Here is a 223116-nt window from a genome sequence, read left to right as displayed (position 1 = left end):
TTGACCTGGTCCTTCACGAGCTCGGTCGCCGGCGCGTGCCCGATGGCGATGAAGACACCGTCGGTCTTCACGTTCGTGAGTGCGCCGGTCTTGACGTTCTTCAGTCGCACATGGGTGACCTTGTTCGGGTTCTCGGTGCCGCAGATCTCGTCGACCGCCGAGTCCCAGACCACCTTGATCTTCGGGTGCTTGAACAGACGCTCCTGCAGGATGCGTTCGGCGCGGAAGTGATCGCGGCGATGCACGATGGTGACCTGCGAGGCATGGTTGGTGAGGTACAGGGCTTCCTCGACCGCGGTATTGCCGCCGCCAACCACCACGACTTCCTTGTTGCGGTAGAAGAAGCCGTCGCAGGTGGCGCAGGCCGAGACGCCGCCGCCCTGGAATTTCGTTTCTGACGGCAGCCCGAGCCAGCGCGCCTGGGCGCCGGTGGCGAGGATGACGCTGTCGGCGAGATAGACGTCGCCGCTGTCGCAGGTGAGGCGGAACGGCCGCTGCGTCGTCTCCAGCTTGGTGACCAGGTCGGAGACGATCTTGGTGCCGACATGGACCGCCTGCTTCTCCATCTGCTCCATCAGCCAGGGGCCCTGGATCACGTCGGCGAAGCCCGGATAGTTCTCGACGTCGGTGGTGATGGTGAGCTGGCCGCCCGCCTGGATCCCCTGGATCAGGATCGGCTCGAGCATCGCGCGCGCGGCGTAGATCGCCGCCGTGTAGCCGGCGGGGCCGGAGCCAATAATGACGACCTTTGCATGAACAGTGGCAGACATTTTGACGGACGCCTTTCACGGGGGATCTGCAGCGCGGGTGCGGAACGTGCCGGGAGGCGTCGCGGAAGCGCTGAAATATCAGAGCTAATCTAAGCCTTCTGGTGAGCTATGCAAGAATTGCATTCCCTGTCGGCGGATTTTTCCAACAGGGAACAAAAGTCGATTGCGCTGCACGCGCAATAAAATTGCGCAATTGCTGCGGACTGGCTATGAGGATTGCGTCAAATCCACCAATACAGCCGCAAAGGCCAGGAGTTCCAATCACGTGTCGCGGAACCTAGACGAGATCGACCTGAAAATTCTCACCGAGGTCCAGGCCGACGGTCGAATCACGAATGTCGAGCTGGCCAAGCGCGTCGGCATCTCGCCACCACCTTGCCTCCGCCGCGTCCGGGCGCTGGAGGAGGAGGGCTATATCCACGGCTATCGCGGCCTGCTCGACGCCCGCAAGCTTGGCTTCGACGTCACCGTATTCGCCGCGGTGCACCTGTCCAGCCAGGCCGAGGCGGATTTGCGTGCCTTTGAGGAGTTCGTCCGCGCCGAGCCGCTGGTGCGGGAATGCTGGATGCTCTCGGGCGAGGTCGATTTCATCCTGAAATGTGTCGCGCCAGACATGGCCACCTTCCAGGATTTCGTGACGCACCTCACCGCCGCGCCCCATGTGCGCAACGTGCGGACGTCGCTGGTGCTGCATAATTCGAAATACGAGGCGGCCGTGCCGCTTGATGTGAAGGGAAGAAGGTAAGCCTTCTCCCTCTCCCGGTTCTTGCGGGGAGAGGCACACGGCTCTCGCAATACCCCGAAACAAAAAGGCCGCGCAGGGCGCGGCCTTTTCGAAATATCATCGCGCCTTGCGGCAAATGCTTACCGCCACTCCACCTTGGTGATCTCATACGCCTTGGCGCCGCCGGGGGCGTTGACCTCGACCGTCGAACCCTTCTTCTTGCCGATCAGCGCGCGCGCGAGCGGCGAGGTGATGGAGATGCGGCCCTTCTTGGCGTCGGCCTCGACCTCGCCGACGATCTGCCACACCGTCTTCTTCTCGGTATCCTCGTCGACCAGCGTCACGGTGGCGCCGAACTTGATGGTGTCGCCCGACAGCTTGGAAATATCGATGATGTCGGCGCGCGCGAGCTTGTCCTCGAGCTCGGCGATGCGGCCCTCATTGTGGGACTGCTCTTCCTTCGCGGCATGATATTCCGCGTTCTCCGACAGGTCGCCGTGCGAGCGCGCTTCCGCAATATGCTCGATGATGCGCGGACGGTCCTCGGACTGGCGCTTCTTCAATTCTTCCCCGAGCGCGGCAAAGCCGCCCGCTGTCATCGGAACCTTTTCCATCTCTTCTCTCGTCCTTCGGCCGCGCGCCCCGGCAAGACACAGGGCGCGGCAACCTTGATTCGTCAGTACTTCCGGGGCTGAATATACGGCCACCGGAACGGTTATGTGGGTCTGGCGCCGGAACAGAACAACCACAACGGCCGGACAGTTCCTCCGGCCATTGTGGCTTCATTGCCAGTCACTTAGCGGAAGCGTCGCCGTTGCTAGCGATCAGGTTTCCGAAAAGTAGCTCTGCAGGGTACGAACCTCAAGGTCCCCGCCCAGATAGGCGCGGATGCCCTGCGCGGCCGCCACGGCCCCGGAAAGAGTGGTGTAATACGGCACTTTATGCAAGAGGGCCGCGCGCCGCAGCGAGCGGCTGTCGGCGAGCGCCTGCGGGCCCTCGGTGGTGTTGAGGACGAGCTGGACGTCGCCATTGGTGATGGCATCGACGATGTGCGGCCGTCCCTCAAGCACCTTGTTGACCCTCTCGGTCGGGATGCCCTGATCGGTCAGGAAGCGCGCCGTGCCCGATGTCGCCAGCACCTTGAAGCCGAGCGAATGCAATTCGCGAACGGCCTCGGCGATGCGCGTCTTGTCGCTCTCGCGAACCGAGACGAACACCGTGCCCTTGCGCGGCACCCGCGTGCCGCCGCCGAGCTGACTCTTGGCAAAGGCTATCGCGAAGGAGCTGTCGATGCCCATGACCTCGCCGGTCGAGCGCATCTCGGGGCCGAGCACCGTGTCGACGCCGGGGAAGCGGGCGAACGGAAACACCGATTCCTTCACGCCGACATGCTTGAAGTCCGCCTTCTTCAGCTTGAAGTCGGCGAGCTTCTCGCCGGCCATGATGCGCGCTGCGATCTTGGCGACCGGCGTGCCGACCACCTTGGCGACGAAGGGCACCGTGCGCGAGGCGCGCGGGTTGACTTCGAGCACGTAGATCTCGCCGTCCTTGATCGCGTACTGCACATTCATCAGGCCGACGACGTCGAGGCCGAGCGCCAGCTCACGCGTCTGCCGCTCCAGCTCCTCGATCATCCTGGCATCGAGCGAGTGCGGCGGCAGCGAGCAGGCGCTGTCGCCGGAATGGATGCCGGCTTCCTCGATGTGCTCCATGATGCCGACGATGAAGGTGTCCTTGCCGTCGCAAAGGCAGTCGACGTCGATCTCGGTGGCATCGGACAGATAGCGGTCGAACAGCAGCGGGTTCTTGCCGAGCACGGTGTTGATCTGCCCGGTCTTGTCGTTCGGGTAGCGCGCCTTGACGTCCGCCGGCACCAGCTCCGGCAGCGTGCCGAGCAGATAGTCGCTGAGCTGGTTCTCCTCGCGGATGATCTGCATCGCGCGGCCGCCGAGCACGTAGGACGGGCGCACCACCAGCGGCAGGCCGAGATCGGTTGCGACCAGGCGCGCCTGCTCGACCGAATAGGCGATGCCGTTCTTCGGCTGCTTCAGCCGGAGCTTGTCGAGCACGCGCTTGAAGCGGTCGCGGTCTTCGGCAAGGTCGATGGCGTCGGGCGAGGTGCCGAGGATCGGCACTTCGGCGGCTTCCAGCGCACGCGCCAGCTTCAGCGGGGTCTGGCCGCCGAACTGCACGATCACGCCGTGCAGCGTGCCGTTGGTGCGCTCCTTCGCGATGATCTCCAGCACGTCCTCGGCGGTGAGCGGCTCGAAATAGAGCCGGTCGGCGGTGTCGTAGTCGGTCGACACCGTCTCGGGGTTGCAGTTGACCATGATGGATTCGTAGCCGGCGTCATGCAGTGCGAAGCAGGCGTGACAGCAGCAATAGTCGAACTCGATGCCCTGGCCGATCCGATTGGGCCCGCCGCCGAGGATGATGACCTTCTTCTTGTCCGACGGCGAACTCTCGTCCGCGGGCGCGCCTGCAAACAGCGCCTCATAGGTCGAATACATGTAGGCGGTCGGCGACGCGAACTCGGCCGCGCAGGTGTCGATGCGCTTATAGACAGGGCGGACACCGAGCGCGTGGCGCTTCGCCGTCACGTCAGCTTCCGTCGTCTCGGCGAGCACAGCGAGCCGCGCATCGGAGAAGCCCATGGCTTTGAGCGTGCGCATGCCGAAGGCGTTGCCCGGCAGGCCGTTCTTCCGGACCTTCTCCTCCATGTCGACGATGCCGCGCATCTCGCTGAGGAACCACGGATCGATCTTGCAGGAGTTGAAGATGTCCTCGTTCGACCAGCCGAGCCGCATGGCCTGGGCGACCTGGAGCAGCCGGTTCGGCGTCGGCGTGCCGAGCGCGGCGCGGATCGCGTTCTTGTCGTCGTGCTGGCCTAGCCCCTCGATCTCGATCTCGTCGAGCCCGGTCAGGCCGGTCTCGAGTCCGCGCAGCGCCTTCTGCAGGCTCTCCTGGAAGGTACGGCCGATCGCCATCACTTCGCCGACCGACTTCATCGACGTGGTCAGCGTGGTCGACGCGCCCGGGAATTTCTCGAAGGCGAAGCGCGGAATCTTGGTGACGACGTAGTCGATGGTCGGCTCGAACGAGGCCGGCGTCGCTCCGCCGGTGATGTCGTTGGCGATCTCGTCCAGCGTGTAGCCGACCGCGAGCTTGGCGGCGACCTTTGCGATCGGAAAGCCGGTGGCCTTCGAGGCCAGTGCGGACGACCGCGACACGCGCGGATTCATCTCGATCACGACCATGCGGCCGTCTTCGGGATTGACGCCGAACTGCACGTTGGAGCCGCCGGTCTCGACGCCGATCTCGCGCAGCACCGCCAGCGAGGCGTCGCGCATGATCTGGTATTCCTTGTCGGTCAGCGTCAGCGCCGGCGCGACCGTGATGGAGTCGCCCGTGTGCACGCCCATTGGATCGAGGTTCTCGATCGAGCAGACAATGATGCAATTGTCTTTCTTGTCGCGCACGACCTCCATCTCGTACTCTTTCCAGCCGAGCACGGATTCTTCGATCAGCACTTCGTTGGTCGGAGACGCATCCAGGCCGCGCTCGATGATGTCGAGGAATTCTTCCTTGTTGTAGGCGATGCCGCCGCCGGTGCCGCCCATCGTGAAGGAGGGACGGATGATCGCGGGCAGGCCGATCTCGGACAGTGCCATCAGCGCCTGGCCGAGCGCGTATTCCTGGTAGCGCTTGCGGCGGTCGCTTTCGCCGAGCACCCATTGCCGTTCGTGTTCCTCGAGGGCGGCACCCGACAGCTTCTCGCGTTCGGCCCGGTGCTTGTCGCGGAAGGACTTCTTCAACTCGGACGCGTTGGCGAGCCGCGACTTTGGCGTCTCAAGTCCAATCTTGGTCATGGCCTCGCGGAATAGCTGACGGTCTTCCGCCTTGTCGATCGCATCCGCGGTCGCGCCGATCATCTCGACGTCGAACTTTTCCAGCGTGCCCTGCCGGCGCAGCGACAGCGCGCAGTTCAGCGCGGTCTGTCCGCCCATGGTTGGCAGCAGCGCGAAGCCGCCGGGAATGACGTGACGTTCCTTCTCGATGATCTTGGCGACGATCTCGGGCGTGATCGGCTCGATGTAGGTGGCGTCGGCCAATTCCGGGTCGGTCATGATGGTGGCCGGGTTGGAATTGACGAGGACGATGCGATAGCCCTCCTCCTTCAACGTCTTCACCGCTTGCGTGCCCGAATAGTCGAACTCGCAGGCCTGGCCGATCACGATGGGGCCGGCGCCGATGATCAGGATGGTGGTGATGTCTGTACGTTTGGGCATCAACTCTCGCCGAAGTGGATTTTGGGCACAAAAAAAGGGCGCGCTTGCCGCGCGTCCCCTTGAGCCGAGAGCGCGGGGTCTCCCCTCGCGCGCGGGTGGGTCTTAGACCAGTTTTCGGGGCGGCGAAACCCCGAAAAACGCCCATCAACCGGCAATTTTGACGGGTTTTGGCCGTGCCTGCCAGCCACGGGCGAGATGCACCAGCAGCGAGGCCGCAACGCTCGATCCGCCGATCCAGCCAAGGTCGGTTGGCGAGAGGGTGGCCAGCACCGCGCCGCCCAGGGCCCCGCCGATGGCGAAGCCGAGATACATCGCGGAGGCGTTGAGCGAGAGTGCGATCATCGAGGCCTGCGGCTCGATCCGGATGATGCTGGCGATCTGAGCCGGATAGAACGCCCAGCCCGAGATGCCCCAGAGGAAGATCGCGCCCAGCACCGCATAATGCGCCTGTCCGGGCATCAACTTCAGGACCAGCGAATGCAGGATCAGGGCGCTCGCCATGCCGGCGAGCCCGAGGCCTGCGGTGGCGAGCGTGCCGAGCCGGTCGGCCAGGACACCGCCCAGCATGTTCCCGATGGCGGCGGCGCCGCCGAACACCAGCAGCGCGAGGCTGATCTGCGCGGCGTCGAAGCCGAGGCCGCGCAGCGGGACCGCGAAGTAGGTGAACACAGTGAAGCCGCCGAGCGCCCATAGGATCGTGATCAGAAGCGCGATCACGACATTGCTGTGACGCGCCACCGCCAGCCGTTCGCTGAGCGAGGCGGTGTTGCGCGGCAGGCCGCGGGGCAGGCCAAGCAGCAGGCCGGCAAGCGCAACCGCGCCGATCAGGGCCACCATGGCAAAGGTCGCGCGCCATCCGAGCAGGCTGCCGACGAGATTGCCGAGCGGGACGCCGATCACGGTTGCAACCGTGAGGCCCGAGGTGACCAGCGCCACCGCGCGGCCGCGCCGTTCGGGCGCGGCGACCGCCACCGATACGGCGAGCGCCGTCGGCATGCACAGTCCGGAGCCCAGCGCCATCAGCATGCGGGAGGCCAGCAGCAGGGCGTAGCTGGAAGCCACCGTCGCGACGAGATTTCCGGCAATGAAGGTCGTCAGCGCGAGGGCCAGCACGGTGCGGCGGTCGATATTGTTCAGCGTCACCGCCAGGATCGGCGAACCCACCGCATAGGTGAGGGCGTAGGCGGTGACCAATTGGCCGGCGGCAGGGACGGAAATCGAAAGATCGGCGGCGATCGACGGCAAAAGCCCTGCAATGACAAAGCCTTCGGTACCAATCGCGAAGGCCGCGAGAGCCAGCCAGAACACGCTCATTGGACAATATCCCTATGTTCAACGTTTATTGAACTATTGAATGCAAAGGCTAAGAAGTCAATTGGTTCAAGAACTATTGAACAACGCGGCCAATTTGCTATGATTCCTCACCATGAGCCGCACACCCCTTCATCCCACCCGCGAGCAGATCGAGCTGCCGATGGTTCTGGATTGCCTGAGCGAGCCGATCCGGTTGGCCATCGTCTATCAGCTCGCCCAGCAGGAACGTGTCAGCAGCGAACTCTGCTGTGGCGACTTCAGCGGCCTTTCCGGCAAATCCAACCTCGCCTACCACTTCGCCAAGCTGCGCGAATGCGGCCTGATGCTGACGCGCGTGGCGGGCACCAACCGCTTCATGCGGCTCCGCCGCGAGGATCTGGACGCGCGCTTTCCGGGGCTGCTCGATGCTGTGCTCAGCTCCGCAGCCAAGGATGTCGACCGGCTACAGCTGCTGTCGGAGTGCGAAACGGTTGAAATGGATTGAAGTTTGCGAGTTTTCGAGAATTTGCTTTGGGCGGTCCGTCGAAGCGTGCCCGTCTTCGCCCTTCGGGCTTCGCCGAGGCAGCCTTCGCACGATACGGCTTGCCTAGCCGAAGCTGGCGGAGCCAGCGAAGGCTGGAGACCCGGCCTGGATTTGAACCAGGATGAAGAGCGTTGCACCGCCCTCGCGTAGACGCTTCCGCCACCGGGCCGCGGCGATCTTTACCTATCAGCGTGTGACAAGCCACCTCGGGCAGTCATTATGCTTAACGGACCAGAGGCGGCCGCGCGATGAAGGTCATGCGCCAGCGATTATGGCCGATATTGGTGTGGGCGCGCTGGACAGAGAAGCCCGCCGCGGTCAGCTTGGCGACGATCTCGTCCTCGCCATAGCGCTGAAGCCCGATGCGCGTGCGCAGATGACGGTAATCTGACAGCGCGGTGCTGATCAGCCCGATCAGCGCGTCCTTCAGGAAGCCGTGACGCAGGCCGAAGCTGAGCAGCGCCATCACATCCCTGAACATGCCGACATTGGGCTGCAAGATATCTCCGAGCACGAGCTTGCCGGACGGGGTCAGCAATCGCCGGATGTTGACAAGCGCGGCATCGAGCTCGTCCGGCGTCATGTATTGCGCGACCGAGTTCATCACCGCGAGGTCGATCGACTGGTCCTGCATTTTGCGGACGTCGTCGAGGGAGCGGACGCGGATCTTGGTGTTCGGGGCAAATCGCGCGATCAGCCGGCCACGCACGCCGGGGGCGGGCTCGGCGAGAATCAGCTTGCCGCAGGCCGCGGCCACCTGGCTCGCCGACAGCGCCTCGCCGCAGGCATAGTCGAGCACGGTCGCCTCGGGCGATGAGATGTAGCCGATGATGTCCCGCGCGATGATCTGGAAGTGCAAGTCGCGATGCAGCTTGCTGACATAGATCGTATGCGTGGAGTCGTAATAATCGATCCAATCGTCCATGGTATTTCGTAGGTCCCGGCCAAACGGTTCCTGTCAAGGAACCGGCGCTGCCCGCCTTGCGTTAGGGGTGCGACGGCGCGCCGTCAATGTCCGCGTCCTAACAGGAAGGTTTCCCGTGAGCAAAGCCCCCACCAAGGTCTCGCCCGATCTCGATACCCCCACCGATCTGTCGCCCGATGGGGTCAAGAAGGTCTCTGAGGCGCTCAACGTGCTTCTGGCCGATGCGTTCGCGCTCTATCTGAAGACCAAGAATTTCCACTGGCACATCAGCGGCCGGCATTTCCGCGATTATCATCTGCTGCTCGACGAGCAGTCCGACCAGATCTTCGCCACCACCGACCAGCTCGCCGAACGCGTCCGCAAGATCGGCGGCACCACGCTGAAGTCGATCGGCCAGGTCGCCAAGCTCCAGACCATCAAGGACAACAACGAGGACTACGTCCCGCCACGCGAGATGCTGCGCGAGCTGATGCAGGACAACAAGCACGTCGCAAGCGCGATGCGCAAGGCGCACGAGGTCTGCGACGACGCCGGCGATGTCGCCAGCGCCAGCATCCTCGAAAACTTCATCGACGAGACCGAGCGCCGGACGTGGTTCCTGTTCGAGGCCACCCGCCAGGAAGGCGGCAACGAGGCGTAAGGGACATTGCCGTAGGGTGGGCAAAGGCGCGCTTCTTGCGCGCCGTGCCCACCATCCGTCCTTGCGGCTTGAACTGATTGGTGGGCACGCTCCGCTTTGCCCACCCTACGGCGTCGCGCTTATGGCCGGCTCCACAGCCTCATCAACGCCCCGTTCTTGCCCGTCACCGGATCGGCCGGCGGCAGCGCGACCTCGGGAATTGTCTTCAGTGCCCTGGCGTGGTTTTCCGGCGTTGCCCGCGTCACCACCATCTTCGATCCCGGCGGATAGGCCCCGATGATGCAGAAATCGTCGCTCGCACTGATGCACTGATGCCCCGTGCCGGCCGGCAGGATCGCGATGTCGCCCGCCTTGATCTCCAGCTCCTGGCCATGGTCGCCGCCGAAGCGGACGCGGGCACTGCCACGCGCGACGCCGAGCACCTCATGCACCGTCGCGTGATAGTGCAGATAGTCGTAGACGCCGTTGCGCCACGTGCCGCCCCAGCTATTCGCTTCGAACAGGTTTTCGATGGTCGCCTCGGGGCGCCTGGAATCGAGCTTCACCGCATCCCGATAGACCAGGAAGGGAAGGATGTTGTTCGGCACGAGCCCGTCATCTTTGAACACGATGGCGCGTGGCTCGGCATTGTCGCGGACAACGAACATGGCAGGGCTCCTGCGTGAGCGTAGCAGGAATCAACGAGGGGCGTGAGACGACGTTCCTTGCGTCCAGGCGAACCGCAGCGTCGAGCCCGGAACGACAAGAGCCCGGGTCAAGGCCCGGGCTCGATGTCGTCAAGGCAACTGCAGGAGAGCCAGCGTTACGCGCTCTTCTTCTGCCGCATCAGGTCCGCGAAGCGCTGGAACAGATAGTGCGAGTCGCGCGGGCCCGGCGAGGCCTCGGGGTGGTACTGCACCGAGAACACCGGCTTGCCGTCGAGCTGAATGCCGCAATTGGAGCCGTCGAACAGCGAGATGTGGGTCTGCGTCGCGCCCTTCGGCAGCGTCGCCTCGTCCACCGCAAAACCATGGTTCATCGAGGTGATCTCGACCTTGCCGGTGGTCTCGTCCTTCACGGGATGATTGGCGCCGTGATGGCCCTGATGCATCTTCTTGGTCTTGGCGCCGACGGCAAGGCCGAGCATCTGGTGACCGAGGCAGATGCCGAAGGTCGGTGTGCCCGACTTGATCACGTCCCGGATCACCGGCACCGCGTATTTGCCCGTCGCGGCCGGATCGCCAGGGCCGTTGGACAGGAACACGCCGTCCGGCTTCATCGCCAGAATGTCTTCCGATGAGGTCGTCGCTGGCACCACCGTCACCTTGCAGCCGACGCCGGCGAGCAGGCGCAGGATGTTGCGCTTGATGCCGTAGTCGATGGCGACGACGTTGAACTCGGGCTTGTCCTGGCGGCCAAAACCCTTGTCCCACAGCCAGGGCGTCTCGTCCCAGGTGAAGCGCTGGCCCGAGGTGACCATCGGCACGAGGTCCATGCCCTCGAGGCCCGGCCATTCGCGCGCTTCTTCCTTCATGCCATGCAGGTCGAACTCGCCGTTCCTGGCATGCGCGATCACGGCGTTGGGCATGCCCTTGCTGCGGATCAGCGCGGTCAATGCGCGGGTGTCGATGCCGGAAAGGCCGATGATGCCGCGCGCCTTGAGCCAGGCGTCGAGATGCTTGGTGGCGCGGTAGTTCGAGGGATCGGTGATCGCGGTACGCAGGATCACGCCACGCGCACCCGGCGTCGCGGCCATGTTCACCGTCTCGATGTCTTCCTCGTTGGTACCGACATTGCCGATATGCGGGAAGGTGAAGGTGATGAGCTGGCCGGCATAGGAGGGATCGGTGAGGATCTCCTCATAGCCGGTCATCGCGGTGTTGAAGCAGACCTCTCCGACGGCATGGCCTTCGGCGCCGAGACCGAAGCCTTCAAGCACCGTGCCATCGGCGAGCACGAGGAGCGCGGTCGGTTTGTGGTCCGGCCAGGCGGTATCGTTGTCATGTTGTGTCATGAGCCCGGTTCATAGTCCGGGCCGGCGCCGCCGTCAAAGCGGACGAGCGCCGATTCACATGCGTTTTTGCATATTTGACAGGTCCCCTCAGGCACTTAAGCTTGGGAGGATAATTTCCGCCAATTTCCCGGGCTCGCGAGGCAATAATGGACCAGACCACCCCGCTTCTGCTGGTTCCGGGGTTGGCCTCCTCGGCCCGGATCTACGCCCCGGTTGTCCCGGCACTCTGGCGGTTCGGCCCGGTGATGATTGCCAACCATATCCGCGACGACAGCATGGCGGCGATCGCCCGGCGCGTGCTGAGCGAGGCCCCGCCGCGCTTTGCGCTCGCCGGCCACTCCATGGGCGGCTATATCGCGCTCGAGATCATGCGCCAGGCGCCCGAGCGGGTTTTGAAGCTCGCGCTGATCAACACCCAGGCCCGGCCCGATACACCGGAAGCGACCGCGCGCCGCCGTGGCCTGATGGAACGGGCGAGGCGCGGCGAGCTGAGCGCGGCGCGCGAGGAGATGTTTCCCGAGCTGGTGCATCCCTCGCGCCACGACGATGCCGGCATTCGGAAGCTCGTGCACGAGCAGGGCGAGGACGTCGGCGTCGAAGGCTATCTGCGGCAGCAGACCGCGATCATTGCGCGGGTGGATTCACGGCCGACGCTGGCGACGATCAAATGCCCGACGCTGGTGCTGACAGGCGATCAGGACAACACGATTCCGAACGCGTTCTCCAAGGAGATGGCGGAGGGCATAGCGGGCGCGAGGCTGGTGATCCTGGCCAATTGCGGACATCTGCCGCAGCCGGAGCAGCCCGAGGCGACGACGCGAGCGCTGGTCGAATGGCTGGGAGCCCCGGTTGTCTCGGGGCCGCGAACGGCCTAGATCAGGCGTCGGATATTCGAAGGGATCACGATCATGCTGCGCGACGACATCAACAACGCGGTCAAGGAGGCCATGAAGGCCAAGGAGGAGCGCAAGCTCTCCACGCTGCGCATGGTCAACTCGACCATCAAGAACGCCGACATCGAGGCGCGCGGCAACGGCAAGCCGCCGCTGTCGGACGCCGACCTGCTCGGCGTGTTTCAGAAGATGATCAAGCAGCGCCAGGAGTCGGTCGAGCTCTACGACAAGGGCGGCCGTGCCGAGCTCGCTGCCCAGGAGCGCGAGGAGATCGCGGTGATCTCGGCCTATCTGCCGAAGCAGATGTCGGACGACGAAGTGAAGAAGGTGATCGCGGATGCGATCGTGGAGACGGGCGCTGCCGGCATGAAGGACATGGGTAAGGTGATCGCGGTGTTGCGCGCGAAGTACGCCGGCCAGATGGATTTCGGCAAGGCCAGCGGCCTGGTGAAGGCCGCGCTGACGGGCTAGCTTCTTCCCTCTCCCCTTGCGGGAGAGAGTGCCTCGCGAAGCGAGGCGGGTGAGGGGTCTCTCTCCGCGGGCGACCCTCTCGCAGTAGTTTCCGCGGAGCGAAACCCCTCATCCGGCGCTTCGCGCCACCTTCTCCCGCAAGGGGAGAAGGGGCACCTTTGATGGCGCTGCAATCCGGTCTACTCTCTCCCGCAGAAACAATCGGGGGCAACCGATGACCGGCGCCATCAAACCGTTTCGCATCGCCATCAGCGACGACATTCTCACCGACCTCAAATCCCGCCTCGCCCGCACGCGCTGGCCGGAGGCGGAGCTGGTCGAGGACTGGAGCCAGGGCGCGCCGCTGAAATGGATTCAGGAGATCTGCGCCTACTGGGCCAACAGCTATGACTGGCGCGCCCGCGAGGCAAAGCTCAACCGCTTCGACCAGTTCACCACCGAGATCGACGGGCTCGACATCCACTTCCTGCATGCGCGCTCGAAGGAGCCATCGGCGCTGCCGCTGATCATCACCCATGGCTGGCCAGGGTCGATTGTCGAATTCCAGAAGGTGATCGCGCCGCTGGTCGATCCTGCCGCGCATGGCGGTAATCCTGCGGATGCGTTTCACGTGATCTGCCCGTCGCTGCCGGGCTTTGGCTTCTCCGCCAAGCCAAAGACCACCGGTTGGGGCGTCGACCGCATCGCCGCGACCTGGGCGAAGCTGATGGATCGGCTCGGCTACGCGCGTTACGGCGCGCAGGGTGGCGACTGGGGCTCGGCGGTGACGACATCGCTGGGCGCGCAGGACGCCGAGCATTGCGCCGGCATTCACATCACGCTCGCCTTCAACGCGGCACCGAAGGTCGAGGGCGAGCCGACGGCGGAAGAGAAGAGCGCGCTCGCCGGCCTGAAGCATTATGTCGATCTCGATTCCGGTTATTCCAAGCAGCAATCGACGCGGCCGCAGACGCTCGGCTATGGCCTGACGGATTCGCCAAGCGGGCAGGCGGCCTGGATTTTGGAAAAATTCTGGGCCTGGACCGATTGCGACGGCCATCCTGAAAACATTTTTGACAAGGACGAGCTGCTCGACAACGTCATGCTCTATTGGGCGACGGAGACGGCGACCTCCTCAGCGCGGCTCTACTGGGAGAGTTTTGGCAAACGCCGCACCACGCCTAGGGTCAACGTGCCGACCGGCGTCGCCGTGTTCCCCAAGGAGATCATCACGCCGGTCAGGCGCTGGATGGAGCCGAACTTTCCCAACATCACGCACTGGAGCGAGATGGAGAAGGGCGGGCATTTCGCCGCATTCGAGCAGCCGGAGCTGTATGTTGGCGACGTCAGGAAATTCTTCCAGACGGTGCGCCGTTAGGGGATGCCTCCGCATCGTCATGCCCGGGCTTGTCCCGGGCTCCCACGCGCTTAAACTCAGGTCGAAACAAGAACGTGGATGGCCGGGACACGCCCGGCTGTGACGACGCTGCCGGGAAACGACCATGCTGACCGAAGCCGCAACCTACGACGAGCTCTATCGCAACTTCCGCTGGGACGTCCCGGCGCGCTTCAACATGGCGGAAGCGTGCTGCGACCGCCATGCCGACGGCACGGGCCGCCTCGCGCTGCTCTATGTCGACGAGAACGGCGCAACCACGCGCACCTCGTTCGACGAGGTCGCGGAGATGTCGCGCCGCTTCGCCAATGTGCTGAAGGCCGATGGGCTCGTGCGCGGCGACCGCGTCGCGGTGTTCCTGTCGCAGTCGCTGGAGCTGCCGATCGCGCATATGGCCGCGTTCCGATCCGGGCTGATCTCGATCCCGCTGTTCGCGCTGTTCGGCGAGGACGCGCTGGAATTCCGCCTGTCGAATTCGCAAGCAAGGGCCATCATCACTGATGAGGCGGGCTGGGAGAAGCTCACGAAGATCCGCGATCGGCTGCCCTATCTGCAGGACATCTATGTCACGAGCGGCGCCGTCCATGCCGGTGCAAAACCGTTCTGGTCGGCGATCGAAACCGCGTCCGAGGACTTTGCGACCGTCGACACCTCCGCCGACGACCCCGCCCTGATCATCTACACGTCAGGCACGACGGGCAATCCGAAGGGCGCGCTGCATGCGCATCGCGTCGTGCTCGGCCACCTGCCGAATGTCGAGATGTGCCACAACTTCCTGCCGCGCCCCGGCGATCTGATGTGGACGCCGGCGGACTGGGCGTGGATCGGCGGCCTCGTCAACGGCCTGTTCGCGTTCTGGTATCACGGCATCCCCCTGGTCGGTCACCGTGCGCGAAAGTTCGAGCCGCAGGCGGCGATGCAGATGATGGCCGACCTCGGTGTCCGCAACGTCTTCCTGCCGCCGACCGCGCTGAAGCTGATGCGGCAGGCCGGCGTGAAGCATCCGGACGTCAAGCTGCGCAGCATTTTCACCGGCGGTGAATCGCTCGGCGGCGAGCTGCTCGGCTGGGTGCGCGAGACATTCGGCATCGATGCGCATGAAGTGTTCGGTCAGACCGAGTGCAATCTCGTGATCGGCAGCAACTCCAACCTGTTTCCGATCCGCCCGGGTTCGATGGGCAAGGCGACGCCGGGCTTCGACGTCCGCATCGTCAACGACAAGGGCGAGGAGCTGCCGACGGGGCAGCGCGGCATCATCGGCGTGCGCCAGCCATGCCCGTGCACGATGCTCGAATACTGGCGCAATCCGGACGCGACGGCGAAGAAATATGCCGGCGAATTCCTGCTGACCGGCGATCTCGGTACGCGGGATGAGGACGGCTATTTCTGGTATGTCAGCCGCGAGGACGACGTCATCACCACCGCCGGCTACCGCGTCGGCCCGTCCGAGATCGAGCACACGCTGATGAAGCATCCGTCGGTGGCGATGGCGGCGGTGGTCGGCATCCCCGATTCGATCCGCACCGAATCGATCAAGGCCTGGATCGTGCTGCGTCCCGGCTTCGCGGCAAGCGACACGCTCGCGCGCGAGATCCAGGAGTTCGTGAAGGTGCAACTCGCCGCGCACGAATATCCGCGCTTCGTCGAGTTCGCGGAGACACTGCCGATGACGGCCACGGGCAAGGTGCTGCGGCGCGAGCTGCGGGCGCGAGGTTAGGCTCTTTCAGACAATGGCAAAGACGTCTCAAGCTGCGGGGCTTCACCGCGCCTCACTTCCGAAACTGCACGATCTCGATGCGGCGCTGGAGCTGATGTATTACGGCTGGCGCGGGATGACGCTGGAGGCCGATGAATATCTTGCGAAGCAGGGCCTGTCGCGTCCACACCACCGCATCCTCTACGTGGTGGCGCGCCGTCCCGATATCGCGATCGGCTCGCTGATCGAGATCCTCGGCATCTCCAAGCAAGCCCTGAACCGGCCGCTCAACCTGCTGCTGGAGCGCAAGCTCCTGACGTCGAAGCGGGCACCCGAGCAGCATCGCTCCAAGCTGCTGCGCCTGACGGAGGCCGGGCGACGCATCGAGCAAAAGGCATCGGATCACGAGCGCAAGGTCCTGCGCGAAGCGTTCGACCGTGCCGGGGCTTCGGGTGCGGCGGCATGGATGGCCGTCATGGGGGCGATCGCCGACAACAACTGACGATTCTTGAAGTCAACATAGTTGACATGAGGTGCGAGCTTTGCCACTTTCCCGGCAACGAGCCAGGGGAGGGCTCCGCCATGAGCGGACGGACAATGGATCGCGCAGCCGCCGAGCGCTTCGTCGCGGCATGGTGTGCGAGCTGGTGCCGGGTCGATATCGACGCGGTCGTCGCGCATTTCGCTGACGATGCGCAGATGCGCAGCCCTCTGGCACTATCACTGACCGGTTCTCCGGTCGTCACCGGCGCCGAGAACATCCGCGCTTATTGGCGCGAGGCTTATGGCCACATCGAAAGCGCCGACCTCAAGATCCTGAGCTGGAGCTGGGACGAGGCGATCGCGCGCGTGACGGTGTGGTGGCAGCTCGGCGACACGCGCGCCAGCGAGTTCATGGATTTCGACGATGCGGGCCGTGTGGTGCGCAGCGAAGCCTTCTACGGAAAATGATCATGCACCTTTCGGATTTCGTCCTGCTCCTCAACACACTCTGGTTCGGCGGCGCGTTCATCCAGTTCAGCGTCGCGCAGGGCAATACGCTGAAGATACTCCTGCCGCGCGAAGAGCGCAGCAATCCGATCGCGCCGACGCTGGCGGCCAGCGTGGCGTTCCTGGGCGGGATGAATCTGCCGATCGGGCTTTTGTCGTTCTACCTTCTGGCCGCTCGTCCGGCTTTCTTCCAGCCGATCGAGGCCCAGCTCGCGCTGTTCCTGTTCTTTGCCGCCTGCCACTTCAGCCAGTTCGCCTATAACCTTCCGGTCCTGATGCGCGGTGGGCGCGTCGGGGTGGCCTACTGGCCTGTGCTGAAAGGTCCGATGCTCAGGATCTTCGTCATCGACGCGGCTCTGTTCGTAGCCAATCTCGGCGTAGCGCTCCGGCTGGCGTTCTCTTCCTGATTTCAGCGCGGCGACGCCGACAGGGCGGACCGCAGCATCGCGGCAAGATCCTTCCGCCGGAACGGTTTTGTCAGGATGCGGGCGTCGCCGACCCCGTCGGGCGTCTTGACGGGATTTTGGGTGTAGCCCGAGGTGAAGAGCACCTTGAGCCCGGGCCGCAAGCTGGTCGCTTGCCTGGCAAGCTCCGGCCCGAACATGCCGCCGGGCATCACGACGTCGGTGAGCAGCAGGTCGATGTCGCCGGGGCGGCGCAACAGTTCGAGAGCCGCGGGACCGTTCGACGCCGCGATGACGCGATAGCCGAGGGTCTTCAGCTCGCTCTCGACATAGGCCCGAACCATGTCGTCGTCCTCGACGACAAGAATGGTCTCGCTTCCGTCGGGGGCGACGATCCGTTCCGCGGGTGACGGCTGCTCGTTCGGTGGCGTTGCAAGGCGGGGAAAGAACAGCCTGACGACGCTGCCTTGTCCCGGTTCGGACTGCATCTGCACAACGCCGCCGGATTGCCGCACAAAGCCGTAGACCATGCTCAGGCCGAGCCCGGTGCCCTTGCCGACCTCCTTGGTGGTGAAGAACGGCTCGAACGCCCGGCTCGCCACCTCGGCGGTCATGCCGCTGCCGGTGTCGGTCACGGCCACCATGACGTAGTCGCCCGGCCGCGGTTCGCCGTTGACGTCAAGGTCGGATTCACCGAGCGAGGTGTTGCGCGCCTCGATCGTCAGCTTGCCGCCGAGCGGCATGACGTCGCGCGCGTTGAGCACGAGATTGAGCAGCGCAGTTGTCAGCTCGCCGGGATCGACGCTGGTCAGCCACACATCCGGTTCGAGCGCGAAGGTGCATTCGATGTGCTCGCCCAGGGGCCGGCGCAACAGCTGCTCCATCTCGTGAATCTTCGCGGCGATGTCGATGTCTCGCGGCCTCAGGGGCTGCTTGCGCGCGAAGGCGAGCAGGCTCCGCGTCAGGTCGGAGCCGCGCTCGGCGGCGGTCGCGATGTCGTTGGCGATCCGGTGCAATTCCTCGTTGCCGGCCAGCCTGTCGGCAAGATGCTCGGAGTTGCCGAGAATGACGGTTAGAAGATTGTTGAAATCGTGCGCCACGCCGCCGGTAAGCTGGCCCATGGCTTCCATCTTCTGGGACTGGCTGAGCTTGTGGCTGAGGTCGGCGATGGCGGCGCGTTGCTGCTCGAGCGACTCGGCGGTGTCGTTGAGCAGGGTCATCAATCCGCCCAGTTCGCCGCCCGGGTGGGGAGGCGGAATTCGCGCGCTGAGATCTCCGAGCCCAAGTTTCTTCGCCATGGTGGCGAGACGTCCGACCTGGCGCCCGACGCTCACGGTTGCAAGGATCCAGACGGCCGCGAGCAGCAGCAGCGAGGCCACCGCGAGTATCGCCACATCCTCGTAGAGCCGGCGATTCGCCGCGGCGACCAGTCCGTCCTTGGACCGTCCGACCATGATGTAGAGGCCGGCATCGCGGGTCGAAGGCGAGCGCGCGGCGACAGCCCAGACATGCGTCCGGCCGTCGCGATCGGTCACCTCCTGATACGCCTTCCGGTCCGGCGTTGCAGCGAAGCGGAGCAGATCGGATCCCGCGACCGACGTGCCGACCGGCTCGGTCCATCCTCCGCGGGAGGGGGCGACCAGAACCGTTCCCTTGCTGTCGAGGAGCAGGATCTCCTTCTGGCCGAGCAGCCGCTTGTCGTGAAACTCCGCGAATTTGCGCAGGTTGAAGGATGCGAGCAGGATCAGCTTCAGGGCGCCCGTCTCCGATCGCACCGGATAGGCGATCTGGAGCACCGATAGGCCGGTCAGCCGGCCGAATACCGGCTCGAGCGCGATGCCGCGCGACGCCAGGGCCTGCTTGAAATAGGCGCGATCCCGGAGGTCGAGGGTGCGGTTGGTCCGCAGCGAATCGCAGAACAGGCTACCGTCGGGATCGATGGTCAATATCCCGGTGAACTGTGGGTATTCCTCGCGCACTTCCGACAGGAACGCCGAGCACGCCGCCTTGTCGCGCGTGTCGAGATCGCGTGCACGGGCGAGACCATAGTGAAGCTGGGCGGTGCCCTGGATCTTCTCGTCCAGGTCGCTCGCAATGTCGTCGGCTGTCGCGGTCAGATTGGCCAGGGCCGCGTTGATTTCGCTGCTGCGATTTTGCACGAAACGTAAGCCGACGAGGATGGCCGGCACCAGCATGGCCGCAATGACGAGTATCAGTAGCCGGGTACGCAAGCTCATCGGTCGGGCGGTCCAATTTGGTCGTCGCGCGTGCTGGTTCGAAGATGCAATCTGCGGCACCACCCTCCGCCCAGTCCATAGGCATCGCGCCGAAAAAGCCCTCGCGCGGAAAATTTCGGCCGCGCACATCACGGATGAGTCCCCGGAAGGTTCGCCCGCGAGGCTCTGTCGGGCTGGTGTCGGGCCTCCCGGGATACCGTCATCCCGCAATCAACGCGCGCGTGCGCGCAGGTCGCGAGGGCGCTAATATCGGGATCGCGCGCGACGGAGATCGTGCCGGTGACGAGGAGAGGAGCCGCATGTCGATCTCGGGCAAAGTCGATCCGGTGGTGCGTCCCGTGGCGGCGACCGACATCGCCGAGGCGCTGGTCGAGGGTTTGCGCGATTTCCAGGCGCTGCCGCTCTACGGACTCTGCTTCGGCGCGCTCTACGCAGGCGGCGGCATCGCCATCATGCTCTGCCTCACCGCCTTCGGCATGGTCTATCTCGTCTATCCCCTTGCGGCCGGCTTTGCGCTGATCGGGCCGTTCGTGGCGATCGGCCTCTACGAGGTCAGCCGCCGCCGCGAGCGCGGCGAGCCGGTCTCCTTCGGCGCGATCTGGTCGGCGATACGCGCGCGCAGCGAGATCGGCTGGATGGCCTTCGTCACGCTGTTCGTGTTCGTGATCTGGATGTACCAGGTGCGGCTGCTCATCGCGCTGCTGCTCGGCCTGCACGCCTCGTTCTCTAGCTTGCAGGAATTCATGACGGTGGTGCTGACCACGAATGAGGGCCTGCTGTTCCTCGTCATCGGCAACGCGGTCGGTGCCGCGCTGTCGCTGATCTTGTTCTCGCTGACGGTGGTGTCGTTTCCGCTGCTGCTCGACCGCGAGGTCGATTTCGTCACCGCCATGGTGACGAGCGTGCGTGCGGTGGTGACCAGCCCGCTGCCGATGATCTCGTGGGCCGCGGTGATCGTGATGCTGCTGATCGTCTCGGCGCTGCCGTACTTTCTCGGACTGGTCGTGACGCTGCCCGTGCTCGGGCATGCGACGTGGCATCTCTATCGGCGGCTGGTGGTACCGGTGCCGTAAGAGGGGAGCCGGATGCAACGGAAGCGAGCTATTCGCCCGTTGCCAGGCGGCGAGCGCCGGATGAAGTCAGCTCGAGTTCGCCGAGCCGCCTGATCGCATAACCCAAATTGGCCAGACGTTCGCCGTGCGCGTGCGGAATGTCGCCTTGACCCTTGCCGACCAGGGCCAAGGACGCAAATTCATCGGCGGTGAGCGCTGGGGTGCTGTCTGTCATCAGGCAACCTCGTCGGTCCATACCTTGAAATTGAGCAGGGTATTCGGACCGAAGGTCTGGACGATCGGGACGTCTGCGGCATCGCGCCCCTGCGCAATCAGCACGCGGCCGATCCGCGGCGTATTGTTGCGCGGATCGAACATGTGCCAGCTTCCACCGACGAAAGCCTCGAACCAGGCGGCGAAATCTCCAGCAGGCCACGGTTGTGGGGTGCCGATGTCGCTGAGGTAGCCGGTGCAGTAACGCGCCGGAATGTTCATGCTGCGGCAGAACGCGATGGCGAGATGGGCATAGTCACGGCACACGCCCTTGCCTTCGTCGTAGGCTTCCCGGGCTGTCTTGGTCGCGCGCGCGTGCTCATGGCCGAACGTGATGTGGCGATGAACAAAATCGCAGATGGCCTGGACCCGCGCCCAGCCCGGCGGCGTGTGTTCGAACAACTTCCATGCGATATCCGACAGGCGATCGGTCTCGCAATAGCGGCTGCCGAGCAGATAGACGAGCGTGTCGGCCGGCAGCGCTTCGACGGCGTGCTGAAACGCGTTCGGAAACACCGGGTCGGGCAGGCCGCTGTCGCGAACGACGCCATCGCCGGCAAGACGGAAGGCGCCGGCCGGCGCAACGATGCGGCTGCACCAATTGCCGAAGAGGTCGCGATAGGGATTGATCGCCACCGAAGGTCGGGTGGTCAGCAGGTCGGGCACGACGATATCTGAGGCGCGCGTGAAGTGCGTGCCCAGCACCATGATCATAGGCGTCGGCTGCGGGAACTCGTACAGCATCTCGAACCCGACGCGGAGCTTCATACGAACTTCTTTCTCTTGGCTAAGCTCCCAACATGGCTACGAAGCGATCGAACACAAGGCATTCACGGCCTTATTCGATCGAGAGCGGCATTTGGCGCTTCAAAAGCGCGGCGCGGGCGAGAAAACGATAGCTAATTGCGGCGATTGCGCGCACGGTGCGCCAATGTCGGAAAGAGCGGTCGTCTGTGCGCACACGCTGCGTCACGACGATCCGCGCGCGATTTGAAACGACTGATTCTTCGCACCGGCGGAGCCTTCTCATCGCGACGTCGTAACGGCGATCGTCGCGCCTATTGCCACTTCCCGCGGGCGAGCCGGACGCAGCAGGCGTGCCGCGGACGCCTGAAAGATTCCACCGCGGTTCGATACGAGATCGAACGCCAACCGAAAGCACATGATGCAAACTCTCTCCCCACGGCACGTCAAGACAGACGAAGCGCTCCGGCTCGGCGTGGAGTCAGGCTGGTACGCGATCAAGGTCAGCGGGACCTTCGTCTCGGGCCCGCACGACTCGGAAGGGGATTGCCGTCGCAAGATCGACGAGATTCAACCGCCGGTGAAGAAGAAGCGATAACAGCGCCGATTTCGGCCGCTACGGCGTCTTGATCCCCATCGCCTTCAACGCCGCCAGCATCTGCGCTGGCGGTGTCATTTTGATCTGCGGCGCCTTGCCGGTTTCCAGCAAACTCTTAAGTCCCGACAGGATCGCGGGCCAGCCGGTGCGGCCGCCGGAGAGGATGTCGTCGCCGAGCGCACGGTCGTGGCGTTCGCTCATGGTGAGGCGGACGGCCTCGCCGGCTTGCTCGATCTCGTAGGTGACGAGCGTGGTGCCGAGCTTTGCGACGAGGTCGGGCCAGTTGACGTTCCACGTCACCGTCAGCTTGTTCGGCGGATCGTATTCGAAGACTTCACCGGAGATGTGCTCGGAACCGTCGGGCGCGCGCACGATGAAACTGCCGCCGAGCCTCCGTTCCATCTCCACCGCAAAGCCGGAAAAGTACCTCCTGCTGAACTCGGCCGAGGTCAGCGCTTCCCACACCTTCTCCGGCGTGGAGACGATGTAGATGGTGTAGACCGTCAGCGGCTTGAACTGATCGAGGTTCATTTTGCGTCGAATCCCTTGTTGAGGGCTGCGCGTGGAATGCCGAGCAGCTTGCCGGTCTCGAGCAGGCTCTTGAGCTGGGACAGGATCGCCGGCCAGCCGTTGGAGACGGCGCCGAGATATTTGCCACCCTCGACGAAGCCGTCATGCAACACGGTCAAACGCACGAGCGAGCCGAACGGTTCGATCGTGAAGACGACGCGCGATATCGGCTCGCCGCGCAGCTCTTCGAACTTCTGGTGCTTGAAGCTGTAGGACAGGCGGCGCGGCGGATCGGCCTCCAGAATCTCGCCGGAATCGGTGACCTCGCCGTCGAGCGTGAGCGCGAAGGGTGAGCCGACCTTCCAGTCCGACCTGACCTCGGCGCCGAACCAGTATTGCCTGGTGAATTCGCTCGACGTCAGCGCCTCCCACAGTCTTTCCGGCGTGGTCTCGATATAGCTAACATAGACGAATTGGGGCTTACTCATCGCGCTTCTCCAACTGACGTTTCAACTCGCTGAGCGCGGCGAGCTTGCCGCGCTCGAATTTCCTGATCCAGCGTTCGCCGATCTGATGGATCGGCACCGGATTGAGGTAATGCAGCTTCTCGCGGCCATGCCTGACGGTCGTGACCAGGTTGGCCTCTTCGAGAATGACAAGGTGCTTGGTCACGGCCTGGCGCGTCATCGCGAGGCCCTCGCAGAGTTCGTTCAGCGTCTGGCCGTTCTTGGCGTGAAGCCTGTCCAGCAGCGACCGTCGTGACGCATCGGCGAGCGCTTTGAAGACCTCATCCATGGCGGCGATAATAGGCAACCAAATGGTTGCATGTCAAGATGGTGTCTTTGGCGCCCGGAAATGGCTGTGCTAGCCTCGAAGCTCAGCCAACGCAGATTGGTTCCGGGAGAGCTTTGATGTTCCGTTGCGTCCCACTCGTTGCAGGCCTTGTCCTTTTCGCCTGCAGCACCACGGCCCAGGCACAACAGAAGCAGACCATCGGCGCGCCGCCGGAAGCGTCCAATATGAAGCTGGTCGGCACCAACGACCTGCAGGCGCGCAGCGCGTACCAGCCGACCATCCATCATCAGGGCGATCGCTGGATCGCCTATATCGGCCATCACGGCGGCACCGACGACGTGCCCGCGCCGGTCAACCCGATGACGGGGCAGGCCGAACCGAACGGAACGTCCATCGTCGACGTCACCGATCCCGCGCGTCCAAAATATCTGCGGCATCTGCCGGGCCAGGAAGGCAAGTACGAATCCGGCGGCGCGCAGATGGTACGGGTTTGCGACGGCAAGTCGCTGCCGAAGGGCGATCCCAATGCGGTCTACATGCTCCGCACCTTCGGCAGCGAGGCGCATGAGATCTGGAACGTCGCCGATCCCGCCAATCCCGTGCTCGTTACCCGCATCGGCGGGCTGAAGGACACCCACAAGAGCTGGTGGGAGTGCGACACCGGCATAGCCTTTCTCGTCTCCGGCGCGCCGGACTGGCGCACGCGGCGCATGACGCAGGTCTACGACCTCAGCGATCCCGCGCATCCGCAGAAAATCCGCGACTTTGGCCTGCCCGGCCAGGAGCCCGGCTCGACCGGCGCCGTGCCGACCGAATTGCACGGGCCGATCTCGACCGGACCCGACGGCAATCGCGTGTTCTTCGGCTACGGGACCAACAAGGGCGGCATTTTGCAGATCGTCGATCGCGACAAGTTGCTGAACGGGCCGAAGGAGCCGATGCCGGACAATCTGCGCTATCCCGAGATTTCGCGCATGCCGATGTCCGCCTTCAACGGCGCGCATACGACGTTCCCGATGCTCGACATGCCCGTCGCCGAATTCGCCGAGGACAAGGACGGCAAGACCCGCGACATCGTCATGATCGTCGACGAGGCGATCTTGAACGAATGCGGCGAGGCGCGGCAGATGGTGTGGTTCGCCGACGTCACCACCGAGACGCGGCCGATGATGATCTCGAGCTACACCGTGCCGGAGGCGGGCGGACAGTTCTGCCAACGCGGCGGCCGCTTCGGCTCGCACTCCTCGAACGAGAGCATGGCGCCGGTCTATTACAAGAAGATGGCCTTCATCGCCTTCTTCAATGCGGGCGTGCGCGCGCTCGACATCCGCGATCCCTATCATCCGAAGGAGGTCGGCTATTTCATCCCCGCGATCACGCCGGCCACCGACAAGCGCTGCATTCCCGTCGAGGGCGGCGAGCGTTGCAAGGTCGCGATCCAGACCAACAATGTCGAGACGGACGATCGCGGCTACATCTACATCGTCGACCGCGCCAACACCGGTCTGCATATCCTCGAACTGACCGGACCGGCGCGCGCGGCCGCCGGCCTGCCGAGGAACTGACGATGCGGCGCGGGGCGGCGATTGCGGCCGTGGCCATCGCGCTCGGTGCATCCGGCGTCGGGGCCTATCGGCTTGCGCCGGCGCCGGCGGCGGAATCGGCGGGCTGGCGCGAAATCGCATGGCCGTTCCCGCGCGACGGCTGGCCCGCCGGCCGCGCGTTCCGCTGCGACGGTGTCTGCGCGGGCACCCTGCTCTACGTGCGCGCCAAGCGCGGCTTCTGCAATTGCGACCGCGGCGTCGCCGACGATGATGAGGTCGATCGCGTTGCCGACATCGATCTGATCACCCCGCGCTTTGCCGCCGTCGCGCCGGGTGAGGAAGTGGGACTTGGCGAGATGCGTGGTCGTGCCAGGCGCTATGATCTCGATATGGCCGACGGCGTCCGTCATGCCGCGATCGGCATCGCCGTCTCGCGCCGCTGCGATCTCTTCGTCGCTGCGGCCCAGGGGCGTGGCGAAGCAGGCGCCGTGCAGCGCGCAGCGCTGGCGTTCCTGGAGACGCCGGAGATGAAGCTATGGGCGACCGCGGCGCTGGACGGACAGTGAGTGTCATGCATTAATGCGCCAAACCGCTCTCAGCGAGTCCTCCCCATGATGTCCATGCAAGCCTATTTCGCCTTCGTCGCCGCCTGCATTGCGCTGGCCTTGCTGCCGGGGCCGATCGTCACCCTCGTCGTCGCCAACGGCCTGCGTCACGGCACGCGCGCGGCGTTGACCAATGTCGCGGGCGCGCAGGCCGGGCTTGCCATCGTCATCGGCATCGTCGCGGTCGGCCTGACCTCGCTGATGGCGACCATGGGTTACTGGTTCGACTGGGTGCGCTTTGCCGGCGCCGCCTATCTGATCTGGCTCGGCATCAAGCTGATCTGGGCGCCGGTCGAAGGCCTCAATGTCGACGAGCCGCCGGCGCCGCCGCGCGGCGGGTTCTTCCTGCAAGGCTTCCTTGTGCTGCTGTCGAACCCGAAAGTGCTGATCTTCTTCGGCGCCTTCATTCCGCAGTTCATGGACATGAACCGCGATCACTTCCCGCAAGTCGCGCTGCTGGGCGCCACGTTCATGGTCACCGCGGCGATGACGGATGCGCTCTACGCTCTCGCCGCGGGGCGCGCGCGAAAATTCTTTTCGGCCCGCCGGACGCGGCTGATGTCGCGCATCTCCGGCGGCTTCATGATCGGCGGCGGTATCTGGCTGGCGCTGACACGGGCAAAATAACCTCCCTCGTACCGGTTCGCGCTTGAACCCTTCGCGGCGGCGATGCGTCCAATCGGGCATTGCCGCTGACGAAGGAATTTGGCCGTGCCCGATCTGCCCTGGTTCGTCTATGCGATGCTGTTCGCACCGCTCGGGCTGTTACTGGTCGCCGCCGTCGTGAAGACCTGGCAGGCGCGCGAGGCGCGAAGCTGGCCGCAGGCATCGGGCAAGGTCGTCCGCTCGGTCGCCGAGGTGCGCGAGGTCAGGGTGTCCGACAGCGACCGCGAGGAAGGCTATCGGCTCGAGAGCCGCAATTTTGCGAACGTGACTTACGAATATCCGGTCGGCAGCCGCAAGCTGAGCTGTAACCGCATCTCGATCGGCGAGGACCTCGGCAATTTCGAGGTCGCCGAGAAGCTCGCAAAATATCCCGCCGGCAGTGTCGTCACCGTCTATTACAATCCGCGCCATCCCGATCAGGCCGTGCTCGAGCGCGACCTGCCCAAGGGGCTGTGGGGCTGCCTCGGCATCGGCACGGCGATCGCGTTTGGCATCGTGTTCGGCTCGGCGTTCGGTCTCAACCAGACTTATGCCTACCTTGCGCACCACATCGGGCGGCCCGATCTCGCCGGCCTCGTCGTCGGCTTCGGCGCGTTCGGCTTCGTCATCGCGCTGATGGGTTATGGAGTGCGGCGGCAGGCGTTGAAGGCGGCGCGCTGGCCGGTGGTGCCGGGCACGATCAAGCTGTCGGGGATCGAGCAATATCACGAGGCCAGCGAGCCGGGCGAGCGCCGCGGCACCGAGATGTTCGGCAAGCGCGTGACCTACACCTATCGCTATCAGAATATCAGCTACACCAATGAATGCGCGCGCGTCTCGGCCGGGACGCAGTCCGGGTCCGACGAGATGTTGAAGAAGCTGATGTCGCGCTACAAGCACGGCGCGACCGTCGAGGTGCGCGTCAATCCCGACAACCCGGCCGAGGCAACGCTCGATACAAGCGGCCCCGTCCGCATCGCCTGGCTGCTGTGGGGGATCGCTGCGATTTTCGCTGCGCTCGCGGTGTTCGTCGCGACGCGGGGCGGATGAGCCTGAGACAGTTGCTCAGCAGCTTCGTCGTACTCCGCTGCGTTCCCTCCCCCGCAAGGGGGGAGGGAACGCAGCGTGCCCTACACCAACAGCTCCGCCTTCAACTCCAGCTCGATCTCCGCAAAAATCCTCGCCAGCCGCTCCGCCCATTGCTGCTGGCCGGACTGATCCGCGATCAGATCCTGGCGGATCTCGATGCCGGTGTTGACGAGACCGCGGGCTTCGCCGTGGACGGGGATGGTGTAGTCGCTGAGGTCGCTCACCGCATAGGGCTCGTTGTCGCCGACGACGAGATCGCCTTCAGCGCGCAAATGCTTCAGCAGCAGCTGCGGCAGCACGGTGTCGCGGTTATACAGCGCGGCGATGTGCCAGCGCCGGGCGACGCCGGCATAAACCGGCGTGAAGCTGTGCAGCGACACCAGCACCGCCGGCCGCGTGTCGTGCAGGCGGCGGTCGATCGCGGCATCGATGCGGCGGTGATAGGGCTCGAAGATCTCGCGCCGCCGCGCCGCGCGCTCGCCCTCTGAGATGCCCTCGTTGCGCGGGATCGCGGTCGCCTCGGATATCACGGGAATCGAGCTTGCTACGCCGGGCGAGCGGTTGCAGTCGATCACCAGCCGCGAATAGCGCTGCGCGATCAGATGCGCATCGAGCATTTTTGCCAGCCGCTCGGCGACGCCGGCAATGCCGATGTCCCAGGCGATGTGCCGCGTCAGCTCGCTTTCCGCGACGCCGAGGTCGCCGAGCGCGCGCGGCAGAATCCGTCCGTAATGATCCGAGGTGAGCAGGAAAGGCGATGCCCCATCCGCATTGACCTCATGCACCGGCGGAATGTCCCCCGCGCCGAGCAGTTGATCGGTCGCGTCGGCCGTGTTCAAGTCCATCCTGATTGCCTATGGAAAAAGCAGGTACCGTCCAAATTGGGCAGCAATCGCTTGCAGGTCGGTCCACCCAAAATCATCATGATCGCCAGACGATGCCGTTGCCGGCGATTCATCACAAGACCAAATCTCGCTTGCCCCCGGGACTTCGCTCGGACGTGGAAATGTGCGGCTGTCGTTTCGCTCGATTGACGGCTATAGACACCCCATGACCTCCGATCGTCTTTTCGTCTACGGCACCCTGATGCGCGGCTTCGACCATCCGATGGCGCGGCTGCTTGCAGGGCATGCGGACTTTTTGGGTGACGCGACGTGTCGCGGGCGGCTCGTTCTCGTGAAGCATTATCCCGGATTGCTGCTGTCGAACGCGGCCTCCGATGTCGTCCATGGTGAGCTTTTTCAATTGCGCGTGCCCGATGAGCTCCTGCGCGAGCTCGACATGTACGAGGCCTGCGGCGAGGGCTTTCCGGAGCCGACCGAATATCTGCGCAAGCTGATCGACGTGACGCTGCCTGATGGCACCACGGAGAAGGCCTGGACTTACGTCTACAATTGGCCCGTCACCGATCTGCCGCGCATCGAGTCCGGGCGCTTTCTCGAGCACTAGGCGCGGATGCGGACTTCACCTCTCCCGCGCAAGCGGAGCGAGGGATCGCACCTTCATCGTGGCCGGCGTTCGATCACTAAGCCGACAGCACTTCCTTCACCAGGCGCACGTCGATCTCGTGCTCGACGTAGCTCCACTCCTCGGTCTGCCTCAGCATCGCCACCAGCTCCTCGAACAGCGAGGCATCGGGGGGCGCGAACTCGAACCATGTCAGGAAGTCGAAGGGACCGCCGAGATCGCGGCTGTGATAGAGCTGCCGCGCGATGGCGGGCAGGAAACGAAGAGTGCTGGCGATGTGGTGCGACTTGTCCTCGAAGATCTTGCGGCGCTCTTCCTGCGTCAGCTCCCACCACGCCTCCGATTTGCGGATCGGAATCAGCGCCGCGGAAGTGGCCTCTAACCGGCCGAGCTCGGCCTGCACCGCGGTGAGCTGCTGCTTCTCGGCGCGCTCAGTGTAGCGCGTCGTGCTCGCAACGCCGACCAGCCGCCACGCATTGCGAGAGGGCACCAGGGGCAATGAAATCGCCTCGCTGTCGGTCACCGACAGCGCCGGCACGAAGGGCAGGGGCTCGCCCACCACGGGTGAAATCGAGGTCACACGCCAGCCCCCGCTGTGGCCGCCGCGAAACATCCTGAACATGGCCTATGGAAGCGCGGAACCGGTCCGGGTTCAAGTCTTTCCGCGGTCATTCCGGGCTCGATGCTTCGCATCGCCCCGGAATGACGCCTGTGCATAGGTCGAATAACCCGGATAAGCCGGACAAACCTGACTTTTGGGCAGGCCGCGCCTATATCCGTAACCCTTCGCCCGACTTACGTTGATTCGCGCCAGACCCAGAGCCCATGCGCTTCACGCCCCAGTTCCTCGACGAGCTTCGTGCCCGGCTTTCGGTCTCCGAAGTCGTGGGCAAGCGCGTGAAGCTGAAGAAGGCCGGGCGGGAATGGAAGGGGCTGTCGCCGTTCCAGCAGGAGAAGACGCCCTCCTTCTACGTCAACGACCAGAAGGGATTTTACCACGACTTCTCCTCCGGCAAGCACGGCGACATCATCACCTTCGTGATGGAGACCGACGGCCTCCCGTTCGCGGAGGCCGTGGAGCGGCTCGCCAACATGGCGGGGCTGGCGCTGCCGGCGGTAACGCCGGATGCGGCGCGGCACGAGCAGCGGCGCCGCACGCTGCATGACGTGATGGAGCTCGCTGCAAAATTCTTCGCCGAGACGCTCGCCTCGCGCGCCGGCGCCAAGGCGCGCGGCTATCTCGCTGACCGTGCGATCTCGCCGGCGACGCAAGTGCAGTTCCGCCTCGGCTATGCGCCGCCGCCACCCGAGCGCTTCGCGCTGAAGGAGCATCTCGGCAAGCTCGGCGTCTCCGTCGAGGACATGATCGAGACCGGCCTGCTCGTAGCCGGCAACGACATTCCCGTGCCCTACGATCGCTTCCGCGATCGCGTGATGTTCCCGATCACGGATCTGCGTGGCCGCGTCATCGCCTTCGGCGGGCGCGCGCTGGAAAAGGACGTTCCGGCAAAATATCTAAATTCGCCGGAGACGCCGCTCTTCCACAAGGGCGACAATCTCTACAATCACCAGACCGCGCGCAAAGCCACCCACGATGGCAGCGCGCTGATCGTGGTCGAAGGCTATGTCGACGTCATCGCCATGGTGACGGCAGGCTTTGTAGGTGCCGTGGCGCCACTCGGCACCGCGCTGACCGAAAACCAGCTCGCGCTGCTCTGGAAGATGGCGGACGAGCCGATCCTCTGCTTCGACGGCGATCGCGCCGGACAGAAGGCGGCTTACCGTGCCGCCGACCTCGCCTTGCCGTTTCTTGCGCCGGGCAAGAGCCTGCGTTTTGCGCTGCTGCCGGAAGGTCAGGATCCCGACGATCTCGCCCGCTCGGGCGGCCGCGGTGCGATCGAGGATGTGATCGCGGCGGCGAAGCCGCTCGCCGAGATGATTTGGTCGCGCGAGCTCGAAGGCGGCAACTTTGCCACGCCCGAACGCCGCGCCGCGCTCGAGGCGCGCGTCAAGGAGCTGTCCAACGGCATCCGCGACGAGGTGGTGCGGCGCTATTATCGCGACGATTTTGCCGAGCGGCTTCGGCGTACCTTCGCGCCTGAAGGCGGCCGCGGCGGATTTGCCGGCCGGGGCAATTTTCAGGGCAATTCCGGCCGCTCCTTCCAGCCGCGCAACGGGGGGCAGGCGAATCGATTCGGGGGGCAGGGATTCGGCAGCCAAGGGCGGCGTGGGGGCCCCGGTCCCGCCTTTATTCCCTCCGGCCCCTACCAGGCGGCGAGCCCCCAGCTGGCGGCCAGCCCGATCATGAAGGGCCAGCGCAGCGCCATATCCCGGCGCGAAGCCCTGATTCTGCAAATCCTGATCAACCACCCCTGGCTGCTGCACGACCACCTTGAGGAGGTCGCCGCCCTGGAGCTGGCCCATCCCGAGGCCCATAAGCTCCGGGCCGGCATCATCGCCGCCTTTGCCAACGACCACCACCACTCGCCGGACCCCGGCGAGCTGGCCGAGAAGATGCGAGCCGACATCGAGAAGGGTGGATTTTCACAGCTTCTTCAAAGGGTTGAGAACGGTATCACGACCGCGGCGGTGTGGGGTGCCCGCGAGGGCGCCGCCCGGGACGACGTTCTCTCCACCTGGCACCAGCTCGTTGCCTTGCATCGGCAATACCATTCACTACTTAGAGAACTGAAGGACGCCGAGCTGGCCTTGGGGGAGGACCCCAGCGAGGCCAATTTGGCGTGGCTGCGTGACGTCAAGGCTCGGATAGGAGAAGTCGACGGTACCGAGGCCCTGATCGAGGGTTTTGGCGAGCTGTCGGGCCGGTTCCAGAAGAGCGTGTGATGAAAGAATCATGCGGACGGCCGGGACCGGAACCGCTAAAAGACTCGCCAAATCCAAGGTTTGGCGGCAAAAACAGGGTTAATCGAGGCTTAACGGTCTTGTAGCACTTTGGCCACCAGGCGGCCGCAGGCAGAACAGACGCGTCAGGAATAAATCCGCGCAATCGCTGTTGGCACTACACCTGCATCCGCTGCGACAAAGAGGCTCACGAAGCGTTAGGCAAATCCGGCGAGAGAGAAGGTCGGGGTGGCGAGAGATATCCGCGCCGCCCTTTCCGTGTCGCGATCTGACGAAGCGAGAGCGTCGAACAACAGGTTCAAGTGAATTCAGGCGGGCGGGCCGTTCGGCCTTCTGCATGAAGCGCGTTTAGGAGCAATGGATGGCCACCAAGGCAAAGACGCTGCAGGCGAAGGACAAAGAGAAAGACGACAAGGCAGCGGACGCGCCGGAGAAGGACTCCCAGGACGCGCCGTCGCCGTTGCTCGATCTGTCCGACGCGGCCGTGAAGAAGATGATTAAGCAGGCCAAGAAGCGCGGCTTCGTGACCTTCGATCAGCTCAACGAAGTTTTGCCGTCCGACCAGACCTCCCCCGAGCAGATCGAGGACATCATGTCCATGCTCTCGGACATGGGCATCAACGTCACCGAAGCCGACGATAGCGACGGCGAGGAGGACAAGGACGAGGGCGGCGAGGACGAGACCGACAACGAGCTCGTCGAGGTCACCCAGAAGGCCGTCACCGAGGTCAAGAAGAGCGAGCCGGGCGAGCGCACCGACGACCCCGTGCGCATGTATCTGCGCGAGATGGGCACGGTCGAGCTCCTGTCCCGCGAAGGCGAAATCGCGATTGCGAAGCGCATCGAGGCCGGCCGCGAGGCCATGATCGCAGGCCTCTGCGAAAGCCCGCTGACCTTCCAGGCCATCATCATCTGGCGCGACGAGCTCAACGAAGGCAAGATCTTCCTTCGCGACATCATCGATCTCGAAGCGACCTATGCCGGGCCCGACGCCAAGGGCGGCATGAACACCGCGATGATCGGCGGTCCGACCGGCGAGAACGGCGAAGCGTCCGCCGAAGGCGGCGAAGCCGTTGTCGTGAACGGAGCTGCGCCGGCGCATGTCGCGCCGCCCGCCGCGCCGCCGTCGCCGACCCCGTTCCGCGCCGCGCCTGCGCCCGGCAATGCCGGCGAAGGCGAGAAGGATCCGGGCGAAGCCGCCGCCGAAGCCGACATGGACGAGGACGACGAGTTCGAGAACCAGATGTCGCTCGCGGCCATCGAGGCCGAGCTCAAGCCGAAGGTCGTCGAGATCTTCGACAAGATCGCCGACAGCTACAAGAAGCTGCGCAAGCTTCAGGAGCAGGACATCCAGAACCAGCTCGAGAGCACCTCGCACGGGCCCTCGCTGTCGCCGCACCAGGAACGCAAATACCGCAAGCTGAAGGACGAGATCATCGTCGAGGTGAAGTCGCTGCGCCTGAACCAGGCGCGTATCGACTCACTGGTCGAGCAGCTCTACGACATCAACAAGCGCCTCGTGTCGCACGAGGGCCGCCTGATGCGCCTTGCCGACAGCCATGGCGTCGCGCGTGAGGACTTCCTGCGCAACTACACCGGCTCGGAGCTCGACCCGCGCTGGCTCAACCGCGTCTCGAAGCTCTCAGCCAAGGGCTGGAAGAACTTCGTCCATATCGAGAAGGACCGGATCAAGGACCTCCGTCACGAGGTGCACCAGCTCGCCGCGCTCACCGGCCTCGAGATCGTCGAGTTCCGCAAGATCGTGCACTCCGTGCAGAAGGGCGAGCGCGAGGCCCGCCAGGCCAAGAAGGAGATGGTGGAAGCCAACCTCCGTCTCGTGATCTCGATCGCCAAGAAGTATACCAACCGCGGCCTGCAGTTCCTCGACCTGATCCAGGAAGGCAACATCGGCCTGATGAAGGCGGTCGACAAGTTCGAGTATCGCCGCGGCTACAAGTTCTCGACCTACGCCACGTGGTGGATCCGGCAGGCGATCACCCGCTCGATTGCCGACCAGGCGCGCACCATCCGCATCCCCGTGCACATGATCGAGACGATCAACAAGATCGTGCGTACCTCGCGCCAGATGCTCAACGAGATCGGCCGCGAGCCGACCCCGGAAGAGCTCGCCGAGAAGCTCGGCATGCCCTTGGAGAAGGTCCGCAAGGTCCTCAAGATCGCCAAGGAGCCGCTGTCGCTGGAGACGCCGGTCGGTGACGAAGAGGATTCACATCTCGGCGATTTCATCGAGGACAAGAACGCGATCCTGCCGATCGACGCCGCAATCCAGTCGAACCTGCGCGAGACCACGACGCGTGTCCTGGCGTCGCTGACGCCGCGCGAAGAGCGCGTGCTGCGCATGCGCTTCGGCATCGGCATGAACACCGACCACACGCTGGAAGAAGTCGGCCAGCAGTTCTCGGTGACCCGCGAACGTATCCGTCAGATCGAAGCGAAGGCGCTGCGCAAGCTGAAGCATCCGTCGCGGTCAAGGAAGCTGCGGTCGTTCCTGGATAACTAATTCGGATCGTCGTGCCCGGGCCTGATCCGGGCATTCATCCAAACGCAAACGGCGGGCCGAAAGCCCGCCGTTTTCTATTTGTACTGACGCTTCGCAAGTCGGGCGGAGCCTACTTCTTCTTCGCGCCGACCCGGTCGAGGGTCTTGATTGCCAGCGGCGGGCGGCCGGACTTTTCAGCGATCTCGCGGTCCTGCTCCATGATGAAGCCGCGCGCGGGCTCGTCGCCGTCCAGGCCTCCGAGCAGCTCCGCAGGCACGCGCCGGTTGGAGCGTTGGGAGCCGTCTTCGTAGAAGACGTTGAAAAAGGCAAACTCGCCCTTGGGATTGGTTCCAGGTTTTTTGGCCATGGCGGGCTTGTCGTCGATCAGGACGCTATAGTCAAATGACTTTGGCGGGTTTTCCGGTGGTCACACGGACCTGTCGCGGCGGTATCGGCTGCGCAATCGATCGATGAAGTCCGTTTGCGGGATGTTCGGATGCATCCGGCGCTTCGTAAAATCCGATGCGACCCCTCGCTCAATAAACGGCGGGCCGCAAAGCCCGCCGTTTATTTTTGGTCTTCAGCGTCGCCCGGGGCTGGCGGGGCGACAACCTAGACTAGAAGACTATAACTTGCGCCATAACGTGGCAAGGCAAATCGTTGACGCTGTGATGTCGCATCGAGCGCGTCAGATATGCGCCGGTCGCGACATCTGGTTTCGATGCACATCAAAGCAATTGTTTGGATGGCCAAATCACTTTGTTCATATTTCCCGCTCTCGCAACGCAACGAGAGGTGCGTGCTTTGTAAAAAAGCGCGTTCGCCTGCACGTCTTCCGTCCGCGTGCACAGGTTGTGTTCCATTGTGCGAACGAGTTCCATGTCCACGGTTGCACATCTCACTGCGTACACGTGACGAGTTCCGCTACGACGAACCACTTCTCCACCGACAACGCCATTCAAGAGATACTCAGCGTGCAGGTGGGAAGATGAGTGAGGCCGTCACGGTGCTACCAGCTCCACGCGCCGGTTGAGCGCGCGGCCGGCGTCCGTAGCGTTGGAACCGACTGGTGCCAGCAATCCGACGCCGGCGGTGCGCAGCCGCGTCTGCGCGATCCGAAAGCTTTTCACGAGTTCGGCTGCGACCGCTTCGGCGCGGCGCTTCGAGAGATCGAGATTGTATTCGTAAGCGCCCTGGCCGTCGGTGTGGCCGACGATGAAGACGTTGAGCTGCGGCTGACTCGTCAGCAGCTTTGCGATCTGCTCCAGCGTCGGGCGGCTCTCCGGCTTCAGAACCGCCTTGTCGGTATCGAAATAGATGCCGTAGAGCGCGATGTGGCCGGTCTCGCCAAGGCCCTTCGCCATCGCGGCAGCATCGACCATCTTGTTCGCGATGGCGCCGAGCTCGGCGACCGTGACCTGCGCGGTGATGTCCTGGTTGTTCTGGCTGACGATGACGCTGGCATAGGTCTCGCGTCCGCCCTCGCTCTTGCGGCCAGAAAAATAGCGGTAGTTGAAACCGTCGACCCACATCTGCGGGACCGGCAGCGTGTCGATGCTTTCCGTGAAGGGAATGGCGCCGCAGGCGTCGGTGTCGCAGGCGAGTAAGGTCTCGAAGCCCGCTTTCGCAAGCTGCGTCTCGAAATTGCGCGACACTTCCAGGATCGAGGGGCCGGGATTGGTGCGATAGGCGATGCGGAAGATTCGGCCTTCGAGCCGCCGCGCATCGGCCGGCTGGCCGTCCCTAAAGGCGGCCGCCTGCATCCGTGCGGCGTCAAAATCCTTCGTCACGTAGCCGGTGATGACGCTGCCGGTGAAGCGGCCGATGCCGGGATAGTCGCGGCTGCCTGCGACATCGCGGGTCTGCGCGGCGGCGGCGGTGGCGGTGAAGGAGAGCAGGGCGAGGACAGCGAGCATCCGGTGCGGAATGGGCATGGTCATCTCGATCGGTTGGGGACGGGGCGAGCGCAATTCATTTGTCGCTCCCAAGATGCGATCGGTTCTGGTGAGGATCTGCCGCTTTGACGCGAATCCGGTTCCCGGGCATGATCCACATCCGCTGCGCACATTTTTAGGAGTTTCTCGCATGTCGAGATACTCCCTGGCTACCGCTTTCGTCGTCTGGCTGCCGGTTGGATCGGCAAACGCGACGGGGCGAGAGTGAATTTCGCGGTACAGCCTTCGGACGCATCTGGGACAGCAAGATTGCGCCGCGCCAAGCTGAGGTCGACTCTTGCGGACTAGCGCGGCACTTCGAGATAAGCGCAAGCGGCTGCAATCACCTTACGGCCAGCGTGAAGCAAGCTTCGATCTCGCTAAGTATACTTTCAGTTTCTCGAGCCGATCTTGGAAAAGCGTTTGCCTCGTGGGCGAACCGGTTTCGCGCGACGCGGACGTTTTGTCCAAAACGGCGAGCATTGGCTGCATTCAAATACCCAGGTTGTCCATACGGGATGCTCTCGAGTTGCCGGAAGATTGGGCCCAGCGAATGACCAGGCGAAATTCTTCCTTAAGGGCAGTTTCAAGTGATCTGATCGCGTGCAGTAATTGCAAGAGGTTCTTGCGTTTTTCCGGATTGATGCGCGCGACTGCGGCAAGCTCCTGCAGTTCTTGGTCGACATGATTGAAGATGTTTGAACCAATTCGGGTGCGAGCACTCTTTGCGATTGCGCGCAAGGTATTTACTCTGCGAAGTGAACTCATGACCTTCGTCCTTGGCGCATTCGTTTCGCAAACCGAGGAAGTTCGCTGCGAAGCTCGGCAAGCACAAAAGCCCATCCGCCAAACGCGGCAGAAAGAATCAGCTTTTCTGAATCTCGAGGTCTGGCCGGCCAATCTTCAATCACCGCTATTCCTAATGGTTCTCTCGCGGCGAATGGAATCCCGCCGTCCAATGAAAAATAGTAATTGGCTTGTTCATACACGAGATCGTTCACCGTCGATGAGTCAACGTCGGCATCCGATAATTCTGACAAGTCGACCTGCTGCTCCGTCGAGGCGGAATTTCTATCTATCTGCGGTCGTCGCTTGCTGTGTCTTATCGCAGATCTGATCGGGCGCCTAAGTTCTGAGACTTTTTCGTCAAATGCCGCGCTGAATGGTCGGTTTGTCAGTCGACTACTCAGTCGCATCACAGCCATTGCATTTGCGAAACGTATCTGGGCGTCGCCAGAAATGTCTGGCGGGACATCCTTATGATGGCCAAAAGCAGTCACGTCCGTAATCATTTCGGAAATTCCTGCCCGATTGTTCCATTCCAGAATATTTGCAAAATCGTTCGCGAAAGAGTTGGCAATCGAGTAGTCCTTTTCTTCAGCTACTAGTATGCAGCGAACATAAGGAGGTAAAGCCAGACGACTAAGTATAAAGCGCGCTTTGAGTAGACCTTGGTTTGTTCGCTCCGCGGCTAGAGGCATAAAGACGGCAGTCGTCGCTCTCTCTCCCGCAACAAGGAGATCCGGGCCACGAAGTAACAGAGGATGGTCGGGATTGGGTACAACTAGGAATTCATTTGGTAGCTCCCGACGCAACAACTGGGTGAGCGTCTTTCTCCGATAATAAATGTTGGCCATGCCGGTCCGCGCGGAGTTCTTGTGTTCAACCAAAAATAGAATCTAAGCAATGCTCCACTGGTCTGACAACCGATTTCTGCTATCAACTGCCGACCCCTTCTGAGATTCTCGTGGAAAGATGTGGCTTTGACGATCCTATTTCCTGCAGGATTAAGGCTCGCGCGAAAATTTGAAAGGACACTTAGGGCATGTGGCGGTTTGGGCTAATCTGTCTGTTTGGGTCTGTCCTCTGTCTGGCCGGCGGATCGGCGCAGGCCGCGCGCTGCGGCGGCGACTTCAACAGCTTCGTCGCCAGCATGAGCTCGGAAGCGCAAGGAGCCGGCGTCTCGGCGAGCGTGACCAGCGCGGCCTTCAGCGGCATCGCCCAGGACGGCGCCGTGCTCGCCTTCGACCGGCGCCAGCGCTACACCTTCAACAAGAGCTTCGAGCAGTATGTCTCGACCCGCGTCGGCCCCGGCCGCATCAATGGCGGCAAGGCACTGTTGCAGCGTCACGCGGCGCTGCTCTCGCGCATCGAGCGGCAGTTCGGCGTGCCCCGCTATATCCTGGTCGCGATCTGGGGGCTGGAGAGCGATTTCGGCAAAGGCGACATCGGCAAGCTGCCGGTGATCCGCACGCTCGCCACGCTCGCGCATGATTGCCGCCGCACCGAGCTGTTCCAGGGCGAGCTGCTCGCCGCGCTCAAGATCGTGCAGCGCGGCGACCTGCCGCTGCGCGACCTCATTGGCGCCTATGCCGGCGAGATCGGCCAGACCCAGTTCCTGCCGTCGTCCTACATCAAATACGGCGTCGATTTCGACGGCGACGGCCACGTCGACCTGCGCCACAGCGTGCCCGACGTACTCGCCTCGACCGCGAACCTGCTTCACACCAGCGGCTTCAAGATGGGCCAGCCCTACGGCGAAGGCACCGCCAATTTCGAGGCGATGCGGGAGTGGAACAGGGCGGTGATCTACCGCAAGACGATCGGCTATTTTGCGGACCGGCTGGCGGGGCAGTGACCACATACTCGGTGTCATCGCCCGCCTTGTGCGCACTTGCGCACTGGGGCGGGCGATCCAGTATTCCAGAGGAGGCGCGGCTAGAACCGAGAAGCCGCGGCGTACTGGATGCCCCGGTCAAGCCGGGGCATGACAGCGGTGGTGTGGCGACAGCGGAGCACGCAGCGGCGATGCCGTCGCGTCACGCCTACTTCGCCGTCCCCTTCGCCATCTTCTCCAGCTTGCGCTGCAACGGCGCCCAATAGGTGCCCGGGCGGAAGCGCTGCAAAATGTCCATGAAGCGGGCGTCGTTGCCGATCAGGATGCGGGGCTGGTTGTTCTCGATGCCCTTGATGATGCGCAGCGCGGCGTCTTTCGGCGTGGTCTTTGCCGCGTTCTCGAACCGCTCGATCGATTGCGCGCGGCGCGCATTGTCGGTGACGCCGACCCCGGTGCGCGAATTGCGCGCGATGGCAGTGGCGACGCCACCGGGATGCACCACCGACAGTTTTACGGGGCTGCCCGCGACCGCAAGCTCGTGCCGCACGCTCTCGGAAAAGCCGCGCACCGCGAACTTGGCGGCGGCATAGGCCGACTGTCCCGGCGGCGCGATGATGCCGAAGATCGAGGAGACGTTGACGATGTGCGCCTCTGCCAGCGTCTTCAGATGCGGCAGGAAAGCGCGCGTGCCGTGCACCACGCCCCAGAAATTGATGTCGAACAGCCACTCCATCTGCGCCTGGTCGATCTCCTCGAACGTCCCCATCAGCGCCACGCCGGCATTGTTGATGACGATGCCGAGCGCGGGATGTGCCGCGATCGCATCACGCGCGAACTCTGCGATGTCGCCGGGCTCGCTGACGTCGACGCGATGCACGCTGACCTTGCGTGCGGCACCGATCTCGGCGGCGAGCGTCTTCAATCCGGCCTCGTCGCGATCGGCGAGCGCGAGATCGCAGCCGCGATTGCCGAGCTCGATTGCCAGCGCGCGCCCGATGCCGCTCGCCGCTCCCGTGATTGCGGCGGCACCGCGAATGGCAGTCATGATGTCCCCCCGTCAAGCCGGTCGTGTGGAACTATGATCTACATTTTTCATGATGGAACTGAACCACCGGCGAACTGGCTCCTTAACATAGGTTACGCAAGCAAGCACTGGAGCGGCCCCATGGGACAGGCAGAACCATTTCGCGCGACGGCGCTGATCGTCGAAGACGACGTCATGCAACGGGAGATGCTCAGTCTTCTGCTGGAGGAGAGCGGCTACCAGGTCATCCAGTGCGATAGCGCCGAGGCTGCCCAACGGGTGCTCGACAGAAGCGCCGGCGCGCTCTGTCTGATGCTGACGGACGTTCAGCTTGCGGGGCACATGACCGGGGTCGAGCTCGCGCACGTCGCCAAGGACCGCAATCCAAAGCTCGACATCGTCGTCACCTCCGGCCGCCCCTTGGCGCAGCCCTTGCCCGATGGCGCGAAATTCTGGGCCAAGCCATGGGCGCCGCTCGACGTGCTCCGCGAAGCCGAGCTCGCGCAGCCGTCCTGATGGTCGATGCGGGGGCTCGCTTTCTTGCCGTGAGGCACGGTGATAGGGTCTGCCCATGACCTTTTCCTTCCTGCTCACCTCGCTCATCGTCGTCGCCTCGCCCGGCACCGGCGTGCTTTACACCCTGGCTGCGGCGCTGACACGCGGCTCGCGCGCGAGCGTCGCTGCCGCCTTCGGCTGCACGCTCGGGATCGTGCCGCACATGATAGCTGCGATGCTCGGGCTTGCCGCGGTGCTGCATACCAGCGCGCTTGCCTTTGCCGCGCTGAAATGGGGCGGCGTCGCCTATCTGCTCTACATGTCCTGGCAGGCGCTGCGTGAGACCGGGGCGCTGGCGGTCGATGGCGAGATCAGGGAGCGGTCGAGCCGCCGCGTCATCGTCACTGGCTTCCTGATCAACATCCTCAATCCGAAACTGTCGATCTTCTTCCTGGCCTTCCTGCCGCAGTTCATCGCGGTGGACGAAGCCCATGTGCTGGCGCGGATGCTGGAATTGAGCGGCGCCTTCATGGCGATGACCTTTGCGGTGTTCGTCCTCTACGGCCTCTGTGCGGCGTCGGTACGCGAGCGCGTCATCTCCCGCCCACGTGTCATGGCCTGGCTGCGCCGCAGCTTCGCCACCGGCTTCGCCGCGCTCGGCGCCAAGCTTGCGTTTGCGGAGCGGTAGGCTTCGCCTTCACCTCTCCCCGCTTGCGGGGAGACGCCGCAGCTGAGTGCGGCCAATAAAAAAAGCGGGCCTTGCGCCCGCCATCTCCAAACTCTCTCGACCTTTTACCCGACGCCCGGGCGGAGCGAGGCTCCACCCGGGCAAAGAACATGCTGGCTACTTCTTCTTCGCGGCCTTCTTGGCCTTTTTCTTCGTCGCCTTCTTCGCCTTCTTCGCTTTCTTAGCCATAGTATCCTCTCAAGGGTTCATGGTTAAACGCGACACGAGGGATGCTCGGCGGAGGGCCAGCCTCGCAACATCCTCGACCACAAACTCAGCAGATTCGCGGGCGGCTGCCCCGTGCTGTCACATCTGTGTCATTACGTTATCCACAGCTCAGATGCATTTTCGGGTGATTTTTGCCCGCGAATCCGCATCGCAATGCGCATCGGCGTGGCCGCGCAGGGAGGCCGCGACATGCCTAACGATCCGATAATCGCGGCGCACTGTTCATGAATCCAAAACCAAGGGCGAGCTTTCGCAGATCGCAGTGAGGTTCCGTTAAGTGCAATCCGCGCATTCTTCCCCGCAAGAACGCGGGGAAGGGTCATGGACGAACGGCTGCCAGAGACGGGGGGGGCGACGCTGCGCGTGCCGCACGCGCCATGCTGAACGTACCGACACTCTGGACGGTCTTCGTCGTCAACTTCCTGGCGCTTGGCCTGATCTGGGCCTACGTGACGCGCTCCTATCCGAAATTTGCAGCGGCGCGATTCTGGATGGCATCGTCGTTCGTCGGCGCCGCCGGCGCGATGACAGCCCTGGTCCGCCTGTTCGTCGCCTCTCCCCTGCCGCTTCTTGTCGGCGCTGCCGGTATCATCGCGGCGAGCTGCCTCGCCGCCATGGGCATTCAGCGCTTCTATGACCGGCCGGTCTCATGGCGCGTCATGGCCGCAACGGGGGTGCTAAGCCTCGCCGGCGTCGTGTTCTTCATGGTCGGCTTCGAGCACATGCAGCTGCGCATGCTCAGCTACACGCTCGGCCAGGCCTTGCCGCTGGTGCTGGCGCTGCGTCTGCTCCTGGCGCCGCCGGAAGGCCGCGTCAGCCCGGGTGCGCGGCTGTCCGGCATCGTCATCCTCACCATCATCGGGATCTTTGCGGTTCGCACGCTGGGCAATCTGCTCGGCCACGATTTCTCGGCGCGCGCCGGCGGTCAGGCTCATGGCGTCATGGTGCTGGGCCTCCTGTTCCTGTCGATGACGCTCAATTTCGGCTTCCTGCTGATGGCGATGGATCGCCTGCGCAACGAGGTCGCCGACCTCGCGCTGCTTGACGATCTCACGGGCGTCGCCAACCGGCGCCATTTGTTGCAGCGCCTGTCCGAGGAATGCGCCCGGTCTGAGCGCAGCGGCGAGCCGTTCTCGCTGCTGGTGATCGATCTCGACGGCTTCAAGGCCATCAATGACTCCCATGGTCACGCCGCGGGCGATGCCTGCTTGCGGCACTTCACCCTGATGGCGCAAACGCGGCTGCGGCCGGGCGACATGCTGGCCCGCACCGGTGGCGACGAGTTCTGCGTCGTGCTGCCGTCCTCGTCCCTGCGCGAGGCTGCCGCGATCGCCCGCCGCGTGCTCGAGGTCTGCCGCCAGGACGCCGCGGCCTGTACAACCAGGGACATCCCGATCGCGATCTCGATCGGCGTTGCCGAATGGGACCGCGGCATCGGCCAGTTTCCGGACCGCCTCATCGCCCATGCCGACCACGCCCTCTATGCCGCCAAGAAAAACGGCAAGAACGACTTTGCCGTCTACGATCCGGCTCCGCCGCTCTCGCCTGAGCGGCCCGGGCTCGGCGAGGCCACGCGCAAATTCGCATAAAGCCTGCTAGGATTTGGGTCCGCCTTGGACCCGTATGATGATATTCCGCCTGCTCGCGACTTTTCTCGCCGCCCTTCTTCTGCTCACCCCAGCCGCCGCAACGGACGCCGAACTCGCGAAGATCGCGCGCGTCTCCGGCACGCCTGACATTCCCGGCCTGAAAATGGTCTGGCTCGCGCCATGGGGCGATGTCCGCGACGCCCATCCCTGGCGCAACATCATCGTGCACCAGACCGAGGGGCCGACAGGCTCGGCGCGCGGCGGCGCGGCGGAGCAGTCGAAGAACCCGACGCGCCGCGGCGTCACCGTGTGGGTCGAGACCGACGGCACGGTCTATTGGGCGGTCGCCGAGAACCTGGTGCCGACCCATGGCGACGGCGCCAACCGTAACGACAACAAGTACATCGACAACAGATCGACCTATCGCCAGGTCGTGCGCGACAACTCGATCGGCGTCGAGTTCGCCGGCAACTATCCGGATGTCACCACAGGCCCGACCGAGGCGCAGGTCGCGGCATGGAAGATCCTCGTGAAGGTGCTGCGCGCGCGCTACGGCATCCCGCTCGACCACGTCTATGCGCACAACTGGATCGACTACAAGGACGCCCGCTATTGCGAAGGCTGTTGGCTCGCGACGCTGGCGCGGACTTGGGGGGAGTGACGAGCAGGCGCGTCCGGCAACCGAAGGCCGAAACCTCCGGTGCCGGACGGCCATCGAGAGCGATCGCTATCGGCTCTCATCGCCATCCTAAGTCCACCGGTCTTCCCGGGCTCAGGGGAATGCCTTGGGAAGATCGGCGGAAGGCTTCGTGACGATCTGGTGCGCGTCGCGCCAGATCACTTCGCGCTGGCGTGAGGTTGTAATCGTGCGCACCGGCAGGCCGCCCTCCTCGAGCAGCCAAGCGCAGTAGCGCGCGCAGCTGACAGCCTCGCGGGCTTGAGGATCGAACCAGCAAATGCCCCAGATCGAATCGCGCCGCTTGAAGTGACGCGCGATGCGTCCAGGAAGCGGCAGATGCTGCGCGAACCAATTGAACTGGTCCGAGAGCTCATGCCGGATCCAGTCCGGACAGTTGTTTCGCTGGACATACCAGGACGCACGAAAGAAGCCGCTCTCCACGCGACTGTGCGGGTGGATGAGCGGTGTAACGAACCGCAAATGCATGACGACACGGCGCGACGCCTTGTTGCGTCGCGCCCCTCGCAGCCAGATGCAATGAATGGAGAACAGCGCGCGAAGCGGCGTTCAGCTTATGACCGATTGCCGATCAAAGAGTTCGGCGGTCAGAACGTATCGATCTACTTTTCATGCCGCCTCCCTTGGTTGCGCTGAACAACAAAGGCGCGATAGCGCGCCGGGCGGCAGCACATACATCAGCAATCGTCCTGCGGCAAGCGTGATCGACAAGGACGATTGAGCGGGAAGCATTCATGACGCGCTCCGGAATGACGAGCTAAACCGGCTGCGCCATCCAGCCGAACAGCCGTCGCATCAATCCCGGCCGCCGTGGCAATTCCGGCGGGCCGTCCGACGCCAGCACGCGTTTGAAGAAGTAGTCCAGGAACACCATGTCGTTCGGCTCGGTGACGGTGAATTGTTCGTCGCCGAAGAACACGCTGTAATTATAGAAGAACGGGCCCATGAGCGGGATCGTCGCGGTCGAGGCATAGTCCTTGGAGATGACGAACTCTGCGGGATCGAGCCCGTGCTCGCGCATCGCCTGCTCGACCAGCGGCAGCTTGCGCATGAACTGGGCGGAGAAGCCGCCGACGGTGGATTGCAGGATGATCGACACGGTTGGTGTCCGTTCAGTTGAGGCCGCCGGCCCGATCATTCTGGGTCGGTCGACCGGACGCGCGGGTTCAAGGCAAGCCCGGTTCTACGTCGGCCAGGGGAAGGAGACTGTGACGGCGGTCTCACTTGGCAGGACCTTCCGCCACAACCACCGCTGTCATCGCCCGGTTCAACCGGGCGATCCAGTATTCCAGGGGCCTGCGTTCGAGATCTCGCTGCCGGTACCGGTTCAAGCCGGGGCATGACAGCGAGTGCGGCGCGCTTCGCATCGCGCAGAGAAAGCACGGCGGATCACTCAAACAGAGCATCGCCACAAACAAAAAAGCCGGCGTTGCCGCCGGCTTTCTGTCTCTTGTCGATCCGCCAATATCTACCGCGAGAAGAGCCCGCTTAATGCGCGGCTTCCAGCGCGGCCTGTTCCGCCCGTGCGATCGTGCCCTTGACCGCGGCCTGCACCTTTTCGAAGGCGCGGACTTCGATCTGGCGGACGCGCTCGCGCGACACGCCGAACTCGGCGGCAAGGTCTTCCAGCGTCATCGGCTCATCGGCGAGGCGGCGCGCCTCGAAGATGCGGCGTTCGCGCGGGTTGAGCACGCCCATGGCGCCGTTCAGCGCGTCACGGCGTTCGTCATACTCCTCGTGCTCGGCCAGCATGGCTTCCTGGTTGGGCGTGTTGTCGACCAGCCAGTCCTGCCATTCGCCGGCTTCGCCGTCATCGCGGATCGGAGCGTTGAGCGACGCGTCACCACCGAGGCGACGGTTCATGTCGATCACGTCCTGATCGGTGACGCCGAGGCGCTTGGCAATGATCTTCACCTGGTCGGGGCGGAGATCGCCCTCGTCCAGCGCGTTGATCTTGCTCTTCGCCTTGCGCAGGTTGAAGAACAGCTTCTTCTGGTTCGCGGTGGTGCCCATCTTCACGAGCGACCAGGAACGCAGGATGTACTCTTGAATCGACGCCTTGATCCACCACATCGCGTAGGTGGCGAGACGGAACCCCTTTTCGGGTTCGAAACGCTTCACCGCTTGCATGAGGCCGACATTGCCTTCCGAGACGACCTCGGAGATCGGCAGGCCGTAGCCGCGATAGCCCATGGCGATCTTGGCCACGAGGCGGAGATGGCTGGTGACGAGTTGGTGCGCCGCGTCGCGATCGTCATGCTCACGCCAACGCTTGGCGAGCATGTATTCCTGCTGGGGTTCCAGCATCGGGAACTTGCGGATCTCGGCGAGGTAGCGAGAAAGGCCGGATTCTCCATTGAGGACCGGCAAAGCAGCGGTACGGGCCATGATGAAGCCCTCCAAGGTTCAGGCCCCCGATAGCGGCGGGCCAGGCAGACGACCGCTGTGTTAAAGCCGGCCGTAGCTGCGATGTTCCGTTGGTCATTTCCAACGCAAGCGCAATATACCCCAAGGGGGGTCAAAAAGGGAAGGATTGCTGACGTCACGTCCCCGTGTGGCAGCTATAACTTTTTGTAATGTAACGCTTTTCCAAGGTGGCCTGCGTCATAGCGCCGCTTTCAGAGCGCCCTGAAGGAGAAGCAAATCCTTCGGCAGAGGCGCTTCCCAGTGGAGTAATTCTCCGGTTCTCGGGTGCTCCAATACCAGCAAATAGGCATGCAGGGCCTGCCGTCCAAGCGTGGCCAGAGTCGCCTGCGACTCCGGGCCGAGGTGGTTCGCCTTGGTCTTGAAGTGCGGGCCATAGACGGCGTCGCCCATCAGGGGATGGCCAATATGGGCGAGGTGGACGCGGATCTGGTGGGTGCGTCCGGTCTCGAGCTCGCAGGCGAGCAGGGAGGCGATCGGCTTGCCGTCACGCCCCGCAAAACTCTCCAGAAGCTCCCAATGCGTCACCGCCTCGCGGCCGCCCTGGCGCACCGCCATCTTCTCGCGCGCATACGGGTGGCGGTCGATCGGCGCATCGACGGTGCCGCGGTGGCGTCCCGGCAGCCCCCAGGCGAAGGCCATGTAGCCGCGGCGCATCGCGCCCGTCCGGCCGTGGTCGGCGAATTGCGCGGTGAGCGAGGCATGGGCGAGGTCGTTCTTGGCGACTACCATCAGCCCGGTCGTGTCCTTGTCGAGCCGGTGCACGATGCCGGGCCGGCGTACCCCGCCGATGCCGGAGAGCGAGCCGCCGCAATGGGCGATCAGCGCGTTGACCAGCGTGCCGGTCTCGTGCCCGGCCGCGGGGTGCACGACGAGGCCCTTCGGCTTGTTGAGGACGACGATGTCGTCGTCCTCGAACACGATATCGAGGGCGATATCCTCACCCTTGGGCTCCGGCGGGGCCGCCTCCGGCACGTCGATTGTGATCGTATCGCCGGATGTGACGTGATAAGCGGGGTCGCGGATCGCGGCGTCCTTGAGGCTCACCGCGCCCGCCAAAATCAGGGCTTTCAGCCTCGATCGCGACAGGTCGGTGAGGTGCGCCGCCAGCACGCGGTCAAGCCGAGCCGAGCCCTCGTCGCCGGCGACGACAACTTCCAACCTTTGCGCAGAGCCTGAGCTATCCATGACGACGTCTGATACCGCTGTTCCCGAACCGAGCCCCGAGCAGGCCGCGCTGTTCGCGCGGGTGCGGCGGATGATGCTGATCGCGGGGTTGACCACGGCGCTGGCAATCTGCGCCGTCCTGATCGCGGTGGGCTACCGCCTTTTCAAGTCGGAGGGAAGGGCGTCCGAAATGGCCGGCGACGTCACCGCCGCCCTGCCCAAGGGCGCCAGGATCGTCTCGACCGGGGTCGCCGGCGACCGCCTCGTGGTCACGCTGGACGTTGGCGGGGTCATCGAGATCCGCACTTTCGACGCCCACACCCTGAAGCCGGCCGGAAAGCTGAAATTTGCCAATGAGCCGTAGGGCTGGCCGCGGCTGTTGATCGTTCTCCGGTCCAGTTTGTCTTGCCGCGCAACTTCTGATTTAGCTCTCGGGCTTGGGAAGTTGGGCTGGGACTGGGAATGGGACGTATCAAGTCGCGCGTCGTCGCAATTGCACTCGTTGTCGGGTCGTACGGATGCGCTGGATTTGCGGCGCTCGCAGAGCCGGCCAAGCAGCCCACAGCGCCAGCCAGGCAGGCTGGACTTGCCGCGCCGGCCAAACAACCCGCGGCGCAGGCCAAGCCAACGGGCTCGCGGAACGCACGGCTCTATTTCTTGCGCGAGAAGGGCATTTTCGGCGCGATGGGCGGAATGGCGGCCTCGTCGGAAATCCTGATCGACGGCAAGTCCGTCGGTAAGGTCGACATGGGGACGTTCTTCTTCGTCGACCGGCCGCCGGGCGTCCACAAGATCGCTTCCCACATGAAGATGTCGATGACGGACTATGAGGTCGAGGTCCCCGTCGAGGCCGGCAAGACGTATTATTTCGGCGTCGGGACGCAGCGGACAGGCGCCATCGGCCAGGACCTGCTCAACCAGGCCGTCGCCGGCAGCAGCGGCCAGCAGATCCGCTCCTCATCGCCGTTCAAATCCGCCTTTGCGGGCGCGGGCCTGTTCCGCCTTGAGCCGGCCGCGGGCGCTGCGGCGATCGAGAAACTGAAGCAGCCGTGAGTGTTCCCGGCGGTTTCGTAGGGCGCGCGGCGGCCCGCCGCGCAATTAAGCCTAAGCCGCATTGACCGTGCATATCCGGGGTTCTCGCCCCCGATCGAGGCTTGCCGCCGACAAAATTCGCGGCTATGTCCTGTCCCTCACGCTCCCTTCGTCTAGCGGTTAGGACGCGGCCCTCTCAAGGCTGAAACAGGGGTTCGATTCCCCTAGGGAGCGCCATTGCCTTGAAGCTACCTTCCCTTGATCTCGATTTGATTGTTCCCCCCGCTGGGTGAGCGCTTGTGGCATTGGCGATCAACGTTCGAGCCGATAACAATTCAGCAAGTGAGATCGAGCGGCTGTGGGATCAGGTCGTAGCGTTCGAAGTCGAGCCCTCGATGCGCGCCCTTGGCTATCGGCCACATTTTACATTTGCGATCTACGACTCGCCTGCGATCGACGAAAAGATAGCATGGGCCGCCATGCTGGCGGCCGTTGCTGGCGAAGCGCAATTTCGCATCGAGTTCAAACGGATTCGTTGGTTCGCAGGCTCGCCTCTCGTTCTCTGGGCGGAGCCGAGCTCCAATGAGGCGCTAACCCGCATCCACAGCTCGGTCAGCGCCGCAATCGACCCGGCGCATTGCCGCCCTCATTACCGGCCCGGGGCATGGACGCCGCATTGTACGCTCGGCTTGCGCATCGCCGATGAGCGGCGTGATGACGCGATTGCTTTTGCGCGATCGTTTGATCGAAGCATGGAAGTGCTGTTCGACGTGGCAGATTGCGTTACCTTTCCGCCGGTTCAGGTAATCGCTGAGCAGCGATTGCCCCCGTAGTCGATGGCACGGCCACGGCGGGCAAGGTCGGTAGCTTCGACGCCAAGTCGCTAGCAAACATGTTGCAGGCGAAGGCGCGATCACTGCGCCTGCAATCGCTTCAGGTCGGCAATGGCGGCACGATACTCTCGAAACGAGGTCGGGCATCCGTCTCGCGCGGCTGCAAACTCGTTCCGGGCCGCCACTGTATCTTTGCTCTTGAGCTGAGCGATCCCAGCGTAATAGTGTGCCTCGCAAGTTTGATCTGAATTCCTGGCCGAAGCCAGGGCTGCGGCGGGCGTGATCCGGCCGACAAGCAATTCGCCGACGGTTCTCGGCCAATCCCTGAGCTGGCCCTTGTCGAGTGCAGCGGACAGCGCGATGCCGGCATCGGCAGATCGTCCCTGCATCCGCGCCACCGATCCCCAAATCACGCCGTAGCCATCGGGATCGGAAAACCGCGCCTCCCGGTCGTAGTCCGAAGCGGCATCCCTGAAATCGCCTCTCCGATAGTACGCATCTCCCCGGGCCGCGTAGTAGTCAGTCGCGACGCGATCGGCCTCCGGACGACTCACCTCCTGGTCTTTGGCAAAGGTGGTGTTCTTGTCGGGTCCAAGCCTGATGGCATCGGTGAAATCCCGGATCGCCTCGTCCAGCCTGTCCTCGGACATATAAATCTGCCCGCGAATGAACCGGCTTGCGGCACCTGAGGGATCAAGATTGATGGCCTCGGTGAGCGAAGCGATTGCGCGTGTGGTGTCGCCCTTTTTGGCCAAGGTCAGTCCCAGCTCGTGATGAGCGTAGTTGTTCTTCGGGTTGAGCCTGACCGCCTCGGTGAAGTCGGCTTCAGCCGCATCCATGTTGCCGAGTGCAAAATTTCCGAAGCCATGCTTGAGCAATGCCATGGATCTTGCACCGGGAGGTAGTCTGGCGTCCTGGGAGAGGCTGCTGCACGCTGCCATCATGCGCGGGACATCGGTGCTGTCCTGACAATCGTTCAGGTCTTGTGGGGTGGCCGCAAACGCGCTTGCCGCCGAGACGACGATGGAGATGATCAAAGCTGCCCTGCAGCTGATGCGCAGGCCCTGATTTGACATTGCAGACATTTCGCTCCCTTGCACGACACACTTGGCCGATGATCCCGACGCAGGCAACGCGACCTGCCGCGACGACAACCTTATAGAGATCTTTTCCATCATTCTACCGGAGGTTTGTTGGGCCGTTGCCCTTCGGGCAAGGCACGCCGCGAGGTCGCGAGCGCATGCAGCATCGGCATCAGTGCCGGTAGTCGTTCTCCCCAAAATCTGCACTATGCGCTCCGCGCCTCCGGAGCTTCTGCAGGGCTTTCGGAGGTTCTGGCAATAGCATGCGGAGTGACGACATGAGCGGTTTGGTGATCTCTGGCGGCCGGGTGGTGGATCCCGCGAGCGGAATGGACGCCATCGGTGATGTAGCGGTGATGGACGGCAAGATCGCCGGCGTCGGCACGGGCCTCGGCGGCGCCGAGCGGGTGATCGACGCGACGGGGCTCGTGGTCGCGCCGGGCTTCATCGACCTGCACGCGCATGGCCAGTCGATCCCGGCCGACCGCATGCAGGCGTTCGACGGCGTGACGACGACGCTTGATCTCGAGGCCGGCGTGCTGCCGGTCGCCTCCTGGTATGAGCGCCAGGCGCGGAAGGGACGCGTGCTGAACTACGGCGCCGCCACCAACTGGGCCTTTGCGCGCATCGGCGCGATGACCGGCTCGAATGCGGAGAGCTCGCTGGAAGCGTTCGGCAACGCCATGCGCGATCGCCGCTGGATGGACAACGTCGCCAGCGATGCGGAGGTCGCCGGCATCCTCGAGCGTCTTTCGCGCGGCCTGAACGAGGGCGGCATCGGCATCGGCATCCTGAACGCCTATGCGCCGGGCGCCGGCGTGCAGGAGCTGACCGCGGTCTGCCAGCTCGCGGCCAGGCAGGACGTGCCGACCTTCACCCACGTCGCCTACATGTCGCGCGTCGACCCCGAAAGCGCCGCGGAAGCCTATATCCGCCTGATCGGCTATGCCGGCGCCACCGGCGCGCACATGCACATCTGCCATTTCAACTCGTCGAGCAAGACGGATATCGAACGCTGCCGCGTGCTGGTCGAAAAGGCGCAGGCGCAGGGCTTGCCCATCACGGTCGAAGCCTATCCCTACGGTACCGGCTCGACCGTGCTGGCCGCGGCCTTCTTCAGTGATCCCCAGTTCGTCGAGCGCAACGGCACCGGTTACGATTCAGTGCAGCGCGTGACCGACGGTCACCGCTTCCGCGATCGCGAGGAGCTGCTGAAGGCGCAAGCCGAAGAGCCGTCCTCGCTGGTGCTCTGGCACATCCTCGATACCGACAACAATGCGCATCATCGCGATCTGCTCGATATGTCGGTGCTGTATCCCGGCGGCGCGATCGCGTCCGATGCGATGCCGTGGACGACGTCGGACGGCAAGACCTACACCGGCGATGCCTGGCCGCTGCCGGATGACGCCACCTCGCATCCGCGCTCGGCCGGCTGCTTCACGAAGTTCATCCGCGAATGGGTGCGCGAGCGCAAGGCCGTGTCGCTGCTCGAAGGCGTGCGCAAATGCGCGCTGATCCCCGCAGAGATCCTTTCGCAAAGCACGCCCGCGATGCGGGCCAAGGGCCGCCTTGCCAAGGACGCCGATGCCGACATCGTCGTGTTCGACTACGAGAAGCTCTCGGACCGCGCGACCTTCACGGCGATGAACCGCCCCTCGGACGGCGTGCGGCATCTGATCGTCAGCGGCCAGCCGCTGATCAGCGATGGCGTGCTGGACGTGGCGGCGCGGCCCGGCCGCCCCGTGCGTCGCCCCGTCGTCGAGGGCTGATCCCATGCCGGTCCCCATTCTCCTGGTGACGGGCTTTCTGGGGGCGGGCAAGACCACGGTCGTCAACCATCTGCTGGCGAACGCGGAGGGACGGCGTATCGCGGCAATCGTCAACGATTTCGGCGCGATCAACATCGACGCGGAGTTGATCGCGGGCGCGAGCGACGGCGTGGTCAGCCTCGCCAATGGCTGCATCTGCTGCTCGCTCGAAGGCGATCTCCTGCGCACGCTCTCGACGCTGCTTCGGCGCGATCCGAAGCCCGAATATATCGTCATCGAGACCAGCGGCGTCGCCGATCCCGCCGACATCGTCCGCAACCTGATGGACCCCGTGATCCTGCGCGAGGCGCCGCTGGAAACGGTGCTCTGCGTGATGGATGCGGCGACGCTACCTGCGGCCCTGGATGATGCGCTGATGCGGTCGCAGCTGCGCGCCGCCGATATCGTGGCGCTGAGCAAGCTCGATCTGGCGGACGAGAGCGCAGGCGCCCGCATGCGCGAAGCCATCCGCGCGCAGCGTGTCCCCGCCGTGGTGGTCGATGCCAGGCACGGCGAGATTCCGTCCGCGCTGTTGTTCCCCGCGGCTGTTGATCGCGCGCCCGCGCCGCGCGACCCTGGACCACGACGGCCGTCCGAGGAGCGCTTCGAGACGCTGAGCTGGACCTCGGATCAGCCGCTGTCGCTGCAGCGCCTGCAGCCGGCGATCGGCCGCCTGGCGCCAAAGCTTGCGCGCGCAAAAGGCCTGTTCGAGACCGTCGAGCAACCCGGGCGCCAGATGGTGTTTCAGTTCGCCGCCGGCCGCGCGACGCTCGCGACGGGCGGTGCACCGGCGGAAGGCGTGCCGCGATCGCGGATCGTCTTCATCACCGAGCTCGGTGTGCTCTCGAAGGCCGAGCTCGACGGGATCATGGCGGCGTGCGTTGCGGGTGGGTGAAGCAAGCGATCACGCCAGAAGCACGCCCCTCACTTCACGCGAATTGCGCGATGCCGTTTCCGACGGACCAGTTCTCCGCGGGGGCATCGAGCACGTTGACGAACACGTCCTCCGGCCGGATGCCCGGGTTTTCGCCGAGTAGGTCTGCGATCCGCCGGTACAGCACCATCTTCTGCTCCGCCGTGCGCGAAGCGAACACGGTGATCTGGATCAGCACGGCGTCGTCGCTGCGTTTGACGCCATAGGCATTGCCGCAGCGGAAGTTCGAGGCGTCATGCTCGCTGATGGTCATGAACTCGTCGCCCTCGGGCACGTTCAGTGCCTCGCGCATGGCGCGGTACAAACCATCGAGGATCGCCTGCCGATAGGCTTCCGGTTTGCCGGCGCGCATCGAGATGTGAAGGAGAGGCATGGGCGGATCCCTTTTGGCATGCGAGCCCGATCGGCCAGGGCGCACGCAAGCGCCGGCCGTTGGGCCCATTGACGGAACGGGCTATCAATCCCAATTAGTTTTTGACACGATGTCGAGAAAACACGTTATTGACATCGTGTCAAATATTTTTGCCGTACCGAGGAGCAGGATTTGAGGCCGCGCGAATTCGACCACGACGACGTCCTGCGTATCGCGTTCGACCAGTTCTGGCGCAAGGGCGTGCGCGGCACGTCGCTGTCGGACATCGCGCGCGATGCCGGTGTTCAGCGCGGCAGCCTCTACAATGCCTTCGGCAGCAAGGAGGCGCTGTTCCTCCAGGCCTATGAGCGTTATGCGGGCGATTATCTCCTCGCCCTGCAAAAGGCGCTCGGCGCGGGCTCACTGCGAAAACGCCTTACCGCGTTCTTCGACCTGACCATCACCAACTTCCGCTCGGGCTCGCCGCCGCGGGGATGTCCGACCACGCGCGGATTGATGGAGCTCGGCGCGGCCGAAGGGGAGGGCTTGGATGAAGACGCGCGTCAGGCCTTTGCGGGCCTCATCTCGCGCATCACCATGCTGGTTCAAGAGACGTTGGCGGCAGGCGCAGAGCGCGGCGAGTTCAATGGCAATCCCGCGGCCGCAGCGCTGCATATCATCACGGTGACGCGCGGCCTTGGCGTGCTCGAACGTGCCTTCGGCGACGAGCCGCAGCTGCGCAAGATCGCGGCTCACACCATCGATCTCGTGCTTGGCAAGAAGGGCGGTTAGGCCAGGCCGCAAAACGACGACCCCAGCGGTGGTGATCCCTGGGGCCGTCTGGAGGTTTTATGGAGGGCATCGAACACTGCGTCTCCATGGCGATGTTGATAGCGCAAGGTCGCTTGAGATGCGACTAGAACCCATCAAAGCGTCAGCACAAGGCAAGCGCGTTGACGGCCCGCGTCGTCGCGATCTCGTTCTCGTTCCCGACGTACTGGCAAACGATGGATTCGAGTTCGCCCGGCTGGTTGCGGCGTGCGACCGCCAGCAGTCGCATCAATTCCGCCTCGTCCTGCGACAGGCGCCGGCACGAGGGCGGCATGAAGCACAGTTCGCACGGCCGGCCGCTGCGCAGGATCCTGACGAGCGCAGCAGCGCGCGCCACCAGCAGCGGACTGTCGGCGATGCCCGGCGCCTCGTCGGCGAAGCGATAGGCCGCTTCCCAGCAATCGGAGGCGCCGGTCGTATAGGCCGCTCCGATGAATCGGAACAGCGACAGCGCAACGCGGGAAAATTCATCGTAGCTCTCGACGCAGGGATGCGCCGCAAGCGCGGCCTGGAGCGGACAGAGCCGCGGCTGGCCGGCTGTTTCGACTGGCGCAGAACCGCACGTATCGTGGAGCATGAACGATCCCGTCAGTGCAGCGTGGGACTTCCGACCAGCCAGCTCTTCATTGCCATCGTCCGGTCATGGTCGAAAGACTGAACGTGTCGGTCGGGCAGGATGAGGCCGGCCATGCGGAAGATCGTTGCAAGCCCCCGCACGGGCGCGAGAGCCCAATCGGCACCGACCGGCGGCAACCAGCTCTCGAACTGCTCGCGCGCGACGTCGATGCGTTCCTGTTGTGCCGCGGCGATCGCCCGCAAGATTCCGTGCTCGCTGTCCGACATCTTCGGACAGGTCGGACAATGAACTTCGATGGCCGTATGCGCCGTGCACGCGAAGATCTCGATGATGGATTCTAGCGACGGCACGGCGTCGCCCACGCGAAAGTGGTCGTACACTTGCTGGATATCGGCCGCAGTCGGAACGGCGCTTCCGCTGCGTGCCTTGGCCCGAAATCCCCAGATGAAAAGCCGCTCCGCCGCGCACAGCGCAGGAAGGTCGAGGGACTTGCCATATGTCGATTGATGCATTGAGCCTCTGGCCTTCTGTGCAGCTCACGCCACAGCTGGCGCTGATGATCTGCGCCGATCGTTCCGCCAGAGCCGACCGCAAGTCAACGCTCGCAGCGGCGATATCGAGGTCTTCTAGATCTAAAGAGCCGGGATCCCGGATGCAGCCAAGCCTCGCCAGCCTGCCAAGTCGCACGCCGCGCGCCGGCTGCCTCCAACGCAATTTCGTGGGGATTTGGGGAACCCGAATGCTTAAAGCTTCGCTAAGGGGTGCGGGATAAACTGGCATATCAGCCCTTCCAATTCTTGCGAGCTCCGATGTTTTTCTCCCGCATCAGTTTCAAGCTAGTCCTGATTGTCGGCATCAGCCTCCTCGGCATGATCGCTCTGGCGCCGATCGCGCTCTCGACCCTGCGTGCGCAGATGATTGCCGACCGCCAGGCCAAGACGCAGCACATGGTCGATGTCGGCTACGGCATCCTGGCGCACTATCAGAAGCTCGAGAGCGAGGGGAAGTTGCCGCGCGAGCAGGCGCAGGCCGCCGCGATCACAACGATCAAGAGCCTGCGTTATGACAAGGTCGAGTATTTCTGGATCAACGACATGGCCCCCAAGATGGTCATGCACCCGATCAAGCCCGAGCTCGACGGCAAGGATCTCTCCGGCATGAAGGACCCCGCCGGCAACGCGCTGTTCATGGGCTTCGTTGACGTCGTCAACAAGCAGGGCGCCGGCTTCTACAGCTATCTCTGGCCGAAGCCGGGCTTCGAGCAGCCGGTCGGAAAAATCTCCTATGTGAAGGGCTTTGCGCCCTGGGGATGGATCATCGGCACCGGCATTTATCTCGACGACGTCGACGCCGTTTTCCGCCAGAACGCGACGACATTCGCCTACATTTGTCTGGCCGTCCTGGTCCTGGTGCTGGCCTGCTCCTTCGTGATCGGCCGCAGCGTGACCCGGCCGCTCGCGAAAATCACCGCGCTGACCGAGCGACTCGCCGCCGGCGACAGCGCGTTCGAGGTGCCCTACACCGGCCGCAGCGACGAGGTCGGCGGGCTCGCCAAGGCGCTTGCCGTGTTCAAGGACAATGCGTCGGCGGTGAGCCGCATGCATACCGAGCAGCAGGAGACGAAGCAGAGGGCCGACGACGAGAAACGCAAGACGATGGGCGATCTCGCCGGCAAGTTCGAGGCGAGCGTTCAGGCCGTCGTCCGCGACGTCTTCACCGAGGCGCGCGCGATGCAGCAGGCCGCGCAAGGCATGTCGGAGACCGCGAACAAGGCGACCGACCGCGCAAGCTTCGTCGCGACCGCCTGCCAGCAGGCGTCGAGCAATGTGCAGACGGTGGCGTCCGCCGCCGGGCAGCTGTCGTCCTCGATCACCGAGATCAGCCAGCGTGTCGCGCAGGCTGCAAGCGTGGCCGACAAGGCGGCCGCGGACGGTCAGCGCACCAACGACACCGTGCAGGGGCTGGCCGCCGCCGCGCACAAGATCGGCGAGGTCATCGACCTCATCAACCAGATCGCCTCGCAGACCAACCTGCTCGCGCTCAACGCCACCATCGAAGCGGCGCGCGCCGGCGAGGCCGGCAGGGGATTTGCCGTGGTCGCGAGCGAGGTGAAATCGCTGGCGAGCCAGACCGCGAAGGCGACCGACGAGATCGGCGCGCAGATCACCGCGATCCAGGCCGAGACCAACCAGGTCGTCGGCAACATCGAGAGCATCCGCAAGACCATCATGGAGGTCAACGAGATCTCCTCGTCGATCGCCGCCGCGGTCGAGGAGCAGGGCGCCGCGACGCAGGCGATCGCCCACAGTGTGCAGGAGGCGGCGTCCGGCACCGACCAGGTCTCGCAGAACATCTCCGGTGTCACCGACGCCACGGCGGAAACGGGCCAGGCCGCGGGCCTCGTGCTGCAATCGAGCGGCCGGCTGTCGCAGAAGCTGCAATCACTGGAGAACGAGGTCAGCACCTTCGTTGCGGGCGTGCGGGCCGCCTGACATCGCGCTCATACTATCTGCCGTGGCGCGGATTATGCGCCTCGTCGCCGCGCGCGCCGGCAACTGATATTCCGGCCCGCGGGACCGGCTATTGCGACGGGCGTTCTCGCCCTTGACGAGCGCGGTTAAAGTGAAGAAGCAGGATCATCGAACCTGCCGACCCGCGCCTCGGCCCGCGGGCATGGAGACGCCGCATGTCGTTCAAGAAACTCCTGATCGCCAACCGTGGCGAGATCGCCATCCGCATCGCGCGCGCGGCGGCCGATGCCGGCATCGCGACGGTCGCGATCCATCCGGCCGATGACGCGCTGTCGCTGCACGCGCGTGTTGCCGACGGGGCGGTCGAAATCCCCGGCCGCGGCGCACGGGCCTATCTCGATATCGAAGCGGCGGTGAAGGCGGCGAAGAGCGCCGGCTGCGACGCGGTGCATCCCGGTTATGGCTTCCTCAGCGAGAATGCCGCGTTCGCCAAGGCCTGCGCGGATGCGGGCATCGCCTTCGTCGGGCCGAAGCCGGCCGCGCTTGAACTGTTCGGCGACAAGGTCGCGGCGCGGCAACTGGCGAAGCGTTGCGGCGTGCCGATCATCGCCGGCACCAGCGGGCCCTCGTCGCTGGAGGAGATCACGGCATTCTTCGAATCCCTCGGCAAGGGCGCGGCGATCGTGATCAAGGCGATGGCCGGTGGCGGCGGCCGCGGCATGCGCGTCGTGGAGAATGCCGCCGATCTCGCGGAAGCCTATGCGCGCTGCCAATCCGAGGCCAAGGCGGCGTTCGGGTTCGACGGCGTCTATGCCGAGCGCCTGATCCGCCAGGCCCGCCACATCGAGGTGCAGATCATCGGCGATCGCCACGGCGCGATCTCCCATCTCTGGGAGCGCGAATGCACCATCCAGCGCAGGCACCAGAAGCTGATCGAGGTGGCGCCGAGCCCGTCGCTCAGTGACGCCTTGCGCGGCCGCATCATCGAAGCTGCGAAGCAGCTCGCGACCGCTGCGTCTTACGACAATCTCGGCACCTTCGAGTTCCTGGTCGACGGCACGGCCGAGGACAGCTTTGCCTTCATCGAGGCCAATCCGCGGCTTCAGGTCGAGCATACCGTGACGGAGGAAGTGCTCGGCCTCGACCTCGTCCGCGCCCAGCTCGCGGTCGCCGCCGGCGCAACATTGGCATCCCTTGATCTGGCACAGGGCGCCATCCCAAAGCCGCGTGGCTATGCCATGCAGCTCCGCGTCAACATGGAGACGCTGGACGAGCTGGGGGCGACGCATCCGACCGGCGGCGTGCTCGCCGTGTTCGAGCCGCCGTCGGGGCCCGGCGTCCGCGTCGATAGTTTTGGTTATGCCGGCTATAAAACCAGCGCGGCGTTCGACTCCCTGCTGGCCAAGGTCATCGTGCACACGCCGGGCGAAGCCTGGCACGACGTCGTGGCAAAAGCCTCGCGCGCCTTGCGCGAGTTCAGGATCGACGGCGTCGTGACCAACATCGCCTTCCTCCAAGCCGTGCTCGCACATCCCGATTTCAGGACTAACCGCATCGCGACCGATTTCATCGATCGCAACATCGCAAAGCTGGTCGAGGCGGCCGATGGCGCGGCAAAGCCGCTCTATTTTGCCGCGACCGAGCGAAGCGGCCATGGCGCGGAGACGCACGTCGCGCAGATCGTGCCCGAAGGCGCGGTGATGGTCGCTGCGCCCTTGCAGGGAACCATCGTCATCATCCAGGTGAAGGAAGGCGAGATCGTGCGCCCGGGCCAGCAGCTCGCCGTGATCGAATCCATGAAGATGGAGCATCTGGTCATGGCCGAGCAGGGCGGCCGCGTCATGAAGCTCGTCGCCGGCGATGGCGTGACCCTGATGCATGGCGAACCAATCATGTATCTGGAGCCGCTCGACGTCGCGGCCGATGCGTCGGCAGCGGAGGCCGATGTCGATCTCGACCACATCCGCCCTGATCTCGCCGAGATGATCGCGCGCCAGGCCAATACGCTCGATGCGAACCGGCCGGCCTCGGTCGAGCGCCGCCGCAACACCAACCAGCGCACAGCGCGCGAGAACGTCGCGCAGCTCGTCGACGACGGCTCGTTCATGGAATATGGCAGCCTTGCGATCGCAGCGCAGCGACGCCGCCGCAAGCTCGACGATCTCATCAAGAGCACACCGGCCGACGGCCTCGTGATGGGTGTTGCGACGGTGAATGCCGAGAAGTTCGGCGCCGAGGGCGGCCGCTGCATCGTCGTGGCCTACGACTACACCGTGCTCGCGGGCACGCAGGGCCACATGAACCACAAGAAGATCGACCGCATGCTGACGCTGGCGGAAGACTGGCGTGTGCCCTTGGTGTTTTACGCCGAAGGCGGCGGCGGCCGGCCCGGCGACACCGACCGACTCGGCATGACCGGCCTCGACGGCCCGTCCTTCGTGCAGTTCGCACGGCTCTCCGGCCTCGTGCCGGTTATCGGCGTGGTCTCCGGCTACTGCTTTGCCGGCAACGCCGCGATGCTCGGCTGCTGCGATGTCATCATCGCTACCAGGAACGCCTCGATCGGCATGGGCGGTCCGGCGATGATCGAAGGCGGCGGTCTCGGCGTCTATCATCCGGCCGAGGTCGGCCCTGTTACGTTCCAGTCGCCGAATGGCGTCATCGACATCCTGGTCGAGGACGAGGAGGAGGCGACGCGGGTGGCTCAAAAATACCTGTCCTACTTCCAGGGTGCGGTGACGGAGTGGCAAGCGGCCGACCAGCGCCTGCTTCGCCGCGCCATCCCGGAGAACCGCCTGCGGGTCTACGATATCCGCAGCGTCATCGATCTCGTCGCGGACAAGGATTCCGTGCTGGAGTTGCGCCGCGACTACGGCGTTGGCATGATCACCGCGCTGATCCGCATCGAGGGCAAGCCGTTCGGACTGATCGCCAACAATCCGCGCCATCTCGGCGGCGCGATCGATGCCGACGCCGGCGACAAGGCCGCGCGCTTCCTCCAGCTCTGCGACGCCTTCGATCTGCCGATCGTCTCGCTCTGCGATACGCCCGGCTTCATGGTCGGTCCGGAGGCCGAGAAGACCGCGATCGTGCGCCACGTCTCGCGCATGTTCGTCACCGGCGCGAGCCTTACCGTACCGCTGTTCGGCATCGTGCTGCGCAAGGGCTATGGTCTCGGCGCGCAGTCGATGATCGGCGGCGGCTTCCACGCCTCCTTCTTCACCGCGGCCTGGCCGACCGGCGAATTCGGCGGCATGGGCCTGGAGGGGTATGTCCGCCTCGGCTTCCGCAAGGAGATGGAGGCGATCGCCGACCCCGAGGAGCGCGAGACCTATTATCGGAACAAGGTCGCCGAGCTCTATGCCAACGGCAAGGCGGTCTCGATCGCCTCGGTGTTCGAGATCGACAACGTCATCGACCCCGCCGAGACGCGGCGCTGGATCATGGCGGGCGTGCGCTCGGTGCCGAGGCCGCCCGCGAGGACGAAGAAGAAGCGACCCTGCATCGATACGTGGTGAGCGCAGTGCAGCAATAGCTGCGTCCCGGTTCCCGATTGACATCCCCGCCTGTGCTGCCAGACTTTGCACAATAATGCAGGGTGGAGACGTCCGCGATGGCCAGCCTTTCGGCCTCGAACCATGTCGCCCGTGTCTTGTCCGTCGCCAATCACGTGGCCGACGTCGATGCCTCTTCGCGCATCGCCAATTCCTGGCGGCGCTGCCTGGTGAGCCACAAGCTCGACCCCGCCCGCCAGGGCCCGCCGCAGACGCTCACCGAAGCCGAGATTCGCCACGTCGCCGGGCCCATGGAGGAGACGATCAGGCTCGTGACCCCCGAGCTCGACGATCTCGCCCGCGTGCTGCGCGACGCCGGCTACTGCGTCAATCTCGCTGACGTGAACGCGACCATGCTGTTCAGCCGCCTGCCGGCCGAAGCCGACGCAAAGATGTTTCTGGACTGGAAGATCTACACCGGCTCGAATTTCGCCGAGACCTTCGAGGGCACCAACGGGCTCGGCACTGCGCTTGCCGAAGAGAAGCCCATCCTGGTGCATCGCGACGAGCATTTTCGCGCGCAGTGGCACATGTTCTCCTGCGCCGTGGCGCCACTGTTCGATCAGGCCGGCCGGCTCGCCGGTGCCGTGAACATCACCTCGTGCCGCGAGGATCTCGAACGCGCCGGGCATCAGCTCGCGCTCGCGGTGACGATGGAGGCGACGCGGCGGATGGAGGGCGCGATCTTCCGCGGCCATTTCCACAACGCCTGGATCGCCACCGTGCCGGGCGACGGCGGCAGCGGCCTGCTTGCCTATGACGACGATCGCCGCATCGTCGGCGCCTGCCGTTCGGCGCGCGCGCTGCTGGGCCTCACAGACGGCTTGATCGCATCGGGCATCGATCTGTCGCGCTATATCAAGTTCGATCATCACGCGGCGCGTGGTGCGGACGAGGTCGTCGAACTGCGCCGCGCCGACGGCAGCGCGCTCGGGCAGGGACATGTCGCGCCGCCGCTGCGGGCGAGGCCGTCCACTCAGCGTCGTGACGTTCCCGTCGATCGTTTCAATTCGCTGCATCGGCTCGCAGGTCGCGATCCCGGCCTGATCAAAAGCGTCAAACGGCTGAGAAGCATCGGCGACCACAATCTGCCGGTGCTGCTGCATGGCGAGACCGGCGTCGGCAAGGATGTGTTCGCGCGCGCCATTCACGCGGCGAGCAACCGCGCCCGCAACCATTATGTCGCGCTGAACTGTGCGGCGATGCCGGAGAGCCTGATCGACGCCGAGCTGTTCGGCTATGAGGCCGGCGCCTTCACCGGCGCGCGCCGCGACGGCTCGAAGGGTCTGATCGTGCAGGCCGACGGCGGCACGCTGTTTCTCGACGAGATCGGCGACATGCCGATCGCGCTGCAGACGCGCCTCTTGCGCGTGCTCGAAAACCGCGAGGTCTGGCCGCTCGGCGCGCTCAAGCCGGTGCCGGTCGACATCCGCCTGATCAGCGCGACCCATCGCGACCTCGGCCGCATGGCGGAGGAGGGCGCCTTCCGCGCCGATCTCTACTTCCGGCTGCGCGGCATGGACGTGCGACTGCCGGCGTTGCGCGAGCGCGCCGACAGAGACGATATCATCCGCCAGATCGCGCGCGAGGAGGCGCCGGATTGCCGCCTGTCGGACGAGGCCTGGGCGTTGCTCTCGGCCTATCCCTATCCCGGCAACATGCGCCAGCTGCGCCACGTGCTGCGGCTTGCCGGCTGCACCGCGGAGGACGGCGTCATCATGGATGCCGATCTCGATCTGCCTCCGTTCGGTGGGTGGACGGCAGAGCCCGATCTCGCAACGGCCGAGCGCGCGACGATCGTCGAGGCGCTACGCAAGCATGGCGGCCGCGTGACGGAAGCTGCCCGCGCGCTGAAGCTGAGCCGCGCCACCCTGTACCGCAAGATCAAGCAGTTGAAGATCGAGACGGCGCAGTAGCGTTCAGTCGCATGCGGCGTTCTTTCTTCCTCTCTCCCCTTGTGGGCCTGTTGCGTAATTCGTCAATTGTGATTCCCTAGGGCAAAGCCTTGGAGGGTAGCGATGGCGGTCAAGCGGACGGGACAGCCGAGCTTTGTGGAAGCGCTGATGCCGAAGGGAGCCGGCGCCAATGCGGCGCTGGATCGGCTGGCTGGCCTGGTCAAGTGGTACCGGTTCGAGAAGCTGATCGGCCATTTGCGGGATGAAGGGGGGCCCGGTCGACCAGGCTATCCGGTGCTGGTGCTGTTTCGTGCTGTGCTGTTGCAGTCGCTGTATGGTCTTTCGGAGCGCGAACTCGAGGAAGCGCTGGGCGACCGGTTGTCGTTCAAGCGCTTCGTCGGTTTGAGCCTTGAGGATGCGACGCCCGACCACACGGTCCTGAACCGCTTCCGGAACCAGCTCGTTGAACAAGGCCTGCTGGAGAAGCTGTTTGGCGAACTGGATCGTCAGCTTGAGAATGCCGGCGTGATCCTCAAGCGCGGCACGATGCTGGATGCGACCTTGATCCAGGCAGTCTCGGCTCCGCCCAAGGAGGATCGCCCCTCAAACGATCCTGATGCCCGGTTTGCCAAACGGCAGGGCAAAAGCGGCTCGACCTTCGGCTACAAGGCCCATGTCGGTGTCGACGAAGGATCCGGCTTGATCCGCGCGGTGTTGACCACACCCGCTAACGTCAACGATACGACACCGGCGGACGCTTTGATCCGCGGCGATGAAGCCGTGGTCTGGGCCGATGCGGCTTACGACACCCATGCCCGACGGGCCCGGCTGAAGGCGGAAGGCAAGAAGCCCCGCATCGCTCGTCGGCCCAACAGACATCACCCGGAACTGCCGCCCAGGCTCAAACGCTACAACCTCCTCATCGCGCGTCGACGAGCCCAGGTCGAGACCACCTTCGCTACTCTCAAACGCCGCATGCGGCTGACCTGCATCCGCTACGTCGGTCTGATCAAGGCGACCGGGCAAGTCCTGCTCGCCTCGATCGCCTTCAACATGAGGCGGTGGGCCACGATCGCCGCGTGAGCTGCCCGCTCAGGGCGACAACTACAGATCTTGCCAGGCAATTGCCGGGACCAGGGCACTCGCTCCTGACGTCTTCAGCCTCAAGAGCCGATAACGCAACAGGCCCCTTGTGGGAGAGGGTGGATCGCCGCGTAGCGGCGAGACGGGTGAGGGGTCTGCCTCCGCGATTACTCCCTTTCGAGTTTGCGGAGACATACCCCTCATCCGGCGCTTCGCGCCACCTTCTCCCACAAGGGGAGAAGGGAAAACAGCAAGCGAGAAGCTTACGAAAAATCGCTCCAGCTCAGATGCCGCGAATCGAGGTCGCCGACTGAAACGGTGCCGCGGATTTCGTGAGGGACGTGGAAGCTGCTGCGCAGATACACCAGCGGCGCGGCCTCGTCGGAATGCGTGACGCCACGCACCTCGCCGACGAAGATCGAATGCGTCTTGGTCTCGAATTCCTGCGCCAGCACGCAGTCGAATGCGGCGACCGCATCCGTCAGCACCGGTGCGCCGGTCACCCCGCGCGTCCATTGCCCGAACGCAAATCGGTCGTCGCCGTTGACGCCCTTCTGGCCGCTGAAGGTGAGCGCGAGCACGGCGTGGTCCTCGTGCAAGAAGTTGATCGCGAAGGCGCCTTCCTCGCGGATTCGCGCATGTGCGCTGGCGTTACGGTTGACGCAGACGATCAGGGACGGCGGATTGTCCGATAGCGAGCAGGCTGATGTCACAGTCAGCCCGGTGCGCTTGCCGTGCTCGGCGCCAACCGTGACCAGCGCAACCGCGCCGGCGCATTGGCGCATTGCCAGTTTGAAATCCTTTGCGTCGACGCTCACGCCGAAATCTCCGAAACGGGGCGGGTGCGACACGATTGCGCCGCACCCGCCGCGCGTCAAGCGGCCTTCTTCGCGGAGCCGAGATGCTTCAGGCGCGGCATCACCTCTTTGCTGAGCAGCGAGAGCGAATGGCGCCAGGCCTCCGGCTTGTGCTTGTAGTCGAAGCCGAACACCAATAGCACGCCGAAGCCGCCGACCTCGTCGTAGATCTTCTCGATCTTCTCGGCGACGGTTGCGGGTGAGCCGACGATCCAGTTCCGCTTGGCGCAATATTCGACGGTGACGTCGCTGTCGGGCACGTCGGGCGCGTGCTTCAGATAGTCCTTGAAGCCGAAATGGCCGAGCAGGGGCAGGAAGTACTCGCCCATCATCCGGCCCATCATGTCACCGGTCGAGAGCTTCCACGCCTCTTCGTCGGTGTCGGCGACGAACACCTCGCGTACGAGGCGCCAGTCCGCCCGGTTCGGCTTGCGTCCGGTCTTGGCGGCGCCGATCTCGACCGAGTCCCAATGGCTGCCGACATAGGCAGGGTTGAGGTTGAGGCTCATTGGAATGAAGCCGCGCTCGCCGGCGAGCTTCAGCGTGTCCGAGTTCTTAGAGAGCCCGGCAACGCCGATCGGCGGATGCGGGGCCTGGAGCGGCTTGATGTGGGGCTTGAGGAAGTCGAACATCGTGTCCGGCTTGGTCACCGTCCAGAACTTGCCCTTGTAGGTGAAGGGCGCGGGATCGGACCACAGCTTCAGGATGATCTCCAGCGCCTCGCGGGTCATGTCGCGGTTCTGTCCGCTCATGCCGTCGACGTTGAACATCGCCCAGTCGCTCGGCAGGCCGCTAGCGGCGACGCCGAAATTGAGTCGACCCTCGGAGAGATGGTCGAGCATTGCGACGCGGTTGGCGAGCTCGGCCGGATGGTGATAGGGCAGCAGGAAGCCGCCCGGCCCGATGCGGATATTCTTGGTCTGCATCAGCGCCTGCGCGATCAGGAGGTCCGGCGTGGGATTGGGTTCCCAGGGCGCGGTGTGGTGCTCGCCGACCCAGGCCTCCTGATAGCCGAGCTCATCGAGCCAGCGCATGACTTGCAGGTCCCAGTCGTTTCCTTCCTTCAAGCCGCACTCCGGCGGGTGCGAAGGCATCGTGAAATAGCCGATCTCCATGGGTTTCCTCATCTGATGTTGACGCGTCTTGTTGCGCGTTCCCGGACTTGAACAGGACAGCTTTAGCAAGCGGTGTGCCACCGCATCGCAAGCGGTGTGCCAGCGCGGCGAGCGCCTCAGACCCGCGAAAAATCGCTGGTTTGAGGCGGCAATAGCCGATATCCCGGGGCGGATTTGCGCGCCGTCGTCTCATTGTCGCGAGACGGCGTCTTGGCCGTGAGACTAAGGATACGTGTTGAGATGACCGAACCCGCCTATGTCGCGGTGGACTGGGGCACCAGTAGCTTCCGCCTCTGGCTGATCGACCGTGCCGGCAAGGTGCTGGCTGAACGTCGCAGCGATGAGGGCATGCTGGCCGCGGCCAAGGCCGGCTTTGCCGGCGTGCTGCAGTCGCATCTCACAGCTGTCGAGGCCCCGGCCCAGCTGCCGGTGCTTGTCTGCGGTATGGCCGGCGCCAAGACCGGCTGGGTCGAGGCCGGCTATGTTGACACACCTGCGCCGCTCTCTGCCGTGCTGAAGCAGGCCGCGCTTGTGCCCGGCGAGACGCGCGATATTCGCATCCTGCCCGGGATCGCGCAGCGCGATACCAGGGCGCCGGACGTGATGCGCGGCGAGGAGACGCAGCTGCTCGGTGCACTCGGTCTCGGGGCCCCTGGCGAAGCGCTGGTCTGCATGCCCGGCACGCATTCGAAATGGGTGCGCGTGAAGGACGGCACGGTCGTGCATTTCTCCACCTTCATGACCGGCGAGCTCTTCAGCGTGGTCTCGCGCGAGACGATCTTGTCACTCGCGGTCGCCGGTGCCGATGACGCCGAGGATGTCGCGAGCTTCAAGGCGGCCGTGAAAGCCGCGTATGAAGCGCCGGCCTTCGCGGCCAACCTTTTGTTCACAGCGCGGTCGCGGCAGCTCCTGTTCGGCGGCACGCCGGCCGCCGCGCGCGAGACGCTGTCGGGCACGTTGATCGGCGTCGAGCTGGCGGCAGGGCTCTCCGGCACGGTGCCGAAAGCGGGCATCACGCTGATTGCCTCCGGGCGGCTCGCGATGCTGTACCGGCTGGCCTTCGATGCGCTGTCGGTCACCGTGCAGCCGATCGATGCCGATGAAGCCGTTCGCCGCGGCCTGTCGATGGCCGCTGCCGCGATCTGGACGAAATGAGAGGAATCTTGAGATGAGCGTTCCCTTTCCGCCGATGAAGCGTCCGCTGGTCGCGATCCTGCGTGGTGTGAAGCCCGAGGAGACCGAGGCGATCGTCGGCGTGCTGATCGAGGCCGGCATGACCGCGATCGAGATCCCCCTGAATTCACCGGAGCCGTTCCGCTCGATCGCGATTGCCGCGAAGCTCGCGCCGGCCAGCGTCCTGATCGGCGCCGGCACGGTCTTGACCGCCGCAGATGTCGATCGTCTCAATGACGTCGGCGGCAAGTTGATGGTCTCGCCGAATGTGGATACGCAGGTGCTCACGCGTGCACATCAGTACGCCATGGTGACGTTGCCGGGCGTGTTCTCGCCGACCGAGGCGCTGCTCGCGGCGCGCTCCGGAGCATCGGGCCTGAAATTCTTTCCGGCCAGCGTGCTCGGTGCGTCCGGTATTGCCGCGATCCGCGCCGTGCTGCCGGCGGGCGTGATGATCGCCGCCGTCGGCGGCGTCTCCGACCAGAATTTTGCCGAGTACATGAAGGGCGGCGTGACCGCGTTCGGGCTCGGCTCCAGCCTCTACAAGCCCGGCATGACGGCCGCCGATGTCGCCGCTCGCGCAAAGGTGACAATCGCGGCCTATGATCGGGCGATTGTGAAAGACTGACCCAGCAATAAACAAGCCGTGATCCCGTCATAGCCGCGCTTTATCCTATCTTGCTGCACCAGCGAGATCAGGAGACCGACATGGCGATCAACAACGTAGCCGATCTGTTCGTGGCAACGCTCGAGCAGGCCGGCGTCAAGCGCATCTACGGCATCGTCGGCGACAGTCTGAACGGTCTCACCGAGGCGCTGCGCCGCCGCGGCACCATCGAATGGATTCATGTCCGCCACGAGGAGGTGGCGGCCTTCGCGGCTGCCGGCGAAGCCGAGATGACCGGAAGCCTTGCGGTGTGCGCAGGCTCCTGCGGCCCGGGCAATCTGCATCTGATCAACGGGCTGTTCGACGCGCATCGCAGCCGTGTTCCCGTGCTCGCGATCGCCGCGCAGATCCCCTCGGCGGAGATCGGCGGCGGCTATTTCCAGGAAACCCATCCGCAAAACCTGTTCAGGGAGTGCAGCCATTATTGCGAGCTGGTGTCGGATGCGAGCCAGCTGCCTTACGTGATCGAGAACGCCATTCGTGCGGCGGTCGGCCTGCGCGGCGTCGCGGTTATCGCGATGCCCGGCGACATCGCGTTCCGCAGCCCGCCCAAGCGCGCGCTGTCGACGACGCGCGGGCTCGCGCTGTCGGCGCCGAAGGTTGTGCCGCAGGCCGACGAGCTGAAGGCGCTCGCGGACCTCCTGAACGGCGCCGAGCGCATCACCCTGTTCTGTGGCCGCGGCTGCGCCGGCGCGCATGCGCCGCTGATGCAGCTGGCCGAAGCACTGAAGAGCCCGATCGTGCATGCGCTCGGCGGCAAGGAGCATGTCGAGTACGATAACCCCTACGACGTCGGCATGACCGGCTTCATCGGTTTCTCCTCAGGCTATGCCGCCATGCACGCCTGCGACGCGCTGGTGATGCTCGGCACCGATTTCCCTTACAAGCAGTTCTTCCCCACCGATGCGCAGGTCGCGCAGATCGACATCCGCCCGGAAAATCTGGGACGGCGCTGCAAGATCGATCTCGGCCTCGTCGGCGACGTCAAGCTGACCATCGAGGCGCTGCTGCCGCTGCTCAAGACCAAGACCCAGCGGAGGCATCTCGACGACGCCATCGCGCATTACAAGAAGGCGCGCGAAGGGCTCGACTCGCTTGCGAAGGGGACACCGGGCAGCAAACCGATCCATCCGCAATATCTGGCAAAAGTCATCAGCGACCATGCCTCCGACGACGCCGTCTTCACCGCCGATGTCGGCACGCCCACGGTGTGGGCCGCGCGCTATCTCGACATGAACGGCCGCCGCCGGCTGATCGGCTCGTTCGTGCACGGCTCGATGGCCAACGCGATGCCGCAGGCGATCGGCGCGCAGGCCTCGCAGCCCGGCCGCCAGATCATCTCGCTTTCCGGTGACGGCGGCTTCACCATGCTGATGGGTGACCTGATCACGCTGACCCAGATGAAGCTGCCGGTGAAAATCGTGGTCTTCAACAACGGCGTGCTCGGCTTCGTTGCGCTGGAGATGAAGGCGGCCGGGTTCGTCGACACCAATGTCGATCTTGAGAATCCTGATTTCGCGGCGATGGCGCGCGCGATGGGCATTTTCGCCAAACGCGTCGAGGACCCCGGCGAGCTTCCGGGCGCCGTGAAGGAGATGCTGGCGCATGACGGACCCGCGCTGCTCGACGTCGTCACGGCGAAGCAGGAGCTGTCGATGCCGCCGACCATCACGCCCGAGCAGATCAAGGGTTTCAGCCTCTGGGTGTTGCGCGCCGTGATGAACGGGCGCGGCGACGAGGTGCTGGATCTCGCTAAAACAAATCTGCTACCGCGCTAGCCCCGCTTCACCGAAGGCGCGGGCAGCCGCTCGTGGCGGTGCTGGAAGCGCTGCCAGTGCAGCACGATGCCGATCAGCAGGGCCGGCACGAAGCCGAGTGCGATCAGGAAATACGGCAGCTGCGTCGGCGAGATGAATGCAATGGCGATATCGGAGATCAGCCAGAGCGCTGCGAACATCACCGCGAAATCGGTGCGCGGGCAGCGCAAATAATAGAACACGGCGGTGATGACGATGGCGGGCCCGATCGCGATGCCGATCATCACCGCGGTCAGCTCCTTCGGCGTCAGCGCGTCGAGCACCATCGACGCCAGCAGCCAGAGCGCGGCGAACATGGCGATGATGTCGAGCGGATGCCGCAATCCAATACCTCTCGCAGGAACCGCGCTATCGTTGTGGCCGGAACTCCGGTCGTCAAGGGAAAATACGCCTATTCCTCGTCACTTCCGGGCGTTGGCCGCAGCATGAAATGGCCGAAAGCGGTGGCGATCGGCTTGTTCGCATCGTCCTGCCAGGCCCGCGCCTCGAAGGCGACGATACGCCGGCCCTGTTTCACGATCGAGACATTGGCGACGGTATCGAGGGCGCGTCCGGAACGCAGATAGTTGACGGTGAGTCCGATCGGCTTGGGCAGCGCGGCGATGCCGAGCTCGCGCCTCACGCCGAGGATCGCGGAGGTCTCGAGGAAAGCACCGGTCACGCCGCCATGGATCGCGGGCAGGATCGGATTGCCGATGATCTGCGGCGAGAACGGCATCGTCAGCGTGCCGTCGTTATTGACGCGAATGCCGAGGCAGCGCGCGAACGGGCTGTTGGCGAACGGGCCGTCCGGATCGTCGGGCGCCTCCAGCGTCGGGATGCTGCGCGAGTCCATCCTGCGGTCCGCGAGCATGTTGGTGCGATTGGCGCCGATCATGAAGCAGGCGGTCGCGGTTGCAACCGGATCGTCCTCGGAGTCCTGATAGGCGGTGGAGCGCACGAAGGCGATCGAGCGCGTGGTGCGGTAGCAGACCGAATGCGCCTTGATGTCGAGGCCCGGTGTCGCCGGCTTCTGATAATCGATGCGCAGATCCAGGGTTGCGATCGCGCGCGTGCCGTCGAGCGCAAGTTGCACCGCCATGCCGCAGCTCTCGTCCAGCATCGCGGTGACGACGCCGCCATGCAGCACGCCGGTCTCGGTGTCGCCGACGAAGACCGGACGATAGGGCAGGCTGGACCAGGCCTCGGCGGGGGCGAAGCGGTCGAGCTGGAGCCCGCTGATATGGCCGTAGTCGGAGCGGCGGCCCTTGATCGCCTCGGCGAGATCCTCGAACGGCAGCGTGGTGGGTGAAGTGGACATGACGACGTTCTAGACCAGGTCGGGCGCCGCGCAAAACCCCGAAAGGGGCTCATCAGGCAGGTTCGCAGGCTGGTCTGCCTGGGCCGGTTTGGCCTCGACATGGTGTGCCGAAGCAACGATGGTGGGCGCTTCGTCCGTCGACTAGCCCTAAGGAGTGCCCATGGCCGACCCCGAAACACCCGCCACCAATCAGGGGCCCGTGACCATTTCGAGCTCCAGCTCGGAACGGGCACCGATCATCTATTTCGACGGCGCATCCTGCTTCGGACACCACAACGGCGCGATCCAGATCGAGCTCGCCGCGAACCTGCTGATGCCGGTCGGTGCCGCCGTCAGGGTCGACGTGGTCCAGACCGCGCACTTGCGTTGCAGCGTGGCCGCAGCGCTGGCGCTGCGCGAGGCCCTCGACAAGGCGCTGGCGATGTACAGGCAGGGTCAGCAGCAGCCGGCGGAGGTGATCCCGACGGTGAAGAATTGAGATCGCGGGCGATCGCTTTTGAATGCGATCGCAATCTCTCAGCCCACATGCACCTTCGGCTTCTTGCCGCCGTTCCACTTGCCGTCGAGCGCGCGCTCGATCTGGGCGGCGAGCTGCAGGAGCAGGCCGTCATTGGCCTGCTTGGCGATGGCCTGGATGCCGAGCGGCAGGCCGTGGTCTTGCTCTGCCATCGGCATCGAGATCGCCGGCATGCCGCAGAGATTGGCGAGCGGCGTGAAGGCGAAGAAGCGCCAGAGATTGCCGAACCAGTCGAGGACGTCAGGATTTTCGGAGATGGTGAGATATTCCCTGGTGCCGACCTTCGGCGTCGGCAACGCGGTGATCGGCGTCAGGATCACGTCCCACTGCTCGAAGAACGCGCCGAAGCCGCGTGACGTGGTGTTGAACACGCCTTGCATCTTCGCCCGCTCGGCGAAGCTCGTGTGCCGACCGGCTTCCCAGATCCTGATGTTCATGGGCTCGATCAGATCTTCCGGTGGCTTTTCCATCCCGCGTGCGGCGAGCATGTTGGAGATCACCACGGCAAAATTGCTGATGTAGCAGGTGGTCTGCGCCGCGAACGCGGCGCGGAAGTCGAGTTCGGGCAGCGCGTATTCGACGTGATGGCCGAGGCCTTCAAGGAAGCGGCCGGTTTTCTCCAGCTCGGCGGCGATCTCCGGCGTCGCAGTGTAGTCGCCCCAGGTGTGCGACAGCGCGATGCGAAGCTTTGACGGGTCGCGCTTGATCATCTCGGAATAGGGCTGCGCCGTGGTCCAGAACGGCATGAACTCGCCGGGCGCAGGCCCGCGCGCGTGATCGACGAAGGCAGCGGTGTCGCGCACCGAGCGCGACTGGCAGCCCTGGATCGAGACGAGACCGGTGAGGTCGGACATGTGCGGGGCCAGCGAGAACACGCCGCGCGACACCTTCAGCCCGATATTGCCGTTGACGCCGGCGGGAATGCGGATCGAGCCGCCGCCGTCGGTCGCATGCGCGATCGGGACGACGCCGGCCGCGACCATCGCCGCGCTGCCCGCGGACGAGCCGCAGGTGGTGTAGTCGGTATTCCAGGGATTGCGCGTCACGTAGACGGCGGGATTGTCGGCCGAGCTGCACACGCCGAATTCCGGCGTCGTGGTGCGTCCGATCAGGTTGAGGCCTGCCTGACGGAATTTACCGGTGAGGAACGTATCGGCCGCGGCGCGATTGCCGCGCATCAGCAGCGAGCCCATCTCCTGCAGCCGGCCCTTCATGGTCGGTCCGAGGTCCTTCATCAGGAAGGGCAGGCCGGCGAACGGGCCGGCAAGATTGGCTCCGTCCTTGGCCGGATCGGCGATCACGTCCTCGAACAGCTCGACCACGCCCGACAGTGCCGGATTGACCTTGGCCACGCCCGCGGCGGCCTGGCGCGCCAGTTCCTTCGCCGTCAGCTCGCCCTTGCGGACGCGCGCTGCCAGTCCGACGCCATCGTGCTGCGCCCATTCGTTCCAGCTCATCGGCAAAGTCATGAAGTCAAAATCCCCGTGGGTAGCGGCGTCACCTTTTTCGCAAGGGCCCGCGTGAATCAACTGAGCCGGCGCGAAGGGCAGGGTTGCGCCGGGCGGAGAGGTCGCCGCGTCATTAAGACAGCCTTGCGATCACCGCAACCGGGCCGCCGCCCGCCGGCCCCTGATGCTCGGCACCACCGGAGACATAGACCGCGCCGGTGCCGGCGAGGCCGGCGATCAGGCCGCCGACGGCCGCGCGGGCGTGGCGCGTCGAGCTGATGTCGGTATCTTCGAGCATGGTGTGGCGGAAGCCGCGCACGCTGCCATCAGGCGAGGCCTCGGCCTTGGCGAAGATGTTGACGAGCTCGCGGCCCTCGGTGGCTAGCGGCGCGACGCCAAGCCCAACACCAAGGCCAACACCAAGCCCGACGCTGTTCAACGCCGACACCACCGCCGGGGCATCGATCGCATCGTTCATCACGGCGTGGCCGATCTCGAACTCGCCTGCTGAAGACGCCGAGTTGCCGAGCACGATGATGACGTTGTGCATCAGCTCGATCCCGGACGAGGTGGACGCAACCGACGAGAACAGATCGTAGCGCCGCAGCACGTCGTCGTCGCCAACATCGGAAGCGATCTCGTCGAGCGCGACCGCGACCCCAAGCGCGGAGGCGCCGCGCGAATAGGCCATTGAGCTGTAGGCGCTGGTCGTGGCCGTCTTGTTGCCGCGCGCGTTTGCTGTTTCGACGCGGTCGCTGGTGAGCAGCGGGCATTTGATCTGCACGAAATGGACGTCGGCGGGATCGGTGATGCCGGCATCCGCCATCGCGGCAGTCACCGCCTTGGCCGTTTCCATGATCTGTGCGGAGCGGCCGATCTCTTCGGGGAGGAAGTCCCGCGTGTGCGCCATGCCGATGCTCAAGCGCTTGCCGGACATGCCTGCCGGGCGCTCAGCCTGGCGCCGCGTGAACACCGTGATATGCGGGCTGAGCACGCCTTCGGTGCCGCCCGATATCACGAAGGCGATGCGCTGCTCGACCGCCTCTGGCGAAAGGCCGAGTTCTGGCGCCAGCGCGGTGCACAACGCAGCAACGGCATATTCCCGCGTAAAATCGTTGACGCCGCCATTGCCTTCGGTCTTGCCGAGGATGGCCAAAATCGTTGTCGGGTCGATCGCGCCGGAGCCGATCATGGCCATGAGGCCGGAGACGTCGCCGGGGCCCTTGGTGGCGACCCTGAAGACGCCGACCGATGCTGTCCGCATTGCAGTCCTCGTGTGGAGTTCGGTGGTCCGGCGGATGAACCAGCCGTGGAACGGAGGCGCATGTCAAGGCACAAGCGGGGGTGCAGGCACCCACGAATGTGGCGAGATCGCATCCGGTTCAACAAAAAAATCCTCTGTCGACGGTTGCGCGCCGCACCTTGATGAATCAACCTCGGTTGGTCCATAAGCGGCGTCCCGCTGCCGGTGGTTCGCCCCCGCGTCGCGTGCTTGGATAGAGGGATTCTCGCGTGGCAAATATCAACCAGAAAATTGCGCAGGAGCTTGGGGTACGGGCGGAGCAGGTCGAGGCGACGGTGACGTTGCTCGACGGCGGCGCCACGGTTCCCTTCATCGCCCGCTACCGCAAGGAAGCGACCGGTGCGCTCGACGACGCGCAATTGCGCACCCTGGAGGAGCGCCTGGGCTATCTGCGCGAGCTCGAAGACCGCCGCAAAGCCATCCTCGAATCGGTCCGCGAGCAGGGCAAGCTCGATGCGGCGCTGGAAGCCTCCATTCTCGCCGCCGACAGCAAGGCGCGCCTGGAAGACATCTATCTGCCGTTCAAGCCGAAGCGCCGCACCAAGGCCGAGATCGCCAAGGAAGCCGGTCTCGAGCCGCTGGCCAATCAGCTGATGGCAGAGCCGGGCAACGATCCGAAGGTCGTGGCCGAAACTTTCATCAACGCCGAGAAGGGCGTTGCCGATGCCGCTGCCGCGCTCGATGGCGCCCGCGCCATCCTGGTCGAGCGCTTCGACGAAGACGCCGACCTGATCGGTGCTTTGCGCGAAGAGATGTGGACCAACGCGCGCATGGCCTCCAAGGTGCGCGAGGGCAAGAAGACCGAGGGCGAAAAGTTCGCCGACTATTTCGAGTTCTCCGAGCCGCTGACGAAGCTCCCGTCGCACCGCATCCTCGCGATGTTCCGCGGCGAGAAGGAGGAAATCCTCGACCTTCAGATGCAGGCCGAAGCCGAAGCGTCGCCGCCGGGCGTGCCGAGCGCTTATGAATTGAAGATCATGAAGCGGTTCGGCATCGCCGACCTCAAGCGCGCCGGCGACCGCTGGCTGATCGACACCGTGCGCTGGGCCTGGCGCACCAAGATCCAGGTGCATCTCAACATCGACCTGCGCATGCGGCTGTGGAATGCCGCCGAGACCGAGGCCGTGCGCGTGTTCGCTTCCAATTTGCGCGACCTGCTGCTCGCGGCACCCGCCGGCACCCGTGTCACCATGGGCCTCGATCCGGGCTACCGCACCGGCGTCAAGGTCGCCGTCACCGACGCGACCGGCAAGGTGGTCGATACTGCCGTGATCTATCCGCACGAGCCGCAGCGGCAGTGGAACGAGGCGCTTGCGATCCTCGGCAAGCTTGCGCTGAAGCATCGTGTCGAGCTGATCGCGATCGGCAACGGCACCGCCTCGCGCGAAACCGACAAGCTCGCAGGCGATCTCGTCAAGGGCCTGGCCGAGCTGAAGATGACCAAGATCGTGGTGTCGGAAGCCGGCGCGTCGGTCTATTCGGCCTCGGCCTTCGCCTCGGAGGAGTTGCCGGGTCTCGACGTCACCCTGCGAGGCGCAGTCTCGATCGCCCGCCGTCTCCAGGACCCGCTCGCCGAGCTCGTCAAGATCGAGCCCAAGGCGATCGGCGTCGGCCAGTACCAGCACGACCTCGGCCAGGCCAAGCTCGCCAAGTCGCTCGATGCCGTGGTCGAGGACTGCGTGAACGCGGTCGGCGTCGACGTCAACACCGCCTCGGCGCCACTTCTGGCCCGCGTGTCGGGTGTCGGCTCCGGCCTGGCCTCGAGCATCGTGGCCCACCGCGACGCCAACGGCCCGTTCAAGTCGCGCAAGGCGCTGAAGGACGTGCCGCGGCTCGGCCCGAAGGCGTTCGAGCAATGCGCCGGCTTCCTGCGCATCCTCGGCGGCGAGGACCCGCTCGATGCGTCCGGCGTGCATCCGGAAGCCTATCCCGTGGTGCGCCGGATTCTCAGCGCCACCAAGAGTGACATCAAGGCGCTGATCGGCAGCAGCGAGATCGTGCGTACGCTGAAGCCGAAAGATTTCGTCGACGAGACCTTTGGTCTGCCGACCGTCACCGACATCCTGCGCGAGCTCGAGAAGCCCGGCCGCGATCCGCGTCCGGCGTTCAAGGCCGCGGTGTTCAAGGAGGGTGTCGAGGAGATCAAGCATCTCCAGAAGGGCATGATCCTCGAGGGGACCGTGACCAACGTTGCCGCCTTCGGCGCCTTCGTCGATATCGGCGTGCACCAGGACGGCCTGGTTCACATCTCGGCGATGTCCAGGAACTACATCAAGGATCCGCGCGAGGTGGTGAAGCCCGGAGACATCGTCAAGGTGAAGGTGCTGGACTTCGAAGTCGCCCGCAAGCGCATCTCGCTGACATTGCGCCTCGACGACGAGGTCGGCGCCAAGAAGGACGCGCCCGGCATGCAGCGGGACAACAGCTCGCGAAACCCCGCGCGCATGACGTCGTCGGCCCCGCGCAACCAGGAATCCTCCGGCGGCGGCGCCCTCGCGGAGGCCATGCGCCGGGCGGCCGAGAGGAACGGCGGCAAGCGGGCGTGATACTTTAACCTCTCCCCGCTCTTGCGGGGAGAGGTCGGATCGCGCTAGCGATCCAGGTGAGGCAAGGCATGCGGCTGACCGGATCAAAGGCCCCTCCGGCTCGTAACTTGACGGTGCACGGGACAAGCGTTGCGATCACTTTTTAGATCACCTTGGCGGGACGCAGCCTCTCACCCCACCCTCTCCCCGTCAGAACGGGGTGAGGGAGCGAAAGAGCGTTCGTCCCTAACACCTGCGTCAGAATCTGGCGCGTTTGTAAGTTGAAGGTGCCTGTCCCTTCCTCTCATCTGATCCTCCTCGCGCGGCAGAAAGATCGCCGCGCAGCACGGAGGATGCTTCGATGGACAACAGGCTTCTCAAAGGCGTCACTGCGGTGACGCTCGCCGCAATGATGGCGCTCGCTTCACCTGCGCTTGCCCGTGGCGGCGGTGGCGGAGGCCATGGCGGTGGCGGCTTCGGCGGTGGCGGCCATGGCGGCTTTGGCGGTGGCGGGCATTTCGGTGGCGGCGGAATGCATGCGGGTGGCTTCGGCGGCATGCGCGCGGGTGGTTTCGGCGGCATGGGTGGCGCGCGCTTTGCTGGCGGCCCGGGCTTCGGTGGAGCCCGCTTCGTCGGCTCGCCAATGGCTGCCCGCGCCGCCATCGGGCCGCGCTTTGCCGGTGCACCATTAGCGACCCGCGCCGCTTTCGGCCCGCGGTTTGCTGGCCCGGGCTGGCACGGCAGGCCGTTCATTGGCCGCCATGCCTTCTTCCACCGTCACCGCTTCAACCGGTTCGCTTTCGTCGGCGCGCCGTTCTTCTATGCCAACTATGCCAACTATTACGACGATGGTTGCTGGCGCAGGAGCTTGACGCCCTATGGATGGCAATGGGTCAATGTGTGCGGAGACTATTGGTAGTCGCATCGCGGTACCGCACCATTGTCGCGATCGCCACCGGGCGGTTCCGCTCAGCCCCGGAACGGGATAGTCTGGTGGCGATCGTCGCGCGGAGTTTTGCATGACCGGAGGTCACCGCCGCATTCTGGTCGTCGAGGACGATCCGGAAACCGCAGGCCAGCTCGTCGAGGAACTCACCACCTCGGGCTACGACGTCGATCTTGCCGCGACGGGTCGTGAAGCCCTGAGCCACGGCGTCGCCCGCGACTATGCCGTGATCACCATCGACCGCATGCTGCCCGACATCGACGGCATCGCCGTGATGCGCCAGTTGCGCGACGACGGCATCGCCGCACCCTTCCTGATCATCTCCGCGCTCGGCGAGGTTGACGACCGCGTGCGCGGTTTGCGCGCCGGGGGCGATGACTATCTCGTCAAGCCGTTCTCCTTCGTCGAGCTGCTGGCGCGCCTCGAGGCGCTCGGCCGCCGCAGCGAGACCGTCGCCAAGGAAACCATCCTGCGGGTCGGCGATCTCGCCATCGACCTGATCGCGCGCAACGCCAGCCGGCGCGGCCGGAAAATTCCGCTGCTGCCGCGCGAGTTTCAGCTGCTCGAATATCTCGTCCGCAACGAAGGCCGCGTCGTCTCCCGGGCGATGCTGCTCCAGCATGTCTGGGATCTGCATTTCGATCCCTCCACCAACATCATCGACGTCTATGTCGGGCGGGTCCGCCGCAAGGTCGACGATGCCCAGGCCTATCCGCTGATCCATACGATCCGCGGCATCGGATATTGCATCCGTGCTCCTGGCTAAGACGCTCCGCTCCTCCACCTTCCGTCTGGCACTGATCGCGATCGCGGCGTTCGGCCTGATCGTCGCGGCGATCATGGCCTATGTCTATTTCGGCACGATCGCCTATGTGCAGGGCCGGGTCGGCGACGCCGGCGATCACAGCGGCTTCACCGCGATGATCGAGCTCGCGATGGTCGCCGTCGCCGTGCTGCTGGCCGTGCTGGCCGGGGTCGCGGCCGTGCTGGTGACGCGGCGCACGGTCGGACGGATCGAGGAGATCAATGCGACCAGCCGCGCCATCATGCTGTCGGGGCTCGACCGGCGCATTCCCTTGCGCGGCAGTCACGACGAGTGGGACCGCGTCGCCGAAAACCTCAACCAGATGCTCGACCGCATCGAGACGCTGATGGGTGAGGTCAAGCAGGTCAGCGACAACGTCGCCCACGATCTGCGCACGCCGCTGACGCGCATGCGCGGCCGGCTGGAAAAGGCCTATCACACCCCGCGCAATGGTGAGGCCGATGCGGTGCTGATCGGCGACACCATCGCCGATCTCGATTCGGTGCTCGGCATGTTCGCTTCCATCACGCGGATCTCGGAGATCGAGACCCGCGCCCGCCGGAGTGCGTTTCGTGCGCTCGACCTCGCTGAAATCGCCGGCGAGGTCGTCGAACTCTATGACGCCGCGGCCGAGCAGGTGGCGACCCGCCTCAGCCTTGACGGCGACCGCCAGGTGGCGATTACGGGGGACCGCGACCTGCTGTTCGACGCCATCGCCAATCTGGTCGACAACGCGATAAAGCACGGCCGCGCGGGCGGGCAGGTCACCGTGACCTGTCGCAGCGCCGGTGGCGGGGCGGTGATCGCGATCGCCGACGATGGCCCGGGCATTCCCACCGGAGAGCGCGATCACGTGTTCAAGCGCTTCTACCGGCTCGAACAGAGCCGTTACACGCCGGGCAACGGTCTGGGCTTGAGCCTGGTCGCGGCCGTTGCCGGTCTCCATGGCGCCGAGATTGCACTGCACGACAATGCGCCGGGCCTCACGGTCCGGCTCAGCTTCCCGGCGACATCAGCGCGATAGGAGCTGACGGCGTCATAGCTCGATCACGCCGCGGCGTGCCGCATGCGCGACCGCGTCGGTGCGGCCGGTGGCATCCAGCTTGTCGAGCAGCGAACCGACGTGGAATTTGACCGTGTGCACGGAGATGCCGAGCTGGCGCGCGATCAGCTTGTTGGACGCGCCTTCCGCCATCAGCGCCAGGACATCGAGCTCGCGCTGCGTCAGCGCGATGTCTTCCGGCATGCTGCGCGGATCGCGCGCCATGACCGTCGCCGTGGCGGCCTCGCCGGGCGCGGCGAGCCGAAGCCCGGCGATGTTGCCGAGCAAGACCGCCAGGCGATCGGCGAGGGCGGGATCGTCGATCTCCAGGGCGAGCACGATCTCGGGCGCGTTGTCCTCGCTCACGCCTCGGGCCTCTCGCCGATCGTGACCTTGAAGCTGACTGGCTCGCCGCCGCGGCGCACCGCGACATCGACGACCGTGCCGACGCTCGCAGGTCCCAGCGTCCGCGACAGCGCACGCACGCCGGAGAGCTTCTGGTCGTTAACCGCCACGATGACGTCGCCCTGGCGGATGCCGGCCGCAGCCGAAGGGCCGGCCTTGTCGACATTCATCACCATCGCGCCGATGCCATCGTCGAGCCGCACCGGCTGGAGCCCGAGGCCGAGATATCCGCGGGCGATGCGGCCGCGCGCCTCGAGCTGTGCCGCGACCCGCTCGATTGTCGCCGTCGGGATCACCAGGACCCGCCGCGGCCCGAGCACGGCCATGCCGAAGGCGTCGCCTGATGCATCGAGCGCGAGCCCGCCTTGTTGCGCGAAGCGCAGGCGTACGTCGAGCTCGATCCGCGCATCGATGTCGCCGCCGCGCAAGGAGCGCCAGCTCTTGCCGGACAGTGATACCATGCCGAGCGCCGCGCTCGGCGCATCGCGATCGGTGGCGACGACGACCGACAGCGTGCCGAGGGGCGGAACGGTCGCGGCCAGCTTGACCGGCGCAAGACTGGCATCGGTGCGCAACAGCGCGATGTCGGTCGTATGGTCGCGGCCGACGATTGTGGCGGCCGCGGTGCTGCCGTCGGGGAGGCTGATCTGGATATCGCCCTCGTCGGCCAGCGCTTCGTCGGCGGTGACGATCAAGCCGGGTTTCCAGACGAAGCCGGTGGCGCGGGAGCGATGCGAATGCACGGCGACGACGGATGGCGCGGTGCGCGTCACGACATCCGCGAGCGCGGACGAAAGGGACGACAGAGGAGTGGGGTCGGTCATGGAAGGCTCCTGTAAATTGTCCTCAATCTGGGATGTCGCGGGCGATAGCGAAACTGGCCGGGTGGCCAGGACAGATGGGGCGGACCGGCTTCCGCAGGACTACGGCCGACGAACATGTGATTGGGAGGCCTTCACGGGAACGTGTAGCAATCCAGAAATTGCACCGCACGTCCCTAAGCGTTTCCAGCGAGCCCCGACCGATGACCGTCGACCTCACCCGCCGTACCCTGCTTCAACTCGCCGGTGCGACCTCGCTCGCGATGGCGGCGGCCGCCGCCGCTCGGGCCGAGGGCCTGCCGCAAGGCGGCGGTCCGACCTATGCCAGCCGCACGCCGATGCGGGTGGGCATGGTGACGCTCCGGGTCAAGAACCTCGACAAGGTCGCGGACTACTATCGCGACGTGATCGGGCTCACCGTGATGGAGCGCTCCGCGACCGGCGCGACGCTCGGCACGGCCGGTATCACGCTGCTCGTGCTGGAAGCCCGTCCCGAGGCCGCGATCGAGCCGCGCAACGCCGCGGGCCTCTACCACACCGCCTTCCTGATGCCGTCGCGAAAAGATCTCGCGCGCTGGCTGGTGCACGCCGCCTCGCACCGCGTGCCGCTGTCGGGCTTCGCCGATCATCTCGTCAGCGAATCCGTCTATCTCGACGACCCCGAAGGCAACGGCATCGAGGTCTATGCCGACCGCGATCCCTCGCAATGGCAGTGGAGCGAGGGCAGCGTGAAGATGGCGAGCGACGAGCTCAACATCCCTGACCTCTTGTCGCTGACCAACACGCGCGTGGCAGACTACGCCAAGGCGCCGGATGGTCTGCGCGTCGGCCACATGCATCTGCGTGTCGGCGATCTCGCCGAGGCCGAACGGTTCTATCACGGCACGGTCGGCCTCGATCCGACCCGCCGCCGTGGCGGCGCCGCGTTCCTGTCGTCGGGCCGCTATCACCATCACCTCGGCATGAACGTCTGGCAGAGCCAGGGGGCCGGCCAACGCGACGATCAGACCACGGGGCTCGCCTGGTTCTCGCTGGTGATGGCGAAGCAGGACATTCTCGCTGCGCAGGAGGAGCGCCTGCGCAAGGGCGGCGCGCATGTCACGGCGCTCGCCAATGGTCTGGAGGCCGTCGATCCCTGGGGCACGCGGGTGCGCCTGATCAGGGTTTGATCGATAGCGCGGGCATTGCTATGACCGGTCAGGCGCTAGCCAATTTTCCGGGGTTCAGCCTGACATGCCTGATTTTCACGGCGTCTTTCCCTACCTCATTTCGCCCGTCGATGCCGATGGCACGGTGCGCACCGAAGTCCTCGGCAAGCTCTGCGACGATTTGATCGGCGCAGGCGTGCACGGGCTGACGCCGCTGGGTTCGACCGGCGAGTTCGCCTATCTCAATGCCGCGCAACGCACCGCGATCGTGCAGACCACCATCGAGGCCGCGAAGGGCCGCGTGCCGGTCGTGGCCGGCGTCGCATCCACCTCGACGGCGGATGCAGTGGCGCAGGCGAGGGCGTATCAGAAGTGTGGTGCCAACGGCATCCTGGCGATCCTGGAAGCGTACTTTCCGCTCGCCGATGCCCAGGTCGAATCGTACTTCCGCGCCATCGCGGATGCCGTGGACATCCCGGTCGTCATCTACACCAATCCGCAATTCCAGCGTTCCGATCTCACGCTCGACATCATCGCGCGCCTCGCTGAACATCCGCGCATCGGCTACATCAAGGACGCCTCGACCAATACCGGCCGGCTGCTCTCGATCATGAACCGCTGCGGCTATGCCTTGCGCGTGTTCTCGGCCTCCGCCCACATCCCGGCGGCGGTGATGCTGATCGGCGGGCTCGGCTGGATGGCGGGACCTGCCTGCATCATCCCGCGCCAGAGCGTCGCACTCTACGACCTCTGCAAGGCCGGCCGCTGGGACGAGGCCATGGCGCTCCAGCGCAGACTGTGGCGGATCAACGAGGCTTTCGCCCGCTTCAACCTCGCCGCCTGCATCAAGGCGGGGCTGGCGGTTCAGGGCTACGACGTCGGCGATCCCGTCCCGCCGCAGGCCGCGCTGTCGGCCGACGCCCGCAAGGTGGTGGAGGCGGCGTTGAGGGAGCTTGATTAGCCGTCATGGCCGGGCTTGTCCCGGCCATCCACGTCTTGCCCTGTGGCACATAGAACGTGGATGCCCGGGACAAGCCCGGGCATGACGAATCTGTGGGTTCACCGCCCAAAACCGCGGCTGGTATGCCTCCGATCGATCCGCTAAAAGGCGGCCCGCAGTTTCGAAAAGACCCTGAGGACCCCACGGAATGAACATTCTTCCCGGCAATTTGCGTTTCGGAGCGGGCCAGCCCGTCAAGCGTTTGGAAGACCAGCGGCTGCTCACCGGGAAGGGTCAGTTCATCGACGACAAGCCGGAGGAGGGCGCGCTGTGGTTGCATGTGCTGCGCTCGCCGCATGCGCACGCGAAGATCGTCGCGATCGACACCAGCGCCGCGGCATCGATGCCGGGCGTCACCGCGGTCTACACCGGCGCTGATCTCGTCAAGGACGATATCGGCACCATTCCGACCCTGAGCATCTTCAAGCGCCCCGACGGCAAGCCGATGACGGTGCCGCCGCGCCGCCTGCTCGCCCATGAGATCGTCCGCTATGCCGGCGAAGCCGTGGCCGCAGTGGTGGCCGCCTCGCGTGCCGAGGCGCAGAGCGCGGCCGAAGCGATCGTGATCGAATACGACGTGCAGCCCGCGGTGGTCGATCCGGTCGAAGCGGTCAAGCCCGGCGCGCCCGTGGTGTGGCCCGAGGCGCCCGACAACATCGTCGGTGCGATGAGCTATGGCGATGCCGCCAAGGCGGACGAGGCATTCGCCAAGGCCGCGCATACGGTCGAGCTCGACATCGTCAGCCAGCGTCTGGTGCCCTCCGCGATGGAGCCGCGCTCGACCATTGCCGAGATCGACAAGAAGACCGGCCGCCTCCTCCTGCATGTGCAGTCGCAGACGCCGGCCTCGACCCGCGACGTGCTGGCGGAAGCCGTGCTCAAGCGACCCAAGGACAGCGTCCGCGTGCTGGTCGGCGACATCGGCGGCGGCTTTGGTCAGAAGACCAACCTCTATCCGGAAGACGGCATCGTCGCCTATGCCGCGACCAAGCTGAACCGGAAGATCCGCTGGCGCGGCGACCGCACCGACGAATTCGTCGGCGGTACCCATGGCCGCGATCTCACCTCGACGGCATCCTTCGCGCTCGACGAGAAGGGCAAGGTGCTGGCCTATCGCGTCAAGTCGATCGGCTGCACCGGCGCGTACTCGTCGGGTGCGGCGAACATCATCCCGCTGGTGCTCGGGCCGTTCGTGCAGACCGGCGTCTACGATCTGCCGCTGGTGCATTTCGAGGTGCAGTCGGTGATGACTCACACCGCGCCGGTCGGCGCCTATCGCGGCGCGGGCCGGCCCGAAGCGGTGTTCATCGTCGAGCGCCTGTTCGACGCCGCCGCGCGAAAAATCGGCATGGATCCGCGTGCGATCCGGAAAGCGAACTACATCAAGCCGGCGCAGCTGCCCTACACCAACGCCGCGGGTCAGGTTTACGATTCCGGCGCCTTCGCCCACCTGCTCGATCGCGCCGTGAAGTTGGCCGATTGGGACGGCTTTGCCGCGCGCAAGAAGGCGGCGAAGAAGAAGGGCCTGCTCTACGGCCGCGGGCTCACCTCCTACATCGAATGGACCGGCGGCCGCGCGCATACCGAGAAGGTCAGCCTGCACGCGACCTCGCAGGGCCGCGTCGTGCTGCATTCCGGCACCATGGCGATGGGGCAGGGGCTGCAGACCACGTACACCCAGATGATCTCCGACACGCTCGGCATTGCCATGGACAAGATCGACGTCGTCCAGGGCGACACGGATCTTGCGATGGGCTTCGGCAGCGTCGGCTCGCGCTCGCTGTTCGTCGGCGGCACGGCCGTGGCAGTTTCCTCCAACGACCTGATTCAGAAGGCGCGTGAGAAGGCGGCCAACGTGCTGGAGACCTCGGTCGAGGACATCGAATATCAGGGCGGCATGCTCACCGTGGTCGGCACCGACCGCCGCATCAGCCTGTTCGATCTCGCCGAGAAGGAGGGCGGCGCCAAGCTCAGCGTCGATTCCGAAGGAGAGGTCGATGGCCCGAGCTGGCCGAACGGCACGCATATCTGCGAGGTCGAGATCGATCCGGAGACCGGCGTGTCCAAGGTCGTGCGCTACACCACCGTCGACGACGTCGGCGTTGCCGTGAACCCGATGCTGGTCACCGGCCAGATCCATGGCGGCGTCGCGCAGGGCATTGGACAAGCGCTGTACGAGGGCGTGTCCTACGATGAGGACGGCCAGCTCCTCACCGCGAGCTACCAGGACTATTGCATCCCCCGTGCTGACGACGTTCCGCCGATCGAGGTCACGCTCGACGACTCCGCGCCCTGCCGGACCAATCCGCTCGGCGCCAAGGGCTGCGGCGAATCCGGCGCCATCGGCGGCCCGCCCTGCGTCACCAACGGCGTGATGGACGCGCTCGCCGAGCTCGGCATCACCCAGCTGAACACGCCCCTGACGCCCCAGAAGATCTGGAAGGCGATCAAGGACGCGAAGGTGGCGGGTTAAGCGGGGCGCGTTGTTACGCCGGCTGTCGCCATACACCCAGCTGTCGTCCCGGGGCGCGCAACGCGCGAACCCGGGACCCATAACCACAGGAAGTGGTTTGGCGAAGACTCGTGGTGACCAGCTCGCGCCATAACCTCACCCTGTGGTTATGGGTCCCGGATCTGCGCTTCGCTTCGCTGCGCTTGTCCGGGACGACAGCGGAGAATGCCCCGCCAGCTCTGGCTAAATCCCCACGCCCTTAAATCCCCAGCATCATCTTCGCAATGATGTCGCGCTGGATCTCCGAGGTGCCGCCGAAGATCGTGTAGGCGCGGCCGTTGAGATATTCCGGGACCACCGTCAGCATCTCCTCAGGCGTCGCCGGCGCATGGTTGAGCTTGTAGAGCGGGCGCATCGGCTCGACCGCGAGCGCGTCGTGACCGATCACGTCGACCCCCAGCCGCGTCACGGCCTGCCTGATCTCGCTGTTGCGCAGCTTCAGGATCGACGACACCGCGCCGGGATTTTGCCCGGTCTGAAGTGCGGAGAGCACGCGCAGCTCGGTCATCTCCAGCGCGTCGATATCGATTTCGACCTCCGAGATGCGCGTCGCGATATCCGGGCTGTCGATCGCGCGACCCGTCAGGTCCGACTCGGCCAGCTCCGCGATCGCCTTCAGACCCTCGCGCAATTTTGCCGAGGCGATGCCGGAGCCGCGCTCGAACTCGAGCAGATATTTGCCGTAGGTCCAGCCTTTGCCTTCGTCGCCGACGCGGTTGGCCACGGGCACGCGCACATCGTCAAAGAACACCTGGTTGACCTCGTGGTCGCCGCCGATGGTGAGGATGGGGCGCGTGGTGATGCCCGGCGTTGTCATGTCGATCAGGATGAAGCTGATGCCGTCTTGCTGCCGCGGTCCGTCGCTGGTGCGCACCAGCGCGAACATGCGGTTGGCGTGGTGGGCGTGCGTGGTCCAGATTTTTGTGCCGTTGATGATGTAGTCGTCGCCGTCGCGGACCGCGCGCGTCTTCAGCGACGAGAGATCGGAGCCGGAGCCCGGCTCGGAATAGCCCTGGCACCAATAGTCTTCGCCGGAGAGGATGCGTGGCAAATAAAAATTCTTCTGCTCGGGCGAGCCGAAGCCGATGATGACGGGCCCGACCATCTTCACGCCCATCACGTTGACATTGGGCACGCCGGCGCGTGCGGATTCAGTCTCGAAAATCCAACGCTGCGCCGGCGTCCAGTCCGGACCGCCATATTCGACCGGCCAGCCCGGTGCGCCCCAGCCCTGCCGGTGCAGCGCGCGCTGCCACGCCATGCCGATATCAGGGTCGGAGAACACCGACGGCGTCAGCGCGGTTGCGCGCTTCATCTCTTCGGTGAGGTTTTTTGCAATGAAGCCGCGCACCTCGTCCTGGAAGGCGCGCTCCTCGGTGTTGAACGAGAGGTCCATGATGCGCTCCTTGTGTCAGGCCGTGCGGCCGAGCTGGGCGTGGCGGCTGTAATGGTGCGCGCTGCCGCCGAACAGCGTGTCGAAGGCGACCAGCCGCTTGAAATAGGCGCCGACCTCGAGCTCCTCGGTGACGCCCATGCCGCCATGAAGCTGGATCGACTGCTCGCCGACGAAGCGCGCGCATTTGCCGATCTTCGCTTTCGCACCGGAGGCAGCGCGGGCGCGCTCGACCGGCGAGCTATCGACCTTCAACGCGGCGCGCAGCGCCATCGAGCGCGCCTCATCGACCTGCATCGCCATGTCGGCGAGGCGGTGGCGGATCACCTGGTTGGCGGAGAGCGGCCGGCCGAACTGCTTTCTGATCTTGGTGTATTCCAGCGTTGTGTCGAGCAGCGTCTGCATGATGCCGACGGCTTCGGCACCGAGCGCAGCCATGGCGCGGTCAACGGCCCATTCGATCGCGGGCAGGGCGTCGTGTCCGTCGCCGAGCAGGGCATCCTCCGGCAGCTCGACGCCGGACAGCTCGATATTGCAGGCCCGTCCGCCGCCGAGACGTTCATAGTCGGTGATGACGACGCTGGGCGTCTTCGCCGGCACCAGGAACAGGCCGATCCGTCCCGAAGGTCCCTTGTGATCGTGGATATGCGCGGAGACGATGATCTCGTCGGCGGCGAGGCCGTCGAGCACCGCGATCTTGCTGCCGGCAACGCGCCAGCCTTGCGCCGTCTTGTGGGCGACGGTCGCGACTATTGCGAGATCGAACCGCGCCGCGCGCTCGGAATGGGCGAAGGCGAGTTTCAGTGATCCGTCCGCGACCTTCGGCAGCCGCGCCTGCTTCTGCGCGGTGCTGCCGCATTTGTCGATCAGCGAGGCTCCAAGCACCACCGTTGCAACATACGGCTCCGACACCAGCCCGCGACCAAAGGCTTCCATCAGAATGCCGATCTCGACCGCGCCGCCGCCGAGCCCCTCAAACTCTTCGGGAATCGGCAGCGCCAGCCAGCCAAGCTCGGCGAACTGCTTCCAGACCGCTGGGCTGAAGCCGAGCGGGTCGTTCGCCATCTTGCGGCGGTGATCGGCATCGTAGCTCTCGGCCACGAAGCGCTCCGCGCTTTCGCGCAGCAGCCGTTGCTCGTCACTCAGGTTGAGGTCCATGTCGTTACTCCGCGGCCGCCGGCGGCTTGCGCACGGAGGGATGCAGTCCTGATGGATCGACCACCATGCCGAACTGCTGAAGGTTATGGGCGTGACAGAGCTGATGCAGCGCAAAGGCCTGGTCGATCGCGGCGGGCTGGCCCATCACATCGACCGAGCGATTCACGGCTTCCTTGGTCAGCTTCAGCGCGAAGGACGGCTTTGAGGCGATCCGGCGCGCCAGCTCCAGCACCGACGCTGAAAGCTCCGCGCGCGGCACGACCCGGTTGACCATGCCGAGCTGATGCGCCTCCTGCGCACTCCATGCGTCGGCGGTGAACAGGAATTCCTTGGCCTTGCGCGGGCCGAGCTCCCAGGGATGCACGAACCATTCGACCCCGCAGACGCCCATGGTCACCACGGGATCGCAGAACTGAGCATCGTCGCTGGCGACGATGAGGTCGCAGGCCCAGGCCAGCATCAACCCGCCGGCGATGCACTTGCCGTGCACCTCGGCAATGGTCGGCTTGGCCAGGTTGCGCCAGCGCCGCGTGATCTGGAGATATATTTCCTGCTCGCGCGCGAAGCGGCCATGCGCGTTCGCCTCCGCAAAGCCACCCCAATTTCCGATCGGCGGAAAATCGACGCCTGCGGCGTTCTTGCCGCCGGGGCGCAGATCGTGGCCCGATGAGAAATGCGGCCCGTTGCCGGCGAGGATGATGACCTTGAGCGCGTCGTCCTGCACCGCCTCGTCGAAGGCGGCGTTGAGGTCGTAGGTCATCTGCAGGTTCTGCGCGTTGCGCGCCTCGGGCCGGTTCATCACGATCCGGGCAATCGCCGGCTCGGGCCTCTCCACGAGGATGGTCTCGAACGAGCTCATCGCGTTCCCCTTGGCGTTTCCGTTCTTGTTTTGCTCAAGTTGACTATGTCGGCCAGGGATAGGCAAGGGGCTTGCGTCAGGCGGTTGCTTTTCGCGCCGCCGGCACAAGATGTCTGGCACCGCGCGCGTTCAATCTGATAGTTTACGCCAGATTTCACCGGGAGGAATTTGATGCGCAAGATCCTGACCGTGCTGGCGGCTCTGGCCTCGCTGAGCCTGACCAATTGCGGCTACAACGCGATCCAGAGCGAGGACGAGCAGATCAAGGGCAACTGGTCCGAGGTCGTGAACCAGTATCAGCGCCGCGCCGATCTCGTGCCCAATCTCGTCAACTCGGTAAAGGGCTTTGCGCAGCAGGAGAAGGACGTGCTGCTCGGCGTCACTAATGCGCGCGCCAAGGTCGGCAGCATCCAGGCGACGCCTGAGGTGCTGAACGACCCCGCCGCCTTCCAGAAGTTCCAGGCCGCCCAGGGCGAGCTCTCCAGCGCGCTGTCACGTCTCTTGGTCGTCACCGAGAACTATCCGCAGCTCAAGTCCGATGCGCTGTTCAAGGATTTGATGTCGCAGCTCGAAGGCACCGAGAACCGCATCACGGTCGCGCGCAACCGCTACATCAAGGCGGTGCAGGACTATAACGTCACCATTCGCTCCTTCCCGAGCAACCTCACCGCAATGATGTTCGGCTACAAGGAGAAGCCGAATTTCGCGGTCGAGAACGAAAAGGAGATCTCGACCGCGCCGAAGGTCGATTTCAATCCGGCGCCTGCGCCGTCGAAGTAGCTGCGCGCCGTTTTGCGAATGCGCCCAGCCCCACCCACCGCCGTCATTCCCCGCGAAGGCGGGGAATCCAGTACGCCGCGGCTCCTCCGTAGTCCTCTGGCGTCTCTGGAATACTGGATCGCCCGGTCAAGCCGGGCGATGACAGCGAGGTTGTGGCAAGCGATAGCCGTATTCGTACTCCTCCTCGCATTCAATTTCCCCGCCCTTGCCGACGTCGCCATCCCGCAACTCACCGGTCGCGTGGTCGATCAGACCGGCACGCTGTCGAGCGGCGACATCGCCGCGTTGTCGCAAAAGCTGCGTGATTTCGAGACGCGCAAGGGCAGCCAAATCGCCGTCCTGATCGTGCCGACGACCCAGCCGGAGACGATCGAGCAGTTCTCGATCCGCGTCGCCGACGCCTGGAAGGTCGGCCGCAAGAAGGTGGACGACGGCGCGATCCTCATCGTCGCCAAGAACGACCGGCACTTGCGCATCGAGGTCGGCTACGGTCTCGAGGGCGCGCTCACCGACGTCACCTCGCGGCGGATCATCGACGAGATCATCACGCCGAAATTCAGGACGGGCGATTTCGCCGGCGGCATTACTGATGGCGTCGATCGCATGATCCGCGTGATCGACGGCGAGCCGCTGCCGGTGCCTTCGCCGACTGTGAATTTCGGCAATCTGGACGATATTGCGCCGCTGTTCATCGTGACGCTGTTCGCCTCGATCGGGGTTGGCGGCTTCTTCCGGGCCATGCTGGGCCGGCTGCTTGGCTCATTGGCGACCGGCGGCATCATCGCGGCGCTGACCTGGCTCATTCTCGGATCCTTCGCAATCGCGCTCGCGCTCGGAGCGCTGGGCTTCGTCATCGGCTTCATCGCCGATCTGTTTGCGGCGATGGCGCCAGCCACGAGATCGTCGCGCGGCGGCTCGTGGTCGAGCGGCTCCTCGGGAGGTGGCTGGAGCAGCGGCTCGTCGTCCAGCGACAGCGGCGGTTTCAGCGGCGGCGGTGGCAGTTTTGGCGGCGGCGGCGCCTCGGGGAGCTGGTAGCGGTCATGGGCATCAAGCGCATTGCCAGACATCTCGTGCAGCATCATTGGCGGGCGAAGCAAATCTTTCCGCCAAAGGTGCTCGCCCGCATCGAGCAGGCGATCAAGCAGGGTGAGAGCACGCATTCCGGCCAGGTCCGCTTCGTCGTCGAAGGCGCGCTCGACGGGCGACCGCTGATCCGCAACCAGCCGGCCCGCGAGCGCGCGCTCGACGTGTTTTCGCATCTGCGTATCTGGGACACCGCGCACAACAACGGCGTCCTGATCTATCTCCTGCTCGCCGATCGCGACGTCGAGATCGTGGCCGACCGCGGTATTCACGCGAAGGTCGGTGACGAGGGCTGGGAGAGCATCTGCCGCGCGATGGAGGCCGAGTTCGCCTCCGGCCAGTTCGAGCGCGGTGTGATCGGCGGCATCGCTGCGGTGTCGCGCGAGCTGGCGCGACATTTCCCACCGCAAGGCCCGCATGCGAACGAGCTGCCGGATGCGCCGGTGGTGATGTGACGGATAGTGATGTGGGCGGAGCGGTGACGTGAACGGAGTGGGCGCCGCCCACTCCGTCATTGCGAGGAGCTCTTGCGACGAAGCAATCCAGACTGCGGCCTTGGAAAGATTCTGGATTGCTTCGCTGCGCTCGCAATGACGGTGTGGAGGCAGCCATTCCGCGGCCGTTCATCTTCCCCCGCTTACAATTTGTTTCACGCCCGCCACACCGGTTCCACGTTCCCGGCCCAATTCGGCCCCGGATGACTTCCTAAAATTTCGGTAAGCGGGTCCCGAAGTAAGGATTTCGCAAGCAATGAAAGTTACCAAAAGGTCAATCCAGAGTGGAGTATTCGAACTGTGAGCGAACCAATGGCTGAGCAGGCTGCCCAGGATACGAGCGTCGTGGAAGCTTCGACCGCGCCGCAGGCCGTCGAGGCTGCCGGCATCGAGGCCCCCTCGATCGCCCCCGACCATGAGTCGCCGCCCAAGCCCGATCCAGTCAAGGCAGAGGCCCCGAAGGTCGAGCCGCCCCGGATCGAAGTGCCGAAGTTCGAGACCAAGCCGGAGCCGAAGCCCGGCAAGCTCATCGTCATGGCACCGTCGGAGCGCTCGTGGGAGCGCGAGGAGTTTGCCCCGCATGTGAAGGCGGACGAGTCGCGCGAGACCGGCGACAAGCGCCGCCTGTCGGCGATGGCCGCGGTGGTGGCGATTGCGGCCAGCGTCGGCGCCATCAGCGGCGCGCTCGCGACCGCCGGCATGATGCATTTCGCAGCCCCGGCCCCCGCGCCGGCGCAGGTCGCCGACACCAGCGCGCTGGAATCCTCGGTTGCCAGGATCGATGCCGATGTCGTCGCACTGAAGGCGAATGTCGAGCACACCTCCAAGACTGGCCTCAGCCAGTTCAATCGCGCCAATGACCGCCTCGACAAGCTCGAGAAGGCCCAGGCCGAGCCGATGGCCAAAATCGCAAAGCTGTCCGAGACCGTCGACAAGCTCCGCGCCACGCCGCCCGCGGCCCCCGCGCAGGCCGCGGCAGCCGCCGCGAAGGAGACCACCGGCTCGATCGCGCCGACCCAGGTTGCGACCGCCGCCGCCGCACCGGTTCCGGCCCCAGCCGCGCCCAAGACCGAGGTCGGCCGGTTGCCGACGATCGACGGCTGGGTGCTGCGCGACGTCGCCAATGGCGGCGCACTGATCGAGGGCCGCGGAGGCCTCTACGAGGTCTATGCCGGTGACCCGATCCCCGGAATTGGCCGCGTCGATGCGATCCGCCGTCAGGACGGCCGCTGGGTCGTCGTCACCAGCAAGGGCCTGATCGTCGCACGCTGAGCGTTCGATATCCGCTCTTCAAAGAGGCGCTTCACCACCATGTGAGGCGCCTTTTGACTTGAATAGGCCGGCTTACGCGGTGTTACTGAAGGCATGAGCCGCGCGTTGCGAATTCTCTTTGCTGCCGCCGTCTTGCTTGGCGGAACTGTTTCGCTTTTCGCAGCGGAGAACGCGCCGTTGACGCGCGGCACGGCGATCATCGATCCCGATCTGCTCCGCAAGCTCGACCAGAACGATTCGCTTACGATCTTGCGCCTGCTATGGCCGGAGCGGAACGCAAACGTTCCGCTGACGACCGATTTGCTGTTCTCGTCGCTGTCGCAGCTCAAGGGAATTCCACCCGCGATCGACGCGGAGTTCGACCACTACATCATCCGGCAGAAGGCGGCGTACCCGACCGAAACCATCGGCGTCGGCGAAGGCTTTGACGTGCAGCTGTTCGATCGGGCCAATCTCAAATCCCGCGACACCCGCTTCGTGCTGGCGGGCATCGTCAATCGCATGGACCGCGCCTATGTCTCGGAGGAGGCGTGCGGCGAGATCAGGCTGATTTATCGGCTGGTGCGTTTCGAGAGTAAGCCGGAAGGTGGCAAGACCGCGACGCGCCTGCCGATGACGTTCAATCTGGTGATGAAGGCACGCGATGCGCGCCAGACCGATGCGAACGGAAAGCCTGTTACCTGTGCCGAGGTCGCGCGGCGCTGGCTCGACAATGGCGACTGGCAGGGGCTGATCGGCGGCGGCATCTCTCCTTCCGACGCCATGCTCGATCGCATCGAGACCAATATCCAGATCTCGATCGCGCCGAAATCGGCATTGCACGATTTCCGTTCCGACTATCTGCTCAAGGTGTTCAAATATAACCCCGCGACGAAGACGTTCGAGGAATCGACGCTGGAGAACCAGATCGACCGCGACCGCATCCTCGCCGACAACGATCTTCGACGTGATTTCAAAGCCTGGCTGCTCGCGCCGGAAAATCTCCGCGAGTTCGATCGCGGCACAGTGCTGATCCCCGAGACATTCCTGGCCAAGGCCGCGGTGGTGCCGACGCCGGCGGGCCTTGACGCTTCGCCGTTGCAGCCGGAGTTCGGCATGGTGCAAGGGGAGGACAGGGACAGCAACAAGGGCGAGCCGGTCTTCACCGACAACGACGTGGTCGGCGCGCTGAAGCAGGCGGCGGCGCGTGGCATCGACATGCAGAACATCCGCTCGGTCGCGGGCTTCCAGCGCCGCCTCAACGACGTCACCTGCGCCGGCTGCCACCAGACCCGCGGCATCGGCGGCTTCCATTTTCCGGGCGTCGATTGGCTGGCGGACAAACCGTCGAACTCCACCATCGTGCCGGCCTCGCCGCATTTCTTCGGCGACCAGGTTCGCCGCCGCGACATCCTGACCGCATTCGCCGCGGGAAAACGCCCTGATTTCTCACGCGGATTTGCCAGCCGGCCGCAGACCCGCGGCAGCGGCGAGCTGGCCGGCACCGAATATCAGGATGGTTGGGGTGCCCATTGTGCCCTGCAAAATGCGGGATCGGGAACGCCGGATAAGAGTTTTACGTCATGGAGCTGTGCTAAAGGTCTCACCTGTCAGGCTGCCGCGGCATCGAGCCGCATCGGCATGTGCTTCATCAAGACGCGTTAGCGCGTGATCCGAAAAAGTGTGTAGCGGTTTTTCGAAAAGGTCACGCGCCAGATAAAACCAGCAACCGGTTTGGATGACCCATGACTGAGACCAGCGACGCCGACAAGGAGCGCAATCGCGAGATCGCGCGCAATGAGGAAGCCAAGCAGGTCACCGGCAGCATCCGCGTCAGCACCTGGGCGGTCGCGGTGGTCGTCATCGTCGGCGGGATTCTGTTCACGCTGGGCTGGCTGGCACTGCGGGGTTAGTGCCAGCGCCCTCACTTCGCGTAATTCGTCATCCGCTTGCCGGGCAAGAGTTCATAGGCCGGCTTCCAGCCGGGCAGGGTGGCCATGCGGCCGAGCCAGGCGTGGACGGCAGGATGGCTCGCCGCGAAATCAAAACCGTGCTCGTCGCTCGGATAGTGCAGGTAGGCCATCATCGAGATATCGGCGACCGTCGGCCTCGCCCCGATCGCAAAGGCATTGTGCTGGAGATGTCCGTCGAGAATGCCGAGGAAGTCCTCGAGCCGCCGGCGAAAATGCTTCAGCACCTGCGGATCGTTTTTCTCAGTGAACGCCCGCATGAAGCGATAGGTCGCCATGTAGCCGGTGAGCTTGTGGTTGTCCCAGAACAGCCAGCGCAGCAGCTCGAACTTCTCGTCCTCGGTCTCGGCACCGAAACGGCCGTACTGCCCGGCAAGCTTCAGCAGCAAGGGCGCGGTCTGTGTCATCTTCACGCCGTCGACCTCGAGCACGGGAATCTCGCCCATCGCGTTCACGGCCTTGCGCCATTCCGCCGTGCGCGTGACGCCACCACCGAAATCGGTCCACACCGGCTCGAACCTCTCGCCGCAAAGCGTCAGCATCAGCGCCAGCTTGTAGCTGTTGCCGGACTCCGGGAAGTAGTGCAGGCGATATTTGGGCATGAGGGCCTCACGAGACGCGATGTTGTCGTGAGTTTATAGCGAGATCGTCCCACGCCGTCATTGCGAGCGCAGCGAAGCAATCCAGCAATGCATCCGCGGTGGGATTCTGGATTGCTTCGCTGCGCTCGCAATGACGTCGTCTGTGACGACGAGCTACCTCCCCAACGTCGTCCCGGACAAGCGCAGCGAAGCGGAGCGCAGATCCGGGACCCATAACCACAGGAAGGTGTTTGGCGAAGACTCGGAGTTGGCAGCTCGTGTCACAACCACTCCCTGTGGTTATGGGTCCCGGGCTCGCGCCTTGCGCGCCCCGGGACGACAGGGGAGTTTGTGGCGCCGCCCTACCCCACCGCGCCTGACGACCGCAGCTGCTTGATTGCCTTCTCGTCGTATCCCGCCCCGCGCAAAATCTCGTCACTGTGCTCGCCGACGGCCGGCGGCTTGCGCGGCTGGACCTTCTTGGCGCCGTCGATCCAGATCGGGCTGGAGATGGTGAGCATGGTGTCGTTCTCGAACGGCACCAGCACCTCGTTGTCGAGCATCTGCTTGTCGTTGGGGATGTCGTCGAGAATGCCGACGATGCCGAACACCAGTCCGTTGCCGTCGAGGATCCTGCGCCACTCGGCGAGATCCCTGGTGGCAAACGTCTCGTCAAAAATCTTGATCAGCTCGACCGAGCGGGCGTGGCGGTCAGCCTTGGTGGCAAAGCGCGGATCGGTGATCAGGTCTTCGCGTCCCAGGCATTTGGCGAGCGTCGGAAACTGCTTCTCCTCGCTCAGCAGCGACAGGATCAGCCAGCGGCCGTCCTTGCACTGGTAGTGGTTGGCGACCGCATTCAGCGCGCGCTCGCGCGGCCGCCGCTCGGCGAACCTGGCGCCGCAGAGCTTGGCCTGCGCCAGCGTGCCCGCGGCCCACACCCCGTTCGCCATCAGATTGGAGGCGACATGCGAGCCCTTGCCGGTCTTCTCGCGCTGATACAGCGCGGTGACGATGGCGCCATAGAACGCCATGGCGCAGGGATGGTCGCCCATGCCGGCGACCGAGCGGGCCGGCGTCGTGTGGGTGTCGGCGCGGACGAGGTCCATCAGGCCGGAGCGCGCCCAATAGGCGTTGCTGTCGAAGCCGGGCTTGTTGGCCTCTTCGCCCTTCTCGCCATAGCCGGTGAACGAGGCGTAGATCAGCCGGTCGTTGAGATGGGCGAGGTGGTCATAGGTGATGCCGAGCTTGGCGCGCACCGGCGGCGGCATGTTGGTGATGAAGACGTCGGCCTCTTCGACCAGCTTGTAGAGCACGGCCTGCGCCTCCGGCTTAGAGAGGTCGAGCGCGATGCTCTTCTTGTTGCGGGCCTCCAGCAGCCAGGCGAAATTGTGCTCGCTGCTCGGATAGCCCGGAATGTTGGGCAGATTGCGGTAGGGGTCGCCGGCGCCGGGCGGCTCGATCTTGATGACGTCGGCGCCGAAATCCGACAGCACGGTCGCGGCCGCGGGCGCTGCGATGAAGCTCGCGCAGTCCAGAACCTTGAGCCCTGCAAAAATGCCCTTTTCCATCGCGGCGTAGCTCCCTCGCTCTTGTTGTTTCCCGCGCGCTGGAATTGGCGCAGATCAAGTCATGGCAGCATTAGACCGATGTTTCAGCGGGATGCAACGGCGCCAGGCGCAGGGCCTCACTCCTCCCCCGCAAGCAGCGCGGCATTGCCGCCGGCTGCCGCGGTGTTGATCGTCACGGTCTGCTCGGTCGCAAAGCGTGCGAGATAATGCGGGCCGCCCGCTTTCGGGCCGGTTCCGGACAGCCCGTTGCCGCCGAATGGCTGCACGCCGACCACGGCGCCGATCATGTTGCGGTTGACATAGATGTTGCCGACCTGCACGCGATCGATGATCGCCTCGATGGTGTCGTCGATCCGGGAGTGAATGCCGAGCGTGAGTCCATAGCCGCTGCGCTCGATCGCCTGCAGGACGCGGTCGAGGTTTTCCGCGCGATAGCGCACGACGTGCAGGATCGGTCCGAACACCTCCTCGGTGAGCTGGCCGGCGTCCTTGAGCTCGAAAATGTGCGGGGCGACGAAGCAGCCCTCGGGCGCAGTGCCGGCAAAGTGCAGCCGCGCCTCGCTCTTCATCCGCGCGATATGCGCATCGAGGCGCTGCTTGGCCTCGGCGTCGATCACCGGACCGACATGGGTCGCGACATCTGCGGGATCACCAATCCTGAGTTCGCGAGCAGCGCCCGCGATCATCTCGATCATGCGGTCGGCAACATCCTCCTGCACGAACAGCAGCCGCAGCGCCGAGCAGCGCTGGCCGGCGGAGCGGAAGGCCGAGGTCACGACGTCGTCGGCGACCTGCTCGGGCAGCGCGGTCGCATCCGCGATCATGGCGTTGATGCCGCCGGTCTCCGCGATCAGAGGCACGATGGGCCCGTCCTTGGCGGCGAGCGTCCGGTTGATCAGGCGCGCGACCTCGGTCGAGCCGGTGAAGACGACGCCGGCGATGTCGGCATGCGCGGTCAGCACGGCGCCGATGCGGCCGTCGCCGGTGACGAGATGCAGCGCGCTCTTGGGAATGCCGGCCTCGTGGAGCAGGGCTACGGCCTCGCGGGCGATGCGCGGCGTCTGCTCGGCCGGTTTTGCGACGACGCTGTTGCCGGCCATCAGCGCCGCCGTGACCTGGCCTAGGAAGATCGCCAGCGGAAAATTCCACGGCGAGATCGCGACGAAGGCGCCGCGCCCGCGCATGGCGAGCGCATTGCTCTCGCCGGTCGGGCCCGGCATGGCGGCATCAACGCCGAACAGCTTTCGACCCTGCGCGGCATAATAGCGGCAGAAGTCGGCGGCCTCGCGCAGCTCCGATAGCGCATCGTCCAGCGTCTTGCCGCCCTCGGCTTGCAGCAGCGCGATGAAATGGGCGCTCCGGCTCTCCAGAAGATGCGCGGCCTGCTCCAGTGCGGCCGCGCGCGTAGCCGCCGGCGTCCGGCTCCAGGCGGCAAAGCCGGCGCGCGCAGCAGTCACCGCCGCATTGGCTCGGTCCGGCGTTGCGTCGGCTATGGGCTTGAGGTCGGCTGCCTCGGCCTTCACGTCTGCCAGCAACCGGTCGAGGGCCGCGCGCGCGCCGAATTCGACGCCGCGCGAATTGCGCCGCTCCGGCGCGAACAGATCGCCCGGCAGCGGAATTCTGGGATGGGCCGCCGCTTGCGGCCGGACGATGGCATCGGCCGGACGCTGCAACAGCGCCACAACCGGCACGCGATAGTCGGCCGCCTGCGCCACGAACGACGAGTTGGCGCCGTTCTCCAGCAGCCGCCGCACCAGATAGGCGAGCAGGTCGCGGTGGCTGCCGACCGGGGCATAGGTACGATAAGCGATGTCGGGGTGATCCTTGGCGAGCTGTTCATAAAGCGCCTCGCCCATGCCGTGCAGGCGCTGGAATTCGAAGCCGCCACCATCTTGCGCAAGCTCCAGCACGGTCGCGACCGTCAGCGCGTTGTGGGTGGCGAATTGCGGGAAGATGCGCGGCCGCAGACTCAAAAGCTTCGAAGCGCAGGCGACGTAGTTCAGATCCGTCATCGCCTTGCGCGTGAACACGGGATAGCCGTCCAGCCCGCGCTCCTGCGCGCGCTTGATCTCGGTGTCCCAATAGGCGCCCTTGACCAGCCGCACCATCAGCTGGCGGTCATGCGCGCGCGCCAGCGCGTCGACATAGTCGATCACGGCGCTCGCGCGCTTCTGATAGGCCTGGATCGCCAGCCCAAAGCCGTCCCAGCCGCTGAGCGAGGGGTCGGCGAGCGTCGCCGCGATCACGTCGAGCGACAGCTCCAGCCGGTCGGCTTCCTCGGCATCGACGGTGAAGTTCAGATCATGGGCCTTGGCGCGCTGCGCCAGATCGAGCAGCTGCGGCACCAGCTCGGCCATCACGCGCGCGCGGCTGATCGCCTCGAAGCGCGGATGCAGCGCCGACAGCTTGACCGAGATGCCGGGACGGTCGGGCAGGGGATGGTTGCCGGCCGCCTTGCCAATGGTCAGAATCGCGCTCGCATAGGCGTCGAAATAGCGCCTGGCGTCCGCCGCGGTGCGCGCGCCTTCGCCGAGCATGTCGAAGGAGTAGCGCGTCTTTTGACCGGAGCGCGGACGGCCTCGCTCCAGCGCCTGCTCGATGGTCTCGCCCAGCACGAAATGGTTGCCCATCAGCCGCATCGCCTGGCGCGTGGCGGTGCGCACCGCCGGCGCGCCCAGCCGCTTCACCAGCCGGCCGATGGTGCCGTCGGGCGTCTCGCCGGGCTGGATCACCCGCGCCGAGAGGCCGAGCGCCCAGGCCGAGGCGTTGACCAGGAAGGCGGTGGACTTGGTCTCGTGGTGGATGAAGTCGCCCTCGCCGAGCTTGTCCTCGATGAACTGGTCGGCGGTGCGCGCGTCGGGCACGCGGAGCAGCGCCTCGGCTAGCACCATCAGGGCGAGCCCCTCCTTGGTCGAGAGCGCGAACTCCCGCAGCATGTCCTCGACACCGCCAAGCCGGTCGTCGCGCTTGCGGATCGCCTCGATCAGCCGCGTCGCGGTGCGGTCGATCCGCGCCTCCTGCGGCGGGCCGAGATGCGAAGCCGGCAAGAGCCGCGCGGCAATCTCGGCATCATCGGGCGCGTAGGGGGCGGTGAAGGGCGGCGGGATGTTCGGCATGGCGTGTCCTGTGGCTGAAATCCAGGATAAGGCCCGCTAGACCGTAGTTCGATAGACAAATTAGTCATTTTGCCTTAGGAAATGAAGATCATTGCTATATTGGCCACATAAAATATGGAACTCGATCGAATTGACCGGAAGATCCTCTCAATTCTGCAGCAGGACGGGCGCATCGCCAATGTCGAGCTCGCCGAGCGCATCGGGCTGTCGCCGACCTCGGTCGGCGAGCGGCTGAAGCGGTTGCAGCGGGAGGGCTTTGTCGAGGGCTACGGCGCGCGGCTCAATCCGCACCGGCTCGGCCTGGGTCTTCTGGTGTTCGTCGAGGTGCTGCTCGACAAGACCACGCCGGACAATTTCGAGCGGTTCGCGCGCGCGGTGAAACTCGCACCCGAGGTGCTGGAGTGTCACATGGTTGCAGGAGGCTTCGACTATCTTGTGAAGGCGCGGCTTGCGGACATGACCGCCTATCGACGCTTCCTCGGCGAGACGTTGCTGTCGATGCCGGGCGTGCGCGAGACGCGAACCTATGCGGTGATGGAAGAGATCAAGCGCGACGCACCATTGCCGGTGGACTAACGAAGGGCCGTCGCGATTGTCATTGCTGTGGCGTTGAACGAGCGGTCTTCGCGGGAAAATAGCTCTCCGTGTGCAATCGCAACGCCCGTCGTCGAATGCACTGGCCGTCTTCTAAAATTTTTTTGGCCCGGCTCCCGGACAGATCCGGGAGGCAGCAAAGGCTGCCGGGCTTATACTTTGAGGTTCTCTGCGGAGGTCTTGCCCCGGTTTGCGATCTCTTCGTATTCCACCGTCTGTCCTTCGTTCAGGGACGACAGACCGGCTTTCTGCACTGCCGAGATATGCACGAACACATCCTTGCCGCCCGACGCAGGCTGGATAAATCCATAACCCTTCGTCGGGTTGAACCACTTGACCGTACCTTTAGCCATCACGTCTTCTCCGCGGGTCTTCCTCCGAGATCTCGAACCGCCAGTCCCCGCCAACCGGCCGGTTCGGTCCTAACAGGATACGCGGAATGTGGCCGGCTTGGTAGCTCAAACCATATCGGCATTTCGCCGAATTCCGCTCAACTTCGCAGCGTTTTTGCCGATTTTGCCCGTTTCGCGGTCAATTGATCGGCACGCCGCGCGCCATCCGTCAATAAGTCGCGGCCAGATAATCGACGATCTTGCCGACATCGGCATCGTCGATCGGGGCGCCATAGACCTTGATCATCTTGGTCACCTCGGCCTGCCAAAAACCTTTCTTGTCCTTCATCGGCGGCTGCGTGTTGACGTAATCGGCCGAGTGGCAGGCGCTGCAATTGCCCTGCACGACCTCGAGATTGGGGCCCGGCTTGAAGGCGGCGACCTCGTCGGGCGTCTTGTAGTTGAGCGGCGCTGCAAGGGCCGAACCGACCATTGCGGCGACGGCGAGTGAGATGGCGAGGAGAACGGTGCGCTGCATGATCATTCTCCCTCAGGCCACGGTGACGCGGACGGTTTCGACGACGTTGCGTAGATAACCCGCCGGGTTCCAGCGTGGCGCATCCGGCTGGGTCTCGCCGCCATTGCCGGTGGCGCGCACCTTGAGCTCGTGGGCGCCCGCCGCGAGCTTCACCGGCAGCTTCCATTCACGGAATGAGTATTTGCCGAGATCCTTGCCGAGCTTGGCGCTGACCCAGGTCTTTCCGCCGTCGGTGGAAACCTGGACGTCCTTGATGCCCTTGCCGCCGTCGAAGGCGATGCCGCGCAGCGTCGTGCCGCCGGCCTTCAGCTTGGCGCCATCGGGAACGCTGGTGATGAAGGATCGGATGGTGAAGCGGTTGATCGGGATCGTCGCCTTCGGCGCGGTGCCCGGTTCGACCGCATTGTTCGGCGTGTCCGGAATGCGATAGGCCGACTTCATCCAGAAGCCGTCATAGACATTGTCGATGACGGTGATCTCGTTGAGGTGCTTGACCCAGTAGGTGCCGTAATAGCCGGGCACGATCAGGCGCAGCGGAAAGCCGTTGAGGAACGGCAGGTCCTCGCCGTTCATGCCATAGGCCAGCATCACCTCGCCGTCGGTGGCGTGCTCGAGATCGAGCGCCTTGACGAAATCGGGCGTCTTGTCGCTGACGGGGCCGTCCATGCCGTTGAAGGTGACCTGCTTGGCGCCGCTCTGCACGCCCGCCATCTCCAGCACGGCCTTCAGCGGCACGCCGCGCCAGCGCGCATTGCCCATGGCGCCATTGGCGAGCTGGCCACCGGCGACACGCGGCTCGGAGAAGCCGCGGCTGTTGCCGGAGCACTGATTGACGGCGACGATCTCGGTCGCCTTCATTTTCCTGATGTCCTTGAGCGACAGCTTGAGCGGCTTGTCGACCTTGCCCTTGACCTCGAGCGTGAACTTGTCGGGATCGAGATTGTAAGGCAGGTCCGAGAGGTGATAGCGCACGAAGAACGCGTTATTCGGCGTGATCGGACCGTCGTTGAAGATCGCGAACGGCGTCTCGAGCTGCGGCGGCCGGCTGGTCAGGCCGATCATCGGCCGCTTCTGCGGATATTTCACCAGCGGCCGCTCGCCATTGGCGAAGGGAAGCGTGACGGTGTCGAGTGCCAGCGCCCTGGTGGAATTCAGTGTGGCCGCCATAGCGGCAAGGCCCGCTCCTTTGAGCAGGTCGCGTCGATCGAACATTCTCGTCTCCTCCCGGAGCTTTTCGTTGGACCGCAGTCATCACCGCGATCCCGCGCTCATCTGTCGCAACGATCGAGATGAAGTCAATTCGTGCTTTCGCAGCAGGCCCATGTCGCTGCGTTGCAGCAAGCCGGTGTTACGTTCGTAACGAGATTGCCGAGCTGTAGCCGCAGTGACAGTGCACTCCCTCGCCCCGCCTGCGGGGAGAGGGTTGGGGTGAGGGGGAGTCTCCGCGAGCGAGGTGAGAGTTGGATTCGCGGAGGCTCCCCCTCACCCGGAATCCGCGCTGCGCGCGCATTCCGACCTCTCCCCGCTTGCGGGGAGAGGTGAAGAATCAGGCCGCGACGCGCTCGCTTCGGTCAACCAGCGCCGACAGCTGCCTCGTGTCCGCAACGACGCGCACGGCCAGGGGCTCGTCGCGGCCGCGGATCGCGACCTCCTGCTGCGGCAGCGCATCGTCGGCAAGGCCCGCGGTGCGGCGGACCTCCTCCGAGACGATCGCTTCGCAGGCCAGCGTCTTGGTCATGTCCTGGAGGCGGGCCGCGACATTGACGGCATCGCCGAGCGCGGTGAAGACGATGTGATCGCGATAGCCGATATCGCCGATGATCACCTCGCCGCCGTGAATGCCAATGCCGAAGCGGATCGGCTGGCGGAGATCGTGGCTCAGGAGCTCGTTGAGCTCGTCGATATGCGTGGCGATGCCGGCGGCAGCCTTCAGCGCTTGTCGGCAGGCGGTCTCCGGATCGGCTGACAGCCCGAACAGCGCCAGCATGCCGTCGCCGACGAACTGGTTCGGCTGGCCGCCATTCTCGATCACGGCCCGCGAGACGGCGCCGAGGAAGCGGTTGACGATGAAAACGGTGTCGAATGGCAGCCGCTTCTCGGCAAGCTGCGTCGAACCGCGCATGTCCACGAACAGGCTGACGAGGTAGCGCTCCTGGCCGATTCTGGCTGATGTCGAGGCCTGTCCGTCCGCCGAATGCGTGTGGGGCGTGAAGAGCTGGAAGAAGGAGAGGTCGGAGTCCGGCCGCAGCTGGCAGGCAAGCCGGATCGAGGGATCGGCGGTGCCGACGCGCGCGAGCACGAAGGCCTCGCGCTGCGACGGCACGGGCAGGGCGGCATGATCGCCGATGATGCGGATGCGGCAGGTCGAGCAGCGGGCGCGGCCGCCGCAGACGCTGGCATGCGGCACATTGTGGCGCAGGCTCGCCTCCAGCACGGAGAGACCCTTCGGCACGCGCACCGTCTTGCCGTTGCCGTAGGACAGCGCGATCATGCCGCGGCGCCGCTCGCGCAAGGCGCGCACGCCGCGTGCCGCCAGCGCCAGTCCGAGCAGGCCGACATAGCCGATGGTGAGGCCGCCGGTGATGCGGTCGAGCGTCGCGGCTTCCGCGGTCGAGCCGAGCTGGCGGCGGGTGAGATTGTGCGTGCGCCATTCGCCGTCGTCGACCTCGATCTGGACACTGCGTCCGCCCTGGTAGACGCCGAGCAGCGACAGCGTCGGGATCAGCACGGCGGCGGCGAGCAGATAAGGCGCGGCGCGCGCGAAGAACGGTTTCAGGCGCAGCCAGAAATAGATGCCGATGCAGCCATGGACCCAGGCGATGATCAGCAGGATCGTCATGGTCCAGATGCGGTTCGAGGTGACGAAGAACAGATAGAGTTCCTGCGGATAGAGTTTCTGGTGCCCGTACAGCGTGTAGCCGAGCCGGACGCCGATCACATGGGCCATGACGAGGGCGGGGATGCTCAAGCCAAGCACGAGCTGGAGCGGCTCGATCGTCCGCCAGCGGAACTGGCGGCGTTGATAGAGCGCGTAGATGCCGAGCCCCATATGCGTGAGCGCGGCCGTATAGAACACGATCGCGATGGGGAGGAACCGCCAGAACGCCGTGTGATAGTAGACCCCGATCTCCATGGCATCGACCGAGATGTTGCCGAGCGCATGGTTGAGGAAATGGCTCACCACGTAGGAGAACAGGATGACGCCGCAGACCAGCCGAACCTGCCGCATGCTGGTCGCGCGGGACAGTTCGGACAATCGTGAGGATGCAGTGGCCATGATTCAGTTTGTATCAGTTCATGAAGGAGAACAGCCAGCGTAGCGTTTAATTCCAGGGGCGGACAGCTGGCCTGATCACATGCGCGGCAAGGTTACCGAACCGTAGGGTGGGCAAAGGCGCGCGCCACACCCACCGCTGTCGTCCCGGACAAGCGGCGCGCCGATCCGGGATCCATAGCCACAGGATCGGATTTGACGAAGACTCGTGGTTACCAGTTCGCGCCACGACTCCTCCCTGTGGCTATGGGTCCCGGGCTCGCGACTTCGTCGCGCCCCGGGACGACACCGGTGTTTGCGGCACCACCCCCTGCATTGACTCCCCCTCCCAGGTTGGCGAAAAGCGCGGCCGTGACGACAGCCCCTGATATGACCGTGTCCCCAGCCGGCGCCGCGCGCCGACCCCTCGTTATGGCCGTGCTCGTCATTGCCGCGATGACGCTGCTGCGGATCGTCTACGCCTCCGCGATCGAGCTGCGCACCGACGAGGCCTATTACTGGACCTGGTCGAAGGAGGCAGCGCTCAGCTTCCTCGATCATCCCCCCATGATCGCCTGGTTCATCCGTTTTGGCACCGCGATCTTCGGCGACACCGTGCTCGGCGTCCGCTTCGGCGGCATCGTCGCGATGCTGGTGACGCAGCTGCTGCTCGCCGACATGGTCCGCCGCCTCACTCATGATGCGCGCGCCATCATGTTCGCGGTGCTGATGCCGGAGGCTGCGCTCTATTACGGCCTGCTGATGGCCAAGGTCGCGCCGGACGTTGCCATGATCCCGTTCGCGGTGGCGATGATGTGGGCCCTGGTGCGGCTCGCGCAGGGCGGCGACGGACGCTGGTGGCTGGCGGCGGGCCTGTTCGCCGGGCTGTCGATGCTGTCGAAATTCACCGCGATCATGTTCGCGCCGGCGGTCGCCGCGTTTCTGCTGGTGCCGGATTGGCGCTGGCGCTGGCTGCGCAGTCCTTACCCCTATCTCGCGGTGCTGATCGCGATCGCCGTGTTCTCCCCGGTGCTGATCTGGAACGCGCAGCACGACTGGGCCTCGTTCCGTTTCCAGGGCGTGCGGGCCACTGCCAATTACGGCATCTCGCTGCGCACCATCGGCGACTACATCGGCCTGCAATTCGGGCTGGTCGGCTTCGTCATGCTGCCGGTCGTGCTGTCAGGCCTCGTGATGACGGCGTGGCGCGGCTATCGCACGCGCGAGCCGGTCGCGATCCTGCTGTCGACCGCGGTGCTGGTGCCGTTCCTCTATTTCTTCTTCAAGTCGACGACGCTCAGGGTCGGCGACACCTGGCCGATGTTCATGTGGCCGGTCGGCTTTGCCGCCGCTGCGGTCAACCTCGTCATGCTGTCGCACGAGCACTGGTCGGCGCGGATGATCCGCTCGAGTATCTTCTGGCTCAACACGGCGGTCGTCACGGGGATCGCCTTCGTCGTCATCGTATTCCTGTACTACGTCGCCGCGCCCTGGAACCTACTCGGCAAGATCGATCCGATCGGCGCCGAAGCCGGCTACGAGCAGATCGCGGCGCGTGCGCAGGCTGCGCTCGACGAGACCGGCGCGACCTGGATCGCGACCACGGACTATCGCACCTACGCGATGATGCGCTGGCTGTTCAGGGGCCGCGTGCCCGTCGTCGAGATCAACGAACGCGGCCGCTTCCAGGATTTTCGCGATCCCGGCATGGATCGGATCAGCGGGCATGCGGGCATCTATGTCGGGCGAGAGCCGGACAATCGCGCACCGGTGTGGGGATCGATCCCTGCGAAGCGCGAGCAGCTCGGCCAGGTCGAACGTCGGTGGCGCGGCGTTCTGACGGATACCTACGTGATTGAGAAGCTCACCGGCTGGACGCCGGAACTCTCGCCGCCAACGGATTCGCCGCTGTTTCAATGGCGGGTGCTGGCGGGGGAATTCGAGAAACGTACGCTCGCCTAACGAGGCACCCTTCTTCCCTTCTCCCCTTGTGGGGGCCCAAATGCAAACGAGGCCACGCGTTGAAGCGGCCTGGCGTGGCATGAGAACAACATACAAACAGAAATCTGAGCTGATCGCTTAGCTGCAACCAGCATTTTTCCCGACATTCACAGGCCGCCATCCCAGATTACCACCCGCTCAGGCATTTAAGCCACTAAGCTGGAGCTATCGTGACGAAGCATATTTTCTCTTATTGATATTATCTACGGGGATAGGACATGTTTGATGTCTATCGCAATGGCAAGCGGGACTTCCTCGTCGTCAGCAACGGCTCTCCGATGCCCGCGCTCTACTCTTCCAACAAATGGCGCAAGAGCAGAGCGAGAGTTCTCAAGGTCAGCGACGAGATCAGGGCAGCCGTCCAGGAGCGAGGTTATTATCTTGGCAGCGTGCGGGTGACCAAGAAGGACCTGATCCACACCGAGTGCACCGTTGTCGATACGACACCGGGCAATCTCTGAACATCCGGCCGACTAGGCCGGCAACCGCGCCAGCCCGGCCTCAATCACGACGATGTCTTCCTCGATCTGCCGGATCGTACTCCTGCAGTCGATCCCGGTACATGCATCGAGATCTGCGATAAGTTTGCGACGCTGTGTTCGAAGCTCATCAAGAGCTGCTTGGTCCCTGAGGGAAACGTAGCCCTCCACGATCAGCTCAATTGCACCTGCCACCATCAAACTCCCCACGCCTTGTTAGCCCCGGCAAGGCACTCCCGACCAGCCGAGGATCGAGCGTGCCAATTGGTTACGCGGCTCAATCCCGCGCACTGAGTTCTTCCAGAACAACGCGCCTCCGCAACTCGTGCGCAGCAGCGGTCAAACGAGACCCTGCGATCAGCCCGAGCCGCCTCAATCTTGGCAGAGCGACGGGGTCGCACAGCTCGATGGAGAGCCCGGCGCCCAATATCGCAATGGCGCGTTGCTCCTCCGCGTCGAGATCAGTCCATGGGATGCCCTTCATCACCGGCCTCAAATCGTCCAGTGCACCTCAAAATCCAAACGCGCGCCTGATATGCCGCAGCATATCCATGGCCGCGTCGGTGTACCGGCCGTTGGTCAGGTATCGATCCAGTTGCAGTGTGCTGATCAGCGCCACAAGCGCTGCCATTAAGCCCTTAAACATTGGGCCTCTCCTGAAAGAGACCGCCAACCGGGCGTGTCGAAATATTGAGCCGTTCTCAGAATGCGCGCCGCATATGGCGGCCTAATATGCAAATGGTGACATTGACTGGTAACCAGTTTCTTAACGGGCTGATGCGCCGTGGATGGGGCGGCCAGAGGCTGACTTGAAAGCGGCGACTTGAATTGCCGCTTCCTTGTGCTCAGTTGCCATTAACTGCGGCACATAATCCTCCAATACTCGAAAGGGCTAACTCGATAGTTCGCTTGCGAGGTGCGGCTTGACTGAGCAACGTCATTTTACCGGACAATTGCCCTTTAACCCCGTCCGGGTCTGCCTCAGATCAGCCGGCGAGGGATGATATTCCGCTCGTTGGCTCGATTGGGTGGCATCAGCTGCTCGGAGCCTTTCGTGTGGTCCTTTGCTGTTGCGGCACTGTTCCTGGCGCTGTTGGTGTTTGGTGCGGTCGGGTTTATCATTGTCAGCTTCGACTTTCCCGATGAACCGCGAGCTTAAGCTTCGCTCTTTCAGACGGCGCGCCATGGGTCGGTCCGGCGAATGGCGCGAACGATGGCGCGGATAGCGCCGCTACTCCTCGTCCTTCTTCCGCAGCAGATCCGTCGCGAGGTCCGACAGTTTTGGCGGCGGCAGCGCCGCGAACGGCAGCGGCCGCGTCACGTCGATCGCGGCCAGACCCAGCCGCGCGGTCAGCAATCCGTTCAGCACACCTTCGCCAAGCCGCTGAGACAGCTTTGCCGCAATCCCATGGCCCAGCATCTGCTGCACCAGGCTGTCGCTCGCGGCCATGCCGCCGGTGATGGCGAGATGGGCGATCACGTGGCGGAGCAGGCGGATCATGCCGAGCGCGCCGGGGCGGCCGCCATAGAGAAAAGCGAGCTGACGGATCAGGCGCAACGCGGCCACGAACACGAACAATACGTCGATCGCCGCGCGCGGCGAAACTGCGGTCACGATCGAGACCTTTTGTGCGGCCGACGACACCAGCCGCCGCGCTTCCGCGTCCAGCGGCGACATCAGTTCGCGCTCGGCAAGCCGGATCATGTCGGCGCCGTCGATGATATCGCCGGTGTGGCTTTCCAGCGTGGCGCGCGCGCGGGCGAGCTGCGGGTTCTGGTGCGCGATCTTCAGCAGGTCCTGCACGATCACGCGGCTCTCCTTGCGATCGTCGCTGGCAAGGACCGCGGCGGCGCGCGCATGCAGCTTCTCGATGGTTGCAAGGCGCGCCAGCCCGAAGGCCTCGCGCCCGATCACCACCGCGAGCGCCAGTGCGGTGACGAAGGCGAATGCGAGGCCGACGAAGCCGAGCGTTTCGCTGCGCGCAAACAGATCCTCGATCAGACGGACCACGCCGAGCCCGGTGCCGAGCAGCGTCAGCCCGCCGAGCCCGGACCAGAACAGCGTGCCCCAGGGAAAGCCGCGCCGCGCCGGAAGCGCGGCCTCGATCGGCACCGGCAATGCCTGCGGATCGTGCTCCGGCGTGATCTGGATCGTGGCGCGTCCGAGCCGGCTGGTCTCGTCGGCTTCGGTGACGACGACGCCGGGATCGTCGAGCCGGAACGTCGCCGGCCGCCGCGGCTTGGATCGATCGTTCATGACAGCTTGTCTCCGATCAGGAACTGCAGGGCACGGTCGAGGCGGATGTGTGGCAGCGCCGGCTCGTCATTGCCCTCGCGTTCGAGCTTTGGCGGACGGAAGCGCAGGAAGCGAAAATCGCTCTTCTCGGCGGCCTCGGTCGCGAGGCCCCGGAACGCGCCGGTGCCGTTGAACAGCGGCTCGGGGTCCTGCGGCAGGTCACCCGGAAAGGTCGCAACCTCCGTGTTGCCGTCAAAGAACTCGCCGCCGGCGCTTTCGCCGGCCGCTGGCGTTCCCAGGATCGACGGCAATTTGTCGCGGCCATGCGCGACCTGGGCCTCGCGCGTGGCGCGAACTGCGGCGAGCGCCACCACGTCGATCTCCGCGCCGGTATCTTCCGCGCGCACCACCGCGCGGGTGACGGCGCGGCGCAGCACCGCCTCGAGCCGGTCGTGACTGGAATGATGCAGATGGTCCGCCTTGGTCGCCGCGAACAGGATGCGGTCGATACGCGGCCGGAACAGGCTGGAGAGGAACGTGCTGCGGCCGATGCGGAAGCAGTCGAGAATTCCGGCAAGCGCGGCTTCGAGATCGTGCAGCGCTTCGGGGCCGGAGTTGAACGCCGCGAGCGCATCGGCCAGTACGATCTGGCGATCGAGCCGGGCAAAATGATCATGGAAGAACGGCCGCACCACGACGTCCTTGTAGGCCTCGAAGCGGCGGACCATCATCGCCCACAGCGAGCCGTCCGGTGCCTGGCCGCCCACAGGCACGTCGAGCGGCGCAAAAGTCAGCGCCGGCGTGTCGGCGAGATTGCCGGGCATCAGGAAGCGGCCGGGCGGCAGCAGGCTCATCGCGAAGCGCTCGTCGCGGCAGGCGCGCAAATAGCCGGTGAAGAGCTTTGCCGCCGTCAGCGTCGCCTGCTCGTCCTCGCGCGCCTCGGGCTTGAGCGTCGCGAGATGCGCGTGCCAATCCCCCGCAAGATGCGCGCGCGGCGCCTCGCGCGACAGCGCGAGGCTTTCGGCTGACCATTGCTCATAGCTCTTCTGGAGCAGCGGCAGGTCGAGCAACCACTCGCCGGGATAATCGACGATGTCGAGCGTCAATGTGCGATCGGCGCCGTTCTGGCGCTGATAGTCGATGACGAGCCTGAGTTCGCTGATGTCGACGGTCGAGTTCGGCCAGCGCCGCTCCTCGAGCAGCGCGCGCAAATGGTTCTCATAGGCGAAGCGCGGCACGGCGTCGTCCGGCTGCGGCGCCAGATGCGCCCGCGCGATCCGGCCCGAGGCATAGGCCTCGAACACCGGAAAGCGGCCGCCACGGGTGAGGCCGTGGATCAGCGCGGTAATGAATACGGTCTTACCGGCCCGTGACAGGCCGGTGACCCCGAGACGCACCGTCGGGTTGAAGAAGTGCTCACCATAGTCGATCAGCGCCCTGGCCGACAGCCGCGCTTCTTCGACCATATCCTGGAAACTGAATGCCATATGAACGTGATTGATCTCGGGGCGGGCGGAACAGTGAAGCCGTTCACAAAAGTGGCAATTGCGTAGGGAAAATCAAGCTTCATACTTCCACCGCCTTTGTCGGCAAATCAGCCGTTTGAACGATGCGCCGATCGCGAAAGACCCTACAAGAGGGCATTGTCTTAGCCTTGCGGATTGCCATGACCGTCTTCCAGCTGAAACAGCTTGCATCCACCTCCGTCCACGCCGCGGCCGACGCGATCGGCTGGAACTACGACCGTGCCGAATTGATCGCGGACGGCGTGATCCACGCGATCGGCGTGTTCTGCGGCATCGTCGCCGCCACGGTCCTGGTGGTGCTGACGGCGGTTTATGCCGACGCCACCAACATCGTCGGGGTCTCGATCTATGTCGCCGGCCTGCTCTCGATGCTGGTGCTGTCGGCGACCTATAATCTCTGGCCGGTCTCGCCGGCCAAATGGCTGCTGCGGCGATTCGACCATTGCGCGATCTATCTGCTGATCGCGGCGACCTATACGCCGTTCATCCTCGAGGTGAGGGACAGTGTGTTCGCGCTGGTGCTGCTCGGTGGCGTCTGGTGCGTCGCGATCCTGGGTATCGTGCTGAAACTTCTCTACCCCGGCCGGTTCGACCGCGTCGCAGTCGGAATCTATCTCGCGATGGGCTGGAGCGGCGTGATGGTCTACGACGCCGTGGTCAAGGCGCTGCCTGCGCTGGTGCTGGGCTTCATCCTTGCGGGCGGCCTGCTCTACAGCTTTGGCGTGATCTTCCATGCCTGGCGGCGGCTGCGCTTCCAGAATGCGATCTGGCACGGCTTTGTCTTGGCCGGCGCGGCGTGCCATTATACCGCGGTGCTCGACCTCGTGTTGAGCTGAGCAAGATCCGCGAAGCGGAATAAGCGAAGCGGTATAAGATAGCGAAGCGCTATCCGAAAAGAGAAGCGCTACAAGACAAAGAGGAGACGTCGCATGCAGGTGACCGGCAAGGTCGTGGTCGTCACGGGCGGCGCAAACGGCATCGGCAAGGCGCTGTGCGAGGCCTTCCACAAGGCGGGTGCCGCCAAGGTCGTCGTCGCGGACATGGACGCCGCCAATGCAAGAGCCGTCGCCGCCACGGTGGATGGCGCGGCCTTCAGATGCGACGTCGCGCAGGAAAAAGAGATCGCCCACGTCATCGAGGAGACCGAACGGCAGTTCGGCCCGATCGAATTGTTCTGCTCCAATGCCGGCATCGGCGGCGGCTTCGATCCGATGTCGGTCAATGCCGGCGGCGCCTCCGACGAGCCGTGGCAGCGGAGCTGGGCGATCCATGTCATGGCCCATGTCTATGCGGCTCGGTATCTCATTCCCCGCATGAAGGCGCGCGGCGGCGGATATTTTCTCAATACGATTTCGGCGGCAGGTCTGCTGTCGCAGGTCGGAAGCCCCGCTTACTCCACCACCAAGCACGCCGCGGTCGGCTTTGCCGAAAACCTCGCGATCTCGCACAAGGCCCACAACATCAAGGTGTCGATCCTCTGCCCGCAGGGCGTCGACACCAACATGCTGCGCTCGATCCCGAAGGGCCCGCAATCCGGCGACGGCGATCTCACGCCGGAGCAGGTCGCGAAAGACGTGCTCGCCGGCCTCGAGCAGGAGACGTTCCTGATCCTGCCGCACCCCCAGGTGCTCGGTTACATGCGCAAGAAGACCGAGAATTACGACCGCTGGATCGGCGGCATGGCCAAGATCCAGGCCAAGATGCGGGAGGAGTTCGGGAAGTAGGGTAGGCTGGTGCCACCCGCACCGCTGTCATTCCCCGCGGAAACGGGGCATCCAGTACGCCGCGGCCTGTCGAGGAATCACAGCCGTCTCTGGAATACTGGATCGCCCGCCTTCGCGGGCGATGACACTGAGAATACGGCTACGCCGCCGACTCCCCCTCATCCTCCATGCGGCTCTGCCGCAGCGCCCGGGCATAGAGCATCATGCCCTCGCGCACCGTGCGCTGCTCGGCCTCTGTCAGCGCGGCCAGCGCGCCGCGCACCTGCTGGCGTCCGAACGCGTGCAGCGCCTCCAGCGTGCGCCGGCCCTTCGCCGTCAGCGACAAGAGCTTGCTGCGCGCGTCGGCTTCATCAGGCGTCTCCCGCAGCTCGCCGCAATCGACCAGCTTGCGCACCAGGCGGCTGACGCTGGATTTCTCCAGCCGCAGGAAATCGCCGAGGTCGCCTGAGTTCATCGGGCCGCGGATGCCGATCTCCAAAATGGTGTGCACCGCCGAGGGCGGATAGTCCGAGGCCGCCACCGTCGCATCCATGAAGCCGAGCTCCCGCACCATCAATCGCGAGGCGGCGCGGATGTCGTCGATCAGCGCAAGCTCGGCCATCTTGACTCCCGGCATATAGTTGTATCATACAACTATATGCGCGCAACGTCGCGCGCAAGCGTTTTGGAGTGAGCCATGAGCGGAACTGTGCCGGCCGGGATGCGGATGAGAGGCAAGGTCTGCCTCGTCACGGGCGGCGGCAGCGGCATCGGCCGCGCCACGGCGCTGCGGATGGCCTCGGAAGGTGCGGAGGCGATTGTTGTCGCGGGACGGCGGGAGGCCGAAATCAAGGACACCGCCGCAGCGTGCCGGGAGCTCGGCGCTGACGCGATCGCGATCCAAACCGACATCACGCAAGAGGATGACGTCGAACGGCTGGTTCGCACGGCGGTCGAGCGCTGCGGCCGGCTCGATGTCGCCTTCAACAATGCCGGATTCCAGGAGCGCCGCGCGCCGCTGGAAGAGCAGGGCACGGAGATCTACGACACGGTGTTCGACACCAATGTCCGTGCGCTGTTCCTGTGCCTGCGCCATCAACTGCCGGCGATGCTGGCGCAGGGCCGCGGCAGCATCGTCGTCAACGCCTCCGTCAGCGGCGTGCGCAATCCCAATCCCGGCTTCTCGCTCTACTCGGCCTCGAAGGCGGCGGCGATCTCGCTGACACGCTCGGCCGCGATGGAGAACGCCCCGCGCGGCATCCGCATCAACGCCATCGCGCCCGGCCGCGTCGTCACCGACATGATGCTGCGCGCCGGCGTCGGCGATGTCGCAACCGTCAGTGCGGGCCTGCCGCTGCGGCGGATGGGGAGCCCGGAGGAAGTGGCGGAGGCCGTGGTGTGGCTGTCGTCCGACGCGTCGTCGTATGTCGTTGGCCACGTGCTCGCGGCGGACGGGGGATTTTTGGCGTCGTGATGTCGTAGTCGTAGTTCGTAGCCCGGATGGAGCGCAGCGTAATCCGGGTCGACTCGCTTGTGCCACGATTCCCGGATTTCGCTTCGCTCCATCCGGGCTACGCGCCCCCCTAATGCTTCTGCCCGTACAGCACCGGCACCGCCGAATCCACGACGACCTCGACGAGGCTCGTCCCCTCGAACGCCATTCCGCGCTTGAGCGCCTCGCCCAGCTCCGCGGCCTTGCTCACCCGCACCGCATGGCAGCCCATGCCCTCGGCGAGCCTGACGAAATCGATCCCCGGCAGCTCCAGCCCCGGCACGTTCCTCACCTGCATCACCTGGCTGAACGAGCGCATCGCGCCGTAGCCGGAATTGTTGATGACGACGATGGTCAGCGGCAGTTTTCGTTGCGCGGCGGTCCACAGCGCCTGGATCGAATACATCGCCGAGCCGTCGCCGATCAGGCACACCGTCCGCTGCTTCGGCTTGCCGAGCGCCATGCCGACCCCCGCGGGCAGGGAGTAACCGAGGCCACCGCTCGCCATGGTGTAGAAACTGTCCTGGCCGCGCATCGGCATGAACTTCTGCATCGCCGGTCGGTGCGAGGGCACTTCCTCGACCAGCGACGCGTCATCCGGCATCGCCTGCGACAGCGAATGCAGCAAAAATTCGACCGGCAGCGGGTCGGCGGCCTGCGGCGCCGACGGCAGCGTGCGGCCTTTCGGCGTCGCGCGTTTGCTCTCCGGCAGCAAGTCGAGCAGCAGGCTCAGCGCCGGCTTCATGGTCGCGATGATGCTGGTGCCGACCGGCGTCACCGCCGCCGCGTCCGGATCGTCGGTGATCTGAAAAATCGTCGCGCCGCCATCGAAGATCGCGGCATGGCCTTCGACATGGAAGGTGAACACCGGCGCGCCGATGACGACGACGAGATCGTGCTCGCGCAGCGCATCGGACAGCTGCGCCGGCGAGGCGTGCAGGAACCCCGCGAATTGCGGATGACGCTCGGGGAACGAGCAGCGCGCGGAGAACGGGCTGACCCAGACGCTGGCCTTGGCTTTCTCGGCCACGCGCACCATCAAATCGACCGCGCCGGCGCGGTCGATGCCGGGGCCGACCACGAGGGCAGGGTGTTTTGCTGAGCCGAGCGCGGCGACGAGCGCCTTCATCGCGTCCGGCTCGGGCCCGATCTCGCGGCTGACCTTGCGCGCCTCGACCGGTGCGGTCGCATGCGCCCAGTCGTCGATCGGGATCGACACGAAGGTCGGCCCGCAGGGCGGCTGCATCGCGGTGTAATAGGCCCGCGCGATCGCGGCCGGAACGTCCTCGGGCCGGGCCGGCTCGACGCTGTATTTGACGTAAGGCCGCGGGAATTCCGAGGCGCGCTCGGCATAGAGGAACGCCTGCAAGGGCAGGATCGAGCGCGCCTGCTGGCCCGCGGTGATCACGAGCGGCGTCTGGTTGCGGTGCGCGGTGTAGATATTGCCGAGCGCGTTGCCGACGCCGGCCGCCGAATGCAGATTGACGAAGCCGGCATTGCGCGTCGCCTGCGCGTAACCATCGGCCATGCCGACGGCGGAGGCTTCCTGCAGCGCCAGCACGTAGTCGATGTCATCAGGCCAGTCGCTCAGGAACGGCAGTTCGGTCGAACCGGGGTTGCCGAACACCCTGTCGATGCCCAGCGAGCGCAGCAGATCGAGCGTCGCCTGCTTCACGGTGACGGACTTGCTGCCGCTCTTGCCGTTCTTGGACATGGTTTCCGTCCCCTGTAAATTCCTCATCCTGAGGAGCGCGGAACGCGCGTCTCGAAGGATGAAGGCCCGGCTGGTGGCCTCGCCCTTCGAGACGCGCGCGAAGGGGCGCGCTCCTCAGGGTGAGGGTCTAATAGCGGTGCCTACCACACCGCCGCGCCCTTCATCGTCGGCTGTCCCTCCGCATTCGCGGTCCACAGCTCCATTCCCGCCTCGGTCTCGTTGGCGTTGATGGAGAACTCGGTGCCCTCGAACAGCGGCTGCACGCCGCGATAGGTGAATTTCTTCGGTGCCTTGCCGTCGTGCAGCTTCGCCGCCATCTCCACGATCAGCGACGCCTGCAGCGGCCCATGGAAGATCAGGCCCGGATAGCCCTCGACCTTGGTGACGTAGTCACGGTCGTAATGGATGCGGTGACCGTTGAAGGTCAGCGCGGAATAACGAAACAGCAGCACGGGATCGGACACATGCGTCTCGCGGTGCTGCGCCTTCGGCGGCGGGGGCGGGGCCTTGGCGCCGGCGGGCGCGCTGCTCGTCATCTCGCGATAGACGATGTCCTGCCGCTCGCGGATGGCAATGCCCCGCGGCGAGGAGATGCTGTGCTCGACCGAGACGAAGCACAGCGTGCCGGTCGTGCCCGATTTCACCTGCACGTCGGCGATGCGCGAGGTCCGCGTCGATTCATCGCCGACGCGCAGCGGCTGCAGGAATTCGATCTCGCCGCCGGCCCACATCCGGCGCGGCAACGGCACCGGCGGCAGGAAGCCGCCGCGGGTCGGATGGCCGTCGGGGCCGAGCATCGACATCGGAAACACCGGCTGCGCCAGGCACCAATGCACCGTGAACGGCGCGGCATCGCCCGCTTTGGGCTCGCCGACCTCCTGGAACAGGGTCGCGCGCAGGCCCTTCACGAGCTGCGCGGTGACGATGTCGGTGGCCTCGGTGCTGCGGCCGATCCATTGCCGCAAGTGGTCGATGTCGAGCTTCTCGGTCATGACGCCTCGCTCTTGTTATGACTTCCTGGCCGGCCGCTCGCCGATGGCGGGCACAGCGCCGTAAGCGCGGGTCTCGCCGACGATGATCGGCGCCGGCGCGGGATAGCTGACACGTCCCTGCGGCGTGTCGACCTCGATGCGGCGCAGATGCGGATGATTGGTGAGGTCGGCCATGGTGTTGACCTCGGCAAAGGCGATGTCGGCGTCCGACAGCCGCTTCAACAGCTCGTCGCGCGTCATCTTGCCGAAGATATCTGCGACCGTCGTGTCGGTGAAATCGCGGTTGCGCACGCGCTCGACCATGTTGGCGACGCGCGGATCGGCCGGCAAATCGGGCTGGTCTAGCACCTTGACGCAGAGCGTCTTCCACTCGCGCTCGCTCTGGATCGAGATCAGGATGTCCTTGCCGTCCTTCGAGGTGAACACGCCGTAGGGCGCGATCGAGGGATGGCGCAGGCCCATCCGCTTCGGCGGATTGCCGGCTTCGGAATTGAGCAGCGGCACGGTGCACCAGTCGGCCATCACGTCGAACATGGAGATGCGGATGTCACAGCCCTTGCCGGTGCGCCCGCGCGCGATCAGCGCTTCCAGGATCGCCGCATGCGCGGTGGCGCCGGTCGCGACGTCGACGATCGACATGCCGACTCGCGAGGCTCCATCAGGGTTGCCGGTGATCGAGGCAAGGCCGCTCTCGGCCTGGATCAGCAGGTCATAGGCCTTGCGGTGGGCGTAGGGGCCTTCGTCGCCATAGCCGGTGATCGTGCACGAGATCAGCTTCGGATAGTCCTTCAGCAGCCGTTCGCGCGAAAAGCCGAGCTTGTCCATCGAGCCCGGCTTGAGATTCTGGATCAGCACGTCCGCGCTCGCGATCAGTTTCTCGAGCTCGGCGCAGCCTTCTTTCATTGCGAGATCGACCACCGCCGATTGCTTGCCGCGGTTGAGCCACACGAAATAGCTGCTCTGGCCCTTGGCCGCCGCGTCATAGCCGCGAGCGAAATCGCCTTCGGGCCGCTCGATCTTGATCACCTCCGCGCCGGCGTCTGCCAGCCGCGACGAGCAGAACGGCGCCGCGACCGCCTGCTCGACCGCAATCACCCTGATCCCGTCCAATGCTCCCATGACGCGACCTCAGTACGAGCGGGGCATGCCGAGCACGTGCTCGGCGACGTAGGACAGCACGAGGTTGGTCGAGATCGGCGCCACCTGGTAGAGCCGCGTCTCGCGGAATTTGCGCTCGACGTCGTATTCCTCGGCGAAGCCGAAGCCGCCATGGGTCTGGATGCAGGCGTTTGCCGCTTCCCACGACGCATCGGCCGCCAGCATCTTGGCCATGTTGGCCTCCGCGCCGCAGTCGAGCCCGGCCTCGTATTTGCGCGTCGCTTCCTTCACCATCAGCTCGGCCGCGCGCATCGAGGCGTAGGCCTTGGCGATCGGAAACTGAATGCCCTGGTTCTGGCCGATCGGCCGGCCGAACACCGCGCGCTCCTTGGCGTAGTTCGTGGCCTTGGCGATGAACCATTTGGCGTCGCCGACGCATTCGGCGGCGATCAGGATGCGCTCGGCATTCATGCCGGAGAGGATGTAGCGGAACCCCTTGCCTTCCTCGCCGATCAGATTCTCCGCCGGCACCTTCATGTCGGTAAAGAACACTTCGGTGGTGGCGTGGTTCATCATGGTGCGGATCGGGCGGATCTCGAGGCCGTTGTTCTTGGCCTCGCGCATGTCGACGATGAACACCGAAAGACCATCGGTGCGCTTCTTGCTCTGCTCCTTCGGCGTAGTGCGCGCCAGCAGCACCATCAGGTCGGAATGCTCGGCCCGGCTGGTCCAGATCTTCTGGCCGTTGACGATGTAGCTGTCGTTGCCTTCCTTGCGCGCAAAGGTCTTCAGCGAGGAGGTGTCGGTGCCGCTGGTCGGCTCGGTGACGCCGAACGCCTGAAGCCGCAATTCGCCGCTTGCGATCTTCGGCAGATATTTTGCCTTCTGCTCGTCGTTGCCGTGCCGCAGCACCGTACCCATCGTGTACATCTGGGCGTGGCAGCCGCCGCCGTTGCAGCCAGCGCGCTGGATCTCCTCGAGGATCGCAGCCGCGGCGGAAAGCTTCAGGCCCGCGCCGCCATATTCCTCGGGGATCAGCACCGAGAGATAGCCGGCCTGCGTCAGCGCATCGACGAAGGCCTTGGGATAGGCCATCTCGCGATCGAGCTTGCGCCAGTACTCGCCGGGAAACTGCGCGCACAGCTTCGCGACGGCTTCGCGGATGTCGGCGTGATCTTCGGTGTGGTGTTCTTCACTCATGGCGTTTCCCGTATCTAGCGGCAGTCAAGATAACGCCGGCCGATCCTCTGGCGTTGTGAAAACATCGCCAGCCCCCTATGCTCATTTGCTATAGCGTATGAAGTAGCCTTCGAGGATTGGCAAGCATGGATTTCCGGCAGCTCAGGACCTTCAGTTGCGTGGCGGAGCTCGGCAGTCTCTCCAAGGCCTCCGACACGTTGCGCGTGGCGCAGCCGGCGCTCTCTAGGCAGATCAAGCTGCTGGAACACGAGCTGCGCACCGAATTGTTCACGCGCAATGGCCGCGGCATGGTGCTGACGGAAGCCGGCCGTCTCCTGCTGGCACGCACCTCCGGCATCGTGCGGCAGATCGACCAGATCCGCGACGACATCCAGTCGACCAAGGGGCCGCCGTCCGGCCAGGTCGTGCTCGGCCTGGTTCCGACCGTGAGTTGCGTGCTGTCGGCGCGCTTTGCGCGCCGCTGCGTCGAAAAATTTCCCGGCATTTCGCTGCGCATCGTCGAGAGCTACAGCGGCCATCTCGTCGAATGGCTGCATCGCGGCGAGATGGATCTGGCCATTCTCTACGGCCGCTCCGCCGATCTGCATCTCAACGTGGAGAGCCTTGGCCGCGACAACATCGTCGCGGTTGGCCCGCGCGGCTGCGGCCTCGCGCGCAAGAAGAGCGTCGATGTCGGCTGGCTGCTGCGCCAGCGGCTGGTGCTGCCCAGTCATTCCCACGGTCTCCGCGCGCTGATCGAGCACGCCGCCGCCCAGCGCAAGATCAAGCTCAACGTCCAGCTCGAGGCGGATTCCTTCCGCGTGCTGACGAGCCTCGTCGAGGAAGGCCTCGGCTTCGCGCTGCTGCCGCCCTCGTCGGTCCACGGTGAGGTCGCCGACGGACGGCTGGAGACCGCGCCCGTATCCAAGCCGATGACGCGCGAACTCATTTTCGCCTCTCCGATCGACCGCCCGGGCTCAACGGCGTCGCTCGCCATCACGACGCTATTGCGCGAGGAAGTCGCGGCCTGCCGCAAGGAAGGCCTGTGGGACATCAAGTTGAGTTGAGGGCCAGTGCTGAATTCTCAGGAGAATTTAGGACACAAGCCCGCAGCTGGCCCTTCGCATATTGAGCGAGCTGTCATGCCGGAATTTTATAGCCGGCCGCGCGCTCCTCGAGCGTTAGGAGCACACTCTTCGTCCTACACTCGGTGTCATTGCCCGCGAAGGCGAGCAATCCAGTATTCCAGAGACGGCGCGGCTAGAATCGAGGAGCCGCGGCGTACTGGATGCCCCGCCTGCGCGGGGCATGACAGCAGAGATTGGCGAGGCCGCTTGCCTTAAGGTAGTCCCTAGAGCACGCCTACCCCGGAATCCTCACCGGCAACGACTCATATCCCTTGATGAAGCTCGAATAGATCCGCTTGGGCTCGCCGACCACCTCGATGCGGTCGAAGCGCTTCAGCATCTCCTCCCACACGATCCGCAGCTGCAGCTCGGCGAGGCGCATGCCGACGCAGCGGTGGATGCCGAAGCCGAAGGAGAGGTGGGTGCGCGGCCGCGGGCGGTCGATGATGAAGTCGTTTGGCTTCTCGAACATCTCCTCGTCGCGGTTGCCCGAGACGTACCACATCACGACGCGGTCGCCTTTCTTGATATGCTTGCCGCCGATTTCGGTGTCGGCAAGCGCGGTACGCCGCATATGCGCCAGCGGCGTCTGCCAGCGGATCACCTCGGGCACCATGGAGTCGATCAGCTCCGGATTGGCGCGCAGCTTGTCGAACTGGTCCGGGTTCTCGCTCAGCGCCAGCACCGAGCCGCTCATGGTGTTGCGCGTGGTGTCGTTGCCGCCGACGATGAGCAGGATGATGTTGCCCATGAGATTGTCGGGGTCCATGAAGCGCGTCGCATCATTATGTGCCATCAGCGACAGCAAATCGTTGCGCGGCGCGGAGTTGACGCGTTCGTTCCAGAGCTTGGACATGTAGGCGTAGCATTCGTCCATCTCGCGGCGGCGCTCTTCGGCCGAGGCGACGATGCCGCTCTTGGGCAGGGCGGTCGCGACATCGGACCAGCGCGTCAGCTTGCGGCGTTCTTCCCAGGGGAAGTCGAACAGGGTCGCCAGCATCTGCGTCGTCAGCTCGATCGAGACGCGTTCGACGAAATTGAAGGTCTCGTTGCGGGGTAGATTGTCGAGCACGGTCTGCGAGCGCTGGCGGATCAGTTTTGCCAGCTCGTCCAGATGCGTCGGCGTGAACATCGGCGACACCGTCTTGCGCTGCGCCGAGTGCTGCGGCTGGTCCATCGCGATGAAGCTCGGCCAGTCATAGCCCTGCGGCACGTCGCGGATCCCGATGCCGCCGAGCGTCGAGTCCGAGGAGAAGATGCCGTGACTGGTGTCGACATGCATGATGTCGTTGTACTTCACCACCGACCAGTACGGCTCGATCGGCGCATTGGTGCAGTAGTGCACCGGCTCTTCCTTGCGCAGCCGCTCGAACCACGGCCACAAGGTGTCGTCCTGGAACAGCCTGGGTGCGCCGGGGTGGAATTGCGCCAGCGGCGTCGCATAGGCCTCCTCGCGGGCCCTGCGCATGCGTTCGGCGTTGTCGGTTTTGACCGGAGTCTGGATGTTCATGGTAGTAGCTCCAGTGTTTCTCTTTCTCCCCGCAAGCGGGGAGAGGGAGTGATCTCACGCCGTGATCTTCACCGGCAAGGTTTCAAGTCCCTTTACGAAACTCGAATAGACCCGTTTGGGTTCGCCGACCACGTCGATATGGTCGAAGCGCTTGAGGATCTCTTCCCAGATAATCTTGAGCTGAAGTTCGGCAAGCCGCAAGCCGACGCAACGGTGAATGCCGAAGCCGAAAGAGAGGTGCGTACGCGGGCGGGCGCGGTCGATGATGAAATCGTAGGGCTTTTCGATCGCTTCCTCGTCGCGGTTGCCCGAGACGTACCACATCACGACCTTGTCACCTTGCTTGATCTGCTTGCCGCGGAACTCGAAGTCGGCAAGCGCGGTGCGCCGCATATGCGCCAGCGGCGTCTGCCAGCGGATCACCTCCGGCACGAAACTGTCGAGCAGGCCGGGGTTCTCGCGCAGCTTGCGATACTGCTCCGGATGCTGGCTCAGCGCGTAGATCGATCCCGACATCGTGTTGCGGGTGGTGTCGTTGCCGCCGACGATCAAAAGGATGAGATTGCCGAGGAAGTTTTTTGCATCCATGTCGCGCGTCGCGGCACCATGCGCCATCATCGAGAGCAGGTCACTCTTCGGCGGCTGCTCGATGCGCTCCTTCCACAGCCGCGCGAAATAGCCCGCACATTCGGTCAGCTCGGCCTGCCGTTCGTCTTCGGTGGCGACGAGGCCGTCGGGGCCGGGAATGGTGGTCGCGATATCGGACCAGCGCGTCAGCTTGCGGCGGTCCTCCCAGGGAAAGTCGAACAGCACCGCGAGCATCTGCGTGGTGAGCTCGATCGAGACACGATCGACCCAGTCGAACACCTGGCCCACGGGCAGATTGTCGAGGCACTCGGCGGAGCGCTCGCGGATGCTGAGCGCGAGATTGTCCAGATGCGTCGGTGTGAACATCGGCGCCACGGTCTTGCGCTGCGCCGCGTGGCGCGGCGGATCCATCGAGATGAAACTCTCGCGGCGCAGGTCCGGGTCGATGTCGCGGATGGTGATGCCGCCGAGCGCGGAGGCCGAGGAGAACACCGAATGGTTGGTCTCGATCTCCATGATGTCGTTGTAGCGCGTCACCGACCAGTACGGCCCGAACATCGAGTCCTTGCAATAGTGCACGGGATCTTCGCGGCGCAGCCGATCGAAATACGGCCAGAACGTATCGGTCCTGAACAACTCGGGATCGCCCGGATCGAACTGCTCCAGCGGCAGTGACGTGGCGCGCGCGCGTAGCTCGTCGAGCTTCGCCGCGCTCTCGATGGTCCCATGCATGACCGCTCTCCCTGACATGAACCGCGCGTTCTCGTTGAATTCTGCGCTGCGGTATTTGATTTGCAATTACAGCCGGTTGTCTGCGTCGGAACAAGGGAGACTTTTGCCACATCCAACCTTTGCGAGAGGTGGCTAGATGCGTAGCCCGGATGGAGCGGAGCGAAATCCGGGATTCGGGCCGCCATTGGCGCTGTCCCGGATGACGCGGAGCCTGTCATCGGGCTACGGATCAGCAACCGTCACGCAGATGTGTCAACGTGATCTCCCGCACCCCCGCGCCTGCGGAATCATGCGAGAAATCGAGGTAAATCGAACCCAGCCATCTTGGGGATCGACCAAATCTCTGATCTATAGTTTGACCGTATCAGGTCCGCACCCCGAGGTTGCCGCCGTGAACGACATGCAATGGGCCCCCATCGGCTCCGAACCCTTACCCCCGCCGCTGCCGCCCACGCGGGTCGACTTCACCGGCAACCGCTCCGAGTTCCGCAAATTGGTCACCAAGGGTGCCATGCTTGAGCTCGTCACCTTCGGCTTCTACCGGTTCTGGCTGGTCACCGACATCCGCCGTCATTTGTGGACGAACACCGCGGTCGACGGCGATGCGGCCGAATACACCGGCCGGGCCAAGGAGCTGCTGGTCGGCTTCCTGTTCGCGCTCGCGATCCTGGTGCCGATCTACCTCGCTTATTTTCTCATCGGCATCGAGTTCGAGCGCTGGCAGGGCTTTGCCTCGACGCCGCTGTTCATCAGCTTCTACGCCTTCGGACAGTTCGCGATTTTTCGCGCGCGGCGCTATCGCCTGACGCGCACGGTCTGGCGCGGCGTCCGGTTCTGGATGGACGGCTCGGGCTGGGCCTATTCGTTCCGGGCCATGGCGTGGGGCCTGCTGGTGTTCCTCACCCTCGGCCTGGCGCTGCCCTGGCGCGAGGCGTCGCTCGAACGCTACAAGATGCGGCACACCCATTACGGCGATCTCTCCGGCGACTTCGAAGGCGACGGCTGGACCTTCTTCAAGCGCGGCTGGTGGCTGTGGCTCTTGAGCCCGATCGCACTCGTGATCTTCCCGCTCGCCCCGTTCTTCTATGCCGAGTTCAAGGCGCGTGAATGGCGCTGGTGGCTCGACGGCATCCGCATCGGCGGTGTCAGCCTGTCCTCGGAGTTGCCGCACAACGCGTTCTACGGCCTGTACTGGAAAGTGATCGGCTGGTGGATGCTGCTTTCGACCGTTTTCGCCGCCTATATGGGCGGTGGCGCCTTACTCGTCGTCCAGCTAAGTGGCGTTCCGGCTGATCAGGTCTTCGGCCCCGGAAATGCCGGCAAGAGCATCCCGATGCTGGTCATGATGGTGATCGGCTATTTCGCCGTGGCGCTAGCGATCAACATCGTCATGCGGGTCTATCTGCAGCGCGATCTCTGGGCCAAGGTGCTGGAAACCGTCGAGGTGCACAACATCGGGGCCGCGGCGGATGTACGCGGCAGCGGTGAGCTTGCCAGCGCGCTCGGCGAAGGCTTTGCCGATGGGCTCGATGTCGCGGGATTCTGATCTGTGAGTGAGTTGTCCACCGAGGTTCCGGCGCAGTCCGCCAAGCCGACGATATTCTTCGACGGCGTGTCGAGCCGCAGGCGGGAGGTGTCGCTGGCGCTCGGTGACGCGCTCGACATCGTCGAGGAGGGCGGAGCGCCGGTTCGCTGGACCTATGCCGACATTCGCCGCGCCGACAGTCCGGCCGGGATATTGCGCCTGGCCTCGACATCCGCGCCGCCGCTGGCGCGGCTTGAAATTCGCGACGCCGCGCTCGCCGCCGACGTGACCGCCCGCTGCATGCGTCTCGACGAGCACCAGACGTCGCGCCGCGGTGTCGCAAAGATCGTCGGCTGGTCGGTGGCCGCCGCCGTCTCCATCGTTTGCGTCGTGCTGTTCGGTGTGCCGCTCGCTGCCGACCGGCTAGCGCCGCTGGTGCCCAAGCCGATCGAACGGCGCATTGGCGACGCCTCCGAAGTCCAGGTGAAAACCATCTTCGGCCGCAAGGCGTGCGAAGACCCCGCGGGCAAAGCCGCGTTCACAAAACTGGTCAATCGTCTGCGCGATGCCGCCGGCCTCGACGACGATTCCATGACGGCCGGTGTACTGCCGACCTCGGTGCCGAATGCATTCGCGCTGCCCGGCGGCAAGGTGTACGTGCTGAGGGGCCTGGTCGACAAGGCCGAAAACCCCGACGAACTCGCCGGCATCCTTGCCCATGAGCTCGGCCATCTCAAGCATTACGACAACATGCGCGGGCTGATCTACAACGGCGGCACATCGTTCCTGATCGGCCTGTTGTTCGGCGACGTCACCGGCTCGAGCGCCGTGATCTTCGCCTCGCGCAGCGTGGTCGAAGCCTCCTATTCGCGCGAGGCCGAGACCGCCGCGGATACGTTTGCGATCGAGATCATGCACAAGCTCGGCCGCTCGCCGAAACCCGCGGCCGAACTGATGTTCCGCATCACCGGCAAGGAAGGCGGCTCCGGCCTCACCACGATCCTGGCGAGCCACCCGCTCACCGAAGACCGCCTCGCACGCATGACGAAGGAAGATCGTCCCGCCAGCGGCCCGCCGCTGCTGACGGACAAGGAATGGCAGTCGCTCAAGCTGATTTGCGGCAGCGGGAAGATCTAGAGCGTTTTCGAGCGAAGTGGCGACCGGTTCGCGTGAAGAAAACGCGTCAAAAAAAGAGCTCCGCGCCTACCGCGTCCCGTAAGCGCGGTCGCCGGCATCGCCGAGGCCCGGCAGGATAAAGCCGTTCTCGTCGAGACCTTCGTCCACTGCAGCCGTCCAGATCGGAACGTCGGGATGCAGTCCGCGCAGCCGTTCGAGCCCTTCAGGGGCCGCGATCAGGCAGGCGAGACGGATGTCCCTGGCGCCGCGCTCCTTCAGCCGGTCGATTGCGGCGACGGCCGTGTTGGCGGTCGCGACCACCGGGGTCACCACGATCGCGAGGCGCTCGCTGAGGTCGGACGGCGATTTGAAGAAATACTCGACCGCGGCAAAACTGTGCGGCTCGCGGTAGAGGCCGATATGGGCGACGCGCGCGGTCGGCACCAGATCCATCATGCCGTCGACGAAGGTCGTGCCGGCGCGCAGCATCGGCACGAATACCAGCTTCTTGCCGGCGATCTTGGCCGAATGCATCGTCGCCAGCGGCGTCTCGATGACGGTATCGGCGAGCGGCAGATCCCGCGTGATCTCGTAGCACAGCAGCATGCCGATCTCCTTGATCAGCTCGCGGAAGGACTTGGTCGAGATGGACTTGTCCCGCACCAGCGTCAGCTTGTGCTGCACCAGCGGATGATCGACGATCGTGACGCCTTCCATGAAACGCTCCTAACGAAATGCACTTGGGTGAAACGCGACGGGCCGTTGCTTCTTCCCTTCTCCCCCTGTGGGAGAAGGTGGCATAGGCGGCCCTTGGGCCGCCGTTCTTAAGAACGCCGATGCCCCGCATCGGCTACGGCGCCGGATGAGGGGTCTCTCTCCACGAACTCCAATGAGAGATGCCCTCGCGGAGACAACCCCTCACCCGGCTTCGCTTTCGCGAAGCCACCCTCTCCCACAGGGGGAGAGGGTTTAGAAAACCGTGCCGTCGCTGATCACCTTGAGCGGCGGCGCGCCGTCCGGCCGGCGCGCGAAGGCGATGGCGCGGCCGGCGGCCCAGCTGCCACCTTCGAGAATGCTCGCGAGGGGCAAGGTCTCGGGCGTGCGGCCGAGCCTGGCGCGGATGCTGCCCGCAAGCCGGTCGAGCAGCGCGACGGTGAGCGCGCGCCATTCTACGACGAGCAGGGAATCCACCGCATGCGCGCGCTCGGCATCGGCGGCGTCGCGCAGGCGCAGCACCTCGTGATCGACGAACAGGCCGCCATTGCGGTATTCGGCGAGGCCGGTGAGGCCGTCGATGTCGGTGACGTCAAAGCCGGCGCGCTGCAGCGGTTCGATCAGCGAATAGCTCAGCCATTGCGACAGCTTGTGCAGGGGTACGAGGCCTGCCGTTCCGTCGTCCGCCCCGATCGCCGGATGACGCCAGCAATCGCCGAGCGGAATCCCGGCGAGCTCGAGCCGTGACGGCCAGATCGGTCCAAGCTGGTTCAGCACTGCGGACAGGATGGCGGGCGCGGCGACCGCGCCCCCCACGGCCTGTGCCGCGATGTGATCGAACAGGCCGCCTGGCCGCGGCGTATCGTGCAGGCCGAAGATGTCCGCGCGCTCGGCAACCAGCTTGCCCAGACGTCGCAGCAGATCAGTGCGTCCGTCGAGACCGAGCAGCGGATTGGCATCGCTCGCCTGAAAGGCGGAGGTGAGGGAGGCGAGCGGTAGTTTCGCCAGCACGTCTGCATCGGCCCTGAACGGCGCACGCGCATCGCCGGAGAACAGGCCGCCTGCAAACATGTCGAGGCTTGCGATGGCAAGCCCCTCCGATCGGCCGATACTTTCGCCGGTCACAGCGTCGCGATAGCGCCACGTGGCTCCCGCACCTGCGTCGAGCAGCACGCTGACAATGGCGAGGTCGAACTCGGCGCGCGCACGTGCCGCGCGATCCGGCCACGATGCGACGTTGGCAAGCCTCGCCCAGCGATCGACGCCGCCGAGCACGAAATGCCGCCAGCGGGCATGGAAGGGAATCTCCAGCGTCGGATAGGCCTTGCGCGTGACCGCGATCACGGCCTCCGCGACGCCGTCCATGCGGTCGAGGTCGATCGTGAAGTGCCGGAGCCCGCCGGCGAGGCCGATCTCGAGCATTTTTGCGGCACGCGCGCGAACCGCTCCTGCGCTGAGCAGGGAGCGGGCCTGTTGTTCCAAAGCCTCCGCCATCGCGCGATCAGTACTTTTCCAGCGAGCGCCCGACCACGCCGTTCACGTCCTTCTCCGGCGCGATGTCGGTCGAGTAATAGCCGGCAGCCTTTTTCGCGGCGATCTCGACATAGGCGTCGGCCGGGATCAGCTCCGGCGGGATCGGCACGCGCTCGACGATGTCGATGCCCTGCGAGGTCAGCGCGTCATGCTTCATGTCGCTCATCGACAGGAAACGGTCGATGCGCTTCAGGCCGAGCCAGTGGATCGTATCCGGCATCAATTGCTGGAAGCGCGCGTCCTGGACGCCGGCGACGCATTCGGTGCGCTCGAAATAGGCGGCCGCCGCGTCGCCGTCCTCCTGGCGCTTGCGCGCATTGTAGACCAGGAATTTGGTGACCTCGCCGAGCGCGCGGCCTTCCTTGCGGTTGTAGATGACGAGCCCGAGCCCGCCCTCCTGCGCGCCGCGCGCGGATTCCTCGATGCCGTGGATGAGATAGGGGCGGCAGGTGCAGATGTCGGAGCCGAACACGTCGGAGCCGTTGCACTCGTCATGCACGCGGCAGGTGATCTTGGTGCGGTGGTCCGGAAGTTTTGTCACATCGCCGAACATGTAGACGGTGGTGCCGCCGATCGGCGGCAGGAATACCTTCATGTCCGGCCGGGTGACCAACTCGGGGAACATGCCGGCGGTCTGCTCGAACAGCGTGCGCCGCAGCTCGGTCTCGCCGGTGCCGAAGCGCGTCGCAAGGCCCGGCAGGTACCAGACCGGATCGATCGCGATTTTCACCACCGACACGCTGCCATTGGCGTGCACGACCTCGCCGTCGGCGCGCAGCCGTTTTGCGGCGAGCGCCTCGCGGATCTCCGGCAGGTCGAGCCGCGCGCGCGTCACCGCGATGCTCGGCCTGATGTCGACGCCCTCGGCGATGTCCTTGCCGAAATTCTCCGCGACGAGATGCCCCCAGGGATCGAGCGCGACGATCTTGTCGGGATCGCGCCATTGCTCGAACGGCCCGATGGTCGCGGCCGGAAAGGTGTTGGTGAGGTCGGGCCGGCGGATCGGATCGAGCGCGCCGGCGGACACCGCGAGCGCCCGGTACATGGCGTAGGAGCCGCCATGGCTGCCGATCACGTTGCGATCCCCAGCGCGCGATACCGTGCCGATGATCGGCCCCCGGGTGCGTGCGTCGGCTGCGCCCCAGTGAATCGGAAACGCGGCCTTTTTGCCCGGCTCCGGATGGGAGGTCAGGCGGATGTGATCGGTACGGTTCGCGCGGCTCATGTCCAGGCTCCCAAAAAGCCGACGGCCCGCCGCTCGGACGGGCCTGGCTCACTTGCGTTGCCGGTGCCGAACACCGGCGACGCGAGCTCAATCCAACATATTGTAGCGGCTGGCGACGACAGACAAGTTAATGGTTCCCCGCCGGGCAGGCGACCCTGGCCAAATTCCCGTCACCGACGGGCAGGTCCGGCTCGCCTGGATGCCGCTCCTTCGCCCCGGCCGAACCTTGCTATTCGATCCGCGCGATAGGTCTAAGGATTTGAACTAGTTATATTTTTTATGTTTTCAAGAGGGCGGCGCGGCGGTTGCGCCACCGCGGTGCCGTGGACTGGACCAGACCCACATAATCGGACAAATCGTATAGATCGCCTCTCGCCTGGAGACTGCCATGCCCACCGCCAGCTACATCGACCCCCGTAACGGACGGCTCTATCCGCTGGACCAGCCGCGCTGGTGCTCGGACGAGCGGACGCCGCTGCTGGTGACGCCGGGACCAGGCATATCGCGCGCGGACATCGACGGCGCCACGCGCTCGCTCTGGCGCTACCGGGCGGCGCTGCCGGTCGAGATCAAGAAGCCGATCACGCTCGGCGAAGGCTGCACGCCGCTGGTCCAGCAGGACTGGGGCGATTTGCGTCCGTTCTTCAAGCTCGAATGGTTCAACCCGACCGGCAGCTTCAAGGATAGGGGCTCTTCGGTGATGCTGTCATTCCTGCGGCAAATCGGCGTCGACGCGATCCTGGAGGACTCCTCGGGCAATGGCGGCTCGTCGATGGCGGGATTAGGTGCCGCCGGCGGCACGCGCGTGAAGATCCTGGCGCCAGCCTCGACGTCGCCGGCCAAGATCGCGCAGGTGCGCGCCTATGGCGCCGCGGTTCAACTCGTCGAGGGGCCGCGCGAGGAGTCGGAGGCCGAGGCCATCCGCCAGTCGAGCCAGACCTTTTATGCCAGCCACAATTGGCAGCCGTTCTTCCTCGAAGGCACCAAGTCGCTCGCCTATGAAATCTGGGAAGACCTCGGTTTTCGCGCGCCCGACAATATCATCGTTCCCGTTGGCGCCGGCGGCAGCCTGCTCGGTTGCGCCTTCGGTTTCCGCGAGCTGTTGAAAGCCGGGCAGATCGCGAAGCTGCCGCGCCTGTTCGCGGCGCAGCCGCTAAACTGCTCGCCGATCGATGCAAGCTTCAAGGCGGGTGTCGACACGCCGGTCGCCCGCGAGGTGAACAAGACCGTCGCCGAAGGCACCGCCATCAAGAATCCGCTGCGCCTGCGCGAGATCATCGGGAGCTTGCGCGAGAGCGGCGGCGGCACCGTTGCGCTGACCGAGGACGAGATCGTCGCCGCGTTGCGGCGTCTTGCGCGGCAGGGATTGTTTGCCGAACCGACCAGCGCCAGCGCGGCTGCTGCATTGGAAAAACTCTCCGCGGCGGGATCTATCAAGGCGAACGAGACCACGGTTGTGGTCCTCACCGGCACGGGCCTGAAGGCTGCGGCCACGGTTGCTGATCTCGTGCAGTAGAGGCGGAGGAGGCGTTCCGCTTACCCTCCCCTGGAGGGGGAGGGTCGATCGCGCGTAGCGCGAGCGGGGTGGGGTGATCTCTCCACACGGGCAGCGCTTCGGTGGAGAGACTTTCACCCCACCCCGTCTCACGTCGCTGACGCGCCGCGAGCCGACCCTCCCCCTCCAGGGGAGGGTAAGACGCGCCTCACTCCTTCAAATCATTCACGCGCTTCACCCAGGCGCGCACATCGGCGAGCACCTGGGGCAGCACCGCCCTGACCTCCTGCACGGTCATGCCGGGTTTGATGCGGGGATCGTAGAGCAGGTTGAGGATGTACTGGTCGTAGACGTCGAAATAGCCCATCGACACATTGTCGTTGAACATGGTCCACGGCACGCTCGCGGTGTCGTTGATAGGGCCGAGCGATTGCAGCAGTTCCTCATAGGCGCAATCGAGGAAGGTGAAATCGCCGTTGTCGACGGTGAGGATGACGTCGGAATGCTCGATCTCGAAATTGTCGTTCTTGCGGAAGCCGGACAGGCATTGCGGATCGAGCGAGGTGCGGATCTCGCGCGCCTTCTCCGCGCCGTAGAAGCTGGAAATCGTCCGAAACAGGTCGCGGTCGCGAACCAGCTTCACCCGCACGTTCGCGGCTTCGCTGGTGTCGATCATGGCGATGTCGAGATGCTGCACGCGCCTGCCGATGTCGGCCACGACCTTGGCGAGCTGCGTCTTGCGGTCGGCGCGCTCGCTCTCGGCGTAGACGCGCACCGGCCCGTCGAATTTCCGGATGCGGTCGACGCGGCCGGCGAGGTGGTATTCGGCGCCGAACGCCGTCTTCAGAAAGCCTTCGACGATCTCGCCGTCGGTGAAGCTCTTCTTCTCGGCGCGCTGGCGCGAGGCGATCGCGGGCAATTCGCCCGCGACGGCGATGGTAGCGGTGTCAGGGGCGAACGCGAAAGTGGCGAGCGCCAGCAGGGCGATGCGAAAGCCTGACGAAGGCGGGGCCAATGCGCTCATTACGACCCGACGCTGCCGTATTCGGCAGCGACGCACAAGACCGCATATTCACGCGCCCTGCGGGTTCCCGCAGTTCGCCGACGGCTAGTTGTTGAGCACGACCACCTTGGTGCCGACCGAGACGCGGCTGTAGAGATCGCTGACGTCCTCGTTGGTCATGCGGAAGCAGCCCGAGGACACGGCCTGGCCGATCGTCTCCGGCTCGTTGGAGCCGTGGATGCGGTAGAGCGTCGAGCCCAGATACATCGCGCGCGCGCCGAGCGGATTCTCGATGCCGCCCTTCATGTGGCGCGGCAGGTCGGGCCGGCGGGCCAGCATCTGCGACGGCGGCGTCCAGTCCGGCCATTCCTTCTTGGCGGTGATCCTGTGCACTCCGCCCCAGCGGAAGCCGTCGCGGCCGACGCCGATGCCGTAGCGCAGCGCCTGGCCGTTCTGGAGCACCAGATACAGGCGGCGCTCGCTCGTGTTCACCACGATCGTGCCGGGGGCGTAATTGCCGTTGTACATGATGGTGGTGCGGGGGATCGGGCTAGAGCCGCCGCGGAAGAAGCTCGGGCCGAAGCCCATGATCTCGCGCGAGTCGAACCCCTCGGCGAATGCGCCGCCGGCGGTGGCCGACAGCAATGCGATGGCGGCAATCGGCGCGGCAAAAAATCGGATCATTGTTTCCCCCAGTAAAAAAATCGGATTCAACTGAAGTCACAGGCCATATTTGCGGGCATTTCGCAAGCCACGGGCCCGTGAGGGAGATCATCCTTAACGTCTGGCGTTGCCAAACCGGCAACCACGCTAATTTGCCTGAAAGCATTAGCCAAACAAGCGGATCGTCGCGCGGGGCAGGCCGGCGATGCCGGCTATTGCTTTGACGGAGGCGGCGAACAATGATTGATCGAGCGGACATTTGAATATTGCCGGTTGCAGGGAGCTTTGGGATGAACGGTGCGGAAAGCCTGGTGCGGACGATGGTCAAGGGTGGGGTGGATGTCTGCTTCACCAACCCAGGCACCTCCGAGATGCATTTTGTCGCGGCGCTCGACCGCGTGCCGGGCATGCGCTGCGTGCTCGGCCTGTTCGAAGGCGTGGTGACCGGCGCCGCTGACGGCTATTTCCGCATGAAGGGCACGCCGGCTTCGACGCTGCTCCATCTCGGCCCTGGCCTGGCCAATGGCCTGGCCAATCTGCACAACGCCAAGAAGGCGAATTCCGGCATCGTCAACATCGTCGGCCAGCATGCGGTCTACCACATCGACTACAACGCGCCGCTGACCTCCGACATCGAGGGCCTGGCCCGGCCGATGTCGTCCTGGGTCCGCACCTCGCCGGACTCCAAATCGGTTGCAGCTGACGGCGCCGCGGCGATCGCCGCCGCCAAGAGCGCACCGCCACAGATCGCGACCCTGATACTGCCCGCCGACACCGCCTGGAACGAGGCCGATGGCATCGCCGAGGTACCGGCCGAGCAGCAGCGCGCCAGCTATTCGCCGCAGGCGGTCGAGCGGGCCGCGAAGATCCTGCACGGCGATGGCGAGGGTACGCTGCTGCTGATGACCGGCAGCGCGCTGAGCGAACAGGGCCTGGCGCTGGCCGAGCGTATCGCCGGCAAGACCGGCTGCACGGTGATGGGCCCGACCTTCCGTCCCAAGATGGCGCGCGGCCGCGGCCGCTATTCGATCGACCGCATTCATTACGTGATCGAGAACGCGCTGCCGATGCTGGCGAAGTTCCGGCACATCGTGCTGATCGAGTCCGATGATCCGGTGGCGTTCTTCGCCTATCCGAACAAGCCGAGCATGCTCAAGCCCGAGGGCTGCGAGGTGCATCGCATGACCTCCTGGGGCGAGAATTCGGTCGCGGCGCTCGAAGCACTGGCCGGCGCGGTGAAGGCGAGCGCGAAGGACGTCAAGCCGCAGGCCCTGGCTGAGCTGGTGAAGCCGACCGGCGCGCTGACCTTCGCCTCGATCGCGCAGGCGATCGCATGCGCCATCCCCGAGAACGCGATCATGGTCGACGAATCCCTGACCACCGGCCGCGGCTTCTTCCCGCCGACGGCGGCGGCCGCTCCGCACGACTGGCTCCAGAACATGGGCGGCTCGATCGGCTTCTCCACGCCGCTTTCGATCGGCGCCGCGATCGCATGTCCGGACCGCAAGGTGATCACCATGGTCGGCGACGGCAGCGCGATGTACACGATCCAGTCGCTGTGGACGCAGGCCCGCGAGAACCTCAACATCGTCACCATCGTGTTCGCCAACCGCATCTACCAGATCCTGCGCGGCGAGTTCGACAATGTCGGCGCCGGCGAGCCCGGCCAGCGTGCCAACGACATGCTGCGCCTCGACCGTCCGACGCTGGACTTCGTCGCGCTGGCGAAGGGCATGGGCGTCCCCGGCCGCGCCGTCACCAATGCCGAAGAGTTCAACAAGGCTCTGGCCGAAGCCGTCGCCGAGCCCGGGCCGCGGCTGATCGAAGTCCAGATGTAGGGCACAGCACCAGGGAGCGCCGAGGGCCGGGGGGCAAGATGCAGACCGAGCTGAACAAGGTGATCGCGGCGCTCCGGGACTTCTACGCTCACGAAGGATTCTTGTTCGAGAAGGACGTCGGCGAGCGGGCGGTGACGCACCGCTTTGCCGTCTATCTGGAGCGGCAATTCTCGGGCTGGTCAGTCGATTGCAACTACGACCGCCTCGGCGAGCGCACGCTGCATCTGCCGCACGGCACGATCGTCTCCACCGACGATCATCTGGGAAAATCGATCTACCCCGATGTCGTCGTGCATCAGCGCGAGATCCCGAACAATCTGCTCGCCGTCGAGATCCGCAAGGCGAGCAATCACACCTCGCTCGAGCACGACCAGCACAAGCTGATGGCGCTGACCGACGCGCATGTGTGGTTCGCGTACTGGATCGGCGTGCTGCTGGTGCTGGACAGGCAGCATGTGACGATTTCGGAAGTCTATGTCAGCGGCCTGGTCGATCAGCCGCTGTCGCTATGGTTTGCGGCGCGGCTGGAGGAGAGCGGTCTCGGGGCCGCGCATTAGACCGTCTCCACAGCGTCATGGCCGGGCCTGTCCCGGCCATCCACGCCTTGTCACGCAGCACAAAGAACGGGTCTCATCTCATCAGGCCTCAGTGCAGCGGATCGCCCTGGCCGAGCGCATAGGCGACGAGGTCCTTCAGCGCGAAGCTGGAGCCGGTCACCGGCGTCCATTGCGGGTCGAGCGACAGCACGGAGGAATGGTCGCCGAACATCATGCCGAGGAAGACCTCGGCGACGATGCGACCGCCGACGGGGCCGAGCTGCGGCGTGTTGATTCCGGTCGCCGGCGCGCCGGTGGCCGGGATCGTCACCGCGGTCTGGAATTGCCGCGCCTCGGCAAGGATGTAGGTCCAGAGCGGGCAATTGCCGGCAAACACGCCGTTCGCGATGGTTGCGATCCCAGTTTGCGGATCGCCCGCGCCGGGTTCGTCGACGGCCTTGCCGACGATGATCTGATCATCCGTCAGCGGCGTCAGGTTCATCGCCTTGGCGACGGCCTGGCCTGAGGGCAGGCCGAGCCGCCAGCTGCGCTCGAGATTGCGCAGCGCCAGCGACGACGGATTGGATGCGACCTCCGGCGGCAGCTTGCGCAGCGGATCGACCAGCGAGGCGTCGATGCGATAGGCGAACTGCAGCCGCTTCTTGTTGTCGGGGTTGGTGTCGTCGTCCTCGACGCCGTAGGGACGCGTGTCCAGATCGATGAAGCGGCCCCAATCCATGGCGCGTCCCGGGCCCATGGCGCGGAAGCCGGTCAGCGCGTTTTTGTCGGGATTGTTGGGGTCGGGGAAGATCTGCAGCAGCATGTTGTCCGCATCGTTCAGCCGATAGCCGGGGCGGATCATGGAATGGCCGAGACGGTAGGCCGCAACCGAGAACTCGACCGGCATGAACGGGTAAGTCTTCCAGTGGTAGTGGGCGAGCTTGCTGCGGTCGTACTGGCCTGCGGTCCTCAGCTCGTCCAGCACGCTGGCGTGAACGATGCGCGGCAGGAAGTCGTTCAGCACGACGTATTGATAATGGAATCGGACGCGCTGCTGCACGTCCTCGAACGACAGGCTGTCGTTGTCGTCGACCATGCGGTTGTGAAAGCGCAGCATCAAGGCCTGGAACTGCGAGACGATGCTGTTCTCGTCGTTGCGGGGGTCGCCGATCAGGGCGCGGCCCTTGAAGCGCGGCAGGTCGCTGGCATCGGGTACGCCCGCGCCGGTCAGCTTCTCGCCGAGCCGGAACTTGATGCCGTCATACATGTAGGGCTGATCGTTCGGACCACGGCCGTAGAGATTGTCCAGATCGAGCGACGGCGTGCGGAAGTCGACGAGCCCGTCGGGATCCTGCTGCTTGGTCAGCGAGCTGACCGGATCGAAGGTGATGTCGTGGTCGATGAACTGGCCGAAATAGGTGTAGAGCGCGGGAATGCCGCTCTCCTCCGCGTCCGGCCCGTCCTTCGGACCATCGAAGTCGGCGACCATCTTGTCGGCCAGCGCCGAAAGGTTCGCGACATTGTCGGCGTCGTTCGGACCGAATTTCGCCGGCGTGAGCTTGCGGAACATGCGTCCGAAGCGGCCCTGGGAAAGCGGCGAACGCGTTGCGTTCAGACCGCGCGGAACAATGCTGTGGCGGCTGCTCATTGAAAACACCTCCCTGAAAAGTCACGACGTGCAACGAATAAAGCTAAAGTTGTTCGCAACAGAATATGCATGTCACGCTAGATCAGGCGATTGGGTGCCACAAGCGATCTGCTTCACACACTGCGCGACATCGATGTTGTTCCGGGAGGGAGCGTTACGAGCAAGCTGCGGCCGCGCTTTGCAAATTTTTCCCTGTGCGATGACGGATAACATTCTCGTCATCGGCGCGCACGAGCGGCTTCGCGCAAGTGAGTTCGCCGGACTGTCGGCGAAGCGGATCGTCTTCACGCAATAAGTGTGGCGGGTGCGCGTCATGCGCGCACGCCGCGACGTCGTCAGTAGGCACGCTGCTGCGAGAACGCGTAGCGCGGATTGATGCCACAAGAGGCCGACGTGCCGGAGGCGGTGGCGAGGCACTGCTGATAGCTCGCGAACTGGCAGTTGCCGGGATAGCCCCACATGCGTCCCTGCAGGCAATATCGATCGTTTGCAGGATGTGCCTGGGCGGCCGGGGATGCTACGGCGACCAGGGCGGCGAACGATGCGAGAGTGAGGATGATGCGACGCATTTCAATCTCCTTCGAGAGCGGGTGGACGGGTACGTCAGCGAGCTGGGCTCGTCTGAGGCATGTCATGCCTATCTTGGTGTCGGCGGAATGCCGTGCGTTCGCGACATGGCACATCATGACGCAGCCGGCGGCCAGCAATGTGATCTACGCCACAGTTCGCGGTGGGGGTCCGGGCCTATCGTGAGCAGACTTGCGCGCGTCGATCCCGGAGAACCAGGCTTGTCTCATTCGGATCAGGTATTTTGGGTTCTAATGCAAAGGTCATATTTGCTGGCTGCGACAGCAGCGCTGGCGCTTTTCATGCAAATACCGCTCGCGCTGGCCCAGAATGCGCCGGCCGCCGGTGGAACCGCAGCGCCTGCCGCGACAACCACTGCGCCGGCAGCGACGACGACAACGCCGGCCGCGACCAGCGACACCTCCAGCCAGCCGGCCGACTCCAAGAAGAGCGCATCGAAGAAGCCGGCGAAGAAGAAGATGACGCGGCAGCAGGAAATCGATCATTCGGTCGACAGCGGCACCGTGCCCGCGCGCTACCGCAACTCTGTGCCCAGGCAGTACCAGCGGTACATTCCGTTCGATAAGCGGTGATGGGTCTCACGGCGGGCGACGTGATCGGACGTCGGGCCGCCGGTGCCATCGTGTGACGGCCTTGGTGTGACGCCTTGTCGTAGCGCCTTAACCAAGCGGAATCCGGCCATACATCCCCAGTGGCGGTCCGCGAGAGCGGTGCTAGAGTAGGCCGAAGCCCGGGGGGAGAAATGAGCGACGACGTGAAGGATGCTGGCCTTGTGGCCATGATCAGCAGCATCCTGGGAGGCAACAAGCGCGCAGACAGCAGTGCTCCGCCGCCGCTCACCGAGGTTCCGCCGACAGCGCCGACGAACGGGTTCGACCTGATCGAGCCGTCCACCCCCGATCCTGCACCGGCCGAACCCGACGCTGCGCCCGATGCCGTGCCGGCTGCCGCGAAGCCGGTCGAGCGGCCGGCGAAAATCACGACGACGCCTGATGGCAAGAAGTTGCTTCCTGCCGAGGCGATTGCCGATCTGGTGCTTGGCGAGCTGCGCAAGCTGGAGAATTTTCCGGCGACCGGCGCCTCCGTCACGGTCTACGGTTACAAGCACTGGAATGCGATGATCACCTTCGCGCCGTTCTCGACCACGTTCCAGAACGCGACGCGGTTCCGCCAGGCCGTACCGGACCTGGTCTTCAAGCTGCGCCGTTTCGTCGAACTTGAGATATAGTCCGGGACAATCACCGGCTGCTGTTCGGCGCGATTCCCCGTTGTGGGGCGAGGCGCGAGCGGGTGTCCGAAACAGTTCGACAGGATTCTGAATTGAGCGTCGCCTTTACCAAGGAAGAAAGCGCCGAAACTGCGTCCGAGACGCTGCTGCCGGATCGCCCGATCTCGCCGCATCCAAACCTCGTGACGGAAGCCGGCTTGCAGGCGCTGCAGGCGCAGCTTCGCGAGGCGCGCGAGGCCTATGAAGCCGCGCAAGCCATCGAGGATGTCAACGAAAAGCGCCGACAGTCGGCGGTGCCCTTGCGCGACGCTCGTTATCTGACCGAACGGCTGCGCACGGCGCAGGTCATTCCCGATCCGGCGTCGACCGATGTCGTCGCCTTCGGCAGCACCGTGACCTTCAGCCGCACCGACGGCCGCGTGCAGACCTATCGCATCGTCGGCGAGGACGAAGCGGATCCAAAGGCCGGAACGATCTCGTTCGTGGCGCCGGTCGCGAAGTCGCTGATCGGGAAGGCGGTCGGCGATGTCGTGGGTTCAGGCGCGCAAGAGATCGAGATTCTGTCGATCGCGTAGCGACGCGATCCGAGGCCAGAATGATGCGCGCGTAAGGATCGAACTCCGACGGCTCTGGCTTCGGATTGGTTTCGCCAACTTCGAGGCGCCGCTGGGTCAGTTGCGCTGCCGCGATTCACTTCGCTGTTCAAAAGCCGCGAACGTCATATAGTGAGGGGGTATCAAGACCAATTCATTGCGTATCAGGCAAAGGGAGGGATCCATGCGGAAGTCCCTGTTCCTCGTCATCGTAGCCGGTTTCGGCCTATCAGGACCACAGGCACTGGTCGCGCAAGACGATGTAGATCAGCAGCTCGGCAGCGTTCATTTCCAGACCTCTTGCAACGATGTGGCCCAGCGTCGTTTCGATCGCGGGATGCGCTATCAGCATTCCTACTGGTACGCCAACGCCAAGGAGATCTTCGAAGAAGCCATCAAGGCTGACCCGACATGCAGCATGGCCTATTGGGGCATTGCGCTCACCTACATGGACAATCCGCACAATGCGATTCCAAAGCCGAACCTCGCGCCAGGCCTCGCCGCGATCATGAAGGCCAAGGAGATCGGCGCCGCGACCGAGCGCGAACGCGACTACATCGATGCGCTGATGGTGATGTATGCCGACTACGACAAGATTCCTCACGTCCAGCGGATGCGCATGCTGCGTGACGCGCAGGCGCGCGTCGCGGCAAAATATCCAGACGACGACGAAGCCCAGATCGCCTACGCCATTACGCTCAATACCTCGGCGGATCTGAACGACAAGACCTATGCGCAGCAAATTAAAGGCGCGGCGATTCTCGAGCCGATCTCCAGGCGGCTGCCGATGCATCCGGGCGTGACGCATTATCTGATCCATCTCTACGACTACCCGGCGCTGGCGCAGAAAGGGCTCGATGCCGCCAATCGTTACGCCAAGATCGCACCGGCCGCGCCGCACGCCCAGCACATGCCCTCCCACATCTACACGCGCGTCGGCTATTGGAAGGAATCGATCGACTCCAACACCGCTTCCGTGAAAGCCGCGATGGCCGAAAAGTCGGTCGGCAACTACCTGCATGCGCAGGACTACATGGTCTATGCTTACCTGCAGCTCGGCCAGGACAAGCAGGCGCGTGCCGTCATCGACGACATGATCAAGGAGACCGACTTCAAGGCGACGGTCGCGGCGGCAGACTACGCGCTGGCGGCTTCGCCGGCGCGTTATGCGATCGACCGTGGCGATTGGGAGGGGGCCTCGCAGCTGCCGGTCAGGCCGAGCAACCTCAACTTTGCGATGGCGGTAACGCATTTCGCCCGGGCCCTCGGCGCGGCGCGCTCCGGCAAACCGGAGGCCGCCAAGGCCGACATCCAGAAGCTGGCAGAATTGCGCGACAAGCTGCAGGACGCCAAGGACAGTTATTGGTCCGGAATCGTCGACATCCAGCGTCAGGTCGCCGTCGCCTGGGTGCTTTACGCCGAGGGCAAGTATGACGAGGCGCTCAATGCGATGAGTGCCGCGGCGGATGCCGAGGACAAGACGGAAAAGCACGTGATCACGCCCGGACCGCTGGCGCCGGCACGCGAACTTTACGGCTTCATGCTGCTCGATCGCGGCATGGCCAAGGAGGCGCTTGCTGCATTCGAGGCAACCAAGGCGAAGGAGCCGAACCGCTTGCACGCGTTCGCGGGAGCGGCCAAGGCGGCCGAAGCCCTTGGTGACAGGGAAGCGGCACGACAGAACTGTCAGCAGCTCGTAACGCTGACGGCCAGTGCCGATTCGGAACGCCCCGAGGTCGCGGCGGCGAAGCAATATCTCGCCAGCAACTGACCCGGAACGAGAACGGTGAAATGATGAGAAGGGCAGCCGCCATCGCCGTCGCAGCAATCTCGCTGGGAAGCGCGCTGGCGGCATCGCTCTTGTGGCTCCATGTGCCACGGCATGCCGCCGCGAATTCCGCCACGCCGGTGTGGCAGGAGGTGACGTGGCCCTTCTCGATCGACCAATGGGGCAAGGGAAAGGCGTTCCGCTGCAGGGCTTCCGACTGCGGTGTCGAGGTGACGCTGTACCTGCGTGCCAAGATAGGTTTTTGCAATTGCACGACGGGCGTCGCCGATGACGAGGATCTCGATCGCATGGGCGATACCGTTCTCCTGGGCGAAGTCTCTCCACGCGGTTCCGGCCATCCCATCAGGATTGCGTCGATGAACGGTCGCAGCCGCGCCTACACGCTCAACTCACGTGGCGCTCCCGGCAAAACGCTGGTGTCGGTCGTCTACAACGAGCGTTGCGACATGATCGCAGCGACCGCTGTCATTGGCCACGATCGGCCGGAGACCATCGAGCCCCGCGTGATCGAGTTTCTGGGCGGCAGCACCGCGATGCACTGGGCTGAGGTCACACTAGGTCTGTGATCGACTGCGTCTTCCCGATCAGCGAGCATTTTCAATGCGGCGAATGGCCCGCGCAGCTGGGGCGAGGATTGCTATCGACAGGGGCAATCTCATTCGCCTAAACATGAGCCATGCGTTTCCGTCGTCTTGTCCCGATATCGAAGGTCTCCGCCCTGTCCGCGAAACAAAGCGCGGCGGCTGGATGAGACGGTTTTTGTCGGGGGCGTTGCCGTTCTACGCGCTGGCCGGATTGGCCATGTGCATGTACCTCGTCCTGTACAAGACGAACCTGTTCGACTTGAACGCCATCGTCCAGGATGCGACCGGTTCGGCATGGTTTCCGGTCTTCATGTTCGCTTGCGTGCTCCTGGAGTCGGTCTTTCCGTATTTCGGCTATTTTCCCGGAACCGCCCTCATCCTGATGTCCGTGGCGCTCAATCCGAAGCCTGCGGATGTCTCCGTTTTCATCGTGGCGTGGGCGGCCATCATCGTGGGCGCCGTTCTGAGTTACGGACAGGCTCGCTTTTTCAGACCGATGTTGCAACGGGTTGCCTCAAAAGCGGCACTGGGCCGATGTGAGTCCCTTCTCGACTCCTATGGTCCGTACGCGCGCGTTGCCTTGTTCGTTCATCCCAACGCTTGCGCGATGTATTTCACGGCACTCGGACTTCTCGGCCGGAACCTGACGCGAGAGCTCGCTTATCTCAGTGTGGGTGCAGCAGCCTCCGTGGGCATTCTGTTCGTCGTCGTGACCAGGCTGGTGTCGTCCGCAGGCGCCACCGATGATGGGGAATTGCAGGTGCTGCTGGCGGCAGGCCTGGTCGCCATCGGAACCCTCGTCGGTCTCTACGCGGCCTTGCGGCCGGATCGGGCTGCTTGAAGCTTGATCCGGAAGAGCGCGAAGCGGTTTTCCGACCAGAGAGCCCGCTTTGAGCTTGGTCGGTCATGATCCATGTGCGGAAGCACCCAAGTCAGAGCCTAAACCAAGGCAGGGTGAGATAGACGCAAGCGATCATCGAGAGGATGGGAATTACCCACACCCATCCCGACCAGAAGTTTCGCACTGAACGTCCGGGTAACGACGCAGCAACGAGGGCGACGATCAGTGCCCCGAGCGCGGCCGTCGCGGCCCACCCGTACCAGTACATCGCTGGAGCTAGAAATCCCATCGCAGGGTCAGCAACGTCTCGCGAATGATGCGTGCCCGCCAGCACGATGCCGAGCGACGGGAAAACGGTGAAAAGAGCAAGGTCCTTTGCGAGTGCAACCACGTAGAGGAAGCCAAATGTCGTCCCGAACGCGAATGCAAAGCGGCGGAACGCAGCCGATAACGTCATGCGCCGAAACCCCTGATGTTGTTTACGACGTGGCCAGTTAGGAAGCCCCACCAGATGACAAAGGCGAGGATCGAGGTGAGCATCGTGCGCGTCTGAGCAGGCTCGTCGGCACGCGGCCGTCGCCAGCAAACCCAGTAGGCTGGTAGCAACGCAAAACCGATAGCGGCGAAGTGCTCCTTGAGGTCGAAGAAGCCCAGGGCTGGCCAATGACCGGCGCGCTCTAACTCTGGCCTGATGTCGACGCGAAAATACAGATAGATGATCCCACCGAGCAGGATGGAGATGGCATACAAGACGACGACGGCGTCGGCGAACCGGGCCGATGGCACGGAGCGAAAGCGGCCGAAAAACGAACTGGGGCGCGTTCCCACAGTCGCCCACGTCGCCAAGGTCTGGTGCGTAATCGCGCCAAGCAGTGCAACGGCGACCAAGCCGTGAATAATCAGGAGTACTGTCGCCAGAACCTCACTCCCGGCCTATTGCCCGCTTGCTGTCACGTGAAGAGTTCCTCAGTCCCGAATGGCTCCGCCGACCACGGCCGGAAGCGATTGAGGGTGAACTTAGTCTTCTGGCCGGGTTCAACGTCCACCAGCACGTAGTTGTACTCCTCTTGCGGAGGCTGGCCCTTCCAGTAAAGGTCCCGCGGATAGTCGGCGGGCACCTTGATGCTGGTTCGCCCCGGCAGGATTGGGTCTTGTTCTGCGCCCCCACCGCCCAACATCAGATACTTTACCCCATCTACATCGTAGATTTCCGTGGTGTGGACGTGCCCGTTCAACACGATCACCTCCATGTCCTTGGCATACGACGCAATCACCTTGTGCGGGTTATCGGGAGCCGGGATCGGGCCTAAGCCTGACCGCGCAAACACGGGATAGTGGAAGACGATAAACGCCTTCCGAATGCCGTTGGCCTTCGCCTCGTCCATCCACTTTTGAAGCTGGGTCATCTGCTCGGCATATTTTGGCCGATCAGCGTCCCACAGCGACGGCGAACGGTAATCGTACTTGCCACTCCAGAGATAGATGAAGCGGGTGCCCTTGAAGTCGAATTTGTAGATGAGGTTTTCCGGCGTGACGCCGAATTTTTTCAGATACGGCACAGCCGAAAGTACGCCCTCAATCTTTGGGTCGGCCCACACCTCATGATTACCCACACTCATGAAAAAGCGCCCATCCAGACCGGCCGCGCGCATCTCGTCATCCGGCGCGGGTAGCTTCTTCAACATTGTTTCGTTCACGCGCTTCCAGTATGGGCTGTCACTCACGGTCAAGCCCTGATTGCCCCACCACACAGCGTCACCGCTATTGACCACGAATTTGGCGCGACCGGATTGAACGTCCTTGACAATTTCGCGCGTCACCCATTCGCCGCCCTGAAGCCGGAACATGGTTCGATGCACTCCGGGAAGCAGTTTCACGTCTTCAACGGATGCCTCAGTGACCCAACCCTTATCTACCGTCAGGGTCATCACTTCCGTCTTGGATGCGAACGGCATGACGACCTTGACCAGGTCCTTTGTGACCGGATCGAAGATCATCTTCACATCCTTCGCTACGACGGCCTCGGCGACCTTTTCCGGCATGACCAATCCGAACATCTCGACGAAGAACTTGCTGAGGTCCGGTTGTCCCTCTTTCAACGGGAGGTACATCATCGGTCGGGTATCGCCGACCGCAGCGAATGAAAAACCGGCTGCGGGAAGCGGTGCTTGCGCGGGCGTTGTTTGTGTCTGGGCACCGGCAACGAGTGGCACGGAGAATGCGGGCACTGCTGCGAGTGCGCCTAGAACCAGGCGACGACTGGGCTCGTTAGGCCAAGAGGATTGCATGATGATCACCCCTGATCGAGGAGAGGGAATGAGCCGCCGCATAGGGCGCGCAAACAGCCCGATTTGCCGGCCGTTTCCCGTAGACCTTCAGCGGTGGGTGAGCTTGATATAGATCAACGTCCTCATCTGCCGTAGCAGCGAGCACGTAGAGCGGCGGCTGGCAGCTATTCTGGCCGCGGACGTTTGCGGGCATCGCAGGTGTGCAGAAATACAGCGGCAGGGACGTGGCGAACCCACACAGGTGGCGAGCATGATGTCGATGAAATTGCCGCTGTGGCTTCGCTTTTTCCTGCTCGTCGGCGTCGTCGCCTTTGCGGCAGGCGCGGGTCTCCTTGCCTATCGGTACTACAGCCGCCCGGTAACGCTGACTGTGGCGGTCGGTTCGGTCGACGGCGAGGCGGCCAAGGCAATGTCAGCGATGGCAGGCGAGTTCGTTTCAGCGAACGCGCCGGTCCGGCTCAAGGTCATCGACAGCGGCACCGCGCTTGAGGCCGCTGCCGCTTTCTCCGCGGGCAAGGTCGATCTCGCTGTGGTTCGCGGCGATGTTGGCGACTTGTCGCAGGCGCAAGCCGTCGTCGTCGTCAGCCATATGGTCGTACTGATCATCGCGCCGCCGGGATCGTCCATCGACAGCATTGCCAACCTGAAGGGACGCACGGTCGGCGTGGTCGGCGGAGCAGTGAACGCCAAAATTGTCGATGTGTTGACCAAGGGATACGATCTGGCGGGCGCAAAAGTTGTCTTCAAGAACCTTGCTTTGACGGATGTCCGGCAAGCCATTCAGTCAAAGCAAGTCAGCGCCCTGCTTGTCGTGATCCCGCTCGCCGAAAAATACCTCTCGCTCGTTCGCGGATTTTTTCAGCTTGACCGTAAAAAGACCCCGGTACTGATCCCAATCGAGTCCGCGGGGGCAATTGCAGAGAATGAGCGCGCTTTTGAAAGCTTCGACGTCCCGAAGGGCACACTGCGGGGATCGCCGCCGGTCCCGGAAGATGACCTGACGACTCTGAGGACCTCGCTATATCTGGTTGCGCAAAAGAAGCTTGGCACTGATCTGGTAACCGACCTCACGGAGGCGATCATGAGCGCGCGCAGGAATCTTCTGCGTGAGCAGCCGATTTTCGCGCAGATCACCGCGCCCAGCACCGACCAGGATGCCTACCTTCCGCTGCACCCTGGCGCCGCAGCCGTCTACAACAGCACCACGCAAAGCTTCATGGATGAGTACGGCAACTGGATCTATTTGACGCCGATGGTACTGGGTGGCGCTGCCACCATGCTTGCGGCGGCGTGGAAATTCCTGGGCCTCGGCAGCCGCGCAGCCGAAGGCCCGCTCGATTCTCTCTACGCCCTGGCGCGCCGGATTCGGAAAGTCGATACAGAGGCTGAACTTTCGGATATCGAAGACGAAATCGACCGCATTCTAAAGGCGGAGCTCGCCAAATCCGCTGCTGGAGACGAGAGCGCGGTGGATGATGCCACATTGAACGTGGCAGCCCACCGGCTGGAGAGCTTGATTCACGACCGACGCACATTGATCGCCAAGGGACCCGCAGTTGCCTCCGCGGCGAAGGCGACACAGCGCTAAGTCACGACACGCCTCGCAACACAGTGGTGAATCATGAATGCAATCGCGCTATCGTGCATCACGTTTCTATGCATCTCAGGCGGTGCCCTGCTCGGTATGTTCCTTCCTGGGCATCACTTGAGCACGGATGACAAGGATGTGGTCAGGCTGGGCACGGGCCTCATCGGGACGATAGCCGCGCTTGTCCTCGGTCTGCTGATCGCCTCGGCGAAGGGCTCCTACGACACGCAGAGCACTCAAGTCACGCAGATGACGAGTAATGTTGTCCTGCTCGACAATCTGCTGGCGCAGTACGGACCGGAGGCGAATGACGAACGCAATCTGTTGCGGCGCGCCATCGTTGTTTTAGCCGATCGAATGTGGCGCGAGAAAAGTTCCGAGGTTGCCAAGGCGAACCCCTTCGAGGCCAGCGCCGTAAGCGAAGCATTCTTTGCGAAGCTTCAGGAGCTTTCGCCGCAGAACGATTCCCAGCGCTCCCTGCAAGCCAGGGCCATACAGATCGCCACCGACATTGCGCAAACCCGCCTGTTGCTGTTCGCACAGACGAACAACTCGATCCCTATGCCGTTCCTGGTGGTGCTGATTTTCTGGCTCACCATCATCTTTGGAAGCTTCGGCCTGTTTGCCAAGCCCAGCGCAACCGTTTTCGGCTCGCTGTTCGTTTTTGCACTGTCGGCCGCCGGGGCGATCTACCTGGTCCTGGAGCTGGGTCAGCCATTTGCGGGTTTGATGCAGATTTCCAGCGCGCCACTGCGCAGCGCCCTCACGCCGCTCGGTCCCTAACGTTCGCATGATCGAGGTTGCCGGCCAGAGCGAGCCCCGACTGCTATCGTGGTCGTCGCGACCTGCTGCAGCGGTTTTTCGAGTTGATCAAGATGCCCATTGTGCTGCGATGTCCGAATCTGGCCCATGTCGGTCGGCTGCCTGATTCTGCTTGCGAGGGCAAAGCGGACATTTGGGAAATTAGCGAGGTCGGCTAAGGGCCACAAGCAGACTCCGGCGTCTGGTCGATCACTTCGAAACAGTCGTCATATGGACAGGCCGGTAATCCGCACCGGACGATGCGTCGAGTGCGACAAGGCGCCTAGACGTTGATCTCGGCCGCTGCCCGCACAATCGCTGCTACGGTTGCCTTGGCTGCCGGCGACGAGGTTCTCCCTCGCAAACACACGATGCCCGTGCTTGACGGCGGCGACTGCCAGCCATGTACGACAAGCCGGACAAGCGCGCCGGATTCCAGCTCCCCCCGTACCGCCGCGTTCGTCGCACCCAGAACAGTATCCGTGGTGAGCGCGACCGTCTTGAGCAGGCCGTAGTTGTCGCACTCGAGCGCAATGGCGGCCTCCTGGCCCGCAGGCAGGCCCAGCAGGGCGGCGAGCTCCACCTTTGAGGGGCTCAGCAACTTCGGTGCGGCGAGACCGTACGCCCAGACGTCCTGCAGCATGTGCTCGCGCCCGGCCAGCGGATGTCCTGCCCGCACATACAGGCCGGCCTGCTGCCCCCCGATCAACTGGATGTCCAGCGCGGCATCCCCAGGCATGTCACGGACATCGGCGGCAAAGAACTCGATGCTTTCGGTACGCAAGCTCTCCAGCAACTGCGCCCAGTTGCCGACCTCCATGCGCAGCGCCACCTGCGGGTGCTGGCGGCGCAACGCCACAAGCGCGCGTGGCATCAGGGTGGCCGTTAGCAGCGGCCCGACGCCGAAGGCCGTGTCGCCGAGCTGGCTGTCGCGGTAAAGATCCACGTCGCGCTGCAGGCAACGCGCCTCGAACAGCAGCTTGCGCGCCCGCTCAATGACGAATTCCCCGGCACGGGTGGGGCGGACATCACCAACGTCGCGGTCGAACAGGCGGATACCCAGGTCGTTCTCGATGGCCTGGATGCTGCGGCTGAAGGCCGGCTGGCTCAGGTGGGCGGCTGCGGCGGCGCGGGCGAAGTGCAGAGTGTCGGCAAGGGCGACAACGTGATTCAGGCGGCGCAGATTCACGGCATTGCTCTCCATGCATCAAGACGATGAATATTATGCATTGGACGCAATATGGCGACACCCCTTAGACCGTTCCACAATTCAAAACATGAGAGCGGCAGGAGACGTCCCATATGAGCTCGCAATTGCAGTACCTCTTAATTGGCGCCTGCATCCTAGGCTTTGCCGCCATGGAGTTCGTCACCCGGCGGTATCAAGCCACCGTGCGCGGCAACGCGACAGCCAACGACGCCTGGCTTGAAGTGCTGATGTTCGTCAGCCTGATCGCCATCACCCAGCCTATCGCACTGCTGGGCAGCAACGCGTTGTGCAGCTGGCTCATGCCGACGCAGCACGACGCCTGGGCCAACCTGCCATGGTGGGCGATGGCCGGACTGCTGCTCATCGGCGATGACCTCACGCAGTACCTCTGGCACCGCGCCTCGCACACGCCGTTGCTGTGGCCGCTGCACCGCGCGCATCACAGCGCGGCCTACATGAGCGTGCGCATTACCTACCGCAACAACTTCTTTTACTACCTGATGATGCCGGGCCTGTGGATCGGCGGCGTGGCGGTGTACCTGGGTTTCGGCCCAGTCTATGCGGCGTACCTGGTGATCAAGTTGGCGGTCATCCTGGGCGCGCACTGCGCTTGGGCGTGGGATGCGCCGCTGTACCGCATCCGCGCGCTGCATCCGCTGATGTGGGTGCTGGAGCGCACCATCTCCACGCCGGCCACGCACCAGGCGCACCATGCGCTCACCAACGAAGATGGCATTGGCCACTACAAGGGCAACTTCGGCAACCTGCTGTTCTTCTGGGACGTGCTGTTCGGCACGGCGCATATCACACGCAAATATCCCGCCAAGGTCGGCCTGCAGGACGACATCCTGTTTGGCCCGGAGCGCTGGACGACGCAGATGTTCTACCCGCTCGTCCACTCAAAGCGCGAACATTCGGCGCTCCGCCCCGGCGGCCGTGGCTTCACCGAAGCAGACCTGCAGACCGAAGCTAAGCAGAAGGCCACCTGAACGCGGGTAGCGTCGAGGCGCCGCAGCAAGCGTTCGCGATGCCTCGGAAGGAGCTGGAATGGGTAACCATCTGGTCCGCGAGCGGCCTCTTGGCCACACCGAGATGAGCCGAGCGGAAACCATCGTGCTTGCGGCTGGAGCACCGCGCTTGTGGCGGTCTTCATCCGACTCATTGGTATTGGTTAGGAGAAGGCGATGATCGTCTGTTCTTGCAATGTGTTCAGCGACCACCAGGTGCGCTCAGTGGTCATAAAAGAAGCGCGACGGCCCCGCATGAGCGAGGTGTATGCCTGCCTCGGATGCTGCGCCCAGTGCGGCTGCTGCGCTCGCGCCATCAAGCGGATCATGGATGAGAGGCCGGGCTCCGTCCATGCGAGCGCAAGCATGCACTGACTTGGAGTTGACACGGTCACGGTCAGCGCGTGCCCTGGTTATCCACCTGGAGGACACGCGAAACCCAGAGAAAGCGAACATCATGAACGTGCCTGTCAATTTCCGTTCCGTCGACATTCCCGCCGAACTGCAGTCCTGCTTCGCCGCGCAGCGGGCGGCCTATTTGGCGGCGCCCGAGCCATCCTACGATCAGCGCATTGCTGACCTGAAGGCCCTCGGGCAACTCCTGAAGGACAACAAGGACGAGCTGGTCGCAGCGATCAACGCCGACTACGGCAACCGGTCTGAATTCGAGACCCTGTTCGCCGAATATTTCGTTGTCCTGGAAACAATCGCCGACGCCAGAAAGAACCTGAAAAAGTGGATGAAACCGCAGCGCAGGCACGTCGACTTCATGACCTACCCGCTCGCGCGCAACCGCGTCATCCCACAGCCGCTCGGCGTCGTCGGGGTCATCGTTCCCTGGAATTTCCCGCTTAACCTCAGCTTCTGCCCGCTCGCCGCAATTCTGGCCGCCGGCAATCGTGCGATGGTCAAGATGTCGGAAAATTCAAGAGCGCTCGCCGAGGTCCTGATCCGTGTCTCGCCAAAGTATTTCCCGCTCGAGAAGCTTGCCTTTTTCGAGGATGGCGGCGGACGAGGACCCGCATTCTCGTCATTGCCCTTCGACCATCTGCTGTTCACGGGATCCGGCGCGACTGGTCGCGCAGTCATGGCAAACGCGGCCCGCAACCTCACCCCTGTCACGCTTGAATTGGGCGGCAAGGCACCTGCAATTGTTGGGCCTGACTTCCCGGTCAAGACAGCGGCAGAGCGCATTCTCTGGGTGAAGATGTTCAATGCCGGTCAGATCTGTACGAATGTCGACTACATGTTTCTGCCCAAAGGGAGTGAGGACGAGTTCGTCCATCATTGCCGCAAGCTGTTTGCCGAGCGCTTCCCGGACATCAACGGTCAAGACTACACGTCGATCATCGATGAACCGTCGTTCACGCGGCTGCAGGCGACCCTGGAGGATGCCCGTACAAAGGGTGCAGTCCTGGTCAATCTTGCGGAACGGCAGATTCCGGACACGAAGCAGCGCAAATTTCCACCGCATCTCGTGCTAAATCCGACGGACGACATGATTGTCATGCAGCGCGAGATCTTTGGCCCGATCCTGCCGATCAAGACCTATACAGATCGGCAGGAGGTCGCCGACTATATCAATAGTCACGACCGACCGTTGGCAATCTATCCATTCACCTCCGATGCCGAGCTGCGCGACTTCTACATCTCGCGGGTGATGTCGGGTGGCGTATCGGTCAATGAAGCTCTCCTGCACGTCGGCCAGCACGACCTGCCATTCGGTGGGATCGGTGCGAGCGGTATGGGCCATTACCACGCGCGCGAGGGGTTCAACACCTTTTCAAAATTGCGCCCGGTCTTCTATCAAGGTCCTCTCTCGCCGATCCAAATGCTATTTCAGCCGCCCTACGCCGGCCGCCCAATGAGCATCCTGCGGACGATGATCAAGTGGAAGACGTGATGCGTGACTGTGGCAGATCGGCGCCAATGATATGCGCCGCAAGCCTGGGCGGATGCCGGGCGTCGTCGGCATTTTATCCCGGTATCGTCGCGGTCGATCTCAGCCAGGGCGGCGCACATTTTGAAGCTCTGCTGACCATAGTGATTGCGGCGTCGATTCATTCTCATTCGCACGGAGACCGCCATGAAGGGTAACGTCTTTATCATCACCGGCGCGCTGGGCGCGCTTGGCAAGGTGGTCACCGAGGAAGCCCTTTCGCGCGGCGCGCGAGTCGCCGGTATCGATCATGCTGAGTCGCAGTTCGCCGCAACAGCCCAGCGGATCGAATTCGGCCGCATCGACCTGACCGATGCGGCACAGGCGAAAGAGGCGATCGATGCCGCCGCCGCGCATTTTGGCGCGATCGACGCGCTAATCAATATTGCTGGCGGATTTGCCTTCGAGACCATTGCCGACGGCGATCCCAAGGTTTGGCAGCGCATGCATGCTCTCAATGTCGAGACCGCGCTGAATGCTTCGCGCGCAGCGATCCCGCATCTTCTCAACTCGCGGGCGGCCCGCATCGTCAATATCGGTGCGACGGGCGCACTGCAGGCCGGCCCCGGCATGGGTCCTTATGCGGCGTCGAAGGCCGGCGTGCATAAGCTGACGGAGTCACTAGCTGCCGAGTTGAAAGGCAAGATCACCGTCAATGCGGTGCTGCCCTCGATCATCGATACCGCGGCAAACCGCGCCAGCATGCCGAAGGCCGATTCTTCCAAATGGGTCGCGCCAAAGGAACTCGCCGATGTCATCCTCTTCCTGGCGAGTGACGCCGCCAGCGCCGTTACCGGCGCGCTGCTGCCGGTCAACGGACGGGTCTGAAGCGCGGTTGCGCCGCTACCAGCTTCCGAAGCACAGTTCAGCTACCGGATGCCCCTGCGCCGATATCGATGTACGTCCCAGTCGCCTGTCCCGCAAAGACCACCGAAAGATGATAGTCCTCGAGGTTCTGTGAATAGGATAGCTCCAACCCAGCTTATTGCGATGACCGAGGTCGGCATGTCCGCTTTGGGTCAAAAGCCGACCTCGGGTGAATGACCGCTTTTGGCAAAGCGGACGTTCGCACGCCTCGCAAGGGAGCTTTCAGCGACTCTTGAAATCTAGGATCAATGGTGGGCGCACATGGGATCGAACCATGGACCTCTCGCGTGTCAAGGCGGGCTAGTCGCTCGGTGGTGCGGGCCTCTCCTTGGATGATGCCATCATGCCGGTGTTTTGCCCGACGCGTCAATCGAAATTCGGAAAATGCGCAACCCATTGATCCGACTGATGCCGGCTACTGTGCATGGGGTTGTTTTCGACATTTTTGATCAGACGGCCCCGACAGCCGTCAGGCCTGGGTGATCGTTCGCAACCGGCAGAGGGTTCAGGAAGATGGATGGTGGGCGCACAAGGGATCGAACCTTGGACCTCTCCCGTGTGAAGGGAACGCTCTCCCGCTGAGCTATGCGCCCGGGACCATCATGCCGACGGCCGGACTTTCGGCCGGCCGGCACATCGGAGCCCGCGATTTAGAAGTGCGGGCCAAAGGTGTCAAGTTTCCAGGCGCCTCGAAGCCGGAAAACCTTCCGTCAATCACGCAATCGCAGGCGAAACCGTGGTTTGGGCCGCTTATGCGCCCTGCTGGCGGGCGCGGGAGGCGTGGGCCTGCAGCGCGCGGATGCGCTCGGCGAGCGTTCCGCCGCCCTCGGGCAGGGTGATTGCGGCCGCGCCATTGCCAGCGGCGTCATTGGCCGGGCGCGGCGCCGGTTTCGGGGGCTGGCCGGCCTCGGCCGCCAGCAGCGCCTCGATCGGCGAGTTCGGGCCTTCGAGCTGCATCGCGAGTTTTGCAACTTCAGCTGCGATGTCGTTGATGCGCTCGCGCAGCAGCGCATTCTCCATGCGCTCGGTCGCCCAGGAACTCTCCGCCTGCTGCTGGATCGCATTGATGTCGCGCTGGAGCTTGGCGCGCTCGTCGCGCGCGGTGCGCAGCTGCTCCTCCAGCGCGGTCTTTTCCGCGCGGAGCGATTCGAACGCCGCCGACGACTTGCCGCCGCTCAAGCCGGCGATCTCGACGCGCAGCTCCTTGATGATGCGATCATTGCCCTCGTTGGCCTGGCGGAGCTGGTTGTTCTCGTAGTCGCGCTCGGCGAGCAGCTTGCCCTGCGTGGCGAGGCGGCCTTCGAGATCGGCGACGCGGCCCGACAGCATCTCGGCCTCTTTCACCTGCACGATCAGCTGGCGATCGAGCTCGGTGACGCGCTGGCTCAGATTCTCGACACGGCCGCGCGCATCGCCGAGCTCGCGGGAGGCGGTCTCGGATTCGGTCCGCTCCTGCGTCAGCCGCGCCTGCGTGGCGGCAAATTCCTTCTCGGCGTCGCCGACGCGATTCTTCAAGTTCTCTATCTGCGCGCGCACCGCGACCAGCTCGACCTGCCGGCTCTCCGCCATCATCGAGCGGTCGGACAGCTCGGAATTAATTTTTGCGAGCTCGCCCTGCTTGTCGGTCAGCGCATTCTCGGCGGCGCGCAGGGCCTCGGTCTTGGCGCTGAATTCCTCTTCGGTGGCGCGGAGCTGTTCCTTCACCGCCTTCTCGCGCGCCTCCAGCGCGAAGATCGTGGCGTTCTTCTCGCCGAGCTCGATCTTCATGCGGTTGATAGCGTCGCTCTTCTTGCCGAGCTCGGCGAGCTGGCTCGTGGTCTTGTTCTTGAGCTGGTCGACGCTCATCTCGAGCCGCCGCGCCGACATGGCGAATTCGGCCCGGAGCTGGTCCTTGTCGGCCTGGATCTCGGCCATCGACAGAGGCGTCGCGGCCTCGAGCCGGCGCGTGGTCAGGCGGACCGCGCGGTTATGCACCAGCGGCACGATGGCAAGCCCGCACAGCATCGAGAGCAGGAAGCCGATCGCCAGGTACATGATCGGTTCGACCATGGGGCCAGAACTCCGAAAGCAAGGAAAAATTTACCAAAGACAATGCATGGCGGGCCGGCAAAAAGCCAGCCCCGCCCTGTTGTTAACGTGAATCCGGAATCGGACCGGAGGAGGGAGCCCTAGAGCATGATCCGGACCCGAAGGGCCGCGTCAGCGCAAAGTGCGCAACGGTTTTCCGGAAAGATCATGCTCGAACAACAATCTAAAGCGCGATCGCGCTTTAGAACGGGTTCCAGGTCGCGCGCGGGGTGAATTTCAAATAGCCGATATTGGCGCCCAGCCGCAGCCCAAGGCCCGAGCGGATCGGCACCAGCACGATGTTGTTGGCGGTGAGCGCCGTCATGCCGAAGCCGCCGATGATATAGGCCGAGCCGTCGATGCCGGCGAAGCGCTGGTAGATCGCGTTGGTGGCGGGCAGGTTATAGACCAGCGTCATGGTGCGCGCGCCGTCGCCGCCCCAGTCGAAGCCGAGCGAGGGGCCCTGCCAATAGACGCGCAGGTCGCCGGCGTTCTTGGTGTAGAGCGTGCCTTCGCCGTAGCGCAGGCCGGCAACGAAGGCGCCGGACCCTTCCTCACCCAGGATATAGCCGTTGGGCAGGCCCCACTGGCTGACGGCCTTCTCGATGATCGAGGCGAGCCCGCGCGAGACGTTGCCGAAGAAGCGGTGGCCGGCGGTCACGAGCTCGTCCGGCCCATAGGTGCTGGGTGACGGGCTCCGCTGCGGCGGCGGCAAATTGGGCGGCGGCGGCTGCTGGGCGGAGGCCGGGACGATCCAGCCGACCAGCGCGGCAAGCGCGACCGCAGCAAGGCGTGATGCGAAAGTCATAAAAGAACCCCTGGTATCGAATCCCGCCGCTTCCTTAACCTGACGCCAACAGGCACGGCTCTAGGTTGCGCCGGATGTCCCCTCGACTCGGATGTTATCCGCAGCAACTATGACGGCACAACGGCAGGAAGATAGCCCTTTGCGCCCCGGAATCGCCTTGATCCGCTTTCTGGTCTGCCTGCTGGCCGGCATTTGGATCGCTTGCGCAGGTTTGCCGGCCGAGGCCGCCACCACCGAGCGGATCGTCGTCAACCGCTTCAGCGGCGTGGCGATCGAGGGGTTCGACCCAGTATCCTATTTCGTCGATGGCGCGGCCGTGCAGGGGACGGCCGAGTTCGAGGCGAACCTCTGGGGCGCGGTCTGGCGTTTCCGCAACGAGGGCAACCGGGCGTCCTTCCTGGCCCATCCCGAGATCTATGGACCGCAGTTCGGCGGCTACGATCCGGCCGACATCGCCCGCGGCGTCGCCGTCGCCGCCAATCCCCGCTTCTACGTGATTTCGGCGCAGCGGCTCTATCTGTTCAGCCGGGAGGCCAACCGCGATGCCTTCGCCGCCGACCCGGAGCGCTTCCTCTATGAGGTGCGCAAGCGCTGGCCGGCGCTCCAGGAACAGCTCAGTCAGTAGCGGTCCGCCGCCTGCGGATCGCCCCAGGCGATGAATTCCGGGATAATGAAGCCGGTGTCGCCGCGCTGGCCGAATCGGAGCTCGCCACCCTTGCCGTCGGTGACCTTGCCGCCGGCCGCCGTTACGACCGCGCAGCCCGCCCCGACATCCCATTCGCAAGTGGGTCCGAAGCGGGGATAGATGTCGGCGCTGCCCTCCGCGATCCGGCCGAATTTCACCGCCGAGCCGACCGTCTTCCTGACCGCATTGGGCCGGCCGTCGATGAACGCCTCGCTTCTGAGGTCGCCATGGGAACGGCTCACCGCCGCGATCCAGGGCTCGCCCTGCGTCGGCAGCGTGCGGGTGCGGACCGGTTCGGCAGCACCGATGCTCGTGCCGTCAAAACTGACGCGCTCGGCGCCGCGGCCGACGATGCCGCGCCAGAGCAGACCGAGCGCGGGCGCGGCTACGATGCCCAGCAACGGCACGCCTTCGGTCACAAGGGCGAGGTTGACGGTGAACTCGTCGCGGCCGGCGACGAACTCCTTGGTGCCGTCGAGCGGGTCGATCAGGAAGAAGCTGTCGCGGAATGGCGGCGAGGCGAGCTGGGTCCGCTCTTCCGACAGCGTCGGCACGTCGCCCGCAAGCTGCGCCAGGCCGTCGGCGATGATGCGGTCGGCGGCGAGATCGGCCTCGGTGACCGGCGAGCCGTCCTGCTTGCCGTCGACCCGCATCGCTGCGCGGTTGACCGCGAGAATCGCTTCGCCCGCCTTCACCACCAGCGCAGTGAGCGGCTCCATCAGGTGGGAGGCGGCCGGGCCGTCGATGATCCGCTTCACCTGCATGCCTCATTCATCGGCAATTCCATCCTACTCGACTGATTCGCTGCGGCTTTAGGGCCGCTTCGAGCCGATCGCAAGCTAGCTGCCACGGGCTTGCGAATGTTAGAACCTGCGGCATTCGTCAAGCATGCGTGATTCGCCGCGTCCGCGCCGTGCAATTCCAGGAACCCTTTATGTCTGACGCTTCGTCACCCGGTACCGCTACCGCTCCAGATGCGCTCGAACTCGCCGCGCTCCTGTGCTCGCGGGTCTGCCACGATCTCATCAGCCCTGTCGGCGCCATCGTCAATGGGCTCGAAGTGCTCGACGACGATCCCAAGCCCGAGGATCGCGAGTTCGCGCTCGATTTGATCCGCAAGAGCGCGAAAACCGCCTCCGCCCGCCTCCAGTTCTGTCGCCTGGCCTTCGGCGCGGCCGGCTCGTCCGGCGCGCAGATCGACCTCGGCGACGCCCAGACCATGGCGCGCGGCCATATCGAGGACGGCAAGTGCTCGATCACGTGGAATCTGCCGCGGCTCTTGCTGCCGAAGAATCGCGTCAAGCTGCTGCTCAATATGCTGGTTGTTTCCCAGCACACGATCCCGCGCGGCGGCATGCTGACGATCGATCCGATCGGTGACGGCGAGACCATGAGCTTCCGGGTCACCGCGACCGGTCATAATGCGCGCCTGCCGCAGAACATCTCCGAACTCCTGAGCGGGGAGCGCGGCCCGGCCGCGGATGCGCACGCGATCCAGCCTTATTATACGCGGCTGTTGGCAGAGGCTTGCGGGCTCACCGTGCGGCTCGCGCACGAGGGCGAAGCCATCACCATCACCGCGTCGTAGGCGCGCCGCGGCCCTCAAACGTTAATCGAATCTTTACGAGGCGCTTCGGCTTGTCCGGAGCGCCTTATCTCTTTGTTGGTTCCGTTCTTTTGCACATACTCAACCATTATTAAACGCTTTGCGGTGAAGCTGGCCCCATTCCGAAATGGCGCATCACAAGTCGTGCGCGCCCTCCCTGTATGAAGGCCTGTTTTCATGGATGATCTGTTGCGGGAGTTTTTGACGGAGACCAGCGAGAGCCTGGACACCGTCGACAATCAGTTGGTGAAGTTCGAGCAGGAGCCGAACAACGCCAAGATCCTGGATAACATCTTCCGCCTGGTCCACACCATCAAGGGCACGTGCGGTTTCCTCGGACTGCCGCGGCTTGAAGCGCTGGCACATGCCGGCGAGACGCTGATGGGCAAATTCCGCGACGGCATGCCGGTGACGGGACAGGCCGTCACGGTGATCCTGTCCTCGATCGACCGCATCAAGGAGATCCTTGCCGGCCTCGAGGCGACCGAAGCCGAGCCCGAGGGCACCGACCGCGATCTCATCGACAAGCTGGAAGCGATGGTCGAGCAGGGCATGGCGGCAATGGCCGCTGGGGCCGCTGCTCCTGTCGCCGAATCTCCGCCACTGGCGCCTGAAGCCCCTGTTGCTGCTGCGCCTGCGCCCGCAAAGGAGATGACGCAGGGCTCGCTGATCGATCAGACCCTGGAGCGCCCGTTGCGTCCGGGCGAAGTCTCGCTCGACGAGCTCGAGCGCGCCTTCCGCGAGACCGCGATCGAAGCGCCGGCCCCCGTCGTCAAGGCCGAGCCCGCGCCGGCTGCTGAAGCTCCGGCGCCCGCCGCCAAGGAAGCTGCGAAGCCGGCCAAGGAAAAGGTCGCGCCGAAGAAGTCGATGGCCGACGAGGGCGCCGCCGAGGGCGACCGCATCGCCAACCAGTCGATCCGCGTCAACGTGGATACGCTGGAGCATCTGATGACCATGGTCTCCGAGCTGGTCCTGACCCGCAACCAGCTGCTGGAGATCTCCCGCCGCAACGAGGACACCGAGTTCAAGGTGCCGTTGCAGCGCCTGTCCAACGTCACCGCCGAGCTGCAGGAAGGCGTCATGAAGACGCGCATGCAGCCGATCGGCAATGCCTGGCAGAAGCTGCCCCGCATCGTCCGGGACCTGTCGAGCGAACTCGGCAAGCAGATCGAGCTGGAGATGCACGGCGCCGACACCGAGCTCGACCGCCAGGTGCTCGATTTGATCAAGGACCCGCTCACCCACATGGTGCGCAACTCCGCCGACCACGGCCTGGAGACCCCCGCCGAGCGGCTCGCGTCCGGTAAGGGCGAGCAGGGCACCATCCGCCTGTCCGCCTATCACGAGGGCGGCCACATCATCATCTGCATCGCCGACAACGGAAGAGGCCTCAACACCGAGAGGATCAAGGCCAAGGCGATCTCCTCCGGTCTCGTCACCGAGGCCGAGCTCGAGAAGATGAGCGAAGCCCAGATCCACAAGTTCATCTTCGCGCCCGGCTTCTCCACCGCGGCCGCCATCACCTCGGTCTCCGGCCGCGGCGTCGGCATGGACGTGGTGCGCACCAATATCGACCAGATCGGCGGCACCATCGACATCAAGTCGGTGGCCGGCGAGGGTTCCTCCGTCACCATCAAGATCCCGCTGACCTTGGCCATCGTCTCGGCGCTGATCGTCGAAGCCGCCGGCGACCGCTTCGCGATCCCGCAGCTCTCGGTGGTCGAGCTCGTCCGTGCGCGGGCCAACAGCGAGCACCGCATCGAGCGCATCAAGGACACCGCTGTCCTCAGGTTGCGCAACAAGCTCTTGCCGCTGATCCACCTCAAGAAGCTCTTGAAGATCGACGACGGCGCCGCCAGCGATCCCGAGAACGGCTTTATCGTGGTCACGCAAGTCGGCAGCCAGACCTTTGGCATCGTCGTCGACGGCGTGTTCCACACCGAAGAGATCGTCGTGAAGCCGATGTCGACGAAGTTGCGTCACATCGACATGTTCTCCGGCAACACCATTCTGGGCGATGGCGCTGTCATCATGATCATCGATCCCAACGGCATTGCCAAGGCGCTGGGTGCTGCCGGCTCCTCGGCCCATGACATGGGCGACGAGAACGGCGCGCATCACATCGGATCGGGCGAGCAGACCACCTCGCTGCTCGTCTTCCGCGCTGGCTCCAGCCAGCCCAAGGCGGTCCCGCTCGGGCTCGTCACCCGCCTGGAGGAGCTGCCGGCCGACAAGATCGAGTTCAGCAACGGCCGCTACATGGTGCAGTACCGCGAGCAGCTGATGCCGCTCGTCGCCATGGAGAGCGTCACCATCGCCAGCCAGGGCGCCCAGCCGATCCTGGTGTTTGCGGACGACGGCCGCTCCATGGGCCTCGTCGTCGACGAGATCATCGACATCGTCGAGGAACGGCTCAACATCGAGGTCGGCGGCTCCGCCTCCGGCATCCTCGGCTCGGCCGTGATCAAGGGCCAGGCCACCGAAGTGATCGACGTCGGCCACTTCCTGCCGATGGCGTTCGCCGACTGGTTCACCCGCAAGGAGATGAAGCCGTCGCAGCACTCGCAGTCGGTGTTGCTGGTCGACGACTCGGCGTTCTTCCGCAACATGCTGGCACCCGTGCTGAAGGCGGCCGGCTACCGCGTCCGCACCGCGCCGACCGCGCAGGAGGGCCTGGCTGCGCTGCGTGCGCAGAGCTTCGACGTGGTCCTGACCGACATCGAGATGCCCGACATGAACGGGTTCGAGTTCGCCGAAGTGATCCGCTCCGACACCAATCTGGGCGCGATGCCGATCATCGGCCTGTCCGCGCTGGTGTCGCCGGCGGCGATCGAGCGCGGCCGTCAGGCCGGCTTCCACGACTATGTCGCCAAGTTCGACCGTCCCGGTCTGATCGCGGCGCTGAAGGAACAGACCGCGGGCGCCGCCGGCGCCTCCGAGCTGAGCCGGGCAGCGGCGTAACGGCACTGGGGATCAGGAGATACCGCTATGAGCAACAAGAAGACGCAGATCGGCGAAGGCGCCATGGTCGAATACGTCACCGCGATGATCGGCGGCCAGCTGTTCGGCCTGCCGATCTCCCGGGTCCAGGACGTGTTCATGCCCGAGCGCGTCACCCGCGTTCCCTTGTCCTCGCGCGAGATCGCGGGGGTGCTGAACCTGCGCGGCCGCATCGTCACCGTGGTCGACATGCGCGCCCGGCTCGGCCTGCCCAAGCCCGAGGACGGCAAGGCCCCGATGGCGGTCGGCGTCGACCTGCGCGGTGAATCCTACGGCCTCCTGATCGACCAGATCGGCGAGGTGCTGCGGCTTGCCGAGGCCGGCATGGAAGAGAACCCCGTCAACCTCGATCCCCGCATGGCCAAGCTCGCCGGCGGCGTCCACCGCCTCGACGGCCAGCTCATGGTCGTCCTCGACGTCGATCGCGTCCTCGAGCTCGCGCCCGAGATGATGGCGGCCTGATACGGCGGCATCGCCGCCGACGGACTCGCAATGGAAGTACCCCCACAAGGGGGTAGGAAGCAGAGGTTCACATGCGCACTTGTCTCGTCGTTGATGATTCCAGCGTCATCCGCAAGGTTGCGCGCCGGATCCTGGAGGGCCTCGACTTCCAGATTCTCGAAGCCGAGGACGGTGAGAAGGCACTGGAGGCCTGCAAGCGCGGCTTGCCCGATGCCGTGCTGCTCGACTGGAACATGCCGGTCATGGACGGCTACGAATTCCTTGGCCATCTCCGGCGGATGCCCGGCGGTGACCAGCCCAAGGTGGTGTTCTGCACCACCGAGAACGACGTCGCGCACATCGCCCGTGCGCTGCACGCCGGCGCCAACGAATACATCATGAAGCCCTTCGACAAGGACATCGTGACGGCGAAATTTCAGGAAGTCGGACTTATCTGAGCGAACATCCGGAGGCTGAACGGATCCTTCGGCGATTGTTTCAACTGAACCGTTTCAGTCTGAGTTGGTGAGTAATGAGTGTTGCGTTCGCAGGTAATTCGACCACGGGTCCGTCGCGCGACGCCGGGCCGCTGCGGGTGATGGTCGTCGACGACTCGGTCGTCATACGCGGTCTGATCTCGCGCTGGATCGGTGCCGAGCATGACATGGAGGTCGCGGCCTCGCTGCGCACCGGGCTCGAGGCGGTCAACCAGCTCGAACGCATCAATCCCGACGTTGCGGTGCTCGACATCGAAATGCCCGAGCTCGACGGCATCTCGGCGCTGCCGCAACTGCTGGCGAAGAAGCGCGATCTCGTCATCATCATGGCCTCGACGCTGACCCGCCGTAACGCGGAGATCAGCTTCAAGGCGCTGTCGCTCGGTGCGGCGGACTACATTCCGAAGCCGGAGTCGACGCGCGAAGCGTCGGCCGCGGACATCTTTCATCACGATTTGATCCAGAAGATCCGTCACCTCGGCGCGCGGCTGCGCCGCAGGCCCGCAGTCGCGAGCCCGCCGCTGGCGCCCGCGACCCCGGCGCCGGCTGCACGTGCACCGGCTGTCGTGCGGCCCGCCGCGCCCGTACCGGCTCTGCATGCGCCGTCGTCGGGGGCGCTGTCCACGCGCCCGTTCTCGGCCCACGCACCGAAGGTGCTGCTGATCGGCTCCTCGACCGGCGGTCCGCAGGCGCTGATGGCGCTCGTCACCGAGCTCGGCCCGGTGATCGACCGCTTCCCCGTGCTGATCACCCAGCACATGCCGCCGACCTTCACCACCATTCTCGCCGAGCACCTGGCGCGCGCGAGCCGCAAGCCGGCGGCCGAGGCGGTCGACGGCGAGCCGGTGAAGCCGGGACGGATCTACCTCGCGCCCGGCGGCAAGCACATGCGTGTCGTGCGCAGTGGCGCGGACGCGGCGATCGCGCTCGACGACGGTCCTGCCGTCAATTTCTGCAAGCCCGCGGTCGATCCGTTGTTCACCTCCGCCATCGACATCTGGCACGGTAACATCCTCTCGGTGATCCTGACGGGCATGGGCTCGGACGGCATGCGCGGCGGCAAGGACATCGTCGCCGCCGGCGGCAACGTGATCGCGCAGGACGAAGCCTCCAGTGTGGTCTGGGGCATGCCGGGCGCGGCGGCCAATGCCGGCATCTGCGCGGCGATCCTGCCGCTCAACCAGATCGGCGCCAAGGTCAACCGCCTGTTCGCGGGAGACCGCTCGTGACGCCGGTCGACTACGAATATCTGCGCAAGTTCCTGAAAGAGCGCTCCGGCCTCGATCTCTCCGCCGACAAGCAGTATCTCGTCGAGAGCCGGCTGCTGCCGCTTGCCCGCAAGGCGAGCTTGCCCGGCATTCCCGATCTCGTGTTGAAGATCAGGAACGGCGACGGCCGGCTTGCGACCGACGTGGTCGAAGCGATGACCACCAACGAGACCTTCTTCTACCGCGACAAGATCCCGTTCGATCATCTGCGCGAAACCATCCTGCCGGGCCTGCTCCAGGCGCGCGCGGCGCGCAGGTCGCTCCGCATCTGGTCGGCGGCCTCGTCGACCGGGCAGGAGCCCTATTCGATCGCGATGTGCGTGAAGGAGATGGGCGCGGCCTTCGCCGGCTGGCGCATCGAGATCGTCGCCACCGATCTGTCGCAGGAGGTGCTGGAGAAATCCAGGGCTGGCATCTACAGCCAGTTCGAGGTGCAGCGCGGCCTGCCGATCCAGCACCTGATGAAATACTTCACGCAAGTCGGCGAGCTCTGGCAGCTCAATGCCGACATTCGCGCGATGGTGCAGTTCCGCCAGCTCAATCTGTTGCAGGACTTCTCCCATCTCGGCACGTTCGACGTGATCTTCTGCCGCAACGTGCTGATCTATTTCGACCAGGACACCAAGGCCGTGATCTTCGAGCGCATGGCGAAGGGACTGGAAGCCGACGGCACGCTGCTGCTTGGCGCCGCCGAATCCGTCGTCGGCATCACCGACGCGTTCCGCCCGATCACCGAGCGCCGCGGTCTCTATCAGCTCAACCCCGCGCGCTCCGGCCGTCCGATGGGCGGATTGATGCCGCAGCCGCTGAAGGTCGCCGCGGCGAGGTGATTCGCCGAACGACAGGCAATCTCACTGAACGCCGTCGTCGCGAATGATCGGCAACAACTGGCGGATATCGTTCCGTCAGAGTGCGTGACGCTTCACACGCGTTTGAGCATTGCGGATTACTCGACTACCGCGCAATAGAGCTCGTGCCGCGATGCAATGCAATCGCGGCCCTGATCAGCATCTGACGGTTGTGCTATGCTGGCGATGGTCCCGCCGAACCGAGGCGGGATTCCATTCCATCATGAATTGTACTGAGGAGGACATACCATGCGAATGTCTTGTGCCTCGTATTTCTTGTTGGCGGCGCTTTCGTTGCCCGCCACTGCTCTCGCTGGCGAGCAGGTCCTCGAATTCAAGCTTGTCACCAAGCCGATGGACTTAAAGGTCACCGAGGTCGCGAACGTCGAAGGTCAGACGGTCATGTCTGGCAAAATGTTTGGCGTTGCCTTCTTCAAGGACGGCCGCGTTGCGGTGAAGGACTTCGTCCACTCCGCCGACCTGATCAAGGGCTCAGGACCCATCTACGGCTACAGCACCTACACCTTCGACGACGGATCCTCGATCACGGCGCGCTACGCCGGCGCGATCAAGGATGGTCGGGCGAAAGGCGAATACACAATCCTGTCGGGCACCGGGGCGTATGCAAACGCGACGGGCACGGGCGGCTTCGAAAGTGCGCAAGCCGGCTTCAAGGGCGCGGGCCTCTACGACGGGAGATTCATCGTCAAGACACCCTGAGTAAGCACGCAAGTCTCTGCGCTCGCGTCCCGTTCCGATGAGGTCGCGAGCGCATTTCACAAAATCGCGTGCGGCAGAAGCCGCGAGCGGTTTCCCGTGATCGGGCTCTCGTCCTCGCGGATCGACAGGCCGCACGGCTCGTGGTTCACCAGCCAGCTTCCCACCACAACGTAGAAGCCTGAGAAATTCGGCAGCGGTGACAATGCCTGCCGCACGAAGCCTTCTGCGCCGTAAGGTCCTGCCTGCTCGTCGAGCGGCATGCCTCCGGACACCAGCGTGACATTGGCGCCTTCGCGCGACAACAGCGGCTTGCGGACGTAGGAACTGCCGAGCTCGGCTGCCCGCGCGTCGTCCTCGAAGAAGGCCGGCAGCAGATTGGGATGGTTCGGAAACATCTCCCAGAGCAGCGGCAAAATGCCCTTGTTGGAGAGCACCGCCTTCCACGGCGGCTCGATCCAGCGTGTCGGCGCGCTCATCAGCTTGGCGCCGAAGGCGTCGTGGAACATCCATTCCCAGGGATAGAGCTTGAAGGCGAACGCGATGTCGCCGTCGTCGAGATCGACGAAGCCGCCAGGCTCGTCGCGCCAGCCGATCTCCTCGATGTCGAGCATCCTGGTCGAGAGCCCCGCCTGGCGCGCGGTGTCCTCGAGATAAGCGAGCGTGCCGGCGTCTTCCTCGTTGCCGGTGGTGCCGGTGAGATGGACATGGCGGCCTGCGGCAATCTCCTTCCACGCCGCGATCAGCCGCTCGTGGATGGAGTTGAACTGGTCGGCGCGCGCCGGAATGATGCGGCGTTCGATCGCCTGTTCGAGCCAGGTCCATTGAAACACCGCAGCCTCGAAGATCGAGGTCGGCGTATCCGCGTTGTATTCGAGCAGCTTTGCAGGCGACTGTCCGTCGAACTTCAGATCGAGCCGGCCATAGAGGCTGCGATCGTCGCGCTTCCAGCTCTCGGCGATCAAGCTCCAGAACGCCTCCGGAATCTTCAAGCGTCGCAGATAGCGCTCGTCACCGATCACGCGGCCGGCAAGCTCCAGGCACATCGCGTCGATCTCGGCTGTCGGCGTCTCGATGCCGCACTCGATCTCGTCGAGCGTGAAGGCGTAATAGGCACTCTCGTCCCAATAGCGTTCGCCGTCGATGGTGTGGAAGGCGAAGCCGCATTGTTCGGCGGTCTGCCGCCAGTCGTCGCGCTCGGGGCAGACGATGCGTCGCATGTTATTTCCTGCGCATGATCTCCGCGCAAACGCGTTCCGCGTTTGTCGCGAGGGAAAATCGGTGGCCGCTTTTCCGGATCATGCGCTAGCCGCCGCCCGAGAAGCCATGGCCGAACGAGCCGAAGCCGCCACGGCTCACGCTGCTGGAGCCTGAGTCCGAAGAGGTTCCCGATGAGGAATGGCTCGAGGAATCGCTGCTGAAGAAGCTCGATCGCGACGACCAGCGCGAGCTGCTGCCGTCGCTTCCGCCCGATGAACTGCTGCTACTGCTGCACGTCGTGGTCGTCTGGCCCGGCACGGCTCCGGGCGAGGGTTCGCAGTGCTGCCGCGGCATCAGCGTGTAGGCGGTGGTGCCGACCGCGATCGTGCCCATCACCAGCAGCGCGACATGGCCGGAGCGCTTCACAGGCGGACCCGATGGCGGCGCCACGGGCGCCGGCCGGCGCTTGCCGAACTCCTTTTTGGAGGGTTTGGCCATGTCAGTAGATCATGCAGGCGGCGTTCAACAGGCCCGCCGCGAGCGAAGACAGCCCGAGCCAGATCGCCGGCGCAAGCTCGCCTGCGGCAATCCGCGCCGACAGGTTCGGCACCGGGACCTTCACCAGAAAGAGCACGATGATCTGCACGATCAACGCGATGACCGCCCAGATCAGGCAGTCCAGCACATTGGCCGAATGCGCGATCGCGCTGACCAATGGCGCCACGAAGCCGAGCAGGCTGAGGCCGAGCGCGATCGCGGCGGCCGGCTCGTTGTCGCGGATGAGCTGGAACTCGTTGTGCGGGGTGATGCGGGTGTAGACGAACAGATACGCCACGATCGCGATCAGGCCGGTGCAGAAATAAACCAGGAAGGCGGGCAGGCCGGCCAGTGATTGCAGGATCATCGTTCCCCCATCGTGCAGCGACCATTCGTCGGCGGGGGGAGGATAGCGGTTCAATGGCGCAAGGACGATGAGGCCGCGTTGGCGTCCCCAAAAAACAAAACCCCGCCATTTGCGGCGGGGTCCAGGCTGGGAGGAGCGAGCCCCGGGGGCTCGCGACGTAAACTTAGTGATCAGGCGGGAATGCGCTCTTCGTGCTCGTGCGGCTCGCGCAGCACGTAGCCGCGGCCCCACACGGTCTCGATGAAGTTGCGGCCCTCGGAAGCGTTGGCGAGCTTCTTGCGGAGCTTGCAGATGAAGACGTCGATGATCTTCAGCTCGGGCTCGTCCATGCCGCCATAGAGGTGGTTGAGGAACATTTCCTTGGTGAGCGTCGTACCCTTGCGGAGCGAGAGGAGCTCCAGCATCTGGTATTCCTTGCCGGTCAGATGCACGCGCTGGCCGCCGACTTCCACCGTCTTGGTGTCGAGGTTGACGACGAGGTCGCCGGTCTGGATGACCGACTGGGCGTGACCCTTGGAGCGGCGCACGATCGCGTGGATCCGGGCTACCAGCTCGTCCTTGTGGAAGGGCTTGGTCATGTAGTCGTCGGCGCCGACGCCGAGACCCTTGACCTTGTCCTCGATGCCGGCGAGGCCGGAGAGGATCAGAATCGGTGTCTTGATCTTGGAGACCCGAAGCTGCTTGAGCACGTCGTAACCGGACATGTCGGGCAGATTGAGGTCGAGAAGAATAATGTCGTAATCGTATAACTTACCGAGATCGACGCCTTCTTCCCCCAAATCGGTCGTGTAGACGTTGAAGCTCTCAGACTTCAGCATCAGCTCGATCGACTGCGCGACGGCGCTGTCATCTTCAATCAGCAAAACGCGCATGCCAGTTCCCCATAGTCGCCGCTCCTGGGCGTCAGGTCGGCCGCATTCGCGGCACTCAACAAAACGCCTTTGAACAACTGATTCGGATCCTGACAACAGATGGTTAACAAACTCTGATTCTGGAACGCAAGTCCCCCCGGTGCAATTTTTGTCGAATCGCCCTAAGGTCTTGCGCGCGAAGCAGCTTTCGTCACCCCGTACCGTTCAAGTTCCACTTTAAGAGACGGGCCTAACCGACTCCCGCGACTCAGCCTTCTTCTGAAGGGGAGTCACGCTCAGTCACAAAGACAGTGACGCAATGATTAACGATGCGGGTAAACACGAAGTTAAGCGCCGTTCAGAAATATGGCGAAACTTAAGTCTTTCGCCATGAAGCCCGGGATCGGAGGCGATCACCTTATGAAGGTCCTCTTATTAAAGGCGCGCCCCTGATGAAGGCTCTTGCCGAACAGATCGGCGACATCGACGGCGTCAACATCTATGGCCGCGTGGTCGGCGTTCGCGGCCTGATGGTCGAAGTGGCCGGACCCATTCACGCGATGTCGGTCGGTGCGCGGCTCGTGATCGAGACCGGCGCGAACCGTTCCATTCCCTGCGAGGTGATCGGCTTCTCCGGCAACAACGCTGTCGTGATGCCGTTCGCCGGCCTGGACGGGGTGCGCCGCGGCTGCAAGGCCGTCATCGCCAATGCCGCCAATCAAGTGCGTCCGTCGTCGGCCTGGCTCGGCCGCGTCGTCAACGCGCTGGGCGAGCCGATCGATGGCAAGGGGCCATTGCCGCAGGGCCCGGCGCCGATGCCATACCGCAATTCGCCGCCGCCGGCGCATTCGCGCAAGCGCGTCGGCGCCCCGCTCGATCTCGGCGTGCGCGCGATGAACACGTTCCTCACCTGCTGCCGCGGCCAGCGCATGGGCATTTTCGCAGGGTCCGGCGTCGGCAAATCGGTGCTGCTGTCGATGCTCGCGCGCAACGTCGATGCCGCGGTCAGCGTCATCGGGCTGATCGGCGAACGCGGCCGCGAGGTCCAGGAATTCCTGCAGGACGACCTCGGCGAGGAGGGCCTGGCGCGCTCTGTCGTGGTGGTCGCAACCTCGGACGAGCCGGCGCTGATGCGGCGCCAGGCCGCCTATCTGACGCTCGCGGTCGCCGAATACTTTCGCGATGAAGAGAAGGACGTGCTCTGCCTGATGGACTCGGTCACGCGCTTCGCCATGGCCCAGCGCGAGATCGGCCTGTCCGCCGGCGAGCCGCCGACCGCCAAGGGCTATACGCCGACCGTGTTCACCGAGTTGCCGAAGCTTCTGGAGCGCGCGGGGCCGGGCCTCGGTGAGGGCGCGATCACCGCGATCTTCACGGTGCTGGTCGACGGCGACGACCATAACGAGCCGATCGCGGATGCCGTCCGCGGCATCCTCGACGGCCATATCGTGATGCAGCGCTCGATCGCCGAGCGCGGCCGTTACCCCGCCATCAACATCCTCAAATCCGTCTCCCGCACCATGCCGAAATCGGCCGATCCGCAGTTCTGGCCGACCATCCAGCGGGCCCGCCAGGTGATGGCGACCTATGCCGACATGGAGGAATTGATCCGGCTCGGGGCCTACCGGGCCGGCTCCAGCCCCGAGGTGGACGAGGCGATCCGGCTGCACGAGCCGCTCGAGGCGTTCCTGCGCCAGCGCAAGGACGAAAATGCATCACTGGCGGACGGCTACCGCCAGTTGGCGCAAATCCTCGGTGATTTGGAAACGGAACGCTAACTTTGTCAGGTCATCATCCGCTCTCACAGAGTAGCAGAGCCGGTCTTGGCCCTATCAGGGCCTGTGGGGAGACCGGTGACGTCCCACGTGCAGCCAGGGGACTTCTGGGGAGTATGAGTCGATGAAGTCACGTGATACCCTCATCCGCCTGAAGAAATTTCAGGTCGACGAGAAGCGCCGCCGGGTCACCCAGATCGAGACCATGATCGCCGACTTCCAGCGGATGTCGACCGATCTTGAACGCGAGATCACGACCGAGCAGGAGCGTGCCGGGATCAACGATCCCTCGCACTTCGCTTATCCGACCTATGCCAAGGCCGCGATTCAGCGCCGCGAGAACCTGACCCGCTCGGCCGACGAACTGAAGGGCCAGCTCGACGAAGCCAAGGCCGCGCTGGCCGAAGCCTTCGAGGAACTGAAGAAGGTCGAGCTCCTCGACGAGCGTGACCAGGCCCGCGAGCGCGCCGAAGAAAACGCCCGCGAGCAGGCCGACCTCGACAGCATCGGCCTGATGCGCGCCCGCATCGGCGCCGTCGCCTGACGGCGCAGCCAGCGGTCCAACAGCCGAGAATTCGTCGAACCCGGACCCGCAAGGTCCGGGTTTCGCGTTTGCTATCCACAGTGTGGCGCGCCGCCCCTTGGTGATGGGCTTTGCCGCGCGCTATGGTAGCGGAGTGCCAGGGCCTGCGCCGAACGCGACAGGCCGTGCGTGGGGGGCTGAATGCTGACGCCAGCAGAGCTGGTCGGGCTGATTGGGGAGGTCGCCAGGGGCGATCAGGCCGCGTTCGAGCGCCTCTACGTCGCCACGCGCGCGAAACTCTATGGCGTCGTGCTCCGTATCTTGCGTCGACAGGATCTCGCAGAGGAGGTCATTCAGGAGACCTACGTCAAGATCTGGAACGGCGCGGGCCAGTTCAATCCGGCCTTGTCGTCGCCGATCACATGGATGGCATCGATCGCGCGCAACCGCGCCATCGACATCGTGCGCAAGAAGACGGAAGTCTCCATCGAGGAAGAGCCGCAGGCGATGGAAGTCGCTGCCGACAGCCCCGATCCGCTGGCGCGGAGGGAGATGACCGAGGAGTTGAAGCGGCTCCTGGAATGCATCGGCCGGCTCGAGCCGGATCGTCAGAGGCTCGTGCTTCTCGCCTATTACAACGGCTGGAGCCGCGAGCAATTGGCGGAAAAATTCGCCGCGCCCGTCAACACGGTGAAGACGTGGCTCCGGCGCAGCATGTTGGATATCCGCGAGTGCCTCGGACTATGAGGACTTGCATTGTGAGGGTGGTTCTGGACTGGAAGTGATGGCCTACACGGAGGACCATATCGCGCTCGCCGCGGAATATGCGCTCGGTACGCTCGACGCCAGTGAGCGCGCGCAGGTCGAGACCATGATGGCCGTGGACAAGGCGTTCGCCGATGTCGTGCAGGCCTGGGCTTACCGGCTCGGCGTCCTCAACCAGATGGTCGGCTCGGTCGAGCCGCGTCCGATCGTGTGGGAGAACATCCGGTCCGAGCTTGCGCGGACGGACTTTGCGCAGGAGACGCCTGCGCCGGAAGCTTCGCCGCCGCCGCCACCTGTGCCCGAGTCCTCCTCGATCGAAGCTGCACCGCCTGAGCTGGCGCCGGACGCCGTGCCGCAACCGGAGCTGCAGCCTTCCGAAGCAGAGCAGCCCGGGACGGCGCGGCCGGCACCCGATGCGCTTCCCGACATCGCGCCGATATTCATGCCGCAGGTCCATGCACCCGATCCTGACGTCGCGCGCGCGCCGCCGGCGCCGGTTGCCGACAACAGCAATGTCATCCGGCTCGAGGGCCGCGTGAAACGCTGGCGCACGATCGCCTCCGCGGTGGGCGCGCTTGCGGCTGCACTGCTGGTGACGCTGTCGCTTCAGATCTTCCAGCCCGATGCGCTGCCGGGCGGCTTGCGCCCGGCGCCGCGCATCCAGACGGTGGAAGTGAAGACGCCGGCGGCGCCGCTCACGGCTGCTGCGCAGTATGTCGCGCTGTTGCAGGGCCAGGGCGGCGGTCCCGCCTTCATCCTCACCGTCGACGGCGCGACGCGGAATTTCACCGTGCGCAAGGTGGGCGCGACTCCGGAGGCCGGCAAGAGCTTCGAGCTCTGGCTGATCTCCGACAAGCTGCCGCGTCCGCGCTCGCTTGGCGTGATTGGCGCGGGCGATTTCACCGCGCGCCCGGTGCTCGGCTCCTTCGATCCCGAGGTCGTCAACGGTGCGACCTACGCCGTCACCGTCGAGCAGGCCGGCGGCTCGCCCAACGGCCAGCCGACCTCGGCTCCGGTGTTTTCCGGCAAGCTGATCGAGACCGTGCCGCCGTCTCAGCCGCAGGCGCCCGCGAAGAAGTAGGTGTCGTGGCGCCGTAGCCCGGATGGAGCGCACACGGCGCTCGACCGTCGCCAAGGTCCGTCCAGCCGTCGCACCCCGACAAGTCCCGCCGAATCCACTCCCGCGTTGAACCTCCCCGCAATCCACGGCGTCAAATGCCCGGAATTTGCAGTCGGCGCCGCACATCATGGCGCCGGAAAAGGGGCTAGAAGTCAGATGGACGCAGCTAAGACGCCGGGCATCTTCGTCCACCAATATGCGGGCCTTCCGCATGGTCCGGCCTTCGAACATTGGCGCGAGCGGGCCTTCGGTCCCTGCGGCCTCGACGTCGGGCCGAGCCATGGCGACAACATCGATTGCCGGCTCCAGGTCAGCGTGGTCGACAATATCGCGTTGGCCATTCCCGAAGGTGCCTCCGCGCAATACTCGCGCACGCAGAGCCATCTGGCCGACGGCAGCGACGATCTGGTCCTGATCGCCGCGCATGCGGGTCTAGTCCGCGTCGGGCAGAACGGCCACACCGTTGAACTTGCGCCTGCGCAGATGGTGCTTGTCGACATGGGCGTCACCGGCACCGTCGGCCACACCCAGGAAGATCGCTTCACCAGCATCCGCATGCCGCGCCGCGCGCTGCTCGACATCAATCCGCGTGCCGAGGACAAGCTGTCGCAAGTGCTCTCGGACGGCGCGGTGGCCGAGACGATCTTCCGCTACCACGCACTCGCCGCCAACCACGCGCCGCATCTCGACGCCGTCGGCCAGCGCCTGACCGCGCAGCACGTGATCGATCTCGTCGGCCTGCTGCTCGGCACCGATGCGGAGCATGCAAGCCTCGCGCGCGGTCGCGGACATGCGGCGGCCCGTCTCGATCTCATGCGTGCCGACGTGATGGCCGCGCTCGGCCGCAACGATCTCTGTCTGTCCGAGATCGCGACGCGCTCAGGGCTCAGCCCGCGCCAGGCGCAACGCTTGTTCGAGCAGGCCGGCACGACCTTCACCGAATTCGTGCTGGAGCAGCGCCTGGTGCTGGCGCGCAAGCTGCTCGGCGATCCCCGCGCGAGGGCGCGCAAGATCAGCGACATCGCGCATTCCTCGGGCTTCTCCGACCTGTCCTATTTCAACCGCGCCTTCCGCAAGCGTTTTGGCGCGACGCCGTCGGAGCTGCGCGAGGCCTGAGCCGCGATTTTATGCAGCGGAGCGGCGCCGCCGCAGTTGGTCGATCCGGTCGAATGAGCTATATCTGCCTGCGCGGGCAGGCCGCCGGAATTCTTGGACAAAGCAGTAAACGGACATGGCGCGTATCGTCGTGCTCGGCGCGGGGTTTGCGGGTCTATGGGCGGCCATCGGCGCCGCGCGCAGGCGCGACGAGATCGGCGCGGCCGGCCGTGACATCGAGATCCGTGTCGTCGATCGCAATCCCTATCACAACATCCGCGTGCGCAATTACGAGGCCGACCTCAGCGAGGTCGCACTGCCGTTGCCGCAACTGCTCGATCCGATCGGCGTCACTCATGGCATTGGCGAGGTCGAAGCCATCGACCCGGCACGGCGCGAGATTTCGCTCGTCACGAGCGGGGGCGAGGAGACGCTGAGCTACGACCGCCTGGTGCTGGCGCTCGGCAGCGAAGTGATGCGTCCCGCCATCCCCGGCCTTGCCGAGCATGCTTTCGATGTCGATACCTATGCCGCCGCGCTCATCCTCGAAAATCATCTCGTCTCGCTCGGACACAGCGCGCCCTCGCCGGGGCGCTCGACTGTCGTGGTGGTCGGCGCCGGATTCACCGGCATCGAGGTGGCGGCCGAGATGCCGGACAGGCTGGCGCGCGTCGGCATCACCGGCAGCCGCCGCATCGTCCTGGTCGATCCCAACCCTGCGGTCGGCGCCACCATCGGCGCGCATGCGCGTCCCGCCATCGAGACGGCATTGGCCTCGCTCGACGTCGAGACGCGGCTTGGCGTGCGCGTCGTGTCCGTCGAGGCCGCCGGCATGCACCTGAGCTCGGGCGAGTTCATCCCGGCGCAAACCGTGATCTGGTGCGCCGGGATGCGCGCGAGCCGGCTGGCCGAGAGCTTCGCGGGCGCGCGCGATCGCCTCGGCCGCCTGCTGGTCGATCCTTTCATGCGGGTGGCCGATGTGCCGGGCGTGTTCGCCGCCGGCGACGTCGCCTCGAGCGTGGTCGATGGACTGCACCCGACGGTGATGTCCTGCCAGTTCGCCCGTCCCATGGGCCGCTTCGCCGGTCACAACGTCGTAGCCGATCTGGCGGGCCTGCCGATGCTGCCGCTGCGCATCGATTGGTACGTGACCGTGCTCGACCTCGGCGGCTGGGGCGCGCTCTATACCGAAGGGTGGGATCGCGAGGTTCGCACCACTGGCGCGGCCGCAAAGGCGACCAAGCAGACCATCAACTGCAAGCGCATCTACCCGCCGCTCACCGGTAGCAAGGCCGAGCTCTTCGCTGCGGCAGCACCGACGGTCCAGGCGCCGCCGCCGACTTATGGGGCGCGGTAGAATTTGATCGGGGCTGGTTGGAGGATCGCGGCTGTGCCAATTGCTCCGTCATTGCGAGCGTAGCGAAGCAATCCAGAATCTTACCGCGGCGACAGTCTGGATTGCTTCGCTACGCTCGCAATGACGAGGTACCCCAGACATGAGAAAGCGCCCGTGGGGGGCGGGCGCTTTCCGTAGTCGACTTGGGGTTGGGGTCGTCTACATATCCACGTGGCGACTTTGGGGGGCTGGTAAAGAGCCGCGTGAATTCACAAAACTCGTCAAATCTCCTTATCGAACGAGGGATGCGTTCGAGCTGGTGATAACAACCGGCTTGCCGGCCTTGATGACGCGGGCGGTCTGGGTCAGACCTTCGTCCGAACCCGTGCGCGCCGCCGTGATGCCGAAGCCTGCCACCGCGATGCCGGCGACGAGGGCTACGACCACGATTTTCAAGTGGGTCGAGCGATCGGCGCTGTAAATCGAGTGGTTCATGGAAGGCTCCTGCCGCCATCTACCCGAAGTAGTCGCTACCCTGTTGGGGGAGGTTCATGCTTCCGGTCCCCAACAACCTAGTATTGGGGGGATTCGTTCCCAAGGGGCGATCACAAGAGCGTGACAGGACGTGAAAGATCGCGATCGAAAGCGACCCCTCAATCGTTCGATTATATAATTATTTCAAAGGTGTAATGTGCTTGCGAGGCGCCTTGTTTGCATTTGGTCGACAAGGCGCCAGGAACTCAAAAACCATTTGCCTGTGGCCGAAAAACATACGGCTTCTTAAGGCAAATCAGATGCTTCCGACCGTTTTCAATCTCGCCCTGGGGTGGATTTCAGCCTGCGACAGCACCGTCGTCTGGGCCCGGAACCGCTCGACGAGGGAGCGTACGAAGGGACGAATTGCCGCAGACGTGACCAGCACCGGCGCCTCGCCTTCGCGCGCGGCGCGCTCGAAGGCCTCGCGCATGCCGGTCATGAATTCCGACAGCTTCGAGGGCTGCATCGCGAGGCTGCGTTCCTCGCCCTGGCCGATGATGGATTCGGCGAAGGCCTGTTCCCACCGCGCTGACAGCGCGATCAGCGGCAGATAACCGCTGTAGGAGGTGTTTTGCGCGCAGATCTGCCGCGCGAGGCGGGCGCGGACATGCTCGACCATGGTCGCGGGATTGCGCGAGAAGGCGAGCGAGTCGGCGATGCCTTCCAGGATGGTCGAGAGGTCGCGGATCGAGATGCGCTCGGCGAGCAGCAGCTGCAGCACGCGCTGGATGCCGGAGACCGTGACCTGGCCCGGCACGATGTCCTTGACCAGCTCGCCCTGCTCCTTCGGCAGCTCCTTGAGCAGCTTCTGCACCTCGCCGTAGGAGAGCAGGTCCGACATGTTGGCCTTGAGCAGCTCGGTGAGGTGGGTCGAGAGCACGGTCGCGGCGTCGACGACGGTGTAGCCCTTGAGCGAGGCTTCTTCTTTGAGGCTGGCATCGACCCAGGTTGCGGGCAGGCCGAAGGTCGGCTCGGTGGTATGGATGCCGGGCACCTGCACCTGGCTGCCGCCGGGGTCCATGACCATGAACTGGTTCGGCCAGATCTTGCCGGTGCCGGCGTCCACTTCCTTGATCTTGATGATGTAGGTGTTGGCTTCGAGCTGGACGTTATCGAGGATGCGCACGGCGGGCATCACAAAGCCCATCTCGATCGCGAGCGAGCGGCGCAGCGCCTTGATCTGCTCGGTGAGGCGGTCGGTGCCATCAGGGCCGTTGACCAGCGGCAGTAGCGCATAGCCGAGCTCGATCTTGAGATCGTCGATCTTGAGCGCGGCGGAGATCGGCTCTTCGGCCGCAGCGGCGCCAGGTGAACCCGGCGTTCCCGGAGCGGGTGCGGTCTTTGCAACTTCGTCAGCCCTGGCAGTCGCCCGGTTGCGGTTGCGGGCGTGCCAGGCGAGCGCACCGGCGCCGCCGCCGAGCGCCAGGAAGGGGATGGTCGGAATGCCCGGCAGCGCCGCCAGCACCAGCATGACCGCCGCGGACATCGCCAGCGCCTGCGGATAGCCGGAGAACTGTTTCATCAGCGCCTTGTCGGCGGCGCCGGACACGCCGGCCTTGGAGACGAGCAGGCCGGCCGCGGTCGAAACGATCAGCGCCGGCACCTGGGTGACGAGGCCGTCACCGACGGTCAGCAGCGTGTAGCTGCGCCCGGCATCGGCGAAGGAGAGGCCTTGCTGCGCGACACCGATGATCATGCCGCCGACGATGTTGATGAAGACGATCAAAAGGCCCGCGATGGCATCGCCGCGAACGAATTTGGAGGCACCGTCCATGGCGCCGAAGAAGCCGCTCTCGTCCTCCAGATCCTTGCGCCGCTGCTTGGCGACCTTCTCGTCGATCAGGCCGGCGGAGAGATCGGCGTCGATCGCCATCTGCTTGCCGGGCATGGCGTCGAGGTGGAAGCGGGCGGCGACTTCGGCGATACGGCCCGAACCCTTGGTGATGACGACGAAGTTGACGATGATCAGGATGGCGAAGACGATGATACCGATGACGAAATTGCCGCCCATCACGAAGCTGCCGAAGGCTTCGATGACGTGACCGGCGGCATCCGTGCCCTCGTGCCCGTGCGACAGGATCAGGCGGGTCGAGGCCATGTTCAGCGACAGGCGCAGCATCGTCGAGATCAGGAGGACGGTCGGGAAGGCGGAGAATTCCAGCGGCGCCTGGATGAACAGCGACGTCATCAGGATCAGGATCGAGAGCGTGATCGAGATCGCCAGGAACAGGTCGAGCACGATCGCGGGCAGCGGCAGGATCAGCACCACCAGGATGGTGAGGACGCCGAGCGCCAGCGCGATATCGCCGCGCTTGAGGATGTTGCCGATCTCGGTAAGGGTCGGGAAGCCGGCGTTCGTGCTGCCTACGCCCTGTCCCGCGGTGACGTCGACCATGGTAGCTGCTCCCCCGCGCGACTGCCGTCCGCGCGCCCCAAATGTCTGCGCGGCGGCCGAAGGGCCGCCGTTTCGAAAGTGAGGCACCGCACTGGCGTCCACGGGGAACCTCCCGTTCTACGCGGCTGACGACACTCGACTTCACTCGGCAATTCTTGCCGGGTGTATGGTTAGCAAAGGGTTAACGGAGGGTGCGGCAGGAGGTCAGACCGGGGTGTTTCGGGCACCTGGCAGGGACGAAGTCGTCATGCCCGGGCTTGTCCCGCCTGCGCGGCCCAAGCCGCTTCGGCGCGGCGAAGGCCCGGGGATCCCCACGTTCTTCATGTCGCGCCCAAGCCGTGGATGGCCGGGACGAGCCCGGCCATGACGTTGTGGAAGCGTTTGGCGCCGAAATCAGCTGCGGAGGACGTAGCCCTACTGCGCCTTCTGCATCGTCGTTACCGTATACCCCGAGGCCGCCTCCTCGGCCTCGAAGGTCACCTTGTCGCCGACCTTCACCTGCTTGAGCAAAGCGGGGTCCTTGACGCGATAGACCATGGTCATGGGCTCATCCATGCCGAGGCTTTTCGCCGGTCCGTGCTTGAGCGTGATCTTGCCGGCGCCTTCGTCGATCTTCTTGACCTCGCCGCTGATCGCGGCGCCCTGGGCCGCGAAGGCTTCGGCGGCAAGGCCGACGGTCAGCGCCAGCGCTGCGGCGATACGGATGGTGCGGTTCATGGGAGTCTTCCTTGTTACTTCACGGTGACGTGGCCGACCATGCCGTAGTCGCGGTGGTCGGGAATCAGGCAGGAGAATTCGAACGTGCCGGCCTTGCTGAACTTCCAGAGGATCTCGGCCGTCTTGTTCGGTGCGAGCCGGACACCGTTGGGATCGTCGTGCTCCATGTGCGGATGCTTCTTCATCTCCACGGCATGCGCGAGATTCTCCTTCGTCGTGGCGAGCAGGAATTCATGGTCCTCCTTGCCGACATTGCGCAGCACGAAACGAATCTGCTCGCCGCGTTTGACCTCGATCCTGGCGGGCGCGTAGTCCATCTCGTTCAGCAGGATCTCGATCGTGCGCGCGGGCTTCCTGGGATCGCCGGGCTCGCCGGCCGAAAAGGTCCCGTGCCCGTGCTGGTCGTGGGCAAACGCCGGTGCGGTCGAAAGCGCAGCCAGCGCAAGTCCGAGTTTGATCGTCTTCTTCATCTTGTTCTCCAGTTGGTGGTTCATCGAAACGCTCACATCTTCATGTTCTTCATCGGCGCGCCTTGCTGCCGCGCCGGCTCGGCGGACGGCGGCGTGACCTCGTAGGCGACGGTGCCTTGCGGGAATTGGTAGGGGCCGGGATCGCGGTAATCGTCGCGCGCGAGGTCGTCGCGGATCTTCATCACCGTGAACATGCCGCCCATCTCGATCGGCCCGAACTGACCGGTGCCGGTCATCATCGGCAGCGTGTTGTCGGGCGCGGGCATCTCCATGTTGCCCATGGCCATGCCGGTCGAACCCATCGCCATGGCATCGGGCGCGAGCTTGCCGACGGCCCTGGCGAGGTCCTTGCGCGACACGCCAATCAGATTGCGCACCTCGTGCCCCATCGCGTTCATGGTGTGGTGCGACTTGTGGCAGTGGAACGCCCAGTCGCCGGGATTGTCGGCGAGCACGTCGAACACCCGCACCGCGCCCACGGGTACATCGGTGGTCGTCTCCAGATATTGCGCGCTCTCCGGAATCCAGCCGCCATCGGTGCAGGTCACCGCAAAGCTGTGGCCGTGCAGATGGATCGGATGGTTGGTCATGCTGAGATTGCCGATGCGCACGCGCACCTTGTCGCCGAGCCTGACCGGCAAGGGATCGATGCCGGGAAACACCCGCGAATTCCAGGTCCACATGTTGAAGTCGGTCATCTCGTTGACCTGCGGCAGGTATGTGCCGGGATCGACGCGATAGGTGCTCATCACGAAGACGAAGTCGCGGTCGACGGGCCGGAAGCTTTGATCGCGCGGATGCACGACGACCATGCCCATCATGCCCATCGCCATCTGCACCATCTCGTCGGAATGCGGGTGGTACATGAAGGTCCCGCTCTTCTTCATCTCGAACTCGTAGACGAAGGTTTTTCCCGGCTGGATGTGCGGCTGCGTCAGTCCGCCGACACCGTCCATGCCGCTGGGAATGATCATGCCGTGCCAGTGCACGGTGGTGTATTCGGGCAGCCTGTTGGTGACGAAGACACGAATCTTGTCGCCTTCGACCGCCTCGATGGTCGGGCCCGGTGACTGGCCGTTATAGCCCCACAGATTCACTTTCATGCCTTCGGCGAACTCGCGCACCACGGGTTCGGCGACGAGATGGAATTCCTTCCAGTCGCCGTTCATGCGGAACGGCAGTGACCAGCCGTTCAGCGTGACCACGGGGCGGTAGTCCGGGCCGCTGATCGGATGCAGCGGCGGCTGCATCACCACCTTGTCCATGTGAGGCGCTTCCGGAATGGACGCGGCCTGCACACGGCCGCTGACGGCTGACGCGCTGGCAAGCGCGGCGGTGCCCAAAAATCCTCGGCGGGAATACATGTTGGCCTCCATCTCAGTGACCGCCATCGGCAGGCGCTGCCGCGGCGATGGTGGTTGAAGTGTCGCCGCCCGACGCAGGTGCGCCGCCGCCGTTGACGGCAGTCTGGAGGTCGGACTGGGCGAGGAAGAGTTTTTGCTTGGCATCGATCGCGCCGCGCAGCGACGCCAGGCGCTGCCGCGCTTCGGTGAGCAGCGCGAAAATATCGACCTGCATGCTGGAGAAGCGCAGCTGCATCTCCTCGGTGATGATCTTGCGCAGGGGCAGGATCTCGCGCTGATAATGGCTGGCGATGTCGTAGCTGGAGCGATAGGCGCGATAAGCATCGCGCGCCTCGGAGCGAACGTTGACGGCGCGCTCGGTCAGGCGGTTGAAGGCGAGATTGTAGGTCTCCGCCGCTTGCCGCACCCGCACCTCGCCGCCGTCGAAGATCGGGATCTGGAACTGCACGTCAAAACCACGTTCGCGGAACGGCGGGCCCTCGGGATCCTGGGTGCGGCGGGAGATACCGGCGAGGTCGAGCAGCGTGACGAAGCGCGTCGCCTCGGTGAGGTTGAGTGACTTTGCCAGCGCCGTCAGCTCCAGCCGCGCGATCTGAAGATCGATGCGATGGGCCACCGCATCGGCCTCGATCGAGGGCAGTGCCTGCGGCCGGCGCGGCAGCGGCGGCAGTTGATCGGGCAGACGGAAGTCGAGGCCGCCGTCCCACAGCCCCATCAGGCGCGCGAGCCTTTCGCGCGCGCTCGTTGCCGCCTGCCGCGCGGTGGCGAGGTCGGCCGTGGTCTCGGCATAAAACACCTGCTCGCGGGCCTGGTCGAGCTTGTTGATCGAACCGGTGTCGCCGAGTTTGACCGCGAGCTGCGCCGTCGATTCCGCCGTCGCCTTCGCGTCGGTGAGCAGCGCCACCATTTCGTTGCCGGCGACTGCGCGGACATAGGCGCGCCGGACATCCGCGGCCAGCCGCAGCGTCGCCAACGCCGCGCGCAATTGCGCCTGACGGAAACGGTCGCGGGCGATGTCGGAGCGGAACGGCAGGGTGGCCAGCGCGAGGATGTCGCCAACTACCTGACGCTCTATCTCGCTCGCGCCATTGCCTGCGATGCGCGAGATCGAGAACACAGGATTGGGCGGCAGGCTCTGCTCGACCAACTCGGTCTCGGCCAGCGCCAGCTCGTTATAGGTCGCTTGCAATCCCTTGTTGTTGAGCAGCGCGATCTGCACGGCCGTCTCAGTGGTCAGCGTGCGTGCCAGCAAGCGGCGGACGGTCGCGTTGACGGCCTCCGCGCCTTCGGCCGTTCGCACGAAGGCGACGTCCTTGTTGATGGTCTGGCTGGTGAGCTCCGAGACCGTCGTCATGCCTCCGTCCGGCGAGAATGCCATGCAGCCGGAGAGTCCCAGCGCAGTGAGCACGAGCAGGCCCCGCGCAAAATGATGCGTCATGGCGCGCCCCTACCGGTCTTGCTTCGGCTGCGGTGCGACAGCGTCGTTGCGGTCGCGCCATGGCCCCGGCGTCGCGGGCCGCAGGCTGGTATAGGGCGCAATCGTCGATCGATAGCCGACGCGCGCGACCTTCGCCGCCGGATCGGCAGGATCGGCGCCGGCCACGGGCACAGTTGCCGGCATGCAGCCGGACAATATCAATGCGATTGCGGCCAGCAGCGGCCAATTGAATCGAAAGTGTCGTCCACGCGCCGCGGATGCGGCGGCGAACTTCGCCCCGGAAAGCGTAAGCATGAGTCATCCCTGATCTGTCGTAGAGACCACAGGTTCGCGCGCGCGGATGCGCGTGCGGTCCTGACGTCGTCGCGTCAGATCAGGCGATGGGAGGGCGGTAGCGCTGAGGCGGCGCCGCGCTGTGCAGGCTGACCACGATCTCGGGCGCGCAGGCGGAAATCGGCTGCAGCGGCTTGGCGATGCCGGGCAGGTCGGCCGGCAGGGCGCTCACGCACATCATCGCGCAGCACGGGCCAGCCTTGCCGTCATGGTGATGTTGGGCTGGCGCATCCTGTGCGGCAGCCTGGTGATGCGCGTGCAGGCCTGCGTGGTCATGCGACACACCGTCATGCACGTGGCCGGCCTGCATCTCGTGATGCACCGGCACGAGATCGGCGAGGAGCGCGTCGTCGAGGCACGGCGCCGGGCCGCTGCCCCAGGCGAGGGCTGCTGCCGGCGCGAGCACGCAGAACAGATAGGCGAGGGCGATGATCCGCCCCACCCTGATCCGCATCGATCGCGTCAATCGCAACAGCATTCCGCCGATAGGCTCCTCGCGCGGCAATGTTGCACACGCAGATTGCAAACTAATGGCAAAGCGCGGCTTCGCCAAGCATCTTCTTACCGCAGTGCACCGCGCATGCCCAATATCGCGGCACGATGCTTGACCCCAAGGCGGTCAGCGAACATGGTCCGGCCTGTGCACGCGCCAAATCTTCCAGGACAGAGACCGGCCTCATTCACCCCTGATTCGCGTCAGGCTTGGGTGCGGCTGTTGCTTGCGCTGCTGATCGGTTCGATCGGCGGCGTCGGCATGTGGGCGGTCGTCGTGGTGATTCCCGTCGTGCAGACCGAGTTCGCCGCCACGCGAGCAGCGGTGTCGCTGGCCTTCACGCTGATGATGTTCGGCTTCGGCCTCGGCGGCGTGATCGCCGGCAAGATCACCGACAAGTTCGGCATCGTGCCGGCGATGGCGATCAGCATCGCTTTCATTGGCGTTGCCAACGTGCTGGCGGGGCTCTCGACCCAGCTCTGGCAGTTCGTCGCGGCCTATTTCCTGATCGGGCTCGGCACCTCGGCGACCTTCGCGCCTCTGATGGCGGAGGCCTCGCACTGGTTCGAGCGCTATCGCGGACTTGCCGTGACCATCGTCGCGAGCGGCAATTACGTCGCGGGCACGATGTGGCCGCCGCTCATCAGCGAGGGCATGCAGACGATCGGCTGGCGCACCACGCATATCGGCATCGCCCTCGTTTGCGTGGTTTTGATGACGATCCTGGTGCTGGTCCTGCGCGCACAGATGGGCGACGACAAGGTCCGCAATCACGCCAATGCGCGGCCGCCGCAGGTCGATCTCAAGCTTTCGACCAACACGCTGACCGTGCTGCTCTCGATCGCCAGCATCTCCTGCTGCGTCGCCATGGCGATGCCGCAGGTGCACATCGTCGCCTATTGCGGCGATCTCGGTTACGGCGTGGCGCGTGGCGCCGAGATGCTGTCGCTGATGATGGCCTGCGGCATCGTCAGCCGCATCGGCTCGGGTTACCTTGCCGACAAGATCGGCGGCATCCGCACGCTGCTGGTCGGATCGCTGGCGCAGGGCTTTGCGCTGGTGTTCTATCTGTTTTTCGACAGCCTGACTTCGCTCTATCTGATCTCCGCGATGTTCGGCCTGTTTCAGGGCGGCATCGTGCCGAGCTACGCCATCATCGTGCGCGAGGCGATGCCGGCGAGCGAGGCGGCAACCCGCGTCGGCATCGTGATCTTCGCCTCGGTGTTCGGCATGTCCTTCGGCGGCTGGGTGTCGGGCGTCATCTTCGACGCGACGGGCTCCTACGCTGCGGCGTTCGCGAACGGCGTGGCGTGGAATGCCCTCAATGTCGGCATCGTGCTGACGCTGCTGATCCGGTCGCGAATGAACGCGGTCAAGACGGGACCGGGTTTTGCGACCTAGACTTCTCGTCCCACCTTCAGCAGCGAGCAACCGGTGATCTTGTAGCTGCCGTCCGCCTGCTGCTCGAGTGTGTAGAGCGCTTCCCAGGCTTCGCCGTTGGCGTCGATGATGTGGACGTGCTGGGAGATCCAGTTGCCTTCGCTCCTGCTCTCGCCAAACTCAAAGCTCTTGTGCCGGTAGACCGGCGCGTAGCCGTTTTGCACCATGGACATGAAGATGTCAGGGGCGGGGAAGATTTCCCTGATCGCCGGCGCGGCGTGGGAATAGGCCGCGGCCGCATCGTCGCGCGCGAAAGCCTGCTCCTGGGCGCGGATCACGCCCTGTGCCGCAGTAACGTCGGCGGCGCATGCTGGAGCGGCACCAAGGATAATCATAAGGGCGACGAGCAAGGTGGCGATGCGCATGACAGGCTCCGCGTTGAAATCCCGGCGATGCCAATCCTAGCACGCCCTCAGCGAAATACGGCGTGCTATCGCTTCCGTTTCACCGCGGGCTTTGCGGGCTTGGCGGCACGCGCCTTGGCCTTGGTGCCGGACTTGCCGGCCGGCTGCACCCGCAGCCCGTCCACGAACACGTCGAGCATGCGCAGCACCGAGGATTGCCAGCCCGGCTGGTCGTGCATGTAACACATGCCAACGAGTGCCCTGAGCAGATCCTCCGGGCTGACATCGCCGCGCATCTGGCCGGCCGCGACCGCGCGGTCGAGCAGCGAGCCGATCGCCTTGGTGAGCCGGTCCATCGAGAACGCCGCGAGTTCCGACGAGCTCTGGAACGTCAGCGCCAGCGCGGCCGACATGCCCTTTTTTGTGGCAACGAATTCGACATTGGAGCGCAGCCAGCGCCGCAGCGCGTCGACCGGGTCCTTGGCGTTCTTCAATTGCTCAGCGAGCTCGCTGAGCTGCTCGACCTCGCGCCGGTACACCGCCTCGAACAAATCCTCGCGAGTTGGAAAATGCCGATAGAGCGTGCCGATACCGACCCCGGCGCGTTTTGCGACGGCTTCCAGGCTTGCCTCGGGACCGCCCGCGTTGAACACGATTTTCGCCGCCTCGAGCACGCGCTCGCGATTGCGCACGGCATCGGCGCGGGGCTTCCGAATCTGGTCGGTCTGGTCGTCCATGACGGTAATGTAGATCACGAATTGGTTAGATTGAACCCTCGCAATGAACCCTTGCAAGGCTGCATCGCGTTGTCTGCGCATGGGCTTTTGACGAATTCCAAATATTTTTCGGCGACCCTTGTTAAGCGGAGGGTGCCTCCGTATCTTCCTTGAGATGTTGGCTGGGTTCCGCCTGGCCAACGCATATCGACAGCGGCCACGGAGGTGGCGCGCTGGCCGATGACTCATGTCCATATCTGATCGGAGCCTTGTATGAACCACTCCATCAGCCTCACCGTGAACGGTGCGCGGCGCGACTTCGTCCTCGACGATACGCGCGTCACGCTGCTCGATCTCCTGCGTGAGCGCCTCCATCTGACCGGAACCAAGAAGGGATGCGATCGCGGCCAGTGCGGCGCCTGCACCATTCTCGTCGACGGCAAGCGCATCAACTCCTGTCTTGCTCTGGCCATCAGCCATGACGGCGCCGACATCCTCACCATCGAAGGCGTCGCGCGCGGCGACCAGCTTCATCCCGTGCAGGCGGCCTTCATCGCACATGACGGCTTTCAGTGCGGCTTCTGCACGCCCGGCCAGATCATGAGCGCGATCGGCATGATGCAAGAGGCGCAGGCCGGCAACGATCCCGAGCGCATCCGCGAATGCATGAGCGGCAATCTCTGCCGCTGCGGCGCTTATGCCGGCATCGTCGATGCCGTGCTGGAAGCCCAGGCCGGCACGGACGAATCCAATCAGAGGCGCTCCGCATGAAACCGTTCGATTATATCAGGCCGGCCACAGTGGCCGAGGCCGTTGCGGCGGCCGCTAAGCCGGGCACTGCCTATCTCGCCGCCGGCACCAATCTGCTCGATCTGATGAAGGGCGGCGTCAGCCGACCGGATCGGCTGGTCGATGTCACGCATCTCGACGGACTCGATCAGATCGAGACTCTCGCCGACGGATCGTTGCGCATCGGCGCGCTGGTGAGCAACGCCGATCTCGCGCATGACGCAAACTTCGCGAAGTCCTACCCGGCCGTTGCTGAGGCGCTGCTCTCCGGTGCGTCCGCGCAACTGCGCAATGCCGCGACCGTCGGCGGCAATCTGCTGCAGCGGACGCGCTGCGCCTATTTCTACGACACCGCCAGCCGCTGCAACAAGCGCGAGGCGGGCTCTGGCTGCGACGCGCGCGAGGGCGAGAACCGCACGCATGCCGTGCTCGGCTGGAGCGAGAGCTGTATCGCCACGCATCCGTCGGACTTCTGTGTACCTCTGGTCGCGCTCGATGCCGTCGTCGAGATCGAGGGCAGGAACGGCCGCCGCGAGATCGCGCTCGACGCGCTACATCGCCTGCCGGGCAATACGCCCGAGCGTGAAACGGCGCTCGAACCCGGCGACCTCATCGTCGCGGTGCGCCTGCCGCCTGCCGCACGCAGCTTTGCCGCACATGCGCGCTATCTGAAAGTTCGCGAGCGCACGTCTTACGCGTTCGCCGTGGTCTCGACCGCGGCTGCGTTGCGGATCGAGAACGGCAAGATCGCGGAGGCGCGGCTGGCGCTCGGCGGCGTCGCCGCAAAGCCCTGGCGTGCCCGCGCCGCGGAAGATGTGCTCAAGGGCGTCGCGCCGACGAGCGACGCTTTTCAGGAAGCCGCCTGGCGCGCGCTTACCGACGCAAAGCCGTCCGGCGACAACGCCTTCAAGATCGAGCTCGCACGCCGCATCGTCGTGCGCGCGCTGACCCTTGCCGCCGCCGGTACGCCCGCGCGCATCCCCGCGCTGCCGGCCTCTCCCTTTGCCTCGACGTCCGGAGCCATCCATGCCTGAGCTTAATCTGTCCAGCTCTCCCGCCCATCTGCGCCACGGCTCGAACATCGGTCAGCCGCTGACCCGCCGCGACGGCGTCCTCAAGGTCAAGGGGCAGGCGACCTACGCCGCCGACAATCATCCGCCCGGCATGCTGCTTGCCGTGATGGCGGTCGCCAGCATCGCGCATGGCCGCGTCACCTCGCTCGATGTCGCCGCCGCAAAACGCCATCCCGGCGTCGTCGACGTCATGACACCAGACCACAAGCCACAGCTTGCGATCGACCCTGAAATCAAAACCAATCCGTTCGTGTTCCGGATGGAGGTCTTGCAGAGCAATGAGGTCCGCTACGCCAACCAGCCCATCGCCGTCGTGATCGCCGAGACGCTGGAGGCCGCGACTGAAGGCGCGGTGCTGCTGGCGCCGCGCTACGAGACGCTGCCTGCGCTGGTCGGTCTCGATGCCGGCGAGAGTTACGTGCCGCCGGTCGTCGGCGTCGGCAACCCCACCGAAAATCACCTCGGCGATGTCGAGGCCGGCCTTGCCGAGGCCGAGAAGCAGATCGACGCGCTTTACGAAACGCCGCCGCAATATCACAACGCGATGGAGCCGCATGCGATAGTGGCCGCATGGAATGGCGACAATTTGCAGATCGACATGCCGACCCAGGGTCTGATGCTGTCGCTTGCGCGCGTGGCAGAGTTGTTCGGCATCGCGCATGACAAGATCCACATCCGCAGCCCGTTCCTCGGCGGTGGCTTTGGCTCGAAGGGGCTGATGGCCGGTCCGCCGGTCCTCGGCATCATGGCCGCAAAGCTGGTCGGCAAGCCGGTCAAGCTGGTACTGCGCCGTGAGCAGATGTACGGCCCGGTCGGTCACCGTGCACCGACGCGTCAGCGGCTGCGCATTGGCACGGACGGCGAAGGGCGCCTGACTGCGCTCGATCATCACGCCCGGACCGTGTCGAGCACGTTCGACGATTTCTACGAGCCCGCGGCGGACGCCTCGCATACACTCTATGCCAGCCCATCAATCCGCACCTCGCATGACGCCGTGCGCGTCAACACCGGTACACCGCTGTTCATGCGTGCGCCCGGCGAGGCCACCGGCTCGATCGCGCTCGAAAGCGCGATCGACGAAATGGCCTGGGCGTGCGGCATCGATCCGCTGGCTTTCCGCCTGAAGAACTACGCCGAGGTCGAGCCGATCACTGGCAAGCCGTTTTCGTCCAAGGCGCTGCGTGCTTGCTACGAGCAGGGCGCGGCGCGCTTCGGCTGGTCGAAGCGTTCGCTCCAGCCCCGGCAGATGCGTGATGATGCCGGCCTTCTCGTCGGCTGGGGCATGGGCACGGCGACTTTCCCAGCGCTGATGTTCCAGGCCGAAGCGCGCGCGGTCATCCGCCGCGACGGCTCCGGCGCGATGGAAATCGGCGCGCATGACATGGGGCAGGGCGCCTGGACGGCACTCGCCCAGATCGCGGCCGACGAACTCGGGCTCGACATCGACCGTGTCGAGTTCAAGGCTGGTTCATCCGACTTGCCCGACGCCGGCATTGCCGGTGGTTCGGCGCACACCGCGACCGCGGGTGCTGCGATCCATAGCGCCGGTGCGGCCGTGGTCGCAAAGCTCGCCGATCTCGCCACCAGTGACGAGCGCTCGCCGCTGTTCGGCGCCGGCAATGCCGGCGTGATCGCGCGCGACGGCAGGCTGATCCGGCGCGACGACGAGAGCCGCGGCGAGAGCTACGTCGAGATCCTCGCCCGTGCGGGCGTTGCCGAGATCGAGGCCCGCGGCACCGGTGCGCCAAATCCTGCGGCGATGGAGGAGTATGCGATGCACGCCCATGGCGCGGTGTTCGCGGAGGTGAAGGTCGATCCCGAACTCGGCCAGGTCCGTGTCACCCGCATGGTCGGCGCTTTCGCGGCTGGGCGCATCGTCAATCCGCACCTGGTGAAGAGCCAGCTGTTCGGCGGCATGATCTGGGGCATGTCCTTCGCGCTGCATGAGGAAGCCATCACCGACCGCCGCAGCGGCCGGATCATGAATGCCAATCTCGGCGAGTACCACATCCCCGTGAATGCGGACGTGCCGCCGCTCGACGTGATCACGGTCGAGGAGCACGATCCGCATGTGAATGCGCTCGGCATCAAGGGCGTCGGGGAGATCGGCATTACCGGCAGCGCCGGCGCGGTCGCCAACGCGGTGTGGCATGCGACCGGCGTGCGGGTGCGTCGTTTCCCGATCAAGATCGAGGAGTTGCTGACCCAGCGTTGAGGCAAAAAGGCGGGACGAGATCTTCTCGTTCCGCCGCGTCCTGCTAATGCAGTTTCTTGCGGAGCGCCTTCAGCGCTTCTCGCTGCGTCTCGATGTAGTCGGCAATAGCCTTACGCAGCTCCTGCGAATGGAGCTTGTCGGTGTCGCGCTGCACTTCATCGAGCGCAGCCTCTGCATTGGCGAGCGTGATCTTCATCTTCGAGCCCAGTTATGAAGCGGCGCCGGAATGTTTCCTCGGCTTGGGTTCGCAACATATAGAGGATCGACGCGCGGAATTTGAGATGCCTCAAGCTCCGTAAGACACCGGGGCACTCCGTAAGATTCCGGATAATGTCGATGCGCCTCAAAACGTCGGCGGCGTGCAGGCCGAGATCACTTCGCACGGCTTGCCGCCGACGCAGCGGAAGCGATGCGGGCGACGGCTCTCGAAGTAGTAGGCATCGCCGGGATTGAGGATGCGGCGCTCGTCCTCGACGGTGACTTCGAGCTTGCCCGAGATCACGATGCCGCCTTCCTCGCCGTCATGGACGAGGTGAACGCGCCCGGTGTCGCTGCCGGGCTCGTAGCGCTCCTTCAGGATCTGCAGGCTGCGGCCGAACAGATTGTCGCCGATCTGGCGATACGAGATCGGCTTCTTGCCGACCTCGGTCAGCTCCTCCGCACGGTAGAAGATCTTGCGCCGCGACTCCGGCTCCAGCGCGAAGAACTCGGCGAGCCCCATCGGGATGCCGTCGAGGATGCGCTTGAGCGCGCCGACCGACGGGTTCATCTGGTTGGATTCGATCAGCGAGATCGTCGAATTGGTGACCCCGGCGCGCTTGGCGAGCTCGCGCTGCGACAGCTTGTGGTGCGCCCGGATGAATCGCAGCCGTCCACCGATGTCGACGCTCATGCCCCTGGTCCCTGTTGCAGGTGTTGCGGATCGCGCAAATATGGACCGGCAGCCCCAGTGAAATCAATGGCTTGCAGGTGACCAGAAAAGGACTTGTTGCGCTTCCGAAGCCGTGCCTCTGCTATCCGGTCAGCAAAGGAGCGTGGCCCGTGACCCTTCATCAGATTCCGAACACTATCAAGACCGACTCGTTCTGGATGCCGTTCACGGCCAACCGTCAGTTCAAGAAGGCGCCGCGCCTGTTCTCCTCGGCCGAGGGCATGCACTACACCACCGTCGACGGCCGCAAGGTGATCGACGGCTCCGCCGGCCTCTGGTGCGTCAATGCCGGCCACGGCCGCAAGCAGATCGCCGCCGCGGTCGAGCGCCAGCTGATGACGCTGGACTTCGCGCCGTCGTTCCAGATGGGCCATCCGCTGGCATTCGACTTCGCCGAGCGTCTCGCCGAGATCGCGCCGAAGGGCCTCGACCGCATCTTCTTCACCAACTCCGGCTCCGAGTCGGTCGACACTGCGCTGAAGATCGCGCTCGCCTATCACCGCGCCAACGGCCAGGCGAGCCGCACCCGTCTGATCGGCCGCGAGCGCGGCTATCACGGCGTCGGCTTCGGCGGCATGTCGGTCGGCGGCATGGTCGCCAATCGCCGCGCGTTTGCGACCCACCTGCCGGGCGTCGACCACATCCGCCACACCCACGATCTCACCCGCAACGCCTTCGCCAAGGACCAGCCTGAGCATGGCGCCGAGCTCGCCGACGATCTCGAGCGTCTGGTCGGCCTGCATGGCGCCGAGACGATCGCCGCCGTCATCGTAGAGCCGGTGCCGGGCTCGACCGCGGTGCTGCCGCCGCCGAAGGGCTATCTTAAGCGTCTGCGCGAGATCTGCGACAAGCACGGCATCCTGCTCATCTTCGACGAGGTCATCACCGGCTTCGGCCGCCTCGGCACGCCGTTCGCCGCCGACTTCTTCGGCGTCACGCCGGACCTGATGACGACGGCCAAGGGCATCACCAACGGCACCATTCCCTGCGGCGCGGTGTTCGCGAGCCGCAAGGTTCACGACGGCCTGATGGTCGGCCCGGAGAACCAGATGGAGCTGTTCCACGGCTACACCTATTCCGCGCATCCGACCGCCTGTGCCGCCGGCATCGCGACGCTCGACATCTACAAGGACGAGGGTCTGCTCACGCGCGGTGCGTCGATCGCCGGGTACTGGGGCGATGCGCTGCATTCGCTGAAGGGCCTGCCGAACGTCGTCGACATCCGCAATTGCGGCCTGATGGGCGCTGTCGAGCTGTCGTCGCGTGACGGTGCGGTCGGCGCGCGTGGTTACGACGTCATGGTCGATTGCTTCAATCGCGGTCTGTACTTCCGCATGAGCGGCGATAGCTTCGCGCTGTCGCCGCCCCTCATCGTCGAGAAGAGCCATATCGACGATATGGTCTCGATCCTCGGCGACGCCATCAAGCGGGTGGCCTGATAATTGCTCTCGCCGTTGCGGAGTTTGTTCTTGCAGCGGCGAGCGTGATGCCGCGGGAGTTTGACGAAGCGTGAAAGTTCTGATCCTCGGCAGCGGTGTCATCGGTGTCACCTCTGCCTACTACCTTGCGCGTGCCGGACATGAGGTGACGGTCGTCGACCGTCAGCCCGAGCCGGCGCTGGAGACCTCTTTCGCCAACGCGGGCGAGGTGTCGCCCGGCTATTCGTCGCCCTGGGCCGGCCCCGGGGTGCCGGTGAAGGCGATCAAATGGCTGCTGATGAAGCATGGCCCGCTGGTGATCCGGCCGAAGCTCGACCCTGTGATGTGGGTCTGGCTGTCCAAGATGCTGCGCAACTGCACCAGCGCGCGTTACGCGGTCAACAAGAGCCGGATGATCCCGATCGCGGAATACAGCCGCGATTGCCTGCGCGACCTGCGCCGCGACATCGGCATCCAGTATGACGAGCGTTCACAGGGCACGCTGCAGCTGTTCCGTCACCAGGCGCAGCTCGATGGCACCGGTGAGGACATCGCCGTGCTCAAGCAGTATGGCGTTCCTTTCGAGGTGTTGAGCCGGGAGGGCTGCATCGCGGTCGAGCCGGCGCTCGCCGCCGTGAAGGAGAAGTTCGCCGGCGGGCTTCGCTTGCCGCAGGACGAGACCGGCGACTGCCACATGTTCACGCAGGCGCTGGCCAAGCATGCCGAAGCGCTCGGCGTTCGCTTCATGTTCAACACCGGCATCGACCGCATCGTCACGGATGGCGCGCGCGTCAGTGGTGTCGTGACCAGTGCGGGCACGTTGCAGGCCGATGCCTACGTTCTCGCGCTCGGAAGCTGGTCGTCGCGGCTCGTTGCACCGCTTGGCATCTCATTGCCGGTCTATCCGGTGAAGGGCTATTCGATCACGGTGCCGATCAAGGACGCCTCCGGCGCGCCGGAATCGACTGTGATGGACGAGAGCTACAAGGTCGCGATCACCCGCCTCGGCAATCGCATCCGCGTCGGCGGCACCGCCGAGATCTCCGGCTATTCGAGCCAGCTCTACGACGCCCGCCGCGCCACGCTCGATCACTCGCTGACCGATCTGTTCCCGCGCGGCGGCGATCTCTCCAAGGCGACGTTCTGGAGCGGCCTGCGTCCGATGACGCCGGACGGCCCGCCGGTGATCGGCCCGACGCAATACGGCAACCTCCACCTCAACACCGGCCATGGCACGCTCGGCTGGACCATGTCCTGCGGCTCCGGCCGCGTGCTCGCGGACATGCTGTCGGGCAAGAAGCCGGAGGTCGATGTGAGCGCGCTGACGGTGGACCGGTACAAGTATCGGTTCGGCTAAGACTCCATCTGCTCGTCATTGCGAGCGCAGCGAAGCAATCCAGTATCTTTCCGCGGTGGCAGCCTGGATTGCTTCGCTGCGCTCGCAATGACGGTGGAGAGGCATCGCTCACTCACTCCCTCTCCGTCACCCTGAGGTGGCCGCTTCTTCAGCGAGCCTCGAAGGGCGACGGCCCGGCTCTATCGGAGCCGTGCATCCTTCGAGGCTCGCTGCGCGAGCGCCTCAGGATGACAGGACTGGAATTGCGCTCGCGGCGCGAAAAGAAGCTACCCCGCCCCTGTCACGCAATTCACCCACAGCACCACAGCCTTCGCATCCTGTGCCGGATTGGAAAACCGGTGCGGCCTTCGGCTCGCGAACCGAAAACTGTCGCCCGTCTTCAGCGACCACGTCTCGCTGTCCACCGTCAGCATCATCTCGCCTTCGAGCACGAGGCCGGCTTCCTCGCCGTCATGGGTATAGAGTTCGTCGCCCGCGGAGCCGCCGGGATCGATATGCACCAGGAACAGGTTGAGCCGGTTGTCGCTGCCCGCAGCGCTCAGCAATTGCTTCGAAATTCCGCTGCGCCAGAGTTTCAGTTCCGGCCGCTGAAGCCCGCGCGTCACCACCTGGCCGGAGGCGCCGTCGGGACTTGGGCTCGCACCGAACAAAGCGGCCATGCCGACGCCGAGCACGTCGGAGAGCGTTGCCAGCACGCGCAGCGATGGCGACGACAGGCCGCGCTCGATCTGGCTGAGGAAGCCGATCGACAGGTCGGTGCGCGCCGCGACGGTCTCGAGCGAGAATTGTCTGACACGCCTGAGATCGCGGATACGGCGGCCGACCGCGACATCCATCGCGGGCTCGGCCGGCTTGGTGGTAGCCTTGGCTTTCACCTTCGCCGGCTTTGCGGCGGCCGGTTTGCGCATTCTTTTGCCACCGCTCACGTCAAACCGCTTCCTTCATGTGCATGAAAATCGCTTGCATCGCCCGCGAAAGTGTGACCAAATTTTCATATTGGTGAAAATAGGCCGAAACGGCTTGGCCCGCAACGTCTGATCACGACATGCGCGAGCGCCGACATCGGCCAAGCCCAAAGGGGGATGCGATGAAGCGTTTTGGTCTGGCCGCGGTCGCGGCGCTCGCGATTGCAGCGGTGATGCCGGCTTCGGCGCAGCAGGCGTTGAAGGTCGGCTCGACGCCGACAGGCATTCCCTTCACCTTCCTCGACACCAAGACCAACACCATCCAGGGCATCATGGTCGACATCGTCACCGAGATCGGCAAGGACGCCGGCCTCAGCGTGCAGATCGAGCCGATGGCGTTCTCGGCGCTGATCCCGTCGCTCACATCGGGCAAGATCGACATGATTGCGGCGGCGATGTTCATCACCGCGCCGCGCAAGGAGGTCGTCGACTTCTCCGATCCGATCTACACCTACGGCGAAGGCCTGGTGGTCCCGAAGAGCGACACCAAGGCCTATGCCACGCAGGATGATCTGAAGGGCGAGACGGTCGGCGCCCAGGTCGGCACCGCCTTCGTCGATGCGCTGAAGAAGTCCGGCCTGTTCGCCGACGTCAAGGCCTACGACAACATCCCGGACATCCTGCGCGACGTCAACACCGGTCGCCTCAAGGCCGGCTACGCCGACTATCCGATCCTCGCCTACAATCTGAAGCAGGGCGGTTTCCCCGAGGTGCGTCTCGTCGACGGCTACAAGCCCGTCACGGTCGGTTCGGTCGGCATCGGCGTCCGCAAGGGCGAGGCCGCGCTGCTCGGCAAGATCAACGCCTCGCTGGCGAAGCTGAAGGCCAACGGCACCATCGACAAGATCCTCGAGAAGTGGGGTCAGAAGGCGCAGGGTTGATCGACAGAGGCTGGTAAGGCTAACCGATGAAAGGCTTCTGGCACGACGCCGTCGAATTCTTCCCGATCCTGATGAGCGGCGTCGCGCTGACGATCGTCGTCACCATCGGCTCGCTGCTGCTCTCGACGGTGCTGGGTCTGATCTGGGCGATGATGCGGGTCTCCGGCATCAAGGTGCTGTCGATGCTCAGCGCCAGCCTGATCAACGTGATCCGCGGCATCCCGATCATCGTGCTGTTGTTCTATCTCTACTTCGTGATGCCGGATCTCGGCGTCACGCTGTCGGCCTTGCAGGCCGCGATCCTCGGGCTCGGCATCGCCTATTCGGCCTACCAGGCCGAGAATTTCCGCGCGGGCATCGAGGCGATCGACAAGGGCCAGATCGAGGCGGCGCAGTCGATCGGCATGGGCTGGTGGCTGACCATGCGCCGCGTGGTGTTGCCCCAGGCGGTGCGCATCGTGCTGCCGCCCTACGGCAACGTCATGATCATGATGCTGAAGGATTCGTCGCAGGCCTCGACCATCACGGTCGCCGAGCTCGCCCTTCAAGGCAAGCTGATCGCGTCCTCGACCTTCAAGAACACCAACGTGTTCACGCTGGTGGCGCTGATGTATCTCACCATGAGCATCCCGCTGATCCTGCTGGTCCGTCACTTCGAGAAGCGGGCGGGCAAGAAATGATCGAGCTCACCGACGTCCACAAGAGCTTTGGCCAGAACGAGGTGCTCAAGGGCATCACGGCCTCCGTCCAGAAGGGCGAGGTGGTCTGCATCATTGGCCCTTCGGGCTCCGGCAAGTCGACGATCCTGCGCTGTATCAACGGGCTGGAAAGCTACGACCGCGGCGAGATCAACGTCGAGGGACTGAAGGTCGATCGCGATGCGTCCTCCATCGTGAAGGTCCGCACCCAGGTCTCGATGGTGTTCCAGCGCTTCAACCTGTTCCCGCATCGGACCGTGCTGGAGAACGTCGTCGAAGGCCCGCTCTTTGTAAAGAAGGAGCCGCGTGCGCAGGTGCTCGAGCGCGGCCGCGCGCTGCTCGGTCAGGTGGGCCTCGCCGAAAAGGCCGATGCGCATCCGCCGCAGCTCTCCGGCGGCCAGCAGCAGCGCGTCGCCATCGCGCGCGCACTCGCGATGCAGCCAAAGGCGATCCTGTTCGACGAGCCGACCTCGGCGCTCGATCCCGAACTGGTCGGTGACGTGCTCGGCGTGATGCGCAAGCTCGCCGATGACGGCATGACCATGGTCGTCGTCACCCACGAGATGGGCTTTGCCCGCGACGTCGCCGACCGCGTGCTGTTCATCGACGGCGGCGTCATCGTCGAGCAGGGCGCGGCGACGGCCGTCCTCAATCAACCCCAGCACCCGCGCACGCAGGACTTTTTGCGCCGCGTGCTACATCCGCTCTGATCGGTCCTTGTCATGACGACGCGCCTGCCTCTGCCGCCCTCGCTCTATGCCGACACCGCCGTCGCGCCGGTTGCCACGCCGCCGCTCGATGTCGACAAGACCGTCTCCGTTGCTATCGTCGGTGGCGGCTACACCGGGCTGTCCACGGCTTTGCATCTGGCGGAGCAAGGTGTCGAGGCTCTGGTGCTCGAGGCGCAGGAGCCGGGCTGGGGCGCGTCGGGTAACAATGGCGGCCACACCAATCCAGGCCTGAAGCACGACCCCGATCAGATCGAGGCCGATTTCGGCGCCGAGCTCGGCCGCCGCATGATCGACTTCTCCTACGGCACGACCAATTTCACGCACGACCTGATCCGCCGCTACCAGATCCCTTGCGAAGCGCGGCAGAATGGCACGCTGCGCGCGGCCTACAACGAGGCCAGCGCCGCCGCGATCGAGAAGACGGCGGAGCAATGCATCCGCCGCGGCATGCCGGTGCAATATCTGAACCGCGAGCAGTTGCGCGAGATGACCGGCACGGACCGCTACATCGGCGCGATGCTGGACACGCGCGGCGGTGATCTCCATCCGCTCAGCTACGCCCGCGGTCTTGCGCGCGCTGCGATCTCCGCGGGCGCGAAGGTCCATGGCGAGACGCCGGCGCTGTCGCTCCGTCGCGACGGCGCGCGCTGGCGCATCGAGACGCCGCACGCGGTGGTGCATGCCGACAAGGTCCTGCTCGCCACCAACGGCTTCACCGACGATCTCTGGCCGGCGCTCCGCCGTACCATCGTGCCGGTATTCTCCTCGATTGCCGCCACCGCGCCGCTCTCCGACGCGGTCGCCCGCTCGATCATGCCGACACGGCCGGTGCTCTACGAGAGCGGCCACATCACGGTCTATTACCGCATCGATCAGCACAACCGCCTGCTGATGGGCGGCCGCGGCCCGATGCGCTGGATCAAGTCGCCCAACGACGTCGCCTATCTCATGCGTTATGCCGAGCGGCTATGGCCGCAGCTCAAGGGCGCCGCCTGGACGCACGGCTGGAACAGCCGGCTCGCCATCACCAAGGATCATTATCCCCATGTGCACGAGCCGACGGAGAGCGTCCTGATCTCGCTCGGTTGCAACGGCCGCGGCGTCGCGCTCTCGACCGCGATGGGCGCGCAGCTCGCGCGCCGGCTGATCGGCGGTGCCAAGGCCGAGATCGACATGCCGGTCACAGGCATCAAGCCGATCCCGATGCACGCGTTCTGGCCCTTGGGGGTTACGACTGCTGTGATCGCGGGCCGGGTGCGGGATCGGCTGGGCGTTTGAAGAAGAAGGCGCCGCCCCGTCAGGAGCGACGCCTTGCATGACTTGCAGATAGGGCGTCAGCAGCGGCCCTGTTTCCACAGGCCGGGCGGGCAGCCCCTGCCGCGCCAGCCGACCTTGCGCCCGTGATGCCATCCGGGAGGAGTGGCATGGCGATGTCCATGGTATCCGCCATGATGGCCGTGACCATGGCCATGACCATGTCCGTGGCCGCCCCTGGCGAATGCGGCGTTTGGCATGGTGAAGCCGGCCGCGATGATCAGTGTTGCGGCGAGCGCAAGTTTCTTCATCCGAAATCTCTCCTGTTAGGCACGCATCTGTCCGTTCGACGAACGAACATCGATCGCGGTGTCGCGTGCAAATGCGGAGGAGTCGTGACGCTCAGGATTCGGCGACAGCGTCGGCCCAGGGCTGGAAGATCTCGACCGCGCCCGAATTCGTATCGCCCTCGCGCATCACCACGCTGGGGCAGGCGAACTTCTGCGGCACGGCCTGCACTTGCGTCTCTTCATAATCGAAGCGTGCGGCAAGTGTCTTGCGTACGTCCGCCGGCAGTCTGATGTCGCCGATCACGACCGCGCCTTCGCTGGCGTCGATCCGCGGCTGGTGGATGGCTGTATCGAGGTCCATGCCGAAATCCATCGCAAAGGACACGAGCTGCATCACCGACGGCAGGATGCGGCGGCCGCCGGAGGCGCCGACCGCGAGACGCTTGCCGTCCTTCGTTTCGGCGATGACGGGCGTGTAGTTGCAGAGGCAGCGCTTGCCTGGTGCGAGCGAGTTGGTGGTGCCCGGCGTCGGGTCGAACCACATGATGCCGTTGTTCATGGCGATGCCGGTGTGCGGCGTCACGTATTTCGAGCCGAAGGATGAGAGCAGGGTCTGTGTGACCGCTGCGATATTGCCGTGGCGGTCGACCACGGAGAAATGCGTTGTGCAGGCGGGCGCCAGATATTCGGCGCCGAGCGAGCGCTTGCCGTCGGCATCGCCCATGTCCTTGAGCCGCTCGCGGAAGGCCGCTTGCAAGGCGAGCGCATATTCGCTGTAGGTGGTCGCGTCGGGTGCGCTTCCCGGCTTCAGACTCTGCTGCAACAGCCGCAGCGCATGCGCCATTGTCGGTCCGGCCGTGAGCTCCGGCGTCGCATACACCTTGCCGTCGCGATAGGGGATCGCCAGCGGCTCGCGCAGATGGGCGCGAAACGCGGCGAGATCCTCCACCGACAGCGAGCCGCCGTCGGCCTTGATGTCGGATGCGATGCTTTTGGCGAGGTCGCCCTGGTAGAAATCGCGCGGACCGGCAGCGGCGAGGTGTGACAACGTCGCCTTCAACGTGGCCAGTGGCAGCCGCGTCTCGGACTTGATGCCCCACGGCGCGCTCGGCGGCAGGCCATCCTTCAGGAACGCGGCCGCGCTCGCGGGATAGCGCCTGAGATCGGCTGCCGATGCCGCGATCGTCAGCGTGGTCCACCAATCGACCAGCAGGCCTTCGCCGGCGAGCGCGGCAGCCGGTGCGACCAGGTCTTTCCACGGCATCTTGGCGTAGCGGCGATGCGCCTCCTCCATGCCGGCGACGACGCCGGGCACGGCGACCGAGCCGGGGCCGTGGATGTTGCGATCGTCCTTGACCCGCGGCCACGGAAACAGATCGGAGGCCGCGCCTTCGCCGCTGAGCGGGTAGTCGGTGGTGCGCAGGCTCTGTGGCGCGCACATGCCGTAGTCGATCACCTCGGTGCGATTTTCCTTGGCACGGTACAACACCATCGCGCCGCCGCCGCCGATGCCGCTGTTCCAGGGCTCCAGCACGTTCAGCGCAAAGGTGGTCGCGACGATCGCGTCCACGCAGTCGCCCCCTGCCGCCAGCACTTGCGCGCCCACTTCGGCCGCCCGCCGCGATTGCGAAGCGACAATGCCGCCCTTGGATGTGACGGCGGGTTTGCGGACGGCTTGGGCGAGGCTGAACTGATGAGGCATGATGTCGTCTTGATCTCTGGATTCGGTTGTTCTGGCTTCACGCGGAAGCTGCAGCATTGGCGGGGCGCGCGAAGGATGGCACATTGCCGCCAACGAGAAAATCCAAAGGGAGAAGCGGCATGGCAGGTGTGAAACAGGCGCGGGATGGCGCGGTTGGGATCTTGACGCTCGACGAGCCGGCGAGTCTGAACGCGATGACGCCGGACCTGCTCGGCGCGCTCGCTGCCGCCGTCGCCGAGATGACTGGGGATGAGGGCATTCGCGCACTGATCCTCACCGGCGCGGGGCGCGGATTTTGCTCAGGACAGAATTTGAAGGCATCGGAAGCGCTGGGCGAGGACATCGCCGCCGGCGTGATGCGGTTCTACTGGCCGGCGTTCAAGGCGTTGCGCGAATGCCGCGTGCCTGTCGTGGTCGCCGTCAACGGCGTCGCGGCCGGCGGCGGCTTCAGCCTTGCGATGGCCGGCGACATGATTGTTGCGGCGCGGTCGGCGAGCTTCATCCAGGTGTTCAGCCGGATCGCCCTGGTGCCTGACCTCGGTTCGACCTGGCTGCTGCCGCGGCTGGTCGGCCGGCAGCGCGCGCTCGAGCTGATGTTGCTGAACGAGCCCCTGACGGCCGAACGCGCGCAGGAGATCGGCTTGGTGCGGCAGGTCGTCGACGATGCGAAGCTGATGGACGAGGCGCTGGCCCTGGCGCGCCGTCTGGCGGACGGCCCGACGCGCGCTTTGGTCGCAACGCGTGCGCTTGTCGAGGAGAGCGAGCATGCGGCTTACGAGGCGCAGTTCCGCCGCGAGATCGAGGTTCAGGCCACGATCCGCAAGAGCGCCGACGCCATCGAAGGCCGCACCGCCTTCGTCGAGAAGCGCAAGGCGAAGTTTACGGGGAAGTGAAGTGACCTGTGCTCGCTGGTCGTCATGGCCGGGCCTGTCCCGGCCATCCACGTTCTTTCGTGGTGGCCAAGACGTGGATGCCCGGGACGAGCCCGGGCATGACGAGAGATCGTTAGCAGGAAAAGAGCCGCGGCGCTCAGAGCCTGCGATCCAGCCGGCTGGCCCGATATTTGGCGTGCCATTTCGGGCCAGGCCCGCGCATGTAGTGCAGCTCGGGGCGGTAGGGGTTGCCTGCGATCCGCACCAGCTTCTGCCACTTGGTGGCGACGAGGTTGAGGGGCTGGCAGAGCAGGGTTAATGAAGCGAACAGCACGACATCACCTCAATGCGGCTTGCCGAGCATGGCGGTGAAGGGAAGGTCGAAGATCTCCTCGCCGTCGGAGCCGCTGACATGGATCACCCAGTCGCGCCAGTCTTCGGCACCCGGGGTGTAGATCATCGAGTGCATGATCTGGGCCGCACGGTCACGCGCCTCGGTCAGGCTGGCCACCGCGGTGCCGCTGCGATCGATCAGCGTGCCTTCGGTGTTGGAGCAGTGAAAATAGACCTGGACCATATGCGTCTCCTGTCGGGAGCGACTGGGATGGCAAATCGATACCACCCGAGGCCTTTGCGAAACATTCGGGGCGAGCCCGGTAAGGGAATCTACGGAGATTGGTCGCTGCGAAGGCCCGAGCGGGTTTGATCACAGGGGGGTGATGATCAACTGGACGGCGTTCCCATGGCATGGAACAACTTTGGACCGAAAGTCCGGGGGACCGCCGTGAACCAGCTCACATTCTGGCATGAACGCCGAAGCCTGCTTGCGGCGATCGTCGCCGGAGCGCTGTTCGGTCTTGCCCCGGGAGCCTCCTCCGAGCCGGTGAGGAAAAGCGGCTACGCGATCGGCACGGAAACCTGTGGCAGCGGCGATCTCGCCTTTCCCAGAATCCAGATCGACATGAAGGCGGGATTCTGCGCCGGCCTCGTCGCCAGCGAAGAGGATCGCCTGAAATTTCCGCGCTCGATCATGCAGGTGCCGGGCCGTGACCTGTTCGTGGTCGCCGACATGGGCGGCTGGGGCCACACCGATGGACGGCTGCTGCTGCTCGATCCCCGCGCGCCCCAGGGGCAGCGGTTCAAGGAGTTGCTGACCGCCATCGAATATCCGTTCGGCCTCGTCATTGGCCCGGACAAGAAGTTGTACGCCTCGACCGCGGAGACGATCTTCCGGTTCGATCCGCTCGCCGACAATCCCCGCAGCACGGTCGAGACCATCATCCGGCACATGCCCGGCCGCCGGATCACATTGCCCGACGGCACCAGGCTCGACGAGAGCGCGCATCCGCTCAAGCAGTTCGTCTTTGACAGGAACGGGCGGCTGTTCGTCAATGTCGGCTCGCACAGCGACGACTGCATCACGCCGGCGCCGATCACAAGGCCATGCGCGGCGGCCGAGGGCGCGTCCGCGATGGCCTCGATCTGGCTGTTCACACCGCCCGCGGGCGGCACCTTCCCGGCGCTGAAGCCGGCCGATCCCGACCCGCCGCACACCGTCTACGCGCGCGGCCTGCGCAATTCGATGGCGCTGGCGCTGCATCCGAATTTTCCCGATGCCGGCTACGCCTTCCTGCAAGGCGAGAACGGGCGCGACCTGCCCGACATCTTCAAGCCGAACGAGGAGATCAACGCGATCGAGCAGGGCAGGCACTATGGCTGGCCCTATTGCTACGACCTGTCGACGCCGAGCCCCGAATTCAAGCTCGTGCTGCAATCCGGGGTCTACAAATCGCTCTGCACGGCCAATGCGCTCTACAAGGCGCCGTTCTCGCTGATGCCGCCGCACGGCGCGCCGCTCGCGATGCTCTATTATCACGGCGCGAAATTCCCGGAACTGGAAGGCAAGCTGCTGGTCGGCCTGCACGGCTATCGCCCGACCGGCAGCCGCGTCCTCGTCTATGACGTCGACGACCATGGCTTCCCGAAGCCCGCCCCGGCGCCGGTGCGTTACCACGTCAGTTGCGCGGCAGATCCGACCCACAGCTTTCAGACCGACGCCGGCGACGTCGCCGCCGCGCCGTTCGACGAGCTGATCGCAGGCTGGCACCGCGTCAACGGCGCGCGGCCGCAAGGAGCGCCCGTCGGCATGACGGTCGCGGAGGACGGCGCAATCTGGCTGGTCGAGGACAAGAACCAGACGGTAATCCGCATCGATCGCGCTGCTGGCGATCCGCCGCCGTTGCCTTGCGACATGCGCAGCCAGGCGCTGATCGATCAGCTTGCCGCCTTCGTCGCAAAAGACGCGCAGAACAGCATCCGGCTCACCACGCTGCGTAAGGGGCTCGTCGAAAAGCACTGCGTCGGCTGCCATTCGGATTTCGGCCTGAAGGCAGGGCAATCGGATGCGGAAAAGGACGCGACGGTGCTACGCTTCATGCTGTCGCAGGACGGCTGGATCTATCCGGGCGATCCAGGCTCCGGCAAGCTGCGCACGCGGCTGCGCGGTATCGGCGCCGAAAAGCTGATGCCGCCGGGCGGCGAAAGCCTGCCCAGGACCGAACCTGGCTACACGCGCGTGCTCGATACCGCGGACCTGCTGGTTGCGAAAATGGTTCCGGGCACGCGGATGCAGATCAAGTCCGGCCCGCCGCAGCGCAAGTTCTTTGGCAAGACCAATAAGGAATGCGGCGAAATACCGGCCGCCAAGGTCGTTGTCGTGACACAAAGGAGCGCTGTAGACAAACCCGGCTTCAGCCGATTCTTCCGGCCTGCCGATCCCTATCTGAATGGCGAGTGCAGCGACGACGATGGCTATTACATTCGGCAGGAATTTCTGGTGCCTGTGCAGTAGCCTCCTTCTCGTCATCGCGGCATCGCCGGCCCATGCTGAAACAAAGCTGTTCGAAAGCGTGCAGGTGACGCCGTCGGGCGAATACACCTTCGGCATCGAAGGGCCGGCGGCCGATCTCGACGGCAATCTCTTCGTGGTCAACTTTGGCAAGCCCGGCACCATCGGCAAGCTGCCGGTGGGCGGCGCGGCTTCGGAGCAGTTTACGGCACTGCCCGCGGGCAGCGTCGGCAACGCCATCCGCTTTGCGCGTGACGGCACCATGTTCATTGCCGACTACAAGAAGCACAACATCTTCGCTGTCCCGAAGGGCGCGAGCGAGCCCGTCGTCTGGTTTCATTCCGACGAGATGAACCAGCCCAACGACATCACGGTCGCGCGCGACGGCACGATCTATGCGAGCGATCCGAACTGGAAGGGCAGGGAAGGCCACATCTGGCGCATCGCCAAATCTGCGGACGGCACGGTGCAGGGGCAGGTGATGCCCGCGCCGCGCGCGATGGGCACCACCAACGGCATCGACCTCAGCCCTGACGGCAAGACGCTCTATGTCGGGGAATCCAGCAGCGGCGAAATCTGGTCCTACACCGTCCGCGGTAACGAGCTCACCGGCGCAAAACTCGTCAAAGCCTTCCAGCCCGACACCGTCGACGGCCTGCGCACCGACGTCGCCGGCCGTCTCTATGTCGCGCGCATCCTCAAGGGCACCATCGCGCTGATGAAGCCCAATGGTGCTGTCGAGCGGGAGATTGCGCTGAAGGGCAAGGAGCCGACCAATCTCGCCTTCGGCGGCAGCGACGGCAAGACCGTCTTCGTCACCCAGCGTCAGGGCGGCTTCGTCGAGTCCTTCCGCACCGACCAGCAGGGCCGCGAGCACTGCCTCCAGCGCGGGCGCTGCTAGAGCATCACGGGCGGTCTGCCTCCGGCGCAGAGCAGCACCAAAGCGGCGGCATTCTTCTTGCTTGCATCTGGCCGCCGCAGGCATTTAGACATCTGTGGGCACCGTCAACGCGACCACGGAGTGTTTGAGTGAAAGCCGTCCATACCGAACTGCATCGCAGCCACGATCCGCAATTCTTCCTGGTTCGCGGTGTCGTCAAGCGCACCACAGAGCAGCCCGAGCGCGCCGATCGCCTGCTCAAGGGGTTGAAGGACGGCAAGCATCAACTGGTCGAACCGACGACATTCGGACAGGGGCCGCGTGCGCGGATTCACAGCCCGGAATATCTGTCGTTCCTCAGCGAAGCCTGGGACGCCTGGACCGCGCTCGGCGATTCCGGCCCGGAGATGATCGGCAACATCCATCCCGTGCGCCATGCCGCGACCTATCCGACCCACATCGTCGGCAAGCTTGGCTGGCACACCGCCGATACCGCGGCGCCGATCGGTCCCGGCACCTGGGCCGCGGCCTGCGCTGCCACCGATGTTGCGGTCACGGCAGCGCAGATGGTGATGGACGGCGAGGATGCGACCTATGCACTCTGCCGTCCGCCCGGCCATCACGCCTACCGCGACATGGCCGGCGGCTTCTGTTTCCTCAATAACAGCGCGATCGCCGCGGCGCATCTGCGTCTGAAGCACGAGCGCGTCGTGATCCTGGACGTCGACGTCCACCACGGCAACGGTACGCAAGGAATCTTCTACGCACGCCCTGACGTCTACACGGTGTCGATCCACGCCGACCCCATCGCGTACTATCCTTATGTGTGGGGCTACGCGCATGAGCGCGGCGAAGGACCCGGCCTCGGCGCCAATCTCAACGTCCCCCTGGCCATCGGCACCGGCGACGACGGCTACATCCAGGCGATGGATGTCGCGCGCAGGGCGATCGAATCCTTTGCCCCCGGCGCCCTCGTCATCGCACTCGGCTTAGATGCCTCCGAGCATGATCCACTGAAGGGCCTCGCCGTCACCACGCCGGGCTTCCGCCGCATCGGCCAGGCGATCGCGAAGATGGGCCTGCCGACCGTGTTCGTGCAGGAGGGCGGCTATCTCTCGGATATTCTGGGCGCGAACCTGACCTCGGTGCTGGCGGGATTCGAAGAGGCGCGGTGAGCTTCACCTCTCCCCGCGTAGGTCGTCATGCCCGGGCTTGTCCCGGGCATCCACGTTCTTTGCGCCGAGGGGTGAGACGTGGATGGCCGGGACAAGCCCGGCCATGACGCTGAGGGTGCTTCAACGCCCAAAGCGCTGGCGCTGGAGAGGCGAACCTCAGTCCTTGAAAAGGATCTGCTCCAGCAGGTCGATCCGCCTGATCTGGATGGTGCTGCCGTCGATGGCGATGATGCGGCGGTTCTGGAAACGCTTCAGCATCATCGTCACCCATTGCCGGGTCGAGCCCACCATGGCCGCGATCTGGTCATGGGTGATCTTGCGGTTGATGATGATGGTGTCGCCGTCGGCCGTGCCGTGCAACTCCGACAGCGTGAGCAGGAACTGCGCCAGCCGCTCGATCACCGAGCGCGTGCCGAGGATCTGCGCCATCGAGGAGTAGCATTTGCCCTTGGCGATGAGGCCGTCGATCAGCGCCAGCGCGAAGCTCGGCATGCCGGTCAACAGCTTCTCGAGCGCCGGCCCGGAGAGTGTCGTGATCTCGCAGGCCTCGATGGCGATGCCCGACCACATGTGAATGCCACCGCCGGATATCTCGGGGCCTCCGATGAAATGTCCCGGCGTCCAATAGGCGAGCGTGATCTCGCGTCCCGACGGCGCGGTGTAATAGACCCGCACCTGTCCGCGGCGGATGATGAAGATGCCGTCGTGGCCATCGCCCTGGCTGAATACCATTTCGCCCTGCGGCACCGAGATGATGCGGCCGGCCGCGTGCACGCGCGCCTGCTCCGACGCGGACAAACGGTCGAGGAAATGCGCGCCGGCATTCAGCCCGTCGATCGTCTCGCTCATGAACAGCGCCGAGCTTGCGGGCCTTGCACGTGTGCTGCGGACCCGCCGCGTCTTCTTGTGGTCGATCCAGTCGAACGGAACGCCTGCATGAGGCCGGTCGGCGAAAGCGGCAGGCTCGATCGCGGCAGCTTCCTTGAGTATGGTCATCGCAATCCGTCAGCTCTCCAGGGGCCTGCGAATAGGTAAGTGCGGCGATGGTGCGATGTCCATCTCTTTGCGATCGTTCCAAATCACTTAGCAAAGCTTGATACGCGCGGCGATCGGCAGTGGAATGATTCCTCTGTCCATGGCTCCGTCCTGAGAAAATCCTTTGCGTCGTTGCGCGACGGAATCATGGCGCGAACGTCCTGCGACAGCGATGCAAGTAATTGCTTCAAGCGTTGCGCCGCGCCTTCGATAGTGCCGGCCAGCGTTGTCGCCGGCACGCGCCCGGCCTCCCGAGGACAGTTCGATGATCGAATTCAGCTCTTTGAGATTCAGTGTGGCCATTGTGGCCATCACCGTTGCGATGTTCGCGCCGGCCCAGGCGGAGACGATCCGTGTGGCGGTCGGGACGCAGGACACGACGATCAATTGCGCGACCGGCGGACTGCTCATCCGCGAGCTCAAGCTGCTTGAGAAATTTTTGCCCCATGATGGCAAGTACAAGGATGTCACCTACGACATCCAGTGGAAGAATTTTACGAGCGGCGCGCCGCTCACCAACGAGATGGTCGCAGGCAAGCTCGATTTCGGCGCGATGGCTGACTTTCCGGGCTCGCTGAACGGCGTGGCGTTCCAGAAGGCCGGACGCCGCAGCCTCTTCATCAGCGTGCTGTCCGGCAGCACCAAGGGCAGCGGCAACGGCATCGTGGTGCCGTCGAGCTCGCCGGTGCAATCGCTCGATGAGCTCAAAGGCAAGACCATCTCGGTTCCCTTCGCCTCGACCTCGCACGGCATGCTGCTCCGCGCGATCGAGGCCAAGGGCTGGAATCCCGAGACCGACGTCAACATCATCACGCAGGCGCCGGAGGTTGCGGGGCCGGCCTTGCAGGCAGGCAAGGTCGAGGCGCATGCCGACTTCGTTCCGTTCGCCGAACTGTTTCCGTGGCGCGGCTTCGCGCGCAAGATCTTTGACGGCGCGCAGGCCAATGCCCCGACATTCCACGGTGGGTTGGTCGACGCGGAATACGCCGAGAAATATCCCGAGATCGTCGTCGCCTATCTGCGCGCAGCGCTGGAAGCGGATCGCCTGATCGCTGAAGAGCCGGAGAAGTACAGCGAGCTGATCGCGAAGGTGACCGGCATCGAGGCGGAGGTCGATTACCTCTTTCACGGACCGCTCGGTCTCCAGACCCGCGATGTGACCTGGAAGCCGGAGTACCGCCAGGCGGTCGCAACCTCGATCAAGACGCTGAAGCTGCTCAAGCGCGCGGACAGCGATCTCGATATCAACCAGTTCGTCACCGACAAGTTCATCCGTATCGCGGCGGCGCAGGCGGGGCGCGATTACGACTCCGAACTGAAGAACTATGCGCAGCTTCCGCTTCGCGCCAAGGACGCTGCGACGGGCGCCGAGATCAACGACTACAGCCGCGTCGCGCAGATCTGGGTCAAGGACGAGGCTCATGTACGCCACTATGCCTCGCCCGAGAACGCGCTGAAGGCGCTCGCCGGCCTCGAGAAGGACGGCAAGACCATCCGCGTCGTCTACGCTCAGGATCGCGAGAGCGGCATCAAGCTGTTCGCAAACCAGGCCTGGTTCGTGCGGTCATCCAAGGGCGAGCTGAGCGCGTTCCTGCTCAAGCAGGCGGCCGAGGGCTGGTCGAAGAAGAACGGTGGCGCGGTGCTCGACTTCGCGGCCGCGCGCGAGTCCCTCGTCGCGAGCCGGTGAGGCGATGGCCACCGCTATCAAGGCGCGGCCTGCGGGCATCCGCTGGATGGTCCGCGGCCTTTCGATCCTGGCCTGCATTGCCCTTTGGCAGGTCGCTTCGACCACGCATCTCAATCTGGGGATCGTGACCTTCCGCAACGTGCCGCCGCCGGTCGAGGTCGTTCAATCCGCGCTCGCCCTGTTTCGTTCGCCGAAATTGACGGCACATATCACCAGTAGCCTCTGGCGGGTGTTCGCGGGCTACGGGGCGGCGGTCGTGATCGGCGTGATCCTTGGTTTTGCCATCGGCCGGTCACGCGCCGCGAGCGATCTTTTGCTGCCGCCGCTGGAATTGCTGCGGCCGATACCGGCGGTGGCATGGATACCGCTGTCGATCCTGATCTTTCCGTCGTCCGAACTCTCGATGATCTACATCACCTTCATCGGTGCCTTGTTTCCGATCGTGCTGAACACCGTCCACGGTGTCGCGAATGTCGACCGCCGGCTGGTTGCCTCCGCCCGCAGCCTCGGCGCGGGGGAGTTGGCGATCCTGAGGGAGGTCGTGCTGCCGGACGCCGCGCCCAGCATCGTCACCGGGCTTGCAATCGGCATGGGCACCTCGTGGTTCTGCCTCGTCACCGCGGAGATGATCTCAGGCCAGTTCGGCATCGGCTATTACACCTGGGAAGCCTACACGCTCCAGAACTACGCCGACATCATCGTCGGCATGCTGATCATCGGTCTGCTCGGCATGGGATCCAGCTGGCTGCTGACGACGGCCGGGCGGCTTCTGATGCCCTGGCGGAGCCCGAAGGTGGCGCGATGAACATTCGGGTCGCGGATATCGGCACGAAGAGCGTCGGTCGGATCGACTTCGCCGATGTCTCGATCTCGCTCGGAGCGGGCGGTGATGCATTCGAAGCGGTCAGCGGTCTCGATGTCGCGATTGCGCCGGGCGAGCTCGTCTGCGTCCTCGGTCCCTCCGGCTGCGGCAAATCCACGCTGCTCGGCGCGCTGGCCGGGCATTTGCCGATCACGGCTGGACGTCTCACGGTCGACGGCCAGCAGGTCCAGAGTCCGAGCCCGGACCGGGGCATGGTGTTTCAGCAGCACACGCTGTTTCCCTGGAAGCGGGTGCGTGACAATGTCGCCTTCGGCCCGAAGATGCGGGGTCTCGCGAGGAGGGAGCGCGACCGCGCCGCCGACGCGATCCTGAAGCTGGTCGGCCTTTCCGGCTTCGAGGCGTTCTATCCGACGCAATTGTCGGGCGGTATGCAGCAGCGCGTGGAAATTGCGAGGGTCCTGATCAACCAGCCGCGGGTGCTGCTGATGGACGAGCCCTTCAGCGCGCTCGACGCGCAGACGCGCGGCATGATGCAGGAGGTCCTGCTCGACATCTGGAGCAAGATCCCGACCACAACCGTCTTCGTCACCCACGACATCGACGAGGCATTGTTCCTCGCCGATCGTATCGTCGTGATGAGCGCAAGACCCGGCCGGGTGATCGAGGATGTCGTGCTGCCTTTCGCGCGGCCACGCAGCCACGATCTCGTGACCGAACCCGAGTTCGTACGCCTGAAGCGTCATGTCATGCAGCTTTTGCGACGGCCGGAGGGCAGCGAGCCGTTGGCACGGCTCAGTCCGCTCGGCGTGACGTCCTAGAACATCCCGCTCGCCGCGAGCGCCTTGCGGACGTGCTGCATCTCGGCCTCGTCGGCGACCATGTCGAGCATGATCGTGGTCAGGCCCTTCGCCGCAAAATCCTTCAGCTTTGCGCCGATCTCGATGTAGTTGCCGACGAGATAGGGGCAGTCGGCCTGGAAGGTGAGGTACGGCAGCAGCCAGTAGCCATTGTCAGCGAGCTCGCCGCTCTGGCCTTCATACAGCCGCCGCTTCCACACGGAATCGCTGTTCTCCACGGTGAGCGCGAGCAGCTCGCGGTCATCGGCATTGTCACGGAAACGCGCCGTTGCCGCCTGCCGTGCCTCGTCGCGTCCCTCGCGGGCGAAGATGCCAAAGTTCATTCCGGGCGCATCGAGGCCGCGATCGAGATCGGGCGGCAGCATCTGCATCTTGATGCAGCCGGTCTCCTTCGCCACGCGCTGCGCGGCCTCCGACTGGCCCGCGACCAGGAATTCCGGCATCAGCTCCGCCGGCAGGCGCGGGCGAAGTTGCAGATTGCTCGCGCGGTAGAACCGGCCCTCGAAATTCACCGGGCGAGGGCTTTCCAGCAATTGGCGCATCAGCGCGACGAATTCGCCGAGCCGGACGTAGCGGTCGGCATGCGACTGCTCGTCGCCCAGCCCCTGCAAATCGCTGACCGCGGTCCCCGTGATCATGTTGAGATAGACCTTGCGGCCGTGGAGCTGCGCAAAGGACGAGACGAATTTTGCCGCGGTGAACGGGTGCATGTAGACCGGATTGACCGCGATCAGCGGCGAGCTTCGCGCGGTCTCACCCATGATGTGTTGGGCCATCGCCCAGGGCTCGACGAACACGTCGTTGCCTTCGAACAGCAGGATGCCTTCGAAGCCGTTACGGTCGGCGAACTGTGCCACCCGCATCAGCTCGCCGACATATTTCTTGGGATCGCGGTTGCGCGAGATCGCGGGAAAGACGCGCAGCCGCGGGGGCGTCATTCAGCCGCTTCCTGGAACGGCCAGGAATTGCGGGTGATGGGAAGGCCGCCGTCCGCGCGGGAGCCGTCGGCGATCGCGAGGCGATGCGAGGGCGACGGCGAGCACAGCGAGAAGCGCCATGCATGCGGATCGTCGGCGATATCGGGCTTGAAGCTGATCTCGATGGCCTCCCGGGACACCTGCATCGCGAAAGCGTCGAGCGGCAGATTGAGCCCAAACCCCCTTGCCTTCAGATAGGCCTCCTTGAGCGTCCAATAGTCGAAAAAGCGCTCGATCGCGGCGGGCTCCGGCAGTCCGCGCAACGTTTCGACCTCCTCCGGCGCAAAGAAGCGAAGCGCAGTGGACAGGGGCGCGACACGCCGTGACACGGTTTCGACGTCGACGCCGACGGTCTCATGCCCGGACACGACGCAGGCAACGCAGCCATCGGCATGGGACAGGCTGAAATGCAGCGCGGTCGAGGTCGCGGGCGCCGCGACAAACGGCCGCCCGTAGCGACCGGCCCCGAAGGACCAATCGGTGGGTGCGACGTCCGGCGCGGCCTGCGACAGCGCCAGGCGCAGCATCGCGTGCGCGAAGATATACTGCCGCCGATGCCGCTCGAACATGAAGCGATCGGCGCGGATCCGTTCGTCGACCGAGAGCAGGCGCCGGCACGCATCGACTGCGCCCGGAGCGTCAATGGTCTCGATCAGTCCGACAAACAGTTCAATTCTGTCGTCTGCCATCAATAAGGCCCATGGCGTCAGGCGGAGGCCAAGTCTCCGGACCCTGACGGAAGAATCAACTGAGCAAGAATCAACTGAGCGGACCGCTTCTAACGGTCCACCCGGGCAATTTCTTGTCGATTTGCAGGCCGGTTTACAGGCGCAAGCTTGTGCGAGACCCCAACTCGACAAGCGAGCGGCCCATATCCGGAAAATGAAGCCTGAGGATTCGTGCGGCGTCCCGGCCGACGATCCTTACTTCTTCTTCTTCTTGGCTTTCTTCGCTCCGCCCAGCATCGAAAGGCTGGCGTCGACATCCTTGAGCGCGGACTGGAGCTTCTTCTTCTCGGCGCCCAGCAGCTTTTGCAGGGCCTTGCGGTCCTTGTCGCTCAACGAGGTACCCTTGGTAAATTTGATGAAACCCATAACATACTCCCCCGGTTGAAAATAATCGTCCAAATCAAATCGAGGGAATAATCTTGCGCGCTGGCGCCAAATAATCAAGATGCAACTTGGTCATTCACAGCTTTGGCGAGTGAACCTGTGTTCTCCCGTCCCGTACAGCCGGTCATGCCGCCCTGCGAGCGAGTAATCGGCCGAGCGGCGTGTTGGGGTGGGCGACGGCCGCATCCAGCAGCGCGACGAGATTCGCCATCCACTCACGGACCCTGCGGCCATCAAGCAGCTCGCCCTTGTAATTGCATGAGCCGGTGATTCCGGTGGGGCGCTCCTTGAGCATCAGCGACAGCCAGGTCTGGTCGATCGGCAGCACCGGCTGGCCTTCGCGCGCGACGTTGCCGATCGATTCGATCGTGACGTCAGCCAGATCGAGCGGCTGGCGCAGCGGATTTTGCAGGGTGAAATAGACCTGCAGCAGCGAGGCCGGTTCGATCCCCTCCTGCTCCAGATGGTCGGCAAGGATGTTGAACGGCAGCTCCTGGCGCGCATGCGCGTCGAGCACGCTCTGGCGTACCCGGGCCAGGGCTTGCGCGAACGACAGCTCCGGCGTGATTCGGGTACGGACGATCACCGTGTTCTCGAACGGACCGACGACCCGGTCGGTATCCGGCTGGGCGCGATTGGCCATGGCGGTGGCGACCGAAATGTCGCTGCGGCCGCTCTGCGCCAGCAACAGGGCTTTCAGGCCGGTGAGAAGGCACATGAACAGCGTGCTGTTATGCCGGCCGGCGAACGCCGTGAGCTGGCCGATCAGCTCGCGCTCGAGGCTGACGGGGTGATGCCCGGTGGACGCGCCGGGGCTTGCTTCGCCGTCGAAGACGGGGGCCGCGCCGCGCAGATTCTCCGTCCAGTCGGCGGCCTGGCGGCGGGCGGCGTCGGTGCCGCACCACCAGCGCTGCCAGCGGGCGACGTCCGAAAAGGCGAGCGGCAATTTCGGCAGCGGCACGGACGGACGTCCGGCCAGCGCCGCATAGCGGTTGGACAGCTCCTCGAACAGCACGCCGATCGACCAGCCGTCGGCAATGGCATGATGCAGCGTCAGCAGCAGCACATGATCGTCGGCATGGAGCCGCAACAGCCGCGCCCGCAACAGCGGCGGCCGCGCAGTGTCGAACGGGGCGTAGGTCTCCTGCTCGATCAGGAGATCGATCTTCCTGAGTTCGAGGGCTTTGCGCCGCTTGTTGTCGTGGGGACGTCCGTCGCCGATGACCTCGATCGTGAGGGCCGGTCCGAGTTCACCGGGTGTCGCGATGCGGCTGACGGGCTCTTCGCCGCTCCGGCCGAACCCGGTCCGCAGTGATTCGTGGCGGCGCACGATGTCGCCGAACGCCTGCGCGAGGGTGGTCGGATCGAGCGGGCCCTGGAGGCGGAAGGCAAAGGGCAGGTTGAACAGCGGCAGGCCCGGCAGGTTCTGCTCGATCCGCATCATCTGGTCCTGTGCGATCGAGAGCGTTGGGAGCCCGCTTTCAGCAGGCCGCAACATGCCTGTTGCCGGCTTGCGCGGCTTTGCTGCCACGGCCTCGTCAACCCGCCGGGCGAGTTCTTCGATCGTCGGAGCCTCGAAGATGGTCTTGATCGGTAAGGACACGCCGAGCGCACGGGCGACGCGCGCCATCGCCTGGCCCGCCAGCAGCGAATGGCCGCCGAGATCGAAGAAATTATCGGTCACGCCGAGGCTCTCGACCTTCAGCAGGTCGACCCAGATGTCCGAGAGCACTTTTTCGGTGAAGTGCCGCGCCGGCACGGCGGCGTCCGGTGGGGAGATGTCCTGCTGCGCGGGCGCCAGCAGCGCCGACCGGTCGATCTTGCCATGGGCATTGAGCGGTATCTGGTCCAGGAACAGGAATGCGGACGGGATGGCATGGCCCGGCAACCGGCTCTTCAGGAAGTCGCGCAGCGCGCTGGCGCTGCTCTGGCTGCCGGCCCTTGCGACGATATGGGCGATCAGCCTGACATCGCCGCTCGCCTCGCGGCGCGGCTCGACGATTCCGGCGCGCACCGCAGGATGGTCGGCAAGCGCGTTCTCGATCTCCTTGAGCTCGATACGGTAGCCCCGGACCTTGACCTGATGGTCGGCGCGGCCGAGGCATTCGATGGTGCCGTCGGCGCGGCGGCGTGCGAGGTCGCCGGTCCGGTACAGCCGCGCGCCTTCCTGGCGCGAGAACGGATCGGGCAGGAAGCGCTGCCGGCTCTGCGCGGGATCGTTGATGTAGCCGCGGCCGACGCCGGCGCCGCCGATGCAAAGCTCTCCGATCACGCCGACCGGCAGCGGCTGGAGGTTTTGATCGAGCACATGGAGCTGGGTGTTGGGCAGCGGCGCGCCGACCGGGACGTTGCTCGTCGCCGCCGCCGGCGCTTTGGTCAGGCGATGCAGCGAGACGTCGTCGGAACATTCTGATGCGCCATAGGCGTTGATCAGCGACACCTTCGGGCAGCGGGCGAACCAGCTGCGGCAGAGATCGACCGGCAGCGGCTCGCCGGTCGAGATCAGGAGCCTCAATCCCGCAAAGGCGCGCTGGACTTGCGCGTCGTCCATGCGGTCGAGGATCACCCGCAGTAGCGACGGGACGATCTCGAGCACGCTGATCCCTTCACGCTCGATCTCCCGCGCGAGCAGGATCGGGTCCTGCACGATTGCGTTGTCGCAGACATGGACGCGCGCGCCGACCATGGGACCGGCAAGGAACTGCCAGACCGAGATGACAAAGCTCTGCGGCGCAGTCTGGGCGATCACGTCCCTGGCCGTAAGGCCGAGCTCGGAAATGAGCGACGGCAGATGGTTCGACAGCCCGCGCTGCTCGATCATGACGCCCTTCGGCGCGCCGGAGGAGCCGGATGTGTAGATGAGATAGGCGAGGCTCGCGGCCGCGCGCCGCGCCGCGCGGGCCGGCCTGGTCGATCCGGGTGCGATCGCGTCCTCGAGCTCGGCGACATGGATGCGCTCGACCAGCGGCTCGAGCAGCGCCTCGACCATGGCCGACTGGGCGCGCCCGGTCAGCAGCATGCGGGCGCAGCTCGATCCGAGGATGGTCGCAAGCCGCGCCGGCGGCTGGTCGGGATCGAGATTGAGGAAGGCTGCGCCCACGCGCTGCGCGGCGATCATCGCGGCGAGCAGGTCGGGCCCGCGATCTGCAAGCAAGGCGACAACGCTCTCGGCGCCAACACCTTCGCGCGCGAGCCAGCGTGCGGCCGCCTGGCTGCGGCGGGCGAGCTCCCGATAAGTCAGGGAGGTGCGGCCGTCGGAGACGGCGATCGCGTTTGGTGTCTTCTTCGCCTGGCGCTCGAGGCGTTCGCAAAGATTGCCGCGCGTGGTGAAATTGGCCACCACGCCCTGGCCTTTCGCCAGCAACTGCCGGCGTTCGGCCTCCGTCAGGAGCGGCAGGCGCGAGATGCGCTGCTCCGGATTGGTGATCACGGCCTTGAGCAGGGTCTTGAATTGAGCGGCCATGCCTTCGATGGTCGCAGCGTCGAACAGATCGGTGGCGTATTCGAAGAAGCCCGTGAAGCGGCCGTCGGCCTCGACCAGTTCGAGCGTGATGTCGAAGCGCGCGACTTTCGGGTCGACCTCCAGCCGCCGCGTCGACAGGCCGGGGAAACGCGCCGCCTCGATCGAGGCGTTCTGGAGAATGAACATGATCCGGAACAGCGGGTTGCCGTCGCTCCGGCGCGCGATCTGCAGCGCGCGCAGCACTTCCTCGATCGGGAGGTCCTGGTTGCGGTAGGCATCCAGCGTGACCTGCCGCACCCGCCGCAACATTTCGCCAAAACCCGGATCGCCGCCGAAATCGTTGCGCAGGATCAGGGTGTTGGCGAACAGCCCGATCAGTCGCTCGCTCTCGATCTGGTTGCGGTTGGCGATCAGCGATCCCGTCGCGACATCCTCGTGTCCGGTGTGGCGGAACAACAGGCACTGGAAAGCCGCGAGCAGCGTCATGAAAGGCGTGACGCCCTGGTCCTGGCTCAGCGCGCGCAGATCGGCCGACAGTGCCTTGGAGAATTCGAGATAGTGACGGGCGCCGTGACCGCTCCAGACCTCCGGGCGTGGCCGGTCGGTCCGCAGCGGCAGTGTGGTGACACCGTCGAGCTGGGTCCGCCAGTAATCGAGCTGCTCCTTCGCCGCCGGCGTCCGAGCCCAGCTCTGCTGCCATAGCGCAAAGTCGCGATACTGGAAGGCGGGCGAGGGCAACGTCACCGCGCTTGCCTTGCGCGCAGCGGCATAGTGGGCGGCAAGCTCCTCCCAGAACAGCCGTTGCGACCAGCCGTCGGTGACGAGGTGATGGACGTTGACCACCAGCGCGTGGCTGGATTTGTCGAACGACAGCAGGGTGACCTTCAGCGGCGGCTCGCGCGCGAGATCGAACGGATATTGCGCGAGCACGAGCGCCTCGCGCCGGATGATTGCGCCCTGCTTGTCCGCGGCGCAGGGCTTGAGCTTGATCCGCTCGAATCGCGGAGGTGATTGCAGCACCCGCTGCGCCGGCTCGCCCTCGCGTTCGGTGAAGACCGAGCGCAGCGCCTCGTGGCGCGCGCAGATCGAGGCGAGGCTCGCAGAAAGCGCGGCGACGTCGACCAGGCCCTTGAGAACGGCGACTTCGACGACGTTGTAATTGTAGCGGGTCGGATCGAGCCGCGAGAGCACATACATCCGCTGCTGCTGGAACGACAGCGGCGCGTCTGCCGCAGCCGCCTGGCGCCATGCGGGCACCATCGTCTCGCGATGGGTTGTGGCGGTCTCGATCCGGGCCGCAAGCGCTGAGACCGTGGCGCAATCAAAGATATCCTCGAAGGAGAAGTCGACATTGAAGCGTTCGCGCAAGCGCGAGCGCATCTGCGTCGCCGCGAGCGAGTCTGCGCCGAGCGCGAAGACATCCTGGTCGATGCCGACCTGCGGCAGCTCCAACAGACCGGCCCAGATCCCCGCGAGCTGGGTCTCCAGCGCGTTGCGCGGCAATTGCGCTTCGACGCCATGCTCCGCGGTTGCGATCAGATCGGCCAGCGCGTTGCGCTTGACCTTGCCGCTCGCGCCTTTCGGCAGTGCGGCCACGCCGCGGATCAGGCTCGGCACCTTGTAGGCCGCAAGACGTTTGCGCGCGAACTGCCGAAGCTGGTCCGGAGTTGCTTCGGAATTCGGGCGCAGCACCACGACGGCGGCGACGTTTTCGCCGAGCTTCTGGTGCGGGACGGCGAACACGCCGGCCTCCAGCACCGCCGGATGGCTCAGCAGGACCTCTTCGACCTCCAGGGGCGAGATCTTCTGCCCGCCGCGGTTGATGACGTCCTTGATGCGGCCGACGATGAAGAGATAGCCGTCGGCGTCGAGATAGCCGAGGTCGCCGGTCCGGAACCAGCCGTTGCGGAAGGCGGTCCGTGTCGCGGCCTCGTCATTATAATAGCCGCGGCTCATGTTCGGCCCGCGCAGCATGATCTCGCCATGCTCGCCGCTCGCAAGCGTGCGGCCCGCCCCGTCCATGATCGCGATCTCGGGGCCCGCAGCGCGGCCGACCGATCCGACCTTGCGCAGCTCGAACGGATTGGCGGAGATCTGCGAGGCCGCTTCCGTCATGCCGTAGGTCTCGAGCACGGGAACGCCGAACATCGCCTCCAGCCCGTTCAGGATCGCGGGCGCGAGCGAGGATGAGGCCGAGCGGATCACGCGCAGCGACGACGAGCGGGCGCGGTCCGGGTCGGCCTCGGCCGCCGTCAGCAGCGCGCGATGGATGGTCGGCACCGCCGTGTACCAGGTCGGTCGCAGCTCCCGCATCCAGCCGAAGAAGGACAATGCGTCGAAACCGTTGGTGCAGATCACGCTGGAGCCCGCGGCAAGTGCCGTCAGCAGGCCGGAGATCAGACCATGGGCGTGAAACAGCGGCAGGGCATTGAGCAGGCGATCGTGGGCTGCGAGCGACAGCACGCGGCCGGCATTGTATGCGGACAGGCACACATTGCGCTGCGTCAGCGGCACCATTTTCGGCCGCGCCGCCGTGCCCGACGTCAACAGGATGAAGGCGTCATCGTCGCCGCGCGAGGCGCCGCTCGTGCTGGCGGGCCCGACTGCCGGGCCGATGAACGCGCAGCCGCCGAGATTGTCGTTCGGCCCCGGCACGAAATCGATCACCGCGATATCGAGCGCCTTGGCAACGTCACGACTTGGTGAATTCATGTCGGCCCGGGTGACGAGCGCGGTCAGCTTCAATTCGCTGAAATAGCGTTGCAGCTCGTCGGCCGTCAGATCGGGATTGACCGGGACGCAGGCGCCGGCCGAGGCGACCGCGATCAGCGCCAGCGCGCTGTCGGCGCCGCGCGGCAGCGCAACGGCGATCCGGTCGGCAGGCGCAATGCCGAGCCCCCGCAGGGTGCGGACCAGTTGCTGGACCAACTCACCCAGCTTGCCGTAGGTGAGGGCCGGCCGGCCCGGCGCGAGGAGAGCCGGTGCCGACGGCGTCTTGCGCGCATAAAAGTCGAGAAGGCCGCCGATATCGGCAAACGTCCTGGTTTCGGCGCCTGCGCTGTCCGAATCCTCTCCCGCCACGGATGCAATGTGGGACAATGCCATTCCCTTTTGATCTGATTGAGCTATTCTTCCCAAGACTTAGGGAGCGCGTCCAGTCTGAGGTGAAGTTCGGGCCCCAAAATCTGTGGTTGAGGGGCCTAAAGCCCTTCGACGGAGTGAAGGTCGGGCAGAATCACCATGCTGGAGAATGAGCCTGTTACGGGGACTGAAGGCGGGTTGAAGCGCTGGCTCGAAGGCGTCGGTCTTGGACATTACACCGATCTCTTCGCGCAGCACCGCCTCGATCTCGATGTGATGGGGGACCTGACGGAATCCGACCTGGTCGAGCTCGGATTGCCGCTCGGCGATCGCAAGCGGCTTCGGCGCGCGATGTCGGCGCTATTCCAGGCTGAGACCGCAGAGAAGCCCGATGCGGCGGCGCGCCCGCAAGTCCGGGCGGAAGTCGGTGCCGAACGGCGTCAGCTCACCACCATGTTCTGCGACATGGTGGATTCCACCTCGCTGTCGGTGCAGTTCGATCCGGAAGACGTGCGCGACATGATCGCGAGCTTTCGCGAGACCTGCGTCCGGGTGGTGAAGCATTACGAAGGGTTTGCCGCGCGCTTCGTCGGCGACGGTATCCTTGTCTATTTCGGCTATCCGACCGCGCATGAGGACGATGCAGAGCGATCGGTGCGCGCCGGGCTCGAGATCGTGCGGGTGCTGTCGACTGCGCGCGCGATCGAGCCGCGCGGTGCGCTGAGCCACGCCCCCGCCGTCCGCATCGGGATCGCAACCGGCCTCGTCGTGGTCGGCGACCTCGTTGGCCAGGGCACCGAGGAGCGCGATTCCGCGGTCGGAGAAACCGTCAACCTCGCCGCTCGCCTGCAAGGTCTGGCGCCACCCAACGGCGTCGTGATCTCGTCCTCGACACAGTCGCTGCTGAAGGGCAAGTTCGACTACCGCAATCTCGGCGTCCATGCGCTGAAAGGCATCTCGGAGAAGACGCAGGCCTGGCACGTGGTGCGCGCCTCGCGAGCGGAGACCCGCTTCGCCGCTGCCATGGGCGGGCGGTTGACACCGCTCGTCAACCGCGAGGAGGAGATCGCGCTGCTGATGGGACGCTGGCAGCAGGTCAAGGACGGCGACGGCCAGGTCGTGGTGAAGTTCGGCGAGCCCGGCATCGGCAAGTCGCGCATCATCCAGGAGATCTTCGACCGGATCGCGGGCGACCGCCATGGACACGTCTCGTTCCAGTGCTCGCCCTATTACACCTCCACGGCGTTCTATCCATTCTCCGAGCAGCTCAAATTCTCGCTCGGCCTCGACCGCGAGGATCCATCCGCGACCTCGCTGGCGGGTCTGGAGACCGCGATCGCGGCCGCCCATGGCGACATCGAGCAGGTCACGCCGCTGTTTGCCGCGCTGCTGTCGATCCCGACCGGAGACCGCTATCCGCCGCTCGACCTGTCGCCGCAGCAGCAGAAGGATGCGACCGTCGCGGCGCTGGTCAATCATTTCCTCGGCCTTGCGCGCGACATGCCGCTGGTGATCGCGCTTGAGGATCTGCACTGGATCGACCCGACCTCCCGCGAGGTGATCGACCTCCTCGTCGCCCGGGTGCAGAACCAGCCGGTCCTTGTCATCATCACCGCGCGCTCCGAATTCCAGCCGAGCTGGAACGCGCATTCGCACATCACCACGCTGGTGCTGAACCGCCTGAGCCGGCAGCTGCGCACGACGCTGGTCGAGCGCGTCGCGGGCCGCGAGCTTCCCAAGGAGGTGGTCGAGGAGATCATCGTCAAGACCGACGGCGTGCCTCTGTTCCTGGAAGAGCTGACCAAGACCGTTCTCGAATCCAACCTCCTGACCGAGCGGCACGGGCGCTACGTGCTGTCGGGTCCATGGCGGCAGCTCGCGATCCCGGCGACCCTCACCGACTCGCTGATGGCGCGGCTGGACCGGATGGGGCCGTTCAAGCGAATCGCGCAGATCGGCGCCACCATCGGTCGCGAGTTCTCCTACGCGACGCTGCACGCGGTCGCCAACACGCCGGCGGAGCAGATCGAGGCCGCGCTCAATCATCTGGAGGAGGCCGGGTTGATCATGCGCCGCGGCCATCCGCCCGGCGCGCTCTACTCCTTCAAGCACGTGATGATCCAGAACGCCGCGCACGACAGCCTGCTGCACAGCGAGCGGCGCAAGCTGCATTCGCGGATCGCGCAGGTGCTCGCCGAGATGTATCCGGAGAAGACCGAGCGCGAACCGGAGCTGCTGGCCCATCACCTCACCGAATCCGGCCAGAGCGAGGGCGCCGCCAGCTTCTGGCTCAAGGCCGGCAAGCAGGCGGCCAAGAGCGGCGCCAATCTGGAGGCGATCGGGCATTTGCGCCGGGGCTTGAGCGTCGTGCAGGCCAATGCGCGCATGCAGGGCGCCGACGAGATGGAGCTGGAGCTGCGCATCGCGCTCGGCAACGCATTGATTGCCGCCAAGGGCTACGCTGTGCAGGAGGTCGAGGAGAACTACATCCGCGCGCTCGAGCTCGGTCAGCAGCTCGACGACGACGAGAAGGCCTTCGCCGCCACGCGCGGGCTCTGGGTCTGCCATTTCATCCGTGCCGATCTCAGCCGCGCGCACGATCTCAGCGTCGAGCTGTTGAAGTTCGCCAAGCGCGAGCGGCTGAACGAGCGCACCCAGCCGGCACAGCAGACCGGCTATCTGATCGAGGCGCACCGCTCGATCGCGATGACGATGCTCTATCGCGGCCGTTTTGCCGCTTCCCAGCACCATCTGCACCGCTGCATCAACCTCTACAGTCCTGATCTGCACTCCGATCTGATGGAGCGGCACGGCACCGATCCCGGCGTCGTTTCGCTGTCCTATCTCGGCTATCTCCTCTGGTTCCTCGGCCGGCCCGACGCGGCGCGCCAGCACAGCGAGCAGGCGATCGCGAATGCCGAGAAGATCCGCCATCCCTTCACGCTCGCCTTCGCGCTCGTGTTCGGCGCCTATCTGTGCCAGCATTTGCGCGACGTCGAGGGCACGCGCGACCACGCCAACCGCGCCATGATCATCGCCACCGAGCACAATTTCCTGCATTGGAAGCAGCAGGCGGCGATCCTGCGCGGCTGGGCGCTGGCCCAGCTCGGCGACGCCGACGAAGGTCTCAGCCAGATGCGCCTCGGCCTCGACGAATACGAGGCGATGGATTCCTGGCTCGCCGGCTGCTGGTTCCGCTGCCTCCTTGCGGAAGCCTATGCCAAGGTCGGGATGCGCGATGCCGCCTTGCGCGCGCTGGACGGCGCGCTCGCGACCGCGAGACGGACCGGCGATCACTCCTATCTCGCCGAGGTCTATCGCCTGCAGGGCGAGATCACGATGTCGGACGGTGATCCGGCATCGGTGCAGGAGGCGGAGGACCTGTTCGCCCTGTCGCTGGAGACCGCGCGCAAGCAGGGCGCGCTGTCATGGGAGCTTCGGACCGCCGTCAGCCTTGCGCGCCTGTCGCACCAAGCCGGCAAGCGCGAGCACGCAAGCCTCCTGCTTTTGCCGATCGTCGGCAAGTTCAGCGAGGGCTTTTATACCCCGGACCTGAAGCAGGCGATGCAGCTCCTCAGCGAGCTCGGCGGAGACGTGCCCGTCCTTGAACAGGCCGATGCGATGAAATGAGCGATCTTGCCGCCGCGCGTGCGCGCTACGTCGAGTTGATCGCGAAGCGAGAGCGGATCGCCTCGCCACGCCTGCTCGAAGCGCTCGCCGCCATCCCGCGCGAGGATTTTCTGGCGAAGGGACCCTGGCGCATCAAGAGCGAGGCGGCGCGCAGCTACCGGCTGACGCCGGATCCCGATCCCGTTCATCTCTACGACAATGTGCTGGTCGCGATCGATGCGCGCCGCAGGCTCGACACCGGGCTGCCGAGCCTGTGGGCGCACTTCATCGATCTGCTCGACGTCGGGGAGAAGGACCGCGTGGTCCAGATCGGCTGCGGTCTCGGCTATTTTTCGGCGGTGTTGTCGAAGATCGTGGGGCCCAGGGGCAGGGTGCATGCAATCGAATGCGACGGGCGGCTTGCGGCGCGTGCCGCGAACTACCTTCGCCCCTATCGCAATGTCGAGGTCGTGCATGGCGATGGATGTGAGGAGATCGGCGAGCCGGCCGACGTGATCATCGTGCATGCCGGCTTCCCGCACCCGCATCCGCTCTGGCTTCAGTCGCTCCGCCCGCGCGGCCGCCTCCTGGCGCCGCTGACGCAGCGCGACCGCGAGGGCGCCGCCCTCAAGATCACGCGCAAGGGCAGGGGGTTCGAGGCCGAGGCGGTGCAGCAGATCAGGATCTTCCCCGGCCAGGGTCGCGGCGTGACCGCGCTCGACGACCGCGTCGCCGACTGGTGGCAGCGCGCCGCCGCGCTGGCGCCACTGCGTTTTCGCGGCATCGAGCAGGGGCTGCCGTCGGATGGCTAATGCTTCGTTTCGTTTTACCTTGATTCCGTTTGTGAGTTTCCAGCATCTCGCGGTGCGGCTATGAGTGCGGCTTGATGGCCATTCGAGCGCGCTCCATGCATTCCGTTGCCCTGCTGACCGCCAGCTACGCCAAGGATATCGAACGCTTTTCGCTGCTCAGCGAGAGCATCGACACCTGGCTCTCGGGATACACGCGGCATTATGTTCTCGTTAACGATGAGGACGTGCCGCTGTTCGCGCCGTTTGCATCCGACAAGCGCGTCATCGTTCCGGCCTCGAATTATCTGCCGAAATGGCTCTGGGCGCTGCCGCCCTCGCTTCAGTTCCTCAGCAAGCGCCGGGTCTGGCTGTCGCTGCTGTCGTCGCCGGTGCATGGCTGGCACATCCAGCAGATCCTGAAAATCGCCGGCGTGCTCAACGCATCCGAGCAGCGCGTCTGCATCCTGGATTCGGACAATCTGTTCTTCCGCGAATTCGACGCCGGCCAATATGCCGGCGGAGAGAAGACGCCGCTGTTCGTCACCCCGAAGGACATCGGCGCTGACCACCCGTTGCATGGGCTGTGGCTGCGCACAGTCGATCAGTTGCTCGGCATCAAGGACCGGTCCTTCCCCGCCGATGACTATGTCGGCAACGCGCTGGTCTGGGACAAGGACACCGCGCGCGCGATGACCGACGCCATCAAGTCGGCAACGGGATTGAACTGGGTTCTGGCGTTGTGCCGGAAGAAGAAGTTCTCGGAGTATCTGATGTACGGCCATTTCGTCGCGAACTCTCCGGCGCATCTGGCCACCCATCGGGTCACCGAGGACAGCATCGCCGTCTCGCATTGGGATGAGACGCCCCTCGACCGTCCGGCCATCGAAGCGATGATGCGCGCGGCCTCGCCCGAACAGGTCGCGCTCTGCATCCAGTCCTATTCGTCGACCTCGATCGACGACATCCGCGACGTGTTCCGCCTTAGCTCGCGGGATCGACGCAGCCCGAGCCTGTCTCCTGAAGATATGGGTGATGCGGCCGAATTCGAAGTGCCGGCGAAGACGCGCTAAGGCCGCGTCTCAGGCGTCCCTCGTGAACTTGCTGATGACGTCCATGAACGGCTTCGGCTTGAACTCGCCGTCAAGCGGCAAGGGGCGGTTCGGCTGCTTGTCCGCGCGGGCGAAGGTGCCGTTGATCCAGCTATAGCGATCCGAGAGGCCCCAGGTCAGGATCGAGCGCACCGGCCCGCTGGTCGAGATCGCGGTCAGGAGATCGTCGACGCGCTTGGCGACGATGGCGTCGCGCTCTGCCGGATTGCCCGTCAGTTTCTGGTCGTCGACATCGAGCTCGGTGACGAGCACCTCGAGGCCCCAGGAACGCAGCTCGGTGACGAACTCGGCGAGCCCATGCGTGTCGATCTCGAGCTCGGCGTGCAGATGCGATTGCAGGCCCACAGCGTGCAGCGGCACGCCCTGGTCGAGCAGGTCCATGATCAGGTTGCGGTACGCCGCGCGCTTGGCAATGAACGAGTCCTTCGCCGACTCGATGTCATATTCATTGATCGCGAGCTTGACGAAGGGATCGGCCGCGGCCGCCGTGCGGAAGGCCAGCGGAATCCAGCGGTTGCCCAGATGCTGCGTCCAGAACGTGTCGCGCCGGTCGGTGATCTTCTTCGGATTGTCCGGGATCGGCTCGTTGACGACGTCCCACGACGTCAGCTTGTCCTTGTAATAGGACACGACGGTGCCGATGTGGTCGACATAGGCGCGCTCGACGCCCTTGGAATCCTTGATCTGCTTGGTCCAGTCCGGAATGTCGTGATACCAGGCGAGCGCGTGACCGCGCATTGTCAGATCGTTCTCCCTGGCGAAATCCAGGATCGCGTCGGCGCGCTCGAAGTTGAACGTGTGCGCGTTCGGCCGCAGCATCGGCCATTTCAGCTCGAGCACCGGCACCACCTGGGTGCAATAGGTACTGATGGCTTCGCCGAGCCTGGGATCTGCTTGCAGGTCCCAGAGCGTCGCAGCAGCGCCAAAGCCCGGACGGCGCTGCGCGAGTTTTGATGCCGGCGCGGCGGACGCCGCTGCCCCCACCGCGAGTGCTGCGGCGCCGCCAAGGAGAAATTCGCGTCTGTCGAGCCTGGTCACGGTGGGACGTTCCTTTTGGAACCAACGCGCCATCGTACCAAGCGGCGCCTTGCGACGCCGGGGTTTCCTGTCGTTGGGTTAACCTTTGCGGATGTCCGGTGCGCAACGCGCGTGGCGCTGCATCGCTGTTCCAGTCTGGATCAGGGTTTCGTGTCGTGATCGCTCGAACCGCCCCAGGGAAAGGGCAAATTTAACGCTAACGCGCGAAAGCGGCCTCTCAGCCTCATTCGCCGCCCGATCTGCAGACTTATGTGACACTCTTGAGAGATGCTGCGGCGCAGTTCGTTCGCCCCGCCAAGGTCATTGATTAACGGCCGTCACCATCGCAACACCGTTGCCGGTCCTGTGCTCGCATGCTGAACCGCCATTTCTCGATTTATCTCGTCGCCTACATCCTGCCCGCAGCGGTGGGTTTCTTCGCGGTCACGGCCTACACGCGGCTGCTGACGCCGGCCGAGTACGGCGTCTATGTCGTCGGCATCAGCCTCGCCGGCATATTGGGCGCGATCTTCTTCGCCTGGATCAAGCTGTCGGTGTCCCGCTATCAGGCGATGTCGGCGGAGGTGGATTTTCGCGGCACGGCGATGGTCGCCTTCGGGCTGACGGCCGCGGTCCTCTGCGCCACCACGCCGCTGGTCATTCTGTTCCGCAGCGACCTCAGCGTCGAGCTGCTGCTCGCCAGCATGTTCGTCGCGATCATGGCCAATGCTGTCGATGTCGGCCAGGAATTCGAACGCGCCAAACTGCGCCCCTACAGGTTCGCGGCGATCTCGATCGTCCGCAGCGTGTCGAGCGTCGGCTTTGGCCTGCTCGGCATCTGGCTCGGCTGGGGTGGATTGGGACTGCTCGCCGCGTTCGGCCTGGGCTCGCTCACCGGCATCATTCTCAATCTCGTCGGCGACCGCACCAAGATCGCGCGCTTCGAGCGCAGCCAGTTCATGCAGCTGGCGCGCTACGGCCTGCCGCTGACGCTGGCCGGATTGTCCGTTGCGGTCTATTCGGCCTGTGACCGGCTCATCGTCGCTTATCTGCTCGGCAAGGACGCCGCCGGCA

General features: G+C 64.8%; 208 protein-coding genes and 3 tRNA genes (2 of these 211 cut by a window edge). 110 read left to right on the top strand and 101 right to left on the bottom strand.

Annotation, left to right across the window (positions count from 1 at the left end):
- A protein-coding gene (gene trxB / locus AB7290_RS36725; protein WP_028150669.1) for a thioredoxin-disulfide reductase crosses the window boundary here: on the bottom strand, positions 1 to 770 show its 5' portion. 196 nt of this gene lie to the left of the window's left edge; only the first 770 of its 966 coding nucleotides appear in the window; the start codon lies at positions 768 to 770; the stop codon falls past the left edge of the window.
- 265 nt (positions 771 to 1035) lie between these two features.
- On the opposite strand from trxB, the gene AB7290_RS36720 reads away from it, so the two are divergent.
- Complete coding sequence (locus AB7290_RS36720; RefSeq protein WP_028150670.1) at positions 1036 to 1515, top strand: Lrp/AsnC family transcriptional regulator; 480 nt, start codon at positions 1036 to 1038, stop codon at positions 1513 to 1515.
- 119 nt (positions 1516 to 1634) lie between these two features.
- Here the strand turns inward: AB7290_RS36720 and greA (AB7290_RS36715) are convergent, their stop codons facing one another.
- The 3 genes from greA (AB7290_RS36715) to AB7290_RS36705 form a co-directional block, all read right to left on the bottom strand.
- Complete coding sequence (gene greA, locus AB7290_RS36715; RefSeq protein WP_007596674.1) at positions 1635 to 2108, bottom strand: transcription elongation factor GreA; 474 nt, start codon at positions 2106 to 2108, stop codon at positions 1635 to 1637.
- A gap of 210 nt (positions 2109 to 2318) precedes the next feature.
- Positions 2319 to 5783 (bottom strand): carbamoyl-phosphate synthase large subunit, encoded by a 3465-nt coding sequence (gene carB, locus AB7290_RS36710; RefSeq protein ID WP_038942752.1) that lies wholly within the window; start codon positions 5781 to 5783, stop codon positions 2319 to 2321.
- 144 nt (positions 5784 to 5927) lie between these two features.
- The gene (locus AB7290_RS36705; protein ID WP_085400419.1) at positions 5928 to 7097 is read right to left on the bottom strand and encodes an MFS transporter; all 1170 of its coding nucleotides are present in this window, start codon (positions 7095 to 7097) and stop codon (positions 5928 to 5930) included.
- 112 nt (positions 7098 to 7209) lie between these two features.
- Between AB7290_RS36705 and AB7290_RS36700 the strand changes: the two genes are divergently transcribed.
- Positions 7210 to 7581 (top strand): ArsR/SmtB family transcription factor, encoded by a 372-nt coding sequence (locus AB7290_RS36700; protein WP_085400420.1) that lies wholly within the window; start codon positions 7210 to 7212, stop codon positions 7579 to 7581.
- Positions 7582 to 7713: 132 nt separating this feature from the next.
- Here the strand turns inward: AB7290_RS36700 and AB7290_RS36695 are convergent.
- Both AB7290_RS36695 and AB7290_RS36690 read right to left on the bottom strand, forming a co-directional pair.
- A tRNA-OTHER gene (locus AB7290_RS36695) sits at positions 7714 to 7789 on the bottom strand.
- 54 nt (positions 7790 to 7843) lie between these two features.
- Positions 7844 to 8545, bottom strand: coding sequence for a class I SAM-dependent methyltransferase (locus tag AB7290_RS36690; RefSeq protein WP_085400422.1), 702 nt, complete (start codon positions 8543 to 8545; stop codon positions 7844 to 7846).
- A gap of 115 nt (positions 8546 to 8660) precedes the next feature.
- On the opposite strand from AB7290_RS36690, the gene AB7290_RS36685 reads away from it, so the two are divergent.
- Positions 8661 to 9185, top strand: coding sequence for a Dps family protein (locus AB7290_RS36685; RefSeq protein ID WP_063985503.1), 525 nt, complete (start codon positions 8661 to 8663; stop codon positions 9183 to 9185).
- Between the two features lie 119 nt (positions 9186 to 9304).
- On the opposite strand, the gene AB7290_RS36680 is transcribed toward AB7290_RS36685, so the two are convergent.
- Both AB7290_RS36680 and carA read right to left on the bottom strand, forming a co-directional pair.
- Complete coding sequence (locus tag AB7290_RS36680) at positions 9305 to 9832, bottom strand: cupin domain-containing protein (RefSeq protein ID WP_085400424.1); 528 nt, start codon at positions 9830 to 9832, stop codon at positions 9305 to 9307.
- 155 nt (positions 9833 to 9987) lie between these two features.
- Positions 9988 to 11178: a glutamine-hydrolyzing carbamoyl-phosphate synthase small subunit gene (gene carA, locus AB7290_RS36675; RefSeq protein ID WP_063985501.1), complete on the bottom strand. Its 1191-nt coding sequence runs from the start codon at positions 11176 to 11178 to the stop codon at positions 9988 to 9990.
- A 146-nt stretch (positions 11179 to 11324) separates the two neighbouring features.
- Between carA and AB7290_RS36670 the strand changes: the two genes are divergently transcribed.
- From AB7290_RS36670 to AB7290_RS36640, 7 genes are all read left to right on the top strand, one after another.
- Entirely contained in the window at positions 11325 to 12053 is a 729-nt protein-coding gene (locus AB7290_RS36670) for an alpha/beta fold hydrolase (protein WP_085400425.1), read from the top strand.
- A 33-nt stretch (positions 12054 to 12086) separates the two neighbouring features.
- Positions 12087 to 12542 (top strand): GatB/YqeY domain-containing protein, encoded by a 456-nt coding sequence (locus AB7290_RS36665; protein WP_085400427.1) that lies wholly within the window; start codon positions 12087 to 12089, stop codon positions 12540 to 12542.
- 214 nt (positions 12543 to 12756) lie between these two features.
- Positions 12757 to 13899: an epoxide hydrolase family protein gene (locus tag AB7290_RS36660; RefSeq protein WP_085400429.1), complete on the top strand. Its 1143-nt coding sequence runs from the start codon at positions 12757 to 12759 to the stop codon at positions 13897 to 13899.
- A 124-nt stretch (positions 13900 to 14023) separates the two neighbouring features.
- Entirely contained in the window at positions 14024 to 15634 is a 1611-nt protein-coding gene (locus tag AB7290_RS36655; protein ID WP_085400430.1) for an acyl-CoA synthetase, read from the top strand.
- A gap of 13 nt (positions 15635 to 15647) precedes the next feature.
- Entirely contained in the window at positions 15648 to 16115 is a 468-nt protein-coding gene (locus AB7290_RS36650; protein ID WP_028159428.1) for a MarR family winged helix-turn-helix transcriptional regulator, read from the top strand.
- An 80-nt stretch (positions 16116 to 16195) separates the two neighbouring features.
- Positions 16196 to 16564: a YybH family protein gene (locus AB7290_RS36645; RefSeq protein WP_085400432.1), complete on the top strand. Its 369-nt coding sequence runs from the start codon at positions 16196 to 16198 to the stop codon at positions 16562 to 16564.
- A gap of 2 nt (positions 16565 to 16566) precedes the next feature.
- Entirely contained in the window at positions 16567 to 17010 is a 444-nt protein-coding gene (locus AB7290_RS36640; protein ID WP_028159430.1) for a hypothetical protein, read from the top strand.
- 2 nt (positions 17011 to 17012) lie between these two features.
- Here the strand turns inward: AB7290_RS36640 and AB7290_RS36635 are convergent, their stop codons facing one another.
- On the bottom strand, positions 17013 to 19244 hold the full coding sequence (locus AB7290_RS36635) for an ATP-binding protein (protein WP_085400434.1): 2232 nt from the start codon (positions 19242 to 19244) through the stop codon (positions 17013 to 17015).
- 299 nt (positions 19245 to 19543) lie between these two features.
- On the opposite strand from AB7290_RS36635, the gene AB7290_RS36630 reads away from it, so the two are divergent.
- Positions 19544 to 20317 carry a DUF2189 domain-containing protein gene (locus AB7290_RS36630; RefSeq protein WP_085400435.1) on the top strand — a complete coding sequence of 258 codons (774 nt, stop codon included), beginning with the start codon at positions 19544 to 19546 and terminating at the stop codon, positions 20315 to 20317.
- A gap of 28 nt (positions 20318 to 20345) precedes the next feature.
- Here AB7290_RS36630 and AB7290_RS36625 read toward each other — a convergent pair whose 3' ends face one another.
- Complete coding sequence (locus AB7290_RS36625; protein WP_085400437.1) at positions 20346 to 20531, bottom strand: hypothetical protein; 186 nt, start codon at positions 20529 to 20531, stop codon at positions 20346 to 20348.
- A complete protein-coding gene (locus tag AB7290_RS36620; RefSeq protein ID WP_085400438.1) occupies positions 20531 to 21337 on the bottom strand; it encodes a transglutaminase-like domain-containing protein in 807 nt (268 codons plus the stop codon). Before AB7290_RS36620 ends, AB7290_RS36625 begins: the two co-directional genes overlap by 1 nt.
- 394 nt (positions 21338 to 21731) lie before the next feature.
- Here AB7290_RS36620 and AB7290_RS36615 point away from each other — a divergent pair, with 394 nt between their 5' ends.
- Positions 21732 to 21911: a hypothetical protein gene (locus AB7290_RS36615; protein ID WP_063985493.1), complete on the top strand. Its 180-nt coding sequence runs from the start codon at positions 21732 to 21734 to the stop codon at positions 21909 to 21911.
- A gap of 18 nt (positions 21912 to 21929) precedes the next feature.
- Here the strand turns inward: AB7290_RS36615 and AB7290_RS36610 are convergent, their stop codons facing one another.
- The 3 genes from AB7290_RS36610 to AB7290_RS36600 are packed head-to-tail and all read right to left on the bottom strand — an operon-like array spanning position 21930 to position 23216.
- A complete protein-coding gene (locus AB7290_RS36610) occupies positions 21930 to 22442 on the bottom strand; it encodes an SRPBCC family protein (RefSeq protein ID WP_085400442.1) in 513 nt (170 codons plus the stop codon).
- Positions 22439 to 22909: an SRPBCC family protein gene (locus tag AB7290_RS36605; RefSeq protein ID WP_085400444.1), complete on the bottom strand. Its 471-nt coding sequence runs from the start codon at positions 22907 to 22909 to the stop codon at positions 22439 to 22441. The genes AB7290_RS36610 and AB7290_RS36605 overlap by 4 nt, the downstream gene beginning before the upstream one ends.
- Positions 22902 to 23216 (bottom strand): ArsR/SmtB family transcription factor, encoded by a 315-nt coding sequence (locus AB7290_RS36600; RefSeq protein WP_085400445.1) that lies wholly within the window; start codon positions 23214 to 23216, stop codon positions 22902 to 22904. Before AB7290_RS36600 ends, AB7290_RS36605 begins: the two co-directional genes overlap by 8 nt.
- Positions 23217 to 23332: 116 nt before the next feature.
- On the opposite strand from AB7290_RS36600, the gene AB7290_RS36595 reads away from it, so the two are divergent.
- The 4 genes from AB7290_RS36595 (at position 23333) to AB7290_RS36580 (ending at position 27060) form a co-directional block, all read left to right on the top strand.
- A complete protein-coding gene (locus AB7290_RS36595; RefSeq protein ID WP_085400447.1) occupies positions 23333 to 24781 on the top strand; it encodes an LVIVD repeat-containing protein in 1449 nt (482 codons plus the stop codon).
- A 2-nt stretch (positions 24782 to 24783) separates the two neighbouring features.
- Entirely contained in the window at positions 24784 to 25326 is a 543-nt protein-coding gene (locus tag AB7290_RS36590) for a hypothetical protein (protein WP_085400449.1), read from the top strand.
- Positions 25327 to 25371: 45 nt separating this feature from the next.
- Positions 25372 to 25992, top strand: a complete 621-nt coding sequence (locus AB7290_RS36585) for a LysE family translocator (RefSeq protein WP_081369126.1) — start codon at positions 25372 to 25374, stop codon at positions 25990 to 25992.
- An 84-nt stretch (positions 25993 to 26076) separates the two neighbouring features.
- Positions 26077 to 27060 carry a DUF3592 domain-containing protein gene (locus AB7290_RS36580; protein ID WP_085400488.1) on the top strand — a complete coding sequence of 328 codons (984 nt, stop codon included), beginning with the start codon at positions 26077 to 26079 and terminating at the stop codon, positions 27058 to 27060.
- 80 nt (positions 27061 to 27140) lie between these two features.
- On the opposite strand, the gene AB7290_RS36575 is transcribed toward AB7290_RS36580, so the two are convergent.
- Entirely contained in the window at positions 27141 to 27944 is an 804-nt protein-coding gene (locus AB7290_RS36575; protein ID WP_441254244.1) for an N-formylglutamate amidohydrolase, read from the bottom strand.
- A 205-nt stretch (positions 27945 to 28149) separates the two neighbouring features.
- On the opposite strand from AB7290_RS36575, the gene AB7290_RS36570 reads away from it, so the two are divergent.
- Entirely contained in the window at positions 28150 to 28548 is a 399-nt protein-coding gene (locus AB7290_RS36570; RefSeq protein ID WP_028150696.1) for a gamma-glutamylcyclotransferase family protein, read from the top strand.
- Between the two features lie 76 nt (positions 28549 to 28624).
- On the opposite strand, the gene AB7290_RS36565 is transcribed toward AB7290_RS36570, so the two are convergent.
- Positions 28625 to 29188, bottom strand: coding sequence for a chlorite dismutase family protein (locus AB7290_RS36565; RefSeq protein WP_085400452.1), 564 nt, complete (start codon positions 29186 to 29188; stop codon positions 28625 to 28627).
- Positions 29189 to 29391: 203 nt separating this feature from the next.
- Between AB7290_RS36565 and dnaG the strand changes: the two genes are divergently transcribed.
- Entirely contained in the window at positions 29392 to 31410 is a 2019-nt protein-coding gene (gene dnaG, locus AB7290_RS36560) for a DNA primase (RefSeq protein WP_085400453.1), read from the top strand.
- A gap of 379 nt (positions 31411 to 31789) precedes the next feature.
- Positions 31790 to 33949, top strand: a complete 2160-nt coding sequence (gene rpoD, locus AB7290_RS36555; protein ID WP_038942760.1) for an RNA polymerase sigma factor RpoD — start codon at positions 31790 to 31792, stop codon at positions 33947 to 33949.
- 109 nt (positions 33950 to 34058) lie between these two features.
- Here the strand turns inward: rpoD and AB7290_RS36550 are convergent, their stop codons facing one another.
- From AB7290_RS36550 to AB7290_RS36535, 4 genes are all read right to left on the bottom strand, one after another.
- Positions 34059 to 34295 carry a hypothetical protein gene (locus AB7290_RS36550; protein ID WP_028150700.1) on the bottom strand — a complete coding sequence of 79 codons (237 nt, stop codon included), beginning with the start codon at positions 34293 to 34295 and terminating at the stop codon, positions 34059 to 34061.
- 634 nt (positions 34296 to 34929) lie between these two features.
- On the bottom strand, positions 34930 to 35862 hold the full coding sequence (locus tag AB7290_RS36545; protein WP_434057393.1) for an OmpA family protein: 933 nt from the start codon (positions 35860 to 35862) through the stop codon (positions 34930 to 34932).
- A 492-nt stretch (positions 35863 to 36354) separates the two neighbouring features.
- The gene (locus AB7290_RS36540) at positions 36355 to 36630 is read right to left on the bottom strand and encodes a hypothetical protein (RefSeq protein ID WP_144030687.1); all 276 of its coding nucleotides are present in this window, start codon (positions 36628 to 36630) and stop codon (positions 36355 to 36357) included.
- A complete protein-coding gene (locus AB7290_RS36535; RefSeq protein WP_144030688.1) occupies positions 36627 to 37499 on the bottom strand; it encodes a hypothetical protein in 873 nt (290 codons plus the stop codon). Before AB7290_RS36535 ends, AB7290_RS36540 begins: the two co-directional genes overlap by 4 nt.
- A 188-nt stretch (positions 37500 to 37687) precedes the next feature.
- Between AB7290_RS36535 and AB7290_RS36530 the strand changes: the two genes are divergently transcribed.
- Positions 37688 to 38500, top strand: a complete 813-nt coding sequence (locus AB7290_RS36530; RefSeq protein WP_085400458.1) for a lytic murein transglycosylase — start codon at positions 37688 to 37690, stop codon at positions 38498 to 38500.
- A 187-nt stretch (positions 38501 to 38687) separates the two neighbouring features.
- Here the strand turns inward: AB7290_RS36530 and AB7290_RS36525 are convergent, their stop codons facing one another.
- Positions 38688 to 39524 carry an SDR family NAD(P)-dependent oxidoreductase gene (locus AB7290_RS36525; RefSeq protein WP_085400459.1) on the bottom strand — a complete coding sequence of 279 codons (837 nt, stop codon included), beginning with the start codon at positions 39522 to 39524 and terminating at the stop codon, positions 38688 to 38690.
- A gap of 120 nt (positions 39525 to 39644) precedes the next feature.
- On the opposite strand from AB7290_RS36525, the gene AB7290_RS36520 reads away from it, so the two are divergent.
- From AB7290_RS36520 to AB7290_RS36505, 4 genes are all read left to right on the top strand, one after another.
- Complete coding sequence (locus tag AB7290_RS36520) at positions 39645 to 40019, top strand: response regulator (protein WP_085400461.1); 375 nt, start codon at positions 39645 to 39647, stop codon at positions 40017 to 40019.
- A 55-nt stretch (positions 40020 to 40074) separates the two neighbouring features.
- Positions 40075 to 40686, top strand: coding sequence for a LysE family translocator (locus AB7290_RS36515; RefSeq protein ID WP_085400463.1), 612 nt, complete (start codon positions 40075 to 40077; stop codon positions 40684 to 40686).
- Positions 40687 to 41330: 644 nt separating this feature from the next.
- The gene (locus AB7290_RS36510) at positions 41331 to 42542 is read left to right on the top strand and encodes a GGDEF domain-containing protein (RefSeq protein WP_085400465.1); all 1212 of its coding nucleotides are present in this window, start codon (positions 41331 to 41333) and stop codon (positions 42540 to 42542) included.
- 34 nt (positions 42543 to 42576) lie between these two features.
- Positions 42577 to 43203 carry a peptidoglycan recognition protein family protein gene (locus AB7290_RS36505; protein WP_085400466.1) on the top strand — a complete coding sequence of 209 codons (627 nt, stop codon included), beginning with the start codon at positions 42577 to 42579 and terminating at the stop codon, positions 43201 to 43203.
- A gap of 111 nt (positions 43204 to 43314) precedes the next feature.
- Here the strand turns inward: AB7290_RS36505 and AB7290_RS36500 are convergent, their stop codons facing one another.
- From AB7290_RS36500 to AB7290_RS36485, 4 genes are all read right to left on the bottom strand, one after another.
- A complete protein-coding gene (locus AB7290_RS36500) occupies positions 43315 to 43662 on the bottom strand; it encodes a hypothetical protein (RefSeq protein WP_245344046.1) in 348 nt (115 codons plus the stop codon).
- Between the two features lie 334 nt (positions 43663 to 43996).
- Positions 43997 to 44338 carry a hypothetical protein gene (locus tag AB7290_RS36495; RefSeq protein ID WP_063985480.1) on the bottom strand — a complete coding sequence of 114 codons (342 nt, stop codon included), beginning with the start codon at positions 44336 to 44338 and terminating at the stop codon, positions 43997 to 43999.
- A 389-nt stretch (positions 44339 to 44727) separates the two neighbouring features.
- Positions 44728 to 45627 (bottom strand): RNA polymerase sigma factor RpoH, encoded by a 900-nt coding sequence (gene rpoH / locus AB7290_RS36490; RefSeq protein ID WP_014492123.1) that lies wholly within the window; start codon positions 45625 to 45627, stop codon positions 44728 to 44730.
- Positions 45628 to 45843: 216 nt separating this feature from the next.
- The gene (locus AB7290_RS36485; RefSeq protein ID WP_063985479.1) at positions 45844 to 46851 is read right to left on the bottom strand and encodes an RluA family pseudouridine synthase; all 1008 of its coding nucleotides are present in this window, start codon (positions 46849 to 46851) and stop codon (positions 45844 to 45846) included.
- Here AB7290_RS36485 and AB7290_RS36480 point away from each other — a divergent pair.
- The 4 genes from AB7290_RS36480 to AB7290_RS36465 all read left to right on the top strand — a co-directional run bounded on the left by AB7290_RS36480 (position 46850) and on the right by AB7290_RS36465 (position 48695).
- Complete coding sequence (locus AB7290_RS36480; protein ID WP_063985478.1) at positions 46850 to 47194, top strand: hypothetical protein; 345 nt, start codon at positions 46850 to 46852, stop codon at positions 47192 to 47194. The two genes, AB7290_RS36485 and AB7290_RS36480, sit on opposite strands and share 2 nt — an antisense overlap.
- A 98-nt stretch (positions 47195 to 47292) precedes the next feature.
- Positions 47293 to 47883 carry a DUF2846 domain-containing protein gene (locus tag AB7290_RS36475; protein ID WP_085400470.1) on the top strand — a complete coding sequence of 197 codons (591 nt, stop codon included), beginning with the start codon at positions 47293 to 47295 and terminating at the stop codon, positions 47881 to 47883.
- 141 nt (positions 47884 to 48024) lie between these two features.
- Positions 48025 to 48099: transfer RNA gene (locus tag AB7290_RS36470), tRNA-Glu, on the top strand.
- A gap of 62 nt (positions 48100 to 48161) precedes the next feature.
- Complete coding sequence (locus AB7290_RS36465) at positions 48162 to 48695, top strand: 2'-5' RNA ligase family protein (protein ID WP_085400472.1); 534 nt, start codon at positions 48162 to 48164, stop codon at positions 48693 to 48695.
- Between the two features lie 80 nt (positions 48696 to 48775).
- Here the strand turns inward: AB7290_RS36465 and AB7290_RS36460 are convergent, their stop codons facing one another.
- Entirely contained in the window at positions 48776 to 49771 is a 996-nt protein-coding gene (locus AB7290_RS36460) for a tetratricopeptide repeat protein (RefSeq protein WP_161495799.1), read from the bottom strand.
- Positions 49772 to 50055: 284 nt separating this feature from the next.
- On the opposite strand from AB7290_RS36460, the gene AB7290_RS36455 reads away from it, so the two are divergent.
- Positions 50056 to 51546 carry an amidohydrolase family protein gene (locus tag AB7290_RS36455; RefSeq protein ID WP_244623205.1) on the top strand — a complete coding sequence of 497 codons (1491 nt, stop codon included), beginning with the start codon at positions 50056 to 50058 and terminating at the stop codon, positions 51544 to 51546.
- A gap of 4 nt (positions 51547 to 51550) precedes the next feature.
- Complete coding sequence (locus AB7290_RS36450) at positions 51551 to 52480, top strand: CobW family GTP-binding protein (protein ID WP_085400477.1); 930 nt, start codon at positions 51551 to 51553, stop codon at positions 52478 to 52480.
- A gap of 34 nt (positions 52481 to 52514) precedes the next feature.
- Here AB7290_RS36450 and AB7290_RS36445 read toward each other — a convergent pair whose 3' ends face one another.
- The gene (locus AB7290_RS36445) at positions 52515 to 52892 is read right to left on the bottom strand and encodes a tautomerase family protein (RefSeq protein WP_085400479.1); all 378 of its coding nucleotides are present in this window, start codon (positions 52890 to 52892) and stop codon (positions 52515 to 52517) included.
- 171 nt (positions 52893 to 53063) lie between these two features.
- On the opposite strand from AB7290_RS36445, the gene AB7290_RS36440 reads away from it, so the two are divergent.
- On the top strand, positions 53064 to 53663 hold the full coding sequence (locus tag AB7290_RS36440; RefSeq protein ID WP_063985470.1) for a TetR/AcrR family transcriptional regulator: 600 nt from the start codon (positions 53064 to 53066) through the stop codon (positions 53661 to 53663).
- 142 nt (positions 53664 to 53805) lie between these two features.
- Here the strand turns inward: AB7290_RS36440 and AB7290_RS36435 are convergent, their stop codons facing one another.
- Positions 53806 to 54279 (bottom strand): hypothetical protein, encoded by a 474-nt coding sequence (locus AB7290_RS36435; RefSeq protein ID WP_085400481.1) that lies wholly within the window; start codon positions 54277 to 54279, stop codon positions 53806 to 53808.
- 11 nt (positions 54280 to 54290) lie between these two features.
- Positions 54291 to 54641 carry a hypothetical protein gene (locus AB7290_RS36430; RefSeq protein ID WP_244623207.1) on the bottom strand — a complete coding sequence of 117 codons (351 nt, stop codon included), beginning with the start codon at positions 54639 to 54641 and terminating at the stop codon, positions 54291 to 54293.
- Between the two features lie 447 nt (positions 54642 to 55088).
- Here AB7290_RS36430 and AB7290_RS36425 point away from each other — a divergent pair, with 447 nt between their 5' ends.
- The 4 genes from AB7290_RS36425 to AB7290_RS36410 all read left to right on the top strand — a co-directional run bounded on the left by AB7290_RS36425 (position 55089) and on the right by AB7290_RS36410 (position 63282).
- Positions 55089 to 56771: a methyl-accepting chemotaxis protein gene (locus AB7290_RS36425; RefSeq protein WP_085400483.1), complete on the top strand. Its 1683-nt coding sequence runs from the start codon at positions 55089 to 55091 to the stop codon at positions 56769 to 56771.
- A 194-nt stretch (positions 56772 to 56965) separates the two neighbouring features.
- Entirely contained in the window at positions 56966 to 60268 is a 3303-nt protein-coding gene (locus tag AB7290_RS36420; protein WP_085400485.1) for an acetyl-CoA carboxylase family protein, read from the top strand.
- Positions 60269 to 60363: 95 nt separating this feature from the next.
- Positions 60364 to 62220 carry a sigma-54-dependent Fis family transcriptional regulator gene (locus AB7290_RS36415; RefSeq protein ID WP_085400487.1) on the top strand — a complete coding sequence of 619 codons (1857 nt, stop codon included), beginning with the start codon at positions 60364 to 60366 and terminating at the stop codon, positions 62218 to 62220.
- A gap of 102 nt (positions 62221 to 62322) precedes the next feature.
- Positions 62323 to 63282 carry an IS5 family transposase gene (locus AB7290_RS36410; protein ID WP_085398127.1) on the top strand — a complete coding sequence of 320 codons (960 nt, stop codon included), beginning with the start codon at positions 62323 to 62325 and terminating at the stop codon, positions 63280 to 63282.
- A gap of 263 nt (positions 63283 to 63545) precedes the next feature.
- Here the strand turns inward: AB7290_RS36410 and AB7290_RS36405 are convergent, their stop codons facing one another.
- Both AB7290_RS36405 and AB7290_RS36400 read right to left on the bottom strand, forming a co-directional pair.
- Complete coding sequence (locus tag AB7290_RS36405) at positions 63546 to 64100, bottom strand: flavin reductase family protein (RefSeq protein ID WP_094183977.1); 555 nt, start codon at positions 64098 to 64100, stop codon at positions 63546 to 63548.
- Between the two features lie 56 nt (positions 64101 to 64156).
- Positions 64157 to 65254, bottom strand: a complete 1098-nt coding sequence (locus AB7290_RS36400; protein WP_063985464.1) for an LLM class flavin-dependent oxidoreductase — start codon at positions 65252 to 65254, stop codon at positions 64157 to 64159.
- 240 nt (positions 65255 to 65494) lie between these two features.
- Here AB7290_RS36400 and AB7290_RS36395 point away from each other — a divergent pair, with 240 nt between their 5' ends.
- From AB7290_RS36395 to poxB, 3 genes are all read left to right on the top strand, one after another.
- The gene (locus AB7290_RS36395) at positions 65495 to 66409 is read left to right on the top strand and encodes a 2-dehydro-3-deoxygalactonokinase (RefSeq protein WP_085399798.1); all 915 of its coding nucleotides are present in this window, start codon (positions 65495 to 65497) and stop codon (positions 66407 to 66409) included.
- Positions 66410 to 66422: 13 nt separating this feature from the next.
- Positions 66423 to 67055, top strand: coding sequence for a 2-dehydro-3-deoxy-6-phosphogalactonate aldolase (locus AB7290_RS36390; protein ID WP_085399799.1), 633 nt, complete (start codon positions 66423 to 66425; stop codon positions 67053 to 67055).
- Between the two features lie 80 nt (positions 67056 to 67135).
- Positions 67136 to 68872, top strand: a complete 1737-nt coding sequence (poxB, locus tag AB7290_RS36385) for a ubiquinone-dependent pyruvate dehydrogenase (RefSeq protein WP_085399837.1) — start codon at positions 67136 to 67138, stop codon at positions 68870 to 68872.
- Here the strand turns inward: poxB and AB7290_RS36380 are convergent.
- Entirely contained in the window at positions 68869 to 69234 is a 366-nt protein-coding gene (locus tag AB7290_RS36380) for a hypothetical protein (protein WP_038942774.1), read from the bottom strand. The genes poxB and AB7290_RS36380 overlap by 4 nt on opposite strands.
- Positions 69235 to 69302: 68 nt before the next feature.
- Complete coding sequence (locus tag AB7290_RS36375; RefSeq protein ID WP_085399800.1) at positions 69303 to 70211, bottom strand: PaaI family thioesterase; 909 nt, start codon at positions 70209 to 70211, stop codon at positions 69303 to 69305.
- Between the two features lie 160 nt (positions 70212 to 70371).
- Here AB7290_RS36375 and AB7290_RS36370 point away from each other — a divergent pair, with 160 nt between their 5' ends.
- A complete protein-coding gene (locus AB7290_RS36370) occupies positions 70372 to 70689 on the top strand; it encodes a hypothetical protein (protein WP_028151536.1) in 318 nt (105 codons plus the stop codon).
- 38 nt (positions 70690 to 70727) lie between these two features.
- Here AB7290_RS36370 and AB7290_RS36365 read toward each other — a convergent pair whose 3' ends face one another.
- Both AB7290_RS36365 and AB7290_RS36360 read right to left on the bottom strand, forming a co-directional pair.
- Entirely contained in the window at positions 70728 to 72197 is a 1470-nt protein-coding gene (locus tag AB7290_RS36365) for an amidase (RefSeq protein ID WP_167768098.1), read from the bottom strand.
- Between the two features lie 112 nt (positions 72198 to 72309).
- Positions 72310 to 73440, bottom strand: a complete 1131-nt coding sequence (locus tag AB7290_RS36360) for a ring-opening amidohydrolase (RefSeq protein WP_085399802.1) — start codon at positions 73438 to 73440, stop codon at positions 72310 to 72312.
- Positions 73441 to 73688: 248 nt separating this feature from the next.
- Between AB7290_RS36360 and AB7290_RS36355 the strand changes: the two genes are divergently transcribed.
- The 4 genes from AB7290_RS36355 (at position 73689) to AB7290_RS36340 (ending at position 78779) form a co-directional block, all read left to right on the top strand.
- A complete protein-coding gene (locus AB7290_RS36355; RefSeq protein ID WP_085399803.1) occupies positions 73689 to 76025 on the top strand; it encodes a Tex family protein in 2337 nt (778 codons plus the stop codon).
- Positions 76026 to 76365: 340 nt separating this feature from the next.
- On the top strand, positions 76366 to 76923 hold the full coding sequence (locus tag AB7290_RS36350) for a hypothetical protein (protein WP_085399804.1): 558 nt from the start codon (positions 76366 to 76368) through the stop codon (positions 76921 to 76923).
- Between the two features lie 100 nt (positions 76924 to 77023).
- On the top strand, positions 77024 to 77716 hold the full coding sequence (locus AB7290_RS36345; protein WP_063985457.1) for a response regulator transcription factor: 693 nt from the start codon (positions 77024 to 77026) through the stop codon (positions 77714 to 77716).
- Positions 77703 to 78779 (top strand): sensor histidine kinase, encoded by a 1077-nt coding sequence (locus AB7290_RS36340; protein ID WP_085399805.1) that lies wholly within the window; start codon positions 77703 to 77705, stop codon positions 78777 to 78779. The genes AB7290_RS36345 and AB7290_RS36340 overlap by 14 nt, the downstream gene beginning before the upstream one ends.
- 12 nt (positions 78780 to 78791) lie before the next feature.
- Here AB7290_RS36340 and AB7290_RS36335 read toward each other — a convergent pair whose 3' ends face one another.
- Positions 78792 to 79163, bottom strand: coding sequence for a response regulator transcription factor (locus AB7290_RS36335; RefSeq protein ID WP_028151530.1), 372 nt, complete (start codon positions 79161 to 79163; stop codon positions 78792 to 78794).
- Positions 79160 to 80026, bottom strand: coding sequence for a S1C family serine protease (locus AB7290_RS36330; RefSeq protein ID WP_354080841.1), 867 nt, complete (start codon positions 80024 to 80026; stop codon positions 79160 to 79162). The genes AB7290_RS36335 and AB7290_RS36330 overlap by 4 nt, the downstream gene beginning before the upstream one ends.
- 200 nt (positions 80027 to 80226) lie before the next feature.
- On the opposite strand from AB7290_RS36330, the gene AB7290_RS36325 reads away from it, so the two are divergent.
- The 3 genes from AB7290_RS36325 to AB7290_RS36315 all read left to right on the top strand — a co-directional run bounded on the left by AB7290_RS36325 (position 80227) and on the right by AB7290_RS36315 (position 84644).
- The gene (locus AB7290_RS36325) at positions 80227 to 81192 is read left to right on the top strand and encodes a VOC family protein (protein WP_085399807.1); all 966 of its coding nucleotides are present in this window, start codon (positions 80227 to 80229) and stop codon (positions 81190 to 81192) included.
- A 64-nt stretch (positions 81193 to 81256) separates the two neighbouring features.
- Positions 81257 to 82132, top strand: coding sequence for a dihydrodipicolinate synthase family protein (locus AB7290_RS36320; protein ID WP_085399808.1), 876 nt, complete (start codon positions 81257 to 81259; stop codon positions 82130 to 82132).
- Positions 82133 to 82319: 187 nt separating this feature from the next.
- On the top strand, positions 82320 to 84644 hold the full coding sequence (locus tag AB7290_RS36315) for a xanthine dehydrogenase family protein molybdopterin-binding subunit (RefSeq protein ID WP_085399809.1): 2325 nt from the start codon (positions 82320 to 82322) through the stop codon (positions 84642 to 84644).
- Positions 84645 to 84882: 238 nt separating this feature from the next.
- Here the strand turns inward: AB7290_RS36315 and AB7290_RS36310 are convergent, their stop codons facing one another.
- From AB7290_RS36310 to AB7290_RS36300, 3 genes are read right to left on the bottom strand one after another with little or no spacing between them, the layout of a single operon-like run.
- Positions 84883 to 86079, bottom strand: a complete 1197-nt coding sequence (locus AB7290_RS36310) for an acyl-CoA dehydrogenase family protein (protein WP_085399810.1) — start codon at positions 86077 to 86079, stop codon at positions 84883 to 84885.
- Positions 86080 to 86094: 15 nt separating this feature from the next.
- Positions 86095 to 87234, bottom strand: a complete 1140-nt coding sequence (locus tag AB7290_RS36305; protein WP_085399811.1) for an acyl-CoA dehydrogenase family protein — start codon at positions 87232 to 87234, stop codon at positions 86095 to 86097.
- 4 nt (positions 87235 to 87238) lie between these two features.
- On the bottom strand, positions 87239 to 88093 hold the full coding sequence (locus AB7290_RS36300) for an enoyl-CoA hydratase (RefSeq protein ID WP_085399812.1): 855 nt from the start codon (positions 88091 to 88093) through the stop codon (positions 87239 to 87241).
- A gap of 171 nt (positions 88094 to 88264) precedes the next feature.
- Between AB7290_RS36300 and AB7290_RS36295 the strand changes: the two genes are divergently transcribed.
- From AB7290_RS36295 to AB7290_RS36270, 6 genes are all read left to right on the top strand, one after another.
- Positions 88265 to 88873 (top strand): LemA family protein, encoded by a 609-nt coding sequence (locus AB7290_RS36295; protein ID WP_063985447.1) that lies wholly within the window; start codon positions 88265 to 88267, stop codon positions 88871 to 88873.
- Between the two features lie 138 nt (positions 88874 to 89011).
- Complete coding sequence (locus tag AB7290_RS36290; protein ID WP_085399813.1) at positions 89012 to 89908, top strand: TPM domain-containing protein; 897 nt, start codon at positions 89012 to 89014, stop codon at positions 89906 to 89908.
- 5 nt (positions 89909 to 89913) lie between these two features.
- On the top strand, positions 89914 to 90411 hold the full coding sequence (locus tag AB7290_RS36285; RefSeq protein WP_085399814.1) for a TPM domain-containing protein: 498 nt from the start codon (positions 89914 to 89916) through the stop codon (positions 90409 to 90411).
- Between the two features lie 351 nt (positions 90412 to 90762).
- Positions 90763 to 91722 (top strand): hypothetical protein, encoded by a 960-nt coding sequence (locus AB7290_RS36280; protein WP_085399816.1) that lies wholly within the window; start codon positions 90763 to 90765, stop codon positions 91720 to 91722.
- 93 nt (positions 91723 to 91815) lie between these two features.
- Positions 91816 to 93366 carry a hypothetical protein gene (locus AB7290_RS36275; RefSeq protein ID WP_135215200.1) on the top strand — a complete coding sequence of 517 codons (1551 nt, stop codon included), beginning with the start codon at positions 91816 to 91818 and terminating at the stop codon, positions 93364 to 93366.
- 80 nt (positions 93367 to 93446) lie between these two features.
- Complete coding sequence (locus tag AB7290_RS36270; protein ID WP_014492272.1) at positions 93447 to 93614, top strand: hypothetical protein; 168 nt, start codon at positions 93447 to 93449, stop codon at positions 93612 to 93614.
- A gap of 11 nt (positions 93615 to 93625) precedes the next feature.
- Here AB7290_RS36270 and AB7290_RS36265 read toward each other — a convergent pair whose 3' ends face one another.
- The 3 genes from AB7290_RS36265 to putA form a co-directional block, all read right to left on the bottom strand.
- The gene (locus AB7290_RS36265) at positions 93626 to 94273 is read right to left on the bottom strand and encodes a glutathione S-transferase family protein (protein ID WP_085399818.1); all 648 of its coding nucleotides are present in this window, start codon (positions 94271 to 94273) and stop codon (positions 93626 to 93628) included.
- Positions 94274 to 94614: 341 nt separating this feature from the next.
- Positions 94615 to 95820, bottom strand: a complete 1206-nt coding sequence (locus AB7290_RS36260) for a CaiB/BaiF CoA transferase family protein (protein ID WP_085399819.1) — start codon at positions 95818 to 95820, stop codon at positions 94615 to 94617.
- 116 nt (positions 95821 to 95936) lie between these two features.
- Positions 95937 to 98936 (bottom strand): bifunctional proline dehydrogenase/L-glutamate gamma-semialdehyde dehydrogenase PutA, encoded by a 3000-nt coding sequence (putA, locus tag AB7290_RS36255; protein WP_085399820.1) that lies wholly within the window; start codon positions 98934 to 98936, stop codon positions 95937 to 95939.
- Between the two features lie 114 nt (positions 98937 to 99050).
- Between putA and AB7290_RS36250 the strand changes: the two genes are divergently transcribed.
- Complete coding sequence (locus AB7290_RS36250) at positions 99051 to 99512, top strand: Lrp/AsnC ligand binding domain-containing protein (RefSeq protein ID WP_038954741.1); 462 nt, start codon at positions 99051 to 99053, stop codon at positions 99510 to 99512.
- Positions 99513 to 99682: 170 nt separating this feature from the next.
- Here the strand turns inward: AB7290_RS36250 and AB7290_RS36245 are convergent, their stop codons facing one another.
- The 4 genes from AB7290_RS36245 to AB7290_RS36230 all read right to left on the bottom strand — a co-directional run bounded on the left by AB7290_RS36245 (position 99683) and on the right by AB7290_RS36230 (position 103677).
- A complete protein-coding gene (locus AB7290_RS36245) occupies positions 99683 to 99883 on the bottom strand; it encodes a cold-shock protein (RefSeq protein WP_008134691.1) in 201 nt (66 codons plus the stop codon).
- Positions 99884 to 100091: 208 nt separating this feature from the next.
- Positions 100092 to 100400 (bottom strand): SorB family sulfite dehydrogenase c-type cytochrome subunit, encoded by a 309-nt coding sequence (gene sorB / locus AB7290_RS36240; protein WP_071917135.1) that lies wholly within the window; start codon positions 100398 to 100400, stop codon positions 100092 to 100094.
- Positions 100401 to 100412: 12 nt separating this feature from the next.
- Positions 100413 to 101612 (bottom strand): SorA family sulfite dehydrogenase catalytic subunit, encoded by a 1200-nt coding sequence (gene sorA / locus AB7290_RS36235; RefSeq protein ID WP_085399821.1) that lies wholly within the window; start codon positions 101610 to 101612, stop codon positions 100413 to 100415.
- A 334-nt stretch (positions 101613 to 101946) separates the two neighbouring features.
- A complete protein-coding gene (locus AB7290_RS36230; RefSeq protein WP_135215202.1) occupies positions 101947 to 103677 on the bottom strand; it encodes an adenylate/guanylate cyclase domain-containing protein in 1731 nt (576 codons plus the stop codon).
- Positions 103678 to 104043: 366 nt separating this feature from the next.
- Between AB7290_RS36230 and AB7290_RS36225 the strand changes: the two genes are divergently transcribed.
- Together AB7290_RS36225 and AB7290_RS36220 are read left to right on the top strand one after the other, a co-directional pair.
- On the top strand, positions 104044 to 105615 hold the full coding sequence (locus AB7290_RS36225) for a glycosyltransferase family 39 protein (protein WP_244623209.1): 1572 nt from the start codon (positions 104044 to 104046) through the stop codon (positions 105613 to 105615).
- 257 nt (positions 105616 to 105872) lie between these two features.
- Complete coding sequence (locus tag AB7290_RS36220; RefSeq protein ID WP_085399824.1) at positions 105873 to 106115, top strand: hypothetical protein; 243 nt, start codon at positions 105873 to 105875, stop codon at positions 106113 to 106115.
- Positions 106116 to 106127: 12 nt separating this feature from the next.
- Here AB7290_RS36220 and AB7290_RS36215 read toward each other — a convergent pair whose 3' ends face one another.
- From AB7290_RS36215 to AB7290_RS36200, 4 genes are all read right to left on the bottom strand, one after another.
- The gene (locus AB7290_RS36215) at positions 106128 to 106328 is read right to left on the bottom strand and encodes a hypothetical protein (protein ID WP_167768100.1); all 201 of its coding nucleotides are present in this window, start codon (positions 106326 to 106328) and stop codon (positions 106128 to 106130) included.
- A 316-nt stretch (positions 106329 to 106644) separates the two neighbouring features.
- Positions 106645 to 106779 (bottom strand): hypothetical protein, encoded by a 135-nt coding sequence (locus AB7290_RS36210; protein WP_275552114.1) that lies wholly within the window; start codon positions 106777 to 106779, stop codon positions 106645 to 106647.
- A gap of 585 nt (positions 106780 to 107364) precedes the next feature.
- Complete coding sequence (locus AB7290_RS36205) at positions 107365 to 108390, bottom strand: YcjF family protein (protein ID WP_085399827.1); 1026 nt, start codon at positions 108388 to 108390, stop codon at positions 107365 to 107367.
- Positions 108387 to 109856, bottom strand: coding sequence for a YcjX family protein (locus tag AB7290_RS36200; protein ID WP_085399828.1), 1470 nt, complete (start codon positions 109854 to 109856; stop codon positions 108387 to 108389). The genes AB7290_RS36205 and AB7290_RS36200 overlap by 4 nt, the downstream gene beginning before the upstream one ends.
- 179 nt (positions 109857 to 110035) lie before the next feature.
- Here AB7290_RS36200 and trhA point away from each other — a divergent pair, with 179 nt between their 5' ends.
- Positions 110036 to 110731, top strand: coding sequence for a PAQR family membrane homeostasis protein TrhA (gene trhA, locus AB7290_RS36195; RefSeq protein ID WP_028151267.1), 696 nt, complete (start codon positions 110036 to 110038; stop codon positions 110729 to 110731).
- A 93-nt stretch (positions 110732 to 110824) separates the two neighbouring features.
- A complete protein-coding gene (locus AB7290_RS36190) occupies positions 110825 to 111619 on the top strand; it encodes an SDR family oxidoreductase (RefSeq protein ID WP_085399829.1) in 795 nt (264 codons plus the stop codon).
- A gap of 139 nt (positions 111620 to 111758) precedes the next feature.
- Here AB7290_RS36190 and AB7290_RS36185 read toward each other — a convergent pair whose 3' ends face one another.
- Positions 111759 to 112220, bottom strand: a complete 462-nt coding sequence (locus AB7290_RS36185; protein WP_085399839.1) for a MarR family winged helix-turn-helix transcriptional regulator — start codon at positions 112218 to 112220, stop codon at positions 111759 to 111761.
- Between the two features lie 75 nt (positions 112221 to 112295).
- Between AB7290_RS36185 and AB7290_RS36180 the strand changes: the two genes are divergently transcribed.
- Positions 112296 to 113072, top strand: coding sequence for an SDR family NAD(P)-dependent oxidoreductase (locus tag AB7290_RS36180; protein ID WP_063985429.1), 777 nt, complete (start codon positions 112296 to 112298; stop codon positions 113070 to 113072).
- A 109-nt stretch (positions 113073 to 113181) separates the two neighbouring features.
- On the opposite strand, the gene mdlC is transcribed toward AB7290_RS36180, so the two are convergent.
- The 4 genes from mdlC to AB7290_RS36160 form a co-directional block, all read right to left on the bottom strand.
- Positions 113182 to 114804, bottom strand: coding sequence for a benzoylformate decarboxylase (gene mdlC, locus AB7290_RS36175; protein ID WP_085399830.1), 1623 nt, complete (start codon positions 114802 to 114804; stop codon positions 113182 to 113184).
- 140 nt (positions 114805 to 114944) lie between these two features.
- Positions 114945 to 115796: an FAS1-like dehydratase domain-containing protein gene (locus AB7290_RS36170; RefSeq protein WP_085399831.1), complete on the bottom strand. Its 852-nt coding sequence runs from the start codon at positions 115794 to 115796 to the stop codon at positions 114945 to 114947.
- A 15-nt stretch (positions 115797 to 115811) separates the two neighbouring features.
- A complete protein-coding gene (locus AB7290_RS36165) occupies positions 115812 to 116915 on the bottom strand; it encodes a CaiB/BaiF CoA transferase family protein (protein ID WP_085399832.1) in 1104 nt (367 codons plus the stop codon).
- Positions 116916 to 116924: 9 nt separating this feature from the next.
- Positions 116925 to 118094 (bottom strand): acyl-CoA dehydrogenase family protein, encoded by a 1170-nt coding sequence (locus tag AB7290_RS36160; RefSeq protein WP_063985425.1) that lies wholly within the window; start codon positions 118092 to 118094, stop codon positions 116925 to 116927.
- 125 nt (positions 118095 to 118219) lie between these two features.
- On the opposite strand from AB7290_RS36160, the gene AB7290_RS36155 reads away from it, so the two are divergent.
- A complete protein-coding gene (locus AB7290_RS36155) occupies positions 118220 to 119140 on the top strand; it encodes a LysR substrate-binding domain-containing protein (protein WP_085399833.1) in 921 nt (306 codons plus the stop codon).
- Between the two features lie 295 nt (positions 119141 to 119435).
- Here AB7290_RS36155 and AB7290_RS36150 read toward each other — a convergent pair whose 3' ends face one another.
- Both AB7290_RS36150 and AB7290_RS36145 read right to left on the bottom strand, forming a co-directional pair.
- Positions 119436 to 120710 (bottom strand): cytochrome P450, encoded by a 1275-nt coding sequence (locus AB7290_RS36150; protein ID WP_063985423.1) that lies wholly within the window; start codon positions 120708 to 120710, stop codon positions 119436 to 119438.
- A 54-nt stretch (positions 120711 to 120764) separates the two neighbouring features.
- Positions 120765 to 122030, bottom strand: coding sequence for a cytochrome P450 (locus AB7290_RS36145; RefSeq protein ID WP_085399840.1), 1266 nt, complete (start codon positions 122028 to 122030; stop codon positions 120765 to 120767).
- Positions 122031 to 122430: 400 nt separating this feature from the next.
- Here AB7290_RS36145 and AB7290_RS36140 point away from each other — a divergent pair, with 400 nt between their 5' ends.
- Complete coding sequence (locus AB7290_RS36140; protein ID WP_193560897.1) at positions 122431 to 123576, top strand: YjgN family protein; 1146 nt, start codon at positions 122431 to 122433, stop codon at positions 123574 to 123576.
- 3 nt (positions 123577 to 123579) lie between these two features.
- The gene (locus AB7290_RS36135; protein WP_063985420.1) at positions 123580 to 124692 is read left to right on the top strand and encodes a M48 family metallopeptidase; all 1113 of its coding nucleotides are present in this window, start codon (positions 123580 to 123582) and stop codon (positions 124690 to 124692) included.
- A gap of 66 nt (positions 124693 to 124758) precedes the next feature.
- Here AB7290_RS36135 and upp read toward each other — a convergent pair whose 3' ends face one another.
- The 3 genes from upp to AB7290_RS36120 form a co-directional block, all read right to left on the bottom strand.
- Entirely contained in the window at positions 124759 to 125388 is a 630-nt protein-coding gene (gene upp, locus AB7290_RS36130) for a uracil phosphoribosyltransferase (RefSeq protein ID WP_014492299.1), read from the bottom strand.
- 252 nt (positions 125389 to 125640) lie between these two features.
- The gene (locus tag AB7290_RS36125; protein ID WP_085399835.1) at positions 125641 to 126879 is read right to left on the bottom strand and encodes a URC4/urg3 family protein; all 1239 of its coding nucleotides are present in this window, start codon (positions 126877 to 126879) and stop codon (positions 125641 to 125643) included.
- A gap of 7 nt (positions 126880 to 126886) precedes the next feature.
- On the bottom strand, positions 126887 to 128143 hold the full coding sequence (locus tag AB7290_RS36120) for a GTP cyclohydrolase II (protein WP_028159520.1): 1257 nt from the start codon (positions 128141 to 128143) through the stop codon (positions 126887 to 126889).
- A 388-nt stretch (positions 128144 to 128531) separates the two neighbouring features.
- Between AB7290_RS36120 and AB7290_RS36115 the strand changes: the two genes are divergently transcribed.
- A complete protein-coding gene (locus AB7290_RS36115) occupies positions 128532 to 129659 on the top strand; it encodes a threonine synthase (RefSeq protein ID WP_441254243.1) in 1128 nt (375 codons plus the stop codon).
- Between the two features lie 187 nt (positions 129660 to 129846).
- On the opposite strand, the gene AB7290_RS36110 is transcribed toward AB7290_RS36115, so the two are convergent.
- On the bottom strand, positions 129847 to 130662 hold the full coding sequence (locus AB7290_RS36110) for a DUF2927 domain-containing protein (RefSeq protein ID WP_085398749.1): 816 nt from the start codon (positions 130660 to 130662) through the stop codon (positions 129847 to 129849).
- Between the two features lie 84 nt (positions 130663 to 130746).
- On the bottom strand, positions 130747 to 131325 hold the full coding sequence (locus AB7290_RS36105; RefSeq protein ID WP_063985416.1) for a L,D-transpeptidase: 579 nt from the start codon (positions 131323 to 131325) through the stop codon (positions 130747 to 130749).
- A gap of 269 nt (positions 131326 to 131594) precedes the next feature.
- On the opposite strand from AB7290_RS36105, the gene AB7290_RS36100 reads away from it, so the two are divergent.
- Entirely contained in the window at positions 131595 to 133142 is a 1548-nt protein-coding gene (locus AB7290_RS36100) for an acetolactate synthase large subunit (protein ID WP_085398748.1), read from the top strand.
- 38 nt (positions 133143 to 133180) lie between these two features.
- Positions 133181 to 133699, top strand: a complete 519-nt coding sequence (locus AB7290_RS36095; protein WP_085398747.1) for a hypothetical protein — start codon at positions 133181 to 133183, stop codon at positions 133697 to 133699.
- A gap of 88 nt (positions 133700 to 133787) precedes the next feature.
- Here AB7290_RS36095 and AB7290_RS36090 read toward each other — a convergent pair whose 3' ends face one another.
- Together AB7290_RS36090 and AB7290_RS36085 are read right to left on the bottom strand one after the other, a co-directional pair.
- A complete protein-coding gene (locus tag AB7290_RS36090) occupies positions 133788 to 135326 on the bottom strand; it encodes a peroxidase family protein (protein WP_085398746.1) in 1539 nt (512 codons plus the stop codon).
- A gap of 335 nt (positions 135327 to 135661) precedes the next feature.
- On the bottom strand, positions 135662 to 135895 hold the full coding sequence (locus AB7290_RS36085; RefSeq protein ID WP_085398745.1) for a DUF3551 domain-containing protein: 234 nt from the start codon (positions 135893 to 135895) through the stop codon (positions 135662 to 135664).
- A gap of 252 nt (positions 135896 to 136147) precedes the next feature.
- Here AB7290_RS36085 and AB7290_RS36080 point away from each other — a divergent pair, with 252 nt between their 5' ends.
- The 6 genes from AB7290_RS36080 (at position 136148) to AB7290_RS36055 (ending at position 140949) form a co-directional block, all read left to right on the top strand.
- A complete protein-coding gene (locus AB7290_RS36080) occupies positions 136148 to 136486 on the top strand; it encodes a hypothetical protein (RefSeq protein WP_085398744.1) in 339 nt (112 codons plus the stop codon).
- Positions 136487 to 136656: 170 nt separating this feature from the next.
- Positions 136657 to 137142 (top strand): hypothetical protein, encoded by a 486-nt coding sequence (locus AB7290_RS36075; protein WP_071909689.1) that lies wholly within the window; start codon positions 136657 to 136659, stop codon positions 137140 to 137142.
- A 92-nt stretch (positions 137143 to 137234) separates the two neighbouring features.
- Complete coding sequence (greA, locus tag AB7290_RS36070) at positions 137235 to 137717, top strand: transcription elongation factor GreA (protein ID WP_085398743.1); 483 nt, start codon at positions 137235 to 137237, stop codon at positions 137715 to 137717.
- Between the two features lie 202 nt (positions 137718 to 137919).
- Positions 137920 to 139506 carry a tetratricopeptide repeat protein gene (locus tag AB7290_RS36065; protein WP_085398742.1) on the top strand — a complete coding sequence of 529 codons (1587 nt, stop codon included), beginning with the start codon at positions 137920 to 137922 and terminating at the stop codon, positions 139504 to 139506.
- Positions 139507 to 139526: 20 nt separating this feature from the next.
- Positions 139527 to 140090 (top strand): hypothetical protein, encoded by a 564-nt coding sequence (locus AB7290_RS36060; protein ID WP_085398741.1) that lies wholly within the window; start codon positions 139527 to 139529, stop codon positions 140088 to 140090.
- Positions 140091 to 140271: 181 nt separating this feature from the next.
- Complete coding sequence (locus AB7290_RS36055; RefSeq protein ID WP_085398754.1) at positions 140272 to 140949, top strand: hypothetical protein; 678 nt, start codon at positions 140272 to 140274, stop codon at positions 140947 to 140949.
- 91 nt (positions 140950 to 141040) lie between these two features.
- Here the strand turns inward: AB7290_RS36055 and AB7290_RS36050 are convergent, their stop codons facing one another.
- From AB7290_RS36050 to AB7290_RS36040, 3 genes are all read right to left on the bottom strand, one after another.
- Entirely contained in the window at positions 141041 to 141406 is a 366-nt protein-coding gene (locus AB7290_RS36050; RefSeq protein WP_028151240.1) for a hypothetical protein, read from the bottom strand.
- Entirely contained in the window at positions 141403 to 141837 is a 435-nt protein-coding gene (locus tag AB7290_RS36045) for a hypothetical protein (RefSeq protein WP_085398740.1), read from the bottom strand. Before AB7290_RS36045 ends, AB7290_RS36050 begins: the two co-directional genes overlap by 4 nt.
- A 62-nt stretch (positions 141838 to 141899) precedes the next feature.
- A complete protein-coding gene (locus AB7290_RS36040) occupies positions 141900 to 143237 on the bottom strand; it encodes a metallophosphoesterase family protein (RefSeq protein ID WP_354114669.1) in 1338 nt (445 codons plus the stop codon).
- A 250-nt stretch (positions 143238 to 143487) separates the two neighbouring features.
- Here AB7290_RS36040 and AB7290_RS36035 point away from each other — a divergent pair, with 250 nt between their 5' ends.
- Together AB7290_RS36035 and AB7290_RS36030 are read left to right on the top strand one after the other, a co-directional pair.
- On the top strand, positions 143488 to 144825 hold the full coding sequence (locus AB7290_RS36035) for a TAXI family TRAP transporter solute-binding subunit (protein WP_085398739.1): 1338 nt from the start codon (positions 143488 to 143490) through the stop codon (positions 144823 to 144825).
- 33 nt (positions 144826 to 144858) lie between these two features.
- Positions 144859 to 145608, top strand: coding sequence for a bestrophin-like domain (locus tag AB7290_RS36030; RefSeq protein WP_085398738.1), 750 nt, complete (start codon positions 144859 to 144861; stop codon positions 145606 to 145608).
- Between the two features lie 301 nt (positions 145609 to 145909).
- Here AB7290_RS36030 and AB7290_RS36025 read toward each other — a convergent pair whose 3' ends face one another.
- Complete coding sequence (locus AB7290_RS36025; RefSeq protein WP_085398752.1) at positions 145910 to 146815, bottom strand: LysR family transcriptional regulator; 906 nt, start codon at positions 146813 to 146815, stop codon at positions 145910 to 145912.
- 113 nt (positions 146816 to 146928) lie between these two features.
- Here AB7290_RS36025 and AB7290_RS36020 point away from each other — a divergent pair, with 113 nt between their 5' ends.
- The 3 genes from AB7290_RS36020 to fabG all read left to right on the top strand — a co-directional run bounded on the left by AB7290_RS36020 (position 146929) and on the right by fabG (position 150610).
- Positions 146929 to 147825: a sterol desaturase family protein gene (locus AB7290_RS36020; RefSeq protein WP_038388984.1), complete on the top strand. Its 897-nt coding sequence runs from the start codon at positions 146929 to 146931 to the stop codon at positions 147823 to 147825.
- A 475-nt stretch (positions 147826 to 148300) separates the two neighbouring features.
- On the top strand, positions 148301 to 149746 hold the full coding sequence (locus AB7290_RS36015; protein ID WP_085398736.1) for a coniferyl aldehyde dehydrogenase: 1446 nt from the start codon (positions 148301 to 148303) through the stop codon (positions 149744 to 149746).
- Between the two features lie 183 nt (positions 149747 to 149929).
- Entirely contained in the window at positions 149930 to 150610 is a 681-nt protein-coding gene (gene fabG, locus AB7290_RS36010) for a 3-oxoacyl-ACP reductase FabG (RefSeq protein ID WP_085398751.1), read from the top strand.
- Positions 150611 to 151167: 557 nt separating this feature from the next.
- On the opposite strand, the gene AB7290_RS36005 is transcribed toward fabG, so the two are convergent.
- The 3 genes from AB7290_RS36005 to AB7290_RS35995 all read right to left on the bottom strand — a co-directional run bounded on the left by AB7290_RS36005 (position 151168) and on the right by AB7290_RS35995 (position 153524).
- Positions 151168 to 151242: transfer RNA gene (locus tag AB7290_RS36005), tRNA-Val, on the bottom strand.
- Between the two features lie 157 nt (positions 151243 to 151399).
- The gene (locus AB7290_RS36000) at positions 151400 to 152698 is read right to left on the bottom strand and encodes a hypothetical protein (protein WP_085398735.1); all 1299 of its coding nucleotides are present in this window, start codon (positions 152696 to 152698) and stop codon (positions 151400 to 151402) included.
- A 220-nt stretch (positions 152699 to 152918) separates the two neighbouring features.
- Positions 152919 to 153524 carry a DUF1134 domain-containing protein gene (locus tag AB7290_RS35995; protein WP_028151234.1) on the bottom strand — a complete coding sequence of 202 codons (606 nt, stop codon included), beginning with the start codon at positions 153522 to 153524 and terminating at the stop codon, positions 152919 to 152921.
- Positions 153525 to 153663: 139 nt separating this feature from the next.
- Here AB7290_RS35995 and AB7290_RS35990 point away from each other — a divergent pair, with 139 nt between their 5' ends.
- Positions 153664 to 154149 (top strand): YHS domain-containing (seleno)protein, encoded by a 486-nt coding sequence (locus AB7290_RS35990; RefSeq protein WP_085398734.1) that lies wholly within the window; start codon positions 153664 to 153666, stop codon positions 154147 to 154149.
- Here the strand turns inward: AB7290_RS35990 and AB7290_RS35985 are convergent.
- Entirely contained in the window at positions 154143 to 154973 is an 831-nt protein-coding gene (locus AB7290_RS35985; protein ID WP_094183830.1) for a 3'(2'),5'-bisphosphate nucleotidase CysQ family protein, read from the bottom strand. The genes AB7290_RS35990 and AB7290_RS35985 overlap by 7 nt on opposite strands.
- Positions 154974 to 155143: 170 nt before the next feature.
- Between AB7290_RS35985 and chpT the strand changes: the two genes are divergently transcribed.
- The 7 genes from chpT (at position 155144) to AB7290_RS35950 (ending at position 162589) form a co-directional block, all read left to right on the top strand.
- Complete coding sequence (gene chpT, locus AB7290_RS35980; protein ID WP_063985400.1) at positions 155144 to 155797, top strand: histidine phosphotransferase ChpT; 654 nt, start codon at positions 155144 to 155146, stop codon at positions 155795 to 155797.
- A 195-nt stretch (positions 155798 to 155992) separates the two neighbouring features.
- On the top strand, positions 155993 to 158776 hold the full coding sequence (locus AB7290_RS35975; protein ID WP_166082008.1) for a hybrid sensor histidine kinase/response regulator: 2784 nt from the start codon (positions 155993 to 155995) through the stop codon (positions 158774 to 158776).
- Positions 158777 to 158803: 27 nt separating this feature from the next.
- Complete coding sequence (locus AB7290_RS35970; RefSeq protein WP_166082010.1) at positions 158804 to 159277, top strand: chemotaxis protein CheW; 474 nt, start codon at positions 158804 to 158806, stop codon at positions 159275 to 159277.
- Positions 159278 to 159348: 71 nt separating this feature from the next.
- Positions 159349 to 159714 carry a response regulator gene (locus tag AB7290_RS35965; RefSeq protein WP_007600538.1) on the top strand — a complete coding sequence of 122 codons (366 nt, stop codon included), beginning with the start codon at positions 159349 to 159351 and terminating at the stop codon, positions 159712 to 159714.
- A gap of 74 nt (positions 159715 to 159788) precedes the next feature.
- Positions 159789 to 160982, top strand: coding sequence for a protein-glutamate methylesterase/protein-glutamine glutaminase (locus AB7290_RS35960; RefSeq protein WP_085403219.1), 1194 nt, complete (start codon positions 159789 to 159791; stop codon positions 160980 to 160982).
- On the top strand, positions 160979 to 161851 hold the full coding sequence (locus AB7290_RS35955; RefSeq protein WP_085403220.1) for a CheR family methyltransferase: 873 nt from the start codon (positions 160979 to 160981) through the stop codon (positions 161849 to 161851). Before AB7290_RS35960 ends, AB7290_RS35955 begins: the two co-directional genes overlap by 4 nt.
- Positions 161852 to 162124: 273 nt before the next feature.
- Positions 162125 to 162589: a hypothetical protein gene (locus tag AB7290_RS35950; RefSeq protein WP_244623260.1), complete on the top strand. Its 465-nt coding sequence runs from the start codon at positions 162125 to 162127 to the stop codon at positions 162587 to 162589.
- A gap of 56 nt (positions 162590 to 162645) precedes the next feature.
- Here the strand turns inward: AB7290_RS35950 and AB7290_RS35945 are convergent, their stop codons facing one another.
- The 4 genes from AB7290_RS35945 to ctrA all read right to left on the bottom strand — a co-directional run bounded on the left by AB7290_RS35945 (position 162646) and on the right by ctrA (position 165562).
- Complete coding sequence (locus tag AB7290_RS35945; RefSeq protein ID WP_085403221.1) at positions 162646 to 163806, bottom strand: glutathionylspermidine synthase family protein; 1161 nt, start codon at positions 163804 to 163806, stop codon at positions 162646 to 162648.
- 85 nt (positions 163807 to 163891) lie between these two features.
- Positions 163892 to 164284 carry a hypothetical protein gene (locus AB7290_RS35940; protein WP_085403222.1) on the bottom strand — a complete coding sequence of 131 codons (393 nt, stop codon included), beginning with the start codon at positions 164282 to 164284 and terminating at the stop codon, positions 163892 to 163894.
- Between the two features lies 1 nt (position 164285).
- On the bottom strand, positions 164286 to 164690 hold the full coding sequence (locus tag AB7290_RS35935) for a DUF350 domain-containing protein (protein ID WP_014497691.1): 405 nt from the start codon (positions 164688 to 164690) through the stop codon (positions 164286 to 164288).
- A 170-nt stretch (positions 164691 to 164860) separates the two neighbouring features.
- A complete protein-coding gene (gene ctrA, locus AB7290_RS35930; RefSeq protein ID WP_008138878.1) occupies positions 164861 to 165562 on the bottom strand; it encodes a response regulator transcription factor CtrA in 702 nt (233 codons plus the stop codon).
- A 431-nt stretch (positions 165563 to 165993) separates the two neighbouring features.
- Here ctrA and fliI point away from each other — a divergent pair, with 431 nt between their 5' ends.
- The 6 genes from fliI to AB7290_RS35900 all read left to right on the top strand — a co-directional run bounded on the left by fliI (position 165994) and on the right by AB7290_RS35900 (position 172176).
- On the top strand, positions 165994 to 167319 hold the full coding sequence (fliI, locus tag AB7290_RS35925; RefSeq protein WP_085403223.1) for a flagellar protein export ATPase FliI: 1326 nt from the start codon (positions 165994 to 165996) through the stop codon (positions 167317 to 167319).
- Positions 167320 to 167440: 121 nt separating this feature from the next.
- Positions 167441 to 167860, top strand: coding sequence for a flagellar export protein FliJ (gene fliJ / locus AB7290_RS35920; RefSeq protein WP_008138882.1), 420 nt, complete (start codon positions 167441 to 167443; stop codon positions 167858 to 167860).
- A 180-nt stretch (positions 167861 to 168040) separates the two neighbouring features.
- Positions 168041 to 168586 carry a sigma-70 family RNA polymerase sigma factor gene (locus AB7290_RS35915; protein WP_041955015.1) on the top strand — a complete coding sequence of 182 codons (546 nt, stop codon included), beginning with the start codon at positions 168041 to 168043 and terminating at the stop codon, positions 168584 to 168586.
- Between the two features lie 37 nt (positions 168587 to 168623).
- Complete coding sequence (locus tag AB7290_RS35910) at positions 168624 to 169685, top strand: anti-sigma factor (RefSeq protein ID WP_085403224.1); 1062 nt, start codon at positions 168624 to 168626, stop codon at positions 169683 to 169685.
- A 195-nt stretch (positions 169686 to 169880) separates the two neighbouring features.
- Positions 169881 to 170840 carry a helix-turn-helix transcriptional regulator gene (locus tag AB7290_RS35905; protein WP_135215541.1) on the top strand — a complete coding sequence of 320 codons (960 nt, stop codon included), beginning with the start codon at positions 169881 to 169883 and terminating at the stop codon, positions 170838 to 170840.
- Between the two features lie 115 nt (positions 170841 to 170955).
- Entirely contained in the window at positions 170956 to 172176 is a 1221-nt protein-coding gene (locus AB7290_RS35900; protein ID WP_085403226.1) for an NAD(P)/FAD-dependent oxidoreductase, read from the top strand.
- Positions 172177 to 172446: 270 nt separating this feature from the next.
- On the opposite strand, the gene AB7290_RS35895 is transcribed toward AB7290_RS35900, so the two are convergent.
- The 8 genes from AB7290_RS35895 to AB7290_RS35860 all read right to left on the bottom strand — a co-directional run bounded on the left by AB7290_RS35895 (position 172447) and on the right by AB7290_RS35860 (position 179887).
- Positions 172447 to 172650, bottom strand: coding sequence for a hypothetical protein (locus tag AB7290_RS35895; protein ID WP_014497685.1), 204 nt, complete (start codon positions 172648 to 172650; stop codon positions 172447 to 172449).
- Positions 172651 to 172945: 295 nt separating this feature from the next.
- On the bottom strand, positions 172946 to 175087 hold the full coding sequence (flhA, locus tag AB7290_RS35890; RefSeq protein ID WP_441254242.1) for a flagellar biosynthesis protein FlhA: 2142 nt from the start codon (positions 175085 to 175087) through the stop codon (positions 172946 to 172948).
- A gap of 414 nt (positions 175088 to 175501) precedes the next feature.
- Positions 175502 to 175804, bottom strand: coding sequence for a copper-binding protein (locus AB7290_RS35885; RefSeq protein WP_085403227.1), 303 nt, complete (start codon positions 175802 to 175804; stop codon positions 175502 to 175504).
- Between the two features lie 14 nt (positions 175805 to 175818).
- Positions 175819 to 176274 (bottom strand): cupredoxin domain-containing protein, encoded by a 456-nt coding sequence (locus AB7290_RS35880; protein WP_028149531.1) that lies wholly within the window; start codon positions 176272 to 176274, stop codon positions 175819 to 175821.
- 32 nt (positions 176275 to 176306) lie between these two features.
- Positions 176307 to 177638 carry a copper oxidase gene (locus tag AB7290_RS35875; RefSeq protein ID WP_085403316.1) on the bottom strand — a complete coding sequence of 444 codons (1332 nt, stop codon included), beginning with the start codon at positions 177636 to 177638 and terminating at the stop codon, positions 176307 to 176309.
- A gap of 13 nt (positions 177639 to 177651) precedes the next feature.
- Positions 177652 to 179076 (bottom strand): TolC family protein, encoded by a 1425-nt coding sequence (locus tag AB7290_RS35870; RefSeq protein ID WP_085403228.1) that lies wholly within the window; start codon positions 179074 to 179076, stop codon positions 177652 to 177654.
- A gap of 9 nt (positions 179077 to 179085) precedes the next feature.
- On the bottom strand, positions 179086 to 179370 hold the full coding sequence (locus tag AB7290_RS35865; protein WP_085403229.1) for a hypothetical protein: 285 nt from the start codon (positions 179368 to 179370) through the stop codon (positions 179086 to 179088).
- A gap of 79 nt (positions 179371 to 179449) precedes the next feature.
- A complete protein-coding gene (locus AB7290_RS35860) occupies positions 179450 to 179887 on the bottom strand; it encodes a hypothetical protein (protein WP_085403230.1) in 438 nt (145 codons plus the stop codon).
- Positions 179888 to 180037: 150 nt separating this feature from the next.
- On the opposite strand from AB7290_RS35860, the gene AB7290_RS35855 reads away from it, so the two are divergent.
- Positions 180038 to 181303, top strand: coding sequence for an MFS transporter (locus AB7290_RS35855; protein ID WP_071916413.1), 1266 nt, complete (start codon positions 180038 to 180040; stop codon positions 181301 to 181303).
- On the opposite strand, the gene AB7290_RS35850 is transcribed toward AB7290_RS35855, so the two are convergent.
- Both AB7290_RS35850 and AB7290_RS35845 read right to left on the bottom strand, forming a co-directional pair.
- Entirely contained in the window at positions 181300 to 181707 is a 408-nt protein-coding gene (locus AB7290_RS35850; RefSeq protein WP_085403231.1) for a DUF4864 domain-containing protein, read from the bottom strand. The genes AB7290_RS35855 and AB7290_RS35850 overlap by 4 nt on opposite strands.
- Positions 181708 to 181772: 65 nt before the next feature.
- The gene (locus tag AB7290_RS35845; protein WP_193560905.1) at positions 181773 to 182423 is read right to left on the bottom strand and encodes a TetR/AcrR family transcriptional regulator; all 651 of its coding nucleotides are present in this window, start codon (positions 182421 to 182423) and stop codon (positions 181773 to 181775) included.
- A 252-nt stretch (positions 182424 to 182675) separates the two neighbouring features.
- Between AB7290_RS35845 and AB7290_RS35840 the strand changes: the two genes are divergently transcribed.
- Genes AB7290_RS35840 through AB7290_RS35830 form a run of 3 tightly spaced genes read left to right on the top strand, consistent with a single transcriptional unit; the run spans position 182676 to position 186479 of the window.
- Positions 182676 to 183173, top strand: coding sequence for a (2Fe-2S)-binding protein (locus tag AB7290_RS35840; RefSeq protein WP_085403233.1), 498 nt, complete (start codon positions 182676 to 182678; stop codon positions 183171 to 183173).
- Complete coding sequence (locus AB7290_RS35835; RefSeq protein WP_085403234.1) at positions 183170 to 184225, top strand: FAD binding domain-containing protein; 1056 nt, start codon at positions 183170 to 183172, stop codon at positions 184223 to 184225. Before AB7290_RS35840 ends, AB7290_RS35835 begins: the two co-directional genes overlap by 4 nt.
- Positions 184218 to 186479: a xanthine dehydrogenase family protein molybdopterin-binding subunit gene (locus AB7290_RS35830; protein ID WP_085403235.1), complete on the top strand. Its 2262-nt coding sequence runs from the start codon at positions 184218 to 184220 to the stop codon at positions 186477 to 186479. Before AB7290_RS35835 ends, AB7290_RS35830 begins: the two co-directional genes overlap by 8 nt.
- Before the next feature lie 43 nt (positions 186480 to 186522).
- Here AB7290_RS35830 and AB7290_RS35825 read toward each other — a convergent pair whose 3' ends face one another.
- Complete coding sequence (locus tag AB7290_RS35825; RefSeq protein ID WP_166082130.1) at positions 186523 to 186675, bottom strand: hypothetical protein; 153 nt, start codon at positions 186673 to 186675, stop codon at positions 186523 to 186525.
- A 147-nt stretch (positions 186676 to 186822) separates the two neighbouring features.
- On the bottom strand, positions 186823 to 187371 hold the full coding sequence (locus AB7290_RS35820; protein WP_014497670.1) for a cupin domain-containing protein: 549 nt from the start codon (positions 187369 to 187371) through the stop codon (positions 186823 to 186825).
- 149 nt (positions 187372 to 187520) lie between these two features.
- On the opposite strand from AB7290_RS35820, the gene AB7290_RS35815 reads away from it, so the two are divergent.
- Positions 187521 to 188849: an aspartate aminotransferase family protein gene (locus AB7290_RS35815; protein ID WP_085403317.1), complete on the top strand. Its 1329-nt coding sequence runs from the start codon at positions 187521 to 187523 to the stop codon at positions 188847 to 188849.
- A 70-nt stretch (positions 188850 to 188919) separates the two neighbouring features.
- Complete coding sequence (locus tag AB7290_RS35810) at positions 188920 to 190185, top strand: D-amino acid dehydrogenase (protein ID WP_039146040.1); 1266 nt, start codon at positions 188920 to 188922, stop codon at positions 190183 to 190185.
- Between the two features lie 266 nt (positions 190186 to 190451).
- Here the strand turns inward: AB7290_RS35810 and AB7290_RS35805 are convergent, their stop codons facing one another.
- Positions 190452 to 191093, bottom strand: a complete 642-nt coding sequence (locus tag AB7290_RS35805; RefSeq protein WP_085403236.1) for a helix-turn-helix domain-containing protein — start codon at positions 191091 to 191093, stop codon at positions 190452 to 190454.
- A 179-nt stretch (positions 191094 to 191272) separates the two neighbouring features.
- Between AB7290_RS35805 and AB7290_RS35800 the strand changes: the two genes are divergently transcribed.
- From AB7290_RS35800 to AB7290_RS35785, 4 genes are read left to right on the top strand one after another with little or no spacing between them, the layout of a single operon-like run.
- Positions 191273 to 192031 (top strand): ABC transporter substrate-binding protein, encoded by a 759-nt coding sequence (locus tag AB7290_RS35800; protein WP_085403237.1) that lies wholly within the window; start codon positions 191273 to 191275, stop codon positions 192029 to 192031.
- 26 nt (positions 192032 to 192057) lie between these two features.
- Positions 192058 to 192711 carry an amino acid ABC transporter permease gene (locus AB7290_RS35795; protein ID WP_014497665.1) on the top strand — a complete coding sequence of 218 codons (654 nt, stop codon included), beginning with the start codon at positions 192058 to 192060 and terminating at the stop codon, positions 192709 to 192711.
- Positions 192708 to 193439 carry an amino acid ABC transporter ATP-binding protein gene (locus tag AB7290_RS35790; RefSeq protein WP_085403238.1) on the top strand — a complete coding sequence of 244 codons (732 nt, stop codon included), beginning with the start codon at positions 192708 to 192710 and terminating at the stop codon, positions 193437 to 193439. The genes AB7290_RS35795 and AB7290_RS35790 overlap by 4 nt, the downstream gene beginning before the upstream one ends.
- 12 nt (positions 193440 to 193451) lie before the next feature.
- Positions 193452 to 194738, top strand: coding sequence for an NAD(P)/FAD-dependent oxidoreductase (locus AB7290_RS35785; protein ID WP_085403239.1), 1287 nt, complete (start codon positions 193452 to 193454; stop codon positions 194736 to 194738).
- Between the two features lie 56 nt (positions 194739 to 194794).
- Here AB7290_RS35785 and AB7290_RS35780 read toward each other — a convergent pair whose 3' ends face one another.
- Together AB7290_RS35780 and AB7290_RS35775 are read right to left on the bottom strand one after the other, a co-directional pair.
- Positions 194795 to 195025, bottom strand: a complete 231-nt coding sequence (locus AB7290_RS35780) for a hypothetical protein (RefSeq protein ID WP_041955033.1) — start codon at positions 195023 to 195025, stop codon at positions 194795 to 194797.
- 91 nt (positions 195026 to 195116) lie between these two features.
- Positions 195117 to 196706, bottom strand: coding sequence for a gamma-glutamyltransferase family protein (locus AB7290_RS35775; protein WP_085403318.1), 1590 nt, complete (start codon positions 196704 to 196706; stop codon positions 195117 to 195119).
- Between the two features lie 119 nt (positions 196707 to 196825).
- Between AB7290_RS35775 and AB7290_RS35770 the strand changes: the two genes are divergently transcribed.
- Positions 196826 to 197599, top strand: a complete 774-nt coding sequence (locus AB7290_RS35770) for an enoyl-CoA hydratase-related protein (protein ID WP_028149550.1) — start codon at positions 196826 to 196828, stop codon at positions 197597 to 197599.
- Between the two features lie 136 nt (positions 197600 to 197735).
- Here AB7290_RS35770 and AB7290_RS35765 read toward each other — a convergent pair whose 3' ends face one another.
- Together AB7290_RS35765 and AB7290_RS35760 are read right to left on the bottom strand one after the other, a co-directional pair.
- Positions 197736 to 197912 (bottom strand): hypothetical protein, encoded by a 177-nt coding sequence (locus AB7290_RS35765; protein WP_201266224.1) that lies wholly within the window; start codon positions 197910 to 197912, stop codon positions 197736 to 197738.
- 9 nt (positions 197913 to 197921) lie between these two features.
- Positions 197922 to 198155, bottom strand: coding sequence for a DUF6894 family protein (locus AB7290_RS35760; RefSeq protein ID WP_014497658.1), 234 nt, complete (start codon positions 198153 to 198155; stop codon positions 197922 to 197924).
- A 207-nt stretch (positions 198156 to 198362) separates the two neighbouring features.
- Here AB7290_RS35760 and AB7290_RS35755 point away from each other — a divergent pair, with 207 nt between their 5' ends.
- From AB7290_RS35755 to AB7290_RS35745, 3 genes are all read left to right on the top strand, one after another.
- Positions 198363 to 200429 carry a PQQ-dependent sugar dehydrogenase gene (locus tag AB7290_RS35755; protein WP_085403240.1) on the top strand — a complete coding sequence of 689 codons (2067 nt, stop codon included), beginning with the start codon at positions 198363 to 198365 and terminating at the stop codon, positions 200427 to 200429.
- On the top strand, positions 200386 to 201327 hold the full coding sequence (locus tag AB7290_RS35750) for an SMP-30/gluconolactonase/LRE family protein (RefSeq protein WP_085403241.1): 942 nt from the start codon (positions 200386 to 200388) through the stop codon (positions 201325 to 201327). The genes AB7290_RS35755 and AB7290_RS35750 overlap by 44 nt, the downstream gene beginning before the upstream one ends.
- A 128-nt stretch (positions 201328 to 201455) precedes the next feature.
- On the top strand, positions 201456 to 202481 hold the full coding sequence (locus tag AB7290_RS35745) for a histone deacetylase family protein (RefSeq protein WP_085403242.1): 1026 nt from the start codon (positions 201456 to 201458) through the stop codon (positions 202479 to 202481).
- Between the two features lie 156 nt (positions 202482 to 202637).
- Here AB7290_RS35745 and AB7290_RS35740 read toward each other — a convergent pair whose 3' ends face one another.
- Complete coding sequence (locus tag AB7290_RS35740) at positions 202638 to 203477, bottom strand: Crp/Fnr family transcriptional regulator (RefSeq protein WP_135215550.1); 840 nt, start codon at positions 203475 to 203477, stop codon at positions 202638 to 202640.
- Positions 203478 to 203564: 87 nt separating this feature from the next.
- Positions 203565 to 203819 carry a hypothetical protein gene (locus AB7290_RS35735; RefSeq protein WP_094184283.1) on the bottom strand — a complete coding sequence of 85 codons (255 nt, stop codon included), beginning with the start codon at positions 203817 to 203819 and terminating at the stop codon, positions 203565 to 203567.
- A gap of 19 nt (positions 203820 to 203838) precedes the next feature.
- Between AB7290_RS35735 and AB7290_RS35730 the strand changes: the two genes are divergently transcribed.
- The 3 genes from AB7290_RS35730 to AB7290_RS35720 are packed head-to-tail and all read left to right on the top strand — an operon-like array spanning position 203839 to position 206844.
- The gene (locus tag AB7290_RS35730; protein WP_094184296.1) at positions 203839 to 205203 is read left to right on the top strand and encodes an ABC transporter substrate-binding protein; all 1365 of its coding nucleotides are present in this window, start codon (positions 203839 to 203841) and stop codon (positions 205201 to 205203) included.
- Positions 205204 to 205207: 4 nt separating this feature from the next.
- Positions 205208 to 206008, top strand: a complete 801-nt coding sequence (locus tag AB7290_RS35725; RefSeq protein ID WP_085403243.1) for an ABC transporter permease — start codon at positions 205208 to 205210, stop codon at positions 206006 to 206008.
- The gene (locus AB7290_RS35720) at positions 206005 to 206844 is read left to right on the top strand and encodes an ABC transporter ATP-binding protein (RefSeq protein ID WP_085403244.1); all 840 of its coding nucleotides are present in this window, start codon (positions 206005 to 206007) and stop codon (positions 206842 to 206844) included. The genes AB7290_RS35725 and AB7290_RS35720 overlap by 4 nt, the downstream gene beginning before the upstream one ends.
- Here AB7290_RS35720 and AB7290_RS35715 read toward each other — a convergent pair.
- The 4 genes from AB7290_RS35715 to AB7290_RS35700 all read right to left on the bottom strand — a co-directional run bounded on the left by AB7290_RS35715 (position 206841) and on the right by AB7290_RS35700 (position 215540).
- On the bottom strand, positions 206841 to 207821 hold the full coding sequence (locus AB7290_RS35715; protein WP_085403245.1) for an LLM class flavin-dependent oxidoreductase: 981 nt from the start codon (positions 207819 to 207821) through the stop codon (positions 206841 to 206843). The two genes, AB7290_RS35720 and AB7290_RS35715, sit on opposite strands and share 4 nt — an antisense overlap.
- The gene (locus tag AB7290_RS35710) at positions 207818 to 208549 is read right to left on the bottom strand and encodes a 4'-phosphopantetheinyl transferase family protein (RefSeq protein WP_085403246.1); all 732 of its coding nucleotides are present in this window, start codon (positions 208547 to 208549) and stop codon (positions 207818 to 207820) included. Before AB7290_RS35710 ends, AB7290_RS35715 begins: the two co-directional genes overlap by 4 nt.
- 234 nt (positions 208550 to 208783) lie before the next feature.
- Positions 208784 to 208954 carry a hypothetical protein gene (locus tag AB7290_RS35705; RefSeq protein WP_014497648.1) on the bottom strand — a complete coding sequence of 57 codons (171 nt, stop codon included), beginning with the start codon at positions 208952 to 208954 and terminating at the stop codon, positions 208784 to 208786.
- A gap of 142 nt (positions 208955 to 209096) precedes the next feature.
- Positions 209097 to 215540, bottom strand: a complete 6444-nt coding sequence (locus AB7290_RS35700) for an amino acid adenylation domain-containing protein (RefSeq protein ID WP_441254241.1) — start codon at positions 215538 to 215540, stop codon at positions 209097 to 209099.
- A 135-nt stretch (positions 215541 to 215675) separates the two neighbouring features.
- On the opposite strand from AB7290_RS35700, the gene AB7290_RS35695 reads away from it, so the two are divergent.
- From AB7290_RS35695 to AB7290_RS35685, 3 genes are all read left to right on the top strand, one after another.
- The gene (locus AB7290_RS35695) at positions 215676 to 219146 is read left to right on the top strand and encodes an ATP-binding protein (protein WP_085403248.1); all 3471 of its coding nucleotides are present in this window, start codon (positions 215676 to 215678) and stop codon (positions 219144 to 219146) included.
- A complete protein-coding gene (locus tag AB7290_RS35690) occupies positions 219143 to 219937 on the top strand; it encodes a protein-L-isoaspartate O-methyltransferase family protein (RefSeq protein WP_085403249.1) in 795 nt (264 codons plus the stop codon). The genes AB7290_RS35695 and AB7290_RS35690 overlap by 4 nt, the downstream gene beginning before the upstream one ends.
- A gap of 95 nt (positions 219938 to 220032) precedes the next feature.
- Positions 220033 to 220986 carry a DUF6492 family protein gene (locus AB7290_RS35685; RefSeq protein ID WP_085403321.1) on the top strand — a complete coding sequence of 318 codons (954 nt, stop codon included), beginning with the start codon at positions 220033 to 220035 and terminating at the stop codon, positions 220984 to 220986.
- A gap of 9 nt (positions 220987 to 220995) precedes the next feature.
- Here AB7290_RS35685 and AB7290_RS35680 read toward each other — a convergent pair whose 3' ends face one another.
- Complete coding sequence (locus AB7290_RS35680; protein ID WP_085403322.1) at positions 220996 to 222063, bottom strand: endo-1,4-beta-xylanase; 1068 nt, start codon at positions 222061 to 222063, stop codon at positions 220996 to 220998.
- 353 nt (positions 222064 to 222416) lie between these two features.
- Between AB7290_RS35680 and AB7290_RS35675 the strand changes: the two genes are divergently transcribed.
- Positions 222417 to 223116 carry the 5' portion of a lipopolysaccharide biosynthesis protein gene (locus AB7290_RS35675; protein ID WP_085403250.1) on the top strand. 737 nt of this gene lie beyond the right edge of the window, so only the first 700 of its 1437 coding nucleotides appear in the window; the start codon lies at positions 222417 to 222419; its stop codon lies beyond the right edge, outside the window.

The sequence above is a fragment of the Bradyrhizobium sp. 613_E4_N2_2 genome, from assembly GCF_052075995.1.
GTDB lineage: Bacteria > Pseudomonadota > Alphaproteobacteria > Rhizobiales > Xanthobacteraceae > Bradyrhizobium > Bradyrhizobium barranii.
Note: the sequence above shows the minus strand (reverse complement) of the source record. Positions and strands in the feature narration are given on the sequence as shown.

What these genes read in the sequence shown, in the direction of transcription:
- fliI (WP_085403223.1), top strand. Translation starts at nt 165,994, where the DNA reads ATGAAGGCTCTTGCCGAACAGATCGGCGACATCGACGGCGTCAACATC.
- AB7290_RS36530 (WP_085400458.1), top strand. Translation starts at nt 37,688, where the DNA reads ATGTGGCGGTTTGGGCTAATCTGTCTGTTTGGGTCTGTCCTCTGTCTG.
- AB7290_RS36590 (WP_085400449.1), top strand. Translation starts at nt 24,784, where the DNA reads ATGCGGCGCGGGGCGGCGATTGCGGCCGTGGCCATCGCGCTCGGTGCA.
- rpoD (WP_038942760.1), top strand. Translation starts at nt 31,790, where the DNA reads ATGGCCACCAAGGCAAAGACGCTGCAGGCGAAGGACAAAGAGAAAGAC.
- AB7290_RS36075 (WP_071909689.1), top strand. Translation starts at nt 136,657, where the DNA reads ATGAGCGACGACGTGAAGGATGCTGGCCTTGTGGCCATGATCAGCAGC.
- AB7290_RS35715 (WP_085403245.1), bottom strand. Translation starts at nt 207,821, where the DNA reads ATGACGCCCCCGCGGCTGCGCGTCTTTCCCGCGATCTCGCGCAACCGC.
- AB7290_RS36450 (WP_085400477.1), top strand. Translation starts at nt 51,551, where the DNA reads ATGCCGGTCCCCATTCTCCTGGTGACGGGCTTTCTGGGGGCGGGCAAG.
- AB7290_RS36020 (WP_038388984.1), top strand. Translation starts at nt 146,929, where the DNA reads ATGAGCTCGCAATTGCAGTACCTCTTAATTGGCGCCTGCATCCTAGGC.
- AB7290_RS35710 (WP_085403246.1), bottom strand. Translation starts at nt 208,549, where the DNA reads ATGGCAGACGACAGAATTGAACTGTTTGTCGGACTGATCGAGACCATT.
- AB7290_RS36060 (WP_085398741.1), top strand. Translation starts at nt 139,527, where the DNA reads ATGATGAGAAGGGCAGCCGCCATCGCCGTCGCAGCAATCTCGCTGGGA.
- AB7290_RS36550 (WP_028150700.1), bottom strand. Translation starts at nt 34,295, where the DNA reads ATGGCCAAAAAACCTGGAACCAATCCCAAGGGCGAGTTTGCCTTTTTC.
- AB7290_RS36270 (WP_014492272.1), top strand. Translation starts at nt 93,447, where the DNA reads ATGACTGAGACCAGCGACGCCGACAAGGAGCGCAATCGCGAGATCGCG.
- AB7290_RS36540 (WP_144030687.1), bottom strand. Translation starts at nt 36,630, where the DNA reads ATGAGTTCACTTCGCAGAGTAAATACCTTGCGCGCAATCGCAAAGAGT.
- AB7290_RS35885 (WP_085403227.1), bottom strand. Translation starts at nt 175,804, where the DNA reads ATGAACCGCACCATCCGTATCGCCGCAGCGCTGGCGCTGACCGTCGGC.
- carA (WP_063985501.1), bottom strand. Translation starts at nt 11,178, where the DNA reads ATGACACAACATGACAACGATACCGCCTGGCCGGACCACAAACCGACC.
- AB7290_RS35695 (WP_085403248.1), top strand. Translation starts at nt 215,676, where the DNA reads ATGCTGGAGAATGAGCCTGTTACGGGGACTGAAGGCGGGTTGAAGCGC.
- AB7290_RS36370 (WP_028151536.1), top strand. Translation starts at nt 70,372, where the DNA reads ATGGCCGACCCCGAAACACCCGCCACCAATCAGGGGCCCGTGACCATT.
- AB7290_RS36525 (WP_085400459.1), bottom strand. Translation starts at nt 39,524, where the DNA reads ATGACTGCCATTCGCGGTGCCGCCGCAATCACGGGAGCGGCGAGCGGC.
- AB7290_RS36350 (WP_085399804.1), top strand. Translation starts at nt 76,366, where the DNA reads ATGGACAACAGGCTTCTCAAAGGCGTCACTGCGGTGACGCTCGCCGCA.
- AB7290_RS35985 (WP_094183830.1), bottom strand. Translation starts at nt 154,973, where the DNA reads ATGCAGGTGAAGCGGATCATCGACGGCCCGGCCGCCTCCCACCTGATG.
- AB7290_RS36185 (WP_085399839.1), bottom strand. Translation starts at nt 112,220, where the DNA reads ATGGCCGAGCTTGCGCTGATCGACGACATCCGCGCCGCCTCGCGATTG.
- AB7290_RS36140 (WP_193560897.1), top strand. Translation starts at nt 122,431, where the DNA reads ATGCAATGGGCCCCCATCGGCTCCGAACCCTTACCCCCGCCGCTGCCG.
- AB7290_RS35720 (WP_085403244.1), top strand. Translation starts at nt 206,005, where the DNA reads ATGAACATTCGGGTCGCGGATATCGGCACGAAGAGCGTCGGTCGGATC.
- AB7290_RS36285 (WP_085399814.1), top strand. Translation starts at nt 89,914, where the DNA reads ATGGGCATCAAGCGCATTGCCAGACATCTCGTGCAGCATCATTGGCGG.
- AB7290_RS35820 (WP_014497670.1), bottom strand. Translation starts at nt 187,371, where the DNA reads ATGAGCGTCGACATCGGTGGACGGCTGCGATTCATCCGGGCGCACCAC.
- AB7290_RS36210 (WP_275552114.1), bottom strand. Translation starts at nt 106,779, where the DNA reads ATGTTTAAGGGCTTAATGGCAGCGCTTGTGGCGCTGATCAGCACACTG.
- AB7290_RS35760 (WP_014497658.1), bottom strand. Translation starts at nt 198,155, where the DNA reads ATGGTCCAGGTCTATTTTCACTGCTCCAACACCGAAGGCACGCTGATC.
- AB7290_RS35915 (WP_041955015.1), top strand. Translation starts at nt 168,041, where the DNA reads ATGCTGACGCCAGCAGAGCTGGTCGGGCTGATTGGGGAGGTCGCCAGG.
- AB7290_RS36145 (WP_085399840.1), bottom strand. Translation starts at nt 122,030, where the DNA reads ATGCATGGGACCATCGAGAGCGCGGCGAAGCTCGACGAGCTACGCGCG.
- fliJ (WP_008138882.1), top strand. Translation starts at nt 167,441, where the DNA reads ATGAAGTCACGTGATACCCTCATCCGCCTGAAGAAATTTCAGGTCGAC.
- AB7290_RS36700 (WP_085400420.1), top strand. Translation starts at nt 7,210, where the DNA reads ATGAGCCGCACACCCCTTCATCCCACCCGCGAGCAGATCGAGCTGCCG.
- AB7290_RS35970 (WP_166082010.1), top strand. Translation starts at nt 158,804, where the DNA reads ATGAGCAACAAGAAGACGCAGATCGGCGAAGGCGCCATGGTCGAATAC.
- AB7290_RS36155 (WP_085399833.1), top strand. Translation starts at nt 118,220, where the DNA reads ATGGATTTCCGGCAGCTCAGGACCTTCAGTTGCGTGGCGGAGCTCGGC.
- AB7290_RS35740 (WP_135215550.1), bottom strand. Translation starts at nt 203,477, where the DNA reads ATGACCATACTCAAGGAAGCTGCCGCGATCGAGCCTGCCGCTTTCGCC.
- AB7290_RS36295 (WP_063985447.1), top strand. Translation starts at nt 88,265, where the DNA reads ATGCGCAAGATCCTGACCGTGCTGGCGGCTCTGGCCTCGCTGAGCCTG.
- AB7290_RS36610 (WP_085400442.1), bottom strand. Translation starts at nt 22,442, where the DNA reads ATGAACCTCGATCAGTTCAAGCCGCTGACGGTCTACACCATCTACATC.
- AB7290_RS35690 (WP_085403249.1), top strand. Translation starts at nt 219,143, where the DNA reads ATGAGCGATCTTGCCGCCGCGCGTGCGCGCTACGTCGAGTTGATCGCG.
- AB7290_RS36460 (WP_161495799.1), bottom strand. Translation starts at nt 49,771, where the DNA reads ATGTCAAATCAGGGCCTGCGCATCAGCTGCAGGGCAGCTTTGATCATC.
- AB7290_RS36100 (WP_085398748.1), top strand. Translation starts at nt 131,595, where the DNA reads ATGAACGGTGCGGAAAGCCTGGTGCGGACGATGGTCAAGGGTGGGGTG.
- AB7290_RS35870 (WP_085403228.1), bottom strand. Translation starts at nt 179,076, where the DNA reads ATGACGCATCATTTTGCGCGGGGCCTGCTCGTGCTCACTGCGCTGGGA.
- AB7290_RS36315 (WP_085399809.1), top strand. Translation starts at nt 82,320, where the DNA reads ATGAACATTCTTCCCGGCAATTTGCGTTTCGGAGCGGGCCAGCCCGTC.
- AB7290_RS36680 (WP_085400424.1), bottom strand. Translation starts at nt 9,832, where the DNA reads ATGTTCGTTGTCCGCGACAATGCCGAGCCACGCGCCATCGTGTTCAAA.
- AB7290_RS35770 (WP_028149550.1), top strand. Translation starts at nt 196,826, where the DNA reads ATGGCAGGTGTGAAACAGGCGCGGGATGGCGCGGTTGGGATCTTGACG.
- AB7290_RS36475 (WP_085400470.1), top strand. Translation starts at nt 47,293, where the DNA reads ATGGGACGTATCAAGTCGCGCGTCGTCGCAATTGCACTCGTTGTCGGG.
- AB7290_RS35825 (WP_166082130.1), bottom strand. Translation starts at nt 186,675, where the DNA reads ATGAAGATCACGCTCGCCAATGCAGAGGCTGCGCTCGATGAAGTGCAG.
- AB7290_RS36180 (WP_063985429.1), top strand. Translation starts at nt 112,296, where the DNA reads ATGAGCGGAACTGTGCCGGCCGGGATGCGGATGAGAGGCAAGGTCTGC.
- AB7290_RS36505 (WP_085400466.1), top strand. Translation starts at nt 42,577, where the DNA reads ATGATGATATTCCGCCTGCTCGCGACTTTTCTCGCCGCCCTTCTTCTG.
- AB7290_RS36400 (WP_063985464.1), bottom strand. Translation starts at nt 65,254, where the DNA reads ATGGAGATCGGCTATTTCACGATGCCTTCGCACCCGCCGGAGTGCGGC.
- AB7290_RS35835 (WP_085403234.1), top strand. Translation starts at nt 183,170, where the DNA reads ATGAAACCGTTCGATTATATCAGGCCGGCCACAGTGGCCGAGGCCGTT.
- AB7290_RS36485 (WP_063985479.1), bottom strand. Translation starts at nt 46,851, where the DNA reads ATGGATAGCTCAGGCTCTGCGCAAAGGTTGGAAGTTGTCGTCGCCGGC.
- AB7290_RS36640 (WP_028159430.1), top strand. Translation starts at nt 16,567, where the DNA reads ATGCACCTTTCGGATTTCGTCCTGCTCCTCAACACACTCTGGTTCGGC.
- AB7290_RS36535 (WP_144030688.1), bottom strand. Translation starts at nt 37,499, where the DNA reads ATGGCCAACATTTATTATCGGAGAAAGACGCTCACCCAGTTGTTGCGT.
- ctrA (WP_008138878.1), bottom strand. Translation starts at nt 165,562, where the DNA reads ATGCGCGTTTTGCTGATTGAAGATGACAGCGCCGTCGCGCAGTCGATC.
- AB7290_RS35855 (WP_071916413.1), top strand. Translation starts at nt 180,038, where the DNA reads ATGGTCCGGCCTGTGCACGCGCCAAATCTTCCAGGACAGAGACCGGCC.
- sorB (WP_071917135.1), bottom strand. Translation starts at nt 100,400, where the DNA reads ATGCAGCGCACCGTTCTCCTCGCCATCTCACTCGCCGTCGCCGCAATG.
- AB7290_RS36515 (WP_085400463.1), top strand. Translation starts at nt 40,075, where the DNA reads ATGACCTTTTCCTTCCTGCTCACCTCGCTCATCGTCGTCGCCTCGCCC.
- upp (WP_014492299.1), bottom strand. Translation starts at nt 125,388, where the DNA reads ATGGAAGGCGTCACGATCGTCGATCATCCGCTGGTGCAGCACAAGCTG.
- AB7290_RS35880 (WP_028149531.1), bottom strand. Translation starts at nt 176,274, where the DNA reads ATGAAGAAGACGATCAAACTCGGACTTGCGCTGGCTGCGCTTTCGACC.
- AB7290_RS36635 (WP_085400434.1), bottom strand. Translation starts at nt 19,244, where the DNA reads ATGAGCTTGCGTACCCGGCTACTGATACTCGTCATTGCGGCCATGCTG.
- AB7290_RS36630 (WP_085400435.1), top strand. Translation starts at nt 19,544, where the DNA reads ATGTCGATCTCGGGCAAAGTCGATCCGGTGGTGCGTCCCGTGGCGGCG.
- AB7290_RS35945 (WP_085403221.1), bottom strand. Translation starts at nt 163,806, where the DNA reads ATGCGACGCATCGTCTGCCCCGAGCGCGACGACTGGCGGCAGACCGCC.
- AB7290_RS35995 (WP_028151234.1), bottom strand. Translation starts at nt 153,524, where the DNA reads ATGACTTTCGCATCACGCCTTGCTGCGGTCGCGCTTGCCGCGCTGGTC.
- AB7290_RS36705 (WP_085400419.1), bottom strand. Translation starts at nt 7,097, where the DNA reads ATGAGCGTGTTCTGGCTGGCTCTCGCGGCCTTCGCGATTGGTACCGAA.
- trhA (WP_028151267.1), top strand. Translation starts at nt 110,036, where the DNA reads ATGACCGTCTTCCAGCTGAAACAGCTTGCATCCACCTCCGTCCACGCC.
- AB7290_RS36545 (WP_434057393.1), bottom strand. Translation starts at nt 35,862, where the DNA reads ATGCCCATTCCGCACCGGATGCTCGCTGTCCTCGCCCTGCTCTCCTTC.
- AB7290_RS36120 (WP_028159520.1), bottom strand. Translation starts at nt 128,143, where the DNA reads ATGAGCCGCGCGAACCGTACCGATCACATCCGCCTGACCTCCCATCCG.
- flhA (WP_441254242.1), bottom strand. Translation starts at nt 175,087, where the DNA reads ATGGTCGACGTCACCGCGGGACAGGGCGTAGGCAGCACGAACGCCGGC.
- AB7290_RS36280 (WP_085399816.1), top strand. Translation starts at nt 90,763, where the DNA reads ATGGCTGAGCAGGCTGCCCAGGATACGAGCGTCGTGGAAGCTTCGACC.
- AB7290_RS35705 (WP_014497648.1), bottom strand. Translation starts at nt 208,954, where the DNA reads ATGGGTTTCATCAAATTTACCAAGGGTACCTCGTTGAGCGACAAGGAC.
- carB (WP_038942752.1), bottom strand. Translation starts at nt 5,783, where the DNA reads ATGCCCAAACGTACAGACATCACCACCATCCTGATCATCGGCGCCGGC.
- AB7290_RS36225 (WP_244623209.1), top strand. Translation starts at nt 104,044, where the DNA reads ATGACCGTGTCCCCAGCCGGCGCCGCGCGCCGACCCCTCGTTATGGCC.
- AB7290_RS35725 (WP_085403243.1), top strand. Translation starts at nt 205,208, where the DNA reads ATGGCCACCGCTATCAAGGCGCGGCCTGCGGGCATCCGCTGGATGGTC.
- AB7290_RS36325 (WP_085399807.1), top strand. Translation starts at nt 80,227, where the DNA reads ATGACCGTCGACCTCACCCGCCGTACCCTGCTTCAACTCGCCGGTGCG.
- AB7290_RS36275 (WP_135215200.1), top strand. Translation starts at nt 91,816, where the DNA reads ATGAGCCGCGCGTTGCGAATTCTCTTTGCTGCCGCCGTCTTGCTTGGC.
- AB7290_RS35905 (WP_135215541.1), top strand. Translation starts at nt 169,881, where the DNA reads ATGGACGCAGCTAAGACGCCGGGCATCTTCGTCCACCAATATGCGGGC.
- AB7290_RS36220 (WP_085399824.1), top strand. Translation starts at nt 105,873, where the DNA reads ATGTTTGATGTCTATCGCAATGGCAAGCGGGACTTCCTCGTCGTCAGC.
- AB7290_RS36090 (WP_085398746.1), bottom strand. Translation starts at nt 135,326, where the DNA reads ATGAGCAGCCGCCACAGCATTGTTCCGCGCGGTCTGAACGCAACGCGT.
- AB7290_RS35775 (WP_085403318.1), bottom strand. Translation starts at nt 196,706, where the DNA reads ATGCCTCATCAGTTCAGCCTCGCCCAAGCCGTCCGCAAACCCGCCGTC.
- AB7290_RS35895 (WP_014497685.1), bottom strand. Translation starts at nt 172,650, where the DNA reads ATGAACCACTCGATTTACAGCGCCGATCGCTCGACCCACTTGAAAATC.
- AB7290_RS36645 (WP_085400432.1), top strand. Translation starts at nt 16,196, where the DNA reads ATGAGCGGACGGACAATGGATCGCGCAGCCGCCGAGCGCTTCGTCGCG.
- AB7290_RS36265 (WP_085399818.1), bottom strand. Translation starts at nt 94,273, where the DNA reads ATGCCCAAATATCGCCTGCACTACTTCCCGGAGTCCGGCAACAGCTAC.
- AB7290_RS36200 (WP_085399828.1), bottom strand. Translation starts at nt 109,856, where the DNA reads ATGGCATTCAGTTTCCAGGATATGGTCGAAGAAGCGCGGCTGTCGGCC.
- greA (WP_007596674.1), bottom strand. Translation starts at nt 2,108, where the DNA reads ATGGAAAAGGTTCCGATGACAGCGGGCGGCTTTGCCGCGCTCGGGGAA.
- AB7290_RS36615 (WP_063985493.1), top strand. Translation starts at nt 21,732, where the DNA reads ATGATGCAAACTCTCTCCCCACGGCACGTCAAGACAGACGAAGCGCTC.
- AB7290_RS36105 (WP_063985416.1), bottom strand. Translation starts at nt 131,325, where the DNA reads ATGATCCGATTTTTTGCCGCGCCGATTGCCGCCATCGCATTGCTGTCG.
- AB7290_RS36605 (WP_085400444.1), bottom strand. Translation starts at nt 22,909, where the DNA reads ATGAGTAAGCCCCAATTCGTCTATGTTAGCTATATCGAGACCACGCCG.
- AB7290_RS36510 (WP_085400465.1), top strand. Translation starts at nt 41,331, where the DNA reads ATGCTGAACGTACCGACACTCTGGACGGTCTTCGTCGTCAACTTCCTG.
- AB7290_RS36345 (WP_063985457.1), top strand. Translation starts at nt 77,024, where the DNA reads ATGACCGGAGGTCACCGCCGCATTCTGGTCGTCGAGGACGATCCGGAA.
- AB7290_RS36150 (WP_063985423.1), bottom strand. Translation starts at nt 120,710, where the DNA reads ATGAACATCCAGACTCCGGTCAAAACCGACAACGCCGAACGCATGCGC.
- AB7290_RS35800 (WP_085403237.1), top strand. Translation starts at nt 191,273, where the DNA reads ATGAAGCGTTTTGGTCTGGCCGCGGTCGCGGCGCTCGCGATTGCAGCG.
- AB7290_RS35830 (WP_085403235.1), top strand. Translation starts at nt 184,218, where the DNA reads ATGCCTGAGCTTAATCTGTCCAGCTCTCCCGCCCATCTGCGCCACGGC.
- AB7290_RS35960 (WP_085403219.1), top strand. Translation starts at nt 159,789, where the DNA reads ATGAGTGTTGCGTTCGCAGGTAATTCGACCACGGGTCCGTCGCGCGAC.
- AB7290_RS36165 (WP_085399832.1), bottom strand. Translation starts at nt 116,915, where the DNA reads ATGGGAGCATTGGACGGGATCAGGGTGATTGCGGTCGAGCAGGCGGTC.
- AB7290_RS35780 (WP_041955033.1), bottom strand. Translation starts at nt 195,025, where the DNA reads ATGAAGAAACTTGCGCTCGCCGCAACACTGATCATCGCGGCCGGCTTC.
- fabG (WP_085398751.1), top strand. Translation starts at nt 149,930, where the DNA reads ATGAAGGGTAACGTCTTTATCATCACCGGCGCGCTGGGCGCGCTTGGC.
- AB7290_RS35975 (WP_166082008.1), top strand. Translation starts at nt 155,993, where the DNA reads ATGGATGATCTGTTGCGGGAGTTTTTGACGGAGACCAGCGAGAGCCTG.
- AB7290_RS35750 (WP_085403241.1), top strand. Translation starts at nt 200,386, where the DNA reads ATGGCTATTACATTCGGCAGGAATTTCTGGTGCCTGTGCAGTAGCCTC.
- AB7290_RS36095 (WP_085398747.1), top strand. Translation starts at nt 133,181, where the DNA reads ATGCAGACCGAGCTGAACAAGGTGATCGCGGCGCTCCGGGACTTCTAC.
- AB7290_RS35845 (WP_193560905.1), bottom strand. Translation starts at nt 182,423, where the DNA reads ATGGACGACCAGACCGACCAGATTCGGAAGCCCCGCGCCGATGCCGTG.
- AB7290_RS36035 (WP_085398739.1), top strand. Translation starts at nt 143,488, where the DNA reads ATGATGTCGATGAAATTGCCGCTGTGGCTTCGCTTTTTCCTGCTCGTC.
- AB7290_RS36600 (WP_085400445.1), bottom strand. Translation starts at nt 23,216, where the DNA reads ATGGATGAGGTCTTCAAAGCGCTCGCCGATGCGTCACGACGGTCGCTG.
- mdlC (WP_085399830.1), bottom strand. Translation starts at nt 114,804, where the DNA reads ATGTCCAAGAACGGCAAGAGCGGCAGCAAGTCCGTCACCGTGAAGCAG.
- AB7290_RS36205 (WP_085399827.1), bottom strand. Translation starts at nt 108,390, where the DNA reads ATGAACGATCGATCCAAGCCGCGGCGGCCGGCGACGTTCCGGCTCGAC.
- AB7290_RS36575 (WP_441254244.1), bottom strand. Translation starts at nt 27,944, where the DNA reads ATGGACTTGAACACGGCCGACGCGACCGATCAACTGCTCGGCGCGGGG.
- AB7290_RS36245 (WP_008134691.1), bottom strand. Translation starts at nt 99,883, where the DNA reads ATGGCTAAAGGTACGGTCAAGTGGTTCAACCCGACGAAGGGTTATGGA.
- poxB (WP_085399837.1), top strand. Translation starts at nt 67,136, where the DNA reads ATGGCGATCAACAACGTAGCCGATCTGTTCGTGGCAACGCTCGAGCAG.
- AB7290_RS35900 (WP_085403226.1), top strand. Translation starts at nt 170,956, where the DNA reads ATGGCGCGTATCGTCGTGCTCGGCGCGGGGTTTGCGGGTCTATGGGCG.
- AB7290_RS35700 (WP_441254241.1), bottom strand. Translation starts at nt 215,540, where the DNA reads ATGGCATTGTCCCACATTGCATCCGTGGCGGGAGAGGATTCGGACAGC.
- AB7290_RS35795 (WP_014497665.1), top strand. Translation starts at nt 192,058, where the DNA reads ATGAAAGGCTTCTGGCACGACGCCGTCGAATTCTTCCCGATCCTGATG.
- AB7290_RS36565 (WP_085400452.1), bottom strand. Translation starts at nt 29,188, where the DNA reads ATGTTCAGGATGTTTCGCGGCGGCCACAGCGGGGGCTGGCGTGTGACC.
- AB7290_RS36665 (WP_085400427.1), top strand. Translation starts at nt 12,087, where the DNA reads ATGCTGCGCGACGACATCAACAACGCGGTCAAGGAGGCCATGAAGGCC.
- AB7290_RS36030 (WP_085398738.1), top strand. Translation starts at nt 144,859, where the DNA reads ATGAATGCAATCGCGCTATCGTGCATCACGTTTCTATGCATCTCAGGC.
- AB7290_RS35785 (WP_085403239.1), top strand. Translation starts at nt 193,452, where the DNA reads ATGACGACGCGCCTGCCTCTGCCGCCCTCGCTCTATGCCGACACCGCC.
- AB7290_RS35950 (WP_244623260.1), top strand. Translation starts at nt 162,125, where the DNA reads ATGTCTTGTGCCTCGTATTTCTTGTTGGCGGCGCTTTCGTTGCCCGCC.
- AB7290_RS36260 (WP_085399819.1), bottom strand. Translation starts at nt 95,820, where the DNA reads ATGGAAAAGGGCATTTTTGCAGGGCTCAAGGTTCTGGACTGCGCGAGC.
- AB7290_RS36445 (WP_085400479.1), bottom strand. Translation starts at nt 52,892, where the DNA reads ATGCCTCTCCTTCACATCTCGATGCGCGCCGGCAAACCGGAAGCCTAT.
- AB7290_RS36080 (WP_085398744.1), top strand. Translation starts at nt 136,148, where the DNA reads ATGCAAAGGTCATATTTGCTGGCTGCGACAGCAGCGCTGGCGCTTTTC.
- AB7290_RS35685 (WP_085403321.1), top strand. Translation starts at nt 220,033, where the DNA reads ATGCATTCCGTTGCCCTGCTGACCGCCAGCTACGCCAAGGATATCGAA.
- AB7290_RS35910 (WP_085403224.1), top strand. Translation starts at nt 168,624, where the DNA reads ATGGCCTACACGGAGGACCATATCGCGCTCGCCGCGGAATATGCGCTC.
- AB7290_RS36690 (WP_085400422.1), bottom strand. Translation starts at nt 8,545, where the DNA reads ATGGACGATTGGATCGATTATTACGACTCCACGCATACGATCTATGTC.
- AB7290_RS36410 (WP_085398127.1), top strand. Translation starts at nt 62,323, where the DNA reads ATGGCGGTCAAGCGGACGGGACAGCCGAGCTTTGTGGAAGCGCTGATG.
- AB7290_RS36415 (WP_085400487.1), top strand. Translation starts at nt 60,364, where the DNA reads ATGGCCAGCCTTTCGGCCTCGAACCATGTCGCCCGTGTCTTGTCCGTC.
- AB7290_RS36170 (WP_085399831.1), bottom strand. Translation starts at nt 115,796, where the DNA reads ATGACCGAGAAGCTCGACATCGACCACTTGCGGCAATGGATCGGCCGC.
- AB7290_RS36365 (WP_167768098.1), bottom strand. Translation starts at nt 72,197, where the DNA reads ATGACTTTGCCGATGAGCTGGAACGAATGGGCGCAGCACGATGGCGTC.
- AB7290_RS36160 (WP_063985425.1), bottom strand. Translation starts at nt 118,094, where the DNA reads ATGAGTGAAGAACACCACACCGAAGATCACGCCGACATCCGCGAAGCC.
- AB7290_RS36040 (WP_354114669.1), bottom strand. Translation starts at nt 143,237, where the DNA reads ATGCAATCCTCTTGGCCTAACGAGCCCAGTCGTCGCCTGGTTCTAGGC.
- AB7290_RS36570 (WP_028150696.1), top strand. Translation starts at nt 28,150, where the DNA reads ATGACCTCCGATCGTCTTTTCGTCTACGGCACCCTGATGCGCGGCTTC.
- AB7290_RS36110 (WP_085398749.1), bottom strand. Translation starts at nt 130,662, where the DNA reads ATGAGCGCATTGGCCCCGCCTTCGTCAGGCTTTCGCATCGCCCTGCTG.
- AB7290_RS35875 (WP_085403316.1), bottom strand. Translation starts at nt 177,638, where the DNA reads ATGTATTCCCGCCGAGGATTTTTGGGCACCGCCGCGCTTGCCAGCGCG.
- AB7290_RS36320 (WP_085399808.1), top strand. Translation starts at nt 81,257, where the DNA reads ATGCCTGATTTTCACGGCGTCTTTCCCTACCTCATTTCGCCCGTCGAT.
- AB7290_RS36650 (WP_028159428.1), top strand. Translation starts at nt 15,648, where the DNA reads ATGGCAAAGACGTCTCAAGCTGCGGGGCTTCACCGCGCCTCACTTCCG.
- rpoH (WP_014492123.1), bottom strand. Translation starts at nt 45,627, where the DNA reads ATGGCCCGTACCGCTGCTTTGCCGGTCCTCAATGGAGAATCCGGCCTT.
- AB7290_RS35840 (WP_085403233.1), top strand. Translation starts at nt 182,676, where the DNA reads ATGAACCACTCCATCAGCCTCACCGTGAACGGTGCGCGGCGCGACTTC.
- AB7290_RS36455 (WP_244623205.1), top strand. Translation starts at nt 50,056, where the DNA reads ATGAGCGGTTTGGTGATCTCTGGCGGCCGGGTGGTGGATCCCGCGAGC.
- AB7290_RS36115 (WP_441254243.1), top strand. Translation starts at nt 128,532, where the DNA reads ATGCCCACCGCCAGCTACATCGACCCCCGTAACGGACGGCTCTATCCG.
- sorA (WP_085399821.1), bottom strand. Translation starts at nt 101,612, where the DNA reads ATGTTCGATCGACGCGACCTGCTCAAAGGAGCGGGCCTTGCCGCTATG.
- AB7290_RS35805 (WP_085403236.1), bottom strand. Translation starts at nt 191,093, where the DNA reads ATGCGCAAACCGGCCGCCGCAAAGCCGGCGAAGGTGAAAGCCAAGGCT.
- AB7290_RS36435 (WP_085400481.1), bottom strand. Translation starts at nt 54,279, where the DNA reads ATGCTCCACGATACGTGCGGTTCTGCGCCAGTCGAAACAGCCGGCCAG.
- AB7290_RS36330 (WP_354080841.1), bottom strand. Translation starts at nt 80,026, where the DNA reads ATGACCGACCCCACTCCTCTGTCGTCCCTTTCGTCCGCGCTCGCGGAT.
- AB7290_RS36655 (WP_085400430.1), top strand. Translation starts at nt 14,024, where the DNA reads ATGCTGACCGAAGCCGCAACCTACGACGAGCTCTATCGCAACTTCCGC.
- AB7290_RS36290 (WP_085399813.1), top strand. Translation starts at nt 89,012, where the DNA reads ATGACAGCGAGGTTGTGGCAAGCGATAGCCGTATTCGTACTCCTCCTC.
- AB7290_RS36125 (WP_085399835.1), bottom strand. Translation starts at nt 126,879, where the DNA reads ATGGCGGAGGCTTTGGAACAACAGGCCCGCTCCCTGCTCAGCGCAGGA.
- AB7290_RS36585 (WP_081369126.1), top strand. Translation starts at nt 25,372, where the DNA reads ATGATGTCCATGCAAGCCTATTTCGCCTTCGTCGCCGCCTGCATTGCG.
- AB7290_RS35735 (WP_094184283.1), bottom strand. Translation starts at nt 203,819, where the DNA reads ATGGCCACACTGAATCTCAAAGAGCTGAATTCGATCATCGAACTGTCC.
- AB7290_RS35860 (WP_085403230.1), bottom strand. Translation starts at nt 179,887, where the DNA reads ATGCTGTTGCGATTGACGCGATCGATGCGGATCAGGGTGGGGCGGATC.
- AB7290_RS36250 (WP_038954741.1), top strand. Translation starts at nt 99,051, where the DNA reads ATGGAACTCGATCGAATTGACCGGAAGATCCTCTCAATTCTGCAGCAG.
- putA (WP_085399820.1), bottom strand. Translation starts at nt 98,936, where the DNA reads ATGCCGAACATCCCGCCGCCCTTCACCGCCCCCTACGCGCCCGATGAT.
- AB7290_RS35940 (WP_085403222.1), bottom strand. Translation starts at nt 164,284, where the DNA reads ATGGCCAAACCCTCCAAAAAGGAGTTCGGCAAGCGCCGGCCGGCGCCC.
- AB7290_RS36055 (WP_085398754.1), top strand. Translation starts at nt 140,272, where the DNA reads ATGAGACGGTTTTTGTCGGGGGCGTTGCCGTTCTACGCGCTGGCCGGA.
- AB7290_RS36425 (WP_085400483.1), top strand. Translation starts at nt 55,089, where the DNA reads ATGTTTTTCTCCCGCATCAGTTTCAAGCTAGTCCTGATTGTCGGCATC.
- AB7290_RS36310 (WP_085399810.1), bottom strand. Translation starts at nt 86,079, where the DNA reads ATGGACCTCTCGTTCAACACCGAGGAGCGCGCCTTCCAGGACGAGGTG.
- AB7290_RS36520 (WP_085400461.1), top strand. Translation starts at nt 39,645, where the DNA reads ATGGGACAGGCAGAACCATTTCGCGCGACGGCGCTGATCGTCGAAGAC.
- dnaG (WP_085400453.1), top strand. Translation starts at nt 29,392, where the DNA reads ATGCGCTTCACGCCCCAGTTCCTCGACGAGCTTCGTGCCCGGCTTTCG.
- AB7290_RS36595 (WP_085400447.1), top strand. Translation starts at nt 23,333, where the DNA reads ATGTTCCGTTGCGTCCCACTCGTTGCAGGCCTTGTCCTTTTCGCCTGC.
- AB7290_RS35865 (WP_085403229.1), bottom strand. Translation starts at nt 179,370, where the DNA reads ATGCTTACGCTTTCCGGGGCGAAGTTCGCCGCCGCATCCGCGGCGCGT.
- AB7290_RS36230 (WP_135215202.1), bottom strand. Translation starts at nt 103,677, where the DNA reads ATGGCCACTGCATCCTCACGATTGTCCGAACTGTCCCGCGCGACCAGC.
- AB7290_RS36620 (WP_085400438.1), bottom strand. Translation starts at nt 21,337, where the DNA reads ATGAAGCTCCGCGTCGGGTTCGAGATGCTGTACGAGTTCCCGCAGCCG.
- AB7290_RS36660 (WP_085400429.1), top strand. Translation starts at nt 12,757, where the DNA reads ATGACCGGCGCCATCAAACCGTTTCGCATCGCCATCAGCGACGACATT.
- AB7290_RS35935 (WP_014497691.1), bottom strand. Translation starts at nt 164,690, where the DNA reads ATGATCCTGCAATCACTGGCCGGCCTGCCCGCCTTCCTGGTTTATTTC.
- AB7290_RS35850 (WP_085403231.1), bottom strand. Translation starts at nt 181,707, where the DNA reads ATGCGCATCGCCACCTTGCTCGTCGCCCTTATGATTATCCTTGGTGCC.
- AB7290_RS35965 (WP_007600538.1), top strand. Translation starts at nt 159,349, where the DNA reads ATGCGCACTTGTCTCGTCGTTGATGATTCCAGCGTCATCCGCAAGGTT.
- AB7290_RS35730 (WP_094184296.1), top strand. Translation starts at nt 203,839, where the DNA reads ATGTTCGCGCCGGCCCAGGCGGAGACGATCCGTGTGGCGGTCGGGACG.
- AB7290_RS36050 (WP_028151240.1), bottom strand. Translation starts at nt 141,406, where the DNA reads ATGACGTTATCGGCTGCGTTCCGCCGCTTTGCATTCGCGTTCGGGACG.
- AB7290_RS36420 (WP_085400485.1), top strand. Translation starts at nt 56,966, where the DNA reads ATGTCGTTCAAGAAACTCCTGATCGCCAACCGTGGCGAGATCGCCATC.
- AB7290_RS36065 (WP_085398742.1), top strand. Translation starts at nt 137,920, where the DNA reads ATGCGGAAGTCCCTGTTCCTCGTCATCGTAGCCGGTTTCGGCCTATCA.
- AB7290_RS35790 (WP_085403238.1), top strand. Translation starts at nt 192,708, where the DNA reads ATGATCGAGCTCACCGACGTCCACAAGAGCTTTGGCCAGAACGAGGTG.
- AB7290_RS36395 (WP_085399798.1), top strand. Translation starts at nt 65,495, where the DNA reads ATGACCGAACCCGCCTATGTCGCGGTGGACTGGGGCACCAGTAGCTTC.
- AB7290_RS36300 (WP_085399812.1), bottom strand. Translation starts at nt 88,093, where the DNA reads ATGAGCTCGTTCGAGACCATCCTCGTGGAGAGGCCCGAGCCGGCGATT.
- AB7290_RS36375 (WP_085399800.1), bottom strand. Translation starts at nt 70,211, where the DNA reads ATGTCCACTTCACCCACCACGCTGCCGTTCGAGGATCTCGCCGAGGCG.
- AB7290_RS36085 (WP_085398745.1), bottom strand. Translation starts at nt 135,895, where the DNA reads ATGCGTCGCATCATCCTCACTCTCGCATCGTTCGCCGCCCTGGTCGCC.
- AB7290_RS36000 (WP_085398735.1), bottom strand. Translation starts at nt 152,698, where the DNA reads ATGGTCGAACCGATCATGTACCTGGCGATCGGCTTCCTGCTCTCGATG.
- AB7290_RS36190 (WP_085399829.1), top strand. Translation starts at nt 110,825, where the DNA reads ATGCAGGTGACCGGCAAGGTCGTGGTCGTCACGGGCGGCGCAAACGGC.
- AB7290_RS36480 (WP_063985478.1), top strand. Translation starts at nt 46,850, where the DNA reads ATGACGACGTCTGATACCGCTGTTCCCGAACCGAGCCCCGAGCAGGCC.
- AB7290_RS36015 (WP_085398736.1), top strand. Translation starts at nt 148,301, where the DNA reads ATGAACGTGCCTGTCAATTTCCGTTCCGTCGACATTCCCGCCGAACTG.
- chpT (WP_063985400.1), top strand. Translation starts at nt 155,144, where the DNA reads ATGTCTGACGCTTCGTCACCCGGTACCGCTACCGCTCCAGATGCGCTC.
- AB7290_RS36305 (WP_085399811.1), bottom strand. Translation starts at nt 87,234, where the DNA reads ATGGACCTCAACCTGAGTGACGAGCAACGGCTGCTGCGCGAAAGCGCG.
- AB7290_RS36625 (WP_085400437.1), bottom strand. Translation starts at nt 20,531, where the DNA reads ATGACAGACAGCACCCCAGCGCTCACCGCCGATGAATTTGCGTCCTTG.
- AB7290_RS36670 (WP_085400425.1), top strand. Translation starts at nt 11,325, where the DNA reads ATGGACCAGACCACCCCGCTTCTGCTGGTTCCGGGGTTGGCCTCCTCG.
- AB7290_RS36360 (WP_085399802.1), bottom strand. Translation starts at nt 73,440, where the DNA reads ATGCGGACAGCATCGGTCGGCGTCTTCAGGGTCGCCACCAAGGGCCCC.
- AB7290_RS36390 (WP_085399799.1), top strand. Translation starts at nt 66,423, where the DNA reads ATGAGCGTTCCCTTTCCGCCGATGAAGCGTCCGCTGGTCGCGATCCTG.